The sequence below is a fragment of the Delftia lacustris genome, from assembly GCF_040267515.1.
Lineage (GTDB): Bacteria > Pseudomonadota > Gammaproteobacteria > Burkholderiales > Burkholderiaceae_C > Comamonas > Comamonas tsuruhatensis.
On the sequence record NZ_CP141274.1, the window covers coordinates 4,532,153 to 4,755,396 of the forward strand.

At 65.7% G+C, this 223,244-nt stretch carries 218 protein-coding genes, 5 tRNA genes and 1 pseudogene (2 of these 224 running past the window's edge); 95 read left to right on the top strand and 129 right to left on the bottom strand.

Annotated elements, in window-relative coordinates:
- The 3 genes from U6958_RS22025 to U6958_RS22035 form a co-directional block, all read left to right on the top strand.
- Positions 1–801 carry the 3' portion of an efflux RND transporter permease subunit gene (locus tag U6958_RS22025; protein ID WP_074923423.1) on the top strand. 2,340 nt of this gene lie to the left of the window's left edge, so only the last 801 of its 3,141 coding nucleotides appear in the window; its start codon lies beyond the left edge, outside the window; its stop codon occupies positions 799–801.
- A 63-nt stretch (positions 802–864) separates the two neighbouring features.
- A complete protein-coding gene (locus U6958_RS22030) occupies positions 865–1,248 on the top strand; it encodes a hypothetical protein (RefSeq protein ID WP_074923424.1) in 384 nt (127 codons plus the stop codon).
- Positions 1,249–1,663: 415 nt separating this feature from the next.
- Positions 1,664–2,014 carry an H-NS family nucleoid-associated regulatory protein gene (locus U6958_RS22035; protein ID WP_074923425.1) on the top strand — a complete coding sequence of 117 codons (351 nt, stop codon included), beginning with the start codon at positions 1,664–1,666 and terminating at the stop codon, positions 2,012–2,014.
- Positions 2,015–3,480: 1,466 nt separating this feature from the next.
- Here the strand turns inward: U6958_RS22035 and U6958_RS22040 are convergent.
- Positions 3,481–3,816, bottom strand: coding sequence for a hypothetical protein (locus tag U6958_RS22040; protein ID WP_074923426.1), 336 nt, complete (start codon positions 3,814–3,816; stop codon positions 3,481–3,483).
- Between the two features lie 255 nt (positions 3,817–4,071).
- On the opposite strand from U6958_RS22040, the gene U6958_RS22045 reads away from it, so the two are divergent.
- A complete protein-coding gene (locus tag U6958_RS22045; RefSeq protein ID WP_279627044.1) occupies positions 4,072–4,650 on the top strand; it encodes a helix-turn-helix transcriptional regulator in 579 nt (192 codons plus the stop codon).
- Between the two features lie 250 nt (positions 4,651–4,900).
- On the opposite strand, the gene U6958_RS22050 is transcribed toward U6958_RS22045, so the two are convergent.
- The 3 genes from U6958_RS22050 to U6958_RS22060 all read right to left on the bottom strand — a co-directional run bounded on the left by U6958_RS22050 (position 4,901) and on the right by U6958_RS22060 (position 8,270).
- Positions 4,901–6,025 (bottom strand): phage capsid protein, encoded by a 1,125-nt coding sequence (locus U6958_RS22050; protein WP_074923434.1) that lies wholly within the window; start codon positions 6,023–6,025, stop codon positions 4,901–4,903.
- 117 nt (positions 6,026–6,142) lie between these two features.
- Positions 6,143–7,168: a YqaJ viral recombinase family protein gene (locus U6958_RS22055; protein ID WP_074923428.1), complete on the bottom strand. Its 1,026-nt coding sequence runs from the start codon at positions 7,166–7,168 to the stop codon at positions 6,143–6,145.
- A gap of 124 nt (positions 7,169–7,292) precedes the next feature.
- The gene (locus tag U6958_RS22060; protein ID WP_074923429.1) at positions 7,293–8,270 is read right to left on the bottom strand and encodes a DUF932 domain-containing protein; all 978 of its coding nucleotides are present in this window, start codon (positions 8,268–8,270) and stop codon (positions 7,293–7,295) included.
- A 1,725-nt stretch (positions 8,271–9,995) separates the two neighbouring features.
- Between U6958_RS22060 and U6958_RS22065 the strand changes: the two are divergent.
- Positions 9,996–10,389, top strand: a pseudogene (locus U6958_RS22065) (transposase); the annotation flags it as partial.
- 46 nt (positions 10,390–10,435) lie between these two features.
- Here U6958_RS22065 and U6958_RS22070 read toward each other — a convergent pair.
- From U6958_RS22070 to U6958_RS22085, 4 genes are all read right to left on the bottom strand, one after another.
- Positions 10,436–11,619 (bottom strand): IS3 family transposase gene (locus U6958_RS22070; protein WP_201266015.1). Its coding sequence is split into 2 segments (ribosomal slippage): positions 10,436–11,337 and positions 11,337–11,619, totalling 1,185 coding nucleotides; the frame shifts between segments, so codons are not numbered across the junction.
- A gap of 40 nt (positions 11,620–11,659) precedes the next feature.
- Positions 11,660–12,013 carry a hypothetical protein gene (locus U6958_RS22075; RefSeq protein ID WP_350337284.1) on the bottom strand — a complete coding sequence of 118 codons (354 nt, stop codon included), beginning with the start codon at positions 12,011–12,013 and terminating at the stop codon, positions 11,660–11,662.
- A 4-nt stretch (positions 12,014–12,017) separates the two neighbouring features.
- Positions 12,018–13,165, bottom strand: a protein-coding gene (locus tag U6958_RS22080) for an IS3 family transposase (protein ID WP_089577556.1) whose coding sequence is annotated in 2 segments (ribosomal slippage) — positions 12,018–12,904 and positions 12,904–13,165 — 1,149 coding nt in all. Because the reading frame shifts where the segments join, the coding sequence is not laid out codon by codon here.
- Between the two features lie 27 nt (positions 13,166–13,192).
- The gene (locus U6958_RS22085) at positions 13,193–14,281 is read right to left on the bottom strand and encodes an AAA family ATPase (RefSeq protein ID WP_074923506.1); all 1,089 of its coding nucleotides are present in this window, start codon (positions 14,279–14,281) and stop codon (positions 13,193–13,195) included.
- 600 nt (positions 14,282–14,881) lie between these two features.
- On the opposite strand from U6958_RS22085, the gene U6958_RS22090 reads away from it, so the two are divergent.
- From U6958_RS22090 to uca, 5 genes are all read left to right on the top strand, one after another.
- Complete coding sequence (locus U6958_RS22090) at positions 14,882–16,123, top strand: hypothetical protein (RefSeq protein WP_074923507.1); 1,242 nt, start codon at positions 14,882–14,884, stop codon at positions 16,121–16,123.
- Positions 16,120–16,581, top strand: a complete 462-nt coding sequence (locus U6958_RS22095; RefSeq protein ID WP_074923508.1) for a three component ABC system middle component — start codon at positions 16,120–16,122, stop codon at positions 16,579–16,581. The genes U6958_RS22090 and U6958_RS22095 overlap by 4 nt, the downstream gene beginning before the upstream one ends.
- A gap of 53 nt (positions 16,582–16,634) precedes the next feature.
- Positions 16,635–18,683 (top strand): DUF3732 domain-containing protein, encoded by a 2,049-nt coding sequence (locus tag U6958_RS22100; RefSeq protein WP_208607085.1) that lies wholly within the window; start codon positions 16,635–16,637, stop codon positions 18,681–18,683.
- Between the two features lie 898 nt (positions 18,684–19,581).
- The gene (gene atzF, locus U6958_RS22105) at positions 19,582–21,378 is read left to right on the top strand and encodes an allophanate hydrolase (protein ID WP_074923510.1); all 1,797 of its coding nucleotides are present in this window, start codon (positions 19,582–19,584) and stop codon (positions 21,376–21,378) included.
- An 80-nt stretch (positions 21,379–21,458) separates the two neighbouring features.
- Complete coding sequence (uca, locus tag U6958_RS22110; protein WP_074923511.1) at positions 21,459–25,094, top strand: urea carboxylase; 3,636 nt, start codon at positions 21,459–21,461, stop codon at positions 25,092–25,094.
- Positions 25,095–25,197: 103 nt separating this feature from the next.
- Here the strand turns inward: uca and U6958_RS22115 are convergent, their stop codons facing one another.
- Positions 25,198–27,372: a TonB-dependent siderophore receptor gene (locus tag U6958_RS22115; protein WP_074923512.1), complete on the bottom strand. Its 2,175-nt coding sequence runs from the start codon at positions 27,370–27,372 to the stop codon at positions 25,198–25,200.
- 88 nt (positions 27,373–27,460) lie between these two features.
- Positions 27,461–27,820, bottom strand: coding sequence for a DUF2946 family protein (locus tag U6958_RS22120; protein WP_016452463.1), 360 nt, complete (start codon positions 27,818–27,820; stop codon positions 27,461–27,463).
- A gap of 203 nt (positions 27,821–28,023) precedes the next feature.
- On the opposite strand from U6958_RS22120, the gene U6958_RS22125 reads away from it, so the two are divergent.
- The 10 genes from U6958_RS22125 to U6958_RS22170 all read left to right on the top strand — a co-directional run bounded on the left by U6958_RS22125 (position 28,024) and on the right by U6958_RS22170 (position 38,259).
- Positions 28,024–28,383 carry a hypothetical protein gene (locus U6958_RS22125; RefSeq protein WP_016445422.1) on the top strand — a complete coding sequence of 120 codons (360 nt, stop codon included), beginning with the start codon at positions 28,024–28,026 and terminating at the stop codon, positions 28,381–28,383.
- A 312-nt stretch (positions 28,384–28,695) separates the two neighbouring features.
- Entirely contained in the window at positions 28,696–30,534 is a 1,839-nt protein-coding gene (locus U6958_RS22130; RefSeq protein ID WP_074923513.1) for a TonB-dependent receptor, read from the top strand.
- Between the two features lie 34 nt (positions 30,535–30,568).
- Positions 30,569–31,060 carry a copper uptake system-associated protein gene (locus U6958_RS22135; RefSeq protein WP_061288307.1) on the top strand — a complete coding sequence of 164 codons (492 nt, stop codon included), beginning with the start codon at positions 30,569–30,571 and terminating at the stop codon, positions 31,058–31,060.
- A 42-nt stretch (positions 31,061–31,102) separates the two neighbouring features.
- Complete coding sequence (locus tag U6958_RS22140) at positions 31,103–33,163, top strand: TonB-dependent receptor (RefSeq protein WP_074923514.1); 2,061 nt, start codon at positions 31,103–31,105, stop codon at positions 33,161–33,163.
- A 99-nt stretch (positions 33,164–33,262) separates the two neighbouring features.
- Positions 33,263–33,730 carry a copper chaperone PCu(A)C gene (locus U6958_RS22145; protein ID WP_013803107.1) on the top strand — a complete coding sequence of 156 codons (468 nt, stop codon included), beginning with the start codon at positions 33,263–33,265 and terminating at the stop codon, positions 33,728–33,730.
- Between the two features lie 10 nt (positions 33,731–33,740).
- The gene (locus U6958_RS22150) at positions 33,741–34,226 is read left to right on the top strand and encodes a DUF2946 family protein (RefSeq protein ID WP_017404965.1); all 486 of its coding nucleotides are present in this window, start codon (positions 33,741–33,743) and stop codon (positions 34,224–34,226) included.
- Between the two features lie 149 nt (positions 34,227–34,375).
- Positions 34,376–35,323, top strand: a complete 948-nt coding sequence (locus U6958_RS22155) for an MbnP family copper-binding protein (protein WP_074923515.1) — start codon at positions 34,376–34,378, stop codon at positions 35,321–35,323.
- Positions 35,323–36,522, top strand: coding sequence for a methanobactin export MATE transporter MbnM (locus U6958_RS22160; RefSeq protein WP_074923516.1), 1,200 nt, complete (start codon positions 35,323–35,325; stop codon positions 36,520–36,522). Before U6958_RS22155 ends, U6958_RS22160 begins: the two co-directional genes overlap by 1 nt.
- Before the next feature lies 1 nt (position 36,523).
- Positions 36,524–37,762: a hypothetical protein gene (locus U6958_RS22165; protein ID WP_074923517.1), complete on the top strand. Its 1,239-nt coding sequence runs from the start codon at positions 36,524–36,526 to the stop codon at positions 37,760–37,762.
- Positions 37,759–38,259 carry a copper chaperone PCu(A)C gene (locus U6958_RS22170; protein WP_074923518.1) on the top strand — a complete coding sequence of 167 codons (501 nt, stop codon included), beginning with the start codon at positions 37,759–37,761 and terminating at the stop codon, positions 38,257–38,259. The genes U6958_RS22165 and U6958_RS22170 overlap by 4 nt, the downstream gene beginning before the upstream one ends.
- Positions 38,260–38,344: 85 nt before the next feature.
- Here the strand turns inward: U6958_RS22170 and U6958_RS22175 are convergent, their stop codons facing one another.
- Complete coding sequence (locus U6958_RS22175) at positions 38,345–39,247, bottom strand: LysR family transcriptional regulator (protein ID WP_074923519.1); 903 nt, start codon at positions 39,245–39,247, stop codon at positions 38,345–38,347.
- 131 nt (positions 39,248–39,378) lie between these two features.
- On the opposite strand from U6958_RS22175, the gene U6958_RS22180 reads away from it, so the two are divergent.
- From U6958_RS22180 to U6958_RS22190, 3 genes are all read left to right on the top strand, one after another.
- Complete coding sequence (locus tag U6958_RS22180) at positions 39,379–40,242, top strand: pirin family protein (protein WP_074923520.1); 864 nt, start codon at positions 39,379–39,381, stop codon at positions 40,240–40,242.
- A 139-nt stretch (positions 40,243–40,381) separates the two neighbouring features.
- Entirely contained in the window at positions 40,382–41,008 is a 627-nt protein-coding gene (ycaC, locus tag U6958_RS22185) for an isochorismate family cysteine hydrolase YcaC (protein ID WP_016445411.1), read from the top strand.
- 10 nt (positions 41,009–41,018) lie between these two features.
- Positions 41,019–41,708 carry a hydrolase gene (locus U6958_RS22190; protein WP_016445410.1) on the top strand — a complete coding sequence of 230 codons (690 nt, stop codon included), beginning with the start codon at positions 41,019–41,021 and terminating at the stop codon, positions 41,706–41,708.
- 105 nt (positions 41,709–41,813) lie between these two features.
- Here the strand turns inward: U6958_RS22190 and U6958_RS22195 are convergent, their stop codons facing one another.
- The 9 genes from U6958_RS22195 to U6958_RS22235 all read right to left on the bottom strand — a co-directional run bounded on the left by U6958_RS22195 (position 41,814) and on the right by U6958_RS22235 (position 52,139).
- Complete coding sequence (locus U6958_RS22195) at positions 41,814–42,227, bottom strand: type IV pilin protein (RefSeq protein ID WP_208607086.1); 414 nt, start codon at positions 42,225–42,227, stop codon at positions 41,814–41,816.
- A gap of 80 nt (positions 42,228–42,307) precedes the next feature.
- Positions 42,308–46,717, bottom strand: coding sequence for a pilus assembly protein (locus U6958_RS22200; protein ID WP_244160549.1), 4,410 nt, complete (start codon positions 46,715–46,717; stop codon positions 42,308–42,310).
- Positions 46,718–46,831: 114 nt separating this feature from the next.
- Positions 46,832–47,425 (bottom strand): PilX N-terminal domain-containing pilus assembly protein, encoded by a 594-nt coding sequence (locus tag U6958_RS22205; protein WP_016445407.1) that lies wholly within the window; start codon positions 47,423–47,425, stop codon positions 46,832–46,834.
- The gene (locus tag U6958_RS22210) at positions 47,422–48,216 is read right to left on the bottom strand and encodes a prepilin-type N-terminal cleavage/methylation domain-containing protein (protein ID WP_074923523.1); all 795 of its coding nucleotides are present in this window, start codon (positions 48,214–48,216) and stop codon (positions 47,422–47,424) included. Before U6958_RS22210 ends, U6958_RS22205 begins: the two co-directional genes overlap by 4 nt.
- Positions 48,217–48,244: 28 nt before the next feature.
- Complete coding sequence (pilV, locus tag U6958_RS22215; RefSeq protein WP_244160550.1) at positions 48,245–48,766, bottom strand: type IV pilus modification protein PilV; 522 nt, start codon at positions 48,764–48,766, stop codon at positions 48,245–48,247.
- A 23-nt stretch (positions 48,767–48,789) separates the two neighbouring features.
- Positions 48,790–49,302 (bottom strand): GspH/FimT family pseudopilin, encoded by a 513-nt coding sequence (locus U6958_RS22220; RefSeq protein ID WP_016445404.1) that lies wholly within the window; start codon positions 49,300–49,302, stop codon positions 48,790–48,792.
- 446 nt (positions 49,303–49,748) lie between these two features.
- A tRNA-His gene (locus U6958_RS22225) sits at positions 49,749–49,824 on the bottom strand.
- Between the two features lie 269 nt (positions 49,825–50,093).
- Positions 50,094–50,169, bottom strand: a tRNA-His gene (locus U6958_RS22230).
- 74 nt (positions 50,170–50,243) lie between these two features.
- Positions 50,244–52,139 (bottom strand): SurA N-terminal domain-containing protein, encoded by a 1,896-nt coding sequence (locus U6958_RS22235; RefSeq protein ID WP_016445403.1) that lies wholly within the window; start codon positions 52,137–52,139, stop codon positions 50,244–50,246.
- Positions 52,140–52,446: 307 nt separating this feature from the next.
- Between U6958_RS22235 and U6958_RS22240 the strand changes: the two genes are divergently transcribed.
- Genes U6958_RS22240 through U6958_RS22250 form a run of 3 tightly spaced genes read left to right on the top strand, consistent with a single transcriptional unit; the run spans position 52,447 to position 54,414 of the window.
- Positions 52,447–52,890 carry a LexA family transcriptional regulator gene (locus U6958_RS22240; protein WP_074923525.1) on the top strand — a complete coding sequence of 148 codons (444 nt, stop codon included), beginning with the start codon at positions 52,447–52,449 and terminating at the stop codon, positions 52,888–52,890.
- 7 nt (positions 52,891–52,897) lie between these two features.
- A complete protein-coding gene (locus U6958_RS22245; protein ID WP_074923526.1) occupies positions 52,898–54,184 on the top strand; it encodes a Y-family DNA polymerase in 1,287 nt (428 codons plus the stop codon).
- Between the two features lie 14 nt (positions 54,185–54,198).
- The gene (locus U6958_RS22250) at positions 54,199–54,414 is read left to right on the top strand and encodes a hypothetical protein (protein ID WP_083393674.1); all 216 of its coding nucleotides are present in this window, start codon (positions 54,199–54,201) and stop codon (positions 54,412–54,414) included.
- Between the two features lie 16 nt (positions 54,415–54,430).
- On the opposite strand, the gene U6958_RS22255 is transcribed toward U6958_RS22250, so the two are convergent.
- From U6958_RS22255 to U6958_RS22390, 28 genes are all read right to left on the bottom strand, one after another.
- Complete coding sequence (locus U6958_RS22255; RefSeq protein WP_244160551.1) at positions 54,431–55,528, bottom strand: hypothetical protein; 1,098 nt, start codon at positions 55,526–55,528, stop codon at positions 54,431–54,433.
- Positions 55,482–55,715, bottom strand: a complete 234-nt coding sequence (locus U6958_RS22260) for a hypothetical protein (RefSeq protein WP_143044673.1) — start codon at positions 55,713–55,715, stop codon at positions 55,482–55,484. Before U6958_RS22260 ends, U6958_RS22255 begins: the two co-directional genes overlap by 47 nt.
- A gap of 107 nt (positions 55,716–55,822) precedes the next feature.
- The gene (locus U6958_RS22265) at positions 55,823–56,011 is read right to left on the bottom strand and encodes a hypothetical protein (protein ID WP_074923528.1); all 189 of its coding nucleotides are present in this window, start codon (positions 56,009–56,011) and stop codon (positions 55,823–55,825) included.
- Complete coding sequence (locus tag U6958_RS22270) at positions 56,008–56,238, bottom strand: hypothetical protein (protein ID WP_074923529.1); 231 nt, start codon at positions 56,236–56,238, stop codon at positions 56,008–56,010. The genes U6958_RS22265 and U6958_RS22270 overlap by 4 nt, the downstream gene beginning before the upstream one ends.
- 5 nt (positions 56,239–56,243) lie before the next feature.
- Complete coding sequence (locus U6958_RS22275) at positions 56,244–56,405, bottom strand: hypothetical protein (RefSeq protein ID WP_167368427.1); 162 nt, start codon at positions 56,403–56,405, stop codon at positions 56,244–56,246.
- Positions 56,406–56,485: 80 nt separating this feature from the next.
- Complete coding sequence (locus U6958_RS22280; protein ID WP_074923530.1) at positions 56,486–57,016, bottom strand: DUF2514 family protein; 531 nt, start codon at positions 57,014–57,016, stop codon at positions 56,486–56,488.
- Entirely contained in the window at positions 57,013–57,627 is a 615-nt protein-coding gene (locus U6958_RS22285) for a lysozyme (RefSeq protein WP_074923531.1), read from the bottom strand. Before U6958_RS22285 ends, U6958_RS22280 begins: the two co-directional genes overlap by 4 nt.
- On the bottom strand, positions 57,624–57,926 hold the full coding sequence (locus tag U6958_RS22290) for a hypothetical protein (RefSeq protein WP_074923532.1): 303 nt from the start codon (positions 57,924–57,926) through the stop codon (positions 57,624–57,626). Before U6958_RS22290 ends, U6958_RS22285 begins: the two co-directional genes overlap by 4 nt.
- Before the next feature lie 8 nt (positions 57,927–57,934).
- Complete coding sequence (locus U6958_RS22295) at positions 57,935–58,306, bottom strand: hypothetical protein (protein WP_074923533.1); 372 nt, start codon at positions 58,304–58,306, stop codon at positions 57,935–57,937.
- An 883-nt stretch (positions 58,307–59,189) separates the two neighbouring features.
- Complete coding sequence (locus tag U6958_RS22300; RefSeq protein WP_143044674.1) at positions 59,190–60,212, bottom strand: hypothetical protein; 1,023 nt, start codon at positions 60,210–60,212, stop codon at positions 59,190–59,192.
- A complete protein-coding gene (locus U6958_RS22305) occupies positions 60,209–61,147 on the bottom strand; it encodes a hypothetical protein (RefSeq protein ID WP_074923535.1) in 939 nt (312 codons plus the stop codon). Before U6958_RS22305 ends, U6958_RS22300 begins: the two co-directional genes overlap by 4 nt.
- Positions 61,144–66,084, bottom strand: coding sequence for a tape measure protein (locus tag U6958_RS22310; protein ID WP_074923536.1), 4,941 nt, complete (start codon positions 66,082–66,084; stop codon positions 61,144–61,146). The genes U6958_RS22305 and U6958_RS22310 overlap by 4 nt, the downstream gene beginning before the upstream one ends.
- Positions 66,085–66,099: 15 nt before the next feature.
- A complete protein-coding gene (locus tag U6958_RS22315; protein WP_244160552.1) occupies positions 66,100–66,555 on the bottom strand; it encodes a hypothetical protein in 456 nt (151 codons plus the stop codon).
- Between the two features lie 8 nt (positions 66,556–66,563).
- Entirely contained in the window at positions 66,564–67,001 is a 438-nt protein-coding gene (locus U6958_RS22320) for a hypothetical protein (RefSeq protein ID WP_061288348.1), read from the bottom strand.
- Positions 67,002–67,069: 68 nt separating this feature from the next.
- Complete coding sequence (locus U6958_RS22325) at positions 67,070–67,738, bottom strand: InlB B-repeat-containing protein (protein ID WP_074923537.1); 669 nt, start codon at positions 67,736–67,738, stop codon at positions 67,070–67,072.
- A gap of 12 nt (positions 67,739–67,750) precedes the next feature.
- Positions 67,751–68,209, bottom strand: a complete 459-nt coding sequence (locus U6958_RS22330) for a hypothetical protein (protein ID WP_244160553.1) — start codon at positions 68,207–68,209, stop codon at positions 67,751–67,753.
- Between the two features lie 13 nt (positions 68,210–68,222).
- Positions 68,223–68,531, bottom strand: a complete 309-nt coding sequence (locus tag U6958_RS22335; protein ID WP_074923539.1) for a hypothetical protein — start codon at positions 68,529–68,531, stop codon at positions 68,223–68,225.
- 17 nt (positions 68,532–68,548) lie between these two features.
- Positions 68,549–68,908 carry a DUF2190 family protein gene (locus U6958_RS22340; protein WP_074923540.1) on the bottom strand — a complete coding sequence of 120 codons (360 nt, stop codon included), beginning with the start codon at positions 68,906–68,908 and terminating at the stop codon, positions 68,549–68,551.
- A gap of 41 nt (positions 68,909–68,949) precedes the next feature.
- Positions 68,950–71,031 carry a prohead protease/major capsid protein fusion protein gene (locus tag U6958_RS22345; protein ID WP_074923541.1) on the bottom strand — a complete coding sequence of 694 codons (2,082 nt, stop codon included), beginning with the start codon at positions 71,029–71,031 and terminating at the stop codon, positions 68,950–68,952.
- A gap of 53 nt (positions 71,032–71,084) precedes the next feature.
- The gene (locus U6958_RS22350) at positions 71,085–72,587 is read right to left on the bottom strand and encodes a phage portal protein (RefSeq protein WP_074923542.1); all 1,503 of its coding nucleotides are present in this window, start codon (positions 72,585–72,587) and stop codon (positions 71,085–71,087) included.
- A gap of 2 nt (positions 72,588–72,589) precedes the next feature.
- A complete protein-coding gene (locus tag U6958_RS22355; RefSeq protein WP_074923543.1) occupies positions 72,590–72,820 on the bottom strand; it encodes a phage head-tail joining protein in 231 nt (76 codons plus the stop codon).
- 53 nt (positions 72,821–72,873) lie between these two features.
- The gene (locus U6958_RS22360) at positions 72,874–73,227 is read right to left on the bottom strand and encodes a Mor transcription activator family protein (RefSeq protein ID WP_074923544.1); all 354 of its coding nucleotides are present in this window, start codon (positions 73,225–73,227) and stop codon (positions 72,874–72,876) included.
- Between the two features lie 4 nt (positions 73,228–73,231).
- Positions 73,232–75,328 (bottom strand): phage terminase large subunit family protein, encoded by a 2,097-nt coding sequence (locus U6958_RS22365; protein ID WP_074923545.1) that lies wholly within the window; start codon positions 75,326–75,328, stop codon positions 73,232–73,234.
- Positions 75,325–75,813, bottom strand: a complete 489-nt coding sequence (locus U6958_RS22370; RefSeq protein WP_074923546.1) for a hypothetical protein — start codon at positions 75,811–75,813, stop codon at positions 75,325–75,327. The genes U6958_RS22365 and U6958_RS22370 overlap by 4 nt, the downstream gene beginning before the upstream one ends.
- A gap of 199 nt (positions 75,814–76,012) precedes the next feature.
- On the bottom strand, positions 76,013–77,113 hold the full coding sequence (locus tag U6958_RS22375) for a YdaU family protein (RefSeq protein WP_074923547.1): 1,101 nt from the start codon (positions 77,111–77,113) through the stop codon (positions 76,013–76,015).
- 24 nt (positions 77,114–77,137) lie between these two features.
- Positions 77,138–77,479: a hypothetical protein gene (locus U6958_RS22380; protein WP_034395242.1), complete on the bottom strand. Its 342-nt coding sequence runs from the start codon at positions 77,477–77,479 to the stop codon at positions 77,138–77,140.
- A gap of 29 nt (positions 77,480–77,508) precedes the next feature.
- Entirely contained in the window at positions 77,509–78,357 is an 849-nt protein-coding gene (locus U6958_RS22385; RefSeq protein WP_074923548.1) for a hypothetical protein, read from the bottom strand.
- Positions 78,347–78,877, bottom strand: coding sequence for a phage regulatory CII family protein (locus U6958_RS22390; RefSeq protein WP_074923549.1), 531 nt, complete (start codon positions 78,875–78,877; stop codon positions 78,347–78,349). Before U6958_RS22390 ends, U6958_RS22385 begins: the two co-directional genes overlap by 11 nt.
- Positions 78,878–78,904: 27 nt before the next feature.
- Here U6958_RS22390 and U6958_RS22395 point away from each other — a divergent pair, with 27 nt between their 5' ends.
- From U6958_RS22395 to U6958_RS22495, 21 genes are all read left to right on the top strand, one after another.
- A complete protein-coding gene (locus U6958_RS22395; RefSeq protein WP_074923565.1) occupies positions 78,905–79,153 on the top strand; it encodes a hypothetical protein in 249 nt (82 codons plus the stop codon).
- 325 nt (positions 79,154–79,478) lie between these two features.
- Positions 79,479–80,138 carry a S24 family peptidase gene (locus U6958_RS22400; protein WP_083393675.1) on the top strand — a complete coding sequence of 220 codons (660 nt, stop codon included), beginning with the start codon at positions 79,479–79,481 and terminating at the stop codon, positions 80,136–80,138.
- Positions 80,139–80,148: 10 nt separating this feature from the next.
- Positions 80,149–80,574 carry a hypothetical protein gene (locus tag U6958_RS22405; protein WP_143044675.1) on the top strand — a complete coding sequence of 142 codons (426 nt, stop codon included), beginning with the start codon at positions 80,149–80,151 and terminating at the stop codon, positions 80,572–80,574.
- Positions 80,575–81,290: 716 nt separating this feature from the next.
- Entirely contained in the window at positions 81,291–81,626 is a 336-nt protein-coding gene (locus U6958_RS22410) for a hypothetical protein (RefSeq protein ID WP_143044676.1), read from the top strand.
- The gene (locus U6958_RS22415) at positions 81,623–81,874 is read left to right on the top strand and encodes a hypothetical protein (RefSeq protein ID WP_074923552.1); all 252 of its coding nucleotides are present in this window, start codon (positions 81,623–81,625) and stop codon (positions 81,872–81,874) included. Before U6958_RS22410 ends, U6958_RS22415 begins: the two co-directional genes overlap by 4 nt.
- 28 nt (positions 81,875–81,902) lie before the next feature.
- Positions 81,903–82,136, top strand: a complete 234-nt coding sequence (locus tag U6958_RS22420) for a hypothetical protein (protein WP_074923553.1) — start codon at positions 81,903–81,905, stop codon at positions 82,134–82,136.
- A gap of 13 nt (positions 82,137–82,149) precedes the next feature.
- Complete coding sequence (locus tag U6958_RS22425) at positions 82,150–82,278, top strand: hypothetical protein (RefSeq protein WP_255247323.1); 129 nt, start codon at positions 82,150–82,152, stop codon at positions 82,276–82,278.
- Complete coding sequence (locus tag U6958_RS22430) at positions 82,256–82,471, top strand: hypothetical protein (protein ID WP_074923554.1); 216 nt, start codon at positions 82,256–82,258, stop codon at positions 82,469–82,471. The genes U6958_RS22425 and U6958_RS22430 overlap by 23 nt, the downstream gene beginning before the upstream one ends.
- Positions 82,472–82,495: 24 nt before the next feature.
- Complete coding sequence (locus tag U6958_RS22435; RefSeq protein ID WP_074923555.1) at positions 82,496–82,825, top strand: hypothetical protein; 330 nt, start codon at positions 82,496–82,498, stop codon at positions 82,823–82,825.
- On the top strand, positions 82,822–83,661 hold the full coding sequence (locus tag U6958_RS22440; RefSeq protein ID WP_074923556.1) for an HNH endonuclease signature motif containing protein: 840 nt from the start codon (positions 82,822–82,824) through the stop codon (positions 83,659–83,661). Before U6958_RS22435 ends, U6958_RS22440 begins: the two co-directional genes overlap by 4 nt.
- Entirely contained in the window at positions 83,621–83,974 is a 354-nt protein-coding gene (locus tag U6958_RS22445; protein WP_074923557.1) for a hypothetical protein, read from the top strand. The genes U6958_RS22440 and U6958_RS22445 overlap by 41 nt, the downstream gene beginning before the upstream one ends.
- 576 nt (positions 83,975–84,550) lie before the next feature.
- Positions 84,551–85,582: a phage Gp37/Gp68 family protein gene (locus U6958_RS22450; RefSeq protein WP_074923559.1), complete on the top strand. Its 1,032-nt coding sequence runs from the start codon at positions 84,551–84,553 to the stop codon at positions 85,580–85,582.
- 77 nt (positions 85,583–85,659) lie between these two features.
- A complete protein-coding gene (locus U6958_RS22455; RefSeq protein ID WP_074923560.1) occupies positions 85,660–86,106 on the top strand; it encodes a hypothetical protein in 447 nt (148 codons plus the stop codon).
- Complete coding sequence (locus U6958_RS22460; RefSeq protein ID WP_074923561.1) at positions 86,103–88,241, top strand: DNA cytosine methyltransferase; 2,139 nt, start codon at positions 86,103–86,105, stop codon at positions 88,239–88,241. Before U6958_RS22455 ends, U6958_RS22460 begins: the two co-directional genes overlap by 4 nt.
- Before the next feature lie 100 nt (positions 88,242–88,341).
- Positions 88,342–89,337, top strand: coding sequence for a hypothetical protein (locus U6958_RS22465; RefSeq protein WP_074923562.1), 996 nt, complete (start codon positions 88,342–88,344; stop codon positions 89,335–89,337).
- A gap of 3 nt (positions 89,338–89,340) precedes the next feature.
- On the top strand, positions 89,341–90,303 hold the full coding sequence (locus U6958_RS22470; protein WP_350337285.1) for a hypothetical protein: 963 nt from the start codon (positions 89,341–89,343) through the stop codon (positions 90,301–90,303).
- A complete protein-coding gene (locus U6958_RS22475) occupies positions 90,300–90,581 on the top strand; it encodes a hypothetical protein (RefSeq protein ID WP_074923025.1) in 282 nt (93 codons plus the stop codon). The genes U6958_RS22470 and U6958_RS22475 overlap by 4 nt, the downstream gene beginning before the upstream one ends.
- A complete protein-coding gene (locus U6958_RS22480; RefSeq protein ID WP_074923024.1) occupies positions 90,578–90,817 on the top strand; it encodes a hypothetical protein in 240 nt (79 codons plus the stop codon). Before U6958_RS22475 ends, U6958_RS22480 begins: the two co-directional genes overlap by 4 nt.
- Entirely contained in the window at positions 90,814–91,431 is a 618-nt protein-coding gene (locus U6958_RS22485; protein ID WP_034369400.1) for a hypothetical protein, read from the top strand. Before U6958_RS22480 ends, U6958_RS22485 begins: the two co-directional genes overlap by 4 nt.
- Complete coding sequence (locus tag U6958_RS22490) at positions 91,428–91,724, top strand: hypothetical protein (protein WP_143044617.1); 297 nt, start codon at positions 91,428–91,430, stop codon at positions 91,722–91,724. Before U6958_RS22485 ends, U6958_RS22490 begins: the two co-directional genes overlap by 4 nt.
- Positions 91,721–91,978, top strand: coding sequence for a helix-turn-helix domain-containing protein (locus U6958_RS22495; protein ID WP_074923022.1), 258 nt, complete (start codon positions 91,721–91,723; stop codon positions 91,976–91,978). Before U6958_RS22490 ends, U6958_RS22495 begins: the two co-directional genes overlap by 4 nt.
- On the opposite strand, the gene U6958_RS22500 is transcribed toward U6958_RS22495, so the two are convergent.
- The 8 genes from U6958_RS22500 to U6958_RS22535 all read right to left on the bottom strand — a co-directional run bounded on the left by U6958_RS22500 (position 91,925) and on the right by U6958_RS22535 (position 99,927).
- The gene (locus U6958_RS22500; RefSeq protein WP_074923021.1) at positions 91,925–93,043 is read right to left on the bottom strand and encodes a site-specific integrase; all 1,119 of its coding nucleotides are present in this window, start codon (positions 93,041–93,043) and stop codon (positions 91,925–91,927) included. The genes U6958_RS22495 and U6958_RS22500 overlap by 54 nt on opposite strands.
- A gap of 169 nt (positions 93,044–93,212) precedes the next feature.
- Positions 93,213–93,288 (bottom strand) — tRNA-Val (locus tag U6958_RS22505).
- 14 nt (positions 93,289–93,302) lie between these two features.
- Positions 93,303–93,575, bottom strand: a complete 273-nt coding sequence (locus U6958_RS22510; RefSeq protein ID WP_012204727.1) for an HU family DNA-binding protein — start codon at positions 93,573–93,575, stop codon at positions 93,303–93,305.
- 452 nt (positions 93,576–94,027) lie between these two features.
- A complete protein-coding gene (gene pgsA, locus U6958_RS22515; RefSeq protein ID WP_026062576.1) occupies positions 94,028–94,597 on the bottom strand; it encodes a CDP-diacylglycerol--glycerol-3-phosphate 3-phosphatidyltransferase in 570 nt (189 codons plus the stop codon).
- Positions 94,598–94,674: 77 nt separating this feature from the next.
- Positions 94,675–96,627, bottom strand: a complete 1,953-nt coding sequence (uvrC, locus tag U6958_RS22520) for an excinuclease ABC subunit UvrC (protein WP_016453009.1) — start codon at positions 96,625–96,627, stop codon at positions 94,675–94,677.
- A 58-nt stretch (positions 96,628–96,685) separates the two neighbouring features.
- A complete protein-coding gene (locus U6958_RS22525; RefSeq protein WP_016453010.1) occupies positions 96,686–97,672 on the bottom strand; it encodes a tripartite tricarboxylate transporter substrate binding protein in 987 nt (328 codons plus the stop codon).
- A 51-nt stretch (positions 97,673–97,723) separates the two neighbouring features.
- The gene (locus tag U6958_RS22530; protein ID WP_017406150.1) at positions 97,724–98,713 is read right to left on the bottom strand and encodes a hydroxymethylglutaryl-CoA lyase; all 990 of its coding nucleotides are present in this window, start codon (positions 98,711–98,713) and stop codon (positions 97,724–97,726) included.
- The gene (locus U6958_RS22535) at positions 98,710–99,927 is read right to left on the bottom strand and encodes a CaiB/BaiF CoA-transferase family protein (protein WP_016453012.1); all 1,218 of its coding nucleotides are present in this window, start codon (positions 99,925–99,927) and stop codon (positions 98,710–98,712) included. The genes U6958_RS22530 and U6958_RS22535 overlap by 4 nt, the downstream gene beginning before the upstream one ends.
- A 168-nt stretch (positions 99,928–100,095) precedes the next feature.
- On the opposite strand from U6958_RS22535, the gene U6958_RS22540 reads away from it, so the two are divergent.
- The 5 genes from U6958_RS22540 (at position 100,096) to U6958_RS22560 (ending at position 105,068) form a co-directional block, all read left to right on the top strand.
- On the top strand, positions 100,096–100,980 hold the full coding sequence (locus tag U6958_RS22540) for a LysR family transcriptional regulator (protein ID WP_074923020.1): 885 nt from the start codon (positions 100,096–100,098) through the stop codon (positions 100,978–100,980).
- A 5-nt stretch (positions 100,981–100,985) separates the two neighbouring features.
- On the top strand, positions 100,986–102,119 hold the full coding sequence (earP, locus tag U6958_RS22545) for an elongation factor P maturation arginine rhamnosyltransferase EarP (protein WP_074923019.1): 1,134 nt from the start codon (positions 100,986–100,988) through the stop codon (positions 102,117–102,119).
- 163 nt (positions 102,120–102,282) lie between these two features.
- Entirely contained in the window at positions 102,283–102,837 is a 555-nt protein-coding gene (gene efp, locus U6958_RS22550) for an elongation factor P (protein WP_016445346.1), read from the top strand.
- 153 nt (positions 102,838–102,990) lie between these two features.
- Positions 102,991–103,599: a DUF2239 family protein gene (locus tag U6958_RS22555; RefSeq protein ID WP_074923018.1), complete on the top strand. Its 609-nt coding sequence runs from the start codon at positions 102,991–102,993 to the stop codon at positions 103,597–103,599.
- Between the two features lie 47 nt (positions 103,600–103,646).
- Positions 103,647–105,068: an MATE family efflux transporter gene (locus U6958_RS22560; protein WP_074923017.1), complete on the top strand. Its 1,422-nt coding sequence runs from the start codon at positions 103,647–103,649 to the stop codon at positions 105,066–105,068.
- A gap of 63 nt (positions 105,069–105,131) precedes the next feature.
- Here the strand turns inward: U6958_RS22560 and adhP are convergent, their stop codons facing one another.
- The 9 genes from adhP to U6958_RS22605 all read right to left on the bottom strand — a co-directional run bounded on the left by adhP (position 105,132) and on the right by U6958_RS22605 (position 115,854).
- Positions 105,132–106,160, bottom strand: coding sequence for an alcohol dehydrogenase AdhP (gene adhP / locus U6958_RS22565; protein WP_016445343.1), 1,029 nt, complete (start codon positions 106,158–106,160; stop codon positions 105,132–105,134).
- Between the two features lie 149 nt (positions 106,161–106,309).
- On the bottom strand, positions 106,310–107,698 hold the full coding sequence (gene rimO, locus U6958_RS22570) for a 30S ribosomal protein S12 methylthiotransferase RimO (RefSeq protein WP_074923016.1): 1,389 nt from the start codon (positions 107,696–107,698) through the stop codon (positions 106,310–106,312).
- Positions 107,699–107,790: 92 nt separating this feature from the next.
- Positions 107,791–108,330: a polyhydroxyalkanoate synthesis repressor PhaR gene (phaR, locus tag U6958_RS22575; protein ID WP_016445296.1), complete on the bottom strand. Its 540-nt coding sequence runs from the start codon at positions 108,328–108,330 to the stop codon at positions 107,791–107,793.
- A gap of 245 nt (positions 108,331–108,575) precedes the next feature.
- Positions 108,576–108,652, bottom strand: a tRNA-Val gene (locus U6958_RS22580).
- Positions 108,653–108,722: 70 nt separating this feature from the next.
- Positions 108,723–109,991 carry a Zn-dependent hydrolase gene (locus U6958_RS22585; protein WP_074923015.1) on the bottom strand — a complete coding sequence of 423 codons (1,269 nt, stop codon included), beginning with the start codon at positions 109,989–109,991 and terminating at the stop codon, positions 108,723–108,725.
- 24 nt (positions 109,992–110,015) lie between these two features.
- Positions 110,016–111,476 carry a dihydropyrimidinase gene (gene hydA / locus U6958_RS22590; RefSeq protein ID WP_074923014.1) on the bottom strand — a complete coding sequence of 487 codons (1,461 nt, stop codon included), beginning with the start codon at positions 111,474–111,476 and terminating at the stop codon, positions 110,016–110,018.
- 30 nt (positions 111,477–111,506) lie between these two features.
- A complete protein-coding gene (locus U6958_RS22595; RefSeq protein WP_016445279.1) occupies positions 111,507–113,000 on the bottom strand; it encodes an NCS1 family nucleobase:cation symporter-1 in 1,494 nt (497 codons plus the stop codon).
- 132 nt (positions 113,001–113,132) lie between these two features.
- Positions 113,133–114,452: an NAD-dependent dihydropyrimidine dehydrogenase subunit PreA gene (preA, locus tag U6958_RS22600; RefSeq protein ID WP_013803150.1), complete on the bottom strand. Its 1,320-nt coding sequence runs from the start codon at positions 114,450–114,452 to the stop codon at positions 113,133–113,135.
- Between the two features lie 34 nt (positions 114,453–114,486).
- Positions 114,487–115,854: an NAD(P)-dependent oxidoreductase gene (locus U6958_RS22605; RefSeq protein WP_017407644.1), complete on the bottom strand. Its 1,368-nt coding sequence runs from the start codon at positions 115,852–115,854 to the stop codon at positions 114,487–114,489.
- Between the two features lie 324 nt (positions 115,855–116,178).
- On the opposite strand from U6958_RS22605, the gene U6958_RS22610 reads away from it, so the two are divergent.
- Together U6958_RS22610 and speG are read left to right on the top strand one after the other, a co-directional pair.
- Positions 116,179–116,859, top strand: a complete 681-nt coding sequence (locus U6958_RS22610; RefSeq protein ID WP_016445276.1) for a TetR/AcrR family transcriptional regulator — start codon at positions 116,179–116,181, stop codon at positions 116,857–116,859.
- 4 nt (positions 116,860–116,863) lie between these two features.
- On the top strand, positions 116,864–117,394 hold the full coding sequence (gene speG / locus U6958_RS22615) for a spermidine N1-acetyltransferase (protein ID WP_074923013.1): 531 nt from the start codon (positions 116,864–116,866) through the stop codon (positions 117,392–117,394).
- A gap of 146 nt (positions 117,395–117,540) precedes the next feature.
- On the opposite strand, the gene U6958_RS22620 is transcribed toward speG, so the two are convergent.
- The 3 genes from U6958_RS22620 to U6958_RS22630 form a co-directional block, all read right to left on the bottom strand.
- Positions 117,541–117,617 (bottom strand) — tRNA-Val (locus U6958_RS22620).
- 67 nt (positions 117,618–117,684) lie between these two features.
- On the bottom strand, positions 117,685–119,934 hold the full coding sequence (locus U6958_RS22625; RefSeq protein WP_016445274.1) for a bifunctional (p)ppGpp synthetase/guanosine-3',5'-bis(diphosphate) 3'-pyrophosphohydrolase: 2,250 nt from the start codon (positions 119,932–119,934) through the stop codon (positions 117,685–117,687).
- Positions 119,931–120,938, bottom strand: a complete 1,008-nt coding sequence (locus U6958_RS22630) for an alpha/beta fold hydrolase (protein WP_174538876.1) — start codon at positions 120,936–120,938, stop codon at positions 119,931–119,933. Before U6958_RS22630 ends, U6958_RS22625 begins: the two co-directional genes overlap by 4 nt.
- Positions 120,939–121,007: 69 nt before the next feature.
- Here U6958_RS22630 and U6958_RS22635 point away from each other — a divergent pair, with 69 nt between their 5' ends.
- Positions 121,008–121,802 (top strand): 3-hydroxybutyrate dehydrogenase, encoded by a 795-nt coding sequence (locus tag U6958_RS22635; protein ID WP_016445272.1) that lies wholly within the window; start codon positions 121,008–121,010, stop codon positions 121,800–121,802.
- A 73-nt stretch (positions 121,803–121,875) separates the two neighbouring features.
- On the opposite strand, the gene U6958_RS22640 is transcribed toward U6958_RS22635, so the two are convergent.
- Positions 121,876–122,622, bottom strand: coding sequence for an SIMPL domain-containing protein (locus tag U6958_RS22640; RefSeq protein WP_074923012.1), 747 nt, complete (start codon positions 122,620–122,622; stop codon positions 121,876–121,878).
- 305 nt (positions 122,623–122,927) lie between these two features.
- On the opposite strand from U6958_RS22640, the gene ompR reads away from it, so the two are divergent.
- Both ompR and U6958_RS22650 read left to right on the top strand, forming a co-directional pair.
- The gene (gene ompR, locus U6958_RS22645) at positions 122,928–123,665 is read left to right on the top strand and encodes a two-component system response regulator OmpR (RefSeq protein WP_017404718.1); all 738 of its coding nucleotides are present in this window, start codon (positions 122,928–122,930) and stop codon (positions 123,663–123,665) included.
- Positions 123,666–123,907: 242 nt separating this feature from the next.
- Entirely contained in the window at positions 123,908–125,410 is a 1,503-nt protein-coding gene (locus U6958_RS22650) for an ATP-binding protein (RefSeq protein ID WP_012204699.1), read from the top strand.
- Positions 125,411–125,512: 102 nt separating this feature from the next.
- On the opposite strand, the gene ispF is transcribed toward U6958_RS22650, so the two are convergent.
- Entirely contained in the window at positions 125,513–125,992 is a 480-nt protein-coding gene (gene ispF / locus U6958_RS22655; protein WP_013803157.1) for a 2-C-methyl-D-erythritol 2,4-cyclodiphosphate synthase, read from the bottom strand.
- A gap of 16 nt (positions 125,993–126,008) precedes the next feature.
- Complete coding sequence (ispD, locus tag U6958_RS22660; protein WP_074923011.1) at positions 126,009–126,839, bottom strand: 2-C-methyl-D-erythritol 4-phosphate cytidylyltransferase; 831 nt, start codon at positions 126,837–126,839, stop codon at positions 126,009–126,011.
- Between the two features lie 161 nt (positions 126,840–127,000).
- Here ispD and mfd point away from each other — a divergent pair, with 161 nt between their 5' ends.
- The 4 genes from mfd (at position 127,001) to U6958_RS22680 (ending at position 132,863) form a co-directional block, all read left to right on the top strand.
- Positions 127,001–130,495 carry a transcription-repair coupling factor gene (gene mfd / locus U6958_RS22665; protein ID WP_074923010.1) on the top strand — a complete coding sequence of 1,165 codons (3,495 nt, stop codon included), beginning with the start codon at positions 127,001–127,003 and terminating at the stop codon, positions 130,493–130,495.
- Positions 130,496–130,511: 16 nt separating this feature from the next.
- Positions 130,512–131,177 carry a hypothetical protein gene (locus U6958_RS22670; RefSeq protein WP_074923009.1) on the top strand — a complete coding sequence of 222 codons (666 nt, stop codon included), beginning with the start codon at positions 130,512–130,514 and terminating at the stop codon, positions 131,175–131,177.
- 135 nt (positions 131,178–131,312) lie between these two features.
- Positions 131,313–132,026 carry a phosphoserine phosphatase SerB gene (gene serB / locus U6958_RS22675; RefSeq protein WP_016445267.1) on the top strand — a complete coding sequence of 238 codons (714 nt, stop codon included), beginning with the start codon at positions 131,313–131,315 and terminating at the stop codon, positions 132,024–132,026.
- Between the two features lie 306 nt (positions 132,027–132,332).
- Complete coding sequence (locus tag U6958_RS22680; RefSeq protein WP_016453029.1) at positions 132,333–132,863, top strand: hypothetical protein; 531 nt, start codon at positions 132,333–132,335, stop codon at positions 132,861–132,863.
- Between the two features lie 63 nt (positions 132,864–132,926).
- Here U6958_RS22680 and U6958_RS22685 read toward each other — a convergent pair whose 3' ends face one another.
- Positions 132,927–133,412 carry a PaaI family thioesterase gene (locus U6958_RS22685; RefSeq protein WP_016453030.1) on the bottom strand — a complete coding sequence of 162 codons (486 nt, stop codon included), beginning with the start codon at positions 133,410–133,412 and terminating at the stop codon, positions 132,927–132,929.
- Between the two features lie 102 nt (positions 133,413–133,514).
- Between U6958_RS22685 and U6958_RS22690 the strand changes: the two genes are divergently transcribed.
- Complete coding sequence (locus tag U6958_RS22690; RefSeq protein ID WP_074923008.1) at positions 133,515–134,855, top strand: PLP-dependent aminotransferase family protein; 1,341 nt, start codon at positions 133,515–133,517, stop codon at positions 134,853–134,855.
- Positions 134,856–134,895: 40 nt separating this feature from the next.
- Here the strand turns inward: U6958_RS22690 and U6958_RS22695 are convergent, their stop codons facing one another.
- The gene (locus U6958_RS22695; RefSeq protein ID WP_017404429.1) at positions 134,896–135,114 is read right to left on the bottom strand and encodes a DUF3820 family protein; all 219 of its coding nucleotides are present in this window, start codon (positions 135,112–135,114) and stop codon (positions 134,896–134,898) included.
- A 198-nt stretch (positions 135,115–135,312) separates the two neighbouring features.
- Between U6958_RS22695 and U6958_RS22700 the strand changes: the two genes are divergently transcribed.
- The gene (locus U6958_RS22700) at positions 135,313–136,098 is read left to right on the top strand and encodes a MetQ/NlpA family ABC transporter substrate-binding protein (RefSeq protein WP_017404430.1); all 786 of its coding nucleotides are present in this window, start codon (positions 135,313–135,315) and stop codon (positions 136,096–136,098) included.
- 93 nt (positions 136,099–136,191) lie between these two features.
- Here U6958_RS22700 and U6958_RS22705 read toward each other — a convergent pair whose 3' ends face one another.
- Positions 136,192–137,094: an EamA family transporter gene (locus U6958_RS22705; RefSeq protein WP_074923036.1), complete on the bottom strand. Its 903-nt coding sequence runs from the start codon at positions 137,092–137,094 to the stop codon at positions 136,192–136,194.
- Between the two features lie 97 nt (positions 137,095–137,191).
- Between U6958_RS22705 and U6958_RS22710 the strand changes: the two genes are divergently transcribed.
- Positions 137,192–137,680 carry an Lrp/AsnC family transcriptional regulator gene (locus U6958_RS22710; RefSeq protein ID WP_016445260.1) on the top strand — a complete coding sequence of 163 codons (489 nt, stop codon included), beginning with the start codon at positions 137,192–137,194 and terminating at the stop codon, positions 137,678–137,680.
- Positions 137,681–137,736: 56 nt separating this feature from the next.
- Positions 137,737–138,045, top strand: a complete 309-nt coding sequence (locus U6958_RS22715; RefSeq protein WP_016445259.1) for a hypothetical protein — start codon at positions 137,737–137,739, stop codon at positions 138,043–138,045.
- Positions 138,046–138,085: 40 nt separating this feature from the next.
- Here U6958_RS22715 and U6958_RS22720 read toward each other — a convergent pair whose 3' ends face one another.
- Positions 138,086–138,736: a LysE/ArgO family amino acid transporter gene (locus U6958_RS22720; RefSeq protein WP_016445258.1), complete on the bottom strand. Its 651-nt coding sequence runs from the start codon at positions 138,734–138,736 to the stop codon at positions 138,086–138,088.
- A gap of 71 nt (positions 138,737–138,807) precedes the next feature.
- Here U6958_RS22720 and U6958_RS22725 point away from each other — a divergent pair, with 71 nt between their 5' ends.
- The 7 genes from U6958_RS22725 to U6958_RS22755 all read left to right on the top strand — a co-directional run bounded on the left by U6958_RS22725 (position 138,808) and on the right by U6958_RS22755 (position 146,956).
- Positions 138,808–139,713, top strand: a complete 906-nt coding sequence (locus tag U6958_RS22725) for an HTH-type transcriptional regulator ArgP (protein ID WP_074923007.1) — start codon at positions 138,808–138,810, stop codon at positions 139,711–139,713.
- Between the two features lie 452 nt (positions 139,714–140,165).
- A complete protein-coding gene (locus U6958_RS22730; RefSeq protein WP_167368419.1) occupies positions 140,166–141,008 on the top strand; it encodes a GspH/FimT family pseudopilin in 843 nt (280 codons plus the stop codon).
- Between the two features lie 19 nt (positions 141,009–141,027).
- On the top strand, positions 141,028–141,516 hold the full coding sequence (pilV, locus tag U6958_RS22735; protein WP_074923005.1) for a type IV pilus modification protein PilV: 489 nt from the start codon (positions 141,028–141,030) through the stop codon (positions 141,514–141,516).
- Entirely contained in the window at positions 141,513–142,613 is a 1,101-nt protein-coding gene (locus U6958_RS22740; protein ID WP_074923004.1) for a PilW family protein, read from the top strand. Before pilV (U6958_RS22735) ends, U6958_RS22740 begins: the two co-directional genes overlap by 4 nt.
- 2 nt (positions 142,614–142,615) lie before the next feature.
- Positions 142,616–143,173, top strand: coding sequence for a PilX N-terminal domain-containing pilus assembly protein (locus U6958_RS22745; RefSeq protein ID WP_167368418.1), 558 nt, complete (start codon positions 142,616–142,618; stop codon positions 143,171–143,173).
- A 10-nt stretch (positions 143,174–143,183) separates the two neighbouring features.
- Complete coding sequence (locus U6958_RS22750) at positions 143,184–146,504, top strand: PilC/PilY family type IV pilus protein (protein ID WP_074923002.1); 3,321 nt, start codon at positions 143,184–143,186, stop codon at positions 146,502–146,504.
- A 2-nt stretch (positions 146,505–146,506) separates the two neighbouring features.
- Complete coding sequence (locus U6958_RS22755) at positions 146,507–146,956, top strand: type IV pilin protein (RefSeq protein WP_279627039.1); 450 nt, start codon at positions 146,507–146,509, stop codon at positions 146,954–146,956.
- Between the two features lie 30 nt (positions 146,957–146,986).
- Here U6958_RS22755 and U6958_RS22760 read toward each other — a convergent pair whose 3' ends face one another.
- On the bottom strand, positions 146,987–147,526 hold the full coding sequence (locus U6958_RS22760) for a DUF2721 domain-containing protein (protein WP_074923001.1): 540 nt from the start codon (positions 147,524–147,526) through the stop codon (positions 146,987–146,989).
- 116 nt (positions 147,527–147,642) lie between these two features.
- The gene (locus U6958_RS22765) at positions 147,643–148,632 is read right to left on the bottom strand and encodes a LysR family transcriptional regulator (protein ID WP_074923034.1); all 990 of its coding nucleotides are present in this window, start codon (positions 148,630–148,632) and stop codon (positions 147,643–147,645) included.
- Between the two features lie 189 nt (positions 148,633–148,821).
- On the opposite strand from U6958_RS22765, the gene U6958_RS22770 reads away from it, so the two are divergent.
- The 5 genes from U6958_RS22770 to U6958_RS22790 all read left to right on the top strand — a co-directional run bounded on the left by U6958_RS22770 (position 148,822) and on the right by U6958_RS22790 (position 152,405).
- Positions 148,822–149,850, top strand: coding sequence for a tripartite tricarboxylate transporter substrate binding protein BugE (locus tag U6958_RS22770; protein WP_074923000.1), 1,029 nt, complete (start codon positions 148,822–148,824; stop codon positions 149,848–149,850).
- Entirely contained in the window at positions 149,847–151,274 is a 1,428-nt protein-coding gene (locus tag U6958_RS22775) for a M20 family metallopeptidase (protein ID WP_074922999.1), read from the top strand. Before U6958_RS22770 ends, U6958_RS22775 begins: the two co-directional genes overlap by 4 nt.
- 73 nt (positions 151,275–151,347) lie before the next feature.
- On the top strand, positions 151,348–151,668 hold the full coding sequence (locus U6958_RS22780) for a type II toxin-antitoxin system PrlF family antitoxin (protein ID WP_074923033.1): 321 nt from the start codon (positions 151,348–151,350) through the stop codon (positions 151,666–151,668).
- Complete coding sequence (locus U6958_RS22785; protein ID WP_043789674.1) at positions 151,668–152,129, top strand: type II toxin-antitoxin system YhaV family toxin; 462 nt, start codon at positions 151,668–151,670, stop codon at positions 152,127–152,129. The genes U6958_RS22780 and U6958_RS22785 overlap by 1 nt, the downstream gene beginning before the upstream one ends.
- Before the next feature lie 141 nt (positions 152,130–152,270).
- Positions 152,271–152,405 carry a DUF3149 domain-containing protein gene (locus tag U6958_RS22790; RefSeq protein ID WP_016445252.1) on the top strand — a complete coding sequence of 45 codons (135 nt, stop codon included), beginning with the start codon at positions 152,271–152,273 and terminating at the stop codon, positions 152,403–152,405.
- Between the two features lie 52 nt (positions 152,406–152,457).
- Here U6958_RS22790 and U6958_RS22795 read toward each other — a convergent pair whose 3' ends face one another.
- The 4 genes from U6958_RS22795 to U6958_RS22810 form a co-directional block, all read right to left on the bottom strand.
- Positions 152,458–152,715 (bottom strand): SlyX family protein, encoded by a 258-nt coding sequence (locus tag U6958_RS22795; protein ID WP_074922998.1) that lies wholly within the window; start codon positions 152,713–152,715, stop codon positions 152,458–152,460.
- Complete coding sequence (locus tag U6958_RS22800) at positions 152,712–153,908, bottom strand: PLP-dependent aminotransferase family protein (RefSeq protein WP_074922997.1); 1,197 nt, start codon at positions 153,906–153,908, stop codon at positions 152,712–152,714. The genes U6958_RS22795 and U6958_RS22800 overlap by 4 nt, the downstream gene beginning before the upstream one ends.
- Positions 153,909–154,087: 179 nt before the next feature.
- Entirely contained in the window at positions 154,088–155,074 is a 987-nt protein-coding gene (locus U6958_RS22805; RefSeq protein ID WP_047327155.1) for a tripartite tricarboxylate transporter substrate binding protein, read from the bottom strand.
- A gap of 80 nt (positions 155,075–155,154) precedes the next feature.
- Positions 155,155–156,642: an amidase gene (locus tag U6958_RS22810; RefSeq protein ID WP_074922996.1), complete on the bottom strand. Its 1,488-nt coding sequence runs from the start codon at positions 156,640–156,642 to the stop codon at positions 155,155–155,157.
- A 116-nt stretch (positions 156,643–156,758) separates the two neighbouring features.
- Here U6958_RS22810 and U6958_RS22815 point away from each other — a divergent pair, with 116 nt between their 5' ends.
- On the top strand, positions 156,759–157,667 hold the full coding sequence (locus U6958_RS22815) for a LysR family transcriptional regulator (protein WP_016445247.1): 909 nt from the start codon (positions 156,759–156,761) through the stop codon (positions 157,665–157,667).
- A gap of 62 nt (positions 157,668–157,729) precedes the next feature.
- Here the strand turns inward: U6958_RS22815 and U6958_RS22820 are convergent, their stop codons facing one another.
- Entirely contained in the window at positions 157,730–158,800 is a 1,071-nt protein-coding gene (locus U6958_RS22820; RefSeq protein ID WP_074922995.1) for a YhcG family protein, read from the bottom strand.
- 210 nt (positions 158,801–159,010) lie between these two features.
- Here U6958_RS22820 and nth point away from each other — a divergent pair, with 210 nt between their 5' ends.
- Positions 159,011–159,664 carry an endonuclease III gene (gene nth / locus U6958_RS22825; RefSeq protein ID WP_074922994.1) on the top strand — a complete coding sequence of 218 codons (654 nt, stop codon included), beginning with the start codon at positions 159,011–159,013 and terminating at the stop codon, positions 159,662–159,664.
- A gap of 3 nt (positions 159,665–159,667) precedes the next feature.
- Here the strand turns inward: nth and U6958_RS22830 are convergent, their stop codons facing one another.
- Together U6958_RS22830 and U6958_RS22835 are read right to left on the bottom strand one after the other, a co-directional pair.
- Positions 159,668–160,675 carry a tripartite tricarboxylate transporter substrate binding protein gene (locus U6958_RS22830; RefSeq protein ID WP_074922993.1) on the bottom strand — a complete coding sequence of 336 codons (1,008 nt, stop codon included), beginning with the start codon at positions 160,673–160,675 and terminating at the stop codon, positions 159,668–159,670.
- Between the two features lie 47 nt (positions 160,676–160,722).
- Complete coding sequence (locus U6958_RS22835) at positions 160,723–161,211, bottom strand: DUF3237 domain-containing protein (protein ID WP_074922992.1); 489 nt, start codon at positions 161,209–161,211, stop codon at positions 160,723–160,725.
- Positions 161,212–161,422: 211 nt separating this feature from the next.
- Between U6958_RS22835 and U6958_RS22840 the strand changes: the two genes are divergently transcribed.
- Positions 161,423–162,193: a helix-turn-helix transcriptional regulator gene (locus U6958_RS22840; RefSeq protein ID WP_074923032.1), complete on the top strand. Its 771-nt coding sequence runs from the start codon at positions 161,423–161,425 to the stop codon at positions 162,191–162,193.
- A gap of 12 nt (positions 162,194–162,205) precedes the next feature.
- Here the strand turns inward: U6958_RS22840 and U6958_RS22845 are convergent, their stop codons facing one another.
- The gene (locus tag U6958_RS22845) at positions 162,206–163,213 is read right to left on the bottom strand and encodes a tripartite tricarboxylate transporter substrate binding protein (RefSeq protein WP_074923031.1); all 1,008 of its coding nucleotides are present in this window, start codon (positions 163,211–163,213) and stop codon (positions 162,206–162,208) included.
- 143 nt (positions 163,214–163,356) lie between these two features.
- Between U6958_RS22845 and U6958_RS22850 the strand changes: the two genes are divergently transcribed.
- Complete coding sequence (locus U6958_RS22850) at positions 163,357–164,262, top strand: LysR family transcriptional regulator (protein ID WP_174538880.1); 906 nt, start codon at positions 163,357–163,359, stop codon at positions 164,260–164,262.
- Here U6958_RS22850 and U6958_RS22855 read toward each other — a convergent pair.
- Positions 164,238–164,984, bottom strand: coding sequence for a GNAT family N-acetyltransferase (locus U6958_RS22855; protein ID WP_074922991.1), 747 nt, complete (start codon positions 164,982–164,984; stop codon positions 164,238–164,240). The two genes, U6958_RS22850 and U6958_RS22855, sit on opposite strands and share 25 nt — an antisense overlap.
- Positions 164,985–165,089: 105 nt before the next feature.
- Between U6958_RS22855 and U6958_RS22860 the strand changes: the two genes are divergently transcribed.
- Positions 165,090–166,553, top strand: coding sequence for a PLP-dependent aminotransferase family protein (locus tag U6958_RS22860; protein ID WP_074922990.1), 1,464 nt, complete (start codon positions 165,090–165,092; stop codon positions 166,551–166,553).
- 17 nt (positions 166,554–166,570) lie between these two features.
- Here U6958_RS22860 and cobT read toward each other — a convergent pair whose 3' ends face one another.
- On the bottom strand, positions 166,571–167,815 hold the full coding sequence (cobT, locus tag U6958_RS22865) for a nicotinate-nucleotide--dimethylbenzimidazole phosphoribosyltransferase (protein ID WP_074922989.1): 1,245 nt from the start codon (positions 167,813–167,815) through the stop codon (positions 166,571–166,573).
- 115 nt (positions 167,816–167,930) lie between these two features.
- Here cobT and U6958_RS22870 point away from each other — a divergent pair, with 115 nt between their 5' ends.
- The 7 genes from U6958_RS22870 (at position 167,931) to otnI (ending at position 174,986) form a co-directional block, all read left to right on the top strand.
- Positions 167,931–168,698 (top strand): FadR/GntR family transcriptional regulator, encoded by a 768-nt coding sequence (locus tag U6958_RS22870; protein WP_016445234.1) that lies wholly within the window; start codon positions 167,931–167,933, stop codon positions 168,696–168,698.
- 146 nt (positions 168,699–168,844) lie between these two features.
- Positions 168,845–169,483, top strand: coding sequence for an aldolase (locus U6958_RS22875; protein ID WP_016445233.1), 639 nt, complete (start codon positions 168,845–168,847; stop codon positions 169,481–169,483).
- Between the two features lie 114 nt (positions 169,484–169,597).
- A complete protein-coding gene (locus tag U6958_RS22880; RefSeq protein ID WP_074922988.1) occupies positions 169,598–170,929 on the top strand; it encodes an MFS transporter in 1,332 nt (443 codons plus the stop codon).
- 43 nt (positions 170,930–170,972) lie between these two features.
- A complete protein-coding gene (gene denD / locus U6958_RS22885) occupies positions 170,973–171,956 on the top strand; it encodes a D-erythronate dehydrogenase (RefSeq protein WP_074922987.1) in 984 nt (327 codons plus the stop codon).
- Positions 171,953–172,873, top strand: coding sequence for an L-threonate dehydrogenase (gene ltnD / locus U6958_RS22890; RefSeq protein WP_074922986.1), 921 nt, complete (start codon positions 171,953–171,955; stop codon positions 172,871–172,873). The genes denD and ltnD overlap by 4 nt, the downstream gene beginning before the upstream one ends.
- On the top strand, positions 172,870–174,153 hold the full coding sequence (gene otnK / locus U6958_RS22895; RefSeq protein WP_074922985.1) for a 3-oxo-tetronate kinase: 1,284 nt from the start codon (positions 172,870–172,872) through the stop codon (positions 174,151–174,153). Before ltnD ends, otnK begins: the two co-directional genes overlap by 4 nt.
- Positions 174,154–174,188: 35 nt before the next feature.
- On the top strand, positions 174,189–174,986 hold the full coding sequence (gene otnI / locus U6958_RS22900; protein ID WP_074922984.1) for a 2-oxo-tetronate isomerase: 798 nt from the start codon (positions 174,189–174,191) through the stop codon (positions 174,984–174,986).
- An 85-nt stretch (positions 174,987–175,071) separates the two neighbouring features.
- Here otnI and U6958_RS22905 read toward each other — a convergent pair whose 3' ends face one another.
- The 17 genes from U6958_RS22905 to U6958_RS22985 form a co-directional block, all read right to left on the bottom strand.
- Positions 175,072–175,443 (bottom strand): oxidoreductase, encoded by a 372-nt coding sequence (locus U6958_RS22905; RefSeq protein ID WP_012204656.1) that lies wholly within the window; start codon positions 175,441–175,443, stop codon positions 175,072–175,074.
- A gap of 285 nt (positions 175,444–175,728) precedes the next feature.
- On the bottom strand, positions 175,729–176,160 hold the full coding sequence (locus tag U6958_RS22910; RefSeq protein ID WP_016445226.1) for a hypothetical protein: 432 nt from the start codon (positions 176,158–176,160) through the stop codon (positions 175,729–175,731).
- Between the two features lie 142 nt (positions 176,161–176,302).
- On the bottom strand, positions 176,303–177,808 hold the full coding sequence (locus U6958_RS22915; protein WP_074922983.1) for a cobyric acid synthase: 1,506 nt from the start codon (positions 177,806–177,808) through the stop codon (positions 176,303–176,305).
- A complete protein-coding gene (locus U6958_RS22920; protein WP_074922982.1) occupies positions 177,795–178,838 on the bottom strand; it encodes an aminotransferase class I/II-fold pyridoxal phosphate-dependent enzyme in 1,044 nt (347 codons plus the stop codon). Before U6958_RS22920 ends, U6958_RS22915 begins: the two co-directional genes overlap by 14 nt.
- Positions 178,835–179,917, bottom strand: a complete 1,083-nt coding sequence (cbiB, locus tag U6958_RS22925) for an adenosylcobinamide-phosphate synthase CbiB (RefSeq protein ID WP_074923030.1) — start codon at positions 179,915–179,917, stop codon at positions 178,835–178,837. Before cbiB ends, U6958_RS22920 begins: the two co-directional genes overlap by 4 nt.
- Positions 179,914–180,621, bottom strand: coding sequence for a 5,6-dimethylbenzimidazole synthase (bluB, locus tag U6958_RS22930; RefSeq protein ID WP_074922981.1), 708 nt, complete (start codon positions 180,619–180,621; stop codon positions 179,914–179,916). Before bluB ends, cbiB begins: the two co-directional genes overlap by 4 nt.
- A gap of 39 nt (positions 180,622–180,660) precedes the next feature.
- Positions 180,661–181,230, bottom strand: coding sequence for a cob(I)yrinic acid a,c-diamide adenosyltransferase (gene cobO / locus U6958_RS22935; RefSeq protein WP_013803210.1), 570 nt, complete (start codon positions 181,228–181,230; stop codon positions 180,661–180,663).
- A gap of 63 nt (positions 181,231–181,293) precedes the next feature.
- Complete coding sequence (locus U6958_RS22940) at positions 181,294–181,959, bottom strand: aspartate/glutamate racemase family protein (RefSeq protein ID WP_016445221.1); 666 nt, start codon at positions 181,957–181,959, stop codon at positions 181,294–181,296.
- Between the two features lie 29 nt (positions 181,960–181,988).
- Positions 181,989–182,426: a TA system VapC family ribonuclease toxin gene (locus U6958_RS22945; RefSeq protein ID WP_016453067.1), complete on the bottom strand. Its 438-nt coding sequence runs from the start codon at positions 182,424–182,426 to the stop codon at positions 181,989–181,991.
- Positions 182,423–182,668, bottom strand: a complete 246-nt coding sequence (locus U6958_RS22950) for a DUF6364 family protein (protein ID WP_016453068.1) — start codon at positions 182,666–182,668, stop codon at positions 182,423–182,425. Before U6958_RS22950 ends, U6958_RS22945 begins: the two co-directional genes overlap by 4 nt.
- Positions 182,669–182,893: 225 nt before the next feature.
- On the bottom strand, positions 182,894–183,685 hold the full coding sequence (locus U6958_RS22955) for a phytanoyl-CoA dioxygenase family protein (RefSeq protein WP_016445218.1): 792 nt from the start codon (positions 183,683–183,685) through the stop codon (positions 182,894–182,896).
- 84 nt (positions 183,686–183,769) lie between these two features.
- Positions 183,770–184,570, bottom strand: a complete 801-nt coding sequence (locus tag U6958_RS22960; protein WP_083393635.1) for an aminoglycoside phosphotransferase family protein — start codon at positions 184,568–184,570, stop codon at positions 183,770–183,772.
- 16 nt (positions 184,571–184,586) lie between these two features.
- Complete coding sequence (locus U6958_RS22965) at positions 184,587–185,390, bottom strand: ABC transporter ATP-binding protein (RefSeq protein WP_074922980.1); 804 nt, start codon at positions 185,388–185,390, stop codon at positions 184,587–184,589.
- Positions 185,387–186,370: an iron ABC transporter permease gene (locus tag U6958_RS22970; RefSeq protein ID WP_047217633.1), complete on the bottom strand. Its 984-nt coding sequence runs from the start codon at positions 186,368–186,370 to the stop codon at positions 185,387–185,389. Before U6958_RS22970 ends, U6958_RS22965 begins: the two co-directional genes overlap by 4 nt.
- 41 nt (positions 186,371–186,411) lie before the next feature.
- Positions 186,412–187,290, bottom strand: a complete 879-nt coding sequence (locus U6958_RS22975) for an ABC transporter substrate-binding protein (protein ID WP_074922979.1) — start codon at positions 187,288–187,290, stop codon at positions 186,412–186,414.
- Positions 187,287–187,880 carry a bifunctional adenosylcobinamide kinase/adenosylcobinamide-phosphate guanylyltransferase gene (locus U6958_RS22980; RefSeq protein ID WP_047217631.1) on the bottom strand — a complete coding sequence of 198 codons (594 nt, stop codon included), beginning with the start codon at positions 187,878–187,880 and terminating at the stop codon, positions 187,287–187,289. Before U6958_RS22980 ends, U6958_RS22975 begins: the two co-directional genes overlap by 4 nt.
- Positions 187,880–189,277, bottom strand: a complete 1,398-nt coding sequence (locus tag U6958_RS22985; RefSeq protein WP_074922978.1) for a cobyrinate a,c-diamide synthase — start codon at positions 189,275–189,277, stop codon at positions 187,880–187,882. Before U6958_RS22985 ends, U6958_RS22980 begins: the two co-directional genes overlap by 1 nt.
- Before the next feature lie 255 nt (positions 189,278–189,532).
- On the opposite strand from U6958_RS22985, the gene U6958_RS22990 reads away from it, so the two are divergent.
- The 3 genes from U6958_RS22990 (at position 189,533) to U6958_RS23000 (ending at position 191,386) form a co-directional block, all read left to right on the top strand.
- Positions 189,533–189,742, top strand: coding sequence for a hypothetical protein (locus tag U6958_RS22990; RefSeq protein WP_012204637.1), 210 nt, complete (start codon positions 189,533–189,535; stop codon positions 189,740–189,742).
- A gap of 32 nt (positions 189,743–189,774) precedes the next feature.
- Positions 189,775–190,176: a cell division protein ZapA gene (locus U6958_RS22995; RefSeq protein ID WP_016445211.1), complete on the top strand. Its 402-nt coding sequence runs from the start codon at positions 189,775–189,777 to the stop codon at positions 190,174–190,176.
- Positions 190,177–190,567: 391 nt separating this feature from the next.
- Positions 190,568–191,386, top strand: a complete 819-nt coding sequence (locus tag U6958_RS23000) for a sulfite exporter TauE/SafE family protein (RefSeq protein ID WP_016445210.1) — start codon at positions 190,568–190,570, stop codon at positions 191,384–191,386.
- Here the strand turns inward: U6958_RS23000 and U6958_RS23005 are convergent.
- The 4 genes from U6958_RS23005 to hemN form a co-directional block, all read right to left on the bottom strand.
- Positions 191,350–193,836, bottom strand: a complete 2,487-nt coding sequence (locus U6958_RS23005; RefSeq protein ID WP_017407404.1) for a bifunctional diguanylate cyclase/phosphodiesterase — start codon at positions 193,834–193,836, stop codon at positions 191,350–191,352. The two genes, U6958_RS23000 and U6958_RS23005, sit on opposite strands and share 37 nt — an antisense overlap.
- Entirely contained in the window at positions 193,833–195,077 is a 1,245-nt protein-coding gene (locus U6958_RS23010; protein ID WP_244160513.1) for an HD-GYP domain-containing protein, read from the bottom strand. Before U6958_RS23010 ends, U6958_RS23005 begins: the two co-directional genes overlap by 4 nt.
- Positions 195,078–195,250: 173 nt before the next feature.
- Positions 195,251–195,976 (bottom strand): sulfite exporter TauE/SafE family protein, encoded by a 726-nt coding sequence (locus U6958_RS23015; protein ID WP_074922977.1) that lies wholly within the window; start codon positions 195,974–195,976, stop codon positions 195,251–195,253.
- 5 nt (positions 195,977–195,981) lie between these two features.
- Positions 195,982–197,364 (bottom strand): oxygen-independent coproporphyrinogen III oxidase, encoded by a 1,383-nt coding sequence (gene hemN / locus U6958_RS23020; protein WP_026062632.1) that lies wholly within the window; start codon positions 197,362–197,364, stop codon positions 195,982–195,984.
- 161 nt (positions 197,365–197,525) lie between these two features.
- On the opposite strand from hemN, the gene fnr reads away from it, so the two are divergent.
- On the top strand, positions 197,526–198,245 hold the full coding sequence (gene fnr, locus U6958_RS23025; protein ID WP_016445205.1) for a fumarate/nitrate reduction transcriptional regulator Fnr: 720 nt from the start codon (positions 197,526–197,528) through the stop codon (positions 198,243–198,245).
- Between the two features lie 81 nt (positions 198,246–198,326).
- Here fnr and U6958_RS23030 read toward each other — a convergent pair whose 3' ends face one another.
- The 9 genes from U6958_RS23030 to U6958_RS23070 all read right to left on the bottom strand — a co-directional run bounded on the left by U6958_RS23030 (position 198,327) and on the right by U6958_RS23070 (position 206,523).
- Positions 198,327–198,614: a hypothetical protein gene (locus U6958_RS23030; protein WP_016445204.1), complete on the bottom strand. Its 288-nt coding sequence runs from the start codon at positions 198,612–198,614 to the stop codon at positions 198,327–198,329.
- A 182-nt stretch (positions 198,615–198,796) separates the two neighbouring features.
- Positions 198,797–199,111: a FixH family protein gene (locus U6958_RS23035; RefSeq protein ID WP_016445203.1), complete on the bottom strand. Its 315-nt coding sequence runs from the start codon at positions 199,109–199,111 to the stop codon at positions 198,797–198,799.
- Positions 199,112–199,168: 57 nt separating this feature from the next.
- Complete coding sequence (gene ccoG / locus U6958_RS23040) at positions 199,169–200,623, bottom strand: cytochrome c oxidase accessory protein CcoG (RefSeq protein WP_016445202.1); 1,455 nt, start codon at positions 200,621–200,623, stop codon at positions 199,169–199,171.
- Positions 200,624–200,701: 78 nt separating this feature from the next.
- Positions 200,702–201,619 carry a cytochrome-c oxidase, cbb3-type subunit III gene (ccoP, locus tag U6958_RS23045; protein ID WP_016445201.1) on the bottom strand — a complete coding sequence of 306 codons (918 nt, stop codon included), beginning with the start codon at positions 201,617–201,619 and terminating at the stop codon, positions 200,702–200,704.
- 27 nt (positions 201,620–201,646) lie between these two features.
- Positions 201,647–201,784 carry a cbb3-type cytochrome c oxidase subunit 3 gene (locus tag U6958_RS23050; RefSeq protein WP_016445200.1) on the bottom strand — a complete coding sequence of 46 codons (138 nt, stop codon included), beginning with the start codon at positions 201,782–201,784 and terminating at the stop codon, positions 201,647–201,649.
- A gap of 11 nt (positions 201,785–201,795) precedes the next feature.
- A complete protein-coding gene (ccoO, locus tag U6958_RS23055) occupies positions 201,796–202,428 on the bottom strand; it encodes a cytochrome-c oxidase, cbb3-type subunit II (protein WP_016445199.1) in 633 nt (210 codons plus the stop codon).
- 19 nt (positions 202,429–202,447) lie between these two features.
- Complete coding sequence (gene ccoN / locus U6958_RS23060) at positions 202,448–203,884, bottom strand: cytochrome-c oxidase, cbb3-type subunit I (protein WP_016445198.1); 1,437 nt, start codon at positions 203,882–203,884, stop codon at positions 202,448–202,450.
- A gap of 63 nt (positions 203,885–203,947) precedes the next feature.
- The gene (ccoS, locus tag U6958_RS23065; protein WP_013803228.1) at positions 203,948–204,085 is read right to left on the bottom strand and encodes a cbb3-type cytochrome oxidase assembly protein CcoS; all 138 of its coding nucleotides are present in this window, start codon (positions 204,083–204,085) and stop codon (positions 203,948–203,950) included.
- A gap of 2 nt (positions 204,086–204,087) precedes the next feature.
- Positions 204,088–206,523: a cation-translocating P-type ATPase gene (locus tag U6958_RS23070; protein WP_047327124.1), complete on the bottom strand. Its 2,436-nt coding sequence runs from the start codon at positions 206,521–206,523 to the stop codon at positions 204,088–204,090.
- 116 nt (positions 206,524–206,639) lie between these two features.
- Here U6958_RS23070 and U6958_RS23075 point away from each other — a divergent pair, with 116 nt between their 5' ends.
- Positions 206,640–207,083 carry a universal stress protein gene (locus tag U6958_RS23075; protein ID WP_016445196.1) on the top strand — a complete coding sequence of 148 codons (444 nt, stop codon included), beginning with the start codon at positions 206,640–206,642 and terminating at the stop codon, positions 207,081–207,083.
- 108 nt (positions 207,084–207,191) lie between these two features.
- On the opposite strand, the gene U6958_RS23080 is transcribed toward U6958_RS23075, so the two are convergent.
- The 4 genes from U6958_RS23080 to U6958_RS23095 form a co-directional block, all read right to left on the bottom strand.
- Positions 207,192–208,745, bottom strand: a complete 1,554-nt coding sequence (locus U6958_RS23080; protein WP_074922976.1) for a malonyl-CoA synthase — start codon at positions 208,743–208,745, stop codon at positions 207,192–207,194.
- A gap of 43 nt (positions 208,746–208,788) precedes the next feature.
- The gene (locus tag U6958_RS23085; RefSeq protein WP_074922975.1) at positions 208,789–209,976 is read right to left on the bottom strand and encodes a CaiB/BaiF CoA-transferase family protein; all 1,188 of its coding nucleotides are present in this window, start codon (positions 209,974–209,976) and stop codon (positions 208,789–208,791) included.
- A gap of 168 nt (positions 209,977–210,144) precedes the next feature.
- Positions 210,145–211,113 (bottom strand): tripartite tricarboxylate transporter substrate binding protein, encoded by a 969-nt coding sequence (locus U6958_RS23090; protein WP_016453082.1) that lies wholly within the window; start codon positions 211,111–211,113, stop codon positions 210,145–210,147.
- Between the two features lie 182 nt (positions 211,114–211,295).
- Positions 211,296–212,045, bottom strand: a complete 750-nt coding sequence (locus U6958_RS23095) for an enoyl-CoA hydratase/isomerase family protein (RefSeq protein ID WP_074922974.1) — start codon at positions 212,043–212,045, stop codon at positions 211,296–211,298.
- Positions 212,046–212,084: 39 nt separating this feature from the next.
- Here U6958_RS23095 and U6958_RS23100 point away from each other — a divergent pair, with 39 nt between their 5' ends.
- Positions 212,085–212,801 (top strand): GntR family transcriptional regulator, encoded by a 717-nt coding sequence (locus U6958_RS23100; protein WP_074922973.1) that lies wholly within the window; start codon positions 212,085–212,087, stop codon positions 212,799–212,801.
- A gap of 12 nt (positions 212,802–212,813) precedes the next feature.
- Here the strand turns inward: U6958_RS23100 and U6958_RS23105 are convergent, their stop codons facing one another.
- From U6958_RS23105 to U6958_RS23140, 8 genes are all read right to left on the bottom strand, one after another.
- Positions 212,814–213,968 carry an esterase-like activity of phytase family protein gene (locus tag U6958_RS23105; RefSeq protein WP_074922972.1) on the bottom strand — a complete coding sequence of 385 codons (1,155 nt, stop codon included), beginning with the start codon at positions 213,966–213,968 and terminating at the stop codon, positions 212,814–212,816.
- A 106-nt stretch (positions 213,969–214,074) separates the two neighbouring features.
- Entirely contained in the window at positions 214,075–215,073 is a 999-nt protein-coding gene (locus U6958_RS23110) for a tripartite tricarboxylate transporter substrate binding protein (RefSeq protein WP_074922971.1), read from the bottom strand.
- Positions 215,074–215,169: 96 nt separating this feature from the next.
- A complete protein-coding gene (locus tag U6958_RS23115; RefSeq protein WP_016445189.1) occupies positions 215,170–216,615 on the bottom strand; it encodes a malonyl-CoA decarboxylase in 1,446 nt (481 codons plus the stop codon).
- 209 nt (positions 216,616–216,824) lie between these two features.
- Positions 216,825–217,670 (bottom strand): prolipoprotein diacylglyceryl transferase, encoded by an 846-nt coding sequence (gene lgt, locus U6958_RS23120; RefSeq protein WP_223275185.1) that lies wholly within the window; start codon positions 217,668–217,670, stop codon positions 216,825–216,827.
- 61 nt (positions 217,671–217,731) lie between these two features.
- A complete protein-coding gene (locus tag U6958_RS23125) occupies positions 217,732–218,196 on the bottom strand; it encodes a MarR family winged helix-turn-helix transcriptional regulator (RefSeq protein WP_043789709.1) in 465 nt (154 codons plus the stop codon).
- Between the two features lie 109 nt (positions 218,197–218,305).
- Positions 218,306–220,096, bottom strand: coding sequence for an acyl-CoA dehydrogenase (locus tag U6958_RS23130; protein WP_074922970.1), 1,791 nt, complete (start codon positions 220,094–220,096; stop codon positions 218,306–218,308).
- Positions 220,093–221,463: an MFS transporter gene (locus tag U6958_RS23135; protein ID WP_017405759.1), complete on the bottom strand. Its 1,371-nt coding sequence runs from the start codon at positions 221,461–221,463 to the stop codon at positions 220,093–220,095. Before U6958_RS23135 ends, U6958_RS23130 begins: the two co-directional genes overlap by 4 nt.
- Positions 221,464–221,569: 106 nt before the next feature.
- Positions 221,570–223,244: the 3' portion of an acetate--CoA ligase family protein gene (locus tag U6958_RS23140; protein WP_074922969.1), read on the bottom strand. The gene runs 497 nt beyond the window's last position; only the last 1,675 of its 2,172 coding nucleotides appear in the window; the start codon falls outside the window, past its right edge — the gene reads right to left on this strand; the stop codon is at positions 221,570–221,572.

Sequence of the window (223,244 nt, forward strand, 5' to 3'; positions counted from 1 at the left end):
GTGGACACGCCCGCAGGCCGTTTGCCGGTATCCAGCTTCGCCAGCGTCGAGGAATCCGATGGCCCCAATCAGATCGGCCGGGAGAACGGACGCCGACGCATCGTGGTCTACGCCAATACCGACGGCTCGGACATGGGCCGTGTCATTGCCGACATCCGCGGCGTTATTGCGCGGACCACGCTGCCGCCGGGCGGATTTGTCAGCCTGGAAGGCCAGTTCCAGGCACAGGAGCAGGCCATGAACCTGATCCTCGGCCTGTCCCTGGTGTCCCTGACCATGATGTTCCTGGTGCTGTACTCGCGCTATCGCTCGGCCGTGCTGGCGACCGTGATCATGGCCAACATTCCCCTGGCGCTGATCGGTAGCGTGGCGGCGATGTGGATCAGTGGCGTGAGCCTGTCCGTGGCCACCATGGTGGGATTCATCACCTTGGCCGGTATCGCCACGCGCAACGGCATTCTCAAGATCAGCCACTACATCAACCTGTGCCGCTTCGAAGGCGAACACTTCAGCCAACCCATGATCGTGCGCGGTTCGCTGGAGCGCCTCACCCCGGTGTTGATGACCGCCCTGGTCGCCGCCTTTGCGCTCACGCCCCTGCTGCTGGCCGGCGATGCCCCGGGCAAGGAGATCCTGCACCCCGTGGCCGTGGTGATCTTCGGGGGACTGGTCAGCTCCACCCTGCTCGACACCTTGTTGACGCCGCTGCTTTTCTGGCTGCTGGGCCGCAAGCCCACCGAACGTCTGCTCGCGCAAGCTCAGGACGCCACGACGGCCGTCCACAGCCAGGAAGCCTTCTGATTTGGAAACCATGGGCTCAGCGGTGCCGCCCACAAGCGCACCGCACTTGAATCGGAGATTGAAATGTTGAAAACCAAGCACGCTGTCCAGATCGCCCTGCTGGCACTGAGCGCCGCCACCATGAACACGGCCCTGGCCCACGGCGCAGGCACACCTCGCCACGGTGGCGTGGTCCAAGTGGCCAACGACGTGAACTTCGAGCTGGTGGCCGAAGCCGACGGCGCCGCGATCTACCTGGTGGACCACGACGAACCCATGCCTTCACAAGGCATTTCGGGCAAGCTCACCGTACTGCAGGGGAGCCAGAAAAGCGAAGCGGACATCAAGGCCGTCGGAGACAACAAGCTCAGCGCCAAGGGTGTGAAGATTGCAAGCGGCGCCAAGATCGTGGCCGTCCTCAACAACGTGGATGGCAAAGCGGTGACGGTGCGCTTTAGCGTGAAATGAGACCTTTGTGACCAACACCATGCCTCGCCTCTGTAGGCTGGTGGCCCTGCTCAGGGGCTGCACTGCATAGCCACCTGGCCTTCATCTGAGCAGTTCGCCCCGAGGGTGTCGATCCTCTTTTGGGATCCGAGCAGGGACGGTATCTCACGGTAACCGCCCTGCTCTCCAACACAGACACTAGGGTTGCTCAGTCCGCGCACGCTCCCGACCAGTGGCCTGAGTTGAACTCGGCGCAACATTCGCCATACCCAGCGTGCTGGCTGGCACCTTCGGCTTGCCTAAAAACCTCCACATCTTGTCGACTGAGAGTCCAGTGCTCGCAACACGATGACGCATCGAAGCTGAGTCAGCCCCATGCAAGGTTGATAATCGCTTAACGAGCCCGCTGTGGTGCTCGCACGCCAGCAACCAAGGTATGAATATGAACTTGACTGAGCTTCTTGCCGCCAAGGCCGCCCTCGAAGCAGATATTGCAAAAGCCAAAAAAACAGAGGCCGCAGTCGCACTGCGTCGAGTCCAAGAACTAGTGACCGAGTTCGGTTTCACGTCCCAGCAAGTTTTTCCGTTGCTGCCTGAAAAAGCAAAGAATCAAGGTGTGGCCAAGTACCGGAACGAGGCTACAGGGGCCACATGGACAGGTCGCGGCAAGCCTCCTGCATGGATTATTGGCAAAGATCGCAGCGAATTTCTCATTGCCGAACACTCTTCACCAGACGGCCCCTTCCTCGCAGAAATGGCCGCGGCGGCAGTACGAAATCGGTCCTAGGCAGCGATCCACATAGCTCTTTTTTTCAATTCCGAGCAGTGCTCGATGCTCGCGACACACTGCATACAGCTAACGTTATTCCACTATACCCATATCCCTCAATTCGAGGGATATGGGTATTTCACCGATCGACACAATAAACTCCTGCACATTACCTGCAATCTTGGCCAGGTATGCCTAGGCCTGCTATCAGAGCTTCACCCCTGCTCGACGAGTGATCGCTCCTCAGAATGGCACGTCAATTAATACTAATTCCTGGAGAATTCTGCGAGCCATACCATTTCTGGTCACGTGAATCTCGCGAAATAGCCGGCAACCTAATAATAGAACACTTAAATATTCAAATAATTTTTATATAACCCAGGATGATGACACGGATGCCACAATATGGCAAACATACTCATACCCAGGAAAATTCAATTCAGAAGCCGCCGAATCTATTAATGCATTTCGCATGCTGACGGTTGGATTTATCGTTACCATAATCCGCTCCTCAAATCATCGTAAAACTACAATAAATACAAAGAACATCTATCGAACATTTATCGCACAAAAAGTACGCAATGATATTCACACAATATTGCAAAAATATATTTCAATGCTTAAAATTCACCAATAACATATATACCTATTAACCTTCAAAACACCAGAACCCAATAATCCACAAATAACTACAAAAAAATCCCTGGAAATCTGGAAAATCTTATTAAAAGTTAATACTCCCCTTCGTCAGAATTATTTCCTCCAAGAGACTCTCACATCTTTTCATATGAGAGAAATTCGAATGAATACCCGTTCACACGGAACTTGCATGTTGGCGACAGATTTCTCCTCGAAGAAGTTCTAATTTTTTCCACCACCAACACAACAATCACCAGGATCACCAACCTTCTTCTGCGAACAAATAGCATTGCTTTCTGCACGCCTGTTTGCAGGCATACGCCCTGCCCACCGAGAGGCATATCTGATCTTCCGCTTGGCGAATTCGGATATTTTTGATTATTTCTTCTTATACTTGCCAGGAGGTTGTTAAGCAACCATTGCACTAGTCCTGACCAGTGTAGTGTCCGGTGACAGCCTCCCAAGTAGCATGGAATTATCCTCTCCTGATAGCACTAGTCTTTGCTGACCATCGCATCCTATCGTAAATTGGGCGGTTTCCGACCATCGGTGCAAGCTGGCATAACACCTATTTTTCTGGAACTACCTGGGCGTAGTCCTGGCGTTTTCACGGTTAATCGCAGTGGGTCATGAAATTCGCATTACCAAGCTGTGATTTTTGAGAAGCCATGCATATGGCCAGCACCATTTAATCAGCGAATCAGTTGACACAGGACTCACAGTCTTTTGACGACTACTAGTCGCCTTCAATGGTGGTTGAGCATCCACCTAGCGCTGCGAAATACAAAGTCAGCAAGTATCACCGCAGGCTTGGTGGATAGAAAACTTCAATGCTTCTTTTTCAATTAAAATGAAAAAACGAAAGCCCCTGCATCTGTACCCACTTTAACCTCCTTCACATTGGGCAGCGTACATATCCCAGAGCCGCGCATGCTTTGGCCAAATTTCAGCTTGATCGTTTTCTTTAGTTCGTCTGCTGTTATCACCCCCAGAGCACAGTTTCCACGGTTAATCGTGACGTTTTTTACAACAACCTCATCTGCTATAGCCCTAACTTCAAAGGTAACCATATGACTCATTGGTCCCGATCTTACGGAAACCTCCACATTGGATTGAGCTGAGCACCCTTGCAAGAACAACAACGCAACAGCACATCCTGCAAACTGAATCTTATTCTTCATTTAAATCAATTCCTTTCCAACCTGATGTATTTGTTAAAAGTTTCGCCAATTAAAATCTAACCAAGCTAGCCATCACCCATATTTCCACTCCAATATATAAGCAAACTCATCAAATCAAAAAATATAGATACCTCACAATCACATCCATTAATTCTCTCGGCACCTATCCAATTCAAATATTCCGTTTTTACGCCATGGCTCAGATCAGAATTTGTTTATCAAGATGAAGAGCATCCTTTTTGCATACTTCATTGCATGACGGCCTTCTTACGAGAATGGAGTACCGTTGAAGCCTCCGAAGATCATCTGGAACCAGAACTTCCAGAGCTTGAGAAAGGCCTGCACAAGCAGGGGCAGAAAGATGTTCAAGTTCAGGGAGACACTGACTGCCATGGCTATATCGGCTTCACCGCCCTTGGCACCAACTTCTCCAGGTGCATGCATGCCTCCTTTTCCTTGTGTTCGGTACGCAGAACTCCCGCGCAGATGCTTGGCAAGGCATCCTTTCTAGTACTGATACGTGAAGCAAACTCCGTAGATGCAAATGTATCAGAAACGGATGCTTGGGAGGTGTCTGCCAAACCCTCACCCCCTACCCGTCTGCCTGACCCGGACAACGTTCGCGACGTGCTTGCCTACTGGGTGCGCCTCAAGCGCGTCGAGAAAGGCTGGTCGCAAGAGCGCTTGGCGTTGGAATGCGATCTGGACCGCACCTATGTGTCCGCTGTGGAGCGGTCGCGGTGGAATGTGTCCCTGTCAAACATCGAGCGCATCGCCCATGCGCTGGACGTGAAGACTTGGACTCTGATAAAACCACCAGAGCCTTTGCAGTAAAAACAGAGCCGGCTAACCAAAAAAAGAAAGAAAGAAAAGGATGAACCTGGCAAGCGCCAGGTTCATCCTTTTTTTCGGTTCTCGGGACAAGCAGCTGGTATGCTCCGACGCGACAGCTGCTGCCTGGCATCCCTATCCACGTCAGTGATGGCCGGCTGACGCATCACAGGTTCGCGGCCTGGGCACAAGACGATGCGCCTGCGGATCCCGACCTGGCTTGCTCCCGGGCCACAGAACAGCGACGAAACATTCACTCCGAGATGCTGTTGAGCACGCCTTCAGCCTGAGAGTCACTTGGAGGGTAGAACTCCCTCACGATCTCCACCGCTTCAGCTTCCAGTTCCTCAAAGAGCCCCAGGGCATATCCCGCCCTTGCCACCTGCTCCAGCCCTTCCTGGTCATAGCCGCTGGACCTCGCCTGCTCTGCAGCATGTACTGCTTCTTGAATCGCCGACGCCAGCGAGTACGGCTCACGCACACCCAAGTCCACGTAGTAGATAGGTGTGCGACGAGACTGGGAGGTGGACTTGCCTCGCAGCCGCATCTCCAAGGGAAGATAAGCCAGCAAGCCACCCGAGACAGCCTGCAGGTACTGCATGCGCGCAAGAAGTGTGCGCAAGGTGTTGATGCCTGTGGTGCGCAGCACAAAGGTACTGAGTGCATCGACAAGGTTGCTGGGGTGGTCGATCCGCACATGGAACCGGCCAAACGGCTTGCACCCTTTCTCCAGTGCCAATGGGCAGAGATCAGGCCCGGTACAGGGCAATTGCTTGATGCCCGCATCGGTCACGCGTTTGCAAGTCTGACCATCCCCTACACACAGGGGCCGAGAGGTCGCTCGATCAAACAATGTGTAGTTGGCTCGCAGGTTCAGCGCGGGATCATTGAACAGCAACCGTACGGGGATACAACGGAGCTTGGCGCGCGCGGCTACCGGGGCTATCGCCCCAGTAGCCTCGTGACCAGAGCGCTGTTCTTGATCTGCGGGGGGACCCTTGTCCTTACTTTGGGCCCGCTGCGAGAGCTTGTCTCGCAGACTCATCTTGGCGAGGCTCCCAGACGGGCGTATTTCCTTTGCCCCACGCTCTTGCTGCCGTTGCACTTGCTCATGCATCCTGAAGTGATCGGCGAATTCTGCGGGGATCTCATTGAGCTCAGTCACTTCTACACCGCTGGTCATCTGCACTCGCTCCACGGCTGGACTGCGCAAGATGCCATCCAGCGGATGCAGCAGCCAGCCCTGGCGATTTTGCACCTGAGTGGTGATGGTGAACTCGTCGTCTTTTTCAGGCAGGCGTATCCCGTTGCGCTCGACGAGCTTGCCTATCGATATGCGCCCTACCACAGGAGGGGTCATCATGAGTCCTTTAATCATCTGATACTCCATTCATCAATGAAAAAGCCCCGTCTGCCTTGTGGGGCAAACGGGGCCGATGTGTTGCGAGTCAATTGGTCGCTGTTCTTCCTTGGCTTCAGGTCGACCGCGGCATCATCAGCCTCCCTCGTGCACCACGAATCGCCGTGAACCCGGCTTTGTTTCCAGGTATGCCTTGACCAGCTCTGGCTGCTTGCGCTGAAACAAGGCTGTATTGAAGACTTGGCGGTCTTTGCTGCGCTTCCAACTCACAGCTCCTGTTGCAAACCGAGCGAAGCTCGCAGAACCCATGCACTGCTGGATCCGGTGCTTGAGCAAGGCCTCCGTGGCTTCACAGCCGTTGATGTGGAGACGAAGCTGCTGGAGCTGAGCAAAGGCACCAGAAGCTGTCTCATCCTCGGACAGATCGATGTCTTCGCCGCTGTCTTGCCGATACAGGCAGCGGAGTGCTGTTGCGGTACTTTCCGATGCATCAGCAGGTGGCTCTCGCTCGGCTCTGACCCATTCCCAGAACTGCTCCTCCAAGGCAATCAACTGGGCAATCATGGTCTCATCCCGCTCGATGCGGTGGACCTGCAGTTCCTGCCCGCAAATCAGGACTGCGACATCCGCCGCTTGCTTGCCAGTGACGGCCAGCTGGTGCATGACCTGCAATTGGATGTATTCGGGCACGCCCTCCTTCCAGAGGCTTGCGCCGTGGATGCCTGCCGTCTTGCATTCCAGAATCTGCACATCGGATGCGCCGATCACTTCCCGGTCGATGTTGGCCAGCATCCAGGGAATCTGGGGATGACCCAGAACGGCATTGATACGCCTTACTCGGTTGCCGGTCCGCTTGGTGTAGTGCGCGGCCACAATGGGCTCCAGCAGGGTGCCCCAGTACATGGGGCTGGTTTCATCGTTGGGATCCACAGCAGGTAAGAGGTTGCCCTTGCCCACTTTGTGCATCCACAGCTCCAGCTGGGATTGGTAAGGATTGAGACCTACAGCGGCTGCAGCATCAGAACTGCCGATGCCTTGGCGACGGACATCCAGCCAGGCCTCTCGGGCCATGTCCTTGGTGGAAACCAGGCGCAAAGCAGGCTGACGAGAAGGTCTCCGGGAGATCGATCGCGCAGCGGATGTTGAAACAAGCACGGGCATGTTGCCTCCTGAAAAACCACCTCCCACGCGCAAAAAGCCCCTCGCGGCAACGGCGAGGGGCTTTGGGCAGGAGGATGGGGAAAGTGTTGAGAATGGACGGACGTTGCCCGCCGATGAACCGATGTCACGCTGCCAGTTGCAACGCCTGCTCCAGTGCACGCTGCTTTAGAGCAGCGCCTTGGCCAAACCAAGCACTGTCCAGACGGTTGTCTTGGCTGCGGGCCTGTTTTTCATGGTCTACGAACTCCGTCACGGCACTGAGCAATCCCCAGGCAGTACCCTTCGCCGCCTGCAGTTCTGCGCCACGGCCATGACCTTCAAACAAGGTTTGCACCTTCTTGAGAGCACGCTCGTTGGCCAGACCTGATCCCCCCTCCCCCAACTGATCGGTTTGGCAGATCACCCTGAGGAAGTAGTTCATCGCCTCATGCGTCTTGACCTTGCGCTCGGCCAGGGTCTTCATGCGGTACATAAAGCTGTCCCATTGGCCGACCGCAATGCCCAGTTGTCGCTTGACCGCCTGGGCGTCGAAGCTGGTGGAGTGTGGGACCTTGATGGAGCAAGCATTCGCACCCTGCAAGGCCATGGCCAATGTGTTGTTGCACACCACGCGCACAGAGGTGGGGATTGCCATGGTGGCAAGAGTTCCATCGCAGGAAGTGGCCAGCAGCAGATAGCTGTGGACCACATCATTGCCTTTCAAGCACGCTGACTTGCCGGTACGCGCCAGAGCCCAAAAGCGCCGACCCGCCTTGAGAACTCCTGCGGTTTCCAGCTCAAAGCCCGCAACATCCGAAAGGTCCCGGTAAAACTCCAGTACCTCCTGAGGCTGCACGACTTTGTAGCGCTGGCTGACCACAGACAACGCCGCATGCGTGTCGCTGCGGTAGAGAACCTTTTGCTCAGGGAATTCCAAAGCTTCGCCATAGAGGGCATCCCCATCGCTGGTAGCCATATAGCGCACGGACGTTTCATGAATCCTCCATTGCATACCTGCAGCCTGGGCCCAGACTTCAATGGATTGCTTTTTTGGTAATGCGTGACCCAGTTGATGCCACGGGGCTTGACCAGAATAGGCCATAGTCTCCACAAGATGGGACATGATGAATATCTCCTAGATTCACGCTTTGAACGAATGCCCACAATCGAGGCATTCTTGATTTGCCAGATAGGTTTGATCAATCTGGTCACCTATGCGGCCGCCGACTTCATGACCAACGGTGCCACCGACGATGCCTCCAAGGATGGCACCGAGCAGTGAACCTATGACGCCACCGACAGGGCCAGCAGCGAAACCCACTGCAGCACCAGTGCTGGCACCCTGCATGGCGCCAGCGATGCCAGTGGCAGTTCCGGCAGCAGAGCCAACGCGTTGGCCAACTTGCTTGCCGATGCCCTTGGCATGTACGTTTAAGGAATGGCAACACGGACATGGGATAGACATATAAGCTCCTGAAATAAAAAAGCGCTTCTGACATTAAAATCAGAGGCGCATGGTAGGAAAATTCAGATTAATGCAATTCAGATCACTTCACAGCAATCGTTCCTCGCATCATTAAAAGAATATATGACTGAAAATAATTGGAATTACAACATCTATATTTGCCAGAGAATAAATTAATAAGTATTATCATACCACACCTAATTCCGATATAGCCCCCTGATTCCCCGGCCCTGTCACATCTCCTACTTTGGGTATAGGAACAAGACTTTGCATATGACTAGGTATACGGATCCAGTAGAGGCAGCAATAAGGGATCAGCACCACAGACGCTGGTGCGCGCACCGTATGCGGCCGAGAATCCCATCTACTCCAATCGAGGCATTGCAAGCACCATCTTGTCCACGTAAACCATCGTGCACACCATGTCGCAAGCCCCCCACTTCACGCTACTCAGTCCCTCGCACACGAAGGATCTATAGCGCGCAATTCAAGGATGAGCTGATTACCACCTGCCAGCAGCCCGGCGCATCCATTACTGCCACGACGCGTCAACACGGCATGAATGCCAATGTGCTGCCTCGCTGACTCTGGGAACATCGCTTGGGCCTGCTCCAGTCTGCCTGCAATACGACGCATGCTCCTGCGCCCAGCAGGGGTGCAGTCGGTGCCGCACTTTGCGTTTGATAACAATGCCATCACCATCAATGGGGCCCGCAGCGAAGACGAGCTTGCTGCCGCTGTGTGGCCGGCGCTCGCAAGATTGGCAGGCCACTGAGCTTGATGCACGGCACTGTTTACGCGGAAAACACAAATTGTTACCTAAACGCTATAGGTAGTGCCTTGACCAAGAGTGAAACGCTACATATAGTTTGCGACACTGTTGATTTATCCAGCAGCATGCTTCGTAACTTCGGGAGTTAAAAATGGCTTCAAATACCAAGCAAACTTCTTCGAGCGTGGCCTCCTTGGCAGGCAAAACCCTGCAGAGCCCGTCTTCCAGCGCTATCCAGCGCTATCCAGCGCTATCCAGCGAACGGTAGCAGCGTCGGCCTTGCGCCAAGCTGGCTCGTCGGCGCAGACGGGAGCAAAAACTGAGAGCAAAGCTTCTGCGGCACTCGACAACCCGCGTTCGTCCTCGACGACCAAAACACTGGCGGGTTCAGTTGTCTCACAGTCGAACCGAAAGCGCTGAGCGAGCGGATAGCCAAGACGGGTGTCGCACTTTGAAGCACGGCGCCCGTCGTTTTTTCCGTGCGGGCGCGGGGCATCCTTGACCAGCAGGTCGCTCCTAGGTTCGCTTGAACTAACCATTGACAGCAGACGCGCCTAGAGTGTGTTTTGAACTTTGCTCAGGGGTCCGAAGCCAAGGGTTAGAGTTTGCGAATACCCCGCAAACCATACCCGACGGACGTCAGCGATGAAGAATGGAGCTTCGCTGCGCCGTACCTCATCCTGATGGACCAGCACGCACCTCAGCGCGAGCACGATTTGCGCGAAGTCTTCAACGCCCCGCGCTGGCTGGTGCGCGAGGAAGCGCCCTGGCGAATGCTGCCCAACGATCTGCCGCCTTGGGAGGCGGTCTACCAGCAGTAGCCGGCGCTGGCTGGACGCGGGCTGCTTCGAGGCGATGGTGCCTGACCTGCGCTCCATCATTCGCGTGGCCCAAGCGCGCCAGGGCCAGCCCAGCGCTGTGGTGATTGATGGGCGCACGTTGCAATCGAGTTGCGAGAGCGGCCCAGGTGCCGGCTATGACGGCTACAAGCGCAAGCGTGGCAGCATGTCGTGGTCAAGTCTTTTCGGACATTCCGATAGGGGATGTTCGTTCAAGCTGAGTGAGCTGCCAACGCCTGCTGCATCTCGTAGTCATTGGGTGACTGGTATCCCAGCGTGGAGTGCAACCTGATAGGGTTGTAGAAGCCCACGATGTAGTCCGCGATGTCCGCCTGGGCCTCAGCATGGTTTGCATAGTCGCGCTGCCAGACACGCTCCATCTTCAAGTTCAGGAAGAATCTCTCCATCACTGCGTTGTCCCAGCAGTTGCCCTTGCGACTCATGCTGCACACCAGGCCATGGCTCTCCAGCAACCCCATGTGCAGTTCGCTGGCGTACTGACTGCCTCGGTCCGAATGAACCAGCAATCCTGGCTTGGGGCGGCGGCTTGTGATGGCCATGCGCAGCGCCTCGCACACCAGCTGTGCTGGCATGCTCGGGGCCATGGCCCAGCCCACTACTTTTCTGGAGAACAGGTCCAGCACCACCGCCAGATAGAGCCAGCCACTGCGTGTGCGAACGTAGGTGATGTCGCTGGCCCATGTCTGGTTGGGCTTTTCAGGTTTGAACTGGCGCTGCAGCACATTGTCTGCAACAGGCAAGCCATGGCGGCTGTCGGTGGTGTGCGTGAACTTGCGCCGCCAGCGTGCTCGCAGTCCGTGCGCGGCCATCAAAGTGCGTGCTTTGTAGCGCCCAACAGCCCAGCCTTGCAATTTCAGCTGTGCACTCAGGCGGCGACTGCCGTAGCTGCTCCCACTGGCATGGAAGACTGCTTTGGCCTGAAGGCTCAGTGGGCTCACTGCAGCCTTTGTGGTGGCGCGCTTGCGCGCCGCGTACCAGCCCGAGCGGCTCATGCCCAACACCCTGCACCACTGGCTTACTGGGGCCTTCTGCGCCTGTGCTTGCGCACTCATCAGGTCCTGAATCATTTCATTTCCCGGGCGAAGAAGGCCGACGCTTTTTTTAGGAGTTCATTGTCCGATTGCAGTTGCCTGACCTGCGACTCCAATTGCCGAATGCGTTGCTGCTCGGCCGTCAACGGCTTGCCAATACCCGGACGTCCGGCCGCCTCTTCGTCGTACTGCGCCAGCCAGCGGCGCACCGCGCTGTCAACCAGATCCAGATCCTTGCTGACCTGAGCCACGCTCAGATTCTGTTCTCGGACCATCTTGACCACTTGTAGCTTGAAGGCTGCGTCAAACGCCCTGCGCGCTCTTTTGTCTTTCATGTTCGTCATTTCCTCTGGGGTCTATGGGCCCCTATCGAGGTGTCCTATTTCATTGGACCATGACAGCCTTCTCCGGCGACTTCGACAGATCCAGCAGCACCTTCGCCTCAGTGAACGCATCGGCGATAAGCGTGCGTGCAGCCTCCTTCTCCTCGTCTGTCAACTTCCTCAGCGCGAAAAGCCGACGGGCCGACTCAGTGCTCTTGAGTCCTTCGATCGCCGTCCGCGCATCGACGACGTCGCGCTCTAGGGCCTGCCCCTGCTCCTCGGGATTGAAGCTCGCCCCTAGCACCTTACGCGCTGCTTCTAGCGCAGACGACTTCTGGCTGGTTAGCGCCTCAGTCAGCAACTTGAGCGTCTTCTCGGTCGCATCGCCGTGGGCTGCTGCCGGTCTCGTTGACACCGACCTAAGCTTCTTGAGCTTGCTCGAACTGTACGGGACTGAGATATCCGAGCGTCGAATGCCGACGCGTCGGGTTGTAGAAGCACTCGATGTAATCGAACACATCTGAGCGGGCCTGGCCTCGTGTCCTGTACACCTTACGGGCCGTGCGCTCGGTCTTCAGAGAACTGAAGAAGCTCTCCATGGCCGAGTTGTCCCAGACCTCGCCAGCCCGACTCATGCTGCAAGTGATGCCCTGTTCGTCCAGCAGCCTCTGGAAGTGCTCGCTTGTGTATTGGCTACCCTGGTCCGAGTGGTGCAGCAGTGCCACTGGCCTGCCCCGGCGCCACACAGCCATCATCAGCGCGTCCACCACGAGCTGCGAGGTCATGCTCTCCTGCATCGACCAGCCCACGATTCGACGGGAGTACAGGTCCAGTACCGCAGCTACGTAAAGCCAGCCTTCTGCCGTCCAGATATAGGTGAAGTCGGCCACCCATTTCTGGTTCGGACCATCTGCCTGGAACTGACGGTCCAGCACGTTGTCAGCCACAGCACCACGCGCGCCACGGTCCTTGGGTAGTCCACGCCTTCGCGGTCTCGCACGCAGCGCCTGCTCCCGCATGAGCCGCTCAATACGATGCAGCCCACAGGTCTGGCCTTGCTCCAGCACGTCGTGCCACACACGGCGTGCGCCGTAGGTGCGGTCGCTGCGTACAAAGCTCTGATGCACTTGCGCACCCAGCACCTCGTCGCTGAGGCTACGCCGGCTCCTGGGTCGTGTGAGCCAGGCGTAGAAGCCGCCTCGCGAGACACCGAGCGCCTCGCACATCAGATTGACCGGCCAGGCCCCTCGGTGTTTCGCCACGAAGCCGAACTTCACATCGACTCCTTCGCGAAGTAGGCCGCGGCTTTTTTCAATATGTCGCGCTCCATCTTGAGCTTGGCCACTTCCTTGTGCAGCCGTGCTATCTCAGCATCCTGCGCCTTTTGTTTGCCGTTGCCAGGGAACGCCTCCTGAGGCTCCTGCCTCAGCTCACGCACCCACTTGCGCAGCACGTTCTCGTGAACGTCCAAGTCTTTGGCTGCCTGGGCCACAGACACGCCACGCTCAACGACCAGTTTGACCGCCTCGAGTTTGAACTCGCGACTGAATGTCCTTCTTCTCTCCATTAACCACCTCCGGTTTCATCTGCCACCTTAACAAGGTGTCATCGAAACCGGCAGCAGCCCACCGTCCTGCGGGTGCGGCACGATCGTGTCGATCTTCAACTCGGGATGCTGCGCAGCCACTCCAGCCAAGTCTTCTAGGCCGCGAACGAAGCGCTCGTCACATTGCTTCACCTCGGCGTTGCGAGCCTTCGTCTCTTCGCCAGTCAGGCGCTCGCGGACCTTCCTGACGTGCTTCGCCAAGTCAGTCAGTGGCGCGAGCCCGGTGAGCTGCGCCACAGCCTTTCCAAGCTCTGACTTCGAGCCAAGCTGCGAGAACGGTAGAAGCGCGGGAATAACAGTACCGATGCGAAGCACCTGGCTGTCGAGGCCCATTCCCGAGAAGTCTGGTGGCTTCTCTTCCAAAGTGCCGCGGTTTGACCGGGTCTGGGTGCGTCGCACCGTGTGCAGTTGCCCCGTGTTCGTATCGCGAAACTCGAGCTCAACCCAGGTATCCACTGGGACATGCTTGCTCGTAAGCCTTCCCATTGAAGCGGGCGGAAGAGGCGTTACGGGCGACAGCTTATAGCTCGCAGGCTCTGCCGCCCCATCATGAACCAGGTCGAATTCAAAATCCTGGTCCGCCTTCTCCGGTTCGCGCTGCGGCCGCAGGAGCATGCCGGTAATGCACCAAACCACCGCGTTGAGCAGCGAGGTTTTGCCCGCGCCGTTGAACCCCTCAAGCATCGTGACGCCCGGCATAACCTCCATGATGAAGTCCTCTGGCGCTTGGGCGGTCGTCCCGAACGCGTGGATACCGGCGAAGCGGTGTGCTTGGATTCGCGTCAGCACATATACAGCGTTTGAAGCAGCCAGCGCCGACGCAGGCACCGATGGCTGAATCAGCGTTGGGCCGATACTGGTAACGATGGCTTCGATGTCGGAAAGAGTGACGTTCCCCGTCCACTTGCCGCGATTCTTCGCGTACCACGCCAAGACCGCTCGACTAGGCAAATCCGCAAGCGAGAAGGGCTCACCAGCGGAGCCAACACTCACTGCACCGCCGCCGATCAACTCGGAAAGCAACGACTCGATGGAATGTAGATGTAGCGGCTTGACGCCAGCGTTGTCTTCGACCAAGGCACCTCCCTGTTCTGGCCGCCAAGCGCCACTACACGAACGATGGTTCTGCGCTTTACGTCGGGCGTGCGACCGCGACTGCGCCCTACTCTTTGGAATGATTGTGCAGCAAACGTTGCGAAGCGAAGAAGCGATACCACTCGATGTTGCGTGTATGCGCCGACGCGGCGGTGCAGCAGTCGGGTGCCCAGTGATAAGGCCGCAACGCTGGAAGCCCGGAACCTAGCCAATCTATGACGGGTAAGCCCGCAAAAAGCGTGAGTTCGTCCTGGGTGGACGAAGGATCGTAATATCTGCAAAGTCGACTTCGGGCTGTGAGCCGCTGGTCAGCCGCCTTCCTATGAATGACGGCTGCCAGGAAAAGCAGACACTTGAGAGCAACCGGGCTCGCCACTCATATCTGAAAACCTGATGCAGCCAGCATAGGCAGCAGTCCAAGCATTCCGTTACAGTCTATTTACATGTCAAAAGTCAATGCCAGCACTGTCCGATTCCTGACCTAAGCAGGCCGCGCCGGATGGTGACTGCGGGCATGCCCCATCGACCCAGCCGCCAGAGACAGAGGAAACAGGAGACTTCGAGTTGCAGCCGACACCGCCCATGCCACCTCCGTCCAAACAACTGCAGACCGATACGCAAGCTCTGCCCGTCGATGCAACTGTACTTTTCGTAGCGCTGCAGTACCAGTTGCTTGTGGCCGTAGAACAGTGCCACTACCTCATGCCCGGAGAGTGCCTATGGATTGAAGCCATGGGCGATGTCACCGTGCCGGGCAAGACGCAGATTGAGGTCAAGCACTACAGCGACAAGCTGACCGACAGTCACCAGAACTTCTGGAACACGATCCGGAACTGGCTGCATGAGCGGTTTGACCGCAGCAGCTACAAGTCCCTGGTGCTTCTGACTACTCAGGAGTTCGGCGCCCAGAGCCGCCTCAAGGGCTGGAACATCCTGACCGCTGTGCAGCGGCTTGAGCGCATGCAGGAGATCGGCAGCGACGGGGCTGGCGCACCGCAGACGCAAACCGAGGAGACACCCGAGCCGCAGGACGCGGCCGTCCAAACTGCTGAAACTACGGCCCGTAAGCTGTCCAAGGCGCGGGCACTACAGCAGGAGGTGCTAGCGCCCGATAGCCGCGCGGCGCTGATGGAGGTGTTGGAACGCATGGTCATCATCCCGAGCGAAGACGCCCTGCCAGAGCGCATCGACAGCTACAAGACCCGCTACCTCAAAGTCATACGACCGTCGCTGCAGCAACAGTACCTGGATGACTTGCTCGGCTTCATGTTCAGCACCGAACTCGTCCTGCAAGGCTGGAAGATCACCAACGAGGCGTTCACCGCCAAGCTGACAGCTCTGCACTCCTCGTACGGGAAGCATTCGGCAGAGTTCCCTTTGAGAGATCTTCGGCCGCTGGAAGAAAAAGTCGATCTCGACGAAATCAGGCCCCTGCTCTTCGCCAGGAAGATCCTCGAGATCGAGGGCGAAAAATATCTCAAGCACGCGGCCCTGCACCGCCTGTTTGCGCAGGACTACATTTCCGGGCTCCTCAAGGATCAGATTCCCATCAAGCCCTCTCTTGACCTTTATCTCCACAACCACCGCAGCAACCATTTTGTGGAGCGAGAAGCGGCCATTCTGGATTGCGACGACCTGCAGGACGACACAGCCCTCAAGAAGGCGTCACTCAGGTTCTACCTGGCACGTCTGAAAGCTCCGACAGAACCTTTTTGCGCCATGGCCAACACCATGCCTGAATTTCGCAATGGCATTTATCACATGCTGGCAGACGAGAATCCCAAAAACAAGAACGAAGAATTTCACTGGAAACTCTGGGAATGATGAATACCGCCGCCGATCATCTCTATACCTTGCATCGCAACGCCTTTGCGCTCGCGCCAGTGATCCAGAGCTTCTACCTGAACTGGGAGCCGATAGAAAAAGACATCCTGCTGAGCTATTTAGTTTTGCCCCTGGTGTCCTTTCCCGCGATGCAGGATTATTTGCATACCGCCAATCGAACCAGTTCGATCCGGACCATGACATCCGACTCCTCCCGATTGGTCGGCTTGGCACTTCGCATCTCGGAATATAAACCCATCACCAACAAGGCGCTGTTAATACTGCGCTCGGATGAAAGCCTCCAAATCAACGACGACCTGTCGGTTTTTGCCAGTGAAAACCGACAGTCTGAGAATGCGGCCCCCAAGATGCTGCGTTATGCGCGTCAGCTTGCCATGGTATTCAGGAATGAAAGTGTCGTGACCATTTATAGAATGCTGGGATTGAAGTCGCTATGAAATGTTATGTCCGATATATCGGAGTGATCGACCAAGAAAATGAGTCGCACAGTGTGAAATTCAAGCAAGGCTTGAATGTGATTACCGGCAAATCTTCAAAGGGCAAAAGTGCCATTCTCGACATCTTCGATTACTGCATGGGCAGTTCCGAAGACACGATTCCGCAAGGCATCATCACCCAGCGGGCGAAGATATTCTTTACCGTATGGCGCTTTTCCGGCATGGCGGTCGTCGCTGGCCGCAGAGCGGACAACGCCAACCAATGTTTCCTGCGAGAGGTCAGCGGTGAGCACGCCAGGCATGTGCTGGCCTACGTCAAGGACGTGGACAACTTCTTCACCGCGCAATACCAGCTTAGCCGGATCGAATTCTCCAAGAGCCTGGGGCGCTACTTCGGTGTCACCATGGACGACATTGACACCGACCCGCTGCAGAAGCAGCTCATGCGTCAGAAAAGCCCGACGCCTTCCATCCGCAGTTTTGCCTCGTTCATGCTCCAGCATCAAAACCTGGTGGCCAACCGGCATGCGATCTTTTACCGCTTCGACGAAAAGCGAAAACGCGAACAGGCCATCGATCACTTCAAGATCTTCATGGGGATTGTGGGAGAGGACTATTTCGACCTGGCCAAGGAACTCGCCGAAGCAGAAACCGAGCTCAAGCGTGCGCTGGCGGTCATTCCTAAGCAGGAGCAGATCAAATCGGCCGGCATCGGAGAGATAGCGGGCTACCTGCGTGAGTTCCAAGCCCTGGCGGGCACGCCGCTGACAGAGTTGACCGCCGAAGAAATCTGGATGCGGCCGGCGCAGGCCCTGGAACACTTGACCGGCATCGCCATCACGGTCGATGGGCAGTCCGATACCTTCGACGCGACCCGCAAGGAACTGCGCACACGCAAGGCCGAGCTCATGGCCGAGATCCAGAAGGCCCTGAACACGCGCTACCTGCTCGACGTCTCGACACAGCAAGTCGAGGGATTCGCTGGTGCCATGACGGATCTACCCATCCCGAAGGCGACCCATCTGGACCATGCCGTGTGTCCGGTCTGTGAGTCACCCTCGGAAGCCGCCGAAGATGAGGCCAACAGACTCTCAGCAGCCATCCACTGGCTCAACGGTGAGCTGAAGGTCTCGGCCTATGCCCGCGAGGGCTTTGGCCAGGAGCGTCGTGACATCGACGAGCAGCTCAAGAAGGCGCGCCAGACCTTGCGGCAGGTCGAAAACGCACTGCGTCCACTGGACCAGGAGGCCGACCGCCTGCAGCGCTCGAAGTCTGTCGATGCGGCAGCGCAAAAAGCCAAGATCAAGCTGGAAATCGCCATTGAGCGCCGCATCGAGAGTCCGCCCACGGAAGCCACGGAGTTGGTGAAGTTGCTCCAGGACCGGGTGGAGGACCTGAAATCGAAGAAGGCTTTGCTCGACGTCGAGCCCCGGCTGCTGGCCTTGCAACGCGACATCAACCGGCGCCTGGAGATCATCGGCACACATTTCGACTTCGAGGACTCCTATAAGAATGGATCCCTGAAGTTCGACATCGATTCCTTCGACCTGTGGCATGAGACACCGGGGGTAAACGGCGCGCCTGCGAAGAAAGTCTTCCTGCGGTCGATGGGCAGTGGCGCGAACTGGCTGTATTCGCACCTGACGCTGTTCCTGTCCCTGCACTACCAGTTTGCAGCCTACGCTGACTGCAAGCTGCCACCCGTGCTGTTTCTCGACCAACCGACGCAGGTCTACTTCCCCTCCGCCGATTACGGCAAGGAATTCAATGCAGCCCAATTGCGCGCGAACCAGGGCGACACATCCGCCTACGCGCCCGGCAGCCCGCAGTCCGAAGAGACTGCGGACGAGCCCGTGACACGCGCCGCGAACTCGCCTGTGGACACGCACACACGCATCTCGACGGCCGATGACGACTTGAATACCGTCGCCAAGATGTTCACCGTCCTGGCTAAGTTCTGTGATGACACGGCACAGGAGGTTCGCAACAAGCCGCAAATCATCGTCTGCGACCATGCCGACAGACTGGAGCTCGGCGAGGGCTACGACTTCGAGGACTTCGTCGCCGACCGCTGGCGTGACCGTGGCTTCATCGCGACGTGACCCTGCAGCAGGCTCAGGCCGCCATCGGCCCGCCCGCATCGCCTGGTTGGACCTGGCGGGCTTTGTCCTGCTGGCTTACTGGGTCAGTTCCAGATGAAAACCAGCACCCAGCCGTAACGGCCCAATCAACTGGCGAGCTTTCATTTCGGCTACGTGAACACTAGGGCTGGTCTGAGCAGGTCACCCATCGAACCCGGGTGTCGGGTTTCGCATTCGATGCAGACGTTGGAGGCACCGAGGGCGACGACGGCAATCGCTGCAAAGCAGGCATCTGAACGCCGCACTTCAATGGCATCAAGGGCTCATCAAGCAACGGATGCGGTGTTCAGCCATGGTCGCAACATTGACCGGCAGCGAGGGGCAGACATACTCTTCCAAGGTCGGGAGGCAGCAGTGCGCCGTCCAACGATGACCGCTGACACCTGAGATAACAAGTGCGCGGCTTGCAGATAGACAGGAAAGCAGCTCTATTTTTGTTGGTACTTATGTTGGTACTTTTCGAAAGAATTCAGTTGATACGCGAAGACATCATTGGGTAACTTCCAGAAAATTCGAGTCCCTCCGGGGGCCAGTCTTTCCCCTCTGAAGCGCGACTTTTCTCAGGTCCCCTGGGAAGAACTTGGGAAGAATCAGCCTTCAGAACGACAAAGCCCCCTCGGCGCCGTGATGGCAGCCGAGGGGGCTTTTTTGCGTTTGGGCTCAGCGCGACACCTTCGGCCATGCATCCCGTATCAGCGCAGCGTCACCGGCCCATACGCTGTTTGACGTATGTATGAAGTTTTTTGATTTCGTAATACTGGGCTGCAACAGGAAGCCACCCATGCGGACAAGCGTCGCAAATCCTCTCCGCTTGTGATCAAGCTGGTGGCCTCCACATCGCTCTACCTACCGATCAAACATGACCAATACAGCGTTCTGGACTATCTCCGACTGGCAATCTGCCTACCAACGTGGCGCCGCGCCCTCAGATCTTCTGGTGCCTCTGCTAGCCAGTCTGAAGGACAGTGATACCGCCTGGATTTCCCGTTTGTCCACGGAAGGCCTGCACACACGGCTGGTACAACTTGGACAGCAACGGGAAGCGGTCGGTGGAGACTTGTCCAAACTCCCGCTTTACGGCATACCGTTTGCCGTCAAGGACAACATCGACGTGGCAGGGCTGGCAACGACCTGCGCCTGCCCCGAGTTCGCATTCCTGCCAGCCCACAATGCAACGGTCGTCGACCGGTTGGAGGCGGCAGGCGCCGTGGCCATCGGAAAAACCAACCTCGACCAGTTCGCTACCGGCCTGGTGGGCACGCGCTCCCCTTATGGCCCCGTGCCCAACGCATTCAAGCCCGAATTCATCAGCGGGGGCTCCAGCTCGGGCTCTGCTTCGGTAGTGGCGCGCGGCCTGGTGCCATTCGCATTGGGCACCGACACGGCCGGCTCCGGCCGCGTGCCTGCTGGTCACAACAACCTCGTGGGCTTGAAACCGACACGTGGCCTGGTGAGCAACACCGGTCTCGTGCCGGCCTGCCGCACGCTGGACTGCATCACGGTGATGGCACTGAGCGTCGGCGATGCCGATGCGGCGCTGCGCACCATGGGCGGCTTCGACGCCACCGATGCGTACTCGCGCAGCGCCCCTGCTCGTCCCGCTGCATGGCCTGCCAAGCCGGTGCTGGGCATTCCGGCATCGCCCGACTGGTTCGGCGATGCGAATGCCGAGCGCGTGTACAGCGATGCGCTGCGCCGGCTGGAAGCCATCGGCGTGGAACTGCGGCCCATCGACTTCGCCCCGCTTTTCGAGGTCGCCGCGCTGCTGTACGAAGGCCCATGGGTCGGTGAGCGCTACGCGGCCATCGAGGACCTCATGAACACCAGGCCCGAGGTCGTGCACCCCGTCGTGCGCAGCATTGTGGACAAGGCGAAGAACTTCAGCGCCGTGGACACCTACAAGGCCGAGTACCGCCGGATGGCGCTGGCACGCAAGGCAGAGGCGCTGATGCAGGGGCTGGACGGCCTGCTCGTGCCCACGGCACCCAGTATCTACACCATTGAGCAGTTGCAGGCCGATCCAGTCACGCTGAACTCGCGCATGGGCATCTACACGAACTTCGTCAACCTGCTCGACTGGAGCGCCATCGCGCTGCCCGCTGGCATGCGTGCCGACGGGCTGCCCGCCGGAATCACTCTGATCGCGCCCGGCTGGCATGAGGCACGGTTGGTCGAGTTCGGCCGACGCTGGCAGGCGGCCGCCCCCTGGAAACGTGGCGCCTCGCAGCAGGACCTGCCGCCCATCGACGCACCTGCATCAACCAATCTGGACGGACAGGTCGTCGTCGCTGTGGTGGGTGCCCATTTGTCAGGCATGCCGCTCAACGGCCAGCTCATCGAGCGCGGCGCCACGCTACTGGAAAGCACCCACACCTCGGCCGCGTACCGCTTCTACGCGCTGCCCGGCACCGTGCCTCCCAAGCCCGGCCTGGTTCGCACGGGTGATGGCGCACCCATCGCCGTGGAACTGTGGGCGATACCGGTGGAGCGCTACGGCTCCTTCGTGGCATTGATCCCTTCGCCATTGGGCATCGGCACGCTGGAACTGATCGACGGTCGCACGGTGCAGGGCTTCGTCTGCGAAGCGTGGGCCACGCAAGGGGCCGAAGACATTACGTCGCTCGGAGGCTGGCGCGCCTACATGGCTCGCAAGTAACCCCGCCCTCCCCTTTGACCATCTACTTTTCGAGCGGCCTGCGCGACAGGCCAGGCCGCTGCATTGCCTGGAGTCCGCCCATGTTCAAGACCGTACTCATTGCCAACCGTGGAGAAATCGCGGTACGCATCGCCCGCACCCTCAAGAAGATGGGCGTGCGCTCGGTGGCCATCTATTCGGACGCCGACCGCGACAGCCTGCACGTGGCAGCGGCCGACGTGGCCGTGCCCTTGAACAGCGATGGCGGCAGCAGCCCGGCGGAAACCTACCTGCGCGGCGACCGCATCCTGGAGATCGCCAGAGAAACGGGGGCCGAGGCGGTGATCCCCGGCTATGGCTTCCTGTCCGAGAACACCGAGTTCGCCGAGCAGTGTGCGGCAGCGGGCATCGTCTTCGTTGGCCCGACACCGGACCAGGTGCGGCGCTTCGGCCTGAAGCACACCTCGCGCGAGATCGCCGAGGCGGCGGGCGTGCCGCTCACACCAGGCACCGGCCTGCTGCAAAGTCTGGAGGACGCCAAGTCAGCTGCACAGCACATCGGCTATCCGGTGATGCTCAAGAGCACGGCGGGCGGCGGCGGCATCGGCCTCTCGCGCTGCGACAACGAGGCCGAGCTGATCGCGGCCTACGATTCGGTGCAGCGCCTCGGCCAGAACTTCTTCAAGGACAGCGGTGTGTTCATCGAGCGCTTCATCGCCGATGCGCGCCATGTCGAAGTACAGATTTTCGGCAACGGCCAAGGCCGCGTCGTGGCGTTGGGAGAGCGCGATTGCTCGCTGCAGCGGCGCAACCAGAAGGTGGTCGAGGAAACCCCGGCACCGCACCTGCCGCCAGCCACGCGCAAGGCGCTGCTGGCCGCTGCCGTGAAGCTGGGCGAGGCCGTGGGCTACGTCTCGGCCGGCACGGTAGAATTCATCTACGACGGCGCGCGCGATGCCTTCTACTTCCTGGAGGTGAACACCCGGCTGCAGGTCGAGCATCCGATCACCGAGGAGGTGACGGGGCTGGACCTGGTGGAGTGGATGGTTCGCATCGCCGCTGGTGAGCCGCCATCCTTCGACGACCTGCCTGAACCCAAGGGTGCCGCCATGGAAGTGCGCGTCTATGCCGAGAACCCCGTGCGCGGCTTTCAGCCCGCGCCCGGTGTGCTGACCGACGTGCAGTTTCCCGAAGGCGTGCGTGTGGACACCTGGGTGCAGACCGGCACCGAGGTGTCGGCGAACTACGACCCGATGATCGCCAAGGTCATCGCCTACGGCGCTGACCGAGAGGAAGCGCGCCACAAGCTGCTGATGGCCCTTGAGTTGACGCGCCTGCACGGCAGCGCCACCAACCTGGACTACCTGCGCAGCATTTTGCAGAGCCAGGAGTTCGTCACTGGCACTGTGTCCACGCGATTGCTGGACCGCTACGAATACGTCTCGCCCGTGGTCGAGGTGCTGGAATCTGGCACCTACACCACGGTCCAGGACTACCCGGGACGCACCGGCTACTGGGACATCGGCGTGCCGCCGTCCGGGCCGATGGACGACTATGCCTTCCGCCTGGCCAACCGCATCGTCGGCAACCACGAAAGCGCGGCCGGACTGGAATGCACGCTCCAAGGTCCGACGCTCAAGTTCCACGGCAACGCGGTGATTGCACTCACCGGTGCGCCAGCCCTCGCGACGCTCGACAACGGCGACCCGCTGCCCTGGTGGAAGCCCATCGCCGTCCGCGCAAACCAAGTGCTTCGCATCGGCAAGGCCACCAGCGGGTGCCGCAGCTACGTGGCCATCCGGCGCGGCATCGACGTGCCCGACTACCTGGGCAGCAAATCCACCTTCGTGCTCGGCCAGTTCGGCGGCCACGCAGGACGAACGCTGCGCGTGGGCGACGTGCTGCCCGTCAGCCGGCCCGACCTGGCCGCCTGCAGCACGCCAGCCCCCGCCTATGTGCCGGCGACGCCTCCCCATGAACTGGTGCCAGCCTATGGCAAGCACTGGGACATCGCTGTGCTCTACGGCCCGCATGGCGCGCCGGACTTCTTCACAGAAGACAGCATGGCGGCCTTCTTCGCCACCGACTATCAGGTTCACTACAACTCCAACCGGCTGGGTGTGCGCCTGATCGGGCCGAAACCTGAATGGACACGCAGCGACGGCGGTGAGGCGGGACTGCACCCGTCCAACGTGCATGACTGCGTGTACGCCATCGGCAGCATCAACTTCACGGGCGACACGCCGGTGATCCTGACCTGCGACGGTCCGAGCCTGGGTGGCTTCGTCTGCGCAGCGACCATCGTCAAAGCGGAACTGTGGAAAGTGGGACAGGTGAAGCCGGGCGACACGATTCGCTTCCGGCGCATAGGCTTCGAGGAGGCACTGGCGCTGGAGAAGGCGCAGGACGAGGCCATTCGCCTGCTGCGCCCGCAGACCGAGCGACCCGCTCAGAGCCTGTCCACTGCACTGGCCACGGCTTCGCAATGCGTCTTGGCCGAATTGCCCGCCGAGGGCAGCCGCCCCGCCGTGGCCTATCGCCAGGCTGGCGACAAGTACATCCTGTTGGAATACGGCCCGAACGTGCTGGACTTGCGTCTGCGGCTGCGTATCCACCTGTTGATGGAAGCACTCAAGGCCGCCAGGGTCGACGGGGTGCAGGAACTCTCGCCTGGCGTGCGCTCGGTGCAGATCCACTACGACAGTCGGGTGATCGCGCAGTCCGAACTGATCGGCAAGCTGATTGCGCTGGAGAAACAGCTTCCAGACGTGGAAGGTATCAAGGTGCCCAGCCGCATCGTGCACCTTCCCATGGCCTTCGAGGATTCGGCCACCCTGGGCGCAGTGCAACGCTATCGTGAAACGGTGAAATCCGAAGCTCCCTGGCTGCCCAACAACGTGGACTTTATTCAGCGCATCAACGGACTTGGCAGTCGCGAGGATGTGCGCAAGACGGTGTTCGACGCCAGCTACATGGTCATGGGACTGGGGGATGTGTACCTGGGTGCCCCCTGCGCGGTGCCACTGGACCCGCGTCACCGGCTGCTGACCTCCAAGTACAACCCCGCGCGCACCTACACGGCCGAGGGCACGGTGGGCATCGGTGGCGTGTACATGTGCATCTACGGCATGGACTCGCCCGGCGGCTACCAGCTCGTCGGCCGGACCGTGCCGATCTGGAACAGATTTCTCAGCAACGGCCAGTTCGGCGCTAACCCCTGGCTTCTGCGCTTCTTCGACCGGGTGCGCTTCTACCCGGTCAGCGAGACTGAGCTGGACAAGTTCCGTGTGGACTTCCGCGCGGGGCGGGCACAGACACGCGTAGAAGATGCAGTGTTTGACTTGGCTGAGTACGAAAGAGAACTTGCGCAGAACGCGCAGGAGATCAACACCTTCAGGGAGAAGCAGCATAAGGCCTACGCAAACGAGGTGGCACTCTGGGAAAGCGACGTAAAAGCCGATGCGAGCGAAAGCGCGGCTGAGTCTGTCGCCGGCCCTATGGATGCCAACACAGTCACTGCCGACATGTCCGGCAATGTTTGGAAGTTTCTCGTCGAAGTAGGCCAAGAGGTCGAAGCCGGGCAACCACTTTTGGTGTTGGAAGCGATGAAGATGGAGTTCCAGGTGGTAGCCAGTCAGGCAGGCAGGATTGCTGCCGTGCATTGCCAAGCTGGAAAGGCTGTGGCTGCGGGAGATGCGTTGATGGTGCTCGAAGCGTTACAACCGGCCGGCTCCTGAAGTCCTGTGCGGCATTCAAGGAGACCGACCTTTTTCAGCTCAGCGCGGTGTGCTGGCTGGGCGATGGGGAGTATCAGGTGGGTTCGCGTCGCCAGCTACGCCTTCAGAAGCGGTGATGCAACGTGATCTCCGCACGCCGCCCCTCGCCCACCAGCCACTGCGTCGTGGTGTAGTAGGCCGTGGAGAAATAGTGCTTGTCCAGAACGTTGAACCCGCGCAGCGTCAGCGTGGTATCTGCAGTGGCCTTCCATTGCAGTGCCATATCGAAGGTGGTGTACGCCCCCAGCTTCAAGGTATTGGCGTTGTCGGCATAGCGTTTGCCGACATGGCGCAGCCCTCCTGACAGTGTCCAGTTCGAAGCGAGGTTCCAGCCCACCCAGACATTGGCGACACGTTCAGGCACGTCGGTGGGCACGTTGCCATTGCGGGACACGGTGACGCCGCCAACCGACTCGCTGAAGTCGTCGTACCGCGCCTTGAGCAAGGCCACGTTGGCATCCAGCCGGACCGTCTTGGCGACCTGCATCGACAGGGTGCTCTCCATGCCTTTGGATGACCGCTGCCCCACCTGGATGCGCAGCGCGGGGTTGGCAGGGTCACGCGTGAGCAGATTGTTCTTGGTGATGGAGTACATCGCCAGCGTCCAGTCGCCCTTGCCTTCCCAGAACGATTGCTTGAGGCCGATTTCGAACTGCCGCCCTGTGGACACGTCGAAAGCGGCGTTGGCGGCAGACAGCATCAGCAGGCCGCTCACCGGATCCGCCGCCTTGGATGCCTGGGCATACAGTGACAGGCCGGGGTGGAGTTGGTAGACCGTTCCCAAGCGCCACCCCGCATTGGAGTAGCTGCGCTTGAAGGCCTGCGTACCAGCCACCAGGTCCTGGCGCGAGAGATTTGTATGGTCAAACCGCGCACCTGCCACCAATGACCAGCGGTCCGTCATCTCCAGGCGGTCCTCAGCGAACAGCGCATATTGCTCGGCCTTGTTGCGATAGCGGGGAATGAAGGGAATGGAGCTGGTGTATTGACCGGGATCGGGGTTGTAGGGGTCCACCGAACCGGAGCTGCCCACATAGGTGTTGTTGGAGTGCTGGAAAGCCGCGCGGTTGACATCGAAGCCCAGGGACACCTGGTTCTTGCGACCGAAGAGACTGCCGCTGAAGGTCGCATCCGTGGTGTTGCCGGTCTGCGTCTGGTCATGGGCGATCTCGGTGTTTCCGGATCGGTCGATCAGGCCGGTGGAGGCGTTGTACAGGTAGGTCTCGGCGTTGCGCCAGTAGCGGTCGCTGGCTATGTGATAGAGCTTGCTGCGCACGATCACGTTGCTGGAGGGCGTCCATTGCGCCGCCAGTTCGGTCCAGCGGTCCTTGTACTGGATGCGGCTGTCGGCCACGTTGTAGTTGCGTTCGCGTACCGCCGGATCCTGAACTCCATTGATCAACGGCGTGCCGAAGTAGCGCATGGGCTTTTGCCTGCCCAGTGCGTGGGACAGTTGCACGCTGAAGTCCTGCACCGGATCCCATCGCAAGGCTGCGGAGAGGGTGCGGCTGCTGGAATCACCCCGGTCAACCCATCCGTCGGAGCGGTCGCCACTGGCATCCAGACGGTAGGACCAGTGCTCATTGATTGCGCCGCCGCTGCCAAAGGCCAGGCCGCGTTTTCCGTCGGTGCCCACCGTGGCCTGGACCTCGTTGCGTATCGGACTGCGCGTGGGCTTCTTGGGAATCACATTGATGACCCCGCCAATGGCGCCATCGCCATAGATCACGGAAGCCGGTCCACGCAGCACTTCGATGCGGTCTACGGACCAGGTGTCGAAGGGAAAACTCACGCCCACACCGCCATATTGGCGAGTGCCGTCATACAAGCGCATGACCGATGTGGTGTCGGTGAAGCCCCGTGCCGACAGCGAACTGCCGCTGTTGCCCGGATGCCCCAGGCTGGTGATACCCGTGGAGCGGGTGATTGCATCGACCAGCGAATTGTCTCCCCTGGCCTGCAGTTGCTCGCGCGTGATCACTTCGACACTGGCGGGCGTATCGCGTGCGCTGAGATCCAGTCGGCTGCCGGTGGCCAGCGGGCGCTCCAGGGCGCTGTCGCCGGATGAGCGCACGGTGACGGTGTCCAGGGTTGTGGAGGCCTGCCCCCAGCTTGCCGAGCAAGCGAACGCCATGGGGAGCAACACCACGGCCCGGGTCTGGCGAGAACGTTGCAAAAAGGTGGACGAAGAAGTGTGAACGATGCCTTCGGGCATCGCGGGGCCAATGGAACGGGTCATGAGCGATTTGCGTGCAAGTGAGACCTGCCGTGCCCCGCAAGGCCCGGCGGCGAAGGTGAGGCAGGCATCGGGGCCCGCCGCACAAGGCTTACACGCGCGCCGGCGGACCTCTGGGCGGAAGCGGTGCCCCCACCAGCGCGGCAATGCGCGCCGACTCCACGGGCTGCACCGCCAATCCCAACGGCTGCGGCTGTTCAAACTCCGGCGAAGGGTGAAGCAAGGCAGGCGTGACCACCAGGCACAAAGGACAGTCGAGCGAGTGGTGCGTGCCGGCACTCGCCTGTCCTTCGTCATCCAGCACGACGACCTGCATGCTGCCATTGCCCGTGCAAACCACTTCCAGGGAGCGCGGATGCACGATGGGCGACGCCACGGCCATCGCCAATGCCAGCATGAACCACGCCAAAGCAAGGCGGGGCAGCATCAGGCAGTTGCGCAAGGTTTGCATGCGTACGCATTATGGGGGGCCATCGCCTGTTGAGCGAGGCAACTGCCTGGCAAGCTGTTGTGAGTTCCCTGCAAAACTGCCTTGCCATCCGCCGCCTTCAAGCGGCGGCAGCGCCTTGACCAAGATCAACCGGGCCGGATCTGCATCCGCCATTGCGCAAGAAGGTTGCTGTCGGTCCGATATCGCCGCCATAATCGCGGGCTATGCACACCCTTCGCACATCGTCATTCTGGAAGCGCCTCGCCCTGGCGTGGTTCCTGCTGACGCTGGGTGTTGCGGGCGCTTCGCCCTTCGTGAACCCCAAGACCATGGAGTTCATCTGCTCCAGCGGCGGAGCCATCACCATGGTGGTTCTTGACGACGAGGGCCAGGCCCAGGCGCCAGGTCAGCACACGCTCGATTGCTCGATGTGCCTGGCCCCTGCATTGCCTCTGCCTCCCGTCAGCCTGGCGGTGGCACAACCCCATCCTCTGGCGGCAGCCCTGCATCCGTTTGCAGCGGCCCATATCGCAGCCCTGGTCGGCGCGCCGCTTCCGCCCCGCGGTCCTCCCGCACAGGCCTGATTCCCTCGCATCGATAGCGCGGCTGCCTTGGCCGCGACACCATGGCAAGGCCTTGCGCCACGCCAGTTGCGAGGTCATTTCCTGGCCTGCCCCAAGCCCCCAATGCGCCCGCCTGTGACCAGGCCGGCGGTGCGGCGCACGGGCAATGGCCTGCCCTGGATCGTCCAACAATGACTTGCGCAGTTCAGACGGACTGCGTGCACACCCATGCCTGCCCAACGCTTCACCTGCATTCCGGCCGTTTTCCACAGGTCCTCCATCGCCTCGGCCCTTCTCACACTGGCTGCCGGAGCGCATGCCCAGGAGCCTCGGATGGCCCCCGTCACCGTCAATGCCCGCCCCGTGGTGGAAGAGATGGAGCTGGATGCGTTTTCCTCCAACTCGGCCGTGATCGCCCAGGACCAATTGCGCGACCAGAACGCGGTGGACCTGGCCTCGGCCCTGCGCCGCACGCCCGGTGTGCAGATCTCGCGCTACAACCCCGTGGGTGCCTTTGGCGGCGATCAGGGCGGCGCCGTCTATATCCGCGGCATGGGTGTGAGCCGGCCCGGCAGCGAGATCAAGACCTATGTGGACGGCGTGCCGTTCTACATGGGACTGTGGAGCCATCCCCTGCTGGACCTGCTGCCCGTCAACGGCATGCAGTCCATCACGGTCTACAAGAGCCCGCAGCCCCAGGTCAATGGCAACAACTTCGCCTCCATCGACTTGCTCACGCGCCGCGCCACCGAGGACGGCGTGCACGGGGATGCCAGGATCTCGGCGGGCTCCTACGGCACCCTCACCGAACAGGCCAGTCTGCTGGGCAGAAGCGGCAACCTGGATTGGAGCCTGGCCCAGGGCTTTGCGCGCTCGGACGGCCACCGCACCAATGCGGATGGCCGGCTCAGCAACCTCATGGGGCGCATTGGCTACAGGCTGGGTGCGAACTGGTCGGTGGCGGCCAGCTTCCTGCAGGTGGACAACAAGGCCAGGGACCCTGGCGACGCACGGCTTGCCGCTGCGGCGCAAGCCCCCCAGTACAACACCAAGGCCAGCATGTTCAGCAGCTCCGTGTCCCACGTGCATGGTGACTGGCGGGGCGAGCTCAAGCTGTACAGCAACCATGGCCGGGGCGACTGGCTGGACCAGCCCGCGCCGGACGGCGACAGCATCAACAAGTTCCGCATGAGCGGCCTGCGCTGGAAGGAACAGTTCTCGCCCTGGAAGGGGGCCACCGTCACTGCAGGCCTGGACCATGACCGCATTTCGGGCGATGCCGCTTTCAACCGCGTCGCACCAGCGACGCAGGGATTTTTCCAGGCGCCCACCTTCAGGATCACCTCTCCCTATGCGGGACTCAGCCAGGAGATCCCGCTGTCGGCGACATGGAGCCTGGTGCCGTCTGCCGGCCTGCGCATGTACGACCACAGCCAGTTCAGCTCCAAGGCGGCCCCCCATGCGGGCCTGTCGCTGGCCTCGGAGCAGTTCACCGTCTACGCCAACCTGTCGCGCGGCATCAACTACCCCGGGCTGGAGACGCCGCTGCTGGCATCGCTGATTCCGGCCCTGGGCTCCACGTGGCAGCGGCTGTCCGCCGAGGAGATGGACCACGCCGAACTGGGCTTCAAGTGGACGCTGTCGCAGGCCACACAGCTTGACGCCAGCATCTTCCACGACAAGGTCAAGAACCGCTATGTCTTCGGCTTTCCGCCCAATGTCCCGCCCCCGCCGCAGTTCATCAACCTGGGCGGCTACACCATGCGCGGCATGGAGCTGTCGCTGCGCCAGGCGCTGGGCGGCGGCTGGTCGGGCTTTGCCGGCCTGACGCTGCTGGACCCCAGCATGGACAACCTGCCCTACAGCCCGCGCCGCGCGCTGACGCTGGGCGTCAATGGCAAGGCCGGCCCGGTGCGGGTCGCCTTCGATGCGCAGTACCAGTCGGCAGTCTGGGCGCTGAGCCGCGCGCGGGGCGCCGATGCCGCCAACACCGAGCGCGTGGCCGGCTTTGCCGTGGCCAACCTGCGAGTGGCCTATCCGGTGCCTGCCCTGGGCAGCAAGGGAGAGGTTTTCCTGGCCGTGGAGAACCTGTTCGACCGCAACTACGCCTATCGCCCCGGCTACCCCATGCCCGGCCGCTCGGCACAGATCGGCGTGGCGGCCAGCTTCTGATCCCCCGCCCGCACAGCCCGCACAAGGAGCACGCATGAGACATCTTTCTTTGAGCAGCATCGCCCTGTCGATGGCCCTGGTCCTGGGCCTGCCCGCCATGGCGGCGGCCTCGGGCGCGACGCCCCCCGCCACGGCCGGGTCGGCTGATGCGGCGGCCATCCGCAGCGTCATGATGGCCACCTGGGACAAGCCCGAGGCCAGGCTGGAGGTAGCGCCCATCTCCATCGAAGGCGGCCATGCGGTCGCCGGATGGATACAAGGCGATCGCGGTGGCCGGGCCCTGCTGCGGCGCGACGCGCAGGGCCAATGGCTGGTGGCCGCCTGTGGCGGCGATGGACTCAAGGACCCCAAGATGCTGGCAATGGCTGGCCTGTCTGCATCGGCCGCGCGCAGTCTGGCCAGCAAGGTCGTGCAGGCCGAGTCCGCCATGCCCGCCCCGCGCCGCGCCCTGCTGTCCCTGTTCGACGGCATGGTCCATATGGACGCGCAGGGCCAGCATCCCCCATCCGCACATCCGGCCCATTGAGCCGATCGCCTCCTCCACACCATCCACCGTCTGCCTCACCTGATGTCTGTCTCCCTCTCCTTCTCGCGCAGCCCCCTGGCCCTGTCCATCGCCCTGGCACTGGCCTCGGCGGCCCATGCCCAGGGCCTGGTCGCCCCCCAACCGTTGAGCCAGGACGACTCCGCCCTGACGCTGGGCACCATCAGCATCACCTCCAAGGCCTCCGGCCCGCTGTCCACGCGCAGCGTGTTCAGCTCCGTGGACATCGTGGGCGCGGACATCCTCGAGAACGAGCATGTGGACTACAGCTGGGAGCTGCTGTCCAAGGCGCCCGGCGTGCAGGTCACGCAGTTCAAGCAGGGCACGGATGCCGGGCGCTTCTCCTTCCGGGGCTTCAACGGCGAAGGCCGCATCAATGCGGTCAAGCTGCTGATCGATGGCATCCCCAGCAATGACAACGCCGGGGGCATGCCCTTTCTGGACGCGGTCTTCCCGCTGGACATCGAGGCCATCGAGATCGTGCGCGGCACCAATGACGCGCGCTACGGCCTCAACAACATCGCCGGCAATGCCAACGTGATCACCCGCACGGGCGGCAACGAGGGCCGTGCCAGCGTGACCGTGGGCAGCTTCGGCACCCAGGAGTTGCAGGTGTCCAAGGGCATCGAGAGCGGCAACTGGAGCCAGAACTACTTCCTGGCCTGGCGCGATTCGGACGGCTACCGGGACCATGCCGATGCCCGCAAGCTGTCCCTGTCCGGCAAATGGTTCTACACCTCGGACGATGGCCGCTGGCGCACCGGCATGATCGCGCGCTACTACCGCAATAAGGCGCTGGAGTCGGGCTACCTCAGCTACGAAGAAGCCATCAAGGCGCCGCGCAGCTCCCCGGCCTATGCGGCGGCCGACCGTGGCGAGCGGGAAACCGGCCAGCTCAGCGCCCACCTGGATGGCGAACTGACGCCTGAGCTGTCGCTGTCTGCCAAGGTCTACGCCAACCAGTACGAGAACCAGCGCTGGGTGCGCTTCTCGGCAGCGGGATCTCAGCAGGAGCGCTACAACGACGAGCAGCAGCAAGGCGCCATCACCACCCTGACCTGGCGCCCCAAGGTGGACTGGGCGCATGAATTCACGCTCGAAGGCGGTCTGGACGCCCAGCGGCAAAGCAACCTGGGCCAGCGCTACCGCACCACGGAGCGCGTGCGGACCTCGCAGTTCCGCGACTGGGACTTCGACCTCCATACGCAGGGCGCCTACGTGCAGGCCGTGATCCGCCCCATCGAAGCCCTGCGGATCATCCCGGCGCTGCGCATTGACGACGTGGATGGCGACTTCATCGACCGCCTGGCCGGCACGCGCGCGCCCGTGCATGACTACGGCCTGATCAAGCAGCCCAAGATCAGCATCGCCTACACCCTGAGCCAGCAGGCCAGCGTCTACGCGAACTGGGGCCGGACCTTCCAGATCGGCTCGGGCATCGACGCCTACCGCACGCAGGATCGCAACCTCAGGCCCTCCATCAATGATGGCTGGGAAGCGGGCGTCAAGTTCTCTCCCCTGCCCTGGCTCAACGGCCGCGTGGCCTACTGGGAGCAGCGCGCCTCGGGCGAGGTGGCCCGGGTGCTGGGCGTGGACGGCCTGCCCGACCCGGGCGGCCTGGGCAACGTGGGCAAGACGCTGCGCAAGGGCTACGACATACAGCTCAACATGAAGCCCCATGCCCGCACCACCGCCTGGATCGCCTACTCCCACCAAGTGGCGCGCATCACCGCGCCCGACCCCAGCGCACCCGCCACCCTGGGCAAGGAAATCGAGAACGTGCCGCACTACCTGGTCTCGGCCGGCGTGGACTGGCAGGCCACGGACCGGCTGAAGCTGTCGGCCTGGGGCAATGCCCAGGGCGACTACTACCTGGAGCGCACCAATACCCAGGGCCGCGCAGGCAAGTTCGCCGTGCTGAACCTGGGTGCCAGCTACCGCCTCTCGGACACCATGGACCTGGGCCTGCAGGTCAAGAACGTCACCAACCGCAAGTACGTCTACGCCTGGTATGACAGCGGCTCCTCGGGCTACTCGCCCGCCGACGGGCGCGGCGTCTATGCCAGCATGAACCTGCGCTTCTGATGGACACCTTCCAGCCGTCCACCGCACCAGTCACGTACCAGTCACGTACCAGGCACGCACCCGACACACACGACATTTTTGCCAACGAAGGAGAAACCCATGAAACGCCACGTCCGTTTGCTTGCCCTCGCCGCCGCCATGATCAGCGGATTCGCCAATGCCCAGGTCAGCGTCAGTGATGCCTGGGTGCGCGCCACCGTGCCGCAGCAAAAGGCCACCGGCGCGTTCCTGAAACTGCAGGCCGCACAGGACAGCAAGCTCGTCGCAGCGACTTCGCCCCTGACGCCGGTCGTCGAAGTCCATGAGATGGCCATGCAGGACAACGTGATGAAGATGCGCCAGGTGCCGTCCATCGCGCTGCCGGCAGGCAAGACCGTGGAGCTCAAGCCCGGCGGCTACCACGTGATGCTGCTGGACCTCAAGCAGCAGGTGCAGGAAGGCCAGACCGTGCCGCTGACCCTCATCATCGAAGGCAAGGACGGCAAGCGTGAATCCGTGCAGGTGCAGGCGCCCGTACGCCCGCTGGCCACCAAGGCGGCGCCCTCGGGCCACGATCACAAGCACTGACACAGGGCCCATGCGCTGCAGCAGCCTCCGCATCAAGCGCTGGGTGGCCTTCGGGCCACCCGCCTGGCCGTGGGCGTTGCCGGGCGCACGACAGCGGCGCGACCAGGGCCGGCGCTTTGCCGCCTGGATGGCTGCGGCGCTGCTGTTCGCCTTTGTGCACCCTGCCCTGGCGATGGTGCTGGCATCGGGCCAGGGCAGTGGCGACCCGCTGGCGCGGCTGGCCATGGAAGTCTGCACGCCCCTGGGCCTGCAGCAGGCGCAACCGGCATCTGCTGCGGGGGAGCCTGAAGCCAAGGAGCAGACCACGGCCGCCGGCCAGGCGCATTGCCCGCTGTGCCGGGTCGTGGGCGATGCCCCTCCTGATGTGTCCCGCGCGGACCTGCGCTTTGCCGCGCCGCCGCCTCCCACCCCGCTGCCGCCCCAGGCCCTGCGCCCGCGGGACACCGTGCTGCGCGTGGTGCTGAGCACTCCCCCCAGGGCGCCTCCCCTTCCCTGAAGCCCGAAAGGGCCGCACGGGCGGCATGCCGTCGCCCATTCCCGAACTCCTTTCCCATGCCAAGCCGCGACCCGCGTCGCAGCCTGCAGGGTTACCCACGCCTGCGCGCCGCCATGGCCCCAGCGCAGGCACCAAGAAACCGTTTACCCATGCGTACCACTTACTTTGACAACTCCCGCTTTCCCCTCGCCCTGATCGCCACCGCGCTGCCGCTGCTGCTGGCCGCCTGCGGTGGCGGCGGAGGCGGTGACAACAGCCAGCCCACCACGCCCACAACGCCCACGGGCCCCCAGGCCGTGGCCATCGAGTTCGCCGCCAAGGCCGGCAACCTGCCCGCCAACTGCGGCACGCCCATCGCCGGCATGGGAACCAGCCAGGCCACGGTGGACCTGCATGACCTGCGCTTTTACGTCAGCGGCGTCTCGCTGATCAATGACAAGGGCGAGGCCGTGGCCGTCACCCTGGACGTCAACGACTGGCAGACCAAGGAAGTGACGCTGATCGACCTGGAGGACGGCACCGGCGCATGCGCCGACGCAGGCACGCAGGCGCAGAACACGCAGGTCCGGGGCACGGTGCCCGCAGGCACGTACAAGGGCATCAGGATGACCGTGGGCGTGCCCTCTTCGGTCAACCACACCGACTATGCCGTCGCGCCCAAGCCGCTCGATGTGCAGGCCCTGGCCTGGTCCTGGCAGGCCGGCCGCAAGTTCGCCCAGATCGAGGTCAACCCCGTGGGCGGCGTGGCCCGCCCCGCACCGGCCGCCCCCGGCAAGACCTTCTACGTCCACCTGGGCTCCACCGGCTGCACGGGCAACCCCGTGACCGGCGAGACGGTCAGCTGCGCGCGTGCGGACCGCATGGATTTCGGGTTCGGCGATTTCAATGCCGGCACCCAGAAGGTGGTGCTGGACATTGCGCAGCTGCTGCAGGGCTCGAACGTCAAGGAAGACCTGGGCGGCGCCGCCGGCTGCATGTCCGGGGCCACCGATCCGGAATGCGTGCCCATCTTCAGCGCGCTCAAGATCGATCTGACCACGGGCCGCTCCATCAATGAAGGCAGCGGCCAGACCGTGTTCCGTACCGAGGCCAAGTAATGCACAAGCCCCATTCGCTTCGGCGGGTGGCGGCATGGACCGCCGCCCTGTGCGGCCTTGCCGGGGCCATCGCCCTGGCGGGCTGCGGGGGCGGCGACACCGCCGTCCACGATGACTCCGGCAGCAGCACGGGCTGGTCCTGGGTGCTGCCCTCCTTTTTCCCCACCCCCAAGGTGCCCGACACCAATCCCATGACGGCGGAGAAGGCCGAGCTCGGCCGCTTTCTGTTCTATGACAGGCGCCTTTCGGGCAACGGCACGCAGGCCTGCGCGAGCTGCCACATACAGTCCAAGGCCTTCACCGATGGCCTGACGACCTCACTGGGCTCCACAGGGCACGCACATCCGCGCAACGCCCAGAGCCTGGCCAACGTGGTCTACAACGCCACGCTGACCTGGGCCAACCCCTCGCTGGTCACGCTTGAAAAGCAGATGGAGACGCCGCTGTTCGGCACGGACCCGGTGGAGATGGGCGTCAACGACAACAACAAGGAGGAAATCCTCGCGCGGCTGGCTGCCGACACCGGCTACGGCCCGCGCTTCGCCAGGGCCTACCCGGGCCAGGCAGCGCCCATCACCTGGGGCAATGTGATCCACGCCATCTCGGCATTCCAGCGCACCATTCTTTCGGGCAACAGCAAATATGACCAGTACCTCAAGGGCAGCACGGCACTGAACCCGGCCGAGCAGCGCGGCATGAACCTGTTCTTCGGCGAAAAGGCCGAATGCTTCCACTGCCACAGCAGCTTCAACTTCAACGACCAGATCGTGCACGCGGGCAGCCGCATCGTCGAGACCCCGTTCCACAACACGGGCCTCTACAACATCGGCGGCACCGGCGCCTTCCCCGAGCCCAACCGGGGCGTCTATGAACTGACCCAGCTCTTCAAGGACATGGGCAAGTTCCGCGCGCCCAGCCTGCGCAATGTGGAAGTCACCGGCCCCTACATGCATGACGGCAGCATCGCGACGCTGGAGGAAGTGCTGCAGTTCTATGCGGCCGGTGGCCGCAACATCACCTCCGGCCCGCATGCCGGCGACGGGCGCGCCAACCCCAACAAGAACGACTTCATCAACCAGATCGCCCTGACGGCCGACGACCGCGCCGACCTGCTGGCCTTTCTCAAAACCCTCACGGACCATGAGCTGCTCACCAACCCCAGGCTCGCCGATCCCTTTGCACGGCAGGCAGGCCAATAGCATGCAACGCAGCTTCCTCGCGCAATGCACGCCGCTGGCAGCGGCCATCGCCGTCGTCATCGCCTTGGCGGCAGGCAGCGCCGCCGCGCACACCCTGGATGACGGCATACCGCAGACCAACGGCCTGCGCATCGACATGGCGGCGGTGGCCGCCTATCTCCATGGCGATTCCACCTTGCCGGCACCCAGGCTGGCCGGCACGCTGGGCCTGGGCGACACGCCTGACGACCAGCGCGGCTGGCGGCTGGAGCATGGCACCCTGGGCGCCGGCCTGCGCGTATCTCCCCAACTGGGGGCCAACATCGTGATGGGCTGGCACGACAGCGACCCAGCCCACGTGGAGGCCGCCTGGATGGAGGCGCGCAGCGGCTCAGACGCCGAGCTGACCCTGGGCGCAGGCCGCAACCGCGTGCCCATGGGACAGGTGCTCACGCGTGCCGGGCACTTCGACCGCTACGGCCAGATGCCGCTGGCCAAGCGGGCGGCCTTCAACGGCGACTGGATCGAGGATGGCGTCAACGCCGCCTGGCGTCCCCACCTGCAAGGCGCCATGTCCTGGCTGCAGGGCATTGACCTGGGGCTTTGGCGCGCCCGGCGCTTTCCCGGCAGCGACAACGCCGCCTGGGCGCCCGTCCTGCATGCCAGCGCCGCCTGGACCTCGGTGCAGGCAGACGTCTTCTACAGCCGGATGCAGCCCAAGGGCCGCGGCGCCTATGTACAGCGCTCCAACAGCGGCCACATCCACACGGCGCCACAGTGCAACGCCAGCCTGCGCGACATCACCTGCTTCGACGGCACCGTGGACCTGGCCGGGGCCAGCGCTACCTGGACCACGCCGTTGCCCGGCGTCCAGCTCACCGCAGCAGGCATCTGGCGGCGCGAAAGCGGAAACCTCTATTCCCAGAACGGCGACACCCGCTACCAGGGCCGCACGCTGGGCGGCTGGCTGGAAGTGCTCTGGCAGCCGCGCGCGCGCTGGGAATTCGGCGCCCGCCAGGAATGGCTCAGAAGCACCAATCGCGTCAGCGGGCCGGGCGCCCTGCTGGTGGCCACGGACGCCAACCTGCTGCCCAACAACCCATCGCGCCGCTTCACGGCCATGGCCGGCTGGCGCCCCGTCAAAAGCGTTCTGATCGCGCTTGAAGCCGGGCGCGAGCACATTGCCGGCAAAGGCCATACGGTGGCAGGCCTGCGGCTGATCTGGACCCCCGATGCCCTGTTGGAAAGGAACTGGAAATGACCACAATGCTTCGCCGCCAGGCGCTTGGAATGCTGCTGGGCACGGGCTGTGCCCTGACACTGCCGCTGACGGCACGGGCCCATGACTTCCGGGCGGGAGACCTGGTCATAGACCACCCCTACGCCACGCCCTCCATCGCCGGCTCCAGCAACGGGGCGGCGTATTTGCGGGGGATCAGGAACAAGGGAAAGAACGCCGACCGGCTCATCGGGGCCAGCACGCCAGCGGCCGCACGCGTGGAGCTGCATGAGATGAAGATGGAGGGCGACATCATGCGCATGCGCGAAGTGCCCTTCATCGAACTGCCCGCAGGCCAGGAGGTGCAGCTGCGCCATGGCCAGTCACACCACCTCATGCTGATCGATCTCAAGCAGCCCTTGCGCGAGGGTGATCGCTTCGATCTGACGCTGCAGTTCGAAAAGGCTGGCGAGTACAAGGTCAAGGTCTGGGTGCAGCAACCCAAGCGCATGCCATCCGGACACCAACACCCGCATTGAACGGACATGCGGCAGGAGCCGCGCCCCACAAGGCGAGATGCAGCCATGAGCTGCTGCAATCGCCGCCATGGGACTTCCCGGCAGCTCAGTCTTCGTCCAGCGCCTCAAACCGCTCTGCCAGGAAATCCAGCAGCGCCCGCACGGCCGGCAGCAGCCCGCGCCGCGAGGCGAACACCGCGTGGATGATCTCGCGCCGTGGCGCCCAGCCCGGGATGACGTGGACCAGTTCACCGCGCGCGATCTGCTCGCGCACCATCATCGAGGGCAGTTGCACGACGCCCACCCCCGCCAAGGCCGCCGCGCGCAGCGCCAGCATGCCGCGCGTGACCAGACGCGGCCGGTGGCGGATGGCCGCCTGCGTGCCGTCCGGGCCGATCAGGTGCCACACATGCTCGTGCTGCGGCAGGCCCAGGTCCATGCTCGGCAGGCCTGTCAGATCGGCGGGCACCTGGGGGATGCCGCCTGTCAGCAGCTGCGGGCAGGCCACCAGGCATTGCCCGCGCTCGGCGAGCATGCGCATCACCAGGTCGCTGTCCTCCAGCGGCGGCGGGCGCACGCGGATGGCAACGTCGATTCCCTCGCCCACCACGTCGACGCGGCGGTTGGTTTCCTCGAGGTGGATCTCCACGCGCGGATACGCGGCCATGAAGGCCGCCAGCATGTCGGCGATGCGCGCATCGAGCAGCGCCACCGGGCAGGTCATGCGCACGATGCCGCGCGGCTCGGCGTGGGTCAGCGCGATGGCCTCGTCGGCGGCGTCGGCCTCCACCAGCATCGCCTTGCAGTGGCCGTAGTAGGTCTGGCCGGTCTCGGTGACGGCAAATCGCCGCGTGGAGCGCTGGATCAGGCGCGTGCCGAGACGCTCCTCAAGCTGCGCGATGCGCCGGCTCAGCTTGGATTTGGGCATCCCCAGCGCGCGGCCCGCGGGCGCAAAGCCGCCGTGGTCCACCACCTGCACGTAGTAGTAGAGGTCGTTCAGGTCTTTCATTGCACACCGCCTTCATCGTTCCTCAGATAGGACTCTGATGGCAAATATTAACGACTACCGCGTTCATCGTTCAAATCCTATTCTCTATCCGTCAGCCAAGACCTTTGTCTCGGCGACACAAGGAGATCAGCATGAAGAAAATCCTCGGTGTCTACAGCGCCCCCCGCATGCACTGGGTAGGCGACGGTTTTCCGGTGCGCTCGCTGTTCGGCTACGACGGGCTGGGCAAGCACCTGAGCCCGTTCCTGCTGCTTGACCACGCGGCGCCGACGCCCTTTGGGCCGACCGACCGGCCGCGCGGCGTCGGCCAGCACCCGCACCGTGGTTTCGAGACCGTGACCATCGTCTACCAGGGCGAGCTGGAGCACCGCGACTCCACCGGCGCCGGCGGCCTGATCGGCCCCGGTGACGTGCAGTGGATGACCGCTGGCGGCGGCATCCTGCACGAGGAATTCCACTCGCGCGCCTTCACCGAACGCGGCGGAACCATCGAGATGGTGCAGCTCTGGGTCAACTTGCCCGCCAAGGACAAAATGACCGCGCCGGGCTACCAGACGCTGCTGGATGCGCAGATTCCCTGGGCGGACCTGGCGGAAGGCGCGGGCCGTGTGCGGGTGATTGCCGGCGAGTTCGGCGGCCACCGCGGCCCGGCGCAGACCTTCACGGCGATGGACGTGTGGGACATCCGCATCCGCCATGGCGGCGTGGGCCGGTTCGACGCGAAGGACGGCCACACGCTGGCCCTGGTGGTGCTCCACGGCTCGGTGCTGGTCAACGGCGCCATCGCGCGGGAAGGACAACTGGTGCACCTGGAGCGCGCCGGCAGCGGCGTGGAGATCGAGGGCAGCAGCGACGCCACCGTGCTGTGGCTGTCCGGCGAGCCCATCGATGAGCCGGTGGTGGGCTATGGCCCGTTCGTGATGAACAGCGAGGCCGAGATCCGTCAGGCCATGACCGACTTCAACAGCGGACGCTTCGGCCAGATGGCGCAATGAGCGCCGCAGGGCTCCCGCCGGGAGCCCTGCATGTTTCCCCCGACGCGGCTTTGTTCAGCCGGGGCCTGCTGCCCCGGTCGTGCACGGCTGCGCCTGAACCGCCCATCCCGGGCACTTTGCAACCCCAAGGAGATTCACCATGACCAAGCCCTACGTCCGCCTGGACAAGGACAACGCCGCCGTGCTGCTGGTAGACCACCAGACCGGCCTGCTCTCCCTTGTACGCGACATCGACCCGGACAAGTTCAAGAACAACGTGCTGGCGCTGGCCGACATCGCCAGCTATTTCAAGCTGCCCACCATCCTGACGACCAGCTTCGAGAACGGCCCCAACGGACCGCTGGTGCCGGAGCTCAAGAGCCAGTTTCCCCAGGCGCCCTACATCGCCCGGCCCGGCAACATCAACGCCTGGGACAACGAGGACTTCGTCAAGGCCGTGAAGGCCACGGGCAAGAAGCAACTCATCATCGCCGGCGTGGTGACCGAGGTGTGCGTGGCCTTCCCGGCACTGTCGGCCATCGAGGAAGGCTTCGACGTCTTCGTGATCACTGACGCCTCCGGCACCTTCAACTCCATCACCCGCGATGCGGCGTGGAATCGCATGTCGCAGGCCGGCGTGCAACTGATGAGCTGGTTCGGCGCTGCCTGCGAACTGCACCGCGACTGGCGCAACGATGTGCAGGGGCTGGGCACTCTGTTTTCCAACCACATCCCCGACTACCGCAACCTGATCACGAGCCACACCACGTTCACCCAGGGCAATTGAGGAGAAGACCGTGAGCACACCCCAAACCATTGCCAACTTCAACGGCGCCCGCCCGGTCATCGATCCCGACAATGCGGCGATGCTGCTGATCGACCATCAAAGCGGCCTGTTCCAGACCATCAAGGACATGCCCTTCACCGAGGTACGTGCCAATGCCACCACACTCGCCAAGGTAGCGACACTGGCGAAGATCCCGGTCATCACCACCGCATCGGTGCCGCAGGGTCCGAACGGCCCCTTGATCCCCGAGATCCACCAGTACGCCCCGCATGCCCGGTACGTTGCGCGCAAGGGCGAGATCAACGCCTGGGACAACCCGGAGTTCGTCGCTGCCGTCAAGGCCACCGGGCGCAGGCAGCTCATCATCGCGGGGACGATCACCAGCGTCTGCATGGCCTTTCCCAGCATCGCCGCGGTGCACGAGGGCTACCAGGTCTTCGCGGTGATCGACGCCTCGGGGACCTACTCGAAAATGGCGCAGGAAATCACGCTGGCGCGCATCGTGCAGGCTGGTGTCGTGCCGATGGACACGGCGGCGGTGTGCTCGGAGGTGCAAAAGACCTGGAACCGCGAGGACGCGTTGCAGTGGGCGCAGGCCTACAGCGCAGTCTTCCCGCCGTACCAGTTGCTGATCGAAAGCTACTCCAAGGCGCAGGAAGTGGCCAGGAACGGTGAGCAGCTGGATTCGCAACGCACCTGACTGCGGTAGCACGGCACGGGTACGAGGCCGCTTGCCCAAGGTGTCGGCGGCCATGGTGGAATTTGTGGATGAGGCGCAGGGCTGAGACCCCGGCCCCGGTGGCGCTCAGCGCCAGCAGTCCTCCACCGTTCCCAGGGGCGATATGCCTTTCACGCCCAGGGCGTTCAGGGTGTAGTCGCCGCAGCGCCTGTCCGATGCCTGGCGGCCGGTGCGCGTGGCCTTGAGCGTGTAGCCGCCGTCATTGGTGGCCGTGGCCATCGTCAGGGTGTAGTGGCCGTTCTCGGACTTGTCCCCCCAGGGCAGCCTGAGGTTGGCGACGGAGCTTGTGTAGCCGCCGTTCTGCGCCCGCCAGCGCTCCTGCCGGGCGGCGGCCTCGCCCAGCAGGCTCTGCGCCTCCACGCGCCGCGATCGCAGCACGTATTCCTGGTAGGAGGGGTAGGCGATCGCCGAAAGAATGGCGACCACCGCCACCGTGATCATCAGCTCGATCAGCGTGAATCCATGTAGCTTGCTGCGCACGCATTTCTCCTCGGGGGCCCGCAGGGCCAGCCAGACGGCCGGGGCCGGCAGGCCCCTTTGTGTAGTGGATGGGATGGCGGTCACGGGTTCGCTGGCTGGCGGCGCCAGCTCTGTCGCCCCCGGTCCACTCCGCTGTTGATATCGTCGCCCCCGGTCTTGACTGGGTCTCCCGCCCCGCTTGGCTTTCCGCTGGAGTCGAAGATCTTCGCGCCGCTGATGGTGGGCCTGCCCGGCCCCACCTCGCGGCCGTTGACCTGCTGGCCTGCCAGGTTGTCGGAGGCGTTGAAGATGCCGTCGCCGTTCACATCGAAGGCGACATAGTCGGTCTTGCCCCCGGTGTCGGGATCGATGGCGTAGATCGTGCTGGCCAGGCCTGCGGAGCAGGGGTCGCCCAGCGGCGGCCGGATGGAGGTGAACACCAGCCCCCGCCCGTACAGGCTCATGTCGTAGACCAGTCTTTCTCCGTCGCGCGGCAGATCGACGTACCAGCCCCAGCTGTGCACATTGGAGTCGGCGGTGCTGGTGGCGTCCTTGTACCAGGTGACCGGGTTGGCCGACAGGGCGAACTTGCCCGGAAAGCCGCTCACCTGGGTGAACTGCTGGGCCTGCAGATCCCCGCGCCCCTTGCCGGCGGTAGGCAGCGGCTGCGGCGCAGTCGTGGCGGGTGTGCCGTAGCGATCCCAGACACCGAACACCGATTGCCGGCGCATGTCCAGCTTGTCGTCATCCGTCATGAAGCGGCCCGTGCCGAAGGCCACCACATCGCCCTTGCCGCTGGAGTGCCGCACCACGTAGGGTGCGGTGGTGATGGACAGCCGCTTGCCTCCGCTGCGTTCGGACTCGCGTGCCACAAAGAACAGTTGCGCATTCCATGAACCGCTGGCACTGCTGGCCAGGTCCACGCGCCATACATTGCCCGCAAGATCACCGGCATAGGCCAGGTCCACCTTGCCATCGCCGTTGTTGTCCACCACGGCGGCGCGCGACAGGCCGTTCTTCGGCGCAGGCAGCGCGCTCAGCTCTGCGGCCGTCATGCCTGCCGCGAAATCAAAGCGCCGGATGACCTCGCCACTGGAGACATCCAGCACAAACAGGCTGGACTCGCCGGAGGCGCTGTTCGACGCCTGGTAGCCATTGGACAGGAATACCACCCACCTGCCCTTGGACCGGCCGGCGTCGTTGAGCCGCGCAACGACGGGCGTGGGCATCGAGTAACCCATGCGTTCGTCCTGTTCAACGCCGAACTCCCACAGCAACCGGGGGGAGGTGGGGTCCGTGACGTCCAGCGCGAAGACCTGCCGCCCGCCCGCGCCCAGGCTGCCGACCAGCACCCTGTGCCAGGCGTTGCCGAAGTAGACATCGGAGACCACGGGCGTCCCGTCCACGAAGTAGCGGTGGGGAGCGCCGCCCGCGCCATACCGGGACGCCAGGACATTGAGCGAATTCTTCACCCCCGATGGAATGAAGGCGAACTCCTCCTTGCCAGATGCCGCGTCGAAGGCGTGCAGCATGCCGTCGTTGGCGCCCACATACAGCATCTCCTTGGCAGCCTGTTTCGCGGCAAAGGCGGCATAGGTGGTGCTGCCCTCCAGCTTGTCCGCAACGGAGGCGCGGTACAGGCCGCCCTTGACCCGCACCAGCGAGGAATTGACGATGTCGCCCAGCACATTGGGCTTTCCGCTGGCCAGGGGCTTGCGCACGCGCAAGTCATCGCGCACCTCGCCACGCAGGAACTCGATGCGCTTTTTTGCCTGGCCATCGGCGGAGTTCGTGGCCGGGTCCGTGTTGAGCACGGCCAGCCAGGACGCATCGGAACGCTGCCCGCTGAGACTGGAGTACGTGAAAGGGCTCAGCGACACGGCACTGCCGGTCCTGCTGGGGTAGTAGATCTTGCGGTCATCGGCGGACCGCTCCGACAGGAGTTCCGCCGCGCTCCACACCAGCGTTCTGTCGCTGGTGGTGAGCTTCTCGCGGATGACATCGCCGCTCCAGTACTGGACCTCGAACGTGGTCCGGTACAGGTCGGCGCCTTCGCCCAGTGTCGCCGTGGGCATGTCCACGCTGACCGCCGTCACGGAACTGATGTTCTGCAGGATGTCGTTGAACGCCTTGGTCAATTGGTCCTTGAGCGTGCCGGCATTGGTCACCAGAAAATAGTTGTCCGGATCTCCCGTGATCTTGGAGGGGTCGCGGTCCGGCACGCCGTACTTGGCGGCATACCACAGCGGTCCCTTCAGGAAGCTGCCCGCGTCGGTCGCATTGCCGGGAGTGAAGCTGCGGGTGGCCGTGAGCCCCAGGTTCGAGCATTCCGTGCGCTGCTGGGCCGAGATGCTGCCCCGGCAGTAGCCCGGATCGCGATTGGGGGGCGTGTTGTAGGCGTAGTAGGCCGAGGCCGTGTCCTTGTCACGCACCTCCAGGTACATGCCGTCCTTGGTGGTGCCCGAGATCACATAGCCCATGTGCTGCCCCAGGCCGCCAGCGGCGTACTCGGACACCATGTCGATCTTCACCTTGCCATCGGCCTGCAGCGCGATCGTGTAGCGCGCGATGGCGTCCATGTCATGGTCGGCGCCCTGCTCCACGTCCTCGTAGTTGATGCGGAACTCCGCATAGGGCCGCCCGCCATTGACCGAGGCATCGATGTCCGCCTTGCCCGTGTTGGCAATGTTGACCACGTAGTAGTCGACGATCTGGTTGGTCGGCGTGAAGACCGCATTGTTCACGGTGCTGCCACCGGCACTGCCGGAGACGGTCTTGGCAAACGGCGCAATGGTCACAAAGCGCTTGCCGCCGATCGGAAAACGTATTTCCGGCAGCGGTGACGCAATGGCCACGGAGTAGGTCCTCAGCGCATTCTTGCCCTGGCTGTTGCCGAAGATGGCATTCCTGGCGCCGAAACGGGCCACGCCTGCGGCATAGTAGGCGCCTTCCTTGCTGGGCTCCTCAGGAGACAGGCCGCGCGCCCATGACAGGTCTGCAATGGTCTTGACCGAAGGAGCCTGGTCGGCATTGGCCGATGTTGACTGGCCGATGAAGAAGTTCTTCCCGTCTATGCGCTCGGCCGAGCCGATGGCCGCCACCTCGTCTGAGACATTGAAGCCATTGAGGGCGCTGGCACCGACGCTCGCGTAGCGGCTGCCGGGCAGCTTGCCGTCGTAGGAGGGATTGATGTCGCTGAGCACCGTCATGACGGGACGGGAGCAGTACTGGTAGCCGCCCCCGCCTTCGGCCTTGGCCCTGTAGGGCGTTTCCCAGGCGGGCTTGGACAGGCCCAGGGACGCATCCTTGGAGGAGCCGCCGGCGTAGTCATAGATGCCGAGGGCCTGGGACGCGCCGCCGAAATAGCGCATGGTCTCGAACATCATTTCGCTGATGGGGTTGCCCCACATGGCGCACTTCGAAGGCTTGTCCAGCGAACTGATGGGGCCGGACGTGATCCAGCCGCATTCCACGTATTTGCCGCCGGTGTAGCCGATCAGCCGCTGGCGGTCTATGTTGGCGACCACGCCATTGACACCCGTCTTGAACTGGCCCGTCTGAGGGTCGACTTCCTCTGCGAAATTGCCGATATTGCGACGCAGCACGCCGCCGGCGATGTTTTTCTCGTACGAGCCTGTGAGCAGGCCGAAGTACATCTTCCCGTTCTCCCCGAAGTCGTGCAGCAGCCCCGTGGGCTTGTAGATGGTCTTGCCACCGTTGGGATAGGCCTTGCAGCTGGCCTCGAGCAACTGGACATTGCTGCTGGAGCAGGCCTCCACAAGCAGGTTGTAGTCGGTGATCCTGCTGCTGGCCCGCGCGCACGAATTGCCGCCTGCACAGTTGCTCTGCCCTGCAAAGCCCTCCTGGGACACCCAGTCCCAGATCTGGAACGAGGAGTCATTGAGCACGCGCAACTGGGTGATGACGCCAGCGGCCTCCCCCAGCGTGGTGACGGCAAACAGATGGCGCGTGCCGACCGCCGGCGGGCGCAGCGGCGCATAGTCCGAAATGCTGTAGACCTTGGCATCCCGCGCAGGGTCATAGGCCTTGCCCCAGCTGTGCGCATCCCTGGGAATGTAGGCGGTCTGCAAAACGGTGCGCGAAGCCGTGTCCTCCGCACGCATGCCGCCATAGAGCACGCGGCGTATGGCGTCCATGCGCGATGTGCCCAGATAGTTCAGGAAGTCGCCGCTCCAGTGGTTCGAGCACTTTTTCCTGTTGCTTCCGGTCGCTGCCTGCGAGGGCACGAAAACACCCTTGGAATAGCTGTAGCAGACGTTGTTGTTGAAGTAGCCGTAGTAGTCGATCTGGTCCGGCTTGTACCCGACATCGATCACACCGTCGCCGTTGAGGTCGGAGGCATCGTTGTAGGCCTCGTAGTACAGCTTGTGGTCACGCCCCATCACCAGCATGTTCAAGGGCGCCAACGCCTGGTTCACGAACAGCGGCATCTGGGACAGCACGGTGTCCGCGCGCCCCTGGGCATGCGCCGGCGTACTGGCCAGTGCCAATGCGCACGTCCACAGCGCCAGGGCTGGCCACGCGCGTGCCCGGCCCTGGCGCCCCCTCGGGCCATGCCTGGTCTTCCAACTTGCAATGCGAGCCATTGAAGCTCCCTCCCCTGCTTACTTTATGAACATGTTGACGCTGGACCGCAGGCACAGCGCATGCGCTCCGCAGGCCTGGGCCTGCGTCTTTTCCGTGGCCTGGGCATTGACCTCATAGAAGTCCGTGCAGCCGGTGGCGGGTGCATCCAGCGCGGACGTCGCACTACCCGACTTGGGACAGGCGGTCGTGATGTATCGGGGATACCAGTACCCATCGGGCTGCTGAAACCCGGCCGCCTTGGCCTTGGTCGTCCGAAAATCCGTACCGAGCCCGATGGAGTCCGTACGCACATCGGATACCGAGCAGGGAATGCCGCTGCCCTCGGCCACCGGAGTGCTGGCGCCATTGCAAGGCTTGAGTGCGACGGCATGCTCCAGCAGCTTGCGCTCGCCTTCTCGCAGCGTGCCATCCGCGGTTTCATACAGCCGCTGGCTATCCACCATGTTGGCGGCGATGCGTGCCTCCAGCGTGGCCACGCGCATGCCGACCACCGCCAGCAGCAACACCAGCAGCAGCATGATCATGGACACCAGCAAGGCATTGCCGCGCTGGCGCCCGTGCAGGACACAGGACATGCAGCGGCGGCTCCGGGCTCCGATCAGCGCGGTCATGGCATCAGATTCCTCAGGGTGAGCGTGCCGGTGGCCAGTTGCAGCAGGGAGCCGGCATTCGCATCGCATCGGGCCGGGACACCGCCCAGTTGCGCCCAACGCTCGCAGACGGTGGAGGTCATGCCCTGCGTCACCTTGCCGGAGCTTTCCAGCAAGAGGGCAAGGCGCAGGGAACGGATGGCTTCCTGCGTCCCGGGCAACGTGGCCGTGAAGGCATCGACCCTGCGTATCGCGCCGGGCGCTGTCTGCCGATCGATGCCGAACTCGAAATGCACCGCCCGCACGCCATCGGCGAGCGGCACAACCTCCTGCGCGGCCCGGCAGACCAGCACACCACTTTCGACGGTGTATTTCTCCGCGAACATGCCGGTCGCCGGCGCCGGAGCGTCATAGGGGCCCGCGGCCCCCAGGTTCGCCGGCGTGCCCGCACAGTCGGTTTCCGCAGCGTCCCGGGGCTGGAAGCGAAGGCAGATGGTCTGCGCGTCAGCCGCGTAGAGCGCCTGTCCCTGGGCGAACTGGCAGCCGTTGGGATGGGGCGAGGAATCGGCAGGAAATGCGTCGAACATCGCCTGCGAAGGGTCTCTCCTGTAGCCTGCCTTGGAGAACTCGGAGTCCAGCACGGCCAGCGCCAGCCTGCTGTTGCCGAGGTTCTCGCTCTGCCCCACGCGAAAACCGAAGCTCGACAGCCCCTGCATGTAGATGGTGGTGGCAATCAGCACGAGGAACAGGCCGATGGCCAGCGCCACCAGAATCTCCACCAGGGACAGGCCCGCCTGGGACGGCATGCGCATGCGGCACGCCCGTGCGCCCGGCCCGCGCTCAAAGCCGCGACCGCAGCGTGAATGTGCAAAATTCATTGTCGCTTCCATCCAGACATTGGCCTTTCTTGACCGGCCAGGCCACCGTCACGGACACCAGGCCGTCGGCATCGGCGCTCACGGCGAAGGAGCTGTCGATGCGGTCCTCGGTGAGATCGGGCACCAGCTTGCGGGCCCGCTCGCCCCAGCAGGCCAGGCGCTGCGCCCGCGGCTGCGGCAAAGGCTGGCAGGCCGCGGGTGCCGCGGGCATCGCGGCACCCTCCAGCTTCTGGTAGCCGCCCAGTTCCGCCACGGGCGCGCCCTTCGCGTCCAGGACCGTGGCCGTGTCCCCCCGCAGGGTCTCCAGCAGTTCGGAAGCCAGCATGGATGCCATCTGGCGACGCTCGGTATCCACGGTGTATTCAATGGCACGCACATGGATGCGCACGGCGCCCAGCAGCCCCACGGCCACCAGCAGCACGGCGACGAGTACCTCGATAAGGCCTGCGCCGCGTTGCCTGCGAGAAGGAAAAGGAATGGACATTTGGCAGACCCGTTGCACGCGCATCAGCAACTGCCGCCGGCAGGCAGCCGCTGCTGGCGCACAAGCCCGGCGCGGGTCACTCTCAGGCATTGCATGCGCGTGGCATGGCGAGCCGTGACGGTCAGCGTGTACAGCGTGCTGGCGCCGGAGAACTGCCTGGCGGTCCCCGTGGTTTCGAATAGGACACCCTGGGAAGAATCACCGGAGGGCGAGACGGTCACGGCATCAGGCACCCGGGCCTCGCGCACCAGTTGCCCGCCCGACTTGGCGGACCATGTCTGCCCCGCGCCCACGAAGCTGCTTTCCACCCGTTTGTAGACCGCTTCGGAGCGAGCCAGCTGCAGCAACGACTGCAACTCGAGCGCAGCCGAGCTGACGCGCTGGTTGGCTATTTGGGCGATGAAGGAAGGAGCGGCCAGAGCGGCCAGAATCGCGACCAGCGCCACCACCACCATCATCTCGATGAGGGTGAAGCCACGGGGCCATTGCCATGTGCCGCCTGGACAGCCGTTGCGCGTGTAACCGGGGTTTTTCATGCAAGCGTGCTTCTCGTTGCCGGGGAACCATGCGACAGGCCTGCAAGCCCTGCGCCATTGCTCTTGATTGATGTTTGCAATCGTAATGCAAAGGCAATTTGGAACACCTATTGACACAGGTTATGGGACAAATATAGGACTTGTCTTATAAAAACCTGCGCAAAGCGCAACACCCCATCCAGCAAGCCCGGCCCGCCGTCCGTGCACGCAAGCTCGGCGGGACGGCCCGCGCAACGGGCATGGCCACGGTGGCGGTACGGCAGATCGCGAAGTCAGGCAGGCCTCGCACCAAGCGCCTGAAAATCCACGGCAGCATGAGCGGCCGCAATCCAGCCGCAGCGCGATTGGCCATGCGAATATCCCGTCTGCTTCCAGCCCGAGGAAGATAAAGTTTGCGCCCAAAGCAAAAATCCCCAGTGCATTTCTGCACTGGGGATTTTCTTGTTTGGGGTGGCTGATGGGGCTCGAACCCACGACAACAGGAATCACAATCCTGGACTCTACCAACTGAGCTACAGCCACCGTTGAAGCATTCGATTATATGCCAAAAACCAGCAGACAAATGCTTTGGAACAGGCGTTGCGTGACGGATCGGGTGCAGCATGAACAACGGCGCATCGGGGGAAGCGGGCAAAGGGCAGGATGGCGCCATCCTCCATGCAGTCACAGCCGGCAGGGACCTTGTCCGGCGCACCTGAAGCTGCCGGGGACAAGCTGCCGGGCACAAGCAGTCCCCCTGCCGCCCAAAGCAAAAATCCCCAGAGCATTTCTGCTCTGGGGATTTTTTTATTTGGGGTGGCTGATGGGGCTCGAACCCACGACAACAGGAATCACAATCCTGGACTCTACCAACTGAGCTACAGCCACCGTAGAAGAACGCTATTCTATTCCAAAAAACTGCTTGATTTCTGAAATTTCTGTTTTTCTAGAAATTTCCCTCATCAGGGGCGCGGGACCTTGATCTGCACCTTGAGCTGTTTCTTGAGAAGCTCGTAGTATGCCATAGCTTCCGCCACGGCCGAGCTTCGCAGGAAGTCCTGCTTCTGCGCGGCAGCCGCCTGCGCATCATCGGCCGGACGCTCGACGATGCGGTTGATCTTGACCACGGCATAGCCTTGCGCGCCCAGGTCAACACCCGTCCACGCAGGCAGCTGGGCCGTGGGCGCACGCAGGGCAGCGTCCACCACTTCGCGCGACTGGCCTTCGGGCTGGTCACGGCTGATCACCTTGGCTGCGGGCAATTGCGCCGCGTCAGGCTTGGCCTTCCATGCGGCGAGCTTGGCTTCGCCATCGGCCTTGGCCAGTTCGGCGGATTTTTGCGCCACATACAGGGTGCGCAGCTTGTCGCCGACCTCGGCCATGGGCAGCGTGCGGGCAGGCGTGTACTCCACCACGCGGCCAGCCACCAACTGGTTGGAACCCAGCTCCACCGCATCGGTGTTGCGCTTGTTGTTGAGCGAATCGCTGGAGAACAGCGCCTCCAGGAAACGGGGATTGGCCAGGGGGCCCTTGACGTTGGGGCCGGGCTGGCGCGTCACATGGTCTGCCTTTTGCACGGTGAGCTTGAACTTCTCGGCCACGGGCTGCAGGCTGTCCGACTGCTCGTAGACCGCGTTGGAGAAGCCTTCCGCCAGTTCGGCGAACTTGCGCTGGGCCTGCTGCTGCTTGAGTTCGGCCTCCAGCTTGGGACGCATCTGCTCGAAGCTCGGTGCCTTGGGCTTCTTGATGTCCACCAGCGAGATGATGTGGTAGCCGAAGTCGCTGTGCACCACGTCGCTGATGTCGCCGACCTTCATGCCGAAGGCTGCATCCTCGAACGGCTTGACCATGGCACCACGGCCGAAGTAGCCCAGGTCGCCACCCGATGCAGCGGAGCCGCCGTCCTGCGAGTTGGCCTTGGCCAGCTCGGCGAAGCGCTTGGGGTCCTTGCGCAGCTCGGCCAGCAGTTCCTCGGCCTTGGCCTTGGCTTTCTCCTGCTCTGCCGCGGGGGCATCCTTGGATGCGTTGATCAGGATGTGGCTGGCGCGGCGCTCCTCGGGACCGGCCAGGCGCTCGGCGTTCTGGTTGTAGTAGGAACGCACATCGTCTTCGCTCAGCGTGATGCCGGCCTCGATGCTGGGCACATCCAGCAGCAGGTATTCCACCTTGGCCTGCTCCAGTTGCTGGAACTGGCTGGTGTGGGCGTCGTAGTAGGCCTTGAGGTCGGCCTCGGTGGGCTGGACCTTGCTGGCGTAGGCGCTGGCTTCGAAGCGTGCCACCTGCACTTCGCGGCGCTGGTACAGCGCATCGATGGCCTGCTTGACCTGGGCGTCGGTCGCAAAGGCCGTGCCCGTGACGCCACCCATCACCTGGTTCATGGACAGTTCGCGGCGCAGATTGGCCTCAAAGCCCTCAGGCGTCAGGCCCTGCGATCCGACCAGGGCGCGGTAGGCTTCGGCATCCATCGAGCCATCCGGCTTCTTGAGCGCGGCAATCGCGGGAATCTCCTGCAGCGTGCGCACCAGCTGTGCATCCGATGCGGCCAGGTGCATCTTCTGCACGGCAGCGGCCAGCACCTGGTCACGCACCATCTTCTCCAGCGTGGCGTAGCGCGCCTGCGGCGAATCCAGCAGCTTGGGGTCGACGTTGGGGTTCTCGGCGCGCAGGCGGTCGCTTTCCATGCGGTGCGCGTTCTCCCAGTCGGCCTGTTTGATCTCATGTCCATCCACACGCGCGACGATCACGCTGGATTCGGTGAAGTAGTTCTGGTTGACCCCCACGAAGATGAACGAGGGAATGATCAGCAAGAACAACAAGATCATCACGAACTTGGAATGCTTGCGGATGGATTCGAACATGGTCTGTCTTTCAGTGGCAGAAATAGAAAAGGCGAACTTTCGTTCGCCTTTTGTTCTTGGTGGGTGCTGACGGGGTCGAACCGCCGACCTACGCCTTGTAAGGGAAAATTCCACCGTTACAAATCAATAGCTTACAGCGTCTACCAACTTCGTCCCACCAGCTTTAAGAGGTCGAAGCGAAACATTCTACTTTCTCCTGCACATCAGCCTCTCGCTTCGCCGGGTCATATACGCCACAGGCGGGGACTGCGCTGACTTGAGGGGATCGCCGGTTACTGTATATTTATACAGCACAAGGAATTCGGCCATGCCCCACCTCATCACCCCCTCCACCCCCGTCGCAGCCACGATGCCGTCGATGCTCCTGCCGACCCCTGACAGCCCGGTACGCGCCGGCTTTCCGAGTCCGGCAGAGGACTTCAGCTGCGCCCGGATCGACTTGGCAAAGCTCATGGTCAAGCACCCTCAGTGCACGTTTCTGCTGCGTGTGCGCGGTGATTCGATGACCGGGGCAGGCATCTTTGATGGCGACCTGCTGGTTGTAGACAAGTACCTCCGGCCGCAGCACGGGGATATCGTCGTCGCCGAAGTTGATGGCGACTTCACGTGCAAGCGGCTGTGGTCCAGGTTTGACCAGGTGATGCTGCGGCCAGAGAACCCCACCTATCCCGACATCCGAGCAAAAGAGGGGCAGCACCTTGAAATATGGGGCGTGGTCGTGTGCGCCGTGAAGACGTTTCGCGCTTTGTGAGTTGCCCATGTTCGCCCTGCTTGACGGCAACAATTTCTATGTGAGCTGCGAGCGCGTGTTTCGACCTTCGCTCAAGGGCCTGCCAGTGATTGTGCTCAGCAACAACGACGGCTGCGCTATCGCCCGGTCCGAGGAAGCCAAAGCTTTGGGCATCAAGATGGGCGAGCCATTCTTCCAAATCAAGCACCGAGTGCACCAAGGCCTGGTCGCACTGTCCGCAAATTTCGCGCTGTACGGCGACATGAGCGATCGCATGATGTCCTTGGCTGCCGGCCTCGGCCCTGAGCAGGAGATTTACAGCATCGATGAGTGCTTCATCGGCCTCGGTGGCGTGCGCGACGTAACGCGCCGAGCCTGGGCGATTCGCGACCGAATCCTGCGCGGCGTAGGCATCCCCACATGCGTAGGCATCGGCCCGACCAAGACCCTGGCAAAACTGGCCAATCACGTGGCCAAGGACGCCGAAAGACAGCCCGGCAGCTATCCTGCCTCACTGGCTCAGGTGTGCAACCTCACCGAGCTATCACCGGCACAACTGCAATCGCTGCTGGAAAGCGTGCCCGTGGGCGACGTCTGGGGCGTGGGGCGCCGAATCAAGATGCGCCTGCTGGATCACAAAATCTTCACGGCTTGGGACCTTGCCCGCGCGCCACAGCCACTGCTGCGCGCCCACTTTGGCGTGGTGCTGGAGCGCACGGCGCGCGAGTTGCAGGGCATGCCGTGCCTGGGGCTGGAGCATGAGCCACCACCAAAACAGCAGATTGCCTGCACGCGTTCTTTCGGCCGCCCGGTCAGTGACCTGGCGCCGCTTGTCGAGGCTGTGTCCACCTTCGCACAGCGCGCGGCAGAAAAACTGCGCGCACAAGACCACAGGGCCGGCGCCGTGCATGTGTTCGCGCACACAAGCCCCTTCCGGGATGGCCCGCGCTTTGCCCGCAGCACCACCATCCAACTCCCACAGCCCAGCAGCGACACGGCCCTGCTGGTGCGTGCTGCAGCGCGCGGGATCGCCAAGGTCTACGAGCCCGGCTATCAGCTCGCAAAGGCTGGCGTGATGCTCCTGGATCTATCCCCCGCGACAGTGCAGCAAAACTCATTGCTTGAGGAGTCCACTGGCTTCGCACGCGACCACAGCCCGTTGATGGAAACCATGGATCGCCTCAATGCGCGGTTCGGCAAAGGCACGTTGGGTGTGGCCAGCGCACTACAAGAGTCCGGTTGGGGCATGCGCCAGGACCGCCGGACACCTCGCTACACGACCGAGCTGAACGAAATCCCCGTCGCACGCACGTAACCCCAGGAGACCCCATGAAAATGCCTCTTGACGTTGAGCTGTACCCAACCCTGCTGACCATGCCCCGATGGTTTGGCATGCCAGAGGTCAAGATCCTGCCCGGCCTTCCGGAACACTACTCAATTGATGAGGTTCAACCTGGCTGGTTTGTTGTCACGGATCTTGACGGAGACCGCATCTACAGCGGTCTTGGGCCGGTGTCTGTCGAGAGTTCGCCAGCGCCCTTTTGATAGAGGCCATGCCGGCTTACTTCACTGGCCTGATTACCGATGGCATGCCTTCAACAGCCCCCAAATTGACAGCCACAGGAGGCTGCCAACGCAGATCAAATTTGCGCTTGTCGCTGGGCACGGGCTCGCCCTGGTCATCTTTGAGCGGCCCGCTCCAATAGCCATGCCAATGCGCGCGCCGGATGTGGCCGCGAGGGCTGGCACCCTCGCCGCCGGCGGGCGCCGTCTCTGCAGCCTGATAGGCCGCGCGCAGCGCTGACCCCATCCGCACGCCCACGTCCCACTCGGCCGGCCCCTGGGCGGCAAACAGCTTCCAGCCGTCCCGCCTGGTGCGCGTGGGCTGCGGGTTGGCAGGCTGGCCAGGCTGGCCGCGACGGCTGAAATCCGCTGCGCTGCAGAGGTACAGCAGCAGCGACACCAGGGGCTCGGCCCAGCTGATGTGTTCGCGCCGCGAGTCGCCCGCAGCAAACGGCATGCCGAGCGCTACGGCATGGACACCGGCGACATCGGAGGCCCGTGCAACGCTTTCGGCCAGCGGCCAGTCCCCCAGATGCAGAGGGACGGGGACTAGGCGCTCAGGCAGATCCAGCAGCAGGCGCAACTCCGAGCGGCCGGTGTTGGCGTCATGCTCCAGGTGGGCAAAAAAACCGTGCAGTTGGCCGATGGACAGCTCAAAGCCCGGCGTCTCCACGTAGACGCACCACTCGGGCAATTGCATGAGCACACGTGCCGGCAGGTCGCCCGACACCGGCGTGTCGATGACGGCAGCATAGACAGCCGGATCAAACCGGTAGATGCCCTGTGTCATGCGCCAAGCGATCAGGGCAGACATGCGGGCCACATCGCCGATGCGATCCAGGCCCAAACGATTGGCGCCACCGCCCGAAACGATGGCGTAGGCCCCAGCCATTGGCAGAAAGCACCAGTCCGGCCAATCAAAACCGGGCTGGCCACGGTCGGCGCGGAAAGCATCGGCCTGCGACCAAGCGAATGGGTAGTCCTGGCCGGCCTGCAGAAGGTGCACGCGGGCGCGATGGGTTTTCTTGCCGAATTGAGTCATCGGCCGATTAGGCCAGATCGTCGAACAGATTTCCGACCGGGGGCATGGTCGCATTGATGCTGCTCACGACTGCCTGCATCTGCTCGATAGAGCCAACAGCCACGACGATGTGGCCGCTCCGTTCCTCGCCAGGAACTTCGGTCTTCCAGATGTTTGCAGGATTGAAGAAAGCCACACCGGATTCTTTGCTTATCCATGCGACATGCTTATGCGGCTGCATTGGGGCTTGTTTCTTTTCCATGGTCTGCTCCTTGAGAGTGCTTCCCGGCTACTCACCGCCGGAGGGTGTTGTCAGCGTTGTGCTGCCATGGGTATAAATGTAGTACGGATTCCGTACTAAGTCAACAATTATTTTTCGCCGAGCGGCTCTAGCCCGGCATCTATGGCGGCGCAGGCCAGTGCCAGCCAGCGCGGCAGCACCCCCTCGCGCTTGAGGTACTCCGCGAACGTGGTGCGGCCCATGCCAAGGGCATCCGCTGCGGTGTTGTAAGTGTAGCCATGGCGGGCCTGCCAGGCGCGAAGGTCGGCGGAGGTCATGTGTTGCGGGCCATCCAGCGAGCTGCCTCCGATGGAGAAAGCAAGTCGGCTTCAAGCGTAAAGCCACCGCCCTCCTCGATCTTTTTCTTCTGCCTTTTGTTTGCGCTCATGTAGCTATCAAGAGCGTCGTCCTTTGCCTGCTCTACGCCCATGGAGGATACAGTTCCCAGGAAAACGCTGCCGCCCGTATGCCAGTAGAGCGACACGTCAAAGACTTTGCTATCCATGGCGCTTAAACCAGACCAGCGAGTTCAGCCAGGCGAGCGCGGGTGATGATCGCGGAGTCCCCGGGGCGGGTCCAAAAGGCTTCGCCGTTGAAGGTGCCTTTGCCACGAACCAGGCCGAGGCCCTTAGCGATCTTGCTTGCTTCGCGGATGGTCTTGATTGCTTGCATGGTGATCTCCTGGTTGCGGCGCTCAACGTGTCGCCATGGGGCCTAATGTAGTACGGAAACCGTACTACGGCAAGCACTTTTTACTGCGCCGCATGGATCATCGCGGTGCCGGCGTCGTAGGCCCGTTCGCAGGCATTGCCTCGGCCACGGGCATCGTCAGCAATGCGCGCCAGCTCTCCCGCTCGCTCGTCAGCGCGGCGCTGCAGCTCGGCGAGCAGATCGAGGGCTGCGGTGTCTGGCGCGCACTGTCCGGCAGCGGCGCGAGCCTGGGCGGCGGCACGGTGGGCGGTGATGTAGTCGGCGAGGTCGCCGCGCAGCCGGCCAGCAGCAGCACGGGCAGCATCAGCGTCAGCCGCGAAGCGCGCCAGGTCCTGCCTTGCCTGGGTGTCGATGTTGCGCAGGTCGTCACGGTGCTTGTCCTCCAGATTTCGATATCGCTCAGATGCCTGGCGCGCGGCCGTGGCCGCCGCCTCTCGCTCGCCAGCCAGTTCGGCGCGGGTCTGGGCTGCATCGCGCTCGGCGGCCAGCCGGCCAATGGACTGCCATGCGAGCAATGCCGCCAGCAGCAGGGCCAGCGCCTGCCACGCATATGCCTTGAGACCGGCGATCATGGCGCCACCTTTGCCGCGACCAGCGCTGCGCTGAAATGCCCGTCCCTGCCCCACTGTGCGCACAGCTCGCGCGTGGCATCGCGGCGATCAACAAGACCAGGCAGCCGCGTGGGCACACCGTTCACGGTGCCGTAGACCCATCGAGGCATCTGCAGGCATGCAGCATCGAGTTGCCCGGCGTTCGCCAGCCGCATGACCGTCGTGTCAGGTGCCAGCGCCGAGGGCACGTTGTAGGCCATGTCGATATAGCTGGCCTGCACCCACACGTTGTAGCTGTCCCAGTGCCGCAGGGCGCGGCGCGCCAGGCGCTCGGCCTCGCGGTACTTGGGACGCTCTAGGCGCTCGCAGTCCTCGGGCGTGTAGTAGCGCCCTGCCACCACCTCAGGGCCAGTCACGCCCGCGCAGACGGTCAGCGGCTGTCCCTTGCCCAGGCGGTCGATGTAGGGCGTGCCGATGTGCCGTCCGCTGCTTTCGTAGTGCAGCCCGATCTCGCGGGCAAGCACCACAGCGGGGCTGGGCCGAGCCTCTTGCGTGGCCACGTAGCCACCTGCAGCAGTAGCAGCCAAGCCAGCGGCCGTGGCCAGGAGGCGATTGCGAAGTGTCTCGTTCATCGGCCACCTCCACCCACCATCAAAGCCTTCCAGAACGCGACGCCGGCCGTGCCCAGCATCACGATGTAGGTGATGGGCTTCGCCGCCTTGCCGATCCAGTTGAGCACCTTAAAGGCGCCCTGTGCCGCCGCGAAAAATTCCACCATTTCAGCCGTGTTCGCACGCACTGTTTCGGTGACCTCGGTGTTCGCCCGCAGATCCGCCTCGATGCGAGTCATCCGCGCATCGCCCTCATCAAGCCGGGCATTGATGGTGCGAGCGTTATTGGGGTTTATTGCATTTCCAAAATCGTCCTGCATTGGTCCTCCTAGAGCGTCACTGCGAGCGCAAAGGCTTGATCGAGCGATTCCGGAGTGCCGCCGAGCTGCGCCCACAGGGTCGAGAGAAACGGGTTGTGCCGCTCCCAGGTGCCAGCCTCGTACTCGATCTGGGCCGCGCGCTTGTCGGCGTCGTCAGGCATCGCCGCAATGGCTGCCTCGGCGGCTTCGAGCAGGCCCAGCATCAGCAGCGCGAGCCGGCCCTGGCGGCGAGAGCAGGAGATGTGCGCCACGGGAGGCGCGGGCTCGTACTGCTCCGCCGCAATGCGCCAGGCGCCCGAGTGCAGCCGCTCCGCAACCTCGGGCGTTGCGATGATCGTGTTTGCGACGTTGCCGTCTGTGTTGAGTATTTCGATTCGCATAATCACTCCACGGGCTCGTAAATAAGATAGGCATATGCACCACCACCGATCCCGGTGAATGACTGCGAATACCCGGCGCCTCCACCTCCGCCGTAACCGCCATGCGCCATTGCTACCTGGCTGGACTGAGGGCAATTCGCACCACCAGCGAATGGACCGGCCTGCCAAGAACTCGATTGCACTCCACCCTGACCTGGACTACGACTGCCAGGCGACGAAGGCACTATTCCAAAATCTTCAAAAGCCAAATATGGGATCGAAGAAAAACCGCCATCCGATCCAACACACCCACCAGAAAATACCCCAGCAGCATTAACAGAGGCAGACCGCCCAAGACCGCAGCGAAGCACATCACTCGCCGCGCCTGCGCTGAGAGCTTGTACCGACCCCGAGCATGTTGCACTGCCCGCACGAATGCCGGGCACCCAGAAGTCCCCGCCCGTCACTGTGGCGGATGGCACAGGCGCATCAATGGTGCCCGCAGAGGTCCTGAACAATCCGCCCTCGCCACCCTGAGCTGTAAGGATCGTCGATCCATTTAGTACAGCAGTCGATACCCCGCCCTGATTGCCTGCAGTCGCAACCCCGCCAGTAGGCTGCGCACCACCGGCGCCAATATTGACAACCAGCGCATCGTTGGCAGCAACGCGGAAACTCTTGACGCCCCAAGGCCCAGAGTTACCGCCAGTTGCAGCGACGCCATTCGACGCCGACGCAACAGTCGCGCCACTGCCTCCAGATCCCTGCATTGCCAGCCGCACATACCCCGCTTTTGGGAAAGTTATGCTGTTGGTGGTGAAAATAGCCATTTTCCAGCCACGATACGGAGACACGCCCCCGCCCAAGAATTGACTTGCAAAACTCATTTCAACCTCTCAATTCATCAGGAAATGAAACGCCATCCAAATGGCGACTGATACTGCAGCATGATCGGAAAATAGGGATTGTCGATAATCAGGTCTTCTGCCAGCCCCATAATCAACTGCCCGTTCCTGGCTATTACGTTGTCGCGCCGCAGGTTGTCGCAAATCACGGCAACCACATCCCCATTCACGGGAGATGCCTGCAAAGTGACTGTGGTTTTTGCCGCGTTCTGGAGCCCATAGCGCGCGCCAGGGGCTGCCGCTTGGGTTGTGCCGGCGACAGGCACGTAAACGAGCACGGACGATGTTGAGCCACCTGGTGCGGCTACCCCAATCACCCAGTCAGCTTTTGCGGTCGAGCCCGTGAATGCATCGACAGACAGGGAGAGCGCCCCGGAGCCCATGTTGTAGCTCGTCACGTAGCCGCTCATCCGCGTGTTCGGATCGCTGGTGGACGTGGCCACGACGTACATGCCGGTCACGAACGAGCGGTTGGCCTCGATCACGAAACTCTTCGCGCCAGCGCCCGGCGTCACGCTCGTTGTGCTACTGCCCTTGAGCTGCTGGGTGGCGAAGACCTCGGCCTGGTCGCGGTAGCCTTGGGCGGCGTCGCGGGCCGACTCCGAAGCATTCTTCGCCAAGACCGAATCATCACGCGCCGATTCGGAGCCACTCCGGGCCGTCTCTGCGCCAGAGCGCGCGGTGTTGGCCAGGCCGGCCTGTGTTGTCGCCGTGCCGGCCGCACCTGTTGCAATCCCGGCCTGTGTTGTTGCTGTGCCGGCCGCAGTGTTGGCTGTATTCCGGAAGCCCTCCGCTTCGTTCCTGAATCCCTGGGACTGCCCTGCAGACAGGGCTGAAGCTTCGGCGCGCTCACTGGCCGCTGTGGCATTCGTCTCGCTTGCCTTGCCGATCTCCCAGATGCGGAACGACACCCCCGGCATAGAAGTACCATAGGTGTATGCCTCTTGGTTGAAGTTCGTACTGCCGAGGGCGGGGTAAGTCGGCACCGTCGGCGCTGCTGGGATTGGAACAATGTCCGTCATACATTTCCCTCCACTTTTATATTGACCCGTGAATATCCCCATCCCTCTGATCGCACGGAGCCCGTAACAAATCCAACTGTTGAAATATGGCCATAGCGAGGCAGACTATCTGCCTCAATAGCCACCGGAATATCTATTATCTTCTCCAGTAGTCTTTCAACTCTCGGTGCTTCGTCTGCATCAATTACAACAGACGCCGTTATCAACTTCGCGACCCTGCCCTTTCGTCGCGTGTATGTGCCATCCTCGGGGTTGTAACGCATGTATCCATAACTCTTTGGCGTTACTTCGGCGCCATATTCAGTCCCCCCCATGCTTGATTTAGGAAGGAGCATCTTCTGCCACTGTCCCACAGCAAGATAACCAAGCTCCGCAATCACCTCGGGATTGTTTCTCTTTAGCACGATTTCCAGCTCACCAGCCGGGCGCAACGGCCAATCCGATTGAGTTATTTTGGTTGTTCTCTGCAAATTACCAAAAAGGTATTCCCATTCACCAAACGCCTGCTCCCACATTTCTTGAGTTCTGGTCTTAAGAATTTCCCCGCCAGAATAATCTCTAAAAATCACATCAATAACATCCGCTTCGGCACCATACATTGCCCAGCCTGTAAAAAATCCCGGCGTCAACACGTACTTTATCTCTCCAGCCTTTTTTGCAGCCGTATAGACATACTCATCAAAAGGAGCCATTCTGTTATTTGGCTCCTTGAATAGCCAATTAATCTTATCCTCTGATGGCGGCTTGCTTGTCAAACTGGCAGCATGCGCTTTAACGCATGAATAAACACCTCCGGCATACACCCGCAAATCACCGACCACATATGAGCCGCTTGCAACCCATGCCACTTCACCCATGCTTGTATCAACGGCCGGTATATTTGTGCCCGCCCCAATCATGGAATCAATAATGTTGATTGGCATCAGAATATTCATGCCGACACCTTTTGTGCAATCGCCTGCGCAATCTCATCAACATTCATGATCTCCACCCGATCAGCATTACCGCCCTCACTCATAGAATCTCGTTGATCGACATAACCGGGCAGACCGGCGGTGTTATTGGCTGTAGCAATCGAAACCTCCGTCAGTCGCGCAACCTCCATACGCAGCGCGCGCACTTCTTCCATGACCCCTGCCCACAATTCACCGTCACCACCGCCGCGCAAGGCACGCCCCAATTGGTCTTGATTCCAGATCCTTGCGGCCCCGGTCGCCTCAAGCTCCCACCCTCTCTCACCCACGACACGCAGCCCACCGGCGTGCATGCCTCCGGTTGCGTAACCGGGCACACCTGCAGCACGCAGGGCCGCAATCACGTCCCTCTCGAAATAGCCATAGATGTCCGCCAAATCCTTGGCCGAGGCACCAGCGGCAGACGCCTCGGCCCATAGCCCCGCAACATCTCCAGTCCCGTCGTACCGCTGCTTGATCGCGTTTATTTCATCGAGGTGAGCCACGCGATCCGGATCAGTGATCGGATCGCGCCATGTAATTCCGCCTACGTTATTGACAGATCCATACTTGCTATCGACAGGCTTTGAAGGCGTTCCGCCAGGCCCAAATACAGCGCCACCGCCAGTCTTGCCCCCACCAGAACCATCCGGAGCCTCAGAAACGCCAAGAGCCGCCAGCAACTGCTCGAAATACTGCGTCACAGTCCCGTTGATTTTTGATGTTCCCCCAATCAGTTCGTCAGCGCGCTTGACCAGGTTGTCCAGCCATTCGATCTGCGTATTGAGAGCCTTGAGCTGCCGCTCCTCGAACGTGAGCTTCTTTCCGCCCAGCTCACTAAGCTCCGATAGCTTGCCGGCCCAAACAAGCGCATCGCGTTGCCGCTCGAACGCGCTTGTGTAAACGCCATTGGAAAGGCCGCTGCGCATGGCAGTGACTGCGTCAGTCAAGCCCGCATAGTCAGAAACCGAGGAGCCTGCACGAACGCCTTGCAATGCAAAGTCGATGTACGCCATGCCCTGCGAAGCCAGCATCTGCTGCGATCCATCCACCGAGTCGTAGAGCTCACGCGCGCTACCAGCCAGCATGTCAACCGCGGCACGAATGAGCCCGATGGAACTCTCCAGAGCCGAAGCCTCTTTTTGCAGGGCCTCGCGATCACGGGCAGCAGCACGCTGGAATAGATCACGGGTATCTTCAATCGCCCAAATCCGTTGCTGCAGCGCGCGATTACTGGGGTCCATGGCCGCCAGCTCACGCTTGCGCAATTCCGCCGTGTTGCCCTGCATTTCCAGCAGCTTGCGCTCCAGGTCGGTGCGCTGGTCCACGCGGGCGATCTCTTCGCGCAGCGCCTGGTTGTAGTCCCAGGCGGCGCGCTCGGCTTCGGTCATGCCCTCGGTGGCCAGCTTGCGCAGGGCCTCGCGGTACTTGTCGGTCTGGCCCGTGGCGCGCAGGTATTCGGCTTCCAGCTGCCGGCGCTCGTTCTTGAGCGTGTCCAGCACCTGGCCAGCAGCATCGGCCACGGCGCCGAATTCCTTGGCCAGCGGGATGAGCTTGGCCAGCAGCTCCACATCGCCGGCCGCCATGGCGTCCTCGATGAGCTTGCGGAACTTGGCCTTGGCGTCCTGACCCATGCGCGGGTCGATGTCGATCTTGAGATCGGCCAGCGCCTTGTCCACGGCCTTGGCCGCGTTTTCGATGCGCTCGCGCTCGCTGTAAAAGCCTTCGTAGAAGCCATCCATGCCTGCAATCAGGTTCTGGATGTTGCCCGCCTTTTTGATCAGCTTGGCAATGGCCTCATCGCCAAGCTTGCCGAAGTTGGTGATGTTGCGGGTCCACCCCTCGATCGCTACCCCGGTCAGTTGCACTGTCTGCAGGGCCGCATTGAAGCTCTCAAGCGTGATTTCCTCGCCCATGTCGTCGAAGACATTGCGCATCCAACTGGGGATGTCTGCCTTCTTGATCTGCTCGATCAGCGAGCCACCCATGTCGGCCACGAATGTTGCAAAGGCCTTTTCCGGGTCCCTTCCCATATCCCGGTTTTTGTACGAACTCAACACTTCGCCCGTGACTTTGTCCAGGATCTGAAAGTAGCCGTAGACCCCCTCGTCCGCGTACTTGGGATTCATGGCGATGCCTGCGGCGATATCGATGTCCTTGGCCGTGCCGCCCGCGAACTTGGCCAGCGACTTGTAGACATCGATCAGCGCATTGACCGACACACCCACCTGCTTGCCCAGTTCCTTGTCGCCCCGCTTCGTGAAATCCCCCAGCGCGTTGCCCCAGGCATCTTTGCCCAAGGCCTGCTTGGCGGACTCATCCCAGTCATTTGTTGCCGTGGAGTACACGCCGCCCCGATGGTTAGGGCCGCGAGACCCGAAGAGCCCGCCCTTGATCAGCGAAAAGATGGCCAGGCCTCCTGCCAACCAAGGCAGTGCCGCTGACACTAGGCCTCCCAGGCTTGCACCAGCACCAGCGCCCACACCAGCCCAGCCTCCATTGCCCGCGATCAGGGCGCCAAGGGCATCGCCGCCGGCCAAGCCCACTGCATTGGCGCCAGCAAGGCTGGCAGCCGAGGCACCAGGCAAGAAACCCCACATTGCCTGGGCACCAGCACCCAGCGTACCAAGATTGTTGAGCATGCCCATGCCAGCGCCGCCACTCTGGCCAGCCGCAGCAGGTGCACCAAACAAACCGCCCAGGGCACCGCCAGCAATCTGGACAGTGGCCTGAATCAGCGGTTTGAAGATAAGCGTACGCGCAAGATTCTTGAGGTATTGACCGAACGAGAGACCGCCCTGCATTAGCTGGTCGGCCAGGCTCTGGCCAATCTGGTCTACACCCTTCTGCCACTCCGCGGTGCTGGCCTTGGCAGCCTCTGCAGAGGCTTCGCGGGAGGCCTTCACCGAGGTCAGGCCCAGGCGCTCGCGCAGCAGCTCGATTTCCTGCTGGAGTAGCGCATGCTCCATGGTCATGGTGCCGGTGAGCGCGGCAGCGCGCTCCATCTCGGCCAGCTGCTGCTCTTTGCTCAGGATGATGGCCATCTGCCGCTGCTCGATGACCACGCGCTGCTGCTCGGCGCTCAGGCCGATCAGCTCAATCTCATCGCGCAGCGCCTGGTTGCTGGCCGTCAGTTCCTCGACCGTCTTGCCCTGGGTGGTCATCCACTCCTGGCGGTACTTGCGCTCTTCCTCGGCCAGCTTCAGCGCCTTCTGCTTGGCCTCGTTTTCCTTCTCCAGCGTCTTGAGGGTCTTGAGCTTGGCTTCGATGTTGGCGCGCTCGCCGGCATTGAGGCCCTTGAGCGAGCCCAGCAGATCCTGCGAATACTTGATGCGCAGCTTGTCGGCTTCGCCCAGTTTCTCCCCGCCGGAGATCTCCAGGCGCTGGGCTGCAATCTTTTCTTCGATGGAATCGACCAGGTTGCCATAGGCTGTATGAAGCTGCTTGGCGGATGCGGCGCGTGCCTTGGCCGACTCGTCTTCCTTGTAGTTTTCCTTGGCCAGCTTGCTGACGAGGTCCACATAGGTCGCCTCGGTGATGCGGCCGGCCTGGCGCAGCTCATTAAGCTTTTGCAGCTGCGGCAGATAGTCCTTGTTGACGCCGTACAGACCGCGGCGAATCTCCGCCAACTCCTCTTCCGCCTTGGCCTCTTCCTGGACGAGCCTGGCCGCCTCATCTGCAAACGACTGCCCGCGCCCCTTGTATTGCATCTGGTTGCGAGGGTCCTTTGCCTCAATCGCCTTCAGCTTGCCTTCCAGTTCCTGTATGGATTTCTTTCGCTCCTCAATCCCAAGGTCGATGTTTCGCAGAAAGCCAGGATCACGACCATTGATGCGCGCAAATGTCTTGTCCGACTCCAATCGTTCAATCTCTGCCTTCAGCCCAGTGATTGAACGATGGATGCCATCGACAGAATTGCTGATGGCACTTACTGCCGCCACTCCAACACCAGCAACCGCACCGATGCCCAACAGAGTGAGCGCCACAGGATTCGCCAATGCGACCGCTGCCAACGCACTGAATGCGCCCGTCAAAATTCCAATGGCGCTGACAACACCCATGATTCCAGCGACCACCGCCGCCCCACCCAAGGCGCCGAGCATCCCCGTCACCAACCCTTGATTGCTCTTAATCGCGTCACCAAGCCAATCAATGGCATCGGTGACCAGACGCACGCCAGCCGCAGCCTTGTCAGCGAACCCAGTGCTCTCATTGATCTTGCGAAAGAGCTTGTCCCAGGAATCGCCAAGAGCGGAAAGTGCCCCATCCAGGGTTTTCGAGCGCTCCTCCATGGCCCCACCGAAGGCGGTATTGCCAATGCTTTCCAGATAGGCAGTGATCTCCTTTGCAGAATTCTTTACCTTCGTGGTGACACCCTGGAAGGTGAACGCCACCATCTCGCCCTGCTTGGACGCCTTGATGCCGAATTCCTTCAGGCGCTCGAATTCCCCCGTGGACGCATCCGCCACGGCCTCGATCATCTGCATGAGGCTCTTGCCCATGCCGGCCGCCGTGTTGCCGAAGCTGGTGAGCTTGGCCTGGGTCGGATCAAGGCCCAAGGCCTTCATCTTCACAAACGCCTCGGTAGCCTGGGCCAGACCGTAGGGAGTGTCCTTCGCGAACTGCTCAATCCAAGCCATTTCACGGCCGGCAGCCAGGGCACTTCCCGTAACTGTGACCAGCGAGCTGTTGAGCTTGTCGAACTCGCGCTGCACGGACACCAGCTTGGCCGCGAACGCTGTGACGGTGAACCCCGTAAACACGCCGCCGAGCAGCGTACCCAGGCGCCCCAACGAGCCGGCCATGCCATCGACCATGCCCGTGACGGTGCGCTTGGACTTCTCGACCTCGGCCTGCAGCTGTGAGCTGTCGCCCGTGATCAGGAACCGCAGGTAGTTGATGTTGCTGGAGCCGATCATGCAGCCCCCTGCAGGTCACTTCGGCGCACGCCGGAACGAGCGCAGCATGTCACCCAGGCCGCTGGACACGCGCTTGCGCCGCTCCTCGGCCTGCTCAGGCGTTTCATCGACACTGCCTGGCCGTGGTGCGCCAGGTTCCTTGGCAGCGTCCTTGGCAACCAGCCATGCGATGGACAGGTCGCAGAGCGTTTTGCCCTCCCAGGGTGTGAGCCGCACGCCATGAATGGACTGCCACGCGACCAGCTGCTCGTAGCCGATGGGCGTTTCACCCATGGGCGACTGCAGCGACGGTCCCAGGTCGAAGAACACTTCGAGGAGATAGCCGGCCGGCCCAGGGTCAGGCAGGTCAGGCTCGCGGCCTTCTGCCCTGATTTTCTCGATGCGTGTGATCCTGGGTTCTTCATCTTGCTGCTGAGCCTTTTTCCCGGTCTTGGTCTTGAGCGGGGCGTTGAGCCACGCCCACGTGCGCACGTAAAGGCTCAGACCTTCGGCGCACTCTTGGAAAAATTTGCCCAGTCGGCCGCGAAGGCGTTGACCTGGTCAGCCACATAGCCGCAAGTTGGATCGGAGTACAGGGCCAGCATCGCTTCGCGCACCGAACGGCCTTCAAGATCCAGACCTTCGACCGAATGCGTGATGTCGGCCAGGATCACAGCGGTATCGGCCGTGCGCTCTTCCGGCGTCCGTTCTTCCAACGCACGGCGGCTTTTCTTGACCAGCGCCATGACGCGACGCTGGGCCCGCAGTTGCGCCTGGCGATGCTCCTCGGAACCAGGACCAAAGACGTGAATGCGAACAGGCAGTTCCTTGGCCTCATCGCCGTGCGACGGGTCCTTGTAGAACATGAGTTCACCTGCCGCATCCTTCAGATGCATGGGAGCTGTGTTTGCGACGGTCAGTTGGGAAAGCTTGAGCATGGTGGTGGCGATGAAAGAAAGTCAGAAGGGCATGCCACCCGGCCGCAGCCGGGCATGGCTGCGGCGAATTACTCGGGGATGAAGCTGGCCTGCACAGCCACGTTGGCGAGCACGTTGGCATCGGAGCGCGGGTTTTCCGTGCTGTTGTCGCTCCACTTCTCGAAGTCGAAGCCGGCGGCGGCCTGCGCGAACACGGGCTTGCCCGTGGCGCCCTGCAGCACGGTCTGGCTTGCAACGCCCACGATGGAGCCATTGGCGCCGGCCGTGTAGGCAAGGGTGAACGAGATGGCCGGGACTTCGATGATGTCGTTGTCGATTTCCAGCTGTGCCGTGTGCGCCGTGATGGAATCGACGCCGCCCACGTTGAGCTTGAAGCTCATGCACTGCGCCGTGAAGTAGTGGCTCGAACCGTCCTGCAGGCGGATGCAGTAGCTGTAGCTGTCGTCGGACACAGATGCAGCCTTGAGCAGCACCTGGCCCTCGTCGTTCATGTCGCGGGCCATGGGCACGGTCAGGCTGCCGTCGTTGAAGCTGCCTTTGCGCTTGACGATGCGGCGGGTTGCCAGGGGCGAATGCGTGGCCTGGTTGTATTCCCGGCCCAGTTCGGCCAGGTCGGTGATCTCAGCGATCTCTTTGAAGGCCAGGGCCTGGAAGCCGGCCGCATCGTAGGATGCTGGCCGTGCGGCGCAGATCAGCAGCTTGCTGCCGGCCGAGGTACGAACGTTTTGGACTGCCATGGTCGTTTCCTTTCAAGGATGGGATGCCGGGCCGCGCGGGGCGCCCTCGGCGGTGAGGTATCGGCACAGCCACATGCCGCGCACGATGTAGATGGGCTGGGTAGCGGCTTCGTCCCACTGCCCACGGATGCCGCGCAGACGCGGTGGGGCGATCAGCAGGCCACCCAGCACGCCGCCAGCAGCAGGCCCCATGCGCTCCTCTATCTGCGCATGCAGCTCCATGGCCTGCTCGCGGGCCTGGTCGCCCGTGGCGATGCTGGTGACGTCCACCAGGAATTCCCGGTGCAGCGTTGCCAGACCACCGCGCCCGCCAGAAAGGGGTTCGATGCCTTCGTCTGCCGCGCTGATATCAATGGCTGGCAGGGCACTTACCGGATATGCGTTGCGACCTTCGACGCGGACGCTGTCTCCAGCCAGGGTGGCCGCGAGCACAAGATCCACGCGCCAGGCGGTCAGGATCTGCTGTTGCATGTGCTGCGCCATCTCAGGCCACCTCCAGCTGCAGCAGCAGCCAGCCGGACTCGTCGGGCTGCGGCGGCTCGGCGATCCGGTAGGTGACCTGGTCGATGTCGATGGGCTCGCCCTGGGCGATGCCAGGCACCATGTCAGCGGGCAGCCGGCAGGCCAGGACATAGGCGCCCACCATCCCCAGGGCCTCGCGCGGGCCGCGCCGCAGGATGACGCCGAAGGGCTCGCCGCCCTGCCAGACAGCCACCGCATTGGCGTGGTGCCGCTGCTGGGCCGAGCGCACGCGCCCTGCCCGCTCGGCGCCTGGGATGAGGAAGATCGTCATGCCCTGCCCTGCTCCGCTCAGGCCGCGACCGTGCCGATGACGCCGGGCAGGCAGACTGCGCCCTGAGTGGCCGCGCTGTCGGCCCCCTCGAAGGCGAACGCCGCCCCCGTCACGTCGCCGGCCGTGGCCGCGCCGCCAACGGCGAATGCGCCGGTTTCGACATCCCAGCGCAGGGGCTGGCCCTGCGTCCACGCGGTGCCTGCAGCCTTGGGCAGGACAAAGACGCCCACGCGCTCGGCGTTGTAGGGCTCGCCGACCTGGGCCGGGCCATTGGCCACGGCAAGGATGGCGCCGATGGCCACGGCCTGGCCTGCTGCCACTGCGACGGCCGCTGTCGGGACCTCGATGACGTGGCCGCGCTGTTGGTAGTTTTTCATGGGTTGAACTCCTGAAAGCGTGTGTGTGGATGGCGGCGCGCTCAGGCGCCGTTGCTCTTGCCCAGGCCGCGCCAGTCCAGGCACTTGGCCGCAAAGTCCAGGCTGGCGCGCAGCTTCACGCCGTCCACGTCTTCGCTGGAGAAGGTCTCGGTGCGCAGACCCTCGTAGCCGTCCACGTAGGCGTACTCGACGGTGTCGATCTGGCCGGCGCGTGCTGCAAGGTAGAACGCGGTGGTGGACACGTCATCCAGCAGCGGCTCCACGATGGGTTCCAGCGCCGTGCGGCCGCCCGTACGGAATTCGTTGATGTCCCCGGCCTTGGTGGGCTGGTAGTTGGGGCTGGTGTACTGGTAGGCCACGGTCTCCAGATCGGTGGGGACCAACAGAAAGGCCGGCGCAAGGTTCAGCGTTTCCTTGCTCAGGCCTGTCTGCTTGCGCATCAGCTTGCGCAGGCTGGACAGCGCTTCCAGCGAAAATTCGGACGCAGCACCGGGCAGCAGATTCCCGTGGTCCGCATGGAACAGAGGCTTGCCATCCGACATGCCCGGGTTCTTCAGAATCTGGTCATAGACCAGACGGTTTTCGAGGCTTCGCGCTGCGGCGGCAAATTTGGCCCCTGTGCGTGTCAGGGAGTCCAAATCGTCATTGACGATCATCTGGCGGGTGATCGCCAGCGAGCGGCCGAACGTGAAAGCGCGGTAGCCAGTGACATCCTCTGAAAGGTTGCCGTAGGTGTACTCGCCGTGCTCGTTGAGCTTCTTGAGTTCGACATCACCGCCCACGCCGATGGCCTGGCGGATGCGGAAGTCCGGCAGGTTAGAGGCACGGCGCGCCCACAGCTGATAGGTGCTGGGCGCCTCGTCATAGGCCGCACGCAGCACGCGCTGGCCCACTCCGCCCAGCAGCGCTGGGAAGTCGCCCGTACCCAGCATGCCGGAGCGCACGCGCAGCGCCACATTGACGATCTCGGCGCGGCTCATGCCGCGCGTCTTCTGGCCCAGCCCTTCGACCACCTCGCGCGCCATCTCCACCATGGTCATGGCGCGGTACTGGCGGCCGTTGTCATCCAGCTGGGCGCCGGGGTTCAGGCGGTGCATAAGCGCGTTTTCGATACCGCGCATGCGGGTTTCATGCTCATCGCCCACGGTGCGAATCGAGGTCGTGGGGCCGGTGGCTTGCTCCTGGCTGCGCTGGTCCAGCGCCGTCAGCACGGCAGCGCGGGCCTGGTCCATCGTGGACTGGTTGCGCAGCAGCTCGGCCTGCAGATCGGCCAGGTTGTGGCGCTGGCACAGCGCAACGATGTCGGCGGCGCGCTGGCCGTCGAACGCACCGGCGGGCGCGGGCTGCGGCGCACCCTCGGTCTGGCGGTTCTGCGGGACCTGAGAGACGTTGGTGGGCGCGGCGCCCTGGGGGGTGTTGGCGGTCTGGCCGCCTTCACCGGCTTGGTTTGCTTGGGGCATACGTTGGTGCTCCTGGGTGGTGGGTTGGGCGGCTGCCCGTTGGTAGAACTCGCACGGCATGCCGCCCTGGGGCGCTGCACCGGACGGGGCCTGGGAAGTGGGTGCGCTGCGCGTGCCGGCGTTGGGGTCGGCAGGCACAGTGACAAAAGAGATTTCCTGCGGGGTCCAGGCGACTGCGCGATAGAGATCGACGTTGATGCCGTCCGTGCGGTCCTGGGCGCGGGTGATTTCGTAGCGCTGCACGCTGTAGCCGAAGCTGATGGCGCGGATGATTCCGGCGCGGATGTCGGCCACGATGCCGGCCAGCTCGGGGCGCTGGCTCAGCCGAATCACGGCCCGGCCTTCGCCGCCTTCGATCCAGCCGCGCTCGGCAATGCCGAGGATGGCCGCCACGCCGCCATAGGCGCGGTGGCCGTCCAGCACCTGCACCGTGCCGGCATCGAAGCGGGCCATGTCCACGGCCTCAGGGGTGATCTGCAGGTCCTCGTCGTAGGGACGCTCGTTCCAATAGTCGTAGCGGCGCACCATGGCGCCCGTGGTCCAGACCACCTCGACCGTGCCGTCGGTCTCGTTGTAGGTGTCAGGGACCAGGCTTGCGGCGCGCGTCTGCACCGGCAAATCGTGGATCTGGGGTGCGGAGGATTGGGCGTTGGCTTGTGGCATGGCGCTCAGTTTTCCGGTTTGACTGTCTCAAATCCAAGAAAACTGAGACGATTTCACTTCTGCCCCTGGCCCTCCATCTGGGCCACCAGGTCGATGGGGTTCTGCGCACCCCACAGCGCGGCCAGCAAAGGCAGAATGCCGCGCTCTCGCAGCCGCACCAGGTCGCTCTCCAGCTCCGTGAAAACGTCCTCAGGGTCATAGCCCCGGCGCCGGATGACTTCGCTGATGCTCTGCATGCCGCCCTTGACGGCGCTCAGGTCGCTGGCCACGTCCTGCACAGGGTTCGGGCTGGCCCAGCGGGGCGTGCTCCAGTCCGGCGCCTGCACATTGGCCGGCACCGTGGCCACCAGATCCACCGCCGCCACGAACCACCGCGCAATGGGCGCGCACAGGCGCGGCACGGTGACGCGCCACTGCTCGGATTCGACCTCGGCCCGGAACTGGTTCATGCTCATGCGCGAGGTGCTGAAGTTCACCTCGGTCAGGTCGCCCGTCATCAGCTCGTAGGGGCAGCGATAGCCTGCGGCCACCTCCTTCCAACCCCCTTTCATGTAGTCGCCAAAGCCCGGCACGGCCTTGGGCTCGATGAAGGTGGGATTACTCATTCCCGGCGGCAGGCCCACGATGCCGCCGCCAGCAAGATCGCCCAGGTCCATCAGGCCGGGCTTTTGCCCCCCGGCCTCCTCGGGTAGCGGTGGCGGCATGCCGCCGGCCCCTTCCATCTCGGCCACCACCCCCATGCGCGATTCCAGCTGCTTGCGCTGCAGCTCGGAGTCACCGTAGGTATGCAGGTCGCGCACCTTGGCGATGATGGGTGCCAGGCGCGTGATGCCGTCCTGCTGGCCAGCGCGCTCGGGGTCGAAGAAGTGGATGATTTCCTCGGCCGGCACGCGCTGGCTGGTGCCGCTGCGGCCCAGGGTCCACATGCCGGCATCACCCGGGTGGCGGTCGAACAGGTAGTAGGCCAAGCGCTGCCCGCGCTTGTCGTACTCGATGCCCCGGATGATCTCCCGCCCGCCGGCCAGCACGCCGTTGCGCTCCACGTCCAAGAAATCGATCTCCAGCAGCTGGAGCTTGAGCGGCACTGTTGAGCCCATGCGCTGGATATGCTTGCGGATGAGCACGGCGCCGTCCACGTCGCGCGTGCGCTCGGCCTTGTACTGCAGGCCGTAGAAGTCGAGCAGGCCGTCATAGTCGGCATGGGGCACCCATTCGCGCCAGCGCTTGGCCAGGCCCTCGTCGGCCCACACGGGCACGATGCCCTGGCCCACGCGCATGGCGAGCACGGCATTGACGGCGCGCACGATGTTCGGCACGTTCTGCGCGAGTGAGCGCGCACGCATGCGCAGCTCGCGCGCATCGGCGGCGTGGTCCGCCGTGGGGCTGGCCCCCGAGCGCTTGACACGCCAGCCATCGGCGCGGCTGGCGCCCTCGTAGGCGCGCACCAGCATTTCCCGGGCAACCTGGCGGCGCACGCCCTGCGCGGGCGAGAAATAGCCGACAACGCGGTCGACCAGCGTAGGGGATGCCCTGCGGGCCACGGTACGGCGCTGCATGGTCAGCGGTCCCGCAGGCCGGCGAAGCGAAAGCGCGCCACCAGGGCGCGCGGCTGGCCGGTGCCAGCCACGGCTGAAATCTGCGTCTGCAGATCCCGGCGCGCGGCCTTCATCTCATCCAGGCTGCGATAGGTGACCGAGGCGCCATCCTCGGTCGTGATGGTGCGCTCGCCACTGTGGATGGCGGCATTGAGGCGCGCGAGGCGCATCTGGAGGTCTTGGAGCGTGCTCATATGCCGCACGCTACCGGGGCAACTGTCTCATTTCCAAGAAACCTGAGACGGTTTCAGCCGGGCTGTTTCAGGTGCCGGTACACGCTGGCACGGCTGATGCCCAGCGTGCGCGCCACGGCCGTAGCATTGCGCCCATTCCACAGGCGCAGGACCTGCCGGCGCATCTCTGCCTTGTCCACGGGTGAGCGGGCTGGGATGTAGGCTTCCTGACCAGCGAACTCCCTGCGCAGCTGCTGCTGGACACGCTCGACGGTGGCAGGGCTGCCGCGCAGCTCGGGCACCAGCTCGACCAGATAGTCGAACATGCGGTCCACCAGGTCGGGCGCGAAATCGGCCTCTGGCATTGCGGAACTCTTGGCCGCATCGGGGGCCATGTGGGGTGCTGGGGCGTTGGTCTTTGGGGTCATGGGGCTACCAGGAGCGGGAGAAACCGCCGTTGCGGCGAGCGGGTGGCGCACGGCGCGGCGCGGGGGCCGGCGCACGAGACCCGGTGGAGGTGGAAACGGGCGGCACGTCCGACGTGGGCGCAGCTGTTGGAGCCGGCAGCGCCACGCTGGCGGGCGCCTCGGGTGGGCTGAAGAGGTCGCGGGCTGGCTGCACCATCTGCTCGACCTGTGACCAGCGCGCATCGGTGTACTTGTGCAGGCCCTGGGCCATGGCCGCGTGAATAGCGTAGTTCCGGCAGTCCAGGTCCTCATTGCGCTGGCGGCGCTTGACCCAGCGGTAAGCCTCGCGGCCCTGGACCTTGGCCAGGATGCGCTGCTCGGCGGTCAGCTGCTCGAAGAACTCGCGCGGCAGATCCTTGCTGAAATGCACGCACCCCGGGCCAGCGTCCGTGATCGCCAGTTGGCCCAGCAGCAGATCCTTGGCGTTGTCCACGCCCACCAGCCAGAGCTTGATGCCCTGCTTGATCTTCTGGCCGCGCCAGTCCATGTCCTGCATGCTGGCCGGTCCCACGATGGGCCGGTTGTCGTTGTTGTCGCCCTTGATGGCGCGCAGGTTGGGCAGCATGTGCTGGTGCGTGCGGACATAGTTGTAGACCGCTTGGGTCTGGTCGGACGAGTCGATGCTGATGGCGCTCAGGCCCAGGCTGCCACCGTGCCAGGCCTGGCGGTAACGGCGCTGCAGGTAGGCCGTCACAGGCGCCCAGTCGCCCTCGCTGGATGGATTGCCCTCGATGATGTGGCGGTCCACGATCCAGCTTTCCATGCCGCGCGCCCACGCCCAGACGTTGATCTGCCACCAGGTGCGCTGCACGTCCACGCCAGCCGTCAGCACCAGGCCGCCCACGGGCACCGTGCCGATGGCATAGGGTTCGGCGCGGGCCTGCAGCACATGGTCGTCGGTACCCTCCCCCTTCAGTTCCCAGGCCTGGCCCAGCGTCTCGTTGGTGAACGAGGTCATGGGGCCTGCATCACCCTCCTGCAGCGCGCGGTGGGCCTTCTCGAACTCGTCCACGATGGACGCCCAGGTGCGCTGCGGGCTGTAGGCAGCCCAGATGTGCACGCCCAGCGTGCGCGGGGGCCTGCAGGGGGTGCCATCGGCAGTACGCCAGATGCGGTCGGCGCCGAAGCGACGGCCAGACCTCCGGCACACCCAGGCGCCCGTCAGCGGCCAGCCGCCCGGGAGGTACTCGGCCTGGCTGATGGACTCCCGGCAGTGCGGGCACATGTGGCGCACGGTCTCGGGCTTGCCGGCCTCCCACTTGAAGCCGTGCATGGCTTCCTTGCCGCCCCAGGTCAGGGGGTGCTCGGCCTCGCAGCGCGGGCACTCGATCAGGTGATCGACCTCGTCCTCGGAATCCTCGCAGGCGCGGCTGACGTGGCACAGGCCCTTGATGCCGGGCGTGCTGCCGCCGATGAACTTGGGGTATGGAGCGCCTTCCAGCCGGCCCTTGGCCAAGGTGCCGGGCGAGCCCGCCGACTTGTCCTTGCTGCCTCCGATGGTCTGGTCGAACGCAGTCCATTCGTCCAGGATGGCCACGGCCACCGTGATCCGGCGATAGGCCCGAGCCGCCTTGCCGCCCAGCAGGTGCAGCACGCTGTCGCGGAAAGGCTTGTACTTGATGGTCTCCTCGACCCGGCTGCCCTGCTTGCGGGCCGCGATCACCGAAGGCACGCCGTCCTTACTGTCCAGCAGGGGTTCGATCTCGGTCTTGACGAAGCTGTCACGGTCATCGTCCGTGGGCTGCCACAGCGCCTGCTTGCGGCGGCGGTGCGCGATGTTGTAGCAGACGAAGGCGGTGATCATTTTCGAGTAGCCGACACGCTTGGACTTCTTGACGGCCAGTTCCTCGATGCGGTCATCGGACATGAAGTCCAGGATTCCGATCTGGAACGGCCATGCCACCCATCCGCCCTTCTGGTGGCTGGATTCGCCGGCCAGCAGAAAGTTGTCAGCAGCCCACTCGGACAGGGTCTGCGGCGGATCAGCCCGCAGACTGGACAGGCCCAGCTGCGCAGCGGCCTGGATGGCGGAAATCGCCTCTCTCGACAGGGGTGCGCTCAAAATGCGGCCTCCTCGTCCAGCTCATCCTCGTCGGGCGCCTCGGCCATGGCGGCCACGCGCTCGCCGATCAGCTTGGACGTGACGCGGATCCACTCGTTTCGGGCATCGGCCAGTACACGCAGCACCGTGACGCGGGCATCCTCGGGCAGATCCGGGCAGGCCTTGCGCAACTGGCCCTCGATCTGGTCCATGCGGTCCACCACGGCCGAGCTGGCCAGGCCCAGGACATCGGCCAGGGCACCGATGGGCGCGAATTCGCCGCGGGCGACCGCGTTTTTCAGGTCCTGAGCCTCGCGCTGCGAGCGCGCCAGCGCCGCACGTTCCTGGACCAGGTCCAGACCACCCAAACCGGCCGAGGCACGGCCCGCCGCCTGGTCGCGCAGGCGCTCGCAGTAGCCCAGCAGCCATTCGTGGCCCGAATCGCCCCGGACGATCACGCCTTCGCTCACCAGCTGGCTCACGCGGGCCTCGCTGACACCGACCAAAGCCGCAAATTCTGCTTGCGAAATAGGAGCATCAAAGTAAGGCAGGACCTTCACTTAACCCCCTTAGGAAGGTTGCGCAACAGTCCGAGGGCGCGGCTCGAATTACCCGCTTCCAAGGGGGCCAAAAAGGACCCGCGATACTGCCTATTTTTTGAGCACATCGAGAGGGGCGCCGCCGCGCCGATGAGGGTGCGCACCGTCATGCCGACACCCCCTGACGCTCGGCAAGCAGCGCATGCACTGCCGCCTCGTAGTCCGCGAACGCTCGCCGCAGGCCCTGCCCCGCTCGCGCATCACACCAATCGTCGTAGCCTGGCATGCCCAGGCTGGCCGCCATGCCCTCGACGCCGCTGCGCGTGTCTGCCCATCCGACCGGCTGACCAGCAGCAGCTGCATGCGCCAACATCACCACGTCCCTCCAACGCTGCTCCCGCACCCAGCGCAGCAGGCCGGGGCAGGCCTTGCCGTCTTTGGCCGCCAGCAGTTCCCGCTGCTTCTCAGCAGCAGCGAGCAGCTCTTCAGCGGTCACGTCACCACGGGTGATGGCAGCAGCCACCTCCTCGGCCACATCCACCAGCCGAGTGCGACGCTGCTCCGGGAAGAAGCCTGCAAGTGCCGTGGCGATAGCCAGGCCACCACTCCCTTCCCCGGTTTTGATGGCGTCAGCCGTTACACCACTCGCCCCCCCTGCAGGGGGGTTGGGGGGTATTAATTGGTTCTGGTTCTGGTTACCCGTGCCATCGCCGTGACAAGCCGTGTCATTGCCCGTGACATTGCTGTGACGTGGCGTGACAGTGCCTGTATCGGCAACAAGCCAATCCGTGCCATTGAGCGTGACACTGGTGTCTGTCACCACGATTCCATGCTTGCGGCAAAGCGCCATCAGCTCAGGCATCTGCGTCTTCAAGGTAGGCACGATGCCGAGTGAACGAAGCGCAGAAAAGATAGCACTACGCCTAGCCCTGCTGCGCTTCTGCCGTAGATGCTCATTGCTCTTGACCTCGTTGCGCCCCTCCTGCTGCTGGCGGAACTGGGCCACGATCTGCTCACATTCGTCGTTCTGATATCGGCCGTCGGGCAGCTGCGTGAAGAACTCGGCCAGCACGAACTGCAGGGCATCGATCTCTTCAGGCGACCTGCACAGCAGGCGCCGCGCCAGCAGATCGAAGCAGGAGCCGTCCAGTGCCGCCTCGGTGTCACAGTACATGTCACGCATGTCACGGTAGATGGCACGCTCCAGCCGTGACAAGTGCCGTGTCGCGGTGTTGAAGTCGCCGATGTGGTGGGGGTAGTGATTCATGCCTGCTCAACCTTCGATATCAAATCAATCCGTCAACGTCGCCTGCTGCAGGCGGCAGCGCACAGGCTTGACCAGGCGATGCGGTGGCAGGGAACAGGCCCGCGCCGCCACCTCCTCCACGCGCTTGGCCGCAACCAGTGCATTGACCGTGCTGGCCACGCTGGAGATCTCCAGCCATTCGCCCGTGCACTCGTTGTGGAAGTCCCGCAGCTCGCGCCGGCTCAGGGCGGGCTGCCCCCGGCGGTGGGCCTCTGCCAGGCTGCTGTACAGCCGTTCGTTGAGGCGAACCCGCGTGGCATTGCCAATGGCAGAGAAAGAATCCGCCTTGGTGTCATGCGAGGTCACCTGATGGGTGGTGTGTTGCATGTCTATCTCTCCTGATATCAGCCGGGCCCTCAGCCCTGACTGGCTTTCCTGAATGCGTCATAGACGCGGCCACGGACCCAGCGGGGAACCAGCTCATCGATGCCCGAGCGCTTGCGCACCCCGTCCAGGCTGATGCGGGGCTTGTAGTTGCCGCCGCGCACGAACATCAGCACCGGCCGCACATCCGCGCCGCCGGTGCCAGTCACCGCCCAGATGCCCGGCGGCAGATTGGATGCCCGCTTGTCGTACTCGCCACGCGCGGTGGCCCGCGCACCGCCGCGCAGGCGGCCATAGGCCACGATGTAGCGGATGCCCTTCACCGGCCCCATGAAGCGCGCACCCTTGCCACCGCGCTGGTGCAAGGCCTGCATGCGCCCCTTGGTCATGTTGGCCCGGTAGCCCTGCTCGCCGAAGGCCTGGAAGTAGGCAATCAGCTGTACCAGGGTCGAGCCCTTGAGGTTCCCGCGCCCGTCATCGCTGCCCGGGAATGGCGTGGCGGGGATTGCGGTCTGGTAGCCAATGGGCAAGATGCCAGCCGTGCGCAGGGCCTTCTCACTGCGCTTGTCACGGCGCCGGCCGCCATCCTCCTGTGCGGCCAGGATCTGCTGCGGGTCCACGCCCTTGCCACCCATGTAGGTAGGGGCCACCAGCGCATTGAGGTCGCCAGCCGTGGCCTTCTTCACCACCTGCACCGACTGCAGCACGTAGCCCGTGGGCCGGTCGAAAACGCTCTGCATCTCAGCGCGCATGGCGTTCTTCACACGGCCCACACCCATGTTGATGGCCTCAGCCGTGGCCTGTGCAACCTGCTGACCGTCGAGGCCAGCCAGGGCACGCTTGTACCGATCACCGCCCTCAGGCTTGATATCAATACGCATTGCCACCTCCAGGGGTGTCGGCCAGGCGCTGCTGTGCCGAGCGGGCCAAGTACTGCGCCATGACCGTGAGCTCCTGCACCTGGCGGTCAAGCCGCCGCACCGCATTGCGCGACGGCTGGCGGTGCGCATCAGCTGCAGCGCGTGTGACCTCGGCCACGGCAGACTGGTAATGCATGAAGGCCTCCACCGGGTCACCCTCGGCCTGGTCAGGCAGGGCGCGCCGGCACTCATACCCCAGCTGACTGGCCATGGCATGCAGCACCGCCGCATTGCCCGTCACCACCTGCAGCTGCACGGCCTCGCGCAGGGTCAGGTGGTGCGTCTCGTTGTTGGTGTTGAGCTTGTGCTGCAGCGTGCCGGCGTTGATGCCCATGCGCACGGCCAGTGCCTTGACACCGCCCGGGCTGGTCTGCGCCGTCAGGTAGGCCGCATCGAGCACGTCCATGCCGGCGGCAATGTCGGCTTGGGGTCCACTTTCGACATAGCCAGGGGCGATGCCAACTGAGAAAGTTGCACTCATCAGCACAACCCCTTGCGAGCCATCGACATGACCCACAACACAACACCCGCAACGCCCACAGCAGACAACATCGGCAGCCCCCAATGGGCGCAGGCCCTGGAGCTGTTCCTGGGCCAGATGATCGAAGTCCTGGAGGGCGAAGGCCGAGCCGGTTTCAGCGCGGGCGCGCTGGCCCGCTGGAGCGAACTGTGCTGCCAGCGCATGCAGGAGACCGGGAGCGCAACGCCGGAGGTGATTGCACAGTTGCGAGGCCTCTCTACAAGAGCGACAAGATGAACAGAAGACCATCCGGCAAGGGCGTCAAACATGCGCTACCCCGCCACTGCTCGTCGCACGACGCACATCTTTGGGCGCCAACATCTCCTCCAGCGTCACAGCTCCGCAGGAGAAATCACGAACGGCAAGCATGTACTTTGCAGGAACGCCCTCATCAGCCATCTGTGTGATGCGCCCCAAGGTGACAGACAGATGAGCCGACAAGGCCGTCGAACGGCCACGCTCTGCGGTAAGCCAAGTCTTAAGTTCCATCTCCTCACTTTAGATCATTCTAAAGAGAGGGTCAACAATTTCCTAAACTCGGATTGTTTACCATTTCCTAAACATGGACGAACTGACACAGCATCGAAAGCAGCGCCTACGGGCACTGATCGACTCACCCCCCTACAGAGGGAGCCAGGTGGAGTTTTCGCGTGCCGCAGGAGTCAGCGAGGGCCGCATCTCTCAACTCCTTGACCCCGCCAAGAGCTTTGGCGAGAGGTCTGCACGCAACATTGCGAACGAGCTGCGACTTGGTGAGCGCTACTTCGAGGATGGTTTTGCTACCAAACCAGAAGATGGCGGCAGCCCCATCTCAACAGGCAACGAAAAAAAGCCTCGCCGTGTGCCCGTGACTGGTGCAGTGCGAGGAGGCGACGATGGCTATCTCATTCAAGACAACGGAATTGACGGCTGGGTTGATTTTTGGACACAAGACCCCCGCGCCTTTGCATTAAGAATAAAGGGCGATTCAATGCACCCACGGTATCGGGCGGGCGAATATGTAATTGTCACCCCAAGCATTGAATCGCAGCCAGGCATGGACGTTGTTGTCAAACTGACTGACGGCAAATGCCTACTTAAACAACTCAACTGGGTACGGGACGACGAGCTGCAGCTTGTCAGCATCAACAACAGGTACGAGCCGATGACGTTGATGCGCTCAGACGTTGAGTGCATTGAGCGCGTTGCTGGCAGCGTTGGACAAGACTCCTTAATTTTCTAACGGAGATACCATGAGGGGCATCACTGTAACGACATCATTGATCGCTGCGCTTGTGGCCGGCTGCGTGTCAGCCCCTCAATATGATCCATATCTTCATGAACGTCAGATATCCATAAAGATAGTCAGCGGCTACGCCTCATTTAACCGAGACTATTTATACTCTGGCCATTCGGAGGAAGATTTAATTGCCTCCGCGAAAACAGCTGTATCGAATGGTCTAAAAGACCCTCAGAGCGCGCAGTTCAGAAACGTTCGCTTGGTTGCCTACCAAGAAGGCGCCGTGGTGTGCGGCGAGGTCAATGGCAAAAACTCATACGGCGGGTTCACAGGCTTCAAGCGCTTCGCCGCAACATCTGAAGCTGCGCTCATAGATCAGACCTCTTCCAACCAAGCTGACGCGCGCAGCCTCGGGATCTACGAAGCCTGCTCCGGCTAGCCTCGCGACTTCCAACAAGCTCAAGCAATGTTTACAAATCTCTCAAGATTTCTTTAGCTTTTTGTTGACCAGCACTTTAGTTCTTAGTAAAGTTCGCTCAACGCATCTTTGATCGCGTTGGGCACCACGGCATCGGCCGGGCTCGCCCCGGTCCTTAAAAAGAGAGTGGCACAAGACTGTGGCTGGTTCAGCCCAGACCATCTATCGACCACTCTCGCCCTGCGAAATAAACAAGACCAGCACCCCACGCTGTGAAGCATGGGGCTGCCTTCGGAGCCCTGCTTTCGCCCAGGCCGGCAGGCGCCCACTCCAATCACTGGAGCTGCGGCGCGAAGACCTGAAAACCCCCTTGCGGCCCAGCGTGGCCGATTTCACTGAGCGCGTGACGACGACCGCCAGGGGATGACCTCGTTCTTCGAGGCGCCCACACACCGCAGCCATGGCGGGTAATGGCTGAAGCACTGCCGGCTGTCGGGCTGACCGCCAGCAGCGCGCCCGCCCTGTGCAACGCAGGGCAAACCCAAGCGTCTTGGGTTGCAGGGCGCTTCGGTTTGACGCCGCGCCATCCGCCTTTGGGGCACTTCGCTTTTGGATGGCAACTGCGGCCTTCTTTTTTGCCGGGCCTGGGCTTCTCACTTCGCAACCACCAGCCATCTCGCCTACGCAGCCGCCACGCGGCACCGGCCCTTTTCTTCGTCCACCACTGGAGATCTGCCATGTCACATGCCAGCACACTGCGTCACCCTGCGCGCAAAGCCAAGGCAGCGCATTTGGGCATACCGTTCCCAGAAACGCCACATGACTACGACACGTCAAAAGGCCGGTACTGGATCGCCGCCTACTTCCGATATGCAGCGCGTGAAACTGCCATCGAGGGACTTATCAGGCAGAAAACCCGCCGGGACGGCATCACGACTGATGCACTGCATCTCGCTGCTGTCCTGATTCAGGAGCGCGCAAGCAACGCACTGTCGCTTGCGCTCAAAGAAGGTTACTTGCTCTTCGCCTGGACTGGGACGAGGTTTTTCCAGGAAAACACAGACCACCCATGAGCCCTCCTTACCCCGAGACACCGCCGCCAACCCCTGCCGGCCCGTTCTGGCTGGCCACCTACTTCCGCGACCTCGCCGAAGGCGCAGTAATGGAGCGCGAAGGCGCCGGCCCACCCCTGATCTGGAGCGCATGCGCGCTGCTGAGCAACGCGGGATATGCGGCACTGGACGAGGCCAGGCACAGCGGAATGCTGCTCTACGCCTGGTGCGGCACCACCTTCTTTGACCAACCAACGGCCCGCCACTGAGCGGGCCGTTTGCATGCCAGAGGCCCACATGCAACTCGCCCGCATCACGCACCCCACGACACCGCTCACGGATCGCGCCTTCATCTACCGCCGCAGCGAAGCCACCAACGTGGCAGAGACGTTTGCCAAGGCGCGCGAGCAGCTGGCCAGCGCTGCGGCGGCGGCCACTCCACCCAAGCGCCGCACCCGCAAGAGCAGCACCGCAGATGCGCCCGCCGCAACGAAGCTCCAGCAGATCCCGCTGGAACTGCCATCCCTCTGATCACTGGAGCCATATGCGCACCTTCACCATCAAATGCGGCTGCACGCAGCAGCAATTCGTCGGCGCCTGCACACAAGACGCATGCGCCTGGGCGCTGGAGCAATTCGGAGACCGGCCCTATGTCGTCATCTGCCACCGCTGACCGTGACCACCACTGGGCCACCGATTGGCACTACGCGCTGCGCCACGCCTTCGCGCTGGCCGACGCCCACGCCCTGGCCGCTCGGCAGGCCAGTCGCCCGCTCATCACCCAACGCGCTCAGTGGGCCGTCCAGTTCGACCGCTCGCGCGACCAGATCCACCGCCTTCTGCACCTTGACGGCACCCCGTCCTAACCCCCCACTTCACAGGAGACCACCATGGCCCGCCAAATCATCATTGCCATTTCCGCCGACGACGAGGGCCGTGTTGCCCTGACCACCAACCTGCCCCGCCCACTGCCTGGGCGCGGCCTGCACACCGAGGACGCCGCTGCCCTTGAGCTGCTGCGCATGGCCCAGCAACTGCCCAACCTCGAAACCACCACCTACGACGCCAACCACCTGGCGCCGGATGTAGCTGAGGCCTTCGACCTGATCCGCGAGCTGATCAACCCTGATGGCTTCGGCTACTCGGTCACCGCCGAGGTCGGCAACGCCGCACGCCGCGTGCTGCAGATCAAGGGGCAGCAGGTCGGACTGCCGCAATGAGCAAAAACACGCCATGGCGGGCCGAGGATGACGCCTACCTGCGGGCGCACTACCCCACCCAGCCCACGACTGCCGTCGCTGCGCACCTGCAGCGCACGGCCAGGCATGTACAGCAGCGGGCCTATGACCTGGGAGTGAAAAAGGCGCCAGGCGCCAAGACCCTGCGCACCGGCCGCTGGACTCACCTTGATGACCTGCTGCAGCTGCTGTATGCCGACATGAGCAACGAGGACCTGGCCGAGCTGCTGGGCATGCCCACGCAGGACATCGCCACCCGGGCCAGCCGCCTTGGCCTGCACAAGACCCCTGCCGTGCTGGCCCAGACCTACAGCATCTCCATGCTGCGCCAGGGACGGCGACAGGGGCAGTTCACGGCTGGGTTCAAGCCCTGGAACAAGGGGCTGCACGGATACAGCGTGGAGCTGGGTCGAAGCCATTTCAAGGCGGGCAACAGGCCACCGACCTGGGTGCCCGTGGGCACAGAGCGCTGGACCACGCCACCACGCGCGCTGCCACATGCAGCCCGATACCTCAAGCGCAAGGTGGCCGAGCCCAATCACTGGGCGCTGGTGCACCGCATCGTCTGGGAGCAGCACCACGGCCCCATCCCAGAGGGCCATGCCGTCATCTTCCATGACGGCGACACCTCCAATTTCGACATCAACAACCTGCGCTGTATCTCACGCGCAGAGCTGTCCCGCAGCAACGGGGCTGCAGTCCCCGTCGACCTGCTGCCTGTGTGGGAGCTCACACGCCAGCTGGACCATGAGATCAAGGAAATTGAGAAAGCCGAGCATGACCACCACCGCAACCGACACCCAGCCCACGCCACCTGAAACCAGCGGCATGGGCCAGCTGCAATCGCTGCTGCTCCAGACCATCAAGGATCTGCGCAACGGCTCCACCACGCCGCAGATCGCCCGCGCAATCACCGACATCGGCCAGACCCTGGTGGCCAGCTCACGGGCAGAGATCGAGTTTGCGCGTATCACCAAGGCCTCGCGCGTCGGATTTCTTGACTCGCCAGCGCTGCAGGCTGCATTGCCCAAACCCACGGCAGACGGGTCCGGCCACACCACGCCGCTGCCGCCCGGCACGCCCTGGCAAGGACTCGTCCACCGTACCAGCGACGAGGAGCCCATGCGATGAAACAGTATCAGCCCAAGGGCTCCATGTGTCAGACTTGCTGCGGCGGCAGCCACACCTGCGCAACGCTGCCCTTCGCCACCATGCCCGTCATCAAGGCCTATCCAGACGGCGTCCTGGCGGTGAAGTGCAGCGCACACCAGCCAGCTGCCCCTGCGCCATCGATGCGATGCCTGAGCTGCGGCGCGTTGGCTCCTTCCCCGCTGACGGAGGGCGAAGGGCTCCCCTGCGGTCATTGAATATGCCTTGGAGTGAGCACATGAGTAATTGGCAACCTATTGAGACGGCCCCGCTAAGCGGTGAATTTCTTGTAACTGGCGGGACCCTTGTGGGGCGCAGCGCAGAAGATCGTCCCAACACGGGAGTTGCACATGTTGAGCGCACAGAAGATGGGCGATTCGAGATCGTAAACGCCGACTACTACTCTCCGCAGGTTGTCAACCCAAGCAAATGGCACGAGCTGCCTGATATGCCCGCCTGACCACCGAGGGCATGAGCACAGCGCATGGGCGCTGTCCTGATACCTCCCCTCCCCCTTCCAAAGCCAGCCCCCGAGCTGGCTTTTCTCATGGAGCCGCAATGTCCGAGAACAGCAAGATCGAATGGACCGACCACACGTTCAACCCCTGGGAAGGCTGCCAGAAGGTGGGCCCGGGCTGTGACCACTGCTATGCCGAGACGCGCAACGCGCGCTTCGCCGGTGGCCATGCTGTGAATTGGGGTCCAGGCGCACGGCGCCGCCGCACCAGCCCTGCCACCTGGGCCATGCCGCGCCGCTGGAACGCCCAGGCCGATGCATTCATGGTGCAGCATGGCCGCCGCCAGCGCGTTTTCTGCGCCTCGCTGGCGGATGTGTTCGACAACGCTGTTCCTATCGAATGGCTGGTGGACCTGCTTGAGCTGGTGCGCACCACGCCGCACCTCGACTGGCTTCTGCTGACCAAGCGTATCGGCATCGTGCTGCAGCGCCTGCAGGAGGCCCACAACTGGGTGCTGGACAACTGGCCTGCCGTGGATGCGCAGCCGCTGTCGCAGTGGCTCCAGGACTGGACCGAAGACGACACCCCGCCCAGCAACGTGTGGCTGGGTGCCACCATCACCAGCCAGCCTGAGGCCGACCGCGACATTCACAAGCTGCTGGCCGTGGCGGCGCGCGTGCGCTTCCTGAGCATGGAGCCGCTTCTGGGGCCCGTGAATCTGGAGCGTCCTCGCCCCGGGCCAGACCTTGACCAAGGCGGAGGCTCGAAGATCTGCCAGCCCTGGCTGATCCAGAGCGGCATCCATTGGGTGATCGTGGGCGGCGAGAGCGGCCCCGGCGCGCGGCCCATGCATCCGGACTGGGCACGCAGCCTGCGCGACCAGTGCAACGCTGCCGGCGTGGCCTTCTTGTTCAAGCAGCACGGCGAATGGCTGGCCACCGCGTTCTGCTCCGATGAGCAGGCCAGCCTGCCCTACAAGCGGCTCGCGTACATCCGCGGCGATGGCTCTCTCCACGACGGCACCGAAGGCGTGAATTTCTTCGGTGGCGATGAAGAGGTCACCCTCGTTGGAAAGAAGGCCGCAGGCCGCCAGCTGGACGGCCGCACCTGGGACGAGACGCCCGTCAGCTGATCCCATATCCCCTCCCCCCGAAGCCCACTCGGTGCATGCCGTGTGGGCTTTTTATTGGCCCAAAGGAACCCCATCCGATGAAGCGCGACAGGACCAGATCCATCTGGCGCGGGATGCGTGCCCGGTGCAGCAACCCGAAGCACATCAGCTATCCAAACTACGGCGGCGCTGGCGTGAGCGTCTGCGCACGCTGGGAACGCTACGAGAACTTCCTGGCGGATATGGGCCCTGCCCCGCCGGGCCTGTCGATTGAACGCCTTGACCGCAGCCAGCCCTATTGCCCAAGCAACTGCATTTGGGCAACTGACAAGCAGCAGGCCCGCAATCGCTCGAACAACGTGCTGATCGAGTTCCAAGGCGAGTCCTTGCCCATTGCGGCCTGGGCGGAACGCTACGGCCTGGCAGTTGGAACGTTGTGGCGGCGGCTCAAGGCGGGCGCCCCCATGGACATCGCCGTCAGCAAACCCCTTCTCCGCGGCAAGCCTTGGCGCGGCCACCAAAGACCCAGGAAAGAACGCACATGAAGCGAGACCAGTTCTCCATGGCCCTGCCATTCCCCAATGAGTTGGTGATTGACAATTTTGCCGGCGGCGGCGGCACCAGCACAGGCCTGGAAGCCGCGTTCGGCCGGCCCGTGGACATCGCCATCAACCACGACCCCGAGGCGCTTGCCATGCACGCGGCCAACCATCCGCACACGCTTCATCTGTGCGAATCGGTCTGGGACGTGAACCCCATCCAGGTCACAGGCAATCAGCCCGTGGCGCTGGTCTGGCTGTCGCCTGACTGCAAGCATTTCTCCAAGGCCAAGGGCGGCACGCCAGTCAGCAAGCACATCCGTGGCCTGGCCTGGGTGGGTATGCGCTGGGTGGCCATGTGCAAGCCCCGCGTGCTCATGCTGGAGAACGTGGAGGAGTTCCAGACCTGGGGCCCGATCCTCGTCGGCCCCGATGGCCTGGCCCGGCCGGACCCCGCGCGCCGCGGCAAGACCTTCCAGTCGTTCGTGCGCCAGCTCAAGGCCCACGGCTACCAGGTGGACTGGCGCGAGCTGCGCGCCAGCGACCACGGCACGCCCACGATCCGCAAGCGCCTGTTCTTGGTGGCCCGCCGCGACGGTCTGCCCATCGTCTGGCCCGAGCAAACCCACGCCGAGCCCACCGACCGCCGCGTGATCGCCGGCAAGCTGGCTGCGCACCGCACGGCCGCCGAATGCATCGACTTCGGCCTGCCGGCCGAAAGCGTGTTCGGCCGCAAGCGCCCGCTGGTGGACAACACCATGCGCCGTGTCGCAAAGGGTCTGTGGCGCCATGTGCTGACCAGTGCCAGCCCGTTCATCGTCGGTGCCGGCGGCCCGGTTTATTCGGGCCGGCCTGCAGCGACAGACCGCCCAATCGGCACCGTGACCACGCAGAACCACCGCGCTGTGGCCCAGCCCGTGATGGCGCCCGTCATGGCCCCGCTGCGCGGCACGTCCGAGCAGCACCTGGTCGGCCATGCCGTGGATGCCCCGCTGTCCACGGTTGCCGCGTCCGGCACGCACCACGCCCTGGTGGGCGCCAACCTGGTCACCATCGGCTATGGCGAGCGCGAGGGCCAGCAGCCGCGCGTGCAGGACATCACGGCACCTCTGGGCACTGTGGTGGCCGGCGGCGTCAAAAGCGCCCTGGCCATGGCCCACATCACGAAGTTCAACACCGGGAGCGTGGGCAGCGCGGTAGACGCGCCCCTGCCAACGGTGACGGCTGGCGGCACGCCAAAGCGGCCCAGCACTGGCATCCAGATGGGCCTGGTGGCCGCACACCTGGTGGACATGGGCCACGGCGAAGGGCCTGCCGGTGGCAAGCGCTGGAGCCACGGCGCGCGCAGCCTGGAGGTGCCGCTCAACACGGTCACGGCCAGCGGCGGCACCAGCGCGCTGGCTGCCGTGCACCTGACCCACCTCACGCACCAAGGCGAGCGCACCGGCAACGATCCGCGCGAGCCCCTGCGCACCATCACCGGCGCCAACCGGGGTGAGCAGGCCATGGTGGCCGCGTGCCTGGAGCAAGCCAACGGCGGGTTCTACGACGGAGACGGCCGCAGCGCGGCTGACCCCATGTCCACGGTCACATCCAGCGGCACGCAGCAGCGCCTGATCACGGCCTACCTGGTGAAGTACTACAGCGAGGGTGGCCAGGACAGCGCCTGCAGCGAGCCCATGCACACGGTGCCCACGAAGGCACGCATGGGCCTTGTGCAGACCAGCCAGGTTCCGGCCGCAACGCTGGCGCCCGAGCACGCCGAGCGGGCCCGGCTGTGCGCCGAACTGCTGCACAAGCACCTGCCCGAGCACTTCCCGGACCCCGCCGAGCTGGTGCTCATGTGGCACGCCGGGCAATGGTGGGTGCTGGTGGACATCACGCTGCGCATGCTCAAGCCGCGCGAGCTTTTCCGCGCCCAGGGCTTCCCGCGCGACTACCACTTCGAGCGCGTGCCTGACCCAGCCCTGCTGTTCCGAGGTGGCAAGCAAGCCGCCGACCCACGGGACGTGCCCCTCATCGACCTGAGCACCACCGCCCAGGTCCGCATGTGCGGCAACAGTGTCTGCCCACCGCTGGCCGAGGCGCTGGCCCGCGCCAACTTCGCCCATGAGGCGCTGATCTACGGAGTCGCCGCTTGACCCCGACCCCACCCCAGGCCGCGTGCCAGAAGCTGCTGCAGCGCGCAGGCCACGTCATCAACACCACTGCCAGCCACTGGCAAATCGACAGGAGCAACCCATGACGATCACCCTTGAAGCCATCCGCGCCGCTGGCGGAATCGTGCACAGCGACGGCAATATCTTCTTCCGCGACATCAGCATGCTGCAGGGCCTCGCCGGGGCAGCTCCTGCCGCTGTTGCGCCCCAGGGCGTGGTGGCGTGGATGCATCCCGAGACGCTGAACGTGATCAGCGCTGCTCACAAGCACGACATGTCCACGGAATACGGCGCGGAGACACGCCGCAAGGCAGAAAGCCACTCCGTCGCCCTGGTGCGTGCTGGCGAGCCTGCCGTCGCAGCGCCCGCCCTGGAAGCGCCTCCCGCTGTGGCGCCTCAGGGCGAGTACCCTCATGAGCAAATGGATGCCATGGCGCTCGCTCGCTACAAAGTCGTGCCCTCTCACGCAAGCATGCTTTGGAGCCACGCGGTAGTTGCAGGAGACGGCGTGCAGCAGCTCTATGTCGGCCGAGAGGCCGAGTGCCAGAACATGGCACGCAAGTTCGCTGGTGCATTCCTTGATGGTGCCTTTGCATTCCACTCGATGGCTGCCGCGCCCACCACACAGGCAGCGCCCGCCCTGGAAGCGCCTGCGGCCCCCTCGCGCACGTCTGTGGCAGTGCTGCAGTGCGACTGCTGCGGCCACATCGGCATCAACGACGCAGCCGACGGCAAGGCTGCGTGCAACACCTGCCGTTGGACTGGCGATAGCCCCGCCGAAGATAAATGCCCGGGCTGCAACCGCGTGGGCACGATGACAACGGCATGCCCCGAGTGCGGCGCCCGCACGACGCTCATCGCGGAAACGCACCTGCAGGCACCTGCTGCCCTGGAAGCGCCTGCAGCCCCGCCACCCCGCACGACTGGCTACATCGCGCCGAAGGGTCGCTACGTGCCACCCGTGCTGTTCAACCCATACACCGGCGAACCGCGCGATGCACGCGACATTGCCAGCGATCCGCAGGGCGTGCTGATCGTGCCGCCCGGCGCCGCAATCCAACGAGTCCGGGAGGGCTGAGCCATGGGACAGGTCACTGAAACAACGATCAAGATGATCGAGGAGCACGCAGCACGCGGGGAGCATGCACCGCTCACAGTGTGGGAACTGCGGCAGCTCGCACATGCATGGCGCAAGGCGAACAGTCTGCAGCTTGCAGATGTGGCACGGACGATGCCGGCAGATTTCTTGAGTCTCCCCTCGGGAGCTACATGCCTTGGCACGTACCGAAACGTTGACGACGGTGCAACGTACACATGGGGCAGGTGTGACGACGGCTTTTTCCGGCTCGATCAATTCGGCTGGGCAACCTGGCCAACACAAGAGGGCTTTTCTCGCGCACTGATGCTGGCAGCAGCGCCCCAGGCACCTGCTGCGCCCTCGGGTAGGTACGAGTTGGCCGACGACGGCGCGCACCAGTACCTGGATGGGATTGAGGCCCGGTACAGCATCGAGCGCGAGGACGGCACCACGCTGGCATGGGTAAATGGCGACAAGGCCGCAGCCGAGGAACTGATGGCCGCCCTGCGCCTTCCTATGCCCATCAGCCGCTCCGAATGGATCGCGGAGGTGCGCAGCTTCCTCTGCCAGGGTGGATGGGATGAGGACGTGGCGCTTTCCACCGCGCGCGACCTCTGCGAAGCACAGGATTGGCTTGGGCAGGACATCGAAGAGCCGCGCGACGCAGCCTGGGATGCATTCCGCGAAGACATTGCGGCGCAAGCACGTCGGGCAGCACCTGCTGCGCCTGCAGTGGATGCAAAAGGCGAGCGCGAGTTCTGGGCCGTGCTTGCGCCCTGTGGCGAAGGCGTGATCTTCAAGCACGAGAAGGACGCTCGATGGACCCTGACTGGTGAGGGCGCCGGGCACGGCGGCTTCGGCGTCCCAACCATCGGCGAGTCGTTCCGCGACTGCTACGAGGACGACGAGCTTGAACTCGTGCGCGTCCGTGTCGCAGCCCAGGCAGCAGCCAAGGGGTCGGCATGACGCGCGACGACGTGATCGCCATGGCCTGCGCAACGGGCTTCGGACGCATCTTTCCGGCGGACCAGGGCTTGCCAAAGACCTGGGTCGGCACGGACCTGGACAGGCTGCTTTCGTTTGCCGCCATGGTGGCCTCCGCTGAACGCGAGGCCTGCGCGAAGGCATGCGACACCCAGCAGCGAATCAACCTGGATTGGGGCGACGAGCAGCGCGCCGACACGGCAAGGACTTGCGCCGCCGCCATCCGCGCGCGCCCCACTGGGCACAAGGAGAGCACATGAAAGAACACCCACCGTTCGGCACGGCGCCGATCCGCTGCGGCCGCACGCGCTGCAGCTGGCGGGGCTACGAGACCGACCTGAACAAGGTGCCCAGCACCATCGGCAGCCTGCGCTGCACCCGCAACGCTTGCCCGACATGCGGTTGCGACAGCTACTCGTTCATGACGGTCGGCGAGATCGAGGCATGGGAGCGGAAGCAGCGCGCCCAGGCGCAGCAGAAAGGACCTGCATCGTGAAAGACTACGAACCCACACAAGAGCAGTTCGACAAGGACATGGCCAGCTGGACTATGGAAGCCTTGCGCGACGACGGCCTCTACCGGCATCTGCGCTTCCGCCTGTCCGGCGGCGGTTTCTGCTGGTTCGACATCGTGACCTGGCCTGATCGGCTGGTCATCACGGGCGACTGCGAGACGTTCACATTCACGCGCCAGAAGGACATGTTCGAGTTTTTCCGCTCCAGCGGCTCGCGCATCAACCCGGGCTACTGGAAGGAGAAGATCACAGACGGCCGAGACCGTGCGCGCAGCTTCGACTGGGACACGTTCCGCGCTGCGGCGCTGGCCGAATTCGATGGATCGACAGAAGACATGAATCCGTTCCAGCGGCTGGAAGCGCGCGATGAGCTCATCGAGGCACTGGACAGCGAGCCGGATGAATACGGCGCCGTCGATGTGTTGCGCAACTTCTCCTTCCGCGATGGCGGCCCAGGCGCGAAGGTGCTTTTCCGATTCGACCTGAGCGACGGCGCCCCGGACGGAATGACCTGGGACTACCACTACATCTGGTGCTGCCGCGCCATCGTCTGGGCAATTGCGCAGTACGACGCCGAGAAAGGACAGACCCCGTGACCACAGCACCAACACCCATGCCAGGCGGCAAGCACAGCGAAGCGGACTATCTCTCTTACGACCCATTCATGGGGGATGAGGCCGAATTGACCTGCCGCACCAAAAAGATTGTGAAGGCGAAAAAAAAGCACACCTGCTTCAGCCTGAATGGCAAGCAGGATCACAGCATCGAGCCCGGCACGTACTACCGCTATGAGCGCGCCTTGGTTGATGGCGACTTCTGGGGGCAGTACCGAATCTGCCTCGGCTGCATGGACCGATTCATCAGCGACGATGGAGAGCAAAAACAATGACTAACAGCGAAACACTCAACATTCGAGAAGCGGCGGAAATCCTCAAAATCCACGTCAAGACAGCCGAGGACCTGGTGCGCGACGGCGAGATTCCGGCAGGCAAAATTGGCAGGGCCTATGTCCTCATGCGCCGCGACGTGGTGCGCTACGCCGAGAAAGCCATCCTCCAGCAGACGGCGGACCGACTGCTGCGCAAGCGCTCACCAAAGAGCATTAGCAAGGTCCGTGCCCCGCAGGTTCGCATAGCGCATTAGCATGCGCTGCGTCTTGTGGCCTGTGATCTTCATGATCTGCGTCTCGCTCAGCGTGGTTCGCTCAAACAGGCGGCTGGTCGCTTCGTGGCGCAGATCATGAAATCGCAGGCCCTTGGCGCCGGCCTGCTCCATGATCCCCGCATACAGATTCGACAAATAATCCGTGGTGGCATGCAGATCTTCATCACGCTTAGACCACCAGGGAAAAATCAACGACTGCGGGCTGGGCACAACCAGGCCCTGCAGGTAGCCCTTTAGCACCTCCACTGCCACCGAGGATAGCGGCACCTGCCGCTTATCCCCGTTCTTGGTCTTGTCCAAAAACACCGTTCGCCGCGGCAGGTCCACCTGCGCGAGCGTCAGCGTGTACATCTCGCGCATCCGCATGGCCGTCTCCACGGCCAGGACAAACAGGCACCGCAGCGCTGCCTGGTGCTCCAGCTTCAGCGGCCTCTGCTTTCGCGCGAGCACTCCCCCATCAATCACGGCCAGCACGGCCTCGTACTCACCACGCTCCAGGCGCCGGTCACGCTCCACATCAGTGCGCGCGCCACCCTCTGCGAGGGCCGCATCGGTCTTCGTGTATTGCGCATAACCGTCTGGCAGCGTGCGCAACGGGTGATCCGGAAGGGACAGCAGCCCTTTCCGCATGCCCCAGTCTGTACACCTGGCCAGCGCGCCCACCTTCGCGCGTATCGTTGCCGGCGCCAGGTTCTCCACCCGTTTCATCTCAGTGATCCAACCATCGACCCACGCCGCATTGATCTCGCTCAGCGGATAGTGGCCGCGGGTTTCGATGATGGTACCCAGGGCGCTCCGGTCCTTAGGCGAGGGATGCGCATCACGCTCGTATTCGCGCACCAGCTCCTTAATCGTCAGCACCACCTCAGCCTTCTGATGCTCAGCGGGCACGATGCCGCGTGACAACAGCGCATCCAGCCTGGCCGCATACTCGTCGCCCTCGGCCTCAGTTGCAAAGGTCAGATAGAGCGGTTTGTCCAGCACGCCCCGACGCTTGAACGTGTACTGCCAGGTGCCATTGGGGAACTGTTTCTTGCCTGCCAAGCTGGCCTCCGATGTGCTGCAAATGGGGCGCGAGTCTACGCCCAGGCAGGATGGTAGACAACTGTTCTTGGCTGGTAGACGCTCCCTTTGGCTACCATTGAGGGCGGTAAAACGGGCAAAGAAAAAGGCCCTAGATGTCTCTAGGGCCTTGATTTCATTCAGTTTTTAGTGGTGGGTGCTAACGGGGTCGAACCGCTGACCTACGCCTTGTAAGGGCGCCGCTCTACCAACTGAGCTAAGCACCCCACCTTGACTGGTGTCAGTTCAGGGCATCCTTCAATGCCTTGCCCGGACGGAACTTGGGAACCTTGGCGGCCTTGATCTTGATGGTCTCGCCGGTGCGGGGGTTGCGGCCCGTGCGGGCGGCGCGCTTGCCAACGGCGAATGTACCAAAACCAACGAGCGACACTGTACCACCCTTTTTGAGGGTTTTCTTCACAGCCTCAATCGTGGAATCCAGTGCGCGAGCAGCCGCAGCCTTGGAGATGTCGGCGTTGTTAGCGATGTGCTCAATCAGTTCGGTTTTATTCACAAGATGCCTCTGGAGAAATAAGTGAATGGAATGTCTCTGCGGCCACCAACTTGGCGCGACCAGAAACCCGGCGCGACGGATACGGAATCTGGCTTGCCGTTCGACGCTTGCCTCGGGGCAGGCATCGGTGAATTAAAGCCATCGACCTTCCAGGTGTCAATGCACGCTGTGCATCGCAACGACAGGGCACGATTCTATGCGGTTTTGGCGCCAGCTTTGGCTTTGCGGCCGGTTTTTTGCGCGCAGCGGGTGCTAGCGGCTTCACGAATTGACAAGGGTTGACAATGGACTTGCCCGCCGCAGGCCTTGCCAGTGCTGCAATGCGCCTTGGTGCTGCGCGCCGGCAAGGCTGCAGCAGCTGCCCTGCCTCACTCATATGCTTCCAAAAGAAGAGCACCCCAGACCGCCCCGCATGTCAGGCGCATGGGCTGGGGGAGCGATCCGCAACGCCCTCAGTGCGTGACCCGCGCGCGGATCTCGGGCAGGGCTTTTTGCAGGTAGTACACCATGGACCAGACGGTGAGCACGGCGGCCACCCAGATCAGCACCTGGCCCCAGACGCCGGTGTCGATCATGCCGAACACACGGCCGTCGTACAGCAGGAAGGGGATGGCCACCATCTGCGCCGTGGTCTTGAGCTTGCCCAGCATGTGCACGGCCACGCTCTTGCCCGCGCCCAGGTGCGCCATCCACTCGCGCAGGGCCGAGATGGCGATCTCGCGGCCGATGATGATCAGGGCCACGAATACATCGGTGCGCTGCAGATGCACCAGCACCAGCAGCGAGGCGCAGACCAGGAACTTGTCGGCCACGGGATCGAGGAAGGCGCCGAAGGCCGATGTCTGGTTGAGCTTGCGCGCCAGGTAGCCGTCGAGCCAGTCGGTGGCCGCGAAGACGATGAACATGACCGTGGCGACCAGGTTGCGGGTCGCCACGTCGAAAGGCGCATAGAACACCCCGACGATCAGCGGAATCGCGACGATCCGCGTACAGGTCATCAAGGTGGGGATTGTGAGAAACATGGCCGCCATTGTGTCACGTACCTTGGTGTTTGAGGTTCTGTTTGCGGGCCTGCGGTGCAGCCCGCGGGACAGTCGTTTCAATGCAATGCACGGTAGATATCTTCAGCCAGCGCGGCCGAGATGCCGTCCACGCTGCACAGGTCTTCCACCGTGGCTTCCGACACGCCGCGCACGCCGCCGAAGCGCTGCAGCAGGCGCGCGCGCTTCTTGGGGCCCACGCCCGGAATCTCCTCGAGCTTGCCGCCGCCCACGCGCACCTTGGCGCGCGCCGCGCGCATGCCGGTGATGGCGAAGCGGTGGGCCTCGTCGCGGATCTGGGCCACCAGCATCAGCGCGGCCGAGTCGTAGCCCAGGTAGATCTTCTCGCGCCCGTCGGCAAAGACCAGTTCTTCCAGGCCGACCTTGCGCCCCTCGCCCTTTTCCACGCCCACGATGCGCGAGACATCGAGCCCCAGCTGCTCGAAGACTTCGCGCGCCATGCTGACCTGGCCCTTGCCACCGTCGACCAGTACCAGGTCCGGCAGTTGCGGCTGCTTGCCGGTGAGCTCGGCACCGCCCGCCTCTCTTTGCGCCTCGGCCACGCGGCTGTAGCGGCGCGTCAGCACCTGGCGCATGGCGGCATAGTCGTCGCCGCCCGTGATGCCTTCGATGTTGAAGCGCCGGTATTCGCTGCTTTGCATCTTGTGGTGATGGAAGACCACGCAGGAGGCCTGCGTGGCCTCGCCTGCCGTGTGCGAGATGTCGAAGCATTCGATGGTGAGTTCGTCCAGGTTCTCGCAGGCCAGGTCCAGCGCCTCGACCAGCGCGCGCGTGCGCGCCTGCTGCGAGCCTTCTTCGGCCAGCAGGCGGGCCATCTGGATGTCGGCGTTCTTTTGCGCCATCTCCAGCCAGATGCGCCGCTGCTCGCGCGGCTGCTGCACGGCGGTGATGCGCACGCCGCCTTGCTCGCTCAGCAGCGCCAGCAGTTTCTTGTCCACCGGGTGGCTGACGATGAGCACGGGCGGCACGGCCACGCCGGTGTAGTGCTGGGCGATGAAGGCCTCCAGCACGATCTCCTCGACCGGGCGCGCGGACTCGGCAAGACTGGCCTCTTCCTCGCCGGCGTAGACCGAGGCGGCATCGCCCAGGTTGGCGGGAAAGTACGGCCGGTCGCCCAGGTGGCGGCCGCCGCGCACCATGGCCAGGTTCACGCAGGCGCGGCCGCCCTGCACCTTCACGGCGAGGATGTCCACGTCGCGGTCGTCGGCGGTTTCTATGACCTGCTGGTGCAGCACGCGCGACAGTGCCGTCATCTGGTTGCGCACCTCGGCGGCCTGCTCGTATTCCATGCGCCCGGCGTGCTCCATCATGCGGGCCTCCAGCTGGCGCAGCAGTTCCTGGGTCTCGCCGCGCAGCATGGCCTCGGCATTGCGCACATCCAGCGCATAGGCTTCGGGCGAGATCAGGTCCACGCAGGGGCCGGAGCAGCGCTTGATCTGGTAGAGCAGGCAGGGCCGCGAGCGGTTGGCGAAGACCGTGTCCTCGCAGGTGCGCAGCCTGAAGACCTTTTGCAGCAGCTGGATGCTTTCCTTGACGGCCCAGGCATTGGGATAGGGGCCGAAGTAGCGGTGGCGCTTGTCCACGGCGCCGCGGTAGTAGGCCATGCGGGCGAAGAGCTGGTGGGCCGGCTCGCCATCCCGGCCGTCGCGCGCGGCCACGCCGGTGATCTTCAGATAGGGATAGCTCTTGTCGTCCCTGAACAGGATGTTGTACTTGGGTTGCTGCGTCTTGATCAGATTGTTTTCGAGCAGCAGGGCCTCGGCCTCGGAGCGCACCACCGTGGTCTCCATGCGGGCGATCTTGCCCACCATGTGGCCTATGCGCGTGCCGCCATGGTTCTTGGTGAAGTAGCTGGAGACGCGGCGCTTGAGGTTGATGGCCTTGCCCACGTACAGCAGCGTGCCTGCCGCGTCGAAATAGCGGTAGACGCCGGGCAGGCCCGGCAGCGCTGCCACCTGGGCCAGCAGTTCATCGGAATGGGGTTCGGACATGCGCCTATTGTGGCCGCTGCCCGGGCCCGCCGCAGCGGGCCTGCGGGCCCTCGGGCTCTTACTCGGCCTCGATCTTCGAGGACTTGACCACCTGGGCCCAGTTGGCCCAGTCGGTCTTGACCATGGCGCCGAGCTGCTGCGGGTTCATGTAGTCGGCAGTGGCGCCCTGCTCCTGCGCCTTTTGCTTGAAGGCCGGGTTCTCCACCACCTTCTTGAGGTCGGCCGTGAGCTTGTCGATCACGGGCCTGGGCGTGGCGGCGGGCGCGAACACGGCAAACCAGGAGGTGGCGTTGACGCCTGCGTAGCCGGCCTCGGCCGTGGTGGGCGCATCCGGCAGGCTGGGCAGGCGCTGCGTGCCGGTGACGGCCAGCACGCGCAGCTTGCCGCTTTGCACATGGGGCATGAAGGGCGGCGCCGTGCCGAAGGTCAGGTCCACCTGGCCACCCAGCAGGTCCTGCAGCGCGGGGCCGGTGCCCTTGTAGGGGACGTGGACCATCTTGATGCCGGCCTGCTGCTCCAGCATGGCGCCCGTCACGTGCTGCAGCGAGCCATTGCCCGACGAGGCGTAGTTCAGCTTGCCCGGGTTGGCCTTGGCATAGGCCACGAGTTCGGCCAGCGTCTTCACGGGCAGCTCGGACCGCACCACGATGATCTGCGGCGCCGACAGCACATTGGCCACGGGCTGGAAGTCGCCCTGCTCCCAGGTGCGGGTCTTGGTCAGGTGGGGCGAGATCACGTGGTAGCCCGAGTACTGCATGAGCAGGGTGTAGCCATCGGCCTCGGCACGCTTGACCAGGCTGGCCGCGATGGAGCCGTTGCCACCGCCCTTGTTGTCCACCACCACCGACTGGCCGATCACCGGCGCCAGCGCCTGGGCCGCCATGCGCGCGGCCAGGTCGGTGGTGCCGCCGGCTGCGGCCGGCACGATCATGGTGATGGTCTTGGCGGGGTAGCCGCCCTGCGCCAGTGCGGCTGTGCCGCCCAGGCCCAGTCCTGCGATGGCCATGGCCACGGCTGCGATCTGTCTGCGTTGAATCTTCTTCATCTTTGTCTCCTTGGTTTGCTCGGTTCTTGTGAATGAGAATGCGCGCCGGCCTCAGCCCTTGGCCAAAGCCCGTTCGCGGATGGCTGCAAAGTCGGCCGGTGGCTGGTGCAGGTCCAGCCGCGCGCCGGCCTTGGCGATCTGGCTGGCCGTGTCATGACCGATCAGCGCGGGCAGGCTGCGCGCGGCCGCGACGATCTGCGCCAGGTCCACGCCGGTGTCGTAGCCCATGAGCTGCAGCGCGTGGACGATGTCCTCCGTGCAGGCATTGCCCGAGGCGCCCGGCGCATAGGGGCAACCGCCCAGGCCGCCGATGGAGGCATCGAAGCGGTCGCCGCCCGCCTCGATGGAGGCCAGCACATTGGCCAGCGCCATGCCGCGCGTGTTGTGGAAATGCAGGGTCATGCCCAGCTGCGGCCAGCGCTGCCGGAAGGCGGCCACCATGGCGCGCACCTGGGTCGGGAAGGCCATGCCCGTGGTGTCGCACAGCGTGATGCCCTGCACGCCCAGATCGGCAAAGCGCTGCACCCAGCCGAAGACTTCCTGCTGCGGCACATCGCCCTCCATGGGGCAGCCAAAGCAGCACGACAGCGAGACGTTGACCGGCACGCCTGCCTGCTGCGCCGTGGCCACGACCTGGGCCAGCGCCGCGAACGACTGGCTGCGCTGCATGCGCAGGTTGCACAGGTTGTGGGTCTCGCTGACCGACATGACGAGGTTGAGTTCGTCCGTGCGCGCCTCGATGGCGCGCTCGGCGCCCCGCGCATTGGGCACCAGGGCGGTGTAGACGGTGCCGGGGCGGCGCTCTATCTCACGCATGACGATTTCGCCGTCGCGCAGCGCGGGAATGGCGGTGGGCGAGACAAAGGCCGTGACCTCGATCTTGGACAGGCCGGCCTGCGACAGTGCATTGACCAGGGCGATCTTGTCCTCGGTGGGGACAAAGGCCTGCTCCATCTGCAGCCCGTCGCGCGTGCCGACCTCGTTGAAGAAAACGCGGCGGCCCGCGCCCTGCCAGACATCCGTGGTGTGGACGGCGTTCATTGGATCACTCCCTTGCTGCGCAGCAGCGCAATCTGTTCGGCCGTGAGGCCGGCCTCGGCCAGCACCGCGTCGGTGTCGTCGCCCACATGGGGGGCGCTGGTGCGCACCGTACCCGGCGTGAGCGAGAGCTTGGGCACGATGCCCGGCACCTCGATGTCGTCGCCGTCGCGCGTGTGCTGGCTGAGGATCATGTCGCGGGCGCGGTAGTGCGGGTCCTCGGCAATGTCCTTGGCGGTGTAGACCTTGCCGGCCGGCACGCGTGCGGCGGCCAGCTGGTCCATCACGGCCTGCACGCTCTGCGTGCGCGTCCAGCCGCCGATGACGGCATCGATCTCGGCAATGCGCGCCACGCGGCCCGCGTTGTCGGCCAGTTGCGGATCGTCAGCCAGGTCCTGGCGGCCGATGGTGGCCATCAGGCGCTTGAAGATGGAGTCGCCATTGCCGGCCACCAGCACCCAGCCGTCCTGGCAGGGATAGGCGTTGGACGGCGCGATGCCCGGCAGCGCGCTGCCTGCGGCCTCGCGCACGGCGCCGAAGGCGCTGTATTCGGGCAGCAGGCTTTCCATGACGTTGAACACGGCCTCATGCAGCGCCACGTCGATGACCTGGCCGGCACCGCCGTTCACCTTGCGGTGGTACAGGGCCATCATCACGCCGATCACGCCATGCAGAGCGGCCAGCGTGTCGCCAATGGACACGCCCACGCGCACCGGTACGCGGCCCGGCTCGGCCGTCAGGTGGCGCAGGCCGCCCATGGCCTCGCCGATCACGCCAAAGCCCGGCAGGTCGCGGTAGGGGCCGGTCTGGCCGTAGCCCGAGATGCGCAGGATGACCAGCCCGGGGTTGAGCGCATGCAGCTGCTCGGGCGACATACCCCAGCCCTCCAGCGTGCCGGGACGGAAGTTCTCCACCAGCACATCGGCCTCGGCGATCAGGCGCCGCGCGATGTCCTGGCCCTCCTGCTGGCGCAGGTCCAGCGCCACCGAACGCTTGTTGCGCGACTGCACCTGCCACCAGACCGAGGTGCCGTTCTTGATCAGGCGCCAGTTGCGCAGCGGATCGCCCGCGCCCGGCGCCTCGATCTTGACCACGTCGGCGCCGAACTCGCCCAGCGTCTTGCCGCAGAACGGCCCGGCGATCAATTGCCCCATCTCGACCACGCGCACGCCGCTGAGCGCGCCGGGTGTGGGGGCCTGCCTTGTCTGTTGTGTCATGGGTTAGCGCTTCCTCTTTGTCTCCTGCGGCCGGCCTCCGATGGCATTGCCGCGGCGCCGATCTTGCCGCCGTCCGCGCCGGCCGCAAAACGCTCAAGCGCGACGCTGCCATCGCAAACCGGCATGGCAGAACCCGGTCGGGCGGGGCCGGGCGATAATCGCCACCCCATGAAACTCGACCCGATTTCGCTGCGCCTGTTCGTGGCCGTGATGGAGGAAAGCGCCATCGCACGCGCTGCCGCACGCGAACACATCGCCCCCTCGGCCGCCAGCCGGCGGCTGGCCGAGCTGGAGAGCCAGCTGCAGGTGGAGCTGTTCACCCGCAGCAACCGCGGCAGCGTACCCACGGCCGCCGCCTTTGCACTGCTGAATATGGCGCGCGGCGTGCTCAATGACCTGGACGGCATCGGCGAGCAGATGCGCGAGTACGGCAGCGGCCTGCGCGGCCATGTGCGCGTGATGGCCAACATCTCGGCCATCACGCAGTTCCTGCCCTCCCAGCTGCAGCGCTTCCTGGACCAGCACCCGCATGTGGACGTGCGCCTGCAGGAGCGGGTGAGCAGCGACATCGCGCGCGCCGTGGCCGACAACGAGGCCGATATCGGCATCCTCAACCAGGGCAGCTACGGAGAGAAGATCCGCCTGCGCCCGTACCGGCGCGATCGCCTCATCGTCATCGTGCCCCAAGGCCATGCGCTGGTACGCAGGCGCTCGCTGCGGCTGGCCCAGGTGCTGGACCATGACCTGGTGGGCATGCACGCGGGCAGCGCGCTCAACCACCAGATCACGCGCGCCGCGGCCGACCTGGGCCTGCAGCCCCGGCTGCGCATGAAGGTCACGGGCTATGACGCGCTGTGCCTGATGGTGGCCTCGGGCCTGGGCGTCGGCATCCTGCCCGAAGGCAGCGCACGCCTGTACCTGGGCGCCCTGCCGCTGCGCTGCATTGCGCTGGACGAGCCCTGGGCCGAGCGCCAGCTGATGCTGTGCGTGCGCTCGCAGGAGGCACTGCCGCCCGTGGCGCAGTTGCTGGTCGAACACCTGTGCGAACCCTGATTCCCATGCTTGCCTTCAACCCCATCCCACCGGCCCCTCTGCCAGAGCAGGCCGCTGCACGGACCTGGGACATCTTCTGCCAGGTCATAGACAACTTCGGCGACATCGGCGTGTGCTGGCGCGCGGCGGCCGACCTGGCCTCACGCGGCCAGCGCGTGCGGCTGTGGATGGACGACGCCAGCGCCCTGGCCTGGATGGCGCCCCGGCCGCACCCGGCCGGACTCAGCGTGCACGGCTGGCCCACGCAGGCGCAGGACGTCCCGCAGGCCGTGGGCGATGTGGTCATCGAGGCCTTCGGCTGCGAGATTCCGCCGCCCTTTCTGGCGGCCATCGCGCGCCGCGCGCCGCTGTGGATCAACCTGGAGTACCTGTCGGCCGAGGACTATGTGGAGCGCTGCCACCGCCTGCCCTCCCCGCTGATGTCGGGGCCGGCTGCGGGGTTGACGCGCTGGTTCTTCTATCCGGGCTTCACGGCCGCCACGGGCGGCCTGCTGCGCGAGCCGGACCTGGCCGCGCGCCAGGCGACTTTTGCTTCCGAGGGCCGGCAGGCCTGGCGCACACGCCACGGCATAGGCACCGACGATTGCGCCATCTCGCTGTTCTGCTACGAGCCCCCTGCCCTGCCGCACTGGCTGTACCAGCTGCATGCAGCGCCCCCTGCGCCGCAGGCCACGCATTTGCTGGTGACCCCGGGGCGCGCAGCCGCCGCCGTGCAACAGGCCATGGCCGGCGTGCCCGCCGCAGACCACGGTGCGGTGACACGGCATGCGCTGCAGCCCTGCCCCCAGCCGCAGTTCGACGAGATGCTCTGGGCCTGCGACCTGAACCTGGTGCGCGGCGAGGATTCGCTGGTACGTGCGCTGTGGGCCGGCCAGCCCCTGGTCTGGCACATCTATCCCCAGCACGACGACGCCCACCACGACAAGCTAGACGCCTTCCTGGACTGGCTGCAGGCGCCGGCCAGCCTGCGCGCCTTCCACCATGCCTGGAACGGCATGACGCCGGCAAGCACCCTGCCCGCGATCACGCCTGCGCTGCTGCGGCAATGGCAGGACTGCGCACTGGCCGCGCGCGCGCGGCTGCTGCAACAGACCCCATTGATTGAGCAGCTGCAAGCTTTCGTGACCGAAAAAAGCTAGAATGCACGTTTTGCCTCCCTGGAGGCGCCGTTGCGGGCGACCGCCAGCCGGCCGCCATCGACCAACCAGGGTTGCACCCGCCGCGGAACTGCGGCAGGCGCACCGTCCCAGCGACTTCGCTTGCCTGCCCTGTTGAGCGGCTTCAACCTCAGCCAAGCAAGCTATGAAAATCGCTCAAGAAATCCGCGCCGGCAACGTGATCATGCACGGCAAGGACCCGATGATCGTCCTGAAGACCGAATACGCTCGCGGTGGCCGCGGCGCCGCCACCGTGCGCATGAAGCTCAAGGCCCTGCTGTCGAACATGGGCACCGAAGTCGTGTTCAAGGCCGACGACAAGATCGACAACGTGATCCTGGACAAGAAGGAGTGCACCTACTCCTACTTCGCCGATCCGATGTACGTCTGGATGGATGCCGAATACAACCAGTACGAAGTGGAAGCCGCCAACATGGGCGACGCCATCAACTACCTGGAAGACGGCATGCAGGCCGAAGTCGTGTTCTACGACGGCAAGGCCATCTCCTGCGAACTGCCCACGTCCGTGGAACGCGAAATCACCTGGACCGAACCCGCCGTCAAGGGCGACACATCGGGCAAGGTGCTCAAGCCCGCCAAGATCGCCACCGGCTTTGAAGTGCCCGTGCCCCTGTTCGTGAGCCAGGGCGACAAGATCGAAATCGATACCCGCACCGGCGAGTACCGCAAGCGCGTCTAAACAACGCCTGCAGTTCCCTCTGCGAAGCCCCTGGCAGTCTCTGCCAGGGGCTTTTTCTTTAGGCGCGCGGCACCCATGCAGATATTTACCCGGATTTAATTGACTTGCATATTTTACCCGGCTAATATCCAGCTCATGACTACCGACTCTTGCATGGCGGGCGCCGAGCCCGCACCCAGCTACACCATCTTCCAGGGCCATGGCCGCGTGCTGCAGGGGGACAGGCCTGCCGTCCTGCAGTTCCTGCAAAGCCATGAACAGCAGCCGCAAGGCAGCGGATCGGCGCCGCCGCTGTGGGTTTTCGACGACCACAGCGGCATGCGGCTGGACCTGGACTGGCGCAGCGAACTGGCCGCATCGCCCGCACCCGGCCAAGCCGCCGCACCGCGCAGCGTGGGCCGCCCCAAGCTGGGCGTGGTGGCACGCGAAGTCACCTTGCTGCCACGGCACTGGGAATGGCTGAACCGCCAGCCCGGCGGCGCCTCCGGCGCACTGCGCAGACTGGTGGACGAGGCGCGTGGCAAGCATGCCGCACAGGATGCCGTGCGCGCCGCCACCGAGGCCGCCTACCGATTCATGAGCGAGATGGCGGGCGACCTGCCCCATTTCGAGGACGCCAGCCGCGCCCTCTTTGCACACCAGGCCGACGCCTTTGCAAGGCACACCGCCACCTGGCCCGAGGATGTGCGAAGCTATCTGCAGCAACTGAGCAGCGCTGCCTGGTCCTCGCCGCCATCGCCGCCATCGCCAGCGCAGGACTGAAGCCCCCGCCTTCCATTGCATTTTCTCGTCGCATTAACAGACACAACATGACGAAACCTAACGAGCCTCTGCCCCAGGCTGCTGCGCCTGCCGCATCCAGCCCCGCCGGGCCGCCCATCGCCCACGGCACCCAGCCGCTGTGGCGCACCTTCCTGGTGTTCCTGGGCCCCATGGTCCTGGCCAATATCCTGCAGTCGCTGTCGGGCACCATCAACAGCGTCTTCATCGGCCAGATGCTGGGCGTGCAGGCCCTGGCGGCCGTCGCGGCCTTTTTTCCGGTGATGTTTCTCTTCATCGCCTTCGTGATCGGCCTGGGCGCAGGCTCCTCGGTGCTGATAGGCCAGGCCTACGGTGCGCGCATGCACGACAAGCTGCGCGCCATCGCAGGCACGGCCATGTGCATAGGGCTGCTGTTCGGCGCCGTCGTGGCCCTGTTCGGCGGACTGTTCACCGAGCCGCTGATGCGCCTGCTGGGCACGCCGCCCGACATCATGGAGCAGGCCACGCTGTATTCGCGCATCGTGCTGCTGGGCATGCCGGGGCTGTTCGTGTTCCTGCTGGCCACCTCGCTGCTGCGCGGCGTGGGCGACACGGTCTCGCCCATGCTGGCCCTGCTGATCTCCACCGGCACGGGCCTGGTCTGCACGCCGGCGCTGATCGCGGGCTGGGGCGGCCTGCCGCGCCTGGGCGTGGCTAGCGCGGGCGTGTCCATGATCCTGGGCTTCACCCTGGCCCTGGGCTGGCTGGGCTGGCGGCTGCGCCGCATAGCCAGCCCGCTGGCGCCCAATGCCGCGTTGTGGAAAGCCATGCGCATTGACCGGACCCTGCTCAAGAGCATCCTGCGCGTGGGCATTCCCACGGGCGTGCAGATGATCGCCTCGTCCATGGCCGGGCTGGTCGTCGTGTCGCTGGTCAACGGCTTCGGCTCCAGCGCCACGGCAGCCTATGGTGCGGTCAACCAGATCAACTCGTTTGCGCAGTTCCCGGTCATTTCGGTGGCCATCACGGCCTCCATCCTCGGCGCCCAGGCCATCGGCGCTGGCCGCAGCGAGCGCCTGGGCGCCATCACGGCCACGGCCATACGCATGAACCTGGTGCTGGGTGCCGCCCTGGCCCTGATCGGCAGCCTGTTCGCGCGGCCGCTGCTGGGCATGTTCATCACCGACGAGCAGGTGCTGGTGCTGGCCATCGAGCTGCTGTACATCGTGCTGTGGAGCGGCCTGCTGCTGGGCTGCTTCATTGCCCTGTCGTCCATCATGCGTGCCAGCGGCGATGTGGTCATTCCCACGGCCATCACCATCACGGTGCTCGCCGTGCTGGAGCTGCCCCTGGCATGGTGGCTGAGCCGCAGCTTCGGGCTGATGGGAATCTGGATGGCCTTTCCGCTGTCCTACACCCTGACGCTGTGCCTGCAGACCGCCTACTACAAGCTGGTGTGGAAGAAGCGCCCGATCCGCCGCATGGTGTAAGGCGTGCGCCATGCAAAACAGGCTTCCCGAGGGAAGCCTGTTTTTTTGGGGGTGGGCAAAGCGTCAGGCGTTCAGGTCCAGCACCACGCGCCCTTCGATCTTGCCTTCATGCATGCGCGCGAAGATGTCGTTGATGTTCTCCAGCCGGTCGGTGGACACGGTGGCCTTGACCTTGCCCATGGCCGCGAAATCCAGCGACTCCTGCAGGTCCAGCCGCGTGCCCACGATGGAGCCACGCACCGTCACGCCGCTGAGCACCATGTTGAAGATGGGCAGCGGGAAGCTGCCGGGCGGCAGGCCGTTGAGCGATACCGTGCCGCCGCGCCGCACCATGCCCAGCGCCTGCTCGAAGGCCTTGGGCGAGACCGCCGTGACCAGGGCGCCGTGCGCGCCGCCAATCTCTTTTTTCAGATAGGCCGCAGGGTCCGTGGTCATGGCATTGACCGTGACCTGTGCGCCCAGGCGCCGGGCCAGCGCCAGCTTGTCGTCATCCACGTCCACCGCCGCCACGTTCAGGCCCATGGCCTTGGCATATTGCACGGCCATGTGGCCCAGGCCGCCGATGCCCGAGATCACCACCCAGTTGCCGGGCCTGGTGTCGGTGACCTTCAGGCCCTTGTAGACCGTGACGCCCGCGCACAGCACGGGAGCGATCTCGATCAGGTCCACGCTGCCGGGCAGCAGGCCCACGAAATTGGCATCGGCCAGCGCGTACTGCGCAAAGCCGCCGTTGACGGAGTAGCCGGTGTTCTTTTGCTGCTCGCACAGCGTCTCCCAGCCACCCAGGCAATGCTCGCAATGGCCGCAGGCCGTGTACAGCCACGGAATGCCGACGCGGTCGCCCTCCTTCACGTGGGTGACGCCCGCGCCCACGGCGGCCACGTAGCCCACGCCTTCGTGGCCGGGAATGAAGGGCGGATTGGGCTTGACGGGCCAGTCGCCCTGCGCCGCGTGCAAATCGGTATGGCAGACGCCGCAGGCCTCGATCTTCACCAGCACATGGCCGGGATCGGGCCTGGGCACCGGGACTTCCTCGATGGTGAGCGGCTTGCCAAACTCCCGCACCACGGCGGCCTTCATGGTCCTGTTCATTCGCGCCATCCTTTCTTTGCGTCAAAGTAGGTACAGCATTTCAGCGAAGCGACCTGAACGCCTTGATCAAAATCAGGCCTTGGACCATCAAGGAAAAAAAAGCGGGCAAGGAAAACCTTGCCCGCTTTTCAGGGATGCGAATGCAGGCCTTACACGGGCTGGCCCACCAGGTCGTGGCCCTGCGTGCCCACGATGCGCGCCTTGACGAAGTCGCCCACCTTGTAGGTCTTGCTGGCCTTCTCGGGCGGCAGCAGGTGCACCAGGCCGTCGATCTCGGGGGCATCGGCATAGCTGCGGCCCACGCCACCCTTCTTGCCCAGGCCCACGGACTTGTCTACCAGCACCTGCATGGTCTGGCCGACGCGCTTTTGCAGGCGTGCCGTGGAAACCTCCTCGGCCACGGCCATGAAACGCGCGCGGCGCTCCTCGCGCACTTCCTCGGGCAGCATGCCGGGGATCTCATTGGCGGCAGCGCCTTCGACCGGGCTGTAGGCAAAGCAGCCCGCACGGTCGATCTGCGCCTCGCGCAGGAACTGCAGCAGGTGCTCGAACTCCTGCTCCGTCTCGCCGGGGAAGCCGGCGATGAAGGTGGAGCGGATCACCAGGTCGGGACAGATCTCGCGCCAGCGCTGCAGGCGCTCCAGGTTCCTCTCGCCGTTGGCGGGGCGCTTCATGCGCTTCAAGACATCGGGATGGCTGTGCTGGAAGGGCACGTCCAGATAGGGAAGCACGCGGCCCGTGGCCATGAACGGAATGATCTCGTCCACGCTGGGGTACGGATAGACGTAGTGCAGGCGCACCCAGGCGCCATAGGGCTCGGCGATCTCGGCCAACGTCTGCACCAGTTCATGCATGCGTGTCTTCACCGGCTTGCCGTCCCAGAAGCCCGTGCGGTACTTCACGTCCACGCCATAGGCCGAGGTGTCCTGGCTGATCACCAGCAGCTCCTTGACGCCGCCCTCGAACAGCGCGCGCGCCTCCTTGAGCACATCGCCCACCGGACGCGAAACCAGATCGCCGCGCATGGAAGGGATGATGCAGAAGGTGCAGCGGTGGTTGCAGCCCTCGGAAATCTTCAGATAGGCGTAGTGCCTGGGCGTGAGCTTGATACCCGCCTCGCCAAAGGCGCCCGGCACCAGGTCGATGAAGGGATCGTGCGGCTTGGGCAGATGGGTGTGGACGGCATTCATCACCTCCTGCGTGGCGTGCGGACCGGTCACGGCCAGCACGCTGGGATGCACTTCCTGGATCAGGTTGCCGCCGTCCTTGCCCGCCTTGGCACCCAGGCAGCCGGTGACGATGACCTTGCCGTTCTCGGCCAGCGCCTCGCCAATGGTGTCCAGGCTCTCGCGCACGGCGTCATCGATGAAGCCGCAGGTGTTGACGATCACCAGGTCAGCGCCCTCGAAGGTCTTGGAGGTCTGGTAACCCTCGGCGCTGAGCTGGGTAAGGATGAGTTCGGAGTCCGTGAGTGCCTTGGGGCACCCGAGGGAGACGAATCCCACGCGCGGAGCGGCCGCGCCGGCAGGGGTTGTCATGGTTGTTGCGTCGCTCGTGGGGGTCATAGGGGCGATATTGTCCCAGTTCTGCGCGAACTTGGTAAACCGCCCCCGAACTTATCCCTGCAAGCTCAGCTATTGCGCTTGATCCCGAGCGCGCCCAGCATCTGCTCGGTCTGCTTTTGCATCTGCTCCTGCATCTGGGCGAACATGTTCTGCGACTGCTCCATGTAGCTGCTCATCATGTTCTGCATGGCGGGCGGCTGCATGCGCATGAACTGGCTCCAGGCCTCGGGCGAGGTGCCCTGGGCCTGCTCGGCGAGCTTGTTCTGGAAGTCGGTGAACATCTGCACGTTCTTTTCCAGGTAGGAGCCCATGTAGCCCTGCATGGCGTGGCCGTAGAAACGGATGATGTTGGCCAGCACGGTCTCGGAGAACATGGGCGCGCCGCCCGCCTCTTCTTCCAGAATGATCTGCAGCAGGATGCTGCGCGTGAGGTCTTCGCCCGTCTTGGCGTCCTTGACCACCACGGGCTCGTTGCCCATCACCAGCTGCTTGACTTCCGTCAGCGTGATGTAGGAGGACGTGTTGGTGTCGTAGAGACGGCGGTTGGGGTATTTCTTGATCACGCGCTGGGCGCTGGGGGCGGCGGCTGTTGTCGTCTCTTGCATTGCAATGCTTCTCCTCTTGTACCTGCTGTACCTGTTTGCGCCTGCTTGCACCGGCTCGTGCGGGCAATCGGCTATTGCACTGCAACAGATTCTAGGCAGCACCTGCAGCACCCGGCGCAGCAGTAACCCTGATGGGGATCAACGCATGCGACACGGCAAATGGCCGCCATGCAACCGTTGGGGCAAAAAAAATCCCGCTTGAAGCGGGATTTCTTTTTTGCAGCCCCTGGTGAGACTGCTGTGTTTGGTAGGCGCGATTGGACTCGAACCAACGACCCCCACCATGTCAAGGTGGTGCTCTAACCAGCTGAGCTACGCGCCTGTCGTTTGTTGAAGCCGCAAGTATAGCAGTGCAAAACAGGGCTTCCGGGCAAGTTGCGCAGTTTTTTGGATCAACCCGCCACCCTGGCGCGTTCCAGCATGGCGTGCATCAGCACATTGCAGCCTGCGGTGATGTCCGCGGGCGTGGCGTCCTCGATCTCGTTGTGGCTGATGCCGTCCTTGCAGGGGATGAAGACCATGCCGGCCGGCGCCAGCCGCGCCATGTAGACCGCATCATGCCCGGCGCCCGAGACGACGGGCATGTGCGAGTAGCCCAGGGCCTTGGCGGCGCGCGCCACCGCATCCACGCAGTCGGCATGGAAGGGTTGGGCGGGGTAGCTGGACACCAGGTTGATCGCTATGGGCAGGCCCGTCTCCCGGCTGATGCGGTCGACCACGGCGCGGATGTCGGCGTCCATGACTTCGCAGTCGGCATCGGTGGCGTTGCGCAGGTCGATGCTGAATTTGACCTGCCCCGGGATCACGTTGCGGCTGTTGGGATGGACCTGCACCATGCCCACGGTACCGCGCCCGTGGGGCGGATGGCGATGGGCGCAGGCCACCACTTCCTGCATCAGTTGCGCGGCGGCCTGCAGCGCATCCTTGCGCAGGGCCATGGGCGTGGGGCCGGCATGGGCTTCCATGCCCGTGACCACGCAGTCGTACCAGCGGATGCCCAGCACGCCGGTGACCACGCCAATGGTCTTGGCGTTGTCCTCCAGCACCGGGCCCTGTTCGATGTGGGACTCGAAGTAGGCGCCGATCGGGTGGTCTCCCGGTTCCTGGCTGCCCACATAGCCGATGCGCTCTAGCTCGCCCTTGACGGTCTTGCCTTCGGAGTCGGTGGCCGCATAGGCATGCTCCAGCGTGAAGGCCTTGGCGAACACGCCCGAGCCCATCATTACCGGCACGAAGCGCGAGCCTTCCTCGTTCGTCCAGAAGGCCACCTCGATGGGCGCTTCGGTCTCGATGCCGTGGTCGTTGAGCGTGCGCACCACCTCCAGCCCCGCCAGCACGCCGTAGTTGCCGTCGAACTTGCCGCCCGTGGGCTGGGTGTCGATGTGGCTGCCCGTCATGATGGGCGGCAGGCTGTTGTCGCGCCCGGGCCGGCGCATGAAGCCGTTGCCGATCTTGTCGATGGTCACCGTCATGCCCGCCTCGCGCGCCCAGCGGGTCACCAGATCACGGCCCTGGCGGTCCAGGTCGGTCAGCGTCAGGCGGCACACGCCGCCCTTGGGCGTGGCGCCGATCCGGGCCAGCTCCATGAGTGAATCCCACAGCCGGCTCCCGTTGACGCGCAGCTGCGCGATGTCCTGCTTCACTTGGGTATCTGTATCCATTGCGGTCTCCTTGTCATGCGGGCTTCAGCGCGCCACGGCCGTGGGCTGCAGCGTGGCGGCGCGGCGCTGCACCGCGTCGAAGTTGGGGCCGAAGGCCGGGCGCTTGATGTAGCGCCCCTTGCCCATCTCGGCACGCAGATCGCCCTGCGCATAGGCCACCACGCCCTGGCTGATGGTGTGGCTGGGCATGCCTTGCACGGTGCGCCCCTCGAAGATGTTGTAGTCGCCCTTGGAGTGCTGGGTCTTGACCGACAGGGTGTGGGTGGCGGCAGGGTCCCAGACGACCAGATCGGCATCGGCGCCCACGCCGACCAGGCCCTTGCGCGGATAGATGTTGAAAAGCTTGGCCGTGTTGGCCGAGGTGATGGCCACGAATTCGCTGGGCGTCAGCCGGCCGGTGTTCACGCCCGCATCCCAGATCACGGCCAGGCGCTCCTCCACGCCGCCGGTGCCGTTGGGGATCTTGGCGAAGTTGTCCCGGCCCATGGCCTTCTGCGCGGCGCAGAAGGTGCAATGGTCGGTGGCCGTGGTGTGCAGCTGGCCCGACTGCAGGCCCTGCCACAAGGCCTCCTGGTGGCCCTTGGCCCGGAAGGGCGGGCTCATCACGTGGGCGGCCGCCTTGGCGAAGTCGGGGTCGCGGTACACGCTTTCGTCGATCACCAGATGGCCGGCCAGCACCTCGCCATACACGCGCTGGCCGCGCGCACGGGCCGCGGCAATGGCCTGCGCCGCCTCGGTGCAGCTGACGTGCACCACGTAGATGGGCACGCCCAGCACGCCGGCGATGGCGATGGCGCGGTTGGCCGCCTCGGCCTCCACCATGGGCGGGCGGGCCAGCGGGTGGCCCTCGGGCCCGGTGATGCCCATCTTGGCCACTTCCTGCTGCAGCAGGTAGACCAGCTCGCCGTTTTCGGCATGCACCGTGGGCATGGCGCCCAGCTCCAGCGCGCGCTTGAAGCTGTTCACCAGGGTTTCGTCGTCGCACATGATGGCGTTCTTGTAGGCCATGAAGTGCTTGAAGCTGTTGATGCCCTCCTCGCGCACCAGCGTGCCCATGTCGGCATGGACGCTGTCGCTCCACCAGGTGACGGCCACATGGAAGGAGTAGTCCGCCGCAGCCTTCTCGGCCCAGCCGCGCCATTTGCGGTAGGCGTCCAGCAGCGGCTCCTGCGGATCGGGAATGACGAAGTCGATGATGCTGGTCGTGCCACCGGCCAGCGCCGCCGCCGTGCCGGTGTAGAAGTCATCGGCCGTGACCGTGCCCATGAAGGGCAGTTGCATGTGGGTGTGCGGATCGATGCCGCCGGGCATGACGAACTGCCCCGAGGCATCGATCACCTGCGCCCCGGCCGGCACCAGGGCCGCCACATCCGGCCCCACGGCCGCAATCGTCCCATCCACGCACAGCACGTCGGCCTTCTCCTGCCGGTCTGCATTCACCACCGTGCCGCCACGCACCCATACCGAACCCTGTGATTGACCCATAGCGTCATGCCTCCTGTTGGTTGGTCCGGCCTATGCCTTGCTCAGCGCGGGCGCGCCCTTGGTCACCTGGCCTGCCATGCCGATGCGGTAGACCACGCCGGCAATGAACAGGCCGATGAACCATGCGTAGTCATAGGCATGCTTGAAGAAATCACCCACGTTCGGGAATGCAGCGGGGAACGCTGCGTGCAGGAAGCCGGGCAGGTTGGGCGCCACGCCCAGGGCGAAGGCGGCCACGGCCACCCAGTTCCAGCCGTTGGAGTAGCGGTAGACGCCCTCTTCCCTGTACAGGTCTTCCACCACCAGCTGCTTTTTGCGCACCAGGAAGTAGTCCACCATCAGAATGCCCGCGATCGGCCCCAGCAGTGCCGAGTAGCCGATCAGCCAGGTGAAGATGTAGCCCTCGGTCGATTCCAGGATCTTCCAGGGCATCATCACGATGGCAATGGCCACCGTCATGTAGCCGCCCACGCGGTAGCTGATCTTCCTGGGCGCCAGGGCGGAGAAGTCATAGGCCGGCCCCACCAGGTTGGCCGCCAGGTTCACGCTCACGGTGTCGATCAGCAGCACGATCAGCGCGATCAGCACGGCCGCGCCCGTCATGCGGCTGGCGACATCCACGGGGTCCCACAGGGCCTTGCCGTAGATCACCACGGTGCCAGATGTCACCACCACCGCCAGCATGGCCAGCAGCCCCATGGGCACGGGCAGGCCGATGGCCTGGCCCACCACCTGGTCCTTCTGCGACTTGGCAAAGCGCGTGAAGTCCGGAATGTTCAAGGCCAGCGTGGCCCAGAAGCCCACCATGGCCGTCAGCGACGGCCAGAACACCGACATGAACTGGCCCGCCTTGGGGCCGCCCGGCGCGTACTGCGAAGGCTGCTCCATGATGGGGCCGAAGCCGCCGGCCTTCTGGTAGACCCATCCCAGCAGCACGAAGCAGATCAGGATCTTGAGCGGCGCTGTCCAGGTCTCCAGCTTGCGGATGGACTCGATGCCATGCACCACGAAGTAGAACTGGATCGCCCAGAACACCAGAAAGCACACCAGCTGCCCCACATTGATGCCCAGGCCAGCGATCTTCTCGCCTTCCAGCGGATGGCCCAGCAGCACGCCCAGCAGGGTGTAGATCATCATGCCGCCGAACCAGGTCTGGATGCCGTACCAGCCACAGGCTACCAGGGCCCGCAGCATGGCCGGCAGCTTGGCGCCGTGGGTGCCGAACGAGGCACGGGCCAGCACAGCGAAAGGAATGCCGTACCTGGCCCCGGCATGGCCGATGAGCAGCATGGGAATCAGCACGATGAGATTGCCCAGGAACACCGTCATCACCGCCTGCGACCACGACATGCCGTTCGTGATCATGCTGGCGGCCAGCGTGTAGGCCGGGATGCACATCACCATGCCTATCCACAGGGCGGCGAAGTGGTACCAGGTCCAGGTGCGCTGGCTCGGCAGCGTGGGTGCGAGGTCGTGGTTCCACAGGCTGCCTGCGGACTCACCGGAATGCGGGGCATGCGACATTGCGAAGCTCCTTCTCGAAGAGAGAAATCACCAATCCATTGCTGATCCAGGGTCTGACCGTTTCCATCAAGCGCATTTCGTGCCAGGTCGGCCCGGATGCGGGCCGTGCGCCGACCTGCCGCAATGCCCCCTCTAGCCCTGCGCCGTCACGGCCTGGCGCATGGGGTTGTTCGGGTGCGTGGTCCAGTTCGCATACTCCCCGGTGACCGTCTGGCCGGTGCGGGGGTCCACCTCGCCCGGCTGCAGGCTGCGCATGGTGATGCACTCGGGCACGGGGCAGATGGACACGCACAGGTTGCAGCCCACGCATTCGGTGTCATCCACCTCGAAGCGGCGCACACCGCCCTCCTTGCTGAAAGTGATGGCCTGGTGGGAGGTGTCCTCGCAGGCCACATGGCAGCGCCCGCACTGGATGCAGCTGTCCTGGTTGATGACGGCCTTGTCGATGTGGTTGAGGTTGAGGTCCTTCCAGTCCCTGACCGTGGGCACGGCCCGGCCCTGGAAGTCCTCGATGCGCGCAAAGCCGTGCGCGTCCATGTAGTTGGACAGCCCGTCGCACATGTCCTGCACGATGCGAAAGCCGTAGACCATGGCCGCCGTGCACACCTGGACATTGCCGCATCCCAGCGCGATGTATTCGGCCGCGTCCTTCCAGGTGGTGATGCCGCCGATCCCCGAGATGGGTAGGCCCGCCGTCTGCGGATCGCGCGCGATCTCGGCCACCATGTTCTGGGCGATGGGCTTCACGGCCGGGCCGCAGTAGCCGCCGTGCGAGCCCTGGCCGTCGGTGCTGGGGTGCATGACCAGGGTGTCCAGATTCACGCCCATCAGCGAGTTGATGGTGTTGATCAGGGACACCGCATCCGCCCCGCCGGCCTTGGCCGCCCGCGCGGGAAAGCGCACGTCGGTGATGTTGGGCGTGAGCTTCACGATCACCGGCAGCCGGCTGTACTGCTTGCACCACTGCGTGACCATCTGGATGTACTCGGGCACCTGGCCCACGGCCGCACCCATGCCGCGCTCGCTCATGCCGTGCGGGCAGCCGAAGTTCAGCTCCAGCCCGTCGGCGCCGGTGTCCTCCACCATGGGCAGGATGCGCTTCCAGCTTTCCTCCACGCAGGGCACCATCAGCGAGGCGATCAGCGCGCGGTCAGGCCAGGCCTTCTTCACGCGGGTCATCTCCTCCAGGTTGGTGCGCAGCGGCCGGTCGGTGATCAGCTCGATGTTGTTCAGTCCCATCACGCGCCGGTCCTGCGCCATGAGGGTGGAGTAGCGCGGCCCGTTCACGTTGACCACATGCGGGTCCTCGCCCAGCGTCTTCCACACCACGCCGCCCCAGCCGGCCTCGAATGCGCGGGTGACGTTGATCTCCTTGTCCGTGGGCGGTGCCGAGGCCAGCCAGAACGGATTGGGGCTGGAAATGCCCAGAAAGCGGCTGCTGATGTCTGCCATGTCGATGCTCCTTGAAAAGCGCGGGCACAGCCGCTCAAACCCCGGCCGCCACGGCGCTGGTCAGCGCCTGGTGCATGGCCCGCGCGGCGACCTTGCCGTGCTCCACCGCCTGCACGGTCAGGTCCTGGCCACCGGCGCGGCAGTCGCCGCCGGCCCACACGCGCGGCACGCTGGTGCGGCCTTCGTCGTCGGTGTCGATACGGCCGTCACGCAAGGCAATGGCCGCGCCCGCCGGCGTGGCGACATAGGTCTGGCCAATGGCCTTGAGCACCATGTCGGCCGGCACGTCGAACACTTCCTGCGTCACCTGCAGCCTGTCGCCCTCCATGCGGGTGCAGGCCATGCGCACGCCGCAGACCTTGCCGTCCTGCACCAGGATCTCCTGGGGCGCGGCCCACAGCCGCAGGTTGACGCCATGGGTCTGCGCCCATTCCTGCTCCACCCAGGAGGCGGACAGCGCATCCTTGCCCCGGCGGTAGAACATGGTGACCTCGTCGGCGCCCAGCAGCCGGGCCTGCACGGACGCATCCACCGCCGTCATGCCGCCGCCGATCACCACCACGCGCCGGCCCACCGGCACCATGGATTTGTCGGCCGCCTGGCGGATGTCGGCAATGAAGTCCACCGCATTGCGCAAGCCTTCGGCCTGCGGCTCGGCCGCGCCCAGCGCATTGACGCCCGCCAGGCCCAGGCCGAGGAATACGGCGTCATGCTCTGCCAGCAGCGAATCCAGCGTGAAATCTCGCCCCAGCCGCTGGTTGTTGCGCGGCGTGATCCCGCCCACGGACAGCAGCCAGTCGATTTCCTTTTGCGCAAAATCACCGGGGGTCTTGTAGCTGGCCAGGCCGTATTCATTGAGCCCGCCCAGCTTGGGCCGGGCATCGAACAGCACCACCTCATGGCCCTGCAGCGCCAATTGGTGCGCGCAGGTCAGGCCGGCAGGGCCAGCTCCGACCACGGCCACCTTCCTGCCCGTGGCGGCGGCACGCTGGAACAGCGGTGCACCACCGGAGGCCATGAAGGCATCGGTCGCATAGCGTTGCAGTGCACCAATTTCGACCGGCTTGTCTTCCTGGGTGTTGCGCACGCAGGCCTGCTCGCACAACTGCTCCGTGGGACAGACGCGGGAGCACATGCCGCCCAGCGGGTTGGCCGTGAGGATTTCGCGCGCCGCGCCACGGACGTTGTCCTGGGCGATGCGGGCGATGAAGGCCGGCACATCGATGCTGGTGGGGCAGGCCGTGGTGCACGGCGCGTCATAGCAGTAGTAGCAGCGCTCGGCCTCGATCAGGGCCTGGGCGCGGTTCAGCGGGGGGTGGGCGTCGGAGAAATTGGCCGCGTAGTCGGCCAGGTTCAGGCGGCCGGCGGCAATGCCGCAGGCGCGTTGCGCGGGGCTATCCATGGTGCATCCTCCAGAGTCAGGATTGAGGGCGTGAAGGGGGACACGGCATGCAGGGCCATGCCGGGCCATCTCGGACAACGCAAGGCGGCCCGCAGGAGGAACTCCTGCAAGGCCCCGGATCCAGCAACACAGTCTTCGGAGGTTTCATCGTGGTCCTCGCATGTGCAAGTGACGCCTCTTGTCGGGCGCACTGGGGGTGGAACGGAATTTACGCGGGTGAAAAAATTTACCAATCAGTAAAATCACCCAGAAAGTCGTCAGCAAGAAAGATGCCAGACAATCGCACCAAAATGGCGCCACTTATCTCCACTTACCATCTGCGCAATGGCAACCCTTTCTGACAATGCGCCCTCCCCCCAGGCCCGATCGGCCACGCGCAAGCCCACCGCTGCACGGCTGCGCAAGGAGCTGAACATCCTGCAGACGGCCGAGCTTCACTTTGCGCAATACGGCTTCGAAGGCGCATCGCTGGAACTGATCGCGCACGACGCCGGCCTCAGCCGCCACAACCTGCTGTACTACTTCGCCAGCAAGGAGGAGCTGTATCTGCGCGTGCTGGGCGACGTGCTGACGCAGTGGCTCGCCGGCATGTCCGACCTGCTGCGCGGCGACGACCCGGCGGAGGCCCTGCGCATCTACATCCGGGCCAAGCTGCAGTCCTCGCGCGAACGGCCCCACGGCTCCCGTGTCTTCACGCGCGAGGTGATGGCCGGCGCGCCCCGCTTCGGGCAGGCCATATCGAGCCAGGTAGGCCCGGCGCTGGCAGCCGACGTGCAGGCCTTCGAGCGCTGGGTGGCGCAGGGCAAGATTGCCCGCGTGGATTTCACCCACCTGATGTTCATCCTCTGGTCCGTGACCCAGGCCTACGCCGACCAGCAGGCCCAGTTCGCGCTGCTGCTGGGCCGGCCGGAACTGACCGCCGACGACTACGACACGGCGGCCGATCTGATCTACCGGCTGGTAATCCGTGGCCTGCAGCCGGATACCGCGGCTCTCGCACAATGAGCGCATGAATCACAGCATCCGCCTGAGACCCCTGGAGCGCGAAGATCTGCGCTCCGTGCATCTGCTCAACAACAATGCCGCCATCATGCGCTACTGGTTCGAGGAGCCTTACGAGACCTTCGACGAGCTTTCCGCGCTCTACGACGCGCACGTGCACGACCAGACCGAGCGCCGCTTCATCGTCGAGCACCAGGGCGATCGCGCCGGTCTCGTCGAGCTGGTGGAGATCGACCTGATCCACCGGCGCGCCGAGTTCCAGATCATCATCGCCCCCGAGCAGCAGGGCCAGGGCATCACAGCCCAGGCAACGCGGCTGGCGCTGGACTATGGCTTCAAGACGCTCAACCTGCACAAGATCTTTCTCCATGTGGACCAGGAGAACGAGAAGGCCATCCACATCTACGCGCGCATAGGCTTCGTGCAGGAAGGCGTGCTGATCGACGAATTCTTCGCCAATGGCCAGTACCGCAACGCCATCCGCATGTACCTGCTGCAAAACGACTACCTGCAGGCACAGGCCGGAGTCGGCACCTGACCTCCTGCCAGAGGAGCGCGGGCCCTGCCCGCCTCCTTGACCGGCAAGTCTCCCCATCGTTGGCGGGCGCACAAACAAAAAAAACAAACAAAAAAGCCTTCTGAGTGATCAGAAGGCTTTTTGCATTCCATCTGGCAATGGAAAGTTGGTAGGCGCGATTGGACTCGAACCAACGACCCCCACCATGTCAAGGTGGTGCTCTAACCAGCTGAGCTACGCGCCTGTGTTTGTTCGAGAAAGCGATTCTAGCACGGGTTTTCCAGGGCTCCGGCAAAAATACCCGAACAGGCTCAGCGCCGCCGTGCCGAACGCACGCCCGCCACGGCGGCCACAATGCCCAGCACCTTGTTGAGGCGACCGGAATCGGCCACTTCCACGGTGAAGGTCATCCAGGCCGTTCCCTTGACGGATTGGGTCTGCACGCCGATGACATTGGTCTTCTCCCGCGCAAAGACTTCGGAGATATCGCGCAGCAGGCCCTGCCGGTCGGCCGCTTCCACGGACACATCGACCGGGTAGACGGCCGAGGCCACGGCCGCCGCCTTGGGCTGGCCCCAGGCCACGTCGATCACGCGCTCGGAATTGCGCGCTGCCATTTCACGGAAGTTGGAGCAGTCGCAGCGGTGCACGCTCACGCCCTTGCCGCGCGTGACAAAGCCCCGGATGTCGTCCGGCGGCGCAGGCTTGCAGCACTTGGCCAGCTGCGTCATCAGCGAATCCACGCCCACGACCAGCACGCCGCCCTTGGGCGAGTCCGTGCCGCGTGCCTTGCGCACCGGGGAGAATTCCTCGACTTCCTCCTCCGCCTCGGCCGGTCGCAGCACGGTCTCGATGTTGCGCAGCGAGTATTCATCCTTGCCGACGACTTCGAACAAGGCATCGGCCGATTTGAAGCCGAGCTGAACGGCCAGCTCCTCCAGCTTGACGGCCGTCTTGCCCTCGCGCTGCAGCAGTTTCTCGACCGCCTCGCGGCCGCGCGCCACGGTCTCGTGCGTGGCCTGGGCATTGAACCAGGCACGCACCTTGGCCTTGGCCCGGTTGCTGGTCAGGTAGCCAAGGTCGGCGTTGAGCCAGTCGCGCGAGGGGCGCCCCTCCTTGACCGTGGTGATCTCCACGGTCTGGCCGTTTTGCAGCGGCGTGTTCAGCGGCACCATGGCGCCGTCCACGCGCGCGCCGCGGCAGCGGTGCCCCAGGCTGGTGTGCACCGAATAGGCGAAATCCACGGGCGTCGCGCCCTGCGGCAGCTCGATGACGGCCGCATCGGGAGTGAGCACGTAGATGCGGTCCTCGAACAGGCCCCGATGGTGCGCACCCGCCAGGTCGCTGCCCCAGGCCAGCAGCTGGCGCAGCACGGCAATCTTGGCGTCGTACTCGCTGCTGGCCGTGACACCCGCGTATCCCTTGGTGCCCGCCTCCTTGTAGGCCCAGTGGGCGGCCACGCCGTGCTCGGCATGGTCGTGCATGGCCTGGGTGCGGATCTGGATCTCGATTGCGCGGCCCGTCTCGTCGCGCACCACGGTGTGCAGCGACTGGTAGCCGTTGGGCTTGGGCTTGGCGATGTAGTCGTCGAATTCCGCCTCGATGGGCGTGAACTGCTCGTGCACCCAGGACAGGGTGGCGTAGCAGTCCTTGATCGTAGGCACGACGACACGCATGGCGCGGATGTCGAAGACCTGGTCGAAGTTCAGCGACTTGCCTCGCATCTTCTTGACGATGCTGTAGATGTGCTTGGGCCTGCCTTGCACGGTGGCGCTGATGCTGTGCGCCCGCAGGTCGGCCTCCAGCCGTGCGCGCATCTGCTCCATATAGGCTTCACGCTCCACGCGCTTTTCATCGAGCAGGCGGGCCACTTCGCGGTAGGTCTCGGGCTCCAGGAAGCGCAGGGACAGATCCTCCAGCTCCCACTTGATCTGCCAGATGCCCAGCCGGTTGGCCAGCGGCGCAAACACCGTCAGCGCCTCGCGCGCAATGCCGGGCGAGACCGGGCGCTTGCTGGCCGCGTAGTAGCGCAGCGTCTGCAGGCGCGACGCCAGCCGCAGCAGCACCACGCGCAGGTCGCGCGAGAAACCCAGCAGCATCTTGCGCACGTTCTCGGTCTGCGTGGCCTCATCGTCCAGGTACTGGCCGCCCAGCTCTGCACCGCGCGCCTGCTCCTGCACGCGCATGAGCTTGTTGGTTTCCACGGCCAGGGTGGCAAAATTCTCGCCAAAGGCCTTGGCGATCACTTCCTGCGGGCGATTGAGGTGCACGCTGGCATGCACCAGATAGATCGCCGCCTGCATGGTTTCGGAGCCGCCGATGGTCTTGAGGATGGCAGCCACCGCATCGGCATGGGCCATGGTGTTCTCACCGGACTCCATGGTCTCGGTGGCGATCAGCGGCTCGGCAAAGCTGCGCGCGCGCGCCAGCGCGTTGACCTGTTCGGGCAGGGTCTGCGACGTGGCCGTGATCAGGTGCGGCAGCACCGACGGCACCTGGCCCGGCGCGGCTGCGCCGGGCGAAGGCGCCTGCACGGCGGCCTCGCTGCTGGCAGTCTTCATTCGTCACTCTCCCTGGCCTGCTCGGCAAGATTCATGGTGCTTGGCAAGCGCTCTTCTCCCCATAAGAACCGGCACAGCAAGGCCACCTGCCCTGCTGCGACGAAGGTGGGCGCATGCCCCACCCCTTCAAATTCCACGCAATGCGCCTTCGGCCCTCGCTGCGCCATGGCCTGTGCCGTGGCCGCCGTCAGCAGATCGGACTGCGCACCACGAACTAGCAAGACGCGTGCCTTGATCTGGTCATACAGCTGCCACAGCAGCGCTTCGCCGGCCTGGGCCATCTCGCGCGTCATGTGCTGCAGGGGCACCGCAATCTGAGGGTCATAGTGCAGGACAAGGCCGCCATCGGCGGCCGGCCGCATCATAGGTCGCGTCAATCGCAACCATTGCCCTTCGCTATGTGGGCCGAAGCCTTCGGAAATCAAGAGCAGCGCATGGGCTGCCTGCTCAAGATTTTCAAAATGCGCGCCCTTGCCCAGGTACTGCCCTATGCGCTCCAGGGCAGACCACTCGATGACAGGTCCCACATCGTTGAGCACCAGCCTGCGGATGGGCGCCGGCAGCGGCAGCCCCGGCTGGCCCGCAAGCGCCATGCCGATCAGCCCGCCCATGCTGGTGCCCACCCAATCCAATTGTTCGACAGGCGCCTGCGCATGCACCTGGGCCAGCAAGGCCAGCATGTCGGCTGCGTAAAGAGGCACCTGGTAGGCGGCCGGATCCTGCAGCCAGTCGCTTTCGCCACGCCCGACCACGTCGGGGCAGATCACGCGGGCACGTTCGCTGAGCCGCTCGGCCAACGCGTCGAAGTCACGCCCCTGGCGCGAAAGGCCGTGCACGCAGACCACGACATGGGGATGGTGCGGATCGCCGGTGCGATTCCATTCCCAATAAGCCATGCGGTGCGAAGCATTCTCTTGAGCAGCCGGGCTGGCAGTACGGCTCCAGGGTGAGGCACGCCCGGCAACCCCCGGGCAGGATACGTAGTTCAGCGTAGGATGATTCATGGAAACGCATTCGCGGAGCCGGCGCCGATAATGGCTGTGTTGCATCGTACATTCATTCGGAGACTCTCTATGTTGAAAGGCAAGACCGCCCTCGTGACCGGCTCGACCAGCGGCATCGGCCTCGGGATCGCGAAGGCGCTGGCCCGCCAGGGCGCCAATATCGTGCTCAATGGTTTCGGCGATGTGGACGGCCCCCGTGCCGAAGTGCTGGCCGCAGGCCAGGCCGCCGGCGCCCAGGTCGCCTATCACGGCGCCGACATGAGCCGCGTGGCGGACATCGAGGACATGGTCCAGTACAGCGTGCGCAATTTCGGCCAGATCGACATCCTCGTGAACAATGCCGGCATCCAGCACGTGGCGCGCGTGGAAGACTTCCCGCCCGAGCGCTGGGACGCCATCATCGCCATCAACCTGTCCAGCGCCTTCCACACCTCGCGCCTGGTCCTGCCCATGATGCAGGCGGCCGATGGCGGCAAGGGCTGGGGCCGCATCATCAACGTGGCCTCGGTGCACGGCCTGGTGGGTTCGGCGCAGAAGTCTGCCTACGTGGCGGCCAAGCACGGCATTGTCGGGCTGACCAAGGTCACGGCGCTGGAGAACGCCACCTCCGGCATCACCTGCAACGCCATCTGCCCCGGCTGGGTGCTGACGCCACTGGTGCAAAAGCAGGTGGACGCCAAGGCCGAGCAGCACGGCATCAGCAACGAAGAAGCCAAGAAGCTGCTGCTGGGCGAGAAAGAGCCCTCCATGCAGTTCACCACGCCCGAGGAACTGGGCGAACTGGCCGTGTTCTTCTGCTCGCCCGCCGCAGCCAACGTGCGCGGCGTAGCCTGGAACATGGATGGCGGCTGGGCGGCGCAGTAAGCGCGCCGGCACCGGTTCACGTCAAAAAAGGAGCGCCACGGCGCTCCTTTTTTCATGGGCGGCCCACGCCTGCTCAGTACATCTGCACCGAGCCCGACACGTGGACCATCACCTGCGCCTTGCCCGCTTCCACGGACACGGCATCCATTTCCGCGCCGGCGGCCTTGGCGGACATGGCCATCATGCGCGGACGCGGCATGGGCACGGAGGTGTCGCTGCTGCTGACATTGACCTCGCGCAGGCTGTAGTTGGCAAAGCCGAAGCTCTTGGACAGCGTGGTGGCACGCTGTTTGAACTGCTCGATGGCCTTGGCCTGGGCCTCGCCTTCGACCTTTTCACGGGCCTCGCGCGACAGGCCGAAGCCCACTTGCGACAGCGTCATGTCCTGCACCTGGGCCGCCGTCTGCGTGATGCGCGCGAAGTCGCGGCCCTGCAGAAGAATCTCGGCGCGGCCCTGCCAGCCTTCCACCTTGTTGTCCTTGCCATAGCGCGGATAGATGCCGAAGCTGCCGGTGCTCACATCCATCTGGCCCGGCTGGGCGCTGCGCTTGGTCACGGCCATGGCGGCCTCGACCACCTTCTGCAGCTGGGACTGGACCGTGGCGGCATCACGCCCTTCGCGCGTGGCCGACAAGGTGGCTGTCAGCAGGTCCTGCACCACGTCCACCGAGCCTTCTGCAGACAACTGCACCACGTTGGCAGGCTGTGCCGGGGCCGTGCCGGCGTTCTGCGCCCAGGCACCGCTGGCACAGGCCAGCGCAGTGGCCGCGACCACGGACTTGACCCAGGGGCGGGACAGCTGTTTGGAAAGCTTGCTCATGCGTTCACCCTTTGAAATGAAAGGTAGTTCAGGGATACAACTGCATGCCGCCCTTTCGCTACGGCATGCCGCCAGATGGTGACAGGTGTGGAGCCAAGCAGGCCTGCCGGCTCCTCCATTGACAACATTATTGCAACGATAAATGCATCAGGATGGAAAACCCATAGTTAAATATTCTAAAGACACATTTTTCGTTCTAAATTTAAACGCAACATCTGTAACACACGGCAATATTTCGGGGGTTTGTCCAGACTTTTCGGCGCAAGCTGGTAACAATGACGGCTGTTACAAATGACCGACCGAGGATGAACATGGCCACTACGACCAACCGCACCGACAAGATCCTGGTGGTGGATGACGATGCGCGCATCCGCGACCTGCTGCGCCGCTACCTGACGCAGGAAGGCTTCGAGATCATGATTGCCGAAGATGGCAAGGCGCTGAACCGCATCCTGCTGCGCGAAACGGTGGATCTGATCGTGCTTGACCTGATGATGCCCGGCGAAGATGGCCTGTCCATCTGCCGCCGCCTGCGCTCGGCCAACGACCGCACGCCCATCATCATGCTGACCGCCAAGGGCGAGGATGTGGACCGCATCGTGGGCCTGGAAGTGGGCGCCGACGACTACCTGGGCAAGCCCTTCAACCCGCGCGAACTGCTGGCCCGCATCCATGCCGTGCTGCGCCGCCGCCCGCCGCAGGAAGCGCCGGGCGCGCCTTCCGGCGACAACGAGGTGGTGAGCTTCGGCCCCTTCACCTTCGACCTGGGCACGCGCGTGCTGCAAAAGAACGGCGAGGAACTGCCGCTGACCACGGGCGAATTCGCCATGCTCAAGGCCCTGGTGCGCCACCCGCGCCAGCCGCTGTCGCGCGAGAAGCTGGCCCTGCTGGCGCGCGGCCGCGAGTTCGAGCCCTTCGACCGCAGCCTGGACGTGCAGGTCTCGCGCCTGCGCAAGCTGATCGAGGAAGATGCCGCCGCACCGCGCTACATCCAGACGGTCTGGGGCGTCGGCTATGTGTTCGTACCGGACGGCGCGAACTGAAATGCATCACCCCCTGAGGCGCTGCGCGCCTTCCCCCTCTCTCGCTCCGCGGGAGGGGGACGACGCCCTCGCCGCGAGGCGGCTCTTGCTCGGCGTCCCTGGGTTGGGGCCGTAACGTTTTATGTGCCGTTGACAATGCGCAGCGCCAAAACCTCACCCTGTCGTCCGAGACAACCGGTAACGCAGGCTGGCCGGCACAGGCGTAATCTCGCAGCCGGCCCCTAGAATGACGAACCGCTTCCATGAGTTCCTTCACCGTCCCGCCCCATGACGCCACCAGCCCTGCGCCCCTCGACTACGAGCGGCGCATGACTGCGCGCTCTCCGCTGGGACTCAATCTTTTCTGGCGTACCTTCTGCCTGCTGGCCCTGCTGCTGGTGGGCAGCATCCTGGCGTGGCTGCAGACGCTGCGCGCCTTCGAGTTCGAGCCGCGCACGCTGCACACCGCCCAGCAGATCGCCTCGCTGGTCAACCTCAGCCGCGCGGCCCTGGTGCATTCGGATGCCATCAACCGCGTCTCGCTGATCAAGACCATGGCCGACCAGGAAGGCGTGCGCATTCTGCCGCGCGAGCCTGGCGACAGCTTCGAGCTGCTGGACCAGAGCACGCTGGGCAAGCGCCTGACCGAAGAACTCACGCGCCGCCTGGGCTACGGCACCATCGTGGCGCGCAGCGTCAATGGCGAGCCGGGGCTGTGGGTGGGCTTCACCATCAATGGCGACCGCACCTGGCTGCTGATGGACCGCTCGCGCTTCACGCCGGCCAGCGGGCGCACCTGGCTGATCTGGCTGATCACGGCCGGCCTGCTGTCCCTGGCGGGGGCGGCAGCCATCGCGCGCCTGATCAACCGGCCACTCAAGCAGTTGAGCTATGCGGCCAACCGCGTGCGAGATGGCGACTTCGACGCCAGCCAGCTGGACGAGGAAGCCGTCACCAGCGAGATCCGCGAGGTCAACATCGGCTTCAACCGCATGGCGCAGAAACTGGCCCAGCTGGAGCAGGACCGTGCGGTGATGCTGGCTGGCATCTCCCACGACCTGCGCACGCCGCTCGCCCGCCTGCGGCTGGAGACCGAGATGAGCGTGGTGGACGACGTGGCGCGCGAGCACATGGTGGCCGACATCGTGCAGCTGGACGCCACCATCGACAAATTCCTGGACTACGCCCGTCCCGACCATGTGACCCTCAACCCGGTGAACCTGCATGCCGTGGTGTCCTCCTGCGTCTATGCGGTGCAGGACCACCGCGAGCTGCAGATCAGCATGGCCGTGCCCGAAGGCGTCTATGTGCTGGCCGACGAGGTGGAACTGGCGCGCGTGATCTCCAACCTGTTCGAGAACGCACGCCGCTACGGCAAGACGCCCGAGACCGAAACCACCCACGTGGATGTGACGGCATCGGAACGCGAAAGCTGGGTGGTGATTCGCATCCGCGACCATGGCCGTGGCGTGCCGCCCGAGCAGCTCGCCAGCCTGACCCAGCCCTTCTTCCGTGGCGACTCCGCGCGCACGGCCGCAGCGGGCGCGGGCCTGGGCCTGTCCATCGTGGACAAGACGGTGCAGCGCATGGGCGGCGTGTTTGCGCTGTCCAACTCCTCCACGGGCGGGCTGGTTGCCCATGTGCAGTTGCAGCGTGCCTCGGGCGTGGCCAAGGGTGCCGAGCCCGAGCAGCGTCTGCAGCGCCCGCAGATCAAGCGCCAGCTGCCCCCGCGTGCGCAGGACGGCGCCCTGGACGGAGAAGACTGAGCCCGCAGCGCGCGTTCGTCAGATACGTTCGGCAGATACAAAGGCCCCGGCGATCATTGACCGATCGCCGGGGCCTTTTGCCATGGGGATGGCCACCTCCGGTCAGGCGCGGAACAGCAAGGCGGCGGCGCGCGCCTCCATGGCCTGCTGCTGGCCCACGGGGCCAAGCTTTTCGGCCGTCTTGGCCTTGACGTTGACCTGGTCCAGCGCCAGCCCCAGCGCCGTGGCGATGCGCTCGCGCATGGCAGGAATGTGCGGCGCCAGCTTGGGGGCCTGGGCAATGATGGTGCTGTCGATGTTGCCGATCTCCAGCCCCGTGGCGCGCACGCGGCGCGCCGCTTCCACCAGCAGCACCAGCGAATCGGCGCCACGGAATTCGGGGTCGGTGTCGGGGAAATGCCGGCCGATGTCGCCCAGCGCCGCGCCGCCCAGCAGCGCGTCGGTGATGGCGTGCAGCAGCACGTCGGCATCGGAATGGCCCAGCAGCCCCAGTTCGTGCGGCACCTCGATGCCGCCCAGGATCAGCTTGCGCCCGGGCACCAGGGCATGCACGTCCCAGCCCTCGCCAATACGAAAATTCATGTGAAACATTCCAGGTTCAGAAAAATGGATTGCCCGACGCCTGCGGATGGTCGCGCTGGCCCCGGTATCGCTCCAGCGTGGTGCTGCGCTCGCGCTGCGACAGCACGGCGGCGGCCAGCGCGAAATCGTCCGGATAGGTGACCTTGAAATTCTGCGCGCCGCCGGGCACCAGGCGCGGGCGCTGGCCCACGGCCTCCATGGCACTGGCCTCGTCGGTCACGGCCGAGCCGGCGTGCTGCAGCGCATCGAGCAGCGGCGCGATGCGGAACATCTGCGGCGTCTGCGCCAGCCATTTGTCGCTGCGGTCCACCGTGCCCGCCACGCGCACCCCGCTGGGCCCGGCCACGGCCGTCTTGAGCGTGTCGGGCAGCTTGTGCGCCAGCAGGCCGCCCACGGCATCGTGCTCGCAGGCGTCGATCAGGGCATCGATGAGCGCGGGCGTCACCAGGCAGCGTGCGGCATCGTGCACCAGCACCCAGTCGTGCGCGCCCGCACCGCGCGCCAGCAGCTCCTTCAGGCCGTTGGTCACGGATTCGGCCCGCGTGGCGCCTCCGCATGCCGCCGTGGAGTAGCGCGTGGGCGAGGGGCCCGGCAGGCCCTTGCGCCAGAAATCATCACCGGGCGCGATCACCACCAGCGTGTGGTGTACGCGCGCTGCACCCGCAAAGGCGGCCAGCGTGTGCGCCACCATGGGCGCACCGGCCACCAGGTGGTATTGCTTGGGCAGTTCAGGCGCAGGCGCATCGGGCGCGATGGCGCGCGAGCCCGTGCCCGCGCAGGGGATCAAGGCCCACAGGCGGGCCGGCTCCAGGGATGCGGGCGCAGCCGCCGCAAGCAGATCTGTCATGGTGGCGCATTGTAGTGACGGCCATGTGCCGCCATGGCCATGCGGGCATGCCTGCATGGCCGCCATGCGTGCTGGCTAAAATGCTTCGATACCCCTCTGCGCGTGCCGAGGGGTTTTGTCGTTACTTCGCCCAGGCGCTGCGGCGCCCACGTCCAAGCACCATGGAACTGCCCAAGCTCACTCCCGGAAAACGCTTCACCCTGCCCCGCCCCGTGGGCAGCGCCGACGCCCTGCTGCTGGCCCGCCTGGGCGAGCGCGAGAAGGCGGCAGGCCGGGTGACAGCCATCGTCACGGCCGACGCCTCGGATGCCCAGCGGCTGATCGACGAGATGGCCTTCTTCGCCCCGGGCCTGCGCTGCGCGCTGTTCCCCGACTGGGAGACCCTGCCCTACGACAGCTTCTCTCCCCACCAGGACCTGATCAGCGAGCGCCTGGCCACGCTGTGGCGCATCAACCAGCGCGACAAGGAGCATGGCGCCGACGTGGTGCTGGTGCCCGCCACCACCGCGCTGTACCGACTGGCGCCGCCCTCCTTCCTGGCCGGCTACACCTTCGAGTTCAAGAGCGGCCAGAAGCTGGACGAGGCCAAACTCAAGGCCCAGCTGACGCTGGCCGGCTACCAGCATGTCTCCCAGGTGGTCAGCCATGGAGAGTACGCGGTGCGGGGCGGCCTGATCGACCTGTTTCCCATGGGCTCGCTGCAGCCCTACCGGGTGGACCTGTTCGACGACGAGATCGACTCCATCCGCACCTTCGACCCCGACACCCAGCGCAGCCTCTACCCCGTGCCCGAGGTGCGCCTGCTGCCCGGCCGCGAGTTCCCCATGGACGAGGACGCGCGCGCCAAGTTCCGCCAGCGCTGGCGCGAGCTGCTGGAGGGCGATCCCACGCGCAGCCGCATCTACAAGGACATGGGCCAGGGCATTGCCACGGCCGGCATCGAGTACTACCTGCCGCTGTTCTTCGACGAAACGGCCACCGTCTTCGACTACCTGGGCGCCGATGCCACCGTGGTGATGCATGGTGACCTGGAGCCGGCCTTCCAGCGCTTTTGGCAGGACACCAAGGAGCGCTTCCGCCTGGTGCAGGGCGACCCCGAGCGCCCGGCCCTGCCGCCCGAGGTGCTGTTCCTGTCCGCCGACCAGTTCTACACGCGCGCCAAGGAGCACGCCCAGCTCGCGCTGCGCCCAGGCACCGAGGACGTGGCAGACAGCGCCATCTTCCAGAAGCTGGAGGACCTGTCCGTGGTGCGTGGCGCCGAGGACCCGCTAGCGCGCCTGCAAAAGCACATTGCCGCCAGCGCCCATCGCGTCCTGCTGCTGGCCGAGTCCGATGGCCGGCGCGAAAGCCTGCTGGACTTCTTCCGCGCCTCGGGCGTGAACCCGCCGGTCTTCGACTCGCTGGCCGAGTTCCAGGGCGATGCGGGCGAGAAGGTGGGCATTGCCACGGCCGGGCTGATGAACGGCTTTGCCTGGGTGGAGGAAGGCCTGGACTTCGTCACCGAGACCGAGCTGTTCGCCACCAGCCCCACGGGCCGCAGGCGCCGCCGGCAGGAGCAGGTCAGCGATGTCGAGGCACTGATCAAGGACCTGTCCGAACTCAAGGTGGGCGACCCCGTGGTGCACTCGGACCACGGCATCGGCCGCTACCAGGGCCTGGTCCACATGGACATGGGCCAGAAGAATCCCGACGGCACGCCGGCCGTGCAGGAATTCCTGCACCTGGAGTACGCGGGCAACGCCGTGCTCTACGTGCCCGTCAGCCAGTTGCAGCTGATCAGCCGCTACACGGGCGTCTCGCCCGAGGACGCGCCGCTGCACAAGCTCGGCGGCACGCAGTGGGAAAAGGCCAAGCGCAAGGCGGCCGAGCAGGTGCGCGACTCCGCGGCCGAGCTGCTGAACATCTACGCACGCCGCGCCGCACGCCAGGGCCATGCCTTCCGCTACTCGCCCCAGGACTACGAGCAGTTCGCCAACGACTTCGGCTTCGAGGAAACGGCGGACCAGCGCGCTGCCATCCACGCCGTGATCCAGGACATGATCAGCCCCCAGCCCATGGACCGCCTGGTCTGCGGCGACGTGGGCTTCGGCAAGACCGAGGTGGCGCTGCGCGCGGCCTTCGTGGCCATCACGGGCGGCAAGCAGGTGGCCTTCCTCGCGCCCACCACGCTGCTGGCCGAGCAGCACTACCAGACCCTGGTGGACCGCTTCTCCAAGTGGCCGATCAAGGTGGCCGAAGTCTCGCGCTTTCGCTCGGGCAAGGAGATCACGGCGGCCGTCAAGGGCATTGCCGACGGCTCGGTGGACATCGTCGTGGGCACGCACAAGCTGCTGTCCGAGTCCACGCAGTTCAAGAACCTGGGCCTGCTGATCATCGACGAGGAGCACCGCTTCGGCGTGCGCCACAAGGAAGCCATGAAGGCCATGCGCGCCGAGGTGGACGTGCTCACGCTGACGGCCACGCCCATCCCGCGCACCATGGGCATGGCGCTGGAAGGCCTGCGCGACCTGTCCGTCATCGCCACCGCGCCCCAGCGGCGCCTGGCCATCAAGACCTTTGTGCGCAACGAGGGCACGGGCGTGATCCGCGAGGCCGTGCTGCGCGAGCTCAAGCGCGGCGGCCAGTGCTACTTCCTGCACAACGAGGTCGAGACCATCGAGAACCGCAAGCAAAAGCTCGAGGAAATCCTGCCCGAGGCCCGCATCGCCGTGGCCCACGGCCAGATGCCCGAGCGCGAGCTCGAGCGCGTCATGCGCGACTTCGTGGCCCAGCGCTACAACATATTGCTGTGCTCGACCATCATCGAGACCGGCATCGACGTGCCCAGCGCCAACACCATCCTCATCAGCCGCGCCGACAAGTTCGGCCTGGCCCAGCTGCACCAGCTGCGCGGCCGCGTGGGCCGCAGCCACCACCAAGCCTATGCCTACCTGATGGTGCCCGACCTGGACAGCCTGACCAAGCAGGCCCAGCAGCGGCTGGAGGCCATCCAGCAGATGGAGGAACTGGGCTCGGGCTTCTACCTGGCCATGCACGACCTGGAAATCCGCGGCGCCGGCGAGGTGCTGGGCGAGAACCAGAGCGGCAACATGATGGAGGTGGGCTTCCAGCTCTACAACGAGATGCTGTCCGAGGCCGTGCGCAGCCTCAAGGCCGGCAAGGAGCCCGATCTGCTCAGCCCGCTGTCGGCCTCCACCGACATCAACCTGCACGCGCCGGCCCTGCTGCCGGGCGACTACTGCGGAGATGTGCACCTGCGCCTGTCCTTCTACAAGAAACTGGCCACGGCCCGCACCAGCGACCAGATCGACACCCTGCTCGAAGAAATCGTGGACCGCTTCGGCAAGCTGCCGCCCCAGGCGCAGACGCTGATCGACGTGCACCGCCTGCGCGTGCTGTCCCAGCCCTACGGCGTGGTCAAGGTCGATGCGGCGCCCGGCGTCATCAACATCACCTTCAAGCCCCAGCCGCCCGTGGACCCGATGGCCATCATCCACCTCATCCAGAAGAACAAGCACATCAAGCTGGCCGGCAACGAGAAGCTGCGCATAGAGCGCGCCCTGGACAATCCCAAGGACCGCGCCCAGATGGTGCGCGACGTGCTGCGCAGCCTGGGCCAGCCGCTGGTGGAGGCAAAGGCGGCCCAGCCCGCATAGAAGGGTTGTCCTAGCCATGTTCCTCGAAGCGAGCATCGCCCTGCTGGCCCTGGCCGCCGCGCTGTGGCTGCGCCCCTGGCGCATGCTGGCCGGCCGCCCGGGCCCGGGCGGGCCGCTGGACCGCATGGCCTCGCCCCTGGTCACGCCGCTGCTGGGCGTGCTCGTGCTGCTGCCCTGGATCTGGGCCCTGCCCACGCTGCACCGCATGCCGCTGCAACTGCAGTGGTCCTCGGCGCCGCTGGTGGTGCTCATGCTGGGCTGGCCTCTGGCCGTGCCGCTGCTGCTCGTCGTGGGCGGGCTGGCGGCCCTGCTGTCGCCGGCCCTGGGCTGGGGAGATGCGCTGGGCATCTCGGTCTGGCAGGGCATCGTGCCCGCCACGCTGGCCATGCTCTGGGGCGCGGCGCTGCGGCGCTGGCTGCCGCACCAGATCTTTGTCTACATCCTCGCGCGCGGCTTTGCGGGCACGGTGCTGTGCGTTTTCATCTCGGCCCTGCTGGCGCAGGCCGCAGGCCACTCGCTTCCCGGTGTCAACGAGGACCTGTCGCGCATTGCGCGCTGGCTCATGGCCTGGGGCGATGCCGTGGTCACCGGCATGGTGACGGCCATCTTCGTGGTGTTCCGCCCCCAATGGCTGGCCACCTGGTCGGATGCCATCTACCTGCGCCGCCCACCCGCGCCCTGAGGGCGCATCCAGGTACAAGCCGTGGCGCGCCGCAGTGCCAAGGCCAGTGACTGCGCCGCGCGGCCCTGGCTCTGGATATGATTCGCGCCTGATACCCGCCAGCCCGGCGGCCCGTCCCTTTTTGCTGCCCCACCCATGACCGATGTCACCGAATTCGCGCCCGGACTGCTGATCCGCGGCATCCAGCCGCCACTGAAGCTGGCCGACTACAAGCTCATCGCGTTCGACATGGACTCGACGCTGATCACCATCGAATGCATCGACGAGATCGCCGACGCCACCGGCAAGAAGGCCGAGGTCGCGGCCATCACCGAAGCCACCATGCGCGGCGAGATCACCGACTTCAAGGACAGCCTGCGCCAGCGCGTGGGCAAGCTCGTCGGCGTGACCGAGGCCGACATGGCCCGCGTGCTGGCCGAGCGCCTGAAGCTCTCCCCGGGCGCCGAAACCCTGGTGCGCGCAGCCCAGGCTGCAGGCCTGAAGGTGCTGCTGGTCTCGGGCGGCTTCACCTACTTTGCCGAGCACGTGCGCGGCATGCTGGGCATCGACTTCGTGCGTGCCAACGTGCTGGAGATGCGCGATGGCGCGCTGACCGGCGGCCTGATCGAGCAGCCCTGGGGCGACATCTGCGACGGCGCCGAAAAGCGCCGCACGCTGCTGGAAGTCGCCTCGCTGCTGGGCATTCGCCCCGACCAGTGCATCGCCGTGGGCGACGGCAGCAACGACATTCCCATGATGCAGGTCGCAGGCCTGTCCGTGGCCTACCACGCCAAGCCGCGCGTGCGCAACGAGGCCAAGGTCTCCATCACCGAAGGCGGCCTGGACCGCCTGCTGGAAGTGCTGCGCTGAAAACCGGCGGCGGGGGCTGGCGCAGGCCGCTGCACTGCTCCGCAATCAATAGCTGAGAATGTTTTGTGGGCTTGCTTTTCCGGCAGGCCCCGGTCTTTTCTACAATGCTTGATGCAGCCCCATAGGCCACCGCCTCAGCGCCGGTGGCTCTCCTACAACAGCAGGCTGCACACCGGCGTATCCGCATGCCGGTGCTTGGAATCTCCTGCCCCATCCCCATGTGACACCCAAGGCCGCAGGCCTGCCCGCAGACGGGCGGCCTGTGGCGCTCCGACCGGCGCAGGCCCGCCTGCGCCGACCGTGCACATGACCACCATGATTGGAAAAACCTTCGTGAAGACTTCGTTCCGCACCACTGCCTCCGTGATCGCCCTGGCCATTGCCTCGCTGACCGTGCCCACGCTGGCCCAGGCCAAGCGCATGGGCAGCGGCGGCAAGTCCGTGCGCCCGGCGTCGATCGGCAAGGCCCCTGCCCAGCCCGCAGCGCCTGCGGCGCCCACCGCCAGCAAGGCGGCAACGCCTGCCAGCCCGGCAGCTCCTGCCACGCCAGCAACGCCGGCCGCGCCCGCCGCAGCCGCCGCTCCGGCAGCGGCACCTGCCACTGCAGGTGCTGCAGGCCCGGGCATGATGGGCACGCTGGGCGCCGCCGCCGTGGGCGCCGTCGCCGGCTCCATGGCCGGCAATGCGCTGGCCGGCGCCATGACCCCTGAAAAGGACGCTGCCGCCAAGGAGGCCGAAGCCAAGGCCAAGGCCGCCGAAACCGAGGCAGCCGAGCTGCAGCGCAAGGCCGATGAAGCCAAGGCCAAGGCAGAAGCCGCCCGCGCCGCCGCCAAGTAAACCGCCTGCTCCTTGCAAAAGGCCGCGCCTGTCGCGGCCTTTCTGTTTTGTCCAGCGGCTGCTTCAACGGCCTTGCGCATGCTCTCCACGCAGCGTCATCACGGCGCTGGCGATGCTCGCAACGGCCTTGCCATCATCACGCTCGATTTCACAGCGGTAGTGGCTGATCGTGCGCCCACGGTGCTCGGCCCACGCCCGCGCGCACAGCCTGGAGCGCCAGACCGGGCGCAGGAAGGCCGCCTTCAGGTCGATGCTGGTGAAACTCTGGCCTGGCTCCATCAAAGTGGAATGCGCCGTGCCTATGGCAGCATCGGCCAGTTCGCACAGCATCCCGCCATGGACCGTGCCCTGCTGGTTGCCATGGCGCTGCGCATCGGCGTCGAACTCCACGACGGCCATGGCTTCGCCGACGGCCACTATGCGAAACCCCAGCATCTGCGAGATCGCGGTCGGATAGCGCATGTGCGTGGCCTCGTCTGCGGCAAGCCGCCCTTCGATCTGCCGCTGCAGATAGTCGAGCACGGGGAGATAAGTGCGGGGAAGATGCATGGATTTCCTGTCTGGAGCGGGAGGGCAAGGCCCAGGAATGCCCGTCTCGCCAGTGTGATGACCTAGACTGGAACAATCAAAAAATTGTCCTAACTACACTCCATGGCTGCCTCTCGCGTTGCTCTGCTGACTGAACGGCTGGCCGAAGACATCCGCGCCGGCCGGCTCGCCCCCGGCACGCTGATGCCCACGCACCGCGACCTCGCGGCCCGCCATGGCATGGCCGTGGCGTCCGCCAGCAAGGTGTATGCGCGGCTGGCCTCCCTCGGCCTGGTCATCGGCGAAACCGGGCGCGGCACCTTTGTGCGGGATCGGCCGCAGCAGCGCGAATGGGATGGCAGCGACGAATCCCGCCTGAGTTCGGACACGGCCGACCTGTCCTTCAACCATCCCACCTGGCCGGGGCAGGCCGGGCTGTTGCGCTCCATGCTGCGCGAGCTGGCTGCTTCGGGCGACCTGGCTGCGCTCATGCACCAGCAGCCGCCCGGCGGCCGGCTGCACGAGCGGCGCATCGTGGCCGACTTCCTTGCCCGCGAACGCGGCCTGGCTGCCGAGCCGGAACGCATCTTCCTGGTCAACGGCGCGCAGCAAGGACTGGACATTGCCGTGCGTGCGCTGCTGCGGCCCGGCGATGCGGTGGCCGTGGACGCGCTGACCTACCCGGGCTTCAGGATGCTGGCCGAGCTCCAGGACCTGGACCTCCAGCCGGTCCCTGCCCTTGACGAGGGTCCCGACCTCGATGCATTGGAGCGGCTGTGCGCACGCCGGCGCATACGCGCCATCCATGCCATGCCCACGCTGCACAACCCCCTGGGATGGGTGATGCCGCTGGCGCAGCGCCAGCGCCTGGTGGAGATCGCAAGGCGCCAAGATTGCCTGCTGATCGAGGATGCTGCCTATGCCTTTCTGGCAGGCAAGGCGCCCGCAGCCCTCGCAACGCTGGCGCCAGAGCGCTGCATTCACGTCTCCAGCCTCTCGAAAAGCGTGGCCAGCGGGTTGCGCTTCGGCTTCATGGTGGTGCCCCAGGCATGGGCAGGCCGCGTCAAGGCCGTGGTGCGCGCCAGCCACTGGAGCATGCCGGGCCTGGTCACGGCCATGGCCACGCGCTGGATGGCCAGCGGCTCCGTGCGGCAGCAGGAACAACGCATGCGGCAGGAGGCACGTCGCCGGCAGGCGATTGCGCGCAAGGCGCTGGCAGGAATGCAGATGCTGGCCCACCCCTGCTCGCTCTTCCTCTGGCTGCGCCTGCCCGGGGAGCTGCGGATGGACCGGGCGGCCACGGCGCTGGCACAGTGCGGCATCGCCGTATCGCAGGCCCACGCCTATGCAACGACACCCTATGCCCCGCATGCGCTGCGTCTGGGACTGGGTTCAGTGCCTCTGCCGCAACTGGAGGCCGTACTCGTTCAGTTGCGGGATACCGTGGAAGGCTTTCCGCCCTGAGCCTGTGCCGGGCCAGGGCCCGGTTCAGGGGCCTTGCGCTTCAGCGCCGCCCGTCGCGCAGCGGCTGCAGCAGGTGCGACAGGCCGTTGTGGTCCAGCTCCTGCATCAGCGCCAGCAGTTGGCCCAGCTCTCCCTTGGGAAAGCCCTCGCGTGCGAACCAGTTCAGATAGTTGCCGGGAAGATCGGCGATCAGCCGGCCCTTGTACTTGCCATAGGGCATTTGCACCTGCACCAGCTTTTGCAGCATTTCGGAGTCCATGGCGGCGATGGTACGCGCTGCGCCATCGCAAGAATCCGCATAAAAAACCACAGCCTTATAACCAAATATCAAAAATGTTCAACGCGGCCCCTGGCGCAGCACTAGACTATGCGCCTGCCTGCCGCCAAGCCCGACGCGGAGCCGTTCTCCCGGGCCGGCGGCGTTTTATCGCAACCCGTTGAAGAAAGTCCTCCGGTCATGTTGAAGAAAGCCCTCTCCGCAATCGCGATTGCCACGCTGGCACTGACAGCCCAGGCCGCCGACGTGCTCAAGGTCGGTGCCACGGCCGTGCCGCATGCAGAAATCCTCAATCACATCAAGCCCGCGCTGAAGGCCCAGGGCATCGATCTGCAGATCAAGGAATTCAGCGACTACGTGCAGCCCAATGCGGCCGTCGAGGACAAGCAGCTGGACGTGAACTTCTTCCAGCACCAGCCCTACCTGGACAGCTACAACAAGGACCGCAAGACCTCGCTGGTGGCCGTGCCCAATGGCAAGGTCCATGTGGAGCCCTTCGGCGGCTACTCGCAGAAGATCAAGAACGTCAAGGATCTGAAGGACGGCGCCACCATTGCCATCCCCAACGACCCCTCCAACGGCGGCCGCGCCCTGATCCTGCTGGCCAAGCAGGGCCTGATCGAGCTCAAGGACCCCAAGAGCCTGACGCCCACGCCGCTGGATGTGGCCAAGAACCCCAAGAAGCTCAAGTTCAAGGAACTCGAAGCCCCGCTGCTGCCGCGCGCACTGGGCGATGTGGACCTGGCGCTGATCAACACCAACTACGCCATCGAGGCCAAGCTCAATCCCACCAAGGATGCGCTGTTCATCGAAGGTGCCGACTCGCCCTACACCAACATCGTGGTGTCGCGCCAGGACCGCGCCAACGATCCCAACATCGCCAAGCTGATGAACGCACTGCACACGCCTGATGTGAAGAAGTTCATCGTCGAGAAGTACAAGGGCGCCGTCGTTCCCGCGTTCTGAATGCGAGGTGGCCGCAGCCTTGCCGGCTGCGACCGTTGCGAAAAAAAAAGCGCTGCCGGGGCAGCGCTTTTTTTGTGGCTGGCATTCCTTGCCTCAGCCTGCGGAGGCCACCTCCGCCGGCGCCTTGGCCGCAGCAGCCGGCCGCGTGATGGCGCTGCCCATGGCCGCGCCCATGATGCAGGCAATGGCCAGCCACTGCGTTCCCACCAGTTGCTCATGCAGCAGCAGCATGCCCATGAGGGCGGCTATCGCGGGCTCCGTTGCCAGCGCGATGCCGAAGGTGGCGGGCGGCAGGCGGCGCAGCGCCATCATCTCCAGCGTGTAGGGCAAGGCGCTGGAGATGGCCGCAACCATCAACCCGAAAAGAAGTATGGATGGCTGCAGCAGCTTGGCCCCCGCCTCGGCCACGCCGAAGGGCACCACCACCATGGCGGCGAACACCAGGCCCAGCGACACGGCCTGGCCGCTGGGAATGCTGCCCAGCCGCTGGCCCAGCAGGATGTACAGCGCCCAGCAGATGGCCGCGCCCACGGCGCAGGCAATGCCCACGGGCTCCAGCACCAGGGCGCCGGCGCTGGCACCGCCTATGGGCAGGATCAGGGCCAGCCCCGCCACCGCCAGCGCAAGCCAGACAAAATCCACGGGCCGGCGCGAGTGGTAGATGGCCACGGCCAGCGGCCCCGAGAACTCGATGGCCACGGCCAGGCCGAAGGGAATGGTGCGCAGCGCCATGTAGAACAGCAGGTTCATGGCGCCCAACGCCACGCCGAAACGCAGCAGCGCCCAGACCTGAGGCCGCGCCAGCGTCCAGCGCCAGGGCCGCCAGATGGCCACCAGGATCAGCGCGGCAAAGCCCACGCGCAATGCCGAGGTGCCCTGGGCTCCCAGCACCGGAAAAAGCTGCTTGGCCAGTGACGTTCCCACGCCCAGCGCCGTCACCGAGCCCAGCACGGCCAGCAGCGGCCAGGCGCGGTTCCATGTGATGTTTGTTGTCATGGCGCGTACGATATTGCAAGCCCACCGCGCAAACAGCTCGTTTTTGAGCCGCTTCACGCAATATTCGCTCTTTTCCTCTTCTCGCCGCCAGCCGCCCATGCCCGCCATCGCCCTGGACTCCTTCGACCGCGCCATTCTCGACGTGATGCAGCGCGACAACCTCACGCCACAGCGCCTCATCGCCGAGCGCGTGCACCTTTCCGCGCCGGCCGTGCAGCGGCGCATCAAGCGGCTGCAGGAGCTGGGCGTGATCGCGGCCAACGTGGCCGTGGTCGATCCGGCGCGCATAGGCCGGCCGCTGACCGTGCTCATCAACGTGCAGCTGGTCAACGAGCGCCCCGATCTGTCGCAGGCCTTTCGCGCACGCGTGGATCGGGAGGACGCGGTACAGCAGTGTTATTACGTGACCGGTGAAGCCGACTATTCATTGATCGTCACGGCTGCCGATATGGAGGAGTACCAGGCGCTGGCGGCTCGGCTGTTTGCGGGGGACGACAACATCCGGCGCTACACCACCTCGATAGCGCTGGAACGCGTCAAGACCGGGCTGCAGCTACCACTGCAGCCGCAAGCCACGGATGCCTGACCACCGTCATCAGATCGTTTTGAACATAGAACGCCATCACAGGCAGGGAGACTTCAATGAGCGCACCGCATCCGGACAGCATGGCCAATCTGGTGGCCATCCGCACCCTCGACAAGTACGAGAACGACTATTTCCCCAAGCGCGACCGCATCACCATCGCCTTTCGCGGCGATCTGGCAGAGCAGTTCAAGTACGACAAGATCCGTCCGCTGTCGCCGGCCCAGCGCCATGGTCACCGCGTGGTGATCGAGGCCGAGAGCCAGAAGACCGGCACCACCGGCCACTACTGCATCGAGTGCAACAGCTGGAACCTCATCGAGGCCGTGGGCACCTGGGCACCGGAGCCGGAGCAGGCGGCGGGCTGAGCCTGCCGCCTCTGGCCGGCCCAGGCCGGCCCAGGCCGGCTCAGGCCCCGGCCGGCGCCCAGACGCTGCCGGCCACCCACCAGGCCAGCGCCAGCATCATCACCCCCGTCAGGCCATCGAGAATCCGCCAGGCACGCGGCTTCTCGAACAGGCGCCTGAGGCGGCGGCCCGCAAAGGCCAGCAGCACGAACCATGACAGGCTGGCCGAAGCGGCGCCAATCACATACACCCATTTGAGCGCGCCTTCCTGGCGCGCGCCGATGGAGCCCATCAGCAGCACCGTGTCCAGATAGACATGGGGGTTGAACAAGGTGATCACGGCCAGCGTGGAGACCACGCCCAGCAGGCCGCGCGGCGCCAGCTGCCCGCCCGAGGCGGCCAGCTGCGCATCGGGCGCCATGGCCATGCGCCACAGCGCCATCAGGCCGTAGGCCAGCAGGAACAGGGCGCCACCCAGGGTCAGGTAGCGGGCCAGATCGGGGTTGTCGCCCAGCAGCCGGGCCATGCCCGCCACGCCCAGGCCGATGAGCACCACGTCGCTGACCACGCACCATGCCACGCAGGCGCGTACATGCTGGCCGTGCACGGCCTGGCGCAGCACATACAGGTTCTGGGCTCCGATGGAGACGATGAGCGACAGGCAGACCGTGAAGCCCGCCAGCCAGGAAGAAGAAACATTTGCAGTCCACATGGGCAGGGATTGTCTGGCTCGCAAATGGTTAAGTAAAATTACATTTACTCAACCAAATGAAGAATATCTAAATGCTCGACTACGCCGGACTCGAAGCCCTGGCAGCCGTGGTGCGCGAAGGCAGCTTCGAACGCGCGGCGCGCAAGCTGCACGTCACGCCCTCGGCCGTCTCCCAGCGCATCAAGCTGCTGGAAGAGCGCGTGGGCCAGGTGCTGGTGCTGCGCGGCCAGCCCTGTTCAGGCACGGAGGCAGGCCGCCGCCTGTGCCTGCATGTGGAGCAGGTCGCCCTGCTGGAAAACGACCTGCGCCGCAAGAACCCCGAACTGGTGCCCGAGGGCCAGACGGCCCTGCCCACGCTCAAGCTGGCCGTCAATGCCGACTCGCTGTCCACCTGGTTCATGGACGCCATGTCCGCCTTCACGCGCGACGGCAACGAGCTGCTGGACATCAGCATCGACGACCAGGACCACACGGCCAAGCGCATCCGCGAGGGCGAGGTGATGGCCGCCGTCACGGCCACGTCCTCGGCCATTCCGGGCTGCAACACCTGGCCGCTGGGACGCATGCGCTACGTGGCGGCCGCCAGCCCCGACTTCATCCGCCGCTACCTCAAGGACGGCATCACGCCCGAGGCCATGGCACGCACGCCCATGATGAGCTACGGCCGCAAGGACAGCCTGCAGGACCAGTGGCTGCAGCGCCTGGGCGCGGAAGGCCGGCGCAGCACGCCGCGCCACTTTCTGCCGTCCAACCAGGGCTATACGCGGGCCTGCGAGCTGGGCATGGGATGGGGCATGCACCCGCCGCTGATGATCGGCGCGCAACTGGCCGAAGGCAGCCTGGTGGAGCTGCTGCCCGGCAACGATCTGGACATTCCCATGTACTGGGCCCATGCGCGCAATGCGCAGGCCAGCCTGCAGCGGCTGACGGACTGCGTGATCCAGGCGGCAGCCGCCTGTCTTGACCCGATGGGGTGAGGGGGCCATTGACGGCCCCTCTTTCCCCGCCTCGCCCACTCCGTCGAATCCACATCCCCGGCCAATGCGTTTTTGCCGGCCCGGGATCATCGCAATACCGGAAACAAACAGGTCTTCCATTCATTGAATCCGCTGAAATACAGGCGTCAGAAGATAATCCCGCGCACGCCAGGAAAATGCAAACAGGAACAATCCTAGAAATCAAATAGGAGCATTCCCATAAGGCAGATACAAGCGTCCCGGGGGGCAAAAAGAAGGACTCAGATTTTCTGAAAAGCCTTGACATCATTTGCAGTGAGCCTAGAGAATTCGCGGGCCTCAAGGCAATTTCATAAAGCTGCCACTCTTTTTAAAAATCACGCAGGCAATAGACGCGCCTCGAAATACTTGCCATATCCAGGAAATCGGCATCTCCGGCAATGCCTCCATTGCCGGATATTCAGGATTCGCCTATGACCACCACAGGAATACACAGGAACGAATACACGGGACAGGCAATGCAGGAGTACTCCTTCGCTTTTCATTTGCGCATTCCATTCATTGCGCATGCGGCATGCCAGCGGCGCCGCGAAGCCGGCGGCATGCCTGCGCCGCCCGCAGGGCGCCACCAGGGCTTCACCCTGGTGGAGATCATGGTGACCCTGGCTGTGGTGGTCATCCTGCTGGCCATTGCCGCCCCCAACATGAACGACATGGTGCAGACCAGCCAGCAGGAGTCCGCACTGATGCGCCTGTCCGCGGCCCTGCGCATGGCCCAGCACGAGGCGGGACGACGCAACCAGCGCATCACCATCTGCCCTGCCAGCGCGGACCGCAAGACCTGCAGCGACACCGCCATCGGCAGTGGTCCCTATCAGGGGCTCCAGGATTGGTCCGGCGAGCTGATCGCCTTCAGCGACGGCAGCACCCCCCGCGTGATCGACGAGGACGACCAGGTCCTCAGGGTGTTTCCCAGCGTGCGCAGCGTGGATCTCTTCGCCTGGTATCCGACGGGCGGCCAGGGCATGAAATCGGCGGGCCACGCCGTACACGCGCTTCCGGACGGGCAGATCTGCTGGCCCACGGCCCGCCGGGGCGCACCGGGCGCCGAGCAGGTCCACCGCGTGGCCTACCCCTGCAACCCCGACGTGACCTTCACGGCCTGCCCGAGTCGCGCCCGGCACCTGCCCGCCCGCCATATCGCCATGTATGCCGGTGGCCTGCAGGACCTGGCACCGCGCGACCCGTTGCCCCGCGCCTCTGGCAGCAGCAAGCCGCAAGCCGTGGACTGCGCCGGCGCCGCTTCCGGCCTCTGAACACAAGCGAGGACTTCGCATGGACAGGAAGGATCCACACCCCGCTGCCACCCCCTCCGCAGCTGCGGCATCGCAGGCAGGCTTCACGCTGGTGGAGGTCATGGTCACCCTGGTGGTCATTTCTGCCGGCCTGCTGGGCACCCTCAAGGGGCTCTATCAGAACCTGGGCGACCTCAATGCCTCCTACCAGCGCACGGCGGCCGTGCAAAAGGCCGCCGAGATGGTGGAACGCCTGCGCGCCAACCGCCGGGGCGCACTGGCAGGCGACTTCGACGGCGGTGGCGGCACCGCGCCCAGATCCTGCAGCGACCCTGGCGAAGGCGGCGACGACAAGGCCCATGCCCAGTACCGGCTGTGCCTGTGGCAAAGGGACCTGGGCAACGCCCTGGCCCAGGGTCAGGGCAGCGTCAAGACGGCCCAAGGCAAGACCCTCATCACCGTGACCTGGAGCCATCCCCGCAGCGGGGATGGAAACCCCGAAGAACACAGCATCGAGGTCATCCCATGAGAGATCGGCTGGCATCCCGTGGCCCGCAGCAAGGCCCGCAACAGGGCCTGACCCTGGTGGAACTCATGGTGGCAGTGGTCATCGCCCTGTTTCTCCTGGCCGCCTTGGTGGGACTGTATGTGAACGCAAGAGGCCTGCTGCGCCATGAAAATGCACTGGCGCGCATGCAAAGCGATGCACGCCTGAGCTTTGGCGTTATGGGCCAGGCGGTGCGCAATGCGGGCTTCACGGGCTGCAGCACGGCCCTGACCAAGGTTCCCCCCTTCATCGCCGAGCCCGAAAGGCTCGGGCCCCACTGGAACCTGCTGGACCCCATAGGCATCCGGCGCGGACAGGCACAGGATGCCTGGACCAGTTTCGCGGAAGATGTCCCCGCCCAGGCCAGCGCCCGGTCGGACGTGCTCAGGACAGCGGGCACGGGCACGCACAAGAGCAGCCAGCAACTGAGCGACAACGATGTGGTCGTCGCGACCGATTGCTCGCAGACCTACATTTCCCGCCGGGCGCTCCTGGATACCTGCATCCAGCCCCCGCCCGGATCGGGAATTTCCGGTTTCTCCCCGGACCGGGGCGCCTGCGGCCTGACGCTCCTCAAGCGCGACGCACGCGTGCTGCCCGCAGTCAATGACCTGTTCTTCATCGGGCGGCTCAAGAACGGCAGCGCCACCGGCCTCATCCACTGCTCCAGCAGCCAGATCGATCCCATGCCCGGGCAAGGCAAAGCCAACGACCTGAGCTGCCGCATGCTGGCCGAAGGGGCCATGGATCTCAAGATCGAGTCCATACACGGCCAGCCCTCGGCCGCCGTGCAGCAAGAGGCGCCGGGCAACAGCGTATGGAACAACACCGGCTCCGGCCTGGCCGGCAGAGCGACGACGCCGGGTCCGACTCCGCCACCACCGCCTCCTGCCGTGCGCGCCGTGGAAGTGCGCCTTCTCATGGCCTCCGCGCCTGGCATGGGTGCGCTGCTGCACGCACCCCAGAGCTACACCTTCTATCGCGACAGCAACGGCGCCCCCCGGCGCACCACCGCCGCCGACCGGCGGCTGTACCGTGAATTCAGCGCGGTCTTCACGCTGCGAAACCGGGTGGAATGAGCATGGCAAGGACACGGACACAAACACGGACACAGGGCGGCCTGGCGCTCATCACCACCATGATCATCATGATGGCCCTGGTGATGCTGTCGCTGGCCGCCATGAACATGGGCCTGCTGCAGGGCCGGTCCACGGGCAACCGCAACGACTGGCACATCGCCTTCCAGGCCGCCGAGGCCGCGCTGCGCGACGGGGAGCAGGACATCACCACCCGCAACCCGGCCCTGGAGGCCTTTGACGATGCCTGCACAGCGGGCCTGTGCCTGCCCAGGGAAGACGGCAGCTCGTGGTCCGAGGCGCTCATTGCCCAGGACACGCTGGGCGTGGCGCTGGGCACGCGCACCGGGCAGACCTCCCCCGGCCCCCAGGGAGCACCGACACCGCGCTACCTCATCGAGCGGCTGGAGACCCCTGCGCAAAGCGTGGTGGTGCAGGGCTATGGCGCCGACCAGGGCCGCCCTCCCGTCTTTCGCGTGACGGCCATCGGCATGGGAGCGGCCCGGCGCGCCGATGGCAGTCCGGCCTCGCGGGTGGTGCTGCAAAGCATGTACATCAATTGAAGGAAAGACCATGCGCAAACTCCCTCTGCAAAAGCCCTGCCCTCCCCTCTTTCCGGCGGCAGTGGCGATGCTGCTGCTTGCCTGCATGGCCGCCCCCCGCGCGCAGCAGCCTACGGCACCGGTGCGCCCCGTGCCCCTGAACATCTCACAGGCGCCCCTGATGGCCACGCAGAACGCCACGCCCAACGTGCTGCTCATCATGGACAACTCCAACAGCATGGACGAGGCCCCGAACGGCTCCGCTGTCGGCAGCGACAGCACTGACAGCAAGTCCGAGATCGCCCGCGCCGCTGCCCGCACCATCATCGAACGCTACCAGGGGCGCATGAACTTGGGCCTGATGGCCTACCAGCAGGAAGACGTCGTCCCGCGCAGCCTGAGCAACTCGCTATACGACGTCAGCTACGACCCCAACCACTTCGACCCGCAATGGAGGGGCACGCGCGCCAGCCCCACCCGCAAGCGCTTCAGGTTTCCCAACCCCAGCGACAAAGGGCGTTTCATCTACTACAACGTGGCCTTGCCGTTCTATGGTGGCGGCAACACCTCCAGCCACTGCTTTTCCGCCACGGCCAACGCCGGGCCCACGCCCGCCAATCCCGACGGCTTCCGCACCAACGAGACCGTCGATGGCCCCTGGGACGTCTATTCATGCTTCAGCGGCAAGACAGGCACTACCAACGCCACCAACACCACCGGCAATGCGGGATACAACAACTTCCGGGGCCGGGCAATGTTCAACCCCACCGACTCCGACTATGCCCAGGGCATCTACGACTTCGGCAGGCAGATGTTCGACACTCCCATAGGACAGGCCTGGTTCAGCGAAAGCTTTCCGGGCCGCGGCTTCCTGCACCAGCCCATCCGGCCGCTGGACGTCGCCCACAGGGCCGCTCTGGAACGCAAGCTCGCCACCTCGCAGTTTCTGCTTAACGCGCCCCGTGATCCCGCCTGGCCCCTGCAGAACGCGGGCAACACACCGCTTGAGGGGACGCTGCTGACGGCGCTGGACTACTTCCAGGGCGAAGAGCTTTGGCGCAATGCCGCAGAAGGCTATGTGCCCGCCTGCTATCCGCTGCCCCAGTCCTGCGGCCGCAACTTTGTGGTGCTGCTCACCGATGGCCTGCCCTCGACCCGGCCCAACGGCAAAATCATCCAGGACATGGCGGCAGGCCTGCGCCAGACGGCAGAGGCCGCGCGGCGCCTCAGGCAAGAGGCCAACGTGGAGACCTTCGTCATCGGATTCGCCCTGCCCTTCGGCACCAATCCCGAGCAATTGAACGAGGTGGCCGCCGCCGGGGGCACGGAGCGCGCCTTCGCGGCCAACGACCCCGCGACCCTCGATACCGCCCTGCAGGCGATCTTCGCCGACATCGCCGCCCGCTCCTCCAGCGTGGCCGCCGTGGCGGCCAACTCCACCAACGTGTCCAGCAGCACCAGGATCTACCAGGCCCGCTTCGATCCCCGCGACTGGAGCGGCACGCTGTCAGCGCACAGCATCACAGGCACTGCGGTGGCCGAACAGGCGCAGTGGGAGGCACGCATTCCTGCGACACGCCGCATCCTCAGCTACCGGCCCGACACGCGCCAGGGCGTAGCCTTTGCCTGGGAAGCACTGAACCCCGAGCAGCAAAGGCAGATCGGATCGCCCGACGTGCTGGCCTACCTGCGGGGCAGCCAGGCAGGGGAAGCGCCCCGTGGACCCCTGCGCAGGCGCACCAGCCTGCTGGGCGACATCGTGAACTCGGCCCCGGTGTATGTGGGCGCGCCCGAGATGCCCTACACAGAGGCCTCCTACCGCGAATTCCGCAAGGCACGGGCCGATCGCCGCAAGATGGTCTACGTGGGAGCCAACGACGGCATGCTGCATGCTTTCGACGCGGACACGGGGCAGGAGCTCTTTGCCTATGTCCCCTCGACCGTGATCCCCCACCTGCGCCAGCTGTCCGATCCGAACTACCGCCACCGCTTCTACGTGGACGGCTCGCCCATGGTGTCCGATGCCTTCATTGGCGGCCGGTGGCGGACCATCCTCGTGGGGGGTCTGGGCGCAGGGGGCCAGGGCGTGTACGCGCTGGACATCACCGATCCCGATGCGATCACCGAAGCCGCCGCCAAGAACGTCGTGCTGTGGGAGTTCGGCGACCGCGACCGGCGCGCACCGGGCAGCAACCGACCCGCCGGTTTCGATATGGACATGGGCTTCAGCTTCGCGCAGCCTTCCATCGCCAGGACCCGGGCAGGCTGGATGGCCCTGTTCGGCAACGGCTACAACAATGTGGAGGCGGACGGCGCGGCCAGCACCAGCGGCAATGCCGTGCTGTACGCCGTCAACCTGGAGACCGGCGCGCTGCACAGTAAATGGGACACTCGCCGAGGCGTGCAAGACAGCCAGCGCAGGTGGCCCAATGGCCTGAGCACGCCGGCCGCCGTGGACCTGGACGACGACGGGCTGGTGGACCGCGTCTATGCGGGAGACCTGCAGGGCAACATGTGGCGCTTCGACCTCATGGCCGCGAGCGGGGACGGGGGCGGGATCGTGCCGTCGGTCAACGGCACTCCTGCACCGATGACCACCCCCTGGGGCGGCAGCTTCCACGGGCAGCCCATCACCACGCGGCCTGAGGCCAAGATCAGCCACGGCACGCTGCAATCCCACGTGCAGCTGCTGTACGGCACGGGCAAGAGCTTCGAGGTCGGCGACCATGACGCTGCGGCCCCGGCCTCCGCATCCCAGTACTTCTTCAGCCTGCTGGACGAAGGCACCGGGGGCTCCTCCGCAAGCCACAGCGTGCTGAAGGTCACCAGTGTCGACGCCGGCGCCGCCAACGGCGATGGCCGCACCACGCAGATGTCCCTGCGGCTGATCTCCGACGGCCGCCCCGGCAACAGGAACTGGCTCATGCCGCTGGCCGACGCGGGCGAGCGCTTGATCACCCATCCCATGCTGCGCCGCGACCGCATCATCTTCACCACCGCCGTGCCTAGCACGCAGATGTGTACGGCAGGCGGCCATAGCTGGCTGATGGAACTCTCGCTGGACGGCCAGGGCGCGGAGAAGTATGCCGACGGCCTGTTCGACATCAATGGCGACGGTACGGTGGACGGCAGCGACCGCTACGGCGACAACGACCGCGCCACCGGGGGCGCGCGGCTGGAGGGCATCAGCTCGCAGCCCGCCATCCTGAACAACGGCAAGCAGGAAACCAAGGTCATGAACAGCACCGCAGGCCTGCAGTCGCTGGCAGAAAGCAAGGGGCCGCTGAGCAACAGGCGCATTTCCTGGCGCGAGGACACCCCGGCCGACATCCATCCGCTGGGCCTGGACTGACCATGGGCATGCAGAACAACCCCTTGCCGACGCCTGGTCGCCGCCGCCGGGTGGCACGCGGCTTCACCCTGATCGAGCTGATGGTGGTGGTGGCCGTGATCGGCATCCTGTCGGCCATCGCCTATCCCAGCTATGCCGAATACCTGCGCAAGTCCCGCCGCACCGATGGCAGGCGCGCCTTGCTGGAGGCCGCAGGCGCCATGGAGAAGTACTTTTCCGCCAACCTGACCTACGAGGGTGCGACGCTGGGGGGCACCGGCGTCTATGCCAGCCGATCTCCCGACGGTTTCTACGAACTGTCGCTGAGTCCTGACCCCGCCGCATCGAGCTACACCCTCATTGCCTCACCGCTGCGAAGCCAGCTCAGCGACAAATGCCATACCTTCACCTACGACCACCTGGGCGTGGGTGGGGTCCGCAATGGCACCCTGCCTGCACGCGATTGCTGGTAGCAGCTGCGCAGCGTGGCCCGGCAGCCGCGCTCAGGGCTCGCTGCCCGGCCCAGGGCTGGGGGCCGGCGCCCCGGGTCCGGCAGGTTCCGGCCGCTGTATGGTGCGCACGGCCGCGCGCACGCGGGTCAGGGTGTGGAAGTCCAGCAGGCTGGTGGCCATGATGGTTTCCCAGAGAAAGCAGGCCAGGGCCGAGAGAAACATCAGCACGCCGAACAGAAAGCCCAGCACCGCATAGCCATGGCCGTTGATGCCGTAGGCCTCGCCCAGGAACAGCAGGGCAATGGTCAGGCCGATGCAAAAGCCGCAGACGGTCAGCAGCCCTATGCAGACATTGGCCAGCCGGCCGCGCTTGCGCAGAAAGTGCAGCTCGGTCAGGCTGCGCGCGATGAATTCCTCCTCCTGCGGCGTGCGCAGCAGTTCCTCCAGCTTGCGCGCGCGGTCGATGATGCGGGCCAGCCGCCCGGCAACGGCGCCTATCATGCCGGCCACGGCCGTCAGGAAGAACACCGGCGCCAGCGCCAGCTGGATGCTGTGGGTGACGGTATCGGCGTCTAGCGACCAATTGATCATGCGGTCCTCTGCGTGCTTTCTGTTGTCTGGTGCGGCCATGCTGCCGTGTTTTCGCGCGGACAGTATTGTGGCCGCAAGCGGGGCGGGCAAGAGGCCATGTCGCCAGCTTTTGGCATTCAGCGGGCCGGTGGCGCTGGCAACATCTGCCGGCACAGCGACAGCATCTCGGTCAGCAGGGCAGGCGCCTGGTCGCGCCGGCAGACCACGCCCAGGGGCGCCAACCTGCCCGTCAGCCGCACGTCGAGCCGGCACACGCGCGCATGGGTCTGCAGGCCCGGCGCGATGCTCAACGGCACCAGGGCCACGGCGCCGGGCTGGCTCAACAGGCCTTCCAGTATCGGCAGGGAAACGGTGGAGACGGGAAACCAGGGCGCATCGGGCAGTGCCTGGAGCACCTCGGCCTCGAAAATCCCGCGCACGGCGATGTTGGCCGTGGGCAGCACCCAGCGCGCGCCGGTCAAGGCCTGCAGCGGCACGCCACGGCGCCCGGCCAGTGCATGCGAGCGTGCGGCCACCACCACGGCCGTGTCGGCCAGCAGCGGCTCGAAGACGAAGGGGCCGGGCAGCAGCGCCGGCTCGCGGCAGAACACCGCGTCCAGCCCGCCGCCCAGCAGCTGGGACAGCAGCCGGGTGCTGGCGTCTTCGTGCACATCGACATGCACCTCGGGGTGTTCGGCATAGAACCGCGCCAGCAGGGGCGAAAGAATGGCCAGGGCCGCCGCCGGAATGGCGCCCAGGCGCAGCGCGGCCGCGGCGCCCCGGCGAATGGCGGCCAGCGATTCCGCCACCTCCTCCAGCGCGGCCAGCACGCCGCGCACCGTGTCCACCAGGGTCTGGCCGGCCAGCGTGGGGCGTATGCCGCGCGCATGGCGCTCGAACAGGCGGATGTCGAGCACGCGCTCCATCTCGGCCAGCGCCTGGGTGGCTGCCGACTGGCTCATGTGCAGCGTGGCGGCGGCCTGCACCACCGAGCCGCATTGCTGCAGCGCCACCAGCAGCTGCAGCTGGCGCAGGCGCACATGCTTGGTCAGGCGCGAGAACAGCAGCCGGCCCTGGGGCGTGGCCGCATCGTCCAGGCCTTCGCGGTCGTCAAAATCGTGGCTCATGGGAATCTTGGTGTTTTCCCCAGGCAGGCCCTGGCGCGTCACAGGCGGCAAAGGACAAGCTATCGGAACGGCTTATAGCTTGGCACAAATACCGTGGCCCACGCGGGCGGCAGGATTTCTATAGTCGCCTGCATCGGGAGCCGGCACGGCCCAGGCTGCGGCTCCCTCCCCGTCGATGGAGTCCATGCCATGCAAGCCAAGCCCCTCTTACAGCCTCTCTCTCACCTGCCGCGCCGCACCCTGCTTTCCCTGGGCGCGGGCCTTTGCGCCGCGCTGTGCGGCCTCACCCTGGCCCGCACGGCCCATGCGGCCGACGCCTATCCGAGCAAGCCCGTCAAGCTCATCGTGCCCTTTGCGGCCGGCGGCTCCACCGACATCGTCGCGCGCGTGATCGCCGAAGGCCTGCGCAGCACGCTGGGCCAGCCCGTGGTGGTGGACAACAAGGCCGGCGCGGGTGGCCTGATCGGTACCGAAAGCATTGCCCAGGCGGCGCCAGACGGATACACCATCGGCATGGCCACGGTGAGCACGGCCACCATCAACCCCTCGCTGTATACGCGCGCCGCCAGGCTGGAAGGCAGGCTCCTGCCCGTGGCCAACCTGGTGACCATGCCATCGGTCTACATGGTCCATCCCAAGATGGGCGTCAAGGATTTCGCGGGGTTCCTGGCCAAGCTGCGCGCCCAGCCCGGCGCCTACAGTGCGGGCGTGCCGGGCCTGGGCACGCTGGGCCATCTGATGGTGGCGTCCTTCAACGAGACCATGAAGACCCAGATCCAGATCGTGCCCTATCGCGGCAACGGCCCGGCGCTCAACGACGCCCTGGCGGGCATGGTGCAGGTGATGACCGATCAGCTGCCTTCGGCCATGCCCCAGATCAAGGGTGGCAAGCTCATCCCCGTGGCACTGTCGGGCGACAGCCGCTCGCCCGATCTGCCCGATGTACCCACCTTCAAGGAGCTGGGCTATGCGCAGCTCAACGAGCTGGGCATCAGCTGGTTCGGCCTGGTCGTGCCGGCCGGCACGCCGCCCGCCATCGTCCGGCAGTTGCAGGAAGCGTCCACGAAGGCCGTGCGCCTGCCCGAGGTGCAAAAGCACCTGAAGCTGCTGGGCGCATCGGTCACCGAGATGGACCAGAGCCGCTTCCCGGCCCAGATCGCCAGCGAACTGCAGCGCAACAAGGCGCTGCTGGACAAGGCAGGGGTGAAGCCGGAATGAGTGCAGTCGAGCATCTCCAGAACTTCTTCCAGCAGCAGTCCGCGCGCATGGCGGCCCTGGCCGACAGCATCTGGTCGCTGGCCGAGCTGCGCTATGCCGAGACGGCTTCGGCCCAGCTGCACATCGATGCGCTGGAGCAGGCCGGGTTTCGCATCACGCGCGGCGTGGCCGGCATTCCCACGGCCTTCCTGGCCGAATGGGGCGACGAGGGCCCGGTGCTGGCCTTCCTGGGCGAGTACGACGCGCTGTCGGGCCTGAACCAGCAAAGCGGCGCCCTGGTCTGCACGCCGTCCACCGACAGCCCGGGCCTGGCCGGCCACGGCTGCGGCCACCACCTGCTGGGCACCTCGGCACATTTCGCGGCCATCGCGCTGCAGGAGCACCTGCGCCGCAGCGGCGCCAAGGCGCGCGTGCGCTACTACGGCTGCCCTGCCGAAGAAGGCGGATCGGGCAAGACCTTCATGGCGCGCGCCGGGGTCTTCGACGATGTGGACACGGCGCTGACCTGGCACCCGGCCAGCTTCTCCGGCGTGTTCAGCCAGAGCACGCTGGCCAATATCCAGGCGAAGTTCGTCTTCCACGGCAAGGCCTCGCATGCCGCGCACTCCCCCCACCTGGGCCGCAGCGCGCTCGACGCCGTGGAGCTGATGAACGTGGGCGTGAACTACCTGCGCGAGCACATGCCCACCGATGCGCGCGTGCACTACGCCATCACCGACTCGGGCGGCCTGTCGCCCAACGTGGTGCAGGCGCGCGCCGAGGTGCTGTACCTGGTGAGGGCCGCGCGCAACCACGAGGCGGCCGCACTCTACGAGCGCGTGCAGAACGTGGCGCGCGGCGCAGCGCTGATGACGGATTGCCGGCTGGAGATCGTCTTCGACAAGGCCTGCTCCAACCTGCTGCAGAACCGCACGCTGAACCAGGTCATGTACGAACAGATGCAGGCCCTGGGCCCGCTGCGCGTGGACCCCGGCCTGCACAGCCTGGCCGGCGACTTCCAGGCCACGCTGGACAGCAATGACGTAGACCAGGTCAGCCGCCCGCTGGCCAGCGTGCTGCGCGGCAAGGTGCCGGCCGTGTTCGAGGGCCTGGCGCCCTACGATCCCGCTGTGGAGGGCACCCTGTTCGGCTCCACCGACGTGGCCGATGTGAGCTGGATCACGCCCACCGTCCAGGCCTGGGTGGCCTGCTACGCCTTCGGCACGCCGCTGCACTCCTGGCAGATGGTCTCGCAGGGCCAGTCCGGCCTGGCCCACGCCGGCATGGTGCGCGCCGCCCAGGTGATGGCCGCCACCGCCATCGCCCTGCTGCAGCGGCCCGAGCGCATGGCCGAGGCCAAGGCGGAGCTGCTCGAGCGCCGCGGCGGCAGGCCCTATGCCTGCCCGATTCCTGCGGAGGTGCCCTTGCCGTTCATGCGAGGGTGATGTCCTTGGCATCGACGAAAGTAAGGAAAATTCCTTACACTCATCTCCCAAGTCACTTGTGAAGGATTGCGCCATGCCCGACATCCATGAACTGGCCACCCTCACCTCCAAGGGCCAGGTCACGCTGCCCAAGCCCATACGCCAGGCCTTGGGCGTCGATGCGGGCGGCAAGATTGCATTCCGACTGCGCGAGGATGGCCTGGTCGTTGTCAGCCGCGCCGAAGAAGGGCATCAGGACCCCGCCATATCGGCCTTCCTCGATCTGCTGGCTGCCGATATCCAGTCCGGCCAAAGGCTCCAGAGCCTGCCCGACGACCTGGCCCGCGACATGCTTGCGCTCGCAGGTCGTATGGTGGACCTGGATGACGATATCCAGGGCGATGTGGTGATCTGATGCAGCGCCACGGCTGGACCCTGCTGTTCCATGACTGCGTGGTGGAACAGTTGCGCAAATTGCACCAGGCCGCCCGACGCGCAGAGCACAACAGTCCGCAAGACTTCGGCTCCAATGCCAACGTCAAACTGTTCAGGGCTCTGAGCCAGTTGATGCTGGAAGTGATTCCCGGCGATCCCTCACGCGACGAATACCGCCAGGGCAATACGCTGGGAGCCAGCCACCGCCACTGGCGGCGGGCCAAGATCGGCAGAAGGTTCAGGCTGTTCTTCCGGTACGACTCCCGCTCCAGGGTGATCGTCTTCGCATGGGTCAACGACGAGCAGACCCTTCGCTCGTCGGGCAGCGCATCCGACCCCTATGCAGTTTTCGAAAAAATGCTCGGACGCGGCCATCCGCCCGACGATTGGGAAGATCTGAAAGCGGCCAGCACGGAACATTGGCACGCTGGCCCGCGGTAGCCGGGCACCCGGCCTTTGCGCTGCCGCAAACCCGCCCCGCCGCCGCGTTGACCCATCACAAGCCCTTCACGCCATGCCACGGCGATAGTCGGATCGGGACCCCACCGATACCTACAAACCACAGGAGGACTTGTGAAGCTGATGATCGATCTCTTTTCCACCGACTACGGGCTGATGAGCCTGGGCGTCATCGTCTTCATCCTGATCATGGCGGGCTTTTTCCTGCGCCTGTTCCTGGGCAAGATGAAGCACGTGGCCAACAAGCCGCTTGAATGAAAAGATGCCCAGGCAGGGCCTGGCCTGGGCATTCGCATGCAGCCCTGCGCACTCAATAGTGCGGGGGCAGCTCGTCGCGCAGATGGGTCGCATCGCCGGCAGGCCCGCCCTCCGGCGCCCGTCGGCGCAGGTCGCGCAGCTCGTCCAGGAGCCGGTCGATCTGCTGCTGCTGGCGGTAGATGGTCAGGTTCAGTTGCTCCAGCAGGTCGTCGGTGTAGCTGGCCTTGATCTCCAGCTCCATCACGCGCGCCTGCAGGGCCTGGGCCTCGTCGCGTTCGCCGCTGCGCTCGTTGTCCCCAGCCACGCTCACGCCTTGAGCGCCTGGGCCAGGCGGGCGATGCCTTCGCGGATCTTGTCCTCGTCGGCCGTGGCGAACGAGAGGCGGAAGCTGGTGGCATCGGGGTTTTGCGCGAAGAACGGCGCGCCCGGCACAAAGGCCACGCCCTGGGCGATGGCCCGCTTGGCCAGCTCGCCGGCATCGGCCAGCGCGCCGCCCTTGCCGGTCAGGCGCACCCACAGGAACAGGCCGCCCTGGGGCTGCAGGAATTCCACGGCATCGCCGAGGTGCTCGCGCAGCGCATCGCCCATGGCCTTGGCGCGGCGCGCATAGACCTCGCGCACATGGGCCAGCGTGGCGGGCATGGCGCCGGACTTCAGGTACTGCGCGGCCGTGGCCTGGGCAAAGGTGCTGGTGTGGGCGTCGCTGAACTGCTTGCACATCACGGCGCGGGCCAGCAGCTCGGGCGGGGCCACCAGCCAGCCGATGCGCAGGCCGGGGCTGAGCACCTTGCTCAGCGAGCCGCAGTGCGCCAGCCAATCGCGGCTGCCGGGCACCTGGCTGGACAGGGCCAGCAGGCTGGGAGGTGGCGCCTCGCCAAAATACAGGTCGCCGTAGGGATCGTCTTCCACCACCAGGGTCTGGTACTTGACGGCCAGCTCCAGCACTTTCTTGCGGCGCTCCAGGCTCAGCATGGCGCCGCTGGGATTGCCGAAGGTGGGAATCAGGTAGACCAGCTTGGGGCGGTGCTCGGCAATGAGCTTTTCCAGCGCATCGACCTGGGCGCCTTCGGCATCGATGGGCGCGCTGATGACTTGCGCGCCGTACAGGCGAAAGCACTGGATGGTGGCCAGGAAGGTCGGGCCTTCCACGATGACCTTGTCGCCGGGGTTGATCATGGTCTTGCCCAGCAGGTCCAGCGCCTGCTGGCTGCCCGTGGTGACCACCAGTTGCTCGGGGACCAGCTCACGCACGCCCTTGCCGGCCATGAAGGCGGCGATCTGCTCGCGCAGCGGCTGGTAGCCCTCGGTGGCGCCGTACTGCAGCGCGGCGCCCGGCTCCTGCTGCAGCGCTGCCTGGGAGGCGGCGCTGATGCCGGCCACGTCGAACATGGCGCTGTCCGGAAAACCACCCGCGAAGCTGATGATGCCGGGCTTGCCCAGCAGCTTGAACAGCTCGCGGATGGCGGAGGTTTCTACGTTGTTCAGACGGTCGGCGAATTGCATGGGCAGGATTCTCGTTGTCGATGCGATGAAAAGGCGAAGCCTGCATTGTCGCCAATCCTGCCGCAGCTTTCCTGCACGATTAGAAGTCCCCTGAGTCGCTTCGCGCCTTCCCGTTGCACGGCGCCCCCCAAGGGGGACGACGCCATCTCTGCCCCCTCTCTCCCGGAAGGCAGCTGCGTTCAATCCACCTTGATGTCGGCCCTGGCGGCCACGGCGCGCATCTGCGGCAGTTCGCGCTCTATGCGCTCCTGCAGCGCGCTGCCCGGACCCCATGCGGGCGACAGGCCGATGTCCACCAGCTTCTTCTTCATGGCCGGCTCGGCCATGGTGTCAGCCAGCGCCTTTTCCAACTTCTTCTGGATGGGAGCGGGCAGGCCGGCCGGGGCGAGGAAGGCAAACCAGGTGTCCATGGCAAAGCCGGGGTAGCCGCTTTCGGCCACGGTGGGCACCTGGGGCAGCAGGGCCAGGCGCTGCGGGCCCAGGGCTGCGATGGGACGGATCTTGCCGGCCTTGATCAGCGGCGTGGTGGCCACCACCGTGTCCACGGCCACCTGCACCTGGCCGCCCATCAGCGCGGTCAGGCTGGGCGAGCTGCCGTTGAAGGGCACGTGCACCATGCGCATGCCCGTGGCGGTCTTGAGCATTTCGCCACCGAAGTGCACCGACGACCCCGTGCCGAAGGAGCCGTAGGACAGCTTGTCCGGATCGGCCTTGGCCAGGGCCACGAGTTCAGGCAGGGTGCGTGCAGGCGTTTCGTTGTGCGCCACCAGCACCAGCCCCATGTCGGCCACCAAGCCCAGCGGCGTGAAGCTGCGCAGCGGATCGTAGGGCAGCGGGTTGCGGATCACGGGGTTCAGCGTCAGCGTGGTGCTGGCGCCCAGCAGCAGCGTGTAGCCATCGGGCGGCGCCTTGGCCACCAGCGCGCCCGCCACCACGGTGCCCGCGCCGGGACGGTTTTCCACCACCACGGGCTGGCCCAGGCGCTCTCCCAGCGATGTGGCCAGCAGGCGGCCCAGGATGTCGGTGGCGCCGCCGGGCGCAAAGGGCACGACCAGCTTGATCGGGCGATCCGGGTAGGACTGGGCCTGGGCATGCGCCAAGGGCAAGGCAAGCGCAGCGGCGCCGGCCATCAGGCACGACAGAAAACGGGAACGGGACAAGGCCATGGCACGGATCTCCTGGGGAACGAGGGAACGGGAACCTGGGAACAGCTCAATGCGGCAATTCAGTCGTCAGTCGTCAGTCTTCAGTCGAGCAGCGGGCTGCGCACGCGCGACAAGCCGCTGGCCTGGTCATAGGCATGGCCGATCTGCAGCACGGCCAGGTCGGCCTGCGCCGGGCCGATGATCTGCAGCCCGGCAGGCAAGCCCTGCGGCCCGAAGCCCGCAGGCGCGGCCAGGGCCGGAAGGCCGGCCATGGTGGCAGGCACCACGGTCTGCATCCAGCGGTGGTAGGTGTCCATCTCGCGGCCGTCCACGGCGTGAGGCCAGTCCAGCGCTGCGTCGAAGGGAAAGACCTGGGCGGAAGGCAGCACCAGAAAGTCGTAGCTGTCGAACAGGCGGCGCAATGTTTCATACCAGGCCGAGCGCACGCGCGCCGCGTCATAGACGGCCATGGCCGGCAGCGCCAGGCCGCGCTCGATTTCCCAGACGGCCTCGGGCTTGAGCAGGGCGCGTTTGGCCGGATCGTTGTACAAGGCGGCGTTGGCGCCGGCCACGCTGAAGCTGCGCAGGTCTATCCAGGCGCGCCACAGGCGCTCGAAATCGAACTGCGGCACGGCCTCCTCCACCGTGCAGCCTGCGGCCGTGAAATGCTGCAGCGCCGCCCGGCAGGTCTGCAGCAGGCCAGGCTCGGTGGGCAGGTGCCCGCCCAGGTCCCCCAGCCAGCCGATGCGCAGGCCCTTGCAGTCGCGCTGCAGCTGCGCGGTCCAGTCCTGGGGCAGCTCGCTGCGGCGGGTCAGCGGCAGGCGCGCATCAAAGCCTGCCTGCACGGACAGCAGCAGGGCCAGGTCGGGGATGTCGCGCGCCATGGGGCCGGCGACGCTGAACTGCTGGAAGAACACCTCTTCCGAGGGGCCATGCGGCACGCAGCCCACCGAGGTGCGCAGTCCGTAGACATGGTTGAAGGCGGCCGGCGTGCGCAGCGAGCCCATCATGTCCGAGCCATCGGCCACGGGCAGCATGCGCAGCGCCACGGCCACGCCCGCCCCGCCGCTGCTGCCGCCTGCCGATCGCGAAGGATCGAAGGCATTGCGCGTGGTCCCGTAGACCGGGTTGTAGGTATGCCCGCCCAGGCCGAACTCGGGCGAATTGCTGCGTGCCACGAAGAGCGCACCGCCTGCGCGCATGCGCTCGAACACCACGCAATCGGCCTGCGACAGCTGGTTCGCGAAGATCGGCGATCCCTTGGTCGTGACCATGCCTGCGGCCGGCATGATGTCCTTGGGCGCCTGCGGAAAGCCGTGCAGCGGCCCCAGGCTCTGGCCGCGCGCCAGCAGCGTATCCAGCTCGCGGGAGCGGCCGCGCAGCCAGTCCCGGTCCAGCGGAGCCACCAGCGCGTTGACCACGGGGTTGAGCCGGTCGATCTGGGCGCAGTAGGCATCCAGCACTTCCAGGCAGGACAGCTCGCGGCCGTGGATGGCCTTGGACAGCGCGACGGCCGACATCTCCACCACGGCACCGCCCCCGGTGGCCAGACCCGGCTGCAGCGCAGCGGCGCTTGTGCTTGACTCCATGGATTTCCTCGTTTTTGTGACAGAACGAAGTCAGCATAAGCAGGCGCAAATATTTCGACAATCGCCATTTTCTCGGCTTATCGTTGCGTTTTCCGCAAACCATAAATGGGAGCCACATGCTTTCCAACCGCCTTCAGGACACGGCCCTGCGCTACTTTCTCGAAGTGGTGCGCAGCGGCTCGGTCAGCGATGCCGCCGCGCGGCTCAACGTCTCGCCCTCGGCCGTGAGCCGCCAGGTCGCCGGTCTGGAAGAGATGCTGGGCGTGCCGCTGTTCGAGCGCCGCCCGCGCGGCATGGCGCCCAGCCCGGCAGGCGAGCTGCTGGCCGCCCACGCGCGCCGCGGTGCGCTGGAGGCCGACCGCGTGGTCTCGGACATCGAGGCCCTGCAGGGCCTGCGCCGGGGCGTGGTGCGCGTGTGCAGCTCGGGCGGCTTTGCCATCGAATTCCTGCCGCGCGCCATGGCGCTGTTTCGTGAACAGTACCCGGGCATGCAGTTCCACCTGCGCGTGGAAGCGCCTGCCGCCGTGACCCAGGCCGTGCTGGGCGGCGAGGCCGATGTCGGCCTGACCTACAGCCGTGCGGCGGCACGCGATATCGAGGTCTGGCACCGCCAGGTCTCGCCCGTGGTCGCCATCATGCGGCCCGACCACGCACTGGCCCGGCATGCCAGCATCACCCTGGCCCAGATGCATCCCCATGCCATTGCCCTGCCCGAGGACGCCAACACCGCGCGCCAGCTGTTCGACATTGCCTGCAGCCACCGGCGCCTGGTGTTCGAGCCTGCCCTGGTCAGCGGCCAGTTCGAGACCCTGGTGCACTTCGTGCTGCATGGCGGCGGCCTGTCATTGGGTGGTGAGGTCACCATGCGCGAGCGCGTGCGCCGTGGCGAACTGCATGCGGTGCCCATACGCGAACGCGGCATGAACGCACGCGCCATCGAGCTGCAGACGCTGGCAGGCCGCACGCTGTCCAAGGGAGTGCGGGCCTTCGTGGAGCATCTGCGGGAGCTGCTGCCTCCCGGGTAAGAAGACGAAGTAGAAGAAGCAGAGAAAGACGGAAGGGATGGACTGCAGGCCGGCGCCCGTGCTCAGCCCTGCCCGACTTCCAGGTGGCACTGTGCCCAGTGCCACTGCGCCCGGCGCGTGGCCTCCCGCAGCCGCTGGGCCAGCACATGGCGAGCAGGCAGGCCGGGCAGATACTCGGCCATCTGGACGCCGCCGCGGCCCAGCTCCAGCAGTTCGATCTGCTCCGAGCTGTTGCCCGAGCACAGCATGATGCCCAGCGGCGCATCCTCGCCCGGCTCATGCTCATGCCGATCCAGCCAGCGCAGGTAGTGCTCCATCCGATCCTTGTCCTCGGCCGCGAATTCGCCCACCTTCAGCTCCACCGCCACCAGCCGCCGCAGCCTGCGGTGGTAGAACAGCAGGTCAAGCTGGAAATCCTGGTCATCCATCTGCATGTGCCTTTGTCGCGCCACCAGGCTGAAGCCCATGCCCGACTTCAGGAAAAAGGCCTCCATCTCGCGGATGACGGCCGCCTGCAGGTCGCCCTCCTGCCAGGCATCGTGCAGCCCCAGGAAGTCGAGGATGTAGGGGTCTCGCATGAACAGCGCTGGCGACATGCGCTCGGTGGCTCGCTGCGTGGGCTCCTGCGCGACCAGCGTGTCCGTATCGAAGGACAGCACGGTGCGCTCGTACAGCCGGGAATCGATGCGGCTGCGCAGCGTGCGGGCGCTCCAGCGCTCAATGCTCGCCATGCTGGCGTAGTACTCGCGCTGCAGGGCGTCCTTGAGCGGAATCAGCGCGATGAAATGCGCCCAGCTCAACTGCCGCGTGGGCGAGATGACCAGGGGCTCATCAGGAAAGGTGGTGGAGAACTGCACCATGCGCCACAGGTTCTTTTCCGAGAAACTGCCGCCATAGCCCTGGACCAGATGCCCGGCCAGGGAGGGCAGGACCTTGTCGCTGCAGCCGGCCTGCCGCACCTCGGATTCGCAGTCATGGATGTGCTGGCCGATATGCCAGTACAGCAGGGTCATTTCGCTGTTGATGGTGGAAGCCACCCGAAGCCGCGCGGCCTCGATCAGGTCGCGGACATCACCCAGCAGGGTCTGCGCCGCCGCGATCGCGGGAGAAACGGATATCTTGCGAGTGGCCATGCGGTCGCCCCCTCCTGGTGGCGTGTTGTCTGTATGTGTGGTGTCGGCGGAATCGATCCGGCCCACTATTGCCATGCGGCCCCAGCACGTCAACGCCACAACGGCATAACCAGACGATCTGGCCCTCGCAGACATCAAAAACCAGAACAGTCCTAGAAATCACACTTGCACGACAATGCTCGCCACATCGATGGACACGCGCTCCCCACAATGAAAACCACCAGCATCGAACCCTTCTTCGCCACACTCAAGGCCGCCAACCCCTCGCCCCAGACCGAGCTGGAATACACCAACGTGTTCGAGCTGCTGTCTGCCGTGCTGCTCTCGGCCCAGGCCACGGACGTGGGCGTGAACAAGGCCACGCGCAAGCTGTTTCCCGTGGCCAATACGCCCCAGGCCATCCTGGACCTGGGACTTGAAGGGCTGGAGGGATACATCAAGACCATCGGCCTGTACCGCAGCAAGGCCAAACACCTGATGCAGACCTGCCAGATCCTGGTCGACCGCCACGGCGGCCAGGTGCCGCGCACGCGCGAGGAGCTGGAAGCCCTGCCCGGCGTGGGCCGCAAGACGGCCAACGTGGTGCTGAACGTGGCCTTTGGCCAGCCCACCATGGCCGTGGACACGCACATCTTCCGCGTGGGCAACCGCACGGGCCTGGCGCCGGGCAAGACGCCGCTGGCCGTGGAAATGCAGCTCATGAAGCGCGTGCCGGCGGCCTATGCCGTGGACTCGCACCACTGGCTCATCCTGCTGGGCCGCTATGTCTGCCAGGCCCGCAAGCCACGCTGCTGGGAGTGCGTGGTGGCGCCGTACTGCGACTACTCGCCCAAGACGCCTGCGCCGGCTGCGGGCAAGCGCTGAGCTTCAATCGGCCTTGAAGCCCGTGGCCGCCACGGCCTTGCCCCAGGTGACCGTGTCGGCGCGCATGATGCGGGCGAGTTCGTCGCCCGTGGTGCCCGTCACGCGGAAACCGGCCTCTTCCAGCCGGCTGCGGCTGTCGGGCTGCTGCAGGGCGCGCACGATGTCGGCCTGCAGCCTGGCCACGATCTCGGGCGGTGTCTTGGCGGGCGCGACCACGCCGAACCAGGAATTGAACTCCAGCGACGGATAGCCCTGCTCCCGGATGGTCGGCAGATCGGGCATGGACGGGGTGCGCGTGGCGCCCGTGCTGCCCAGGGCTGCGAGCTTGCCGGCCTTGACCTGGGGCGCGGCCAGGGCTGCCGTGGCAAAGACGGCCTGCACATCGCCGCTGAACAGGCCGCCCAGGGCATCGTTGGTGTTCTTGTAGTGCACGGGCTCGGGCCTGAGCTGCACGGCATTGCCGAACATGAAGGCGCCGAAGTGGCCGGGCGTGCCGGCGCCGAAGGTGGCGATGAACAGTTCCTTGCGCTGGCGCGCCCAGGCCACGAAGTCGGGCACATTGCGGGCCGGCATTTTCTGCGGATTGACCAGCAGCACGAAGTCGGAGGTGACGACCTGGCTGACGGGCGCAAAGTCCTTTTGCGGGTCGTAGGGCAGGCGCTGGTAGGTGTTGGGCGCAATGCTGAGCTGGCCAGTCTCGCCCAGCATCAGCGTGTAGCCGTCAGGCACGGCGCGTGCCGCCTCGCTGGCGGCGATGAGGCCGCCAGCGCCCGGCTTGTTGTCCACGACCACGCCCAGGTTGCCCCATTGCTCGGACAGCTTTTGCGCAAGCAGGCGCGCCACGATGTCCGGCCCCGTTCCCGCAGGAAAGCCGACGAGCAGGCGCACGGGCTTGCTCGGAAAAGCAGGCTGGGCGCTGGCCGCGGCCCAGGGAGCCAGCCCGGTGGCCAGCACGGCGGCAAGTGCGCAGGCCACGGCGGTGCGGCGCGACTTAGATGCCTGGTTTTTCATATGTCTTGTCTCCTGCATTGTGGGTATCGAAAGGGGAAAGGCGCGGCTCAGAGCAGCTCGTGAAAGCGCATCTGCACGCGGTCGGGATGGCGCGCGCCGGTGCCGAAGAACAGGCGCTCGTTGATCCAGGCCAGCGCCCGGCTGGCCGTCTCCATGCGGGGCGCGCAGCGGAAATAGATGTGCGCGGGGTCCACGGGCTCACCGCGCGCCAGCTTTGCCATGAGCGCCGGGTCGCCGCTGCGCAGCGCCTGGTTGCAGACATAGATCAGGTCGCCGGCATCGGTCTCCAGCACATAGCGCGCGTCGAGTTCGGCCAGCCCGCCGTGCACGATGCGCTGGAAGTCCGCGCCTCCGGGCAGCACGCGCGCGCTCCAGCCGTCGCCCCGGGCCGTGCCGCCCAGGATGGGGATCAGTCGGCGCCCGCCGTGCGCCGTGGCACCGACCTCCTGCGGCGGGCCTACCTGCACGCTCAGGTCGGCGAAGAAGCGAAAGCGCGGATCGGGCAGGGCCGCAGGGTGCGGCACGTTGTCTGGCATGGTTCTGGGGCTCCGGTGAATGGGATCGGGACCTAGCATAAGCACCATTGCCCGGGCAGGCCGTCATCCCGGAAGATGACAGCGCCCTGCCCGCCCCTGCCTTCCCTTGAGACACTGGACCGCCCCCTCCGACACCCCTGACGCCAGCGCCCTGGGCGCCCATGCGTCCGGCCATGCGTCCGGCCACGCGCCCAGCCACGCCATCGGCCACATGGTCGCCAGCCTGGGCGAGCCCGGCTTCGCCCGGCAGGTGCTGGAGGCCATGAACCCGCTGCTGCCCGCCGCCTCCTGGTCGGTCTACCGCACGGGCCCGCGCAGCCGGCCGCAGCTGTTCCTGTCGGCCAGCAGCGAGGCGCGCGACACCACGCGCGACTGCTGGTGGGCCTATCTCTCGGGTCCTTATCTGCGCGACAGCACCTGGAACCACGGCGACGCCGGCCCGGCACGCAGCACGGCGCTGTGCCACATCACGGCCCAGGAGGTGGAAGGCGAGCACCGCGCCCTGGTCTACGACGCGCACGGCATGGCCGAGCGCGTGTCCATCGTCGAGCACCAGGACGACGGCGGTGTGTTTGCCGTCAACTTCTACCGCCACCAGCACCAGAGGGCGCTAGGCGATGCGCAGATCGGCTGCTTCGAGAGCATGGCGCCCGTGCTGCTGGCCCTGGCGCACAAGCACATCGCGCTGACGCAGGCGCAGCCTGCCGTGGCTGCGGCATCGGCGTCCCCAGCCCCCCAGCCCAGACAGCGCCAGACATTGCCCGCCCTGCGCATGCGCCTGCTGCAGGCACAGCCCGGCCTCACGCCGCGCGAACTCGATGTCTGCGCCCGGCTGCTGCAGGGCATGACGCACGAGGGCATTGCCTGCGACCTGTCCCTCAGCCTGCCCACCGTCAAGACCTACCGTAACCGCGCATTTGCACGGCTGGGCATCCACTTTCGCAGCGAGCTGTTCGCGCTGGCCATGGAGCCGCAGGGCTGAAGGGGCCGGGGCTCAGTCCAGCGAGGCGCCGGAGTCCTTCACAATGCGCGCCCACTTGGCGATGTCCTCGCGCAGCAGGGCCGCCATCCGGTCCGGTGACACGGGCTTGTCGGCCGGGCCGGCCAGCTCCACGCCCGAGGCTTCGAGCTTGCCGCGCAGATCGCCGGCCGCCAGCGCGCGGGCCATGCCGTCCTGCAACTGCGCCAGCACCGGCGCGGGCACGCCTTCAGGAGCAAACAGCCCCACCCACAGCGTGCCGTTGTAGCCGGGCACGGTCTCGCCAATGGTGGGCACATCGGGCAGCAGCGGCGATCGCGCCGCGCCGCTCACGGCCAGCGCGCGCAGCCGGCCGGCCTGGATATGGGGCAGCGTTGACGGCAGGCTGCCGAACAGCAGCGGCACCTGCCCGCCCAGCACATCGTTGAGCGCGGGCGCCACGCCCTTGTAGGGCACGTGCTGCAGCTGGATGCCCGCCATGCTGTTGAGCATCTCGCCCAGCAGATGGTTGAGCGTGCCGTTGCCGGCCGAGGCATAGCGGAACTCGTCGGGCCGGCCCCGGGACATGGCGATCAGCTCGGGCACGGATTTGGCCGCAAAGCCGGGATGGGCCAGCAACACATTGGGCACGGAGCCGATCAGGCCGATGGGCCGGAAGTCCTTCACCGGATCGAAACCCGGCTTGCGGTACAGCGCGGGGTTGATGGCCTGGCTGCTGCTGATGGTCATCAGCAGGGTATGCCCGTCGCGCGGCGCCTTGGCCACGGCCTGTGTGCCGATGTTGCCGCCCGCACCGGGCCGGTTCTCGACCACCACGCTGGCGCCCAGCACCTCGGCCAGCTTCTGGCTGACCAGCCGGCCCACGATGTCATTGGTGCCGCCCGGCGCCTGCGGGACGATCATCACGATGGGCCGCGCGGGCCAGGCCTGGGCATGGCCCAGCAGTGGCAAGGCGAGTGCGGCGGCCAGCAGGCTTCGGCGGTGCAAAAGGCTCGACGGCAGGGGAAAGGAAGAATCCGGCATGGTCATGTCTCCATTTGTTCTTGTCGCAAGCCCGCATGGTTGCCCGTGCCGGGCCAGCGCACAATCGCGCATTTCCTGACCCGGCCTTCGGAATTGACAAAGCCTTGACCCCGCCCATGCCCTCTTCGCCCTTCATGCCCCTCATGCACTTCGACCTGACGGACCTGCGCCTGTTCGTGCATGCCGCCGAACTGGGCAGCCTCACGCGCGCCTCGCAAAGGCAGCACCTGTCCCTGGCCGCAGCCAGCCTGCGTATCAAGGCGCTGGAGGAGCAGGCGGGCATGCCCCTGCTGTACCGCGAGGCGCGCGGCGTGCGGCCCACGCCGGCCGGCGAAGCCTTCCTGCACCACGCGCGCGGCATGCTGCTGCAGTCCGAGCAGTTGCGCCACGACCTGCAGGAGTACGGCGCCGGCCTGCGCGGCCATGTGCGGGTGTTTGCCAACACCACGGCCGTGACCGATTTCCTGCCCGAGATACTGCCGGCCTTTCTTGCCGACCACCCGCGCGTGAACGTGGACCTGCAGGAGCGGCCCAACGCCGAGATCGCGCGCGGCGTGCTCGACGGCCGGGCCGACCTGGGCATCGTGGCCGGCCAGGTGGACACGCTGGGCCTGCAGACCATCCACTTCAGCACCGACCGGCTGGTGCTGGCCACGCCGCGCGGCCACCGCTTTGCGCGGCGCAAGCGCATTGCGTTTGCCGAGACGCTGGACGAGGACGCCATCGGCATGCAGCAGGGCAGCACGCTGCAGACCTTTCTGGCGGGTGTGACCGAGCGCCTGGGCAAGCCCATGAAGCTGCGCATTCAGCTGTCCAGCTTCGACGCCATGTGCCGCATGATCGGCGCGGGCGTGGGAATCGGCATCGTTCCCGAGAGCGCCGCACGGCGCAACAGCGACAGCATGCGGCTGGCACTGATCGAGCTGACCGATGCCTGGAGCGTGCGCGAGCGCCGCATCCTCGTGCGCGATCAGGGCCGGCTGCCGCGCCATGCGCAGGCCCTGATCGAGGTGCTGCAGGCCTACTACGCCACGCCGGCAGGCTCCTGAGCCGGCTGCGCTCCCGGCTCCATCAGGCTGGGCAGCGAACGCAGCTGCCCGCCCTGCGCATCGAAGTTGCCGGGCTCCAGCCAGCGCTGGTAGGCCGCGCGCAGCGCCGGCCATTCGCTGTCGATGATGGAGAACCAGGCCGTGTCGCGGCTGCGGCCCTTGTAGACCACGGCCTGGCGGAACACCCCCTCGAACCGGAAGCCCAGGCGCGCCGCCGCGGCACGCGACGGCGCATTCAGGCTGTCGCACTTCCACTCGTAGCGGCGGTAGCCCAGCTCGTCGAAGGCGCGCTGCATCAGCAGGAACTGCGCCTCGGTGGCCGCACGCGTGCGCTTGAGCTGGCGCGAGTAGCAGACAAAGCCCACTTCCATCACGCCGCTGGCCGTGTCCACGCGCATCAGCGCCAGCGAGCCGATGGCACGGCCCGTGGCCAGGTCGATGACGGCGTGGTGCAGCGGGTCATCGCTGGCCTGGGCGGCCTCGGCAAAGCGCAGATAGGCCTGGGCATCCGCGAAGGGGCCCACCGACATGTAGGTCCAGTCGCTGGCGTCCGGCGCCTGGCTGAAGGCATCGAACAGATCGGCTGCATGGCGCGCGGCGGACAGCGGCTCCAGCCGGCAGTAGCGGCCTTGCATGGGCGTGCGCGGCGGGCGCTGGCGCGGGGTCCAGTTGGGAAGGTCGTGGCCTACGGGTTGGGAGTGGGCGTTGAGTGCGGGGGGCATCGGAGATTCCTGGTCAGGTCATTTGGCAGGGCCACGATAGCGCTGGCGTGGCATCATTGAAAGTGCCATATCCCTCTTATTTCATGGTGCCACGCCACCCATTGCATGCCCGCCCCTGACCTGCTGACCAGCCCCTTGCTCACCGGCGCCGGCGCGCCGCCGCGCCAGCGCCAGCTGATCCAGCGCCTGAAGCAGGCCATCCTGGCGGGCCGGCTGCCGGCCGGCGACCGCCTGCCGGCCTCGCGCTCGCTGGCGGAGGATCTGGGAGTCTCGCGCAACACCGTGCTCATCGCCTACGAGCAACTGGCGGCCGAAGGCTATGTGGTCGCCGACCGGCAGGGCACGTGCGTGGCGGCTGTATCCACCCATTCCACGGCAGCCGCCGAGGCCGCCGCCGCGCCCCCCTGCGCACCCCGCACGGCACGGCGCCTGGACCGCATCGCGCCCACACGCCACGCCTTGGACCGCAGCCTGCCCCTGACGCCGGGCACGCCCGCCCTGGACAGGTTTCCCCTGCCCGCCTGGCGCCGTTCGCAGGACCGCGCATTGCGCCTTCCCGCCAGCGCCACGCTGGACTATGGCGACCCTGCGGGCGAGCCCGCACTGCGCCAGGCCATTGCGCAGCACCTGCGCATCTCGCGCGGCGTGCGCTGCGATGCCTCGCGCATCATCGTCACCGAAGGCGCCCAGGGTGCGCTGGACCTGTGCGTGCAACTGCTCACCAACCCGGGCGACCATGCCTGGCTGGAGGAGCCCGGCTACCGGGGCGCCAAGTCGGCCTTTGCGGGGGGAGACCTATGCGTCAGCACACTGCGCGTGGATGCGGATGGCGCAGCCATCGCGCCCGGCCTGTGGGACAGCCATCCTCCACGGCTGATCCAGATCACGCCGTCGCACCAATATCCCACGGGCGCCGTGCTGTCGGTGGCGCGCCGGCTGGACCTGCTGGAGCGCGCGCGCCGCGCGGGGGCCTGGATCATCGAGGACGACTACGACAGCGAATTCCGCCACCAGGGCACGCCCATCGCCGCCATGCAGGGCCAGGTGCCGGACGCGCCCGTGCTCTATGTGGGCACCTTCAGCAAGACCATGTTCCCGGCACTGCGCCTGGGCTTTGTGGTGCTGCCGCAGGCCCTGGCCACCAGCGCGGCATCCGCCGTGCAGGAGATGCTGCGCGGCGGCCATCGACTGGAGCAGCTGGCCATGGCGGACTTCATGGAAAGCGGCCAGTTCTCGCGCCACCTGGGCCGCATGCGGCGCCTGTACCGCGAGCGCCAGGCGGCCCTGCGCGAGGCGCTGGCCACGCAACTGGGCGTGGAGCATGAGGTGCTGGGCGGCCACGGCGGCCTGCACCTGACGGTGCGGCTGCCGCCGGACCTGTCCGACCGCGCCATCGTGGAGCAGGCACGGCGCGCCGGCATGAACCCGGGCGCCCTGTCGTCCTTCGCCCTGGCACCGCTGCCCCAGGACAACGGCTTGGTGATCGGCTATGGCAACACCGATGCCGCGCGCTTTGGCGCGCTGGTCAGGCGGCTGGGCCAGCTGGCGGCGGCCACGGCGCTGGAATAGCGGCCCGGCGCAGGCGGCTATGCCTCTTGCGAGCGTGTGCTCACCCCGGCCTGCGCAAAGCTGGCCATCTCGCCCAGCATGGCGCAGGCCGACACCAGCAGCGGCCAGGCCAGGGCCGCGCCCGAGCCTTCGCCCAGGCGCAGTTGCCAGTCCAGAAGCGGCTCGGCACCCAGGTGGGCCAGCATGCGCACATGGCCGGGCTCGCCCGAGCGGTGCGAGAAAACGCAGCGCTCCAGCACGGCCGGCTGCAGGCGGCTGGCCACCAGCACGGCGGCCGTGGTGATGAAGCCATCGACCACGATGACGCGCCGCTCGGCAGCGGCCTGCAGCACGGCGCCCACCATGGTGGCGACCTCGAAGCCGCCCATGGCCGCCAGCGCGTCCAGCGGTTCCGTGGCCTGGGCGTGCAGCTGCAGCACCTCCTGCAGCACCCCGATCTTGCGGGCCAGCCCGGCCGCATCCAGGCCGGTGCCAGCGCCCGTGACCTCGGCCAGCGGTTCGCCGCACAGCCGCGCCAGCAGCAAGGATGCGCTGGAGGTATTGCCAATGCCCATCTCGCCCAGCAGCAGCGCATTGCCCGGCAACTGGCGCACCAGGGCCGCGCCGTTGCGCAGGGCCATGGCGCATTCGGTGGCCGTCATGGCCGGGCCCTGGCTGCAGTCGCGCGTGCCGTAGCCCAGCTTGCGGCGCCACAGGCGCGGCTGGCCGGGCTGGGGAAGCTTGTCGTCGGGGTCCTGCTCGCGCGCGGGAAAGTCGCGTGCCACGCCGCAGTCCACCACGTTCAGCGCCAGCCCATGCTGGCGTGCCAGCACGCTGACGGCGGCGCCGCCGGCCATGAAGTTCTCGACCATCTGCCAGGTCACATCCACCGGATAGGCCGACACGCCGCGCGCAGCCAGCCCGTGGTCGGCCGCAAACACCAGCATCTGCGGCTGCTGCAGCACCGGCCTGTCCTGACCCAGGATGCAGGCAATGCGCAGCGCCAGCTGCTCCAGCCGCCCCAGCGCGCCCAGCGGCTTGGTCTTGTGGTCTATGGCGTGCTGCACGCGCTGGGTGAAGGCGGCATCGGCCAGCGAGGCGATGGCGGGAATAGCCGCTATAGCGGTAGTGGCGGCATTGGCGCCATCGTGCGAGTGTTCTGTGGGTGCAGCGGAATGCGGGGTGGGCGTTGACATGGCGAAGCGGCCTTGGCCCGGGGCGGGCGTGGCGGGCGGATTGCAAAGGCGCAAGTATGGCGCGCCGCGCAACTCCGGCAGAACCATCGGTCTCTTTCCTGCCGCCATGGACGGTCTGGGCATCGATTGCCGCAGCAGGCCGTACAGGCCGCACCGTTCTGAGACAATCACTGCCACACGTGTCTCCCCAGCCCCCACCCCCATGACGGTTTCCTTCTCGGCCATTCAGCCCGGTCTCAAGCTTGCGGACCAGGTTGCCCGGCAGCTTGAGGCGCGCATCCGCGCCGGCAACCTGCAGCCGGGGCAGAAGCTGCCGACCGAGGCCGAGCTCGTGCAGCAGCTCGAGGTCAGCCGCACCGTCGTGCGCGAGGCGGTGTCCCAGCTCAAGTCGCGCAACCTGGTGGAATCGCGCCAGGGCAGCGGCGTGTTCGTGAAGGCGGCAGGCATAGAGCCACTGGACTTCGAAGGCCTGCCGGCGGCTGGCAGGAATGCGCTGATCCAGATCACCGAGGTGCGCCGCGCACTGGAGACCGAGGTGGCCGAACTCGCGGCGCGGCGGCGCAGCGAAGAGGACATGCAGCGCATCCACGATGCGGAGAGCGCCCTGGCCGAGGCCGTGCGGCTGGGCCGTGACGGCGTGGAGGAAGACATGGCGTTTCACCGCGCCATTGCCCAGGCCTCGGGCAACCCGTTCCTCATCAGCACGCTGGACTACCTGTCGCAGTTCCTGCGCGGTGCCATGCGCATCACGCGCGCCAACGAGGCGCGGCGCGAGGACTTCGGCAAGGCCGTGGAACGCGAGCACCACAGCATCGTGCTGGCCATCGAGGCCGGCGACCCCAAGGCCGCGCGCAAGGCCGCCGCCACGCACATGGGCAACGCCATAGACCGCATCCACCGCGCCGACGCCAGCTTCTGGGAGCAGGACGGCGAACGCCTAGCCCGCGACATCCTGGCCGCCAAGCCCTGAACCTCCGAAACCACCCCTTGGCGCATGGCCAAGGGTTTTCACCTTGTTTGGGTTTTTGCGCAAAATTTGTATGATGACCTGATGACAATATCAGTCACATCTCTTTTTGCACCAGGCACACCCGGCCTTTGCCTGGGCGTTCACCCATGAGCGACGAATCCCGCATCCGCGAGCAGATCTGCGCCACCGGCGCCAGCCTCTACCAGCGGGGCTACACCGTCGGCGCTGCCGGCAACATCAGCGCGCGCCTGCATGACGGCTGGCTGATCACCCCCACCGACGCCTGCCTGGGCCGGCTCGACCCGGCAGAGCTGTCCAAGGTCGATGCCGGCGGGCATTGGGTCAGCGGCGCCAAGCCTTCCAAGACCCTGGTCCTGCATCGGGGCATCTACGGCAATGACGGCGAGGCGTGTGCCGTCATCCACACGCATTCCACCCATCTCGTGGCGCTGACGCTGTCCGGCGTCTGGCGCGAGGACGAGGTGCTGCCGCCCATCACCCCCTACCAGGTCATGAAGGTGGGCCGCATCCCGCTGATCCGCTACCGCCGGCCCGGCGACCCGCAGGCCGCCGCCGAGGTGGCCGCGCTGGCCGGCCAGGTGCGCGGCGCCCTGTTCGAGCGCCTGGGCCCCGTGGTCTGGGAGCGCTCGGTGGAGCAGGCCAGCCATGTGCTGGAAGAGCTGGAGGAGACCGCAAGGCTCTGGCTCATGACCCATCCCCGGCCGCAGCCCCTGGACGCGGCCGCCATCGACGAGCTGCGCACCACCTTCGGGGCGCGCTACTGATTTGCACAGCGGCGCCCACGGCCGCATTCCACCACCCAGCCCATCCACAGCCGCGCAGCCGCCAGGCGGCGCACCAAGCGGCGAATCAAGCGGCGAACCCAAGGGAGACTTGAAATGACGACAACGGATATCGCATCCGGCCAGGCCGGGGCCCACCCTGCCCAGGCCGACTCTGCAGAGACGGCGCGCGCCTACGCCAAGGTGTTCTGGCGCCTCGTGCCGTTCCTCATGCTGTGCTATGTGATCGCCTACCTGGACCGCGTGAACGTGGGCTTTGCCAAGCTGCAGATGTCCCAGGACCTGGGCTTCAGCGAGACCGTGTTCGGCCTGGGCGCAGGCGTGTTCTTCATCGGCTACTTCCTCTTCGAGGTGCCCAGCAACCTGCTCATGCACCGCCTGGGCGCGCGCGTCTGGATCGCCCGCATCATGATCACCTGGGGCATTCTGTCGGCCATGTTCATGTATGTGGAAACGCCCACGGGCTTCTACATCCTGCGCTTTCTGCTGGGCCTGGCCGAGGCGGGCTTCTACCCCGGCGTGATCCTGTACCTGACCTACTGGTACCCGGCCCACCGGCGAGCCAAGATCGTGGCGCTGTTCATGTCGGCCATCCCCGTGGCCGGCATCTTCGGCAACCCGCTGTCGGGCTGGATCATGCAGGCCTTCCACGGCGACCATGGCCTGCACGGCTGGCAGTGGATGTTCCTGATCGAGGCGATTCCCGCCCTGGTGATCGGCGTGGTGACCATCTTCTATCTGGACAACGGCATCTCCAGCGCCAAGTGGCTGACGGCCTCCGAAAAGCAGCTGCTGGCGCGCGAGATCGAGCTGGACCAGCAGCACTCAGGCGCCCAGAAGCATTCGCTCAAGGCCGTTTTCGCCGACCGCCGCGTCTGGTGGATGTGCCTGATCTACTTCGCCTTCGTCGCCGGCCAGTACGGGCTGACCTTCTGGATGCCCACGCTGATCAAGTCCACGGGCGTCACGGGCGCGCTGAACATCGGCCTGCTCAGTGCCATCCCCTTCCTGTGCGCCATCGTGGTGATGAACCTGATGGGCCACAGCGCCGACAGGCGCCGCGAGCGCCGCTGGCACCTGATCGTGCCCGCGCTGATGGGCGCCGTGGGCTTTGCGATGACGGCCTTCTTCGCCGACAACACCGTTCTTTCCCTGATCTTCCTGTCGCTGGCCGCAGCCGGCGTGCTGACCTGCGCGCCGCTGTTCTGGTCGCTGCCCACGGCCTTTCTGTCGGGCACGGCAGCGGCGGCGGGCATTGCCATCGTCAACTCGGTCGGCAACCTCGCGGGCTTCGCCAGCCCTTACATGATCGGCTACCTCAAGGACCTGACCCAGTCCACGCAGGCCGGCATGTTCGTGCTGGCGGGGGTGCTCGTGGTGGGCGCCATCGCGGTCTGGCTCACCCCCGCAAAGATGGTCAACCGCTGACCGGCCCTTCTTCCCATCCTTCAAGCTCCAAGCCCCAAGACACATGAAAGTACTGATCACCGGCGGCGCCGGATTCCTGGGCCAGCGCCTGGCCCGCAAGCTGCTCGAACAGGGTGCGCTGACGCTGGCCGGCACCCGCTGGCCCATCCACCAGATCGACCTGCTCGACGTGGTGGCCAACGACGCCATCGCGGATACGCGCGTGCGCTCCCTGGTGGGCGATATCGCCGACCCGCAGGTGCTGCGCGGCGCCATAGACCAGGACACAGCCGTGATCTTCCATCTGGCCGCCGTGGTCAGCGGCCAGGCCGAGGCCGACTTCGACCTGGGCATGCGCATCAACCTCGATGCCTCGCGCGCCCTGCTGGAGACCTGCCGCGCCGTGGGCCACATGCCGCGCGTGGTCTTCACCAGCTCGGTGGCCGTCTACGGGGGCGACCTGCCAGACATCGTGCTGGACGGCACGGCCCTGAACCCGCAGTCCTCCTACGGCACGCAAAAAGCCATTGCCGAGCTGCTGCTGGCCGACTACACGCGGCGCGGCTTTGTCGACGGCCGCGTGCTGCGCCTGCCCACGATCAGCGTGCGCCCGGGCCGGCCCAATGCGGCCGCCTCGTCGTTTGCCAGCGGCATCATCCGCGAGCCCCTCAACGGCGAGGCGGCCAACTGCCCCGTGGGTGCCACCACGCGCCTGTGGCTGCTGTCGCCACGCCGCGCCGTCGAGGCCCTGGTCGCAGGCTGCGAACTCGATGCCAGCGCCGTCGCCGACCGCCGCCCCATCAACCTGCCTGGCGTGTCCGTCAGCGCAGGCGACATGGTGCGCGCGCTGCGCGAAGTGGCTGGCGACGAAGTGGCCAACCGCGTGAGCTGGCAGCCCGACGACAAGGTCGAGCGCATCGTCGGCAGCTGGCCCGGCCGCTGGGATACCACGCGCGCCAACCGGCTGGGCCTGCGCGGCGACGAGGACTTTGCGGCCATCGTGCGCGCCTACATCGCCGATGACCTGACACCCCCACGCCAGCCATGAACCACACCACCGCCACACCCCGCGCCGTCGGCGTGATCGGCCTGGGCGCCATGGGCGCCGGCATGGCGCAAAGCCTGCGCCGCGCCGGCCACCACGTGCATGTCCACGACATCCGCCCCGAGGCCGCAGCCGCCTTCGCAGCCGAAGGTGGCACGGCCTGCGCCACGCTGGCCGACATGGCCGCCGCTTGCCGCATCATCGTCAGCGTGGTCGTCAACGCCCGGCAGACCGAGGCCGTGCTGTTCGGCGAAGGCGGCATCGCCCCCGCGCTGCAGCCCGGCTCCGTCTTCATCATGTGCTCCACCGTGGACCCCAACTGGTCCGTGGCGCTGGAGGCCAGGCTGCAGGCGCAGGGCGTGCACTACATTGACGCGCCCATCTCCGGCGGCGCGGCCAAGGCCGCGTCCGGGCAGATGACCATGATGACGGCAGGCCGCCCCGAGGCCTATGCCGCCTGCGAAGGCGTGCTCGACGCCATGGCCGCCAAGGTCTACCGCCTGGGCGACAGCGCGGGCGCGGGCAGCAAGGTCAAGATCATCAACCAGCTGCTGGCCGGCGTGCACATTGCCGCAGCGGCCGAGGCCATGGCCCTGGGCCTGCGCGAAGGCGTCGATGCCGCCGCGCTCTACGAGGTCATCACCCACAGCGCCGGCAACAGCTGGATGTTCGAGAACCGCATGGCCCATGTGCTGGCCGGCGACTACACCCCGCTGTCGGCCGTGGACATCTTCGTCAAGGACCTGGGCCTGGTGCTGGACACCGCGCGCCACAGCAAATTCCCGCTGCCCCTGGCCTCCACGGCCCACCAGATGTTCATGCAGGCATCCACCGCCGGCCATGGCCGCGAGGACGACAGCGCCGTCATCAAGATATTCCCGGGCATCACCCTGCCCCAGGCTCCATCGGAATCCCCATGACCCTTCTTCTGGGCTGCATAGCCGACGACTTCACGGGCGCCACCGACCTGGCGAACAACCTGGTGCGCGCAGGCATGCGCGTGGTGCAAAGCATTGGCGTACCCGCCGGCCCGGTGGACGAGGGCGTGGACGCCGTCGTGGTCGCGCTCAAGTCGCGCACCATCGCGCCGGCCGATGCCATTGCGCAATCGCTGCAGGCCCTCGAATGGCTGCAGGCCCAGGGCGCCAATGGCCGCGCGCCGCAGATCTACTTCAAGTACTGCTCCACCTTCGACAGCACGCCGCAGGGCAACATCGGCCCCGTGACCGATGCGCTGATGGACGCGCTGGGCTGTGGCTTCACCATCGCCACACCGGCCTTCCCCGACAACCAGCGCACCGTCTTCAAGGGCCACCTGTTCGTAGGCGATGTGCTGCTCAGCGATAGCGGCATGCGCAACCATCCTCTCACGCCCATGACCGATGCCAACCTGGTGCGCGTGCTGCAGGCGCAGACACGGCGCAAGGTGGGCCTGATCGACCATGTGGCGGTCGCGCAGGGCGAGGCCGCCATCCGCGCGCGCATCGCCGCACTCCAGGCCGAGGGCGTGGGCATGGCCGTGGTCGATGCCGTCTCCAACGACGACCTGCTGCGCCTGGGCCCGGTGCTGGCCGGCATGCCCCTGGTCACAGCCGGCTCGGGCGTGGCCATCGGCCTGCCCGCGAACTTCGGCATCCAGCCCACGGCCCAGGCCGCTGCCCTGCCAACCGCCACCGGCCTGCAGGCGGTCGTCTCGGGCAGTTGCTCGGTGGCCACCAATGCACAGGTGGCGCACTTCATCGCCTCGGGGCGCCCTGCCCTGGCGCTGGAGCCCCTGCGCATCGCCGCCGGCGAGGACGAAGCCGGCAAGGCCCTGGCCTGGGCCCGCCAGCACATCGCCAGCGGCCCGGTGCTGATCTACTCCACGGCCGAATCCGCGGCCGTCAAGGCCGTGCAGGGCCGCCTGGGCGTGGAGCAGGCCGGCACACTGGTCGAACAGACCATCGCCGCCATCGCCCGGGGGCTGGTCGAGACGGGCGTGCGCCAGCTCATCGTGGCCGGTGGCGAAACCTCGGGCGCCTGCGTGCAGGCGCTGGGCATCGAGCAAATGCGCATAGGGCCGCAGATCGACCCTGGCGTGCCCTGGTGCCATGCCGCCTCGCCCCTGGCGCCGCAGGGGCTGCACCTCACGCTCAAGTCCGGCAACTTCGGCACCACGGACTTCTTCACCAAGGCCTTCGGCGCGTTGCAGCGCGCCTGATGCCACACTCAGCATCCGTTTTCAGGAAAGCCTTCATGCCCCGCTTCGCCGCCAACCTGTCCATGCTCTACAACGACCTGGATTTTCTTGACCGCTTCGAGGCCGCCGCGCGCGACGGCTTCCAGGCCGTCGAATACCTGTTCCCGTACGACTTCGCGCCCGAGCAACTGGCCCGCCGCCTGCAGGACCACGGCCTGCGGCAGGTACTGTTCAACGCCCCGCCCGGCGACTGGAACGCGGGCGAGCGCGGCCTGGCCTGCATCCCCGGGCGCGAGGCGGAATTCGCCCAGGGCATGGAACGCGCCATCGCATATGCACGGGCCCTGGGCTGCCCGCGCATCCACGTCATGGCCGGGCTCAAGCCCGCAGGCGCCAGCGATGACATCCTGCGCGCCACCTACATCGCCAACGTGCGCCATGCCGCACGGCTGGCCGCGCCCCACGGCATCGCCATCCTGCTGGAGCCCATCAACGGCCGCGACATGCCCGGCTTCTTCCTGAGCCGCCAGGACCAGGCCCATACGCTGCTGGCCGACATTGCCGAGCCCAATGTCCAGGTCCAGATGGACCTCTACCACTGCCAGATCGTCGAGGGAGACCTCGCCATGAAGATCCGCCAGTACCTGCCCACGGGCCGCGTGGGCCACCTGCAGATCGCAGGCGTGCCCGAACGCCACGAACCCGACGTGGGAGAGGTCAACTACCCCTACCTGTTCCGCCTGCTGGACCAGCTGGGCTACGACGGCTGGATAGGCTGCGAATACCGCCCCGCGCGCGGCGCGGCGGCACACGCTACCAGCGAGGGGCTGGGGTGGATGAAGGAGTGGCTGTAGCTGTAGCGTCTGCGGCGGCAGCGCGTCATACGCCGAGCACGGGAGGATGGGGCGGATAGCTGTCCTGCGTATCCGCCGCCTGCGTTCAGGAATATTCCAGATCGCTGTGCTTGCCGACCACCAGCCGGCCGGCCGACAGCGACATCATCAGCAGCGCAATCGCCTCATGCATGATCAGCGTGTGCGTGTTGCCGGTCTCCACCATCTTGCTGCGCAGCGATTCGCGCACCTGCAGGGAGCCGGTCACGTCGATGATGATGTCCACCGCCGCGTCCACCAGCTCCATGAACCGGGTGGTGACCGGCACGCCGCGCGCGCGTGCCAGTGCGATGCCGGGCTGGTTCAAATCCAGGTCGGCCACCCCAAGCAACTGCACGAAGGGCGCGTCCAGCAACTGCTGCAGCAAGGGAGTGCCGGTCTGCCCCGCACCAATGACCACGATCCGGAAGGCTTGCATGGGATGAATCCTTTTTCCATATGGGAAGTACGGCGCCATCATAGAAATGCCTTGCCGGTGCGCGCCGGTCCGGGGCGGGTGGAATGGGTTTGTATGACCCAGGTCAAATCCGGTGGACAGGGGCGTGGTGGCGGGCCAGGTCTCTGCGGTCGAGGTTCGATACCGGCTGCCTGCAGCACGGACCACACCACCGGCTGCTGACGCGGGAGCCTGCATTCGCCCACAAAAAAACCCGCCGGCTTCGTGGCCCGGCGGGTTTTCTCAGGTGAACAACAGCCAGCGCTGTTATTGCCTTACAGGAACCTGCTCGGTGTACTCGCGCAGCACGCCGCCGCCTTCGACGGAGCCGCTGACCTGGCCGTCCTTGACGCGCTCCACGCAGGAGCGGCGGTCGCCTTCGTTCTTGAAGACATCGCAGCGGGCCACGGCATTGCGCTGGAAGTTGTCGCCCGACTGGACGCCGCCTCGGCGCGATTGCTCCTGGACGGCGGCGGCCTCGTGCTGGGCAGGGTCGCGGCGGTCATAGCCGCGCTTGGCGGGCCCCTTGTGCTCGGCGTGCTTCTTGTGGTGGTGATGGGGCTTGGCCTTTTCCGCGGCGGGGGGCGGAGGCGGCGTGCCATCAGGCCCGGGGCCGGGCTGGGCGGTGGCCAGGCCGGCCATGCCCAGGACGGCAGCGCCAATACACAGCTGCAGGGGACGGATCCATGGATTCTTCATAGCTTCACTCCATTCCTCGTGAAAAAGTCAAGGCCCAAGCATGCGTGTTTTCCAGCTCCCCATTTATCGGTACAGCACGGCTGCGCATGCAGTCCATGGCCTACATGTTGCCGCGCAACGCGCAAGCGGTCGCCGACCTGGGTCAAGCCTGGGTGGCAAACCAGCGCTGAACGCCGTCGGCCATGCGCGCGAAGACGCTGTCCAGCGTGGGAACCTCGGCACCCCACAGGGCGCGCAGCACGTCCGCGTTCTCGAACAGGCCGTGCCAATAGCAGCCGGCGATGCGGCCGTCAGGGCTGTGCCACAGCAGGCCCGGCACAGGCTCGGCCACGGCACTGCCGGCAGCCACCATGTCGGGGCGCACGCTGGTCTGGCCATGGTGGATTTCATAGACCCGGGCCTGCACGCCGGACAGCGCCGCCCAAGCCCCTGGCAGCGGCGGCAGCTGCACGCTGGCGGGCAGCACGGTCTTGTCGGGCGCGAACAGGGTCGTCAGCGGCAGAAGGCCCAGGCCGGCTGCGTTGCCGTCCACGCCGTGCAGGTCGATCAGCGCCTCGCCCAGCATTTGCAGGCCGCCGCAGATGCCCAGCACCTGCCGGCCTGCCGCCGCATGGGCGGCGACGGCAGCATCCAGGCCCTGGGACCGCATCCAGGCAAGATCGGCAGCCGTGGCCTTGGAGCCCGGCAGGATGATCCAGTCCGCGCCGGCCAGCTGGGCCGGCGTGCGCGCCCAGACCACGCGCAGGCCCGGCACCTGCAGCAGGGGCTGGAATTCGTCGAGGTTGCTGATGCGCGGGTAGGCGACGATGGCGATGGTGGTGTGCACGGCGCGCCCCGCCCCGCCTCCAGAGCCACGGTCGTCAAAGACGCCATCCTCCTCCGGCAGGCCATGCTGGAACTGCATGGGGATGGTGGCCACGGTGGGCACGCCGGTGCGCTCCTGCAGCATCTGCGGGGCGGGCGCCAGCAGGCTGGCGTCGCCCCGGAATTTGTTGAGCACGAAGCCGCGGATCAGCGCCTGTTCTTCCGGAGGCAGCAGGGCCCAGGTGCCGTAGAGGTGGGCGAAGGCGCCGCCGCGGTCTATGTCGGATACCAGCAGGCAATGCGCGCCGCAGTGGCGCGCCACGCGCATGTTGACGACGTCGCTGGCATGCAGGTTGATCTCGGCCGGCGAGCCTGCGCCCTCGATGACGACCACGTCGTTGTCGGCACGCAGGCTGTCCAGCGCCTCGGCGATCTGCGGCCACACGCGGGCGCTGCGGCCGCGCCAGGGCAAGGCCGAGAGTTCCTCGCTGACCCGGCCCAGCAGCACGACCTGGCTGCGCATGTCGGCCTCGGGCTTGAGCAGCAGCGGGTTCATGCGCACATCGGGCGCGCAGCCTGCGGCCAGGGCCTGCAGGTACTGTGCCGTGCCGATCTCGCCCCAGGCACCGCCCGGCGCGCAGACCACGCGCGCGTTGTTGCTCATGTTCTGCGCCTTGAAGGGCGCCACCTTGTAGCCCTGGGCGCGGTACCAGGCGCACAGCGCGGTGGCCACCCAGCTCTTGCCGGCACCGCTGCTGGTGCCCAGCACCATCACGCACAGCGCGGGGCGCTGGCCGGGCTCGGGCAAGGGCAGGTTCACGGCGGCGGGTTCACTCGATTGCATGGTGTTTCTCCATTGGCTGCCAGGCAGCCAGCAAGGCGTTCTGGGATGCAGGCGCCAGCACGCCCATGCGCACGCAGCCGGGCAGGCCAAAGCTGTCGCAGTCGCGCAGCTTGATGCCCTGCGCGCGCAGTTGGGCCAGACGCGTCTGCATGGCGTCGCCCTGCCGTGCCTGCGGCCAGCGCGCCACAAAGTAATTGGCCTGCGAGCCGGGCAGCACCTGCCAGCCCAGGCGCTGCACCAGATCGATCTGTTGCGCCTTCCAATCGCGCAGCCGTTGCAGGCTTTGCGCCAGCCATTGCCGGGTGGCCGGTGCGGTCCAGGCCGTGAGCATGGCCTCGCCATGGGCGCCCACGGGCCAGGAGGGTGACAGGGCACGCAAGGCATCAATCTCGTCGTGCGGCACGGCTTCGGGCGCAATGGCGTAGGCCGCGCGCACGCCGGTCATGCCAAGGGCCTTGTTGGGAGTCCACATCTGCCAGGCATCGCGCACCAGGGAGGGCACGGCGGGTTCCATGCCCGGCTCCAGTCTGAGGGGCGCATAGGCGCAGTCGATCACGCGCCAGGTGCCGGGCGGTGCGGGCTCGGTCCACAGGGGCCAGACATCTTCGGGCTGGCCCAGCGGGCTCGATGGCGCGCAGGCCCAGTGCAGGCCGGGGCCGGCCTCGGTGATGCCGTCGCGCGCGGCCAGGGGCAGGCGCCAGACCTGCGCCGCGTGGGCGTAGTCGCCATAGTGGTGTGCCGGCAGGCTGGCGACGGCCGCGCCCTCTCGCACCGCATGCATGGTGATTCGGTGGATGAAGTCGCTGGCACTGGCCGCGATGACGATGCGCTCGGCCTGCACGCCATGAAGGTCCTCCAGCCGTGCGCGCAACGCCGTGTAGTGCGGGTCCGGGTACTGGGCTGCATGTGCCTGGGACAGCGCATCCAGCGCCTGCGGGCAAGGTCCGCAGGCATTGCGGTTGGTGGAGAAATCGTGCGCGGGCACGCCCAGCGCATCCGTGCCGCCGTGGGTGACTGGGATCGGTTTCATGGTGTCTTTCCTGCCATCGCCCATGCAATGACCAGGGCGGCGGCCAGCCCTGCAGCCACCAGCATGGCGACCACGCGGCCCGCATGCGCCACGGCCTGCTGCAGCTCGGCCGCCTGCGGCACGCAGCCTGCGGGGTTGAGCACGTAGACGCCGGGCTTGCCCAGGCGCACACCCAGCAGCCTTGCCATGGCGCCCATGGGCCAGCCGCCGTTGGGCGACGGGGTGATGCACGCGTCCTGGCGCAGCGCACTCCAGCCCGGCCGCCGGTCAGCGGCCAGGCCGGACAAGGCCAGCAGCAAGGCGGTCAGGCGCGCCGGTATCCAGTTGAGCAGGTCATCGGCACGCGCCGTCCATTTGCCGGCCCATTGCCAGTGGCGCCGGTCATCGCCCTGCCCGCGCCAGCCCGGATAGCCCCACATGGCATCGGCCGTGTTGGCAAAGCGGTAGAGGGCCGCGCCCGGCAGGCCGGCCACGGCAAACCAGAACAGCGGCGCCAGCACGGAGTCGCTGAGGTTCTCGGCCAGGGTTTCGATGGCGCTTTCGCGCACCTGGCCTGCGTCGAGCTGCGCCGTGTCCCGGCTGACCAGCCAGGTCAGGTGCTCGCGGCCTGCAGGCAGGGATTGCTGCAGTGCGGCTTCCACGGCCAGCACCTCGTCGCGCAGCATGCGCCAGGACAGCAAGGGCTTGAGCAGCACCCCCAGCACCAGCGCCCCCAGCCACCAGGGCATGGGCGGCAGCAGCCACTGGATGAACGCGTAGATGGCGAAGAACAGCAGCGCCAGCAGGCACCAGGCGACTGCGCCCAGCGCAAAGCGTGGCCAGTCGCGCACATGTTCTTCGCGTGGGGCAATTCTTCGCCCAACCGCAGCCAGCAGCCGGCCCATGGCGACCACGGGGTGCATCCACACGGGCGGCTCGCCCCAGAGCCGGTCGATCAGCAGGGCCACGGGCACGGCCAGCGCGGCGGCCAGGGCGTGGCGGGCCCAGGGGTCGGGCACAGGCTGCGACAGCGCCTGCCAGCTCCACCACAGCGGACTGAACGCGGCGCCCGACAGTTGCCAGAAATGGCTGTCGTTCATGCCTGCGGCGGCGCCCCGGCGGCGCGCTGGCCCCACAGGTCGTCGTAGAGCATGTCCTGCAGCGGCGCACGGCTGGCCCATTTCTGCTGCTGCAGCATGGGCTCTGCGTAATAGGCGGACACGGGGCCCAGGCACAGCACGGCCAGCGGCCGGCTGCCCACGGGCATTTGCAGCAGCGCGGCCAGCACCTCGGGATCGAACAGCGAGACCCAGCCCAGCCCCAGCCCCTCGGCACGCGCGGCCAGCCACAGGTTCTGGATGGCACAGGCGGCCGAGGCCACATCCATCTCGGGCAGGGTGCGGCGGCCGAAGACATGGGCATCGCGCCCGGGCGGCATGGCCACGACCAGCACCTCGGCCGCATCCAGCACACCCTGGACCTTGAGCTGCATGAAGTCTTCCTCGCGCTCGCCCAGCGCACGCGCGGTCTGCAGGCGCTCCTGCTCGACCACGGCGTGTATGCCCTGGCGCAACTGCGCATCGCGCACGCGGATGAAGCGCCAGGGCTGCATGAAGCCGACGCTGGGCGCATGGTGGGCCGCGCGCAGCAGGCGCAGCAGAACATCGGGCGCGACCTCGCCTCCGCAGAAATGGCGCATGTCGCGCCGCTCATGGATCGCGCGGTAGACGGCTGCCCGCTCGGCCTCGGCAAAGGGTTGGGCGGGAATGGTCTCTGGCGCCCGGGAATGCGTTTCGCTGCTCATGCCGCCATTGTCCGCCGCAGGCCGGGCCTGCAGGCGGCATCAGTCCTCAATACCACGCTGGGCGGGAATGCCGGCCTGGAAGGCGTGCTTGACCAGTTCCATGCGCGTGACCGTATCGGCCACGGCAATGATTTCCTCGGGGCAGCGCCGGCCCGTGAGCATGACGTGCACATGGCGCGGGCGGTCGGCCAGGGCCTGCAGCACGGGCTCCAGCGGCAGCCAGCCGTAGATCAGCGGATAGGTGATTTCGTCGAGTACGACCAGGAAGTGATCGCCCGAGAGAATGGCCGTGCGGGCGCGCTCCCAGCCTTCGCGTGCGATCTGGGCAGAGCGTTCATGGTCCTGGCTCTTCCAGCTGAAGCCGTCGCCCAGTCCCTCGATGGGCATGCCCAGCTGCTCGAACATGCGGTGCTCGCCAAAGCGCGCCGTGGGCACCTTCATGAACTGGAAGATCTTGACGGACTTGCCCCGGCCATGCGCGCGCAGGGCCAGGCCGAAGGCCGCCGTGCTCTTGCCCTTGCCGTCGCCGGTGTTCACCAGCACCAGGCCACGGCGTTCGCCTTCGGGCTTTTCATAGGGCTTTTCCGTCGGGGCCTGTTCGATCTGCATGGGTCTGTCATCCTCAAAAGTTGCACACGCTGCGGCGGGCATGCACCGCAGCGGAGCGCCACTTTAACCGAGGCACACGCCCAACCGGCGCTGCAGGGCACGCACGGCGCTGTCCACCGTGGTGAGCACGGGCAGGCCCGTGGCGGCTTCGCAGGCCGCGCGGGCACGCGCCATGCTGAACTGGGCCAGCGCAATGCGCGTGCAGCCACGCGCAGCCAGGGCCCTGGCCTGCTCGACCACCAGGCGGTCATGCGTGGCGGTGTCGCCCCGGTTGAGCGCGTCCATGGCGCCATCGGCCAGGGCGGGCACGAGTTCGATGCCGGCCGGAAACTCCGGCGGCATGGACTGCAGCGTGGGCGCGAAGCTGGAGATCAAACCCAAGGCCCCCTGCTGGCCCTGCACGGCCTGCACCGCCTCTTCGATCATGGCCTCGTTGGGCTTGAGCACGGGCAGCGGCGCATGGCGCGCGGCCACGGCCTCGATGCAGGGGCCAAAGGCCGAGCAGGTGAACAAGATCCCCTGCGCGCCCGTGTCCACGGCGTACTGCGCCAGGCGCTGGAAGCGCTCGTGCATGGCGGCGTCCAGCCCGCGCCCGTTGCGCGCCAGGTCGGCCGAGAGGCTGTCGTCCAGCAGGTTCATGCGTACCGCCTCGGGCCAGTCGCGCGCAAAGGCTTCGTTGATGGGAGCGACGGAATGGCTGAGGGCGTGGATGAGGGCGATGCGGGTCATGGATTGGGGGAATCTGAAAAGGAAAGGAATTATTGGGGCGCCAGCCGGGTGAACTGGGAGCGCGGCAGCAGGCGCTTGAAATCGGCATCGAAGCTGACCACGTGCTCGCCCTGGTGGATGGCGGCAGCGGCCAGCCAAGCGTCCGGTACGTCATTGGCGGAAAGCGCCTTGTCGGCGCACAGTTGCCTTAACGCCGGCCATTCGGCACCCAGCACGGCCTGCTCGACGCCGGGCGATGCCAGCAATGCGTCAACGAAGCGCAAAGCCTCGACCATAGGAGTCGGGTTGACGAAGATCTTCGGATGCGTGACCAGGCGCAGAAAGTTCGCCACCACCATGGGCTGCAATTTCAGCAGCACGCCCTGGCTGGCATCGGCCATGGCCTGCTCCAGCCAGTCGCGGGCCACCGAATGATGGGGGTGGTCGCTGCGCGATGCCGCAACCAGCAGGTTGACATCGGGCGTCATGGTTGATCCTGCTGACCGGCGGCATCCAGCAGCGCGCGGTTGCTCAGTGCGTCCAGCCCCGGTGCCAGCCCGCCCTTGCCGTGGTAGACGGGAAGGCGCACGCGCCGGGCAGGCGCCTGGGCCTTGCGCAAGCGCAATTGCAGGCCCTCCTCGATCAGGCGCGTCAGGCTGGTGTGCTGCTGTGCCGCATAGGTCTTTGCTTCGGTCAGCAATGCATCGTTGAGGTCAAGCGTGGTCTTCATGACGGCCCCCAGAGCAGGAATTTCGTACAGATTTCTCGCACAGATCCTTTGCAAAGATCTTTCGTACAGATTTCTGTATGTTAGAAAAATTCCGCTGGCAGGACAACCAGGCCGGCCTGCGCCCTTCAGATGCCCTTGGACGAGGGATGAGCGAAGGATGGGCGAAGGCATCATGCCCCTCACCACGCGGTCCACGATGGCCTTGGCCTCGTCCCCGATACGCCTTCAGCGATTCAGGTGTTCCCTGCAGCCTTTCGCGCCGATGACGATGCCGGTCAGAGATTCTTCGGCGTGTGTCATGGGCTCTGCACCCAGAGTGCCAATCTGCAGGATGACGTTGCGCCGCATTCCAGAGCCGGTATTCATGCCTCCGCCATGAAGCACCTTCGGGTGGATCGCCACGATCTGGCCTGGGTCACACTGCACGGTGACGGTGTCGGCCGGATCGGGAGTGGGCCAGGTGCCACTCACCTTCTGCTGCTGCGCCTCCTGGTCGGAGATGCGATGAGTGCCCGCATCAAAGCAGGTGGCACCGCTCTCCACCGACATGCCATCCAGGCAGATCATCAGACGAACAAAGCTGGAATCCCTGGTGCAGAAATACCCATTGGGATAATCGCGGTGCCAGGAGATTGACCGTCCGAATCCGGGATTCTTGATGGTCACGTTCATGAAATGGACCACTGCCTCGTCCACGCCAAGAAGCGTCGTTGCCGCCGAGACAAGCGCGGCATCGTGAAGTGTCTCTGCGAAGACTTCATCAAAGCGGGCGGGATCTCCAACAATGAAGATCGAGTTTCCGGTAAGGGCACCATCCAAGCCGGCGCGCTTGCTGGCCGGCAGATCTTTCTCGTACACCAACAGCTCGTCCAACGCCGGATCCAGTGTTCTGGCCTGCGCATGGCGCTGGATGGCTTCAACAGATGCCACCAAGCTGTCGAGAAGGCCCTTCTCCATGGGTCTTGGCCAGATGACAAATCCCTGCTGTTCAAACATCCCCAGTGCATCGGCAAGCATCGAAAAATTCCTCCACCCTCTTTTTCTGTGAAGCGTCATTTCACCCTGTTGGGGCAGAAGAAGAGATGTAGCGCAGTCTGAAAATCAGCATGCCAAGGCCGAAGCCGCCATTTGCGCCACAGCCATTGCAGCGCCAGGATCGTCACCGTCTTCCATGCTCCAGACGGCAGACAGCCCCGACCAGGCCAGCACCCATTGCAACAGGCGCCTGTGCTCAATGCCCGAGACTTCGGCAATGGTGGCCATGCGGCGCGCAAAGCGCCCCGGCGCCAGTGCGCTGGCGGGGTCGGGATTGCTCAGGATGTTGGCGTAGTCGAAGCCGCGCTCGCCATGCAGGCCCTTGGGGTCGATGGCCAGCCAGCCCAGGGGGCCGAAGTCCAGCACATTGCCGTGGTGAAGATCGCCATGCAGCACGGCCACGTCGCGCGGTGCGGCCAGCAGCTCGCGCGCCGTGGCAGCGCACAGGCCGAGCAGGCTGGCGGTTCCATGGCCTTGTGCAAGCAATGCATGGAACCACTGCGTCAGCGGCACCAGGGATGGCAACGCCTTGGCGCGCGGCAGGTGCAGGCGCTTGGCAGCGGTGCACAGGATGCGCGTGGCCTCCTCATCGCGCGCGCCACGGGCCATGTCCACCAGCGATTCGGGTCCTGTGGCGCGCAGCATCAGCAAGGCCGGCCCTTCCTGGGCCAGCACAGGCGCGGCGCCGTCGCCATTCCACCAGGCCATCAGGCGAGCGCCGGCCATCTCTTCGGGCTCCAGCGCAATCTTGAGCATGGCGGGCGTGCCGCCCTGGCGCACGGGCAGCAGCACGCCGCGCGGCGTGGACAGGGGCTGGCCATCGATGGTCAGAGCCCAGCGGCTCAGATACGGCGCATGGAGAAACATTTTTTCCAACAGGCGATCAGGGAGCTGCGGCTTGCCCCCGCAGCCGTGGCAGGGCCAGCCACTGCCCGTCGATGGCGCGGATGCGCAGCCGGTGCTCGAACACGGCCTCCAGCGCCGCATGCGTGGCCGCGTCGGCGCAGGCCCCCTGGTGCACCACTTGCCCCTTGTCGAGAATGACCAGGTCCTGGGCCTGCAAGGCCATCGATATCTCATGCAGCACGCTGACCACGGTGCGGCCCTGGGCGACCAGGGCCTGCACGCATTCCAGCCAGTCGGCCTGGTGCGGCGGGTCGAGGTTGGCCAGGGGTTCGTCCATCAGCAGCACGCGGGCCTGCACGGCCAGGGCGCGCGCCAGCAGCACGCGCTGGCGCTCCCCGCCCGAGAGACTGCCCACGCTGCGCATGCGCCAGTCCCAGCCCTGGGTCTGGCGCAGCGCCTGCTCCACGGCGGCATGGTCTGCCTGGCTGGGCGCCGCCAGCCAGCCCTGGTGCGGCAGGCGGCCCAGCATGACCACGTCCTGGACCCGCATGTCACCGGCCACGGGCTGGTTCTGGCCCAGCCAGGCCAGCGAGCAGGCCCGTTCGCGCGCACTCCATTGCCGCAGCGGGCGACCCAGGAGCTCCACCTCGCCTTGCACGCCAGCGCCGGATTCCATGCCTGCCAGGGCGCGCAGCAGCGTGGATTTGCCTGCGCCATTGGGGCCGACGATGGCGGTCCAGCGGCCGGCGGGCAGGGCCAGGCTCAGGCCGCCCAGGACCTGTCGATCGCCCAGGCGAACCTTCAGGGCGCGCGCTTGCAGGGCGGGGGCCAGTGCCGTCATGCGCCCTCCCCGCCGCGCAGGGCGTGGCGGCGGTGCATGAGCCACAGCAGGTAGCTGCCGCCCAGCAAGGCCGTGAGCGCGCCCACGGGCAGCTCCTGGGGGGCGATGAGCCAGCGCGCCAGCAGGTCGGCGGCCAGCAGCAGCACGGCGCCCATGCCCGCGCTGAGCACCAGCAGCCAGCGGTGCATGGACCGCACCATGGAGCGCACCAGATGCGGCGCGGCCAGGCCGACGAAGGCGATGAGCCCGGTCTGCGCCACGGCCGTGCCCGTGGCCAGCGCCAGCAGCAAGATAAGCACCATGCGCAGCGGCGCCAGCGGCAGGCCCAGGCTGTGGGCCGTGGCCTCGCCCAGGGACAGGCCGTCGAGCACGCGGCCCAGGCACCAGGCGCCCAGGGCGGTGGCCAGCAGCACGGCCAGCATCAGCGCGCAGGCGCCCCAGCCGATGAAGGAGGTGCTGCCCAGCATGAAGGCCTGCATGGCCTGCATGATGTCCGGGTTCATCAGCAGCACCAGCGATGCGGCCGCGCCCAGCACCACCCCCACCACCACACCGGCCAGCAGCAGGCGCATGGTGTTGTGCACGCCCTGGGCCAGCACCAGGGTCAGCAGCACGGCCAGGGCCGCGCCCGCAAAGGCCGCGCCCGTGACGCCCAGGCGCGCCAGGCCCGCGAGTGCAAAGGGCGAGGCGCCCAGCGCCGCCATGCTCAATGCAACGCCCAGCGAGGCGCCCGAGGCGCTGCCCAGCAGATAGGGATCGGCCAGCGGGTTGCGGAACACGCCCTGGGCAATGGCCCCGGCCAGCCCCAGCAGGCCGCCGGCCAGCCAGGCGCCCGCCGTGCGCGGCAGCCGGATCTCGGTGACGATCTGCCAGGACAGCGGATCGCTGCGCGCGGCCCACACGCTTTCCCAGCCCGTGCTGCCCACGCCCGCACCCAGCAGCATGAGCAGGGCACTCACGGCCAGCAGGGCCAGCGCCATCCACGGCGCAGCCAGGCCGCTGTGGTGCCTGCGGGCCTGCCTCACCGTGCGGCCCCGTTCAGGCAGCGCGCCATCAGCGCGGCGCCCTCGGCCATGCGTGGTCCGGCGCGCACCAGCACGTCCAGCTCGGCCGGTTCAAAGCGGCAGACGCGCCCGGCCTGCATGGCGCGCATGCGGCCCCAGCCCGGATAGGGCTCGCCCGAAGTGCCCAGGCTGCGGTCGCCGCCCAGGATGAAGTCCGGGTCGGCGCGCACCACGAATTCAGGGTTGATGCGCGGGAACGGCCCCAGCTGCGCGCCCACGATGTTGCGCATGCCCAGGCGTGCCAGGGTCTCGCCGATGAACGAGGACTCGCCTGCGGCAAAGGGGCCACGGTTGACCTCGAAATACACGGTCTGCCCGCGCAGCGCGGGCGCCATGCTGCGCTCCACCTCCTGCATGCGCGCCTCGATGGCGGCCCAGACCCGGTCGGCACCCTGCTCGGGCGGCAGGTCCAGCAACTGGCCCACGGTGCGCAGCACGGCCTGCGCATCGGCATGGGTGCGCGGCTCCAGCGCCACGACCTTGAGGCCCAAGGCCTGCAGCCGCGCCACCGAGCGCGAGGCCATGGACACCAGCACCAGATCGGGCTTGAGCGCGACGATGGCCTCGATGTTGGGATCGATTCCGCCGCCCATCACGGGCAGGGTCTTCACATGGGCCGGCCAGTTCGAATAGCGGTCCACGCCCACCAGGCGCTGGCAGCCGCCCAGCGCGCACACGGTCTCGGTCAGCGAGGGCAGCAGGCTGACGATGCGCTGCGGCGGCGCGGGCAGCTCCACCTGGACACCCCGCCCGTCCGTGACCCGGATGGCAGCCTGCGCCGCAGACAGCGCCAGTGCCAACGCCAGGCCCCACAGGGCGAGACGCCATGGCCTCACGGCTGCGGGCCCTTGAGCGCCAACGGCAGGCCGGCGCACATCAGCGTGACGGTTTCGCAGCTTTGCGCCGCACGCTGGTTGAGCACGCCCAGCGCATCGACGAAGGCGCGCACCTGCGATCCCAGCGGAATCACGCCCAGGCCGATCTCGTTGCCGACCAGGATCACCGGGCCGGGCGCGCCCTGCAAGGCGTCAAGAAAGGCCGCGCATTGGCCCGACCATCCACGCGCCAGTTCCTCGGAAGGCTGGGCCGGCATCATCCAGTTGGTCAGCCACAGCGTCAGGCAGTCCACCACCAGCAGGCGCTGCGGCGTGCTGTGCCGCGCAAGCATGGCGGCCAGGTCCAGCGGCTCCTCAAGCGTGGCCATGCCGGGCACGCGCTCGGCGCGGTCGCGCCGGTGGCGGGCGATGCGCTCGCGCATTTCGTCGTCCCAGGGCTGGCCGGTGGCGATCAGCGCGGCCTCGCGGTCCGGTGCGCCATCGAGCCAGGCGCGCGCCAGCAATTCGGCGCGGCGCGACTTGCCGCTTTTCTGGCCACCCACAATGAGCTGGCTGCGGGGAAGCGAAACGGTGGAGATGGGCTCGGTCATCACGCGGTCCCCGGATGAATGTCGGCGCCCAGCAGCGCGGCCACGGCACGCGGCTGCGAGGCAAACCAGGCATGGAAATAGCTGGCATGCACGCTGCCGTGGCGGTACAGCGCCTCGCCCCGGTCGGGATGGGCGTCCTGTCCCGGACGGCTGCTGCGCCCGGCCTCGGTCATGGAAGTCTCCAGCCGGCTGTAGTGAAAGGTGTGGCCGCGCAGCAGGCCCCAGGGCGTGGGCAGCTGCAGCATGCCCAGTCCCGCCAGGCGCGGCTGCATGCAGGCATGGCCGGGCAACAGGCCCCAGAGGTCCGTGGTCCGGCCCGCGGTGTCGGTCAGTCGCTCGCACAGCGCCAGCATACCGCCGCACTCAGCCCAGACCGGGCGGCCGGCAGCCACGTGGCCGGCGATGTCGCCGCGCAGCGCGGCATTGGCGGCCAGAGCATCCAGGTGCAGCTCGGGATAGCCGCCGGGCAGCCACAGCGCATCGCAATCCGGCAGGCGCTCGCCGGCCAGCGGCGAGAAAAACGCCAGCCGCGCGCCCATGGCACGCAGGCAGTCGAGGTTGGCCGCATAGATGAAGCTGAAGGCCGCATCGCGCGCCACGGCCACGGTGCGGCCCGCCAGCCAGGGCTGCACCTGCTCGGTGCGTTCGGCAGGCAGCTCAAAATCCACGGACCAGTCCTGCCAGCTGGCGCCCTGCCCCGGCCCGGCCTGCCAGGGCAACTGGCCCAGCGGCGTAGCCTGCAGCGCGTCGGCGGCCACGTCCAGGCGCACCAGCGCATCGTCCAGTTCATGTGCGGCGACCAGGCCCAGGTGTCTTTCGGGCAGCAGCGAGGCGGCGCCTTTGCCCTGCACGCGCGCCAGCGCGCCCAGCCACAGCGAGGGATCGCGCAGGCCGGCACGCAGCAGATCGGCATGGTGGGCGCTGCCCACCCGGTTGGCCAGCAGGCCGGCCCAGCGCAGGCCCGGCCGATAGTACTGCAGGCCATGGGCCAGCGCGCCAAAGGTGCCGGCCATGCCCGAGGCGTCGATGACGGCCAGTACCGCCAGGCCCAGCCGCTCGGCCACATCGGCCGCGCAGGGCGTGCCGTCGAACAGCCCCATGACGCCTTCCACCAGGATGAGATCGGCCTCGCAGGCGGCTGCGTGCAGGCGTGCACGCATGTCGGACTCGCCCGTCATCCACAGGTCTACGCTGTGCACGGGCGCGCCGCTGGCCAGTTCATGCCAGTGCGGATCCAGGAAGTCGGGGCCGCACTTGAACACGCGCACGCGCCGGCCCTGGCGCGCATGCAGCCGCGCCAGCGCAGCCGTCAGCGTGGTCTTGCCCTGGCCCGAAGCCGTGGAAGTGATCAGCAGCGCCGGGCAGCGTGCCCCGCCCTGGCCAAGGTCAATGTTCATGTGTTCGCTCCGCGCGGCGCATTGTAGTGCGCGCCCGCACCGCGGCCGCAACCAATGCTTACGCAATACATCCCGCCGAAGCAGACGAGTCCTACAGATGGCGCTACGATTTTGTGAGACAGTCTGGCGCTCGCTCTCCAATACCCGAGCAAGGCGCTGACGTCAAGCCGTGTACGCCTGCCTGTTACCAGGTTTCCTCGGATACTTCCACGGAATGTGCTCACTTCGTTCGCACGTCCTACAATCTCAGCGTCTATGACCTCCCAGACTTCCCTCGACCACATTGCAGAGCGCGTGGAGCGCCTGCTGGTTCGCCACGAGGAACTGCAACGCACCAATGCGCTGCTCGCCGAGCAGGTGGCGGCCCTGACCCAGGAGCGTGATTCGCTGCGCTCGCGGCTCAACGCCGCCCGGGCCCGCGTCGATGCCCTGATCGAGCGCCTGCCCTCCAACCAGGGGGCCTGACCCCTTCGCAACCGCCGACGCCCCGAACGCCCATGAAGCAGATCGAAGTGCAAATCCTGCAGCAAAGCTATGTGCTGACCTGCCCCGATGGCCAGGAAGAGCGTCTGCTCGAAGCCGTGCGCCGTGTGGACACGGCCATGACCCGCATCCGCGACAGCGGCAAGGTCCGCTCCCGCGAGCGCGTGGCCGTGCTGTCCGCGCTGAACATGGCCTTCGACGTGCTGGACCGCGAAGCCCAGGAAAGCGCCATGGCCACGGCCCAGGCCGAGATGCAGTCCCTGCATGACGAGGCCGCTTCCCAGCACAACGCCCCATCCCAGCCGCCCGAGCCCAGCCCCGAGGAGCTGGCCGAGCGTGCGCGCCAGCAGGCCCTTGCCGAGCAACTGGTGCTGCGCCTGGACCAGGCCCTGGAGGGCGATGCGCGGCTGATCTGAGCCTGGGCCGCCGCTGCCTTTCCTTGCCCCGCACGACAGCCTCTTCGGAGGCTGTTTTCATTGCATCGCCCATGTCAATGAAAAGCCCATGCCGTTCAAAGAACTTGATCGCGGGCCTGATCAACGGCCTTAGAATGGAGGCGTCTGCAAACCCGCCGGGCTTTATAGTTCCTTGGACCAATGCTCTATGAGCCCGGGCTTGGTACATTGCCATTCGAGCGTGATCGTCTCGCGTCAGATGAACCCAACGTCTGGCTGCCCTTGCCCCCCTGAACCCCGGTTCAGGATGACGGCCCGGTGGTCTTTGCAGACACCTGATTCCAACCCGGCGCACCTCCACGGTGCGCCGGGTTTTTTGTTGCCCGCCCCTCCACTACCGATCTGCCGCCGCATGCCTGATCTGCTGTTTCTCGAACTGGCCCTGCTGGGCCTGTGCTCCGGTTTCCTGGCCGGCCTGCTGGGAGTGGGCGGCGGCATGGTGCTTGTGCCGTTTCTGACCTACTTTCTCGACAAGCGCGGGGTCGGCCCGGACCTGTCCGTGAAGATGGCGATCGCCACGGCCATGGCCACCATCGTGTTCACCTCGATCTCCAGCCTGCGCGCCCACCACGGTCGCGGCGCCGTGCGCTGGGACATCGTGCGCAGCCTGGCGCCGGGCATCATCACGGGCGGGCTGCTGGCCAGCCTGGGAGTCTTCGCACTGCTGCGTGGCAAGTACCTGGCGCTGTTCTTTGGCGTGTTCATCGGCTACATGGCGCTGCGCATGCTGCGCAGCAACAGCCAGCCCACGGCCACGCGCGCCCTGCCGGGGCCGCTGGGGCTGTACGGTGCCGGCACGGGCCTGGGCTTCATCTCGGGGCTGGTGGGTGCGGGCGGGGCCTTCATCAGCGTGCCCTTCATGATGCGCTGCTCGGTGCCCATGCACATGGCCGTGGGCACCAGCGCGGCGCTGGGCTTTCCGATTGCCGTGGTGAATGCGGCAGGCCTGATCTTCACAGGCGCGGGTGACGCGGGACGCCCCGAATATTCGCTGGGCTACCTGTGGCTGCCGGCCCTGCTGGCACTGGCCTGCTGCAGCGTGCTGACCGCGCCGCTGGGCGCGCGGGCCGCGCACCGGCTGCCCGTGGCCCAGCTCAAGCGGATCTTCGCCACGCTGCTGTTCGGCCTGGCGGCCTACATGCTCTGGAAGGGCTTGAGCGCGGGCAGCTGAGCGCTTGCCACCTGGGCCATTCTCTGCCGGTAGGCGATGGCGCCGATGCCGGCGCGCTGGGCCTGCAGGCATTCGCCGAATTGCTCGCGCGGCAGGCCCGGCGCGCACAGAAAGCCCTGGAAGTAGTGGCCCTGCATGCGGTGGATGGCCGTCAGCTGCTCGTGCGTTTCCACGCCCTCGGCCACGATCTCCACGCCCAGCGCCAGACCCAGGCTGATAATGGCGCCGACGATGGCCTGGTCGCCCTCGTCGCTGGGCAGGCCGCGCACAAAGCTCTGGTCGATCTTGATCTTGGAGATGGGCAGCTTCTTCAGATAGGCCAGGTTGGAGTAGCCGGTGCCGAAGTCGTCGATGACCATGCCCACGCCCAGATCGGCGATCTGGCATACGCGCAGCGCCATGTCCTGTGCATCCTGCAGCAGGATGCTTTCGGTCAGCTCCAGCTCCAGCAGATGGGGTTCCAGGCCGTAGCGGCGCAGCAGCTCGGTCACGCGCTCGACAAAGCCCGACTGGCGAAATTCCAGCGCCGAGACGTTGACCGACACCTTGATCGGCATGCCCTGCTTCTGCCAGCGCGCAGCCTCCTGCACCGCCTGCTCCATGACCCAGGCGCCCAGCGTGACGATGTAGCCCGACTCCTCGGCCAGCGGAATGAAGACACCGGGCGAGACCACGCCGAATTCGGGGTCGGTCCAGCGCAGCAGCGCCTCGGCCGCGACGATGCGGTCGCTGTCGATGTGCACCTGGGGCTGGAAGTACACGGCCATGCGGCCATGCTCCAGCGCCTGGCGCATGGCATGCTCCAGCTTCATGCGCGACAGCAGGCCCGCGCTCATTTGCGGCTGGTAGAAGCTGAAATGTCCCCGGCCCCGCTCCTTGACGCGGTACATGGCCGTGTCGGCCTGGCGGATCAGCTCGTCCAGCGTGAGGCCGTCGGCCGGGTACTGGGCCACGCCGATGCTGCACTGCACGGAAAAACCCAGGCCGTCGAGCAGGAAGGGCCGCTCCATCTCCTGCAGGATGCGCCTGGCCACCGCGGCAGCCAGCTCGGCGTTGCAGCCGTGCAGGTAGAGCACGAACTCGTCGCCGCCCAGGCGGCACAGGATGTCCACGGGCCGCATGCAGTCGCTCAGGCGCTGTGCGACCAGCTTGAGCACTCGGTCGCCGAACTGGTGGCCCAGCGAGTCGTTGATGATCTTGAAGCGGTCCAGGTCGATGAACAGGATGCTGAACACCGTGCCGCCTGCGCGTGCGGCCTCGATGGCCGCATCCACGCGCTCCGTGAGATTGAGCCGGTTGGGCAGGCCGGTGAGCGCGTCGCTGTAGGCCAGCTGTTCGATGCGCTGCTGTGCCACGCGCTGCTGGGTGAGGTCGCGCATGAAGCCGATGCTCTGCACCACGTCGCCCTGCGCATTGCGCAGCGGCACCCAGGACAGGCGCACGGCGCAGCGCGCACCGCCGGCCTGGCGCAACCACAGGTCGCCCTCCCAGAAGCCGCCTTGATGCCACTGTATGCGGGCCAGGTCGCCCAGCGTGTCGGATGGGTCTTCGGTGGCTTCGAACAGCGATTCCACCGTGCGGCCCTGCACGGGCATGCCGCCCAGCAAGCGTTCGCAGGCCGGGTTGGTGCGTGCCACGTCCATGTGGCCATCGGCGATGAAGATGCCGTCCAGGCTGGACTCGAAGACCCGCGCAGCCAGCTCCAGGCCCGCCTGGGTCTGGGCCTCGGCCGTGATGTCGCGGAAGGAGAAAATGCGCCCCATGGGCAGGCCCCGGCGCAGCTGGGGCACGGCGCGGCGCTCCAGGATGCGGCCGTCGCGCAGGTCCAGTACGTCGGACGCTTCCATCAGGGGCTGGGCCGACAGCAGCTTCAACTGCTGCGCGTAGGACTCGGCATCGCGCACCTGGCCGGCCAGGTGATCGAGGATGGCCGCGTCGTTGCGGCGCACCAGCAACGCCTCGGGAATGCCCCAGAGCGTGGCGAATCGGTGGTTGAAGGCGCGGATGCGGCCATCGGGATCGCACACCAGGATGGCGTCGGCCGCCGACTCCAGCGTGGCGCGCAACTCGCCCAGCAGGCTTTCGAATTCGGCCTCGTGCAGCGCCTGCTCGCGCCGGTCCAGCATGCTGACCAGGAGCACCTCGCCGTCGAGCGCGCGCACGCGCATCTCCACGGGCGCCAGCTGGCCGTCGGCACGGCGCACCTCGGAAATGAACTGGGCGCCGGCCTGCCAGTTGAAAGGGTCGCTCCAGAACGCCTGCTGCTGCGGCGTGGCGGCCAGCACCTGCACGGGCAATCCCACGGCGGCATCGGTCTCATAGCCGGTGACGGATTCGCTGGCGGCGTTGGCGCGCAGCACCTTCAGGCTGCGGGCATCAATCAGCCACAGCGCCTCCTGCAGTGCATCGAGCAGGCGGGGCCAGGCGCGGTTGAGCGCTTGCTTGTTCAAGACGCCACCTTCGGCGGATCCAATTCCACCGCCCGTTCAAAGTAATAGCAGACACGCCGGCGCGGCGACAGATAGTCCAGCGCTTCGCGCGGCAACTGCGCAGGAGCCACGCCCCGGCGTATGCCCAGCGCGGGAAACAGCTCCAGCGCCAGCACGGGCGCCTGGGCGGCCGGCACGCTGGCGTCATGGACCATCACCGAAGGCTTGAGCGGCCGTGATGCATTGACGGACATGACCATGGCATGGCGCCCATCGGTCAGCTCCACCACCGAACCTGGCGGGAACACGCCCATCATGCGGATGAAGCCATTGAGCACGGGCGCGGCGAACTTGTCGCGCAGCCGGCTGAACAGCATGGACAGCGCCTCGTGCGGCGTGTGCGGCGTCTGCGCATCGCCGGGATTGCACAGGCGGTCATAGGTGTTGACCAGGGCCAGGATCTGGCCCGTGAGCTCCATGTCCTCGGCCACCAGGCTCAGCGGGAATCCCGTGCCGTCGGCCCACTCATGGTGCTGTGCGATGGCGGTGGTGACCTGGGCCGACAGGCCCATGCGCATGGCGATGGCCACCGATTCACCCACATGGCGCTCGTAGCGGTCGCGCAGCGCGTCGGGCACGGAAGACTCCAGGGCCAGGCCGTGCATGCCCTCGGCGCCGGCCACCGGCTTGCCGGCATCGTGCAGCAGCGCCGCCAGGCCCAGGTCGCGCAGCAGCGCAGCCTCCAGGCCCAGGGCCCGGCCCAGCAGCAGGCCGAGCACGGTCACGTTGACGGCATGCACGCTCTGGTTGCTGCCCACGCCATCGGACAGGAGGTGAATCGCCACGTCCTGCGGGCCGGCCAGTTCGGCCAGGCAGCCGTCGACCAGGGCTTCGGTGGGCATGCGCGCCTGCTCGGGCGCGCTGGCAAGGGTGGTTTCGATGGCCACATAGCCACGCTCCACCTTCTGAAAGCGCGCATTGCAGTCCTCCAGCCGGCCGCGCCAGTTGGGCACGGACAGCAGCAGCGGCGCTGCGGGTGCAGGTTCCTCGGCGGGTTCGGCTGCGGCGGCCGCCACAGCGGGCAGCGGCTGCGGCGGCGGAGTGCGCACCTCGGCCGGCCAGGCGTCGCTTTTGTGCGGAACGCAGCGCACCGCCTCCAGGCCCAGGGATTTCAGGGTCTGGATCTGTGCGCTGGAGGTGATCTTGAAGCTGCTGACCGGAAAGGGATGGTTCAGCCATCCAACATCGAGCTGGACAAACATGCCCGGACGGAGGTCTCGGATATCGATGAGGACGGAATGGTTCACGCGCGGCAACGGCCCCGAGGCTGAAGGAATCGGCAAATGTAAGCCGATGATTCGGGCATTATCTCCAGTTCTGAGGGCCTTGCAGTCAATCCGCGACCCTCAGGACCAAGTCTGTCCCCCGCTGTTGTTCATCGGCACCAGAGACTGGGCTTGTAGATCAGGTCCATCCACAGCGCCCACACGGCCACGCCCACCAGCATCAGGCCGGCCAGCCGCGTGCCCCATTCGGCACGCAGGCCGTTCAGGCGCTGGCGGCCCAGCCGCCACAGCCAGGGGCCGGCCACCAGCCACAGCCCGCTGCCCACGCCAAAGGCCGCCATGGCCGATGCGCCCTGCAAGGGGCCACCGCTGAGCGCGGCGACCAGCACGGCCGAATACAGCAGTCCGCAGGGCATGAGCGCCCAGGCATAGCCCGCCGCCAGCGTGCCGCCAGGGGCGGACACCCAGGGCTGCACGCGCCGCCAGGCGGCGCGGCCCGCAGACTCCAGCCAGGCGGGCTGGCGGGCCTGCACCATCATGGCCAGGCCCCAGGCCATCACGGCGACATGGGTCAGCGTCCAGAACGGCTGCAGCGCCGTGGTCTGGCTGGTGAGCCAGGACAGGCTTTCCATGGCCAGCGCCGAGGCAGCGCCCAGGCTGGCATAGCCGGCCAGCCGCCCGCCATGGAACAGCGCCGTGCGCAGCCACAGCCGGCTTTGCAGTCCATGGACGGCGACCACCTGCCCACCACCCTGTACCGTGCCCTGCCCCGCCCCGCCCGTGACCACGCTGCAGGGCGCGGCGCACATGGCAAGGCAATGGGGCCCGCCGACGAGCCCCATGATCAAAGCGGTCCAGAGCAGCGACAACAGCATGGGGCCTAGATGATCCTCGAAAACCGCGCCCGGTTCTTGTCGGCCTGCAGATATCGGTCAAACAGCATGGCCACGCCACGCACGAAGTACCAGCCCATGGGCGTGACCTGGAATCCCTCGTCGCTGATCTGCACCAGCCCCTTGGCCTGCAGGTCCTGAAGCGCCGCCAGCTCGGGGGCGAAGTACTCGCGAAAGCCCAGCAGCCAGGCCTGCTCCATGGGCTCGAACAGCACGGCGCCCTGGCACATGATGGCCATGATGACGGCGCGCCGCACCAGATCATCGCGCGACAGTGCCAGGCCGCGCACCACGGGCAGGTGGCCGGCGTCGATGGCGTCGTAGTACTCCTCCAGCGTCTTGGCGTTCTGGCTGTAGCTGGCCCCCACCTTGCCGATGGCCGACACGCCCAGCGCAATCAGGTCGCAGTCGGGCTGGGTGCTGTAGCCCTGGAAGTTGCGATGCAGCCGGCCCTGGCGCTTGGCCACGGCCAGCGCGTCCTCGGGCAAGGCGAAGTGGTCCATGCCCACGTAGACATAGCCGCCCTCCATGAAGGCCGCGATGGAGCGCGAGAGCATGGCCAGCTTGTCGGCGCCCTGGGGCAGGTCCTCGGCCGCGATGCGCCGCTGCGGCTTGAAGCGCTCGGGCAGGTGGGCATAGGCATAGAGCGCGATACGGTCGGGCCGCAGCGCATTGACCTGGGCCAGCGTGCGCTCGAAGGACTCGGGCGTCTGCTTGGGCAGGCCGTAGATCAGGTCCACGTTGATGGAGGCAAAGCCCAGCTGCCGTGCGGCCGCCACCAGCGCGAACACCTGCTCGGCCGGCTGCACGCGGTGCACGGCGATCTGCACCTGCTCGTCGAAGTCCTGCACGCCGAAGCTCAGGCGGTTGAAGCCCAGCTCCTTGAGCACGGCCAGGCGTTCGACGCTGACGGTGCGCGGATCGACCTCGATGGAGTATTCGCCGCCCGGCTCCAGCTTGAAATGCTCGCGCAGCAGGGCCATCAGCGTGCGCAGTTCATCGTCCGAGAAGAAGGTGGGCGTGCCGCCGCCCAGGTGCAGCTGGCTGACGGCCTGGCCCTTGCCGCAATGGGCCGTGTGCAAGGCCATCTCGCGCGCCAGGTAGTCCAGGTAGACGGCCGCGCGATCGTGGTGGCGCGTCACGATCTTGTTGCAGGCGCAGTAGTAGCACAGCGACTCGCAGAACGGCACATGCACATACAGCGACAAAGGCATGGCCCGCGCTGCGGTACTCGATTTGCGGTGCTCAAGTGCCAGGATATAGTCTTCAGCACCGAAAGCCTCCACGAAACGATCGGCCGTGGGGAACGAGGTGTATCGGGGCCCCGGTACGTCGAAGCGACGCAGCAGCTCTGGGGTGACAGCGGTCATGGGTTTTTTCCTCTAATGTCGTCCACTGTGCCGCAGCCCATTGGCCGCGTCCTTGACTCATATCAAGAGTTGTTCGCGGCAGTGCTGCGACAATTTGATCCAACTCATCGCCATCCACGAGGTCACCGCCGGCGCACTGCTGCGCCGCTGATGTTTACTCCATGAACCTTCAGACCATCAAAGCATCCTGTTCCAATTGCAACCTGCGCGAGCTGTGCATGCCCATGGGCCTGGATGCCGAGCAGATGCAGCGCATCGACGACATCGTGGCCACGCGCCGCAAGGTCAAGCGCGGCGGCCTGCTGTTTCGCAACGGTGAGTCCTTCACCTCGCTGTACGCCATCCGCACGGGCTTCTTCAAGACCTGCGTGGCCACCGAGGACGGGCGCGACCAGGTCACGGGCTTTCAGATGGCCGGCGAGATCATCGGCCTGGATGGCATCGTCAACGACCACCACACCTGCGATGCGGTCGCGCTGGAAGACGCCGAGGTCTGCGTCATGCCCTTCGACAAGCTGGAGGACCTGTCGCGCGAGGTCACGGCCCTGCAAAACCATGTGCACAAGGTCATGAGCCGCGAGATCGTGCGCGAGCATGGCGTGATGCTGCTGCTGGGCAGCATGCGTGCCGAGGAGCGCCTGGCCGCCTTCGTGCTCAACCTGGTGCAGCGCCTGCACGCCCGGGGCTTTTCCAAGTCGGAACTGGTGCTGCGCATGACGCGCGAGGAAATCGGCAGCTACCTGGGCCTGAAGCTGGAGACGGTGAGCCGCACCTTCTCGAAGTTTGCCGAGGAAAACATCATCGAGGTGCGCCAGCGCCATCTGCGCATCCTGGACACGGACGCGCTCAAGCGCATCGTCAACAGCCAGCAGTGCCAGTGAGGCCGCAAGGCCCCGCCCCCCGGCAATGAACAAGGCCCGCGATCGCGGGCCTTGTTCATTGCCATTGCAGTGCACGCAGGTTCAATCGCGCCCCAGGCCCTGCATGGCCAGATTTGGGTCCGGCTCGGAGACCACGCCGTCGTTGAGATCGTGCGTGGAGCGTCCCAGCATGGTGGTCATGAGGCTGGACAGCATGGTCACGCCCCAGAAGGCGAAGAAGGCCAGCGTGTAGATTCCCTGCCGCGACCAGCCCAGGTCGCCGAGCCAGTGCAGCTCCAGCGGGTCCACGAAGGCGAATACCAGCATCTCCATCACGGCGGCGGCCAGAAAGGCCGGCCAGGCAATCCACATCCAGCGTTGGGCCAACATCAGCGATCTCCTTGAGCTGTCGAGGGTTGGCTTTCATTGTGCGCGCCGCCCTCGCACCGTGCCAAGCCCTGCGCACCCTGCACTGCCTGTAGGAAACCCTTGGCCCTCGCGCATGCTGGAGATGCCATCCACCATACAAAAAAGGCCGCGACTGCGGCCTTGTGCACGGCATTTTCCTGCGTTCAGCGGTCCGTGGGATGGTCCTGCGCGGGCGTGGCCGCGTGGTTGCGGCCGGTGACCGCGGGCGCCAGGCTCTTGGGCACTTCGCGCACGCCATCGGCACGCTCGTTGATGGTGATGCCATTGCGGTAATAGTCAGGATCGATCACGGGATCGGCGCCATTGATCGCAATGACGGCCGTGACCACGCCGGCCACCACGACGGCGGCCGGGCCGGCCACCACGAGCCAGACATGGGCGAACTTCCACCAGGGCTTGCCGGCGTCCGGATGCGAAGGGGCCGTGGCGGGCGCGGAGACTGCGGGACTGGAAGACATGGATAACCTCTTTCTTTCAAACAGCCGGCGCAGCCTGGGCGGTGCCGGCCAGACATATCACCGGGGCACCAGGAAGACGGCCTTTTCGGACGCGCGTCCCGCGCCTGAATGCACGGCATCGATATCGAAGAATACGGTGTGCGAGCCCGGCTCGGCGGAACCGTAGGGAATCTGCAGCCGCGCCGCAATGCCGCGCGTCTCGGCCGGGCCGACCTCGACCTCCTGCTCGGACGCCAGCTCCAGCCCGTCGAGGCCATGGGCGCTGATGCGGTAGCGCTGGGCCTGCTCGGTGGCATTCATGATCTGCAGGCGGTAGACATTTTCCAGCTTGCCGCCCGCGACGATGCGCGACAGCGACGCCCGGTCGCGTATCACGTCGACCTTGACCGACTGGCGCAGCGCCAGGCTCACGATCATGGCCATGCTCAGGCCGATCAGCACGGCCGAGTAGACCAGCACGCGCGGACGGAAGATGCGGCGCAGCACCTGGGCCCGCCGCCACAGGCCGGCCATGGCGTTCTGCGTGGTCAGCCGGATGAGGCCGCGCGGATACTCCATCTTGTCCATGATGGAATTGCAGGCGTCTATGCACAGACCGCAGCCTATGCATTCGTACTGCAGGCCGTTGCGGATGTCGATGCCCACGGGGCAGACCTGTACGCACATCTTGCAGTCGATACAGTCGCCCAGGCCCTGGGCCTTGTAGTCCACCTTCTTGGTGCGCGGCGCGCGCGGCTCGCCCCGGCCCGTGTCGTAGCTGACGATCATGGTGTCGCGGTCGAACATGGCGCTCTGAAAGCGCGCATAGGGGCACATGTACTTGCAGACCTGCTCGCGCATGTAGCCGGCGTTGCCATAGGTGGCGAAGCCGTAGAACAGCACCCAGAAAACCTGCCAGCTGCCCTGCAGCGCCAGCAGCTCGCCGCCCAGCTCGCGGATGGGCACGAAGTAGCCCACGAAGGTGAAGCCGGTCCACAGGGCAATGGCAATCCACAGCAACTGCTTGAGCGACTTCTTCCAGAGCTTTTCAAAGGTCCAGCCGTTCTTGTCCAGGCGCATGCGCGCGCTGCGGTCGCCCTCGACCTTGCGCTCCACCCACATGAAGATTTCGGTGTAGACCGTCTGCGGGCAGGAAAAGCCGCACCACAGGCGACCGGCCACGGCCGTGAACAGGAACAGCGCCAGCGCCGAGATGATCAGCAGGCCCGCCAGGTAGATGAAATCCTGCGGGTACAGCACCAGCCCGAACAGGTAAAAGCGCCGCGCACCCAGGTCGAACAGCACCATCTGGCGCTGCCCCCATTCCAGCCAGGGCAGGCCATAGAAAACCAGTTGGGTGAGAAACACCAGAGCCCATCGCCAGCGTGCGAAGACACCGCTGATGGAGCGCGGGTAGACCTTCTTCTCGGACTCGAACATCGACACCAGCTGGCCCGGGTCCGGGTCGGCAGGCGTGATCGGAATGACTTTGCGGGGAGGCTTCCCGGCATCATCCCCGTTCTCGGGCTTCATGGTGGGTTCCTTGGTTTTTTGGAATATCTGAAAACTCAAAAAGGCAAAAAGGCGGCGCCGCAGCGCCGCCCCCTGTCCTTATTGACGGACTGCGCCGTCTTTGTGCGACATGCCCCAGACATAGGAGGCAAGCACCGCGATCTGCGCCTCGGTCAGCTTGTCCTTCTGGGCAGGCATCTCGTTGTGCTTGCCGTTGTTGATCATGGCCGTGATGGCGGCCTCGCCCCAGCCGTGCAGCCAGATGTCATCGGTCAGGTTGGGAGCGCCCAGGGCCTGGTTGCCCTTGCCGTCCATGCCATGGCAGGCGGCGCAGGCCGTGAACTTGGACTTGCCCAGCGAAGCCTTGAGCGAGTCGTGCGGGCTGCCCGACAGGCTCAGCACATAGTGCGAGAGGTTGCGCACATCGTCGGGCGTGCCGACGGCAGCGGCCATGGGCGGCATGATGCCGATGCGGCCCGCCGTGATGGTTTCCCTGATCTTGTCGGGCGTGCCGCCATGCAGCCAGTCGCCATCGGTCAGGTTGGGGAAGCTCTTGCCGCCGCGTGCATCCGAGCCGTGGCACTGCGCGCAGTTGTTCATGAACAGGCGCTCGCCGATGGCCATGGCCTGGGGGTCCTTGGCCATGTCTTCGGTGCTCATGCTCGTGAACTTGGCGTACAGCGGCTCCAGGTCCGCGCGGGCCTTGGCCATCTCGTTTTCATAGGCGCCCAGCTGCGTCCAGCCCAGCTTGCCCGCGAACGAGCCCAGGCCCGGATAGGCCGCCAGGTAGGCGAAGCCGAACACCGAGGTGATGATGAACAGCCACATCCACCACTTGGGCATGGGGTTGTTCAGCTCGCGCAGGTCCTCGTCCCAGACGTGGCCCGTGGTGTTGTCGGCCGAGGGGACCACCTTCTTGCGTGCGGTGAGATACAGCAGCAGCAGGCAGCCGATGATGCCGCCCAGCGTGATCGCCGTGACATAGATCGACCAGAAGTTGTTTACGAAATCGCTCATGGGAAGTTCTCGTTCTGGTGGAGGGACTCAGTCTTGCTCGAACGGCAGCTGGGCGGCCTCTTCGAAACGGGCCTGGTTGCGGCGGGCGAACGCCCACCACCAGATACCGATGAAGCAGGCCAGAGAGGCCAGCGTGGCCACGATGCGCATGGTGGTGATGTCCATGTCGCTCTCCTTTACTTGACCGAACGGCCCAGCACCTGCAGGTAGGCGATGACGGCGTCCATTTCCGTCTTGCCCTTGACCTGCTCGGCGGCGCCGCTGATTTCCTCGTCGCTGTAGGGCACGCCGACCTTGCGCAGCGCGCTCATGTGCTGGGCGACCACGGTGTCATCCACCTTGTTCTTCTCCAGCCAGGAGTAGGCAGGCATGTTGGACTCGGGCACCACGTCGCGCGGGTTGTTCAGGTGGATGCGGTGCCATTCGTCGCTGTACTTGCCGCCCACGCGGTGCAGGTCGGGACCGGTGCGCTTGGAACCCCACTGGAAGGGGTGGTCGTAGACGAACTCGCCCGCCACCGAGTAGTGGCCGTAGCGCATGGTCTCGGCGCGGAAGGGGCGGATCATCTGCGAGTGGCAGTTGTAGCAGCCCTCGCGCAGATAGACGTCGCGGCCCATGAGCTGCAGCGGCGTGTAGGGCTTGAGGCCCGCCACCGCTTCCGTGGTCGACTTCTGGAAGAACAGCGGAACGATTTCCACCAGGCCGCCGACGGCGACCACCAGCAGGGTCAGCACGATCAGCAGGAAATTGTTGGTTTCCACCTTCTCGTGGGAAAAGCTCTTGGGAGCGCTATGGTTGTGATCGGACATGAGTAATGCTCCTAGACGCTCAGGCGTGGGCCACGACGGCAGGCACGGCCACCTTCACGGAACGGCCGGAGATCGCGGTCTTCCAGGTGTTCCACAGCATGACCAGCATGCCGCCCAGGTACAGCAGGCCACCGGCCACGCGGATCACGTAGAACGGATAGCTGGCCTTGACGCTTTCGACGAAGGTGTAGGTCAGCGTGCCATCGGGATTGACGGCGCGCCACATCAGGCCCTGCATCACACCGGCGATCCACATCGCGGCGATGTACAGCACGATGCCGATGGTGGCCATCCAGAAGTGCAGCTCGATGGCGCCCACCGAGTGCATCTTGGTCTTGCCGAACAGGCGCGGGATCAGGTAGTACAGCGAGCCCATGGTGATCAGGCCCACCCAGCCGAGGGCGCCCGAGTGAACGTGGCCCACGGTCCAGTCCGTGTAGTGCGACAGCGCGTTGACGGTCTTGATGGACATCATCGGACCCTCGAACGTGGACATGCCGTAGAACGACAGCGACACGATCAGGAAGCGCAGGATGGGATCGTCGCGCAGCTTGTGCCATGCGCCCGACAGCGTCATCACGCCGTTGATCATGCCGCCCCAGCTGGGAGCCAGCAGGATCAGCGAGAACACCATGCCCACGGACTGCGTCCAGTCGGGCAGCGCGGTGTAGTGCAGGTGGTGAGGACCCGCCCACATGTAGGTGAAGATCAGCGCCCAGAAGTGGACGATGGACAGGCGGTAGCTGTAGACCGGACGGCCAGCCTGCTTGGGAATGAAGTAATACATCATGCCCAGGAAGCCTGCGGTCAGGAAGAAGCCCACGGCGTTATGGCCGTACCACCACTGCACCATGGCGTCCTGCACGCCGGCGTAGGCCGAGTAGCTCTTCATCCAGCCGGCCGGAATGGCCGCGCTGTTGACGATGTGCAGCAGCGCCACGGCGATGATGAAGGCGCCGAAGAACCAGTTGGCCACATAGATGTGACGGACCTTGCGGATGCCGATGGTTCCGAAGAACACGATGGCATACGAGACCCAGGTCACGGCGATCAGCAGGTCGATCGGCCACTCCAGCTCGGCGTACTCCTTGCCCTGGGTGTAGCCCAGCGGCAGGCTGATCGCGGCGGCGAGAATGACGATCTGCCAGCCCCAGAAGGTCAGGCTGGCCAGCTTGGGCATGAACAGCCGCGTCTGGCAGGTGCGCTGCACCACGTAGTAGCTGGTTGCGAACAGCGCCGATCCGCCAAAGGCAAAGATCACGGCGTTCGTGTGCAGCGGACGCAGGCGTCCGTAGCTCAGCCATGGAATGCCGAAGTTGAGTTCCGGCCAGGCCAGCTGCGAGGCGATCAACACCCCGACAGCCATGCCCACCACCCCCCAGACGACGGCCATGATAGAGAACTGCCTTACGACGGTATCGTCGTAATAGACAGCGTTGTTATTTGAACTATCCATCGTGCACCCCTTAGATTGCTATCAAAGTGTTACTTTCTTCGCTGTCGGGCGTGTTGACCCACGTCAATCGTCCCGAAGAATGCGTTCGCCCTCTTGTTCCACGCTCTCGAATTGCCCGCGATAGACGGCCCACCACAGGGCCGCGAGGATGGCGAGCACAAGCACCACCGACAGCGGGATCAGTAAATAGAGAATGTCCATAGTCAGAACCTCCCCACCGTTGCGGTGGAGCCCGTCGGCATGGTGACGGACGCTGCGGGCGCAGCAGGCGTGCCCGTGTGATTCGTCAAGGCCAGTGGAAGGCTGCGCGCAAGGCGCGCGGCGTTGAGCACCACCAGCAGCGAACTCAGTGCCATTCCCAGGCCGGCCACCCAGGCAGGCATGAAGCCCGCCAGGGCCAGTGGAATCGACACCGCGTTGTAAGCGGCAGCCCAGGCCATGTTCTGGCGCACCACCTGCAGTGTGCGGCGCGACAACAGACATGCCTGGAGCACCAGTTCCAGGCTGTCGCCCAGAACAACGAAATCTGCGCGCGATTGTGCCAGCGGCACTGCTCTACCAAAAGCAAAAGAGACATGCGCTCCAGCTAAAACTGGGCCGTCGTTGAGGCCGTCGCCCACCATGGCCACATGGTGGCCGGCTGCCTGCGCCTGCTGCAGCCGCTCCAGCTTGTCCTGCGGGCTGCAGCCGCCGTGGGCCTGGGTGATGCCCACGCGCGCCGCCATGGCGCGTGCGGCGTCCTCGCGGTCGCCGGACAGCAGCATCACGGCGATGCCCTGCTTCCCGAGCGCCTGCACGACGGCGGCGGCCTCGGGCCGCACGTCCTCGCTGAGTACAAAGCGCGCCAGCGTATGCCAGCCCTGTTCGGTCTGCTCGGCCAGCAACACGCCCTGCACGGGCTGCTCGCCCGCCACGCCCGCATGCAGGGCCGATCCCAGGCGCAGATGGCGGCGTCCGCCCGGGCCCTGCACCCAGGCGTCCAGGCCCAGGCCTGCCACTTCCTGCATGGTGTCCAGCTTCCAGTGCGTCGCGGCATGGGCGCCGGCCTGCGCGATGGCGCGCGAGGCCGGGTGCATGGACTGGCGCGCCAGCAGCGCCGCCAGCGCCAGCACCTCGTCGGCATCCTCGCCGCGCGCAGGCTCGAACGAGGACAGCGCCAGGCCGTCGCGTGTGAGCGTGCCGGTCTTGTCGAACACCAGGGTGTCCACGGCGGCCAGCGCTTCCAGGCCCTGCAGGTTGCGCACCAGCACGCCGCTGCGCGCCAGCGTGCCGGCGGCCGTGAGCATGGCCACGGGCGTGGCCAGCGACAGCGCGCAGGGGCAGGTGACGATGAGCACGGCCACGGCCACCATCATGGCCTTGCCGGGATCGGTGGGCCACCACCAGATGGCAGCACCCAGCGCGGCCAGCAGCACCACGACCAGGAAGGGCCGCGCCACCTTGTCGGCCAGCTGGGCCAGGCGCGGCTTTTGCAGCGAGGCGCTTTCCATCAGGCCCACGATCTGGGCAAAGCGCGTGTCGGCCCCCACGCCGTCCACGCGCACATCGACCACGGCGTCCAGGTTGTAGCTGCCGGCCGTGACGCTGTCGCCCTCGGCACGCAGCACGGGCGTGGACTCGCCCGTGAGCAGGGCCTCGTCGGCATGGGTGCGGCCGCGCACGATGGTGCCGTCGGCCGGGAAGGCCTCGCCGCTGAGCACGCGCACCAGGTCGCCGGCACGCAGGCGGCGCGTGGCCACGCGCTCGAAGTGGCCGGCCGCGTTCTCGCGCAGCACGGCATCGGGCAGGCGATTCATCACGGCTTCCAGCGCACCGGCCGTGCGGTCGCGCAGCCGCAGCTCCAGCCAGCGGCCGGACAGCAGGAAGAAGACGAACATGGTCAGCGAGTCGTAGAAGACTTCCTCGCCGAAGGGCCCCGAAGGATCGAAGGTGCCCAGCGAGCTGATCACGAAGGTGATCAGCATGCCCAGCGCCACGGGCAGGTCCATGCTCACGCGGCGCTGGCGTATGTCGCGCAGCGCGCTGGAGAAGAAGGGGCCACAGCAAAACAGCACCACGGGCAGCGAGATGACCCAGGAGGCCCAGCGCAGCAGCGTCTCCATCTCCTGCGACAGGTCGCCGGGGCGGGCCACGTAGGCGGGCCACGCATACATCATCACCTGCATCATGCAAAAGCCGGCCACCAGCCAGCGCCACAGCGCACGGCGGCTCTCGGCCTGGCGGCGCTCGCGCGCAAAGGCATCGCGTGCAGGAAGCGCCTGGTAGCCGGCGCGCCGCACGGCCTCCATCCACTGGGATGGAAGCACCTGCTCGTGGCGCCAGGTGACTCGCGCGCGGCGCGTGGCTGCGCTGACTTCGGCCTTCTCCACCCCGGGCACGGCCCGCAGCGCATCCTCGATGGTCAGCGCGCATGCGGCACAGTGCATGCCCTCCAGAACGACGTGCGAATCCCAGGCGGGGAAATCGGTGGGTTCTTTGGAAGGGTCGGCGGGAGTTGCGGGGCCTGCGGGCCGTCCGAACGAACTCCACTCCTGCGGATCATCCAGCAGCCGGGCCGTGGCCTGCTGCGAGGGCGAGAGACCTGAATCAGGCGCCGCCACCGCCGCCTCGCTGGATGGGGCTGCAATGGTGTGGGGCATGGTTCTTAGCGTAATCGGGGGGCATGATAAGCGTATTGACATTAATCAACCGTTAACTCATGGTTGGGTCTATGCTGACTTCGTCCCACCCATCAGCACACACGAAAGGAGCACGCATGTACAACCGCATCCTGATCGCCACCGACGGTTCCGAGCTTTCCGACAAGGCCGTGGACAGCGGCCTGGGCCTTGCCGCTTTGTGCGGCGCCAGCGTGATCGTCGTCAAGGTGGTCCAGCACTACCCGCGCAGCTACTTCGAAGGCGGCGAAACCGTGGATCTCAAGCAGATCGAACGCATCGAAGGCCAGTGGACGGCCAACGCGCAGACCGTGCTGGATGCCATCCACGCCAAGGGCCAGGCGCTCAAGGTCCACGTGACCACGGAGATCGTCAAGTCCGACCTGGTGGCCGAAAGCGTGATCGACGTGGCCAAGCGCCGCGACTGCGACCTCATCGTCATGGCCTCGCACGGCCGCAAGGGCCTGCAGCGCCTGCTGCTGGGCAGCGAGACGCAGCATGTGCTCACGCACACCCACATTCCCGTGCTGGTACTGCGCTGAAGGGTAGCGGCAGCTTCGGCTTTCGCTGCACAAAAAAAGGCATCGGCGGCGCCGATGCCTTTTGCTTTTTCAATCAGGCCAGGGCGCGACCCGCGCCTTGGCGACCACTCAGGCGAACAACTGCTTGTGCTGGTCGCGCAGGAGATTCTTCTGCACCTTGCCCATGGTGTTGCGCGGCAGCTCCTGCACCACGAAGCAGCGCTTGGGAATCTTGAAATTGGCCAGCTGGCCCTTGAGCGCATCGACCACCGCCTGGGGCTCGAGCGAAGCGCCAGGACGCGGCACCACCACCACCACGCCCACCTCGCCGAAGTCGGGGTGCGGCACGCCGACCAGGGCGCTTTCGGCCACGCCGGGCAGCTCGTTGATGAAGCCTTCGATCTCGGCCGGATAGACGTTGTAGCCGCCCGAGATGATCAGGTCCTTGCTGCGGCCCACGATGCTCACATAGCCCCGCTCGTCGAGCTTGCCCACGTCGCCCGTGTGGAACCAGCCATCGGCCGTGAACTCCTCGGCCGTCTTCTCGGGCATGCGCCAGTAGCCCTTGAACACATTGGGGCCGCGCACCTGGATGTCGCCGATCTCGCCCACGGCCACCGGCTGGCCTGCGTCGTCCACGATGCGCACGCCCACACCGGGCAGCGCAAAGCCCACGGTGCCGGCGCGGCGCTCGGACTGGCCGCCGTTGCGGCCATCGGCACGGTAGGGGTTGGAGGTCAGCATGATGGTCTCGCTCATGCCGTAGCGCTCCAGGATGACGTGGCCGGTGCGCTCCTGCCAGTCGCGGTGCGTCTCCACCAGCATGGGTGCCGAGCCCGAGATGAACAGCCGCATGTGGGCCGCCGCCTCGCGCGTGAGCCGCGCATCGGCCAGCATGCGCACGTAGAGCGTGGGCACGCCCATGAAGACGGTGGCATCACGCATGCGCGAGATCACCGTGCCGGGTTCGAACCTGGCCAGCCAGATCATGGGACTGCCGTTGAGCAGCGCGCCATGGATGGCCACGAACAGGCCATGCACATGGAAGATGGGCAGCGCGTGGATGAGCACGTCGCCGTCCTGCCAGCCCCAGTAGTCCTTGAGCGTCTCGGCGTTGGACAGCATGTTGCCGTGCGTGAGCATCGCCCCCTTGCTGCGGCCCGTGGTGCCGCTGGTGTAGAGGATGGCGGCCAGATCGTCCTCGCCGCGCTCCACCACCTCTTGCTCGTCGCCATGGTGGGCGGCGCGCTCCAGCAGCGTGCCGCTGCGGTCGTCGCCCAGGGTGTAGACATGGGCCACGCCCGAGGTGAAGGCGATCTTGGACACCCAGCCGAAATTGGCCGGCGTGCAGACCACGACGGCGGGCTCGGCATTGCCCACGAAGTACTCGATCTCGGCGGCCTGGTAGGCGGTGTTCAGCGGCAGAAAGACATGGCCGCTGCGCAGCGTGGCCAGGTAGAGCATCAGCGCTTCCACCGATTTGTCCACCTGTACGGCAATGCGGCTGGCGGGCGGCAGCTGCAGTGACTGCAGCAGGTTGGCCATGCGCGCGCTGCCACGGTCCAGGTCGGCCCAGCTGTAGAACAGGCTGGCGCCGTCAGCGCCTATGGCCTCTACGGCCCACTTTTGCAGATCCTGGGGAAAGGCGGCGCGCAAGGCAGCGAACAGATTGCGGTTGGTCATGGCTGTGAAGAAGAAGGAAGAATCCGCTGGGGACCGGGAAATCTCAGGCACGTTCATGGATTGGCGAAGGCGGCGCCACGGACAGCTCGCGCAGGATGCGCTCGCGGTCCGCGTCCAGCGCGGGCGGCTGCCTGCGCACCAGGGGCTGGCAGAGCGAGGCCTGCAAGGGATTGCCCGCCACGCGCAGCGTCTGGCCGCTGGGGGTCTGCACCTGGGCCAGCATGCCGCGCTCGCGCACCTGGGGGTGCTCGACGATGTCGGCCACGCTGTTGTACTCCCCCGCCGGGATGCCATTATCAGTGAGCAACCCCAGCCAATGCGCCCTGGGACTGTCCCGCAGGCGCGCCTGCAGCGCGGCCTTGAGCTCGGCCTGGTGCTCGCACCGCTGCGCGTTGCCGACAAAGCGCGCGTCCTGCGCCAGTTCGGGCAATTGCAGCAGGCCGCAGAGCTTGCGAAACAGCGCATCGCTGCCCACGGCGATGACGAACCAGCCGTCCTGCGCCTCGAACACATCGAAGGGCGCCATGGAGGGATGCCGCGTGCCGATTGGCCCCGGCACGCTGCCCAGCGCGCCCAGGCGGGCCACAGGGTTTTCCAGCAAGGCCACCTGGCAGTCGAGCATGGAGACATCGACGCGCTCGCCCTGCCCCGTGCGCGAGCGGCGCATCAAGGCCGCCTGTGTGCCGATGACCGCGTACAGGCCCGCGCCCAGGTCGCCGATGGACACGCCCACGCGGCAGGGCCCGGCGTCCGGGTGGCCGGTCACGCTCATCATGCCGCTCATGGCCTGCACCACCATGTCGTAGGCGGGAAAGCCGCTGTAGGGACCCGTCTGGCCAAAGCCAGAGACCGAGGTCATCACCAGCCGGGGATGGCGTGCATGCAGGGTCTCCCAGCCATAGCCGAGCTTGTCCATGGTGCCGGGGCGAAAGTTCTCGACCAGCACATCGGCGCCTTGCAGCAGGCGCTCGAAGACCTCGCGGTCCTGGGGCTGCTTGAGGTCCAGCGCAATCGACTCCTTGTTGCGATTGACCGAGAGGAAATAGGCCGAGCCCCCGTCCACGAACGGCCCGATGCCGCGCGCATCGTCGCCCGTGCCGGGCTGCTCCACCTTGATCACGCGCGCGCCCAGGTCGGCCAGCATCTGCGTGCACATGGGGCCGGCCAGCACGCGCGTGAGGTCGATGACGGTAAGGCCTTGCAGCGGCAGGCCCGTGGCTTGTTCATTCATAGGGATTTCCATATCGTTATCTATTGCTTGACGCGACACCCACAACCCATGGGACCGGCGGGGCCCAAGACCAGGACACCGAGGAAGGGCCGCCCCCCCGCACCGAGGGTGTCGTCGCCCCCGCGAAGCGAGAGGGGGAAGGCGCGTGGCGCCTCAGGGGGGGGGGTCTCACTGCAGCCCGGCGCCGGAACGCTGGGTCAGGGCCTTGGACTCCTGCCCTTCCTTGAGGGCCCAGGCACGGAATTCCTCTAGGGATGCCGAGGGCGCGGCCAGATTGCCCTGCTTGGCCAGCCTGGCCTTCACATCGGGGTCTTCCAGCGCCTTGGTGCTGGCATCGAACAGCTTCTTCGCCACGTCCTCGGGCAGACCCGCCGGGGCGAACAGGCCGAACCAGAACGTGTAGTCAAAGCCCGGCACGCCGGACTCCTTCATGCCCGGCAGATCGGGGAACAGCGGCGAGCGTTCGGCCGTGCTCACGGCCAGCATTCGCAGCTTGCCCGCCTGGGCCAGCGGCAGCACCGAGGGCGGCGTGCCGAAGGTCAGGTCCACATCGCCAGCGGCCACGGCCTGTATCGATGGCGCCCCGCCCTTGAACGGCACATGCAGCATGCGCAGGCCGCCGCTGGCGCCCGCAAACGACAGCGTGGCCAGGTGCGTGATCACGCCTGCGCCCGAGGAGGAATAGCTGAGCTTGTCGGGCTGGCTGCGCGCCAGCGCCACCAGATCGCCCACGCTCTGGCCCGGAAAATCCTTGCGCACGGCCAGCAGCATGGGGGCCGAACTCCAGCGCGTGATGCCCGTGAAATTGCGCGCGCCTTCATAGCGCGCGCTCTTGTAGAGCAGCTGGTCCGAGCCATAGATGTTGGCGCTGCCCAGCAGCAGCGTGTAGCCGTCGGGCGCTGCACGCGCCACATGCTCGGAGGCCAGCGTGGTGCCGGCGCCCGGGCGGTTGTCCACCAGCAGGGGCTGGCCCAGGATCTTGCCGACCTTGTCGGCCACGATGCGCGCCACCGCGTCGGCGCCGCCGCCGGGCGGAAATCCCACGACCAGCGTGACGGGCCGGGCGGGATAGGACTGGGCCATCGCGCCACCGGCCAATCCGGCCAGCAGCAACGACAGTGCAAAACGCTTGAACATGGCTTGTCTCCTCTTTATTGATACCCCCTGAGTCGCTGCGCGCCTTCCCCCAAAGGGGGACGACACCCTCGGTGCGGGAGCGGTCCTTCCTCGGTGTCCCCGGGTTGGGCCGCGCCGGTTCCGTGGGCTGTGGGCGGTAGGCAGCACCACGGGCAATCTGCGTGTATGCGGGAGGATGCGGTTCAGCGCCCCTTGAACTCCGGGCTGCGTTTCTCGCGCCAGGCCCGGCCCCCTTCCTGCAGGTCTTCGGAGGCGATGCTGCGCTGCACCTCGCGCGTGATCTCGGCCACGTCATGGCGGCCGCGCGCAATCAGGTTCAGGTGCTTTTTCATGCCGAACAAAGGGATGGGCGCCATGGCGGCCAGCGTGCCGGTGAGCTGGGCCACGGCCGCGTCGAAGGCGGCGGGTTCGGCCAGATGGGTGAGGAATCCGCAGGCCTTCATCTCCGGGGCCTGGATGCGCTCGCAGGTCAGGAACAGCCGCTTGGCCGTGTCCAGGCCCAGGCGCGAGACATAGCGCTCCAGCCCGCCCGCGTAGAAATGCAGGCCCAGGCGCGCGGCCGGCATGAACATTTCGGCCGCCGTGCTGCCCACGCGAAAGTCGCAGGCCAGGGCCATGTCGGTGGCACCGCCGTAGACGCCGCCGTGGATGGCGGCCACGGTCACGGCGCAGCATTGCTCGATGGCGTCCACCATCTCGCCGAAGCTGCTGCCCTCGGTCTGGCTGCCTTGGATCTCTGATATATCATAGCCACTGCAAAAGTACTTGCCCTCGCTGCGCAGCACCACCACGCGCACATCGTCGCGGCGGTTGATAAGCTCCACATGCGCGACTAGCGTGCCCAGGTCTTCGGGGGCCAGCTTGTTGGCCGCTTCGGGGCGCTGCAGCGTGATGGTGGCCAGGTGATCCTGGATGTCGAGTCTGGGCGTCATATGTATCAGTCAGTCAATCAGATATATTTGAATTAGAAAATGCTTCCAGCCAAGCAGCCATTGGAGAAAACCCCGGCCACGTCCAGCCTGCAGGAGCGTATACGGCAATCGCTGGAAGACGAGCTGCGCTCAGGCGCCATGCAGCCCGGCGATGCCATCGACGAGCCGGCCCTGTGCGAGCGCTTCGGCGCCTCGCGCACGCCCGTGCGCGAGGCGCTGCTGCTGCTGGTGGCCAAGGGGCTGGTGGAGATCGTTCCGCGCTCGGGCATCTATGTGCGGCGCCTGGATGCGCGCGAGCTGGTGGCCATGATGGAAGGCCTGGCCGAGCTGGAAGGCGTGCTGGCCCGGCTGGCCGCCACGCGCATCCATGCGCAGCTGCGCGAGCGGCTGCAGGCGGCGCTGGCGCACACCGCCGCCTGCGCCCAGGCGCAGGATGCCCAAGGCTATGTGCAGGCCAACATGCAGCTGCACGAACTGATATACGAGTCCAGCGGCAACGACTTCATCGTGGAACAGACCCGGCTGCTGCGGCTGCGCATCACGCCCTACCGGGGCCGGATGTTCGAGAAGCCGGGCCGCCTGGCGCGCTCGCAGCAGGAGCACGTGGCCGTGGTGTCTGCGATCTGCGCGGGCCAGGCGGAGGTGGCCGCCGAGGCCATGCGCCAGCACATCTGCGCAGGCGGCAGCGCCTTCACCGACATGGTGCTGGGCGCGCCCGCAAGCGCAGGCTATGAACGCCCGCGCAAACCGAGATAGCCCGAAGAGGGCTCAGGGCCGCACTTCGAAGGCCAGGAACTGCGTGACCTGGTTTTCCGCGAAGTTGTTGTCGGCCACCAGCACCAGGGTGCGGTTGCCGTTGGCCAGGCGCGGGCCCCAGGAGATGCCTTCGATGTTGTCCAGCTTGACGCCCTGGTAGGTCACGGGCATCTCCAGCAGCAGGTCGCGCTTCATGGGCTTGTAGCTGGCGCCGACCAGGCTCTTGAAGCTGCGCACATCGGTGGTGTCCGGCTCGATGGTGGCGCGCGTCAGGCGGATGGTGTTGCCTACGCCGTCGGCAAAGGCGCGCTCGATGGCGATGAACTCGTGGTTGGAGACCGCCAGCAGCTCGGGCAGGCCGTTGTCCGGCGGAAAGCTGCCGCTGGCGGCCTTGTCCAGCGGAATCTTCGGCAGTTGGTAGGCGTACTGCGCGCCGGACTTGCCCGTGGCCGGATCGAGCTTGAGGACGCGGACCACGCTGCCCGCCGCCAGCGTGGTGAGGGGGCCGTCTTCCACCAGCGCATCCTCGTTGGCCGTGAACACGCTGCCGTCGGGCGTGACGGCCAGGGCCTCGAACAGCTTGTTGTTGCGCCCTCCGCTGGTGGTGTTGTCCACGTAGTTGAAGGCCGCAGGCGTCTCGAAGTCGCGCACGAAGCTGCCGTCCACCCTGATCTCGCGCACGAAGGGCTGGAACAGGCTGGCGGGGTCGGTGCTGAAGTTGCCCTCGCTGGACACGTAGAGGTTGCCGTTGGGCGCCACGCGGATGCCTTCGGGGTCCACGGTGCGGCGCGTGCCGGGCAGGGGCTGGCCGTCGCGGCCCTTGAGCGTGACCATCTTGCGGATGGTCACGGCCTGGATGGCCTTGTCATCGAACTGAATGCCCAGGTTGTAGAAGCGCGGCGTGCCGCGCTCGCCGCCGCGCTCATCGGAGATGGCCCAGTAGCTGCCATCGGGCGCGCGGTCCAGGCCGGAGATGCCGCCGAACTCCACGCCGTCGAACAGTGTCTTGGTCTTGATTCTGTAGTCGCCGATCAGCCGCAGCGAGCCGATGGTCTCGGGGCCGTCGTCGCTGCCGCCGCAGCCTGCCAGGCCCGTGGCCGTGCCGAAAGCCAGGACCAGCGCGAGCAGCACGGATGCGGGCGAGCGGACCTTGTCTGCCTTGTTCATATTCCCTCCCAGGATGGATCTCAGAAGGGATGGACCGTAGCCAAGGCCCGTGACAGGGTGGTGACATGCACGCGCATGCCGCCGCCCTGCCCCCGCCCCTCGTCCGCTACTCCAGCTTGGCGCCCGAGGCCTTGACCACCTGGGCCCAGCGCGCGATCTCGCCATGCACCATGGCCGCGAACTGCTGCTGATTCATGCCGCCGTAGTCGGCGCCGTTGCGCGCCCAGATGGACTTGATCTCTTCGGCCGAGCCTATGCGCTGCACATGGTCGATGACCTGGGCCTGCACCGCCTGCGGCGTGCCCTTGGGCGCCCACAGGCCGTACCAGGTCGTGACCGTGTAGTCGGGCAGGCCGGACTCGGCCGCGCAGGGCACGTCGGGGAAGGCGGGGTTGCGCTTGTCGCCCGAGACCATCAGCGCACGGATGCGTCCGCTCTTGATGTGCTGGGCCGAGGAGCCCAGGCCGTCGAACATCATGTCCACATTGCCGGCGATCAGGTCCTGCAGCGCCGGGCCTGCGCCCCGATAGGGAATGTGGGTGATGAAGGTATTGGTCTGCAGCTTGAACAGCTCTCCGGCCAGATGGTGCGATGTGCCCGCGCCCGCCGATGCGTAGTTGAGCTTGCCCGGCCGCTTGCGCAGGTCGGCCAGCAGCTCCTGCACGGTCTTGCCCGGCACGTTGCGCGGGTTGACCACCAGCACCTGGGGCACGCTGGCCAGCAGGGCCAGCGCGACGAAGTCGCGCTCCAGGTCATAGTCCAGGCGGGGGTACATGGACGGCGCAATCACATGGTGGGTGCCGCCCATGAAGAAGTTGTAGCCGTCCGGCGCCAGCTTGGCCGCGTAGCTGGCGCCCAGGGTGCCGCCTGCGCCGCCACGGTTGTCGATCACCAGGGTCTTGCCCGCGCTCTTGGCGAACTGGGCCGAGAACGGCCGGGCAAAGGCATCGGTGCCCCCGCCGGCCGGAAACGGCACGACCAGGTTCACGGGTTTGGACGGCCAGTCCGCCGCGGCGCGGGCTGCCATGGGCAGGGCCAGCGCGGCCATCGAGGCCCCGGCCGCGCGCAACACCGCGCGCCGCCCCGTGGGGTGGGAAGCTTGCATGACTTGTCTCCTTGTCGCCTCTTTGAGGCTGTCTTCGTTGTCAGGCGCAGCAATCCCTGTGCAAGAAAAGGGGCACGGCCTGCGCCGCGCCCCTTTTCATTTGCACAGGGCTTCGATGTCCGAGGACACCGGTATGCGGCCCTGCGCCAGCAGGCCGCGATGCTTGTCCAGGCGCTTGAGGTCGTAGAGATAGTTGACCATCAGGCCCAGCGACTGCTTGAGTCCCTTGGCCGACAGGTCGGCCGCCCAGTTGAGCCGCTCCACGCGCGCGCCGTTGCCCAGGTGAAAGCGCGCCACCGGGTCCAGCGGCCGGCCCTTGGCCGTCTCGCGCCCCAGATAGTGGGCAGCGCAAAACAGCAGGGCGCGGCGCACAGGCGCGTCGGGCTTGAGATCCTGCGGCGCATCCAGCGCCGCCAGCAGGTGCTCGGCGCCCATGCCGCCCGCCTTGAGCTCGAAGGCCTTGCGCTGGCGCTCGTCCATCTTCTCCAGGATGGCGTCGCCGTGCTTGGCGATCCAGGCGCGCAGGCCCGGAATGGGCGACAGCGTGGCGAAATGGCGCAGCCGGGGGAATTCGCCCGTCAGCGTCTCCACCACATGCTTGATCAGCGAGTCGCCGAAGCTCACGCCACGCAGGCCGGTCTGGGTGTTGCTGATGGAGTAGAAGATGGCCGTGGTGGCGCGGCCCAGGTCGGAGGCTGCGGCGGTCTCGTCCAGCAGTGGGGCAATGCTGTCGGACATCTTGTCCACCAGCGCCACCTCCACGAAGATCAGCGGCACGGTGGGCATGCGGGGGTGAAAGAAGCCGTAGCAGCGGCGGTCGCTGTCCAGGCGGTTCTTGAGATCGGCCCAGCTGCGGATGTCGTGCACGGCCTCGTACTGGATGAGCTTTTCGATCAGCGAGGCCGGCGAGTCCCAGCTCAGGCGACGCAGCTCCAGCAGGGCCACGTCGAACCAGGTGGAAAACAGATGCTCCAGCTCGGCATCCAGCGCGGAAAAGCGCTGCTGCTCCGCCTTGGGCAGGGCCAGCAGTTCGGCACGCAGGTCCACCAGAAAGCCCATGCCGCCCTGGGGCTGGGCAAACCGCTGCAGCAGCCGCGTGCGCGGCGACATCAGCGCGCGGCGCAGATCCATTTCGGCATGGCCGCGCTCGGCGTCGCTGGTGGCCGTGTCATAGCGCTTGCGTGCGGTCATCAAGGCGTCGGTGTCGGGGCCGAACTGCTCGACGATCAGCGCCCAGAAATCCTGGCGCGCCGGCAGCTCGGCCTGGGCATACCAGTCCATCAGCTGCTGCGCGTGGCGGCCGCCCTCGACATCGCTGAGCGCTGCGTCGGCGGCAGCCTGCAGGTCTTCCATGAGCTTGCGCAACTCGCGCGGGGACAGCACTTCCTGGCCTCGGCGCAGGGTGGCCTGCAGGCGCTGGGCCGTGCCGCGCGGCGCGGGAGCCTTGGCTGCATCGCCTTCGGCCTTTTTTGCAGGCGCAGCGGCCTCGGTGCTGCGAAAGCGGGACACATTGCGGGCAATCCAGTCGGTAGCCAGACCCATTCAGACACTCCTCCATATCAAGCGGTCACGGGACTGTCATGCCGCCAACGGGCCAATGACAATCCCTTGCTGCTCACATTATGGGAGTCTGTACGCCAGCGCGTGTACGCCGATGTCGCGTTCTTGTCTTCGGGCAATCCCCAGCACGCGCGCGCCACGCCAAAAAGAAAGCGGGCCCAGGGCCCGCTTCGCATTGTGTCCAGCCAGGTTCAGGCCGGCTTGCCCGCATGGGCCGGATAGGCCGGACGCCCCGCCGCCCACAGCCACATGGCAATGCCGCCGATCACCATGGGCACGCATAGCCACTGGCCCATGCTCATTCCCAGCGACAGCAGGCCCAGGAAGTCGTCAGGCTCGCGGAAGTACTCGGCAATGAAGCGGAAGGCACCATAGCCGGTCAGGAAGACCGCCGCCACCTGGCCCGGCTTGTGCTCCTTGCGTGCATACAGCCACAGCAGCACGAACAGCAGCAGGCCTTCGAGCAGAAACTGGTAGACCTGCGAAGGATGGCGCGGCAGCATGGAGCCGCTTTGCGGGAAGACCATGGCCCAGGGCAGCTCGGGGCTGGCAAAGCGGCCCCACAGTTCGCCATTGATGAAGTTGCCGACACGGCCCGCCGCCAGGCCCGTGGGCACGCAGGGCGCGACGAAGTCGGCCACCTCCAGCCACGAGCGTGCGCGCGAGCGCGCGAACCAGACCATGGAGCCGATGACGCCGATCAGCCCGCCATGAAAGCTCATGCCGCCCTGCCAGACGTAGAAGATCTCCAGCGGATGGCTGAGGTAGTAGCCGGGCTTGTAGAACAGGCAGTAGCCGAGCCGCCCGCCGACGACCACGCCGAGCACGCCCAGGAAAAGAATGTCTTCCACGTCCTTGCGCGTCCAGGCGCGGTCGCCCTGCATGCGCACGAAGGGCGGGTGGCGCAGCCTGCGCGTGCCCAGCCAGAGGAAGAGGCCGAAGGCGGCCAGATAGGTCAGGCCGTACCAGTGCACGGCGAGGGGCCCGATCTGCAGGGCCACGGGATCGATCTGCGGGTACATCAGCATGGTCGGCATTGTGCCGCAGCGCCGCATGGCCGGCGCCGGCCAGGGGTTGGAAAGATGGCGTCCCGCCCGCTCAGCCTTGCGGGCCTTCCTGGATGGCCGTGAGCTTGTCCAGGGCAGACAGCAGATGGCGCTGCTCGGTGGCGGTGAGCAATTGCTCCAGTTCGTCTTCCAGCTGCACCACCACGCCTTCGGCCCGCGCCTGCAGTGCGCTGCCGTCGTCCGTCAGGTGCAGCTGCTGCAGCCGGCGGTCGCGCGGATCGGGCTGGCGCCCGATGAGGCCGCGCTGCACCAGGCGCTCGACCACGGGCACCAGGTTGGAGGGCGAGATGTCCAGCGCCTCGCCCAGCTGGCGCAGGTAGATGCCGGGATTGGAGTGGATCAGCACCAGGATGGAGAACTCGCTGGGCTTGAGGTCCAGTTCGGCCACGCGCCGCGCAAACAGCTTGTGGATGTGGATTTCCGCGCGCGTGAGGCGGTAGCCCAGAAAGCGCTGCAGGCGCGACTGGTCGACGGCGGGTTCGAAGGAGCTGTCCATGGACACGGATCCGGAAGAGGAAGAAGGCGCAACGAAGCAAGGCCGCACCGGCGCCTGCGGTTCTGCAGGGCTGGTGCGGCGTTCCATCATAAAAGCCCCGGCAGCCCGCTCAAGCCACGGCGGCTGGCAGCGGCGTACGGGCAGCGGCCTCGGTACGGCGCAGCCAGTGCTCCGCATCCAGCAGGCCATGCGCAAGGAACCAGGCCGCGCTGTCCGCCTTGGAGCGGCGCAGCGCCGGATCGGCCAGCGGCAGGCTGACGCGCGCCGCGCGTGCCCAGGCAAAGGCCATGCACAGCGTGCCGACCAGTCGCAAGTAGTCCTCGGCACAACGCGCCAGCAATTGCCTGTCGCCGGCAGCGCCGGTGCACAGCTCGCCCGTCAGCGCTTGCATGCGCTCGGCCCAGCTGCGCAGCGCGCCTGCAAAGCCGGTCTCCATGCCCGCGGCGTCGCAGGCATCGGCCTCTTCACGCAGCACCTTCAGCAGCGGCGCCAGCGCGGCACCGCCGCTGGAGGCCACCTTGCGCTGCAGCAGGTCCAGCGCCTGGATCTGGTTCGTGCCTTCGTAGATCATGGCGATGCGGGCATCGCGCAGCGTCTGCTCGATGCGGTACTCGTGCACATAGCCGTAGCCGCCGAAGACCTGCAGAGCCTCGCTGGCCAGCGCAAAGCCCCGCTCGGTGAAGAAGGACTTGACCACGGGCGTGAGCAGCGAGGCCAGCGCATGGGACTGGGCGCGCTCCTCGGCATCCGGCGCCTGTTCGGCCAGGTCCAGCTGGTGCGCCACCCAGCCTGCAATGGCGCGCATGCCTTCGGTCCAGACGCGCAGGTCGGCCAGCATGCGCTGCACGGCTGGCTGCAGGGCGATGGGGTCGGCGGGGCCCTGCGCATCGGCGGGCCGGGGCTGGGCGCGCATCTGGCGTCGCTCGGCCGCATAGGCGCGCGCCAGCTGCCAGGCCATCTCGGCATGGCCCAGGCCCTGCAGGCCCACGTGCAGGCGGGCCGAGTTCATCATCACGAACATGGCAGCCAGGCCCTGGTGGGGCTGGCCCACCAGCCAGGCCTGCGCGCCCTCGAAGCGCATGGCGCAGGTGGCGCTGCCCTTGATGCCCATCTTCTTTTCGATGCCGTCGCAGTAGATGGCGTTGGGCAGAAAGCTGCCGTCGTCCCGGGGAATGCCGCGCGGCGCCAGGAACAGCGACAGGCCGCGCGTTCCCTCAGGCGCATCGGGCAGGCGCGCCAGCACCAGGTGGACGATGTTCTCGCTCATGTCCTGGTCGCCGCCCGAGATGAAGATCTTGCTGCCGTCCAGGCTGTAGCTGCCATCGCTCCGGGGCCTGGCCTGGCTGCGCAGCAGGCCCAGGTCGGAGCCGGCCTGGGGCTCGGTCAGGCACATGGTGGCCAGCCAGCGGCCGCTGACGATGTGGGGCAGGTAGGTGGCGCGCAGGTGCTCGTCGCCATGCGCGTGCAGGCAGGCATAGGCGCCGTGCAGGATGCCCGGATACATGGTCCAGCCATGGTTGGCCGAGGCCAGCATTTCGTGCAGCGCGGCGTCCAGCAGCTGGGGCAGGCCCTGGCCGCCAGCGTCGGGGGCGCAGGCCAGTGCGGGCCAGCCTGCCTCCACGAAGGCTGCATAGGCGGCGGGAAAGCCGTCGGGCGTGCGCACCCTGCCCTGCTCCAGGCGGCAGCCTTGCAGGTCGGCCGGGCCGTTGAGCGGGGCCAGCACGTCGGCGCAAAAGCGCCCGGCCGCCTCGACCACCATGTCGGCCGTCTCCTGGTCCAGGGCTTCGTGGGCCGGCATGCGGCGCCAGTCGCCCTCGGCGCCCAGCCAGTGCTGCTGGACGAAGCGGATGTCCTGCAGCGGCGGCTGGTAGTGCGAGCAATGTGATGCCTGCGCGCTCATGCCCGGCCCTCCGTGGCCGCGACCAGGCGGCGGTAGGGACCGATGGCGCTGGCCAGGCACAGCACGGACAGCAGCGCGGCCAGTGCGGACACCAGGCCCAGCGACAGGCCCACGAGCTTTTCGTCATGGAAGACGAAGTCCGTGAAAAAGGCCACGAGGAAGGGACCGAGGCCCAGCCCGATCAGGTTGATCAGCAGCAGGTAGATGGAAGTCACCTGGCCGCGCAGCTGGTTGGGCGTGACCGCCTGCAGGATCGGCGGCGCCAGCGCCACCGGCATGCCCAGAAAGAAGGTGGTGGCCGCCACGGCCACCAGGGCCACCGTGGGCGTGGGCGCAAAGGCCAGCACCAGGCCGGTGATGACGAGCACGCCGGTGGCCACCAGCGAGATGACGATCGACCCCACCTGCTTGCCGCGCGCCGTGAGGTAGTCGGCCAGGAAGCCGCTGAGCAGCATGCCGCCAATGCCGAAGGTCAGGATGATGACGCCGTAGGCCGGGCCGATCTCGCCGGGCGTCCAGCCCCACTGGCGGATGAAGGTGGCCGGCAGCCAGGCCGTGACGCCGAAGGTGATCATGGCCGTGATGCCCGGCGCCAGCAGCAGCGGCAGGAAGGCGCGCTTGTTGCGCAACACATGGGACAGGTCGGGCGCCGGTCCCGCGGGCGCGGCCACTTTGGCGGACGCGGCCCGGGCCTGCAGGCCCCGGCGCAGCGGCTCGCGCACGGTGTACATCAGCGCCACCAGCGGAATGCCGGGCAGGGCCACGAAGATGAAGGCCGCCTGCCAGGGCTTGAAGCTGCCCAGCAGCGGGAACACCACCTCGCCGGCCTGGCTGGTGGCCTGGATGACCAGGCCGCCCACGATGAAGGCCGTGGCCGAGCCGATGTACACGCCCGAGGTGTAGATGCTCATGGCGCGTGCGCGGCGCTCGGGCGGGAAGTAGTCGGCCAGCATGGAATAGGCCGCCGGCGACAGTGCCGCCTCGCCCACGCCCACGAACATGCGCGCCACGAACAGCGAGACGAAGCCCGTGACATAGCCGCCCGCCGCCGTGGCCACCACCCAGATCGCCATGCCGATGACGATGAGGTTGCGGCGGTTCCAGCGGTCGGCCAGGCGCCCCAGGAAGATGCCGACGAAGGTGTAGAAGATGGCGAAGGCAAAGCCGTGGACGATGCTGAAGACCCAGTCCGACAGCTGCAGATCCTTCTTGATGGGCTGCACCAGCAGGCCCAGGATCTGGCGGTCCACGAAGGACAGGGTGTAGGCCAGCAGCAGGATGATGGTGACGTAGTAGGCATAGCCGAGTCCGTTCGACTCGGCCGGCGCGGGCGTGGACACGCGGCCCGGCGGGTAAGGCAGGCTCATGGAGACCTCCTGTGGAGGAAGGGAAAGCGGAAAAAAGAAAGCGGGAAAGCGAGACAGGGCTGCGCATGAAAAGGGCCGGCGCGCCGCGCCAGCCCTTGCGCGGGCATCAGCCGGCGCTGTGCTCGACCAGCATCAGCGCATCGAGCGCGACCACGCCCTGCCCTTCGGGCAGCACGATGACCGGGTTGAGGTCGATCTCGCGGATGGCCGGCGTGCCGCGCAGCACCTGGCCCAGGCGCACGATGAGTTCGGCCAGCGCCTGGCGGTCCAGCGCCGGGGCGCCACGGTAGCCGTGCAGCAGCGGCGCGCCCTGCAGGCGGTCCAGCTCGCGCAGCACCTCGCCGGTGGACAGGTCGGCGTCCAGCAGGCGCGCGTCGCGCATGATCTCGGCCGTCACGCCGCCCAGGCCCGCCAGGATCACGGGACCCCACTGCGGATCGTTGCGCGCGCCGATGATCATCTCCAGGCCACGCCGGCCCATGGCCTCGACCAGCACGCCGTCCAGCGCAATGGCGCTGTCATAGGCGGCCACATTCGCATGCAGCCGGCCCCAGGCCTCGCCCATGGCCTGCGCATCGGCAATGTTCAGGATCACGCCGCCTGCATCGCTCTTGTGGCTGAGGTCGGCCGACTGCGCCTTGAGCGCCACGGGCCAGCCGATCTCCGCCGCAATCGCCACGGCCTGCTCGGCCGAGGTGGCCAGGCGGCCCTTCGCAAACGGCACGCCGACCTGGGCCAGCACGGCCTTGGATTCGTACTCGGGCACCACCGTGCGGCCTGCGGGCAGGGCCAGCGCGACGGGCTGGGCATCGGTGCACTCGAAACTGCGCTGGCTGAAGGCGGTCAGGCGCTGCACGGCGCGCAGGGCACGCTCGGTGCTGGGGAAATACGGCACGCCCAGCGCACGCATCTCGGCGATGAACTCGGCAGGCACGGCCGCGCCCTCGTCCAGGCCCGCCACGATGACGGGCTTGGCCGGCCGCAGCTCGCGCACGGCGCGCAGCACGGGCGGCATCTTGATGCCGCAGGTCACCGGGTCGCCCTGGATCAGGCCGACGATGATGGTGGAAAAGCGCGCATCGCCAAACAGCGCATCCAGCGTGCGGAAATACAGGTCCGGCTCGACCAGGCCCTGGGCCGTGAGGTCCAGCGGGTTGCTCACGCCCACGAAATCGGGCAGCGCAGCCCGCAGCGCGGGCGAGTCGTCGTCGCCGATGGCGGGCAGTGCCAGGCCCAGCTCCTCGGCCCAGTCCAGCGTCAACGCCTTGAAGGCACCGGACTCGCCCAGCACGGCAACTCCAGCTGCAGCTGCTGCACCGGCTGCACCAGCCGATGGCAGCACCGGGCAGCGGATGGCGATCTCGGCGATGTCGCCCAGCTCCTCCAGTGTCTCGGCAAACACGGCGCCTGCGCGTTCCAGCTTGGTGCGCATCAGCGCATAGTCGCCGGCCATGGCGCCGGTGTGCGTGGCGGCCGAGGCGCGCGCCGCGCTGCTCTTGCCCGGATGCAGCAGCACCACCGACTTGCCCAGGCTGCGCGCACGGGCCACGGCGGCCAGAATGCGCCCGGGCTGGCGGAACTGCTCGACGATCATGGCGACCACGCGCGTGGAAGGCTCCTCCAGCAGGAAGTCCACATAGTCCTCGGCATGGCTGGCGGCCTCGTTGCCCGTGGAGATGGCGTGCGACAGCGGCAGCGCGCGGCTGGCCAGCGTGGTGCACAGCACGGTCATCATGGCGCCGCTTTGCGAGACCACGCCAATGGCGGGCCGCGCGGCATCG

What these genes read in the sequence shown, in the direction of transcription:
- U6958_RS22030 (WP_074923424.1), top strand. Translation starts at nt 865, where the DNA reads ATGTTGAAAACCAAGCACGCTGTCCAGATCGCCCTGCTGGCACTGAGC.
- U6958_RS22035 (WP_074923425.1), top strand. Translation starts at nt 1,664, where the DNA reads ATGAATATGAACTTGACTGAGCTTCTTGCCGCCAAGGCCGCCCTCGAA.
- U6958_RS22040 (WP_074923426.1), bottom strand. Translation starts at nt 3,816, where the DNA reads ATGAAGAATAAGATTCAGTTTGCAGGATGTGCTGTTGCGTTGTTGTTC.
- U6958_RS22045 (WP_279627044.1), top strand. Translation starts at nt 4,072, where the DNA reads ATGACGGCCTTCTTACGAGAATGGAGTACCGTTGAAGCCTCCGAAGAT.
- U6958_RS22050 (WP_074923434.1), bottom strand. Translation starts at nt 6,025, where the DNA reads ATGATTAAAGGACTCATGATGACCCCTCCTGTGGTAGGGCGCATATCG.
- U6958_RS22055 (WP_074923428.1), bottom strand. Translation starts at nt 7,168, where the DNA reads ATGCCCGTGCTTGTTTCAACATCCGCTGCGCGATCGATCTCCCGGAGA.
- U6958_RS22060 (WP_074923429.1), bottom strand. Translation starts at nt 8,270, where the DNA reads ATGTCCCATCTTGTGGAGACTATGGCCTATTCTGGTCAAGCCCCGTGG.
- U6958_RS22090 (WP_074923507.1), top strand. Translation starts at nt 14,882, where the DNA reads ATGCCACCTCCGTCCAAACAACTGCAGACCGATACGCAAGCTCTGCCC.
- U6958_RS22095 (WP_074923508.1), top strand. Translation starts at nt 16,120, where the DNA reads ATGATGAATACCGCCGCCGATCATCTCTATACCTTGCATCGCAACGCC.
- atzF (WP_074923510.1), top strand. Translation starts at nt 19,582, where the DNA reads ATGACCAATACAGCGTTCTGGACTATCTCCGACTGGCAATCTGCCTAC.
- uca (WP_074923511.1), top strand. Translation starts at nt 21,459, where the DNA reads ATGTTCAAGACCGTACTCATTGCCAACCGTGGAGAAATCGCGGTACGC.
- U6958_RS22115 (WP_074923512.1), bottom strand. Translation starts at nt 27,372, where the DNA reads ATGACCCGTTCCATTGGCCCCGCGATGCCCGAAGGCATCGTTCACACT.
- U6958_RS22120 (WP_016452463.1), bottom strand. Translation starts at nt 27,820, where the DNA reads ATGCAAACCTTGCGCAACTGCCTGATGCTGCCCCGCCTTGCTTTGGCG.
- U6958_RS22125 (WP_016445422.1), top strand. Translation starts at nt 28,024, where the DNA reads ATGCACACCCTTCGCACATCGTCATTCTGGAAGCGCCTCGCCCTGGCG.
- U6958_RS22130 (WP_074923513.1), top strand. Translation starts at nt 28,696, where the DNA reads ATGGCCCCCGTCACCGTCAATGCCCGCCCCGTGGTGGAAGAGATGGAG.
- U6958_RS22135 (WP_061288307.1), top strand. Translation starts at nt 30,569, where the DNA reads ATGAGACATCTTTCTTTGAGCAGCATCGCCCTGTCGATGGCCCTGGTC.
- U6958_RS22140 (WP_074923514.1), top strand. Translation starts at nt 31,103, where the DNA reads ATGTCTGTCTCCCTCTCCTTCTCGCGCAGCCCCCTGGCCCTGTCCATC.
- U6958_RS22145 (WP_013803107.1), top strand. Translation starts at nt 33,263, where the DNA reads ATGAAACGCCACGTCCGTTTGCTTGCCCTCGCCGCCGCCATGATCAGC.
- U6958_RS22150 (WP_017404965.1), top strand. Translation starts at nt 33,741, where the DNA reads ATGCGCTGCAGCAGCCTCCGCATCAAGCGCTGGGTGGCCTTCGGGCCA.
- U6958_RS22155 (WP_074923515.1), top strand. Translation starts at nt 34,376, where the DNA reads ATGCGTACCACTTACTTTGACAACTCCCGCTTTCCCCTCGCCCTGATC.
- U6958_RS22160 (WP_074923516.1), top strand. Translation starts at nt 35,323, where the DNA reads ATGCACAAGCCCCATTCGCTTCGGCGGGTGGCGGCATGGACCGCCGCC.
- U6958_RS22165 (WP_074923517.1), top strand. Translation starts at nt 36,524, where the DNA reads ATGCAACGCAGCTTCCTCGCGCAATGCACGCCGCTGGCAGCGGCCATC.
- U6958_RS22170 (WP_074923518.1), top strand. Translation starts at nt 37,759, where the DNA reads ATGACCACAATGCTTCGCCGCCAGGCGCTTGGAATGCTGCTGGGCACG.
- U6958_RS22175 (WP_074923519.1), bottom strand. Translation starts at nt 39,247, where the DNA reads ATGAAAGACCTGAACGACCTCTACTACTACGTGCAGGTGGTGGACCAC.
- U6958_RS22180 (WP_074923520.1), top strand. Translation starts at nt 39,379, where the DNA reads ATGAAGAAAATCCTCGGTGTCTACAGCGCCCCCCGCATGCACTGGGTA.
- ycaC (WP_016445411.1), top strand. Translation starts at nt 40,382, where the DNA reads ATGACCAAGCCCTACGTCCGCCTGGACAAGGACAACGCCGCCGTGCTG.
- U6958_RS22205 (WP_016445407.1), bottom strand. Translation starts at nt 47,425, where the DNA reads ATGACCGCGCTGATCGGAGCCCGGAGCCGCCGCTGCATGTCCTGTGTC.
- U6958_RS22210 (WP_074923523.1), bottom strand. Translation starts at nt 48,216, where the DNA reads ATGCGCATGCCGTCCCAGGCGGGCCTGTCCCTGGTGGAGATTCTGGTG.
- pilV (WP_244160550.1), bottom strand. Translation starts at nt 48,766, where the DNA reads ATGTCCATTCCTTTTCCTTCTCGCAGGCAACGCGGCGCAGGCCTTATC.
- U6958_RS22220 (WP_016445404.1), bottom strand. Translation starts at nt 49,302, where the DNA reads ATGAAAAACCCCGGTTACACGCGCAACGGCTGTCCAGGCGGCACATGG.
- U6958_RS22235 (WP_016445403.1), bottom strand. Translation starts at nt 52,139, where the DNA reads ATGTTCGAATCCATCCGCAAGCATTCCAAGTTCGTGATGATCTTGTTG.
- U6958_RS22240 (WP_074923525.1), top strand. Translation starts at nt 52,447, where the DNA reads ATGCCCCACCTCATCACCCCCTCCACCCCCGTCGCAGCCACGATGCCG.
- U6958_RS22245 (WP_074923526.1), top strand. Translation starts at nt 52,898, where the DNA reads ATGTTCGCCCTGCTTGACGGCAACAATTTCTATGTGAGCTGCGAGCGC.
- U6958_RS22250 (WP_083393674.1), top strand. Translation starts at nt 54,199, where the DNA reads ATGAAAATGCCTCTTGACGTTGAGCTGTACCCAACCCTGCTGACCATG.
- U6958_RS22255 (WP_244160551.1), bottom strand. Translation starts at nt 55,528, where the DNA reads ATGCGACCATGCCCCCGGTCGGAAATCTGTTCGACGATCTGGCCTAAT.
- U6958_RS22260 (WP_143044673.1), bottom strand. Translation starts at nt 55,715, where the DNA reads ATGGAAAAGAAACAAGCCCCAATGCAGCCGCATAAGCATGTCGCATGG.
- U6958_RS22265 (WP_074923528.1), bottom strand. Translation starts at nt 56,011, where the DNA reads ATGACCTCCGCCGACCTTCGCGCCTGGCAGGCCCGCCATGGCTACACT.
- U6958_RS22270 (WP_074923529.1), bottom strand. Translation starts at nt 56,238, where the DNA reads ATGGATAGCAAAGTCTTTGACGTGTCGCTCTACTGGCATACGGGCGGC.
- U6958_RS22275 (WP_167368427.1), bottom strand. Translation starts at nt 56,405, where the DNA reads ATGCAAGCAATCAAGACCATCCGCGAAGCAAGCAAGATCGCTAAGGGC.
- U6958_RS22280 (WP_074923530.1), bottom strand. Translation starts at nt 57,016, where the DNA reads ATGATCGCCGGTCTCAAGGCATATGCGTGGCAGGCGCTGGCCCTGCTG.
- U6958_RS22285 (WP_074923531.1), bottom strand. Translation starts at nt 57,627, where the DNA reads ATGAACGAGACACTTCGCAATCGCCTCCTGGCCACGGCCGCTGGCTTG.
- U6958_RS22290 (WP_074923532.1), bottom strand. Translation starts at nt 57,926, where the DNA reads ATGCAGGACGATTTTGGAAATGCAATAAACCCCAATAACGCTCGCACC.
- U6958_RS22295 (WP_074923533.1), bottom strand. Translation starts at nt 58,306, where the DNA reads ATGCGAATCGAAATACTCAACACAGACGGCAACGTCGCAAACACGATC.
- U6958_RS22300 (WP_143044674.1), bottom strand. Translation starts at nt 60,212, where the DNA reads ATGACGGACATTGTTCCAATCCCAGCAGCGCCGACGGTGCCGACTTAC.
- U6958_RS22305 (WP_074923535.1), bottom strand. Translation starts at nt 61,147, where the DNA reads ATGAATATTCTGATGCCAATCAACATTATTGATTCCATGATTGGGGCG.
- U6958_RS22310 (WP_074923536.1), bottom strand. Translation starts at nt 66,084, where the DNA reads ATGATCGGCTCCAGCAACATCAACTACCTGCGGTTCCTGATCACGGGC.
- U6958_RS22320 (WP_061288348.1), bottom strand. Translation starts at nt 67,001, where the DNA reads ATGCTCAAGCTTTCCCAACTGACCGTCGCAAACACAGCTCCCATGCAT.
- U6958_RS22325 (WP_074923537.1), bottom strand. Translation starts at nt 67,738, where the DNA reads ATGGCAGTCCAAAACGTTCGTACCTCGGCCGGCAGCAAGCTGCTGATC.
- U6958_RS22330 (WP_244160553.1), bottom strand. Translation starts at nt 68,209, where the DNA reads ATGCAACAGCAGATCCTGACCGCCTGGCGCGTGGATCTTGTGCTCGCG.
- U6958_RS22335 (WP_074923539.1), bottom strand. Translation starts at nt 68,531, where the DNA reads ATGACGATCTTCCTCATCCCAGGCGCCGAGCGGGCAGGGCGCGTGCGC.
- U6958_RS22340 (WP_074923540.1), bottom strand. Translation starts at nt 68,908, where the DNA reads ATGAAAAACTACCAACAGCGCGGCCACGTCATCGAGGTCCCGACAGCG.
- U6958_RS22345 (WP_074923541.1), bottom strand. Translation starts at nt 71,031, where the DNA reads ATGCCACAAGCCAACGCCCAATCCTCCGCACCCCAGATCCACGATTTG.
- U6958_RS22350 (WP_074923542.1), bottom strand. Translation starts at nt 72,587, where the DNA reads ATGCAGCGCCGTACCGTGGCCCGCAGGGCATCCCCTACGCTGGTCGAC.
- U6958_RS22355 (WP_074923543.1), bottom strand. Translation starts at nt 72,820, where the DNA reads ATGAGCACGCTCCAAGACCTCCAGATGCGCCTCGCGCGCCTCAATGCC.
- U6958_RS22360 (WP_074923544.1), bottom strand. Translation starts at nt 73,227, where the DNA reads ATGACCCCAAAGACCAACGCCCCAGCACCCCACATGGCCCCCGATGCG.
- U6958_RS22375 (WP_074923547.1), bottom strand. Translation starts at nt 77,113, where the DNA reads ATGAATCACTACCCCCACCACATCGGCGACTTCAACACCGCGACACGG.
- U6958_RS22380 (WP_034395242.1), bottom strand. Translation starts at nt 77,479, where the DNA reads ATGCAACACACCACCCATCAGGTGACCTCGCATGACACCAAGGCGGAT.
- U6958_RS22385 (WP_074923548.1), bottom strand. Translation starts at nt 78,357, where the DNA reads ATGCGTATTGATATCAAGCCTGAGGGCGGTGATCGGTACAAGCGTGCC.
- U6958_RS22390 (WP_074923549.1), bottom strand. Translation starts at nt 78,877, where the DNA reads ATGAGTGCAACTTTCTCAGTTGGCATCGCCCCTGGCTATGTCGAAAGT.
- U6958_RS22395 (WP_074923565.1), top strand. Translation starts at nt 78,905, where the DNA reads ATGACCCACAACACAACACCCGCAACGCCCACAGCAGACAACATCGGC.
- U6958_RS22400 (WP_083393675.1), top strand. Translation starts at nt 79,479, where the DNA reads ATGGACGAACTGACACAGCATCGAAAGCAGCGCCTACGGGCACTGATC.
- U6958_RS22405 (WP_143044675.1), top strand. Translation starts at nt 80,149, where the DNA reads ATGAGGGGCATCACTGTAACGACATCATTGATCGCTGCGCTTGTGGCC.
- U6958_RS22410 (WP_143044676.1), top strand. Translation starts at nt 81,291, where the DNA reads ATGTCACATGCCAGCACACTGCGTCACCCTGCGCGCAAAGCCAAGGCA.
- U6958_RS22415 (WP_074923552.1), top strand. Translation starts at nt 81,623, where the DNA reads ATGAGCCCTCCTTACCCCGAGACACCGCCGCCAACCCCTGCCGGCCCG.
- U6958_RS22420 (WP_074923553.1), top strand. Translation starts at nt 81,903, where the DNA reads ATGCAACTCGCCCGCATCACGCACCCCACGACACCGCTCACGGATCGC.
- U6958_RS22425 (WP_255247323.1), top strand. Translation starts at nt 82,150, where the DNA reads ATGCGCACCTTCACCATCAAATGCGGCTGCACGCAGCAGCAATTCGTC.
- U6958_RS22430 (WP_074923554.1), top strand. Translation starts at nt 82,256, where the DNA reads ATGTCGTCATCTGCCACCGCTGACCGTGACCACCACTGGGCCACCGAT.
- U6958_RS22435 (WP_074923555.1), top strand. Translation starts at nt 82,496, where the DNA reads ATGGCCCGCCAAATCATCATTGCCATTTCCGCCGACGACGAGGGCCGT.
- U6958_RS22440 (WP_074923556.1), top strand. Translation starts at nt 82,822, where the DNA reads ATGAGCAAAAACACGCCATGGCGGGCCGAGGATGACGCCTACCTGCGG.
- U6958_RS22445 (WP_074923557.1), top strand. Translation starts at nt 83,621, where the DNA reads ATGACCACCACCGCAACCGACACCCAGCCCACGCCACCTGAAACCAGC.
- U6958_RS22450 (WP_074923559.1), top strand. Translation starts at nt 84,551, where the DNA reads ATGTCCGAGAACAGCAAGATCGAATGGACCGACCACACGTTCAACCCC.
- U6958_RS22455 (WP_074923560.1), top strand. Translation starts at nt 85,660, where the DNA reads ATGAAGCGCGACAGGACCAGATCCATCTGGCGCGGGATGCGTGCCCGG.
- U6958_RS22460 (WP_074923561.1), top strand. Translation starts at nt 86,103, where the DNA reads ATGAAGCGAGACCAGTTCTCCATGGCCCTGCCATTCCCCAATGAGTTG.
- U6958_RS22465 (WP_074923562.1), top strand. Translation starts at nt 88,342, where the DNA reads ATGACGATCACCCTTGAAGCCATCCGCGCCGCTGGCGGAATCGTGCAC.
- U6958_RS22470 (WP_350337285.1), top strand. Translation starts at nt 89,341, where the DNA reads ATGGGACAGGTCACTGAAACAACGATCAAGATGATCGAGGAGCACGCA.
- U6958_RS22475 (WP_074923025.1), top strand. Translation starts at nt 90,300, where the DNA reads ATGACGCGCGACGACGTGATCGCCATGGCCTGCGCAACGGGCTTCGGA.
- U6958_RS22480 (WP_074923024.1), top strand. Translation starts at nt 90,578, where the DNA reads ATGAAAGAACACCCACCGTTCGGCACGGCGCCGATCCGCTGCGGCCGC.
- U6958_RS22495 (WP_074923022.1), top strand. Translation starts at nt 91,721, where the DNA reads ATGACTAACAGCGAAACACTCAACATTCGAGAAGCGGCGGAAATCCTC.
- pgsA (WP_026062576.1), bottom strand. Translation starts at nt 94,597, where the DNA reads ATGTTTCTCACAATCCCCACCTTGATGACCTGTACGCGGATCGTCGCG.
- uvrC (WP_016453009.1), bottom strand. Translation starts at nt 96,627, where the DNA reads ATGTCCGAACCCCATTCCGATGAACTGCTGGCCCAGGTGGCAGCGCTG.
- U6958_RS22525 (WP_016453010.1), bottom strand. Translation starts at nt 97,672, where the DNA reads ATGAAGAAGATTCAACGCAGACAGATCGCAGCCGTGGCCATGGCCATC.
- U6958_RS22530 (WP_017406150.1), bottom strand. Translation starts at nt 98,713, where the DNA reads ATGAACGCCGTCCACACCACGGATGTCTGGCAGGGCGCGGGCCGCCGC.
- U6958_RS22535 (WP_016453012.1), bottom strand. Translation starts at nt 99,927, where the DNA reads ATGACACAACAGACAAGGCAGGCCCCCACACCCGGCGCGCTCAGCGGC.
- U6958_RS22540 (WP_074923020.1), top strand. Translation starts at nt 100,096, where the DNA reads ATGAAACTCGACCCGATTTCGCTGCGCCTGTTCGTGGCCGTGATGGAG.
- earP (WP_074923019.1), top strand. Translation starts at nt 100,986, where the DNA reads ATGCTTGCCTTCAACCCCATCCCACCGGCCCCTCTGCCAGAGCAGGCC.
- efp (WP_016445346.1), top strand. Translation starts at nt 102,283, where the DNA reads ATGAAAATCGCTCAAGAAATCCGCGCCGGCAACGTGATCATGCACGGC.
- U6958_RS22555 (WP_074923018.1), top strand. Translation starts at nt 102,991, where the DNA reads ATGGCGGGCGCCGAGCCCGCACCCAGCTACACCATCTTCCAGGGCCAT.
- U6958_RS22560 (WP_074923017.1), top strand. Translation starts at nt 103,647, where the DNA reads ATGACGAAACCTAACGAGCCTCTGCCCCAGGCTGCTGCGCCTGCCGCA.
- adhP (WP_016445343.1), bottom strand. Translation starts at nt 106,160, where the DNA reads ATGAACAGGACCATGAAGGCCGCCGTGGTGCGGGAGTTTGGCAAGCCG.
- rimO (WP_074923016.1), bottom strand. Translation starts at nt 107,698, where the DNA reads ATGACAACCCCTGCCGGCGCGGCCGCTCCGCGCGTGGGATTCGTCTCC.
- phaR (WP_016445296.1), bottom strand. Translation starts at nt 108,330, where the DNA reads ATGCAAGAGACGACAACAGCCGCCGCCCCCAGCGCCCAGCGCGTGATC.
- U6958_RS22585 (WP_074923015.1), bottom strand. Translation starts at nt 109,991, where the DNA reads ATGGATACAGATACCCAAGTGAAGCAGGACATCGCGCAGCTGCGCGTC.
- hydA (WP_074923014.1), bottom strand. Translation starts at nt 111,476, where the DNA reads ATGGGTCAATCACAGGGTTCGGTATGGGTGCGTGGCGGCACGGTGGTG.
- U6958_RS22595 (WP_016445279.1), bottom strand. Translation starts at nt 113,000, where the DNA reads ATGTCGCATGCCCCGCATTCCGGTGAGTCCGCAGGCAGCCTGTGGAAC.
- preA (WP_013803150.1), bottom strand. Translation starts at nt 114,452, where the DNA reads ATGGCAGACATCAGCAGCCGCTTTCTGGGCATTTCCAGCCCCAATCCG.
- U6958_RS22605 (WP_017407644.1), bottom strand. Translation starts at nt 115,854, where the DNA reads ATGGATAGCCCCGCGCAACGCGCCTGCGGCATTGCCGCCGGCCGCCTG.
- U6958_RS22610 (WP_016445276.1), top strand. Translation starts at nt 116,179, where the DNA reads ATGGCAACCCTTTCTGACAATGCGCCCTCCCCCCAGGCCCGATCGGCC.
- speG (WP_074923013.1), top strand. Translation starts at nt 116,864, where the DNA reads ATGAATCACAGCATCCGCCTGAGACCCCTGGAGCGCGAAGATCTGCGC.
- U6958_RS22625 (WP_016445274.1), bottom strand. Translation starts at nt 119,934, where the DNA reads ATGAAGACTGCCAGCAGCGAGGCCGCCGTGCAGGCGCCTTCGCCCGGC.
- U6958_RS22630 (WP_174538876.1), bottom strand. Translation starts at nt 120,938, where the DNA reads ATGAATCATCCTACGCTGAACTACGTATCCTGCCCGGGGGTTGCCGGG.
- U6958_RS22635 (WP_016445272.1), top strand. Translation starts at nt 121,008, where the DNA reads ATGTTGAAAGGCAAGACCGCCCTCGTGACCGGCTCGACCAGCGGCATC.
- U6958_RS22640 (WP_074923012.1), bottom strand. Translation starts at nt 122,622, where the DNA reads ATGAGCAAGCTTTCCAAACAGCTGTCCCGCCCCTGGGTCAAGTCCGTG.
- ompR (WP_017404718.1), top strand. Translation starts at nt 122,928, where the DNA reads ATGAACATGGCCACTACGACCAACCGCACCGACAAGATCCTGGTGGTG.
- U6958_RS22650 (WP_012204699.1), top strand. Translation starts at nt 123,908, where the DNA reads ATGAGTTCCTTCACCGTCCCGCCCCATGACGCCACCAGCCCTGCGCCC.
- ispF (WP_013803157.1), bottom strand. Translation starts at nt 125,992, where the DNA reads ATGAATTTTCGTATTGGCGAGGGCTGGGACGTGCATGCCCTGGTGCCC.
- ispD (WP_074923011.1), bottom strand. Translation starts at nt 126,839, where the DNA reads ATGACAGATCTGCTTGCGGCGGCTGCGCCCGCATCCCTGGAGCCGGCC.
- mfd (WP_074923010.1), top strand. Translation starts at nt 127,001, where the DNA reads ATGGAACTGCCCAAGCTCACTCCCGGAAAACGCTTCACCCTGCCCCGC.
- U6958_RS22670 (WP_074923009.1), top strand. Translation starts at nt 130,512, where the DNA reads ATGTTCCTCGAAGCGAGCATCGCCCTGCTGGCCCTGGCCGCCGCGCTG.
- serB (WP_016445267.1), top strand. Translation starts at nt 131,313, where the DNA reads ATGACCGATGTCACCGAATTCGCGCCCGGACTGCTGATCCGCGGCATC.
- U6958_RS22680 (WP_016453029.1), top strand. Translation starts at nt 132,333, where the DNA reads ATGACCACCATGATTGGAAAAACCTTCGTGAAGACTTCGTTCCGCACC.
- U6958_RS22685 (WP_016453030.1), bottom strand. Translation starts at nt 133,412, where the DNA reads ATGCATCTTCCCCGCACTTATCTCCCCGTGCTCGACTATCTGCAGCGG.
- U6958_RS22690 (WP_074923008.1), top strand. Translation starts at nt 133,515, where the DNA reads ATGGCTGCCTCTCGCGTTGCTCTGCTGACTGAACGGCTGGCCGAAGAC.
- U6958_RS22695 (WP_017404429.1), bottom strand. Translation starts at nt 135,114, where the DNA reads ATGGACTCCGAAATGCTGCAAAAGCTGGTGCAGGTGCAAATGCCCTAT.
- U6958_RS22700 (WP_017404430.1), top strand. Translation starts at nt 135,313, where the DNA reads ATGTTGAAGAAAGCCCTCTCCGCAATCGCGATTGCCACGCTGGCACTG.
- U6958_RS22705 (WP_074923036.1), bottom strand. Translation starts at nt 137,094, where the DNA reads ATGACAACAAACATCACATGGAACCGCGCCTGGCCGCTGCTGGCCGTG.
- U6958_RS22710 (WP_016445260.1), top strand. Translation starts at nt 137,192, where the DNA reads ATGCCCGCCATCGCCCTGGACTCCTTCGACCGCGCCATTCTCGACGTG.
- U6958_RS22715 (WP_016445259.1), top strand. Translation starts at nt 137,737, where the DNA reads ATGAGCGCACCGCATCCGGACAGCATGGCCAATCTGGTGGCCATCCGC.
- U6958_RS22720 (WP_016445258.1), bottom strand. Translation starts at nt 138,736, where the DNA reads ATGTGGACTGCAAATGTTTCTTCTTCCTGGCTGGCGGGCTTCACGGTC.
- U6958_RS22725 (WP_074923007.1), top strand. Translation starts at nt 138,808, where the DNA reads ATGCTCGACTACGCCGGACTCGAAGCCCTGGCAGCCGTGGTGCGCGAA.
- U6958_RS22730 (WP_167368419.1), top strand. Translation starts at nt 140,166, where the DNA reads ATGACCACCACAGGAATACACAGGAACGAATACACGGGACAGGCAATG.
- pilV (WP_074923005.1), top strand. Translation starts at nt 141,028, where the DNA reads ATGGACAGGAAGGATCCACACCCCGCTGCCACCCCCTCCGCAGCTGCG.
- U6958_RS22740 (WP_074923004.1), top strand. Translation starts at nt 141,513, where the DNA reads ATGAGAGATCGGCTGGCATCCCGTGGCCCGCAGCAAGGCCCGCAACAG.
- U6958_RS22745 (WP_167368418.1), top strand. Translation starts at nt 142,616, where the DNA reads ATGGCAAGGACACGGACACAAACACGGACACAGGGCGGCCTGGCGCTC.
- U6958_RS22750 (WP_074923002.1), top strand. Translation starts at nt 143,184, where the DNA reads ATGCGCAAACTCCCTCTGCAAAAGCCCTGCCCTCCCCTCTTTCCGGCG.
- U6958_RS22755 (WP_279627039.1), top strand. Translation starts at nt 146,507, where the DNA reads ATGGGCATGCAGAACAACCCCTTGCCGACGCCTGGTCGCCGCCGCCGG.
- U6958_RS22760 (WP_074923001.1), bottom strand. Translation starts at nt 147,526, where the DNA reads ATGATCAATTGGTCGCTAGACGCCGATACCGTCACCCACAGCATCCAG.
- U6958_RS22765 (WP_074923034.1), bottom strand. Translation starts at nt 148,632, where the DNA reads ATGAGCCACGATTTTGACGACCGCGAAGGCCTGGACGATGCGGCCACG.
- U6958_RS22770 (WP_074923000.1), top strand. Translation starts at nt 148,822, where the DNA reads ATGCAAGCCAAGCCCCTCTTACAGCCTCTCTCTCACCTGCCGCGCCGC.
- U6958_RS22775 (WP_074922999.1), top strand. Translation starts at nt 149,847, where the DNA reads ATGAGTGCAGTCGAGCATCTCCAGAACTTCTTCCAGCAGCAGTCCGCG.
- U6958_RS22780 (WP_074923033.1), top strand. Translation starts at nt 151,348, where the DNA reads ATGCCCGACATCCATGAACTGGCCACCCTCACCTCCAAGGGCCAGGTC.
- U6958_RS22785 (WP_043789674.1), top strand. Translation starts at nt 151,668, where the DNA reads ATGCAGCGCCACGGCTGGACCCTGCTGTTCCATGACTGCGTGGTGGAA.
- U6958_RS22790 (WP_016445252.1), top strand. Translation starts at nt 152,271, where the DNA reads ATGATCGATCTCTTTTCCACCGACTACGGGCTGATGAGCCTGGGCGTC.
- U6958_RS22800 (WP_074922997.1), bottom strand. Translation starts at nt 153,908, where the DNA reads ATGCAATTCGCCGACCGTCTGAACAACGTAGAAACCTCCGCCATCCGC.
- U6958_RS22805 (WP_047327155.1), bottom strand. Translation starts at nt 155,074, where the DNA reads ATGGCCTTGTCCCGTTCCCGTTTTCTGTCGTGCCTGATGGCCGGCGCC.
- U6958_RS22810 (WP_074922996.1), bottom strand. Translation starts at nt 156,642, where the DNA reads ATGGAGTCAAGCACAAGCGCCGCTGCGCTGCAGCCGGGTCTGGCCACC.
- U6958_RS22815 (WP_016445247.1), top strand. Translation starts at nt 156,759, where the DNA reads ATGCTTTCCAACCGCCTTCAGGACACGGCCCTGCGCTACTTTCTCGAA.
- U6958_RS22820 (WP_074922995.1), bottom strand. Translation starts at nt 158,800, where the DNA reads ATGGCCACTCGCAAGATATCCGTTTCTCCCGCGATCGCGGCGGCGCAG.
- nth (WP_074922994.1), top strand. Translation starts at nt 159,011, where the DNA reads ATGAAAACCACCAGCATCGAACCCTTCTTCGCCACACTCAAGGCCGCC.
- U6958_RS22830 (WP_074922993.1), bottom strand. Translation starts at nt 160,675, where the DNA reads ATGAAAAACCAGGCATCTAAGTCGCGCCGCACCGCCGTGGCCTGCGCA.
- U6958_RS22835 (WP_074922992.1), bottom strand. Translation starts at nt 161,211, where the DNA reads ATGCCAGACAACGTGCCGCACCCTGCGGCCCTGCCCGATCCGCGCTTT.
- U6958_RS22840 (WP_074923032.1), top strand. Translation starts at nt 161,423, where the DNA reads ATGGTCGCCAGCCTGGGCGAGCCCGGCTTCGCCCGGCAGGTGCTGGAG.
- U6958_RS22845 (WP_074923031.1), bottom strand. Translation starts at nt 163,213, where the DNA reads ATGCCGGATTCTTCCTTTCCCCTGCCGTCGAGCCTTTTGCACCGCCGA.
- U6958_RS22850 (WP_174538880.1), top strand. Translation starts at nt 163,357, where the DNA reads ATGCACTTCGACCTGACGGACCTGCGCCTGTTCGTGCATGCCGCCGAA.
- U6958_RS22855 (WP_074922991.1), bottom strand. Translation starts at nt 164,984, where the DNA reads ATGCCCCCCGCACTCAACGCCCACTCCCAACCCGTAGGCCACGACCTT.
- U6958_RS22860 (WP_074922990.1), top strand. Translation starts at nt 165,090, where the DNA reads ATGCCCGCCCCTGACCTGCTGACCAGCCCCTTGCTCACCGGCGCCGGC.
- cobT (WP_074922989.1), bottom strand. Translation starts at nt 167,815, where the DNA reads ATGGTTCTGCCGGAGTTGCGCGGCGCGCCATACTTGCGCCTTTGCAAT.
- U6958_RS22870 (WP_016445234.1), top strand. Translation starts at nt 167,931, where the DNA reads ATGACGGTTTCCTTCTCGGCCATTCAGCCCGGTCTCAAGCTTGCGGAC.
- U6958_RS22875 (WP_016445233.1), top strand. Translation starts at nt 168,845, where the DNA reads ATGAGCGACGAATCCCGCATCCGCGAGCAGATCTGCGCCACCGGCGCC.
- U6958_RS22880 (WP_074922988.1), top strand. Translation starts at nt 169,598, where the DNA reads ATGACGACAACGGATATCGCATCCGGCCAGGCCGGGGCCCACCCTGCC.
- denD (WP_074922987.1), top strand. Translation starts at nt 170,973, where the DNA reads ATGAAAGTACTGATCACCGGCGGCGCCGGATTCCTGGGCCAGCGCCTG.
- ltnD (WP_074922986.1), top strand. Translation starts at nt 171,953, where the DNA reads ATGAACCACACCACCGCCACACCCCGCGCCGTCGGCGTGATCGGCCTG.
- otnK (WP_074922985.1), top strand. Translation starts at nt 172,870, where the DNA reads ATGACCCTTCTTCTGGGCTGCATAGCCGACGACTTCACGGGCGCCACC.
- otnI (WP_074922984.1), top strand. Translation starts at nt 174,189, where the DNA reads ATGCCCCGCTTCGCCGCCAACCTGTCCATGCTCTACAACGACCTGGAT.
- U6958_RS22905 (WP_012204656.1), bottom strand. Translation starts at nt 175,443, where the DNA reads ATGCAAGCCTTCCGGATCGTGGTCATTGGTGCGGGGCAGACCGGCACT.
- U6958_RS22910 (WP_016445226.1), bottom strand. Translation starts at nt 176,160, where the DNA reads ATGAAGAATCCATGGATCCGTCCCCTGCAGCTGTGTATTGGCGCTGCC.
- U6958_RS22915 (WP_074922983.1), bottom strand. Translation starts at nt 177,808, where the DNA reads ATGCAATCGAGTGAACCCGCCGCCGTGAACCTGCCCTTGCCCGAGCCC.
- U6958_RS22920 (WP_074922982.1), bottom strand. Translation starts at nt 178,838, where the DNA reads ATGAAACCGATCCCAGTCACCCACGGCGGCACGGATGCGCTGGGCGTG.
- cbiB (WP_074923030.1), bottom strand. Translation starts at nt 179,917, where the DNA reads ATGAACGACAGCCATTTCTGGCAACTGTCGGGCGCCGCGTTCAGTCCG.
- bluB (WP_074922981.1), bottom strand. Translation starts at nt 180,621, where the DNA reads ATGAGCAGCGAAACGCATTCCCGGGCGCCAGAGACCATTCCCGCCCAA.
- cobO (WP_013803210.1), bottom strand. Translation starts at nt 181,230, where the DNA reads ATGCAGATCGAACAGGCCCCGACGGAAAAGCCCTATGAAAAGCCCGAA.
- U6958_RS22940 (WP_016445221.1), bottom strand. Translation starts at nt 181,959, where the DNA reads ATGACCCGCATCGCCCTCATCCACGCCCTCAGCCATTCCGTCGCTCCC.
- U6958_RS22945 (WP_016453067.1), bottom strand. Translation starts at nt 182,426, where the DNA reads ATGACGCCCGATGTCAACCTGCTGGTTGCGGCATCGCGCAGCGACCAC.
- U6958_RS22950 (WP_016453068.1), bottom strand. Translation starts at nt 182,668, where the DNA reads ATGAAGACCACGCTTGACCTCAACGATGCATTGCTGACCGAAGCAAAG.
- U6958_RS22955 (WP_016445218.1), bottom strand. Translation starts at nt 183,685, where the DNA reads ATGCTTGCCGATGCACTGGGGATGTTTGAACAGCAGGGATTTGTCATC.
- U6958_RS22960 (WP_083393635.1), bottom strand. Translation starts at nt 184,570, where the DNA reads ATGTTTCTCCATGCGCCGTATCTGAGCCGCTGGGCTCTGACCATCGAT.
- U6958_RS22965 (WP_074922980.1), bottom strand. Translation starts at nt 185,390, where the DNA reads ATGACGGCACTGGCCCCCGCCCTGCAAGCGCGCGCCCTGAAGGTTCGC.
- U6958_RS22970 (WP_047217633.1), bottom strand. Translation starts at nt 186,370, where the DNA reads ATGGCGCTGGCCCTGCTGGCCGTGAGTGCCCTGCTCATGCTGCTGGGT.
- U6958_RS22980 (WP_047217631.1), bottom strand. Translation starts at nt 187,880, where the DNA reads ATGACCGAGCCCATCTCCACCGTTTCGCTTCCCCGCAGCCAGCTCATT.
- U6958_RS22985 (WP_074922978.1), bottom strand. Translation starts at nt 189,277, where the DNA reads ATGAACATTGACCTTGGCCAGGGCGGGGCACGCTGCCCGGCGCTGCTG.
- U6958_RS22990 (WP_012204637.1), top strand. Translation starts at nt 189,533, where the DNA reads ATGACCTCCCAGACTTCCCTCGACCACATTGCAGAGCGCGTGGAGCGC.
- U6958_RS22995 (WP_016445211.1), top strand. Translation starts at nt 189,775, where the DNA reads ATGAAGCAGATCGAAGTGCAAATCCTGCAGCAAAGCTATGTGCTGACC.
- U6958_RS23000 (WP_016445210.1), top strand. Translation starts at nt 190,568, where the DNA reads ATGCCTGATCTGCTGTTTCTCGAACTGGCCCTGCTGGGCCTGTGCTCC.
- U6958_RS23010 (WP_244160513.1), bottom strand. Translation starts at nt 195,077, where the DNA reads ATGTTTGTCCAGCTCGATGTTGGATGGCTGAACCATCCCTTTCCGGTC.
- U6958_RS23015 (WP_074922977.1), bottom strand. Translation starts at nt 195,976, where the DNA reads ATGCTGTTGTCGCTGCTCTGGACCGCTTTGATCATGGGGCTCGTCGGC.
- hemN (WP_026062632.1), bottom strand. Translation starts at nt 197,364, where the DNA reads ATGACCGCTGTCACCCCAGAGCTGCTGCGTCGCTTCGACGTACCGGGG.
- fnr (WP_016445205.1), top strand. Translation starts at nt 197,526, where the DNA reads ATGAACCTTCAGACCATCAAAGCATCCTGTTCCAATTGCAACCTGCGC.
- U6958_RS23030 (WP_016445204.1), bottom strand. Translation starts at nt 198,614, where the DNA reads ATGTTGGCCCAACGCTGGATGTGGATTGCCTGGCCGGCCTTTCTGGCC.
- U6958_RS23035 (WP_016445203.1), bottom strand. Translation starts at nt 199,111, where the DNA reads ATGTCTTCCAGTCCCGCAGTCTCCGCGCCCGCCACGGCCCCTTCGCAT.
- ccoG (WP_016445202.1), bottom strand. Translation starts at nt 200,623, where the DNA reads ATGAAGCCCGAGAACGGGGATGATGCCGGGAAGCCTCCCCGCAAAGTC.
- ccoP (WP_016445201.1), bottom strand. Translation starts at nt 201,619, where the DNA reads ATGAGCGATTTCGTAAACAACTTCTGGTCGATCTATGTCACGGCGATC.
- U6958_RS23050 (WP_016445200.1), bottom strand. Translation starts at nt 201,784, where the DNA reads ATGGACATCACCACCATGCGCATCGTGGCCACGCTGGCCTCTCTGGCC.
- ccoO (WP_016445199.1), bottom strand. Translation starts at nt 202,428, where the DNA reads ATGTCCGATCACAACCATAGCGCTCCCAAGAGCTTTTCCCACGAGAAG.
- ccoN (WP_016445198.1), bottom strand. Translation starts at nt 203,884, where the DNA reads ATGGATAGTTCAAATAACAACGCTGTCTATTACGACGATACCGTCGTA.
- ccoS (WP_013803228.1), bottom strand. Translation starts at nt 204,085, where the DNA reads ATGGACATTCTCTATTTACTGATCCCGCTGTCGGTGGTGCTTGTGCTC.
- U6958_RS23070 (WP_047327124.1), bottom strand. Translation starts at nt 206,523, where the DNA reads ATGCCCCACACCATTGCAGCCCCATCCAGCGAGGCGGCGGTGGCGGCG.
- U6958_RS23075 (WP_016445196.1), top strand. Translation starts at nt 206,640, where the DNA reads ATGTACAACCGCATCCTGATCGCCACCGACGGTTCCGAGCTTTCCGAC.
- U6958_RS23080 (WP_074922976.1), bottom strand. Translation starts at nt 208,745, where the DNA reads ATGACCAACCGCAATCTGTTCGCTGCCTTGCGCGCCGCCTTTCCCCAG.
- U6958_RS23085 (WP_074922975.1), bottom strand. Translation starts at nt 209,976, where the DNA reads ATGAATGAACAAGCCACGGGCCTGCCGCTGCAAGGCCTTACCGTCATC.
- U6958_RS23090 (WP_016453082.1), bottom strand. Translation starts at nt 211,113, where the DNA reads ATGTTCAAGCGTTTTGCACTGTCGTTGCTGCTGGCCGGATTGGCCGGT.
- U6958_RS23095 (WP_074922974.1), bottom strand. Translation starts at nt 212,045, where the DNA reads ATGACGCCCAGACTCGACATCCAGGATCACCTGGCCACCATCACGCTG.
- U6958_RS23100 (WP_074922973.1), top strand. Translation starts at nt 212,085, where the DNA reads ATGCTTCCAGCCAAGCAGCCATTGGAGAAAACCCCGGCCACGTCCAGC.
- U6958_RS23105 (WP_074922972.1), bottom strand. Translation starts at nt 213,968, where the DNA reads ATGAACAAGGCAGACAAGGTCCGCTCGCCCGCATCCGTGCTGCTCGCG.
- U6958_RS23110 (WP_074922971.1), bottom strand. Translation starts at nt 215,073, where the DNA reads ATGCAAGCTTCCCACCCCACGGGGCGGCGCGCGGTGTTGCGCGCGGCC.
- U6958_RS23115 (WP_016445189.1), bottom strand. Translation starts at nt 216,615, where the DNA reads ATGGGTCTGGCTACCGACTGGATTGCCCGCAATGTGTCCCGCTTTCGC.
- lgt (WP_223275185.1), bottom strand. Translation starts at nt 217,670, where the DNA reads ATGCCGACCATGCTGATGTACCCGCAGATCGATCCCGTGGCCCTGCAG.
- U6958_RS23125 (WP_043789709.1), bottom strand. Translation starts at nt 218,196, where the DNA reads ATGGACAGCTCCTTCGAACCCGCCGTCGACCAGTCGCGCCTGCAGCGC.
- U6958_RS23130 (WP_074922970.1), bottom strand. Translation starts at nt 220,096, where the DNA reads ATGAGCGCGCAGGCATCACATTGCTCGCACTACCAGCCGCCGCTGCAG.
- U6958_RS23135 (WP_017405759.1), bottom strand. Translation starts at nt 221,463, where the DNA reads ATGAGCCTGCCTTACCCGCCGGGCCGCGTGTCCACGCCCGCGCCGGCC.